The 228,447-nt window shown below is 61.4% G+C and carries 206 protein-coding genes, 4 tRNA genes, 13 pseudogenes and 2 riboswitches (2 of these 225 cut by a window edge); of the genes and pseudogenes, 116 read left to right on the plus strand and 107 right to left on the minus strand.

Annotated features, from left to right (window positions below):
• The 8 genes from F3Y30_RS13825 to F3Y30_RS13860 all read left to right on the plus strand — a co-directional run.
• Positions 1-952 carry the 3' portion of an ABC transporter permease gene (locus tag F3Y30_RS13825; RefSeq protein ID WP_203423259.1) on the plus strand. Its footprint begins 143 nt before the window's first position, so 952 of the gene's 1,095 nt are visible here — the last part of the coding sequence; the start codon falls outside the window, past its left edge; it ends in the stop codon at positions 950-952.
• The gene (locus F3Y30_RS13830) at positions 952-1,872 is read left to right on the plus strand and encodes an ABC transporter permease (RefSeq protein ID WP_203423260.1); all 921 of its coding nucleotides are present in this window, start codon (positions 952-954) and stop codon (positions 1,870-1,872) included. The genes F3Y30_RS13825 and F3Y30_RS13830 overlap by 1 nt, the downstream gene beginning before the upstream one ends.
• A gap of 46 nt (positions 1,873-1,918) precedes the next feature.
• Positions 1,919-2,989: a BMP family ABC transporter substrate-binding protein gene (locus tag F3Y30_RS13835; RefSeq protein WP_203423261.1), complete on the plus strand. Its 1,071-nt coding sequence runs from the start codon at positions 1,919-1,921 to the stop codon at positions 2,987-2,989.
• 180 nt (positions 2,990-3,169) lie between these two features.
• Positions 3,170-4,132 (plus strand): galactofuranose ABC transporter, galactofuranose-binding protein YtfQ, encoded by a 963-nt coding sequence (ytfQ, locus tag F3Y30_RS13840; protein ID WP_203423262.1) that lies wholly within the window; start codon positions 3,170-3,172, stop codon positions 4,130-4,132.
• A 114-nt stretch (positions 4,133-4,246) separates the two neighbouring features.
• Positions 4,247-5,767, plus strand: a complete 1,521-nt coding sequence (gene ytfR / locus F3Y30_RS13845; protein WP_203423263.1) for a galactofuranose ABC transporter, ATP-binding protein YtfR — start codon at positions 4,247-4,249, stop codon at positions 5,765-5,767.
• The gene (locus F3Y30_RS13850) at positions 5,764-6,786 is read left to right on the plus strand and encodes an ABC transporter permease (protein WP_203423264.1); all 1,023 of its coding nucleotides are present in this window, start codon (positions 5,764-5,766) and stop codon (positions 6,784-6,786) included. Before ytfR ends, F3Y30_RS13850 begins: the two co-directional genes overlap by 4 nt.
• Positions 6,783-7,751, plus strand: coding sequence for a galactofuranose ABC transporter, permease protein YjfF (yjfF, locus tag F3Y30_RS13855; protein WP_203423265.1), 969 nt, complete (start codon positions 6,783-6,785; stop codon positions 7,749-7,751). The genes F3Y30_RS13850 and yjfF overlap by 4 nt, the downstream gene beginning before the upstream one ends.
• An 11-nt stretch (positions 7,752-7,762) precedes the next feature.
• On the plus strand, positions 7,763-8,521 hold the full coding sequence (locus tag F3Y30_RS13860; RefSeq protein ID WP_203423266.1) for a FadR/GntR family transcriptional regulator: 759 nt from the start codon (positions 7,763-7,765) through the stop codon (positions 8,519-8,521).
• Between the two features lie 118 nt (positions 8,522-8,639).
• Here the strand turns inward: F3Y30_RS13860 and F3Y30_RS13865 are convergent, their stop codons facing one another.
• The 3 genes and pseudogenes from F3Y30_RS13865 to hisD form a co-directional block, all read right to left on the minus strand.
• Positions 8,640-8,987, minus strand: a complete 348-nt coding sequence (locus tag F3Y30_RS13865; protein WP_203423267.1) for a hypothetical protein — start codon at positions 8,985-8,987, stop codon at positions 8,640-8,642.
• Between the two features lie 59 nt (positions 8,988-9,046).
• Positions 9,047-9,235 carry a DUF3008 family protein gene (locus tag F3Y30_RS13870; RefSeq protein ID WP_203423268.1) on the minus strand — a complete coding sequence of 63 codons (189 nt, stop codon included), beginning with the start codon at positions 9,233-9,235 and terminating at the stop codon, positions 9,047-9,049.
• A 116-nt stretch (positions 9,236-9,351) separates the two neighbouring features.
• Positions 9,352-10,634, minus strand: a pseudogene (hisD, locus tag F3Y30_RS13875) (histidinol dehydrogenase).
• 165 nt (positions 10,635-10,799) lie between these two features.
• Between hisD and F3Y30_RS13880 the strand changes: the two are divergent.
• Both F3Y30_RS13880 and F3Y30_RS13885 read left to right on the plus strand, forming a co-directional pair.
• Complete coding sequence (locus F3Y30_RS13880) at positions 10,800-11,348, plus strand: cupin domain-containing protein (RefSeq protein WP_203423269.1); 549 nt, start codon at positions 10,800-10,802, stop codon at positions 11,346-11,348.
• Positions 11,349-11,548: 200 nt separating this feature from the next.
• A tRNA-Ser gene (locus tag F3Y30_RS13885) sits at positions 11,549-11,638 on the plus strand.
• 86 nt (positions 11,639-11,724) lie between these two features.
• Here the strand turns inward: F3Y30_RS13885 and F3Y30_RS13890 are convergent.
• Positions 11,725-12,657: a LysR substrate-binding domain-containing protein gene (locus F3Y30_RS13890; RefSeq protein ID WP_203423270.1), complete on the minus strand. Its 933-nt coding sequence runs from the start codon at positions 12,655-12,657 to the stop codon at positions 11,725-11,727.
• Positions 12,658-12,772: 115 nt separating this feature from the next.
• On the opposite strand from F3Y30_RS13890, the gene F3Y30_RS13895 reads away from it, so the two are divergent.
• The 11 genes from F3Y30_RS13895 (at position 12,773) to F3Y30_RS13945 (ending at position 24,774) form a co-directional block, all read left to right on the plus strand.
• On the plus strand, positions 12,773-13,570 hold the full coding sequence (locus F3Y30_RS13895; protein ID WP_203423271.1) for a type 1 glutamine amidotransferase domain-containing protein: 798 nt from the start codon (positions 12,773-12,775) through the stop codon (positions 13,568-13,570).
• Positions 13,571-13,645: 75 nt separating this feature from the next.
• Positions 13,646-13,942: a putative quinol monooxygenase gene (locus F3Y30_RS13900; protein WP_246752744.1), complete on the plus strand. Its 297-nt coding sequence runs from the start codon at positions 13,646-13,648 to the stop codon at positions 13,940-13,942.
• A gap of 18 nt (positions 13,943-13,960) precedes the next feature.
• Positions 13,961-14,974 carry an aldo/keto reductase gene (locus F3Y30_RS13905; protein WP_203423273.1) on the plus strand — a complete coding sequence of 338 codons (1,014 nt, stop codon included), beginning with the start codon at positions 13,961-13,963 and terminating at the stop codon, positions 14,972-14,974.
• 299 nt (positions 14,975-15,273) lie between these two features.
• Positions 15,274-16,305: a hypothetical protein gene (locus tag F3Y30_RS13910; protein ID WP_203423274.1), complete on the plus strand. Its 1,032-nt coding sequence runs from the start codon at positions 15,274-15,276 to the stop codon at positions 16,303-16,305.
• 190 nt (positions 16,306-16,495) lie between these two features.
• Complete coding sequence (locus F3Y30_RS13915) at positions 16,496-18,334, plus strand: adenylate/guanylate cyclase domain-containing protein (protein ID WP_203423275.1); 1,839 nt, start codon at positions 16,496-16,498, stop codon at positions 18,332-18,334.
• Between the two features lie 365 nt (positions 18,335-18,699).
• Entirely contained in the window at positions 18,700-19,509 is an 810-nt protein-coding gene (locus F3Y30_RS13920; RefSeq protein ID WP_203423276.1) for a tetratricopeptide repeat protein, read from the plus strand.
• 133 nt (positions 19,510-19,642) lie between these two features.
• Positions 19,643-20,437 carry a tetratricopeptide repeat protein gene (locus F3Y30_RS13925; protein WP_203423277.1) on the plus strand — a complete coding sequence of 265 codons (795 nt, stop codon included), beginning with the start codon at positions 19,643-19,645 and terminating at the stop codon, positions 20,435-20,437.
• 236 nt (positions 20,438-20,673) lie between these two features.
• Positions 20,674-21,684, plus strand: a complete 1,011-nt coding sequence (locus F3Y30_RS13930) for a septal ring lytic transglycosylase RlpA family protein (RefSeq protein ID WP_203423278.1) — start codon at positions 20,674-20,676, stop codon at positions 21,682-21,684.
• Between the two features lie 78 nt (positions 21,685-21,762).
• Positions 21,763-22,950: a D-alanyl-D-alanine carboxypeptidase family protein gene (locus tag F3Y30_RS13935; protein ID WP_203423279.1), complete on the plus strand. Its 1,188-nt coding sequence runs from the start codon at positions 21,763-21,765 to the stop codon at positions 22,948-22,950.
• A 112-nt stretch (positions 22,951-23,062) separates the two neighbouring features.
• The gene (gene tmk, locus F3Y30_RS13940; protein WP_203426619.1) at positions 23,063-23,752 is read left to right on the plus strand and encodes a dTMP kinase; all 690 of its coding nucleotides are present in this window, start codon (positions 23,063-23,065) and stop codon (positions 23,750-23,752) included.
• Entirely contained in the window at positions 23,749-24,774 is a 1,026-nt protein-coding gene (locus tag F3Y30_RS13945; protein ID WP_203423280.1) for a DNA polymerase III subunit delta', read from the plus strand. The genes tmk and F3Y30_RS13945 overlap by 4 nt, the downstream gene beginning before the upstream one ends.
• 50 nt (positions 24,775-24,824) lie before the next feature.
• On the opposite strand, the gene F3Y30_RS13950 is transcribed toward F3Y30_RS13945, so the two are convergent.
• Entirely contained in the window at positions 24,825-25,625 is an 801-nt protein-coding gene (locus F3Y30_RS13950) for a sulfite exporter TauE/SafE family protein (protein WP_203423281.1), read from the minus strand.
• 243 nt (positions 25,626-25,868) lie between these two features.
• Here F3Y30_RS13950 and metG point away from each other — a divergent pair, with 243 nt between their 5' ends.
• Genes metG through F3Y30_RS13965 form a run of 3 tightly spaced genes read left to right on the plus strand, consistent with a single transcriptional unit; the run spans position 25,869 to position 29,044 of the window.
• On the plus strand, positions 25,869-27,419 hold the full coding sequence (metG, locus tag F3Y30_RS13955; protein ID WP_203423282.1) for a methionine--tRNA ligase: 1,551 nt from the start codon (positions 25,869-25,871) through the stop codon (positions 27,417-27,419).
• A gap of 8 nt (positions 27,420-27,427) precedes the next feature.
• On the plus strand, positions 27,428-28,207 hold the full coding sequence (locus F3Y30_RS13960; protein ID WP_203423283.1) for a TatD family hydrolase: 780 nt from the start codon (positions 27,428-27,430) through the stop codon (positions 28,205-28,207).
• Positions 28,208-28,210: 3 nt separating this feature from the next.
• Entirely contained in the window at positions 28,211-29,044 is an 834-nt protein-coding gene (locus tag F3Y30_RS13965; RefSeq protein ID WP_203423284.1) for an MBL fold metallo-hydrolase, read from the plus strand.
• 86 nt (positions 29,045-29,130) lie between these two features.
• Here the strand turns inward: F3Y30_RS13965 and F3Y30_RS13970 are convergent, their stop codons facing one another.
• The gene (locus tag F3Y30_RS13970) at positions 29,131-30,075 is read right to left on the minus strand and encodes a phosphoribosylaminoimidazolesuccinocarboxamide synthase (protein ID WP_203426620.1); all 945 of its coding nucleotides are present in this window, start codon (positions 30,073-30,075) and stop codon (positions 29,131-29,133) included.
• Positions 30,076-30,717: 642 nt separating this feature from the next.
• On the opposite strand from F3Y30_RS13970, the gene F3Y30_RS13975 reads away from it, so the two are divergent.
• Positions 30,718-31,143: a DUF4864 domain-containing protein gene (locus tag F3Y30_RS13975; RefSeq protein WP_203423285.1), complete on the plus strand. Its 426-nt coding sequence runs from the start codon at positions 30,718-30,720 to the stop codon at positions 31,141-31,143.
• Between the two features lie 20 nt (positions 31,144-31,163).
• Here the strand turns inward: F3Y30_RS13975 and tgt are convergent.
• The 5 genes and pseudogenes from tgt to coaD form a co-directional block, all read right to left on the minus strand.
• Positions 31,164-32,293: pseudogene (gene tgt / locus F3Y30_RS13980) on the minus strand (tRNA guanosine(34) transglycosylase Tgt).
• A pseudogene (gene queA, locus F3Y30_RS13985) lies at positions 32,294-33,375 on the minus strand (tRNA preQ1(34) S-adenosylmethionine ribosyltransferase-isomerase QueA).
• Positions 33,376-33,483: 108 nt separating this feature from the next.
• On the minus strand, positions 33,484-33,993 hold the full coding sequence (locus F3Y30_RS13990; RefSeq protein ID WP_203423286.1) for a peptidylprolyl isomerase: 510 nt from the start codon (positions 33,991-33,993) through the stop codon (positions 33,484-33,486).
• A 25-nt stretch (positions 33,994-34,018) separates the two neighbouring features.
• Positions 34,019-34,591, minus strand: a complete 573-nt coding sequence (locus F3Y30_RS13995; RefSeq protein WP_203423287.1) for a peptidylprolyl isomerase — start codon at positions 34,589-34,591, stop codon at positions 34,019-34,021.
• Between the two features lie 31 nt (positions 34,592-34,622).
• Complete coding sequence (gene coaD / locus F3Y30_RS14000) at positions 34,623-35,117, minus strand: pantetheine-phosphate adenylyltransferase (RefSeq protein ID WP_203423288.1); 495 nt, start codon at positions 35,115-35,117, stop codon at positions 34,623-34,625.
• A gap of 242 nt (positions 35,118-35,359) precedes the next feature.
• Here coaD and F3Y30_RS26615 point away from each other — a divergent pair, with 242 nt between their 5' ends.
• Positions 35,360-35,485, plus strand: a complete 126-nt coding sequence (locus F3Y30_RS26615; protein ID WP_281435384.1) for a hypothetical protein — start codon at positions 35,360-35,362, stop codon at positions 35,483-35,485.
• A gap of 19 nt (positions 35,486-35,504) precedes the next feature.
• Positions 35,505-35,645: a hypothetical protein gene (locus F3Y30_RS14005; RefSeq protein WP_203423289.1), complete on the plus strand. Its 141-nt coding sequence runs from the start codon at positions 35,505-35,507 to the stop codon at positions 35,643-35,645.
• A 191-nt stretch (positions 35,646-35,836) separates the two neighbouring features.
• Here F3Y30_RS14005 and gyrA read toward each other — a convergent pair whose 3' ends face one another.
• The gene (gene gyrA, locus F3Y30_RS14010; protein WP_203423290.1) at positions 35,837-38,611 is read right to left on the minus strand and encodes a DNA gyrase subunit A; all 2,775 of its coding nucleotides are present in this window, start codon (positions 38,609-38,611) and stop codon (positions 35,837-35,839) included.
• A 239-nt stretch (positions 38,612-38,850) separates the two neighbouring features.
• On the opposite strand from gyrA, the gene F3Y30_RS14015 reads away from it, so the two are divergent.
• Entirely contained in the window at positions 38,851-39,492 is a 642-nt protein-coding gene (locus F3Y30_RS14015) for a MarC family protein (protein WP_203423291.1), read from the plus strand.
• A gap of 195 nt (positions 39,493-39,687) precedes the next feature.
• Here F3Y30_RS14015 and F3Y30_RS14020 read toward each other — a convergent pair whose 3' ends face one another.
• The gene (locus F3Y30_RS14020; RefSeq protein WP_203423292.1) at positions 39,688-40,194 is read right to left on the minus strand and encodes a single-stranded DNA-binding protein; all 507 of its coding nucleotides are present in this window, start codon (positions 40,192-40,194) and stop codon (positions 39,688-39,690) included.
• Positions 40,195-40,466: 272 nt separating this feature from the next.
• Here F3Y30_RS14020 and uvrA point away from each other — a divergent pair, with 272 nt between their 5' ends.
• On the plus strand, positions 40,467-43,388 hold the full coding sequence (uvrA, locus tag F3Y30_RS14025) for an excinuclease ABC subunit UvrA (protein WP_203423293.1): 2,922 nt from the start codon (positions 40,467-40,469) through the stop codon (positions 43,386-43,388).
• Positions 43,389-43,619: 231 nt separating this feature from the next.
• Positions 43,620-44,423 (plus strand): DUF72 domain-containing protein, encoded by an 804-nt coding sequence (locus F3Y30_RS14030; RefSeq protein ID WP_203423294.1) that lies wholly within the window; start codon positions 43,620-43,622, stop codon positions 44,421-44,423.
• 16 nt (positions 44,424-44,439) lie between these two features.
• Here the strand turns inward: F3Y30_RS14030 and F3Y30_RS14035 are convergent, their stop codons facing one another.
• On the minus strand, positions 44,440-45,927 hold the full coding sequence (locus F3Y30_RS14035; RefSeq protein WP_203423295.1) for an NAD(P)H-hydrate dehydratase: 1,488 nt from the start codon (positions 45,925-45,927) through the stop codon (positions 44,440-44,442).
• 338 nt (positions 45,928-46,265) lie between these two features.
• Between F3Y30_RS14035 and F3Y30_RS14040 the strand changes: the two genes are divergently transcribed.
• From F3Y30_RS14040 to hspQ, 3 genes are all read left to right on the plus strand, one after another.
• Positions 46,266-46,604: a P-II family nitrogen regulator gene (locus F3Y30_RS14040; protein WP_025427016.1), complete on the plus strand. Its 339-nt coding sequence runs from the start codon at positions 46,266-46,268 to the stop codon at positions 46,602-46,604.
• 59 nt (positions 46,605-46,663) lie between these two features.
• A complete protein-coding gene (gene glnA / locus F3Y30_RS14045) occupies positions 46,664-48,073 on the plus strand; it encodes a type I glutamate--ammonia ligase (protein ID WP_203423296.1) in 1,410 nt (469 codons plus the stop codon).
• 205 nt (positions 48,074-48,278) lie between these two features.
• Positions 48,279-48,614: a heat shock protein HspQ gene (gene hspQ / locus F3Y30_RS14050; RefSeq protein ID WP_203423297.1), complete on the plus strand. Its 336-nt coding sequence runs from the start codon at positions 48,279-48,281 to the stop codon at positions 48,612-48,614.
• A gap of 75 nt (positions 48,615-48,689) precedes the next feature.
• On the opposite strand, the gene F3Y30_RS14055 is transcribed toward hspQ, so the two are convergent.
• Entirely contained in the window at positions 48,690-49,316 is a 627-nt protein-coding gene (locus tag F3Y30_RS14055; RefSeq protein ID WP_203423298.1) for an invasion associated locus B family protein, read from the minus strand.
• A 272-nt stretch (positions 49,317-49,588) separates the two neighbouring features.
• On the opposite strand from F3Y30_RS14055, the gene F3Y30_RS14060 reads away from it, so the two are divergent.
• Both F3Y30_RS14060 and F3Y30_RS14065 read left to right on the plus strand, forming a co-directional pair.
• Positions 49,589-51,418 carry an extracellular solute-binding protein gene (locus F3Y30_RS14060; RefSeq protein ID WP_203426621.1) on the plus strand — a complete coding sequence of 610 codons (1,830 nt, stop codon included), beginning with the start codon at positions 49,589-49,591 and terminating at the stop codon, positions 51,416-51,418.
• Positions 51,419-51,508: 90 nt separating this feature from the next.
• The gene (locus tag F3Y30_RS14065) at positions 51,509-52,180 is read left to right on the plus strand and encodes a DsbA family oxidoreductase (RefSeq protein ID WP_203423299.1); all 672 of its coding nucleotides are present in this window, start codon (positions 51,509-51,511) and stop codon (positions 52,178-52,180) included.
• A gap of 59 nt (positions 52,181-52,239) precedes the next feature.
• Here the strand turns inward: F3Y30_RS14065 and mfd are convergent, their stop codons facing one another.
• Together mfd and F3Y30_RS14075 are read right to left on the minus strand one after the other, a co-directional pair.
• The gene (mfd, locus tag F3Y30_RS14070; RefSeq protein WP_203423300.1) at positions 52,240-55,752 is read right to left on the minus strand and encodes a transcription-repair coupling factor; all 3,513 of its coding nucleotides are present in this window, start codon (positions 55,750-55,752) and stop codon (positions 52,240-52,242) included.
• A complete protein-coding gene (locus F3Y30_RS14075; protein WP_203423301.1) occupies positions 55,749-56,066 on the minus strand; it encodes a succinate dehydrogenase assembly factor 2 in 318 nt (105 codons plus the stop codon). Before F3Y30_RS14075 ends, mfd begins: the two co-directional genes overlap by 4 nt.
• A 155-nt stretch (positions 56,067-56,221) precedes the next feature.
• Between F3Y30_RS14075 and recG the strand changes: the two are divergent.
• A pseudogene (gene recG / locus F3Y30_RS14080) lies at positions 56,222-58,326 on the plus strand (ATP-dependent DNA helicase RecG).
• A gap of 22 nt (positions 58,327-58,348) precedes the next feature.
• On the opposite strand, the gene F3Y30_RS14085 reads toward recG, so the two are convergent.
• From F3Y30_RS14085 to F3Y30_RS14105, 5 genes are all read right to left on the minus strand, one after another.
• Positions 58,349-59,044, minus strand: a complete 696-nt coding sequence (locus F3Y30_RS14085) for a DUF502 domain-containing protein (RefSeq protein WP_203423302.1) — start codon at positions 59,042-59,044, stop codon at positions 58,349-58,351.
• Positions 59,045-59,067: 23 nt separating this feature from the next.
• Positions 59,068-59,562: an N-acetyltransferase gene (locus tag F3Y30_RS14090; protein ID WP_203423303.1), complete on the minus strand. Its 495-nt coding sequence runs from the start codon at positions 59,560-59,562 to the stop codon at positions 59,068-59,070.
• Positions 59,559-61,385, minus strand: a complete 1,827-nt coding sequence (gene glmS, locus F3Y30_RS14095) for a glutamine--fructose-6-phosphate transaminase (isomerizing) (RefSeq protein WP_203423304.1) — start codon at positions 61,383-61,385, stop codon at positions 59,559-59,561. The genes F3Y30_RS14090 and glmS overlap by 4 nt, the downstream gene beginning before the upstream one ends.
• Before the next feature lie 118 nt (positions 61,386-61,503).
• Positions 61,504-62,883, minus strand: a complete 1,380-nt coding sequence (gene glmU / locus F3Y30_RS14100; RefSeq protein WP_203423305.1) for a bifunctional UDP-N-acetylglucosamine diphosphorylase/glucosamine-1-phosphate N-acetyltransferase GlmU — start codon at positions 62,881-62,883, stop codon at positions 61,504-61,506.
• Positions 62,884-62,963: 80 nt separating this feature from the next.
• On the minus strand, positions 62,964-64,610 hold the full coding sequence (locus tag F3Y30_RS14105) for a Na/Pi cotransporter family protein (protein ID WP_203423306.1): 1,647 nt from the start codon (positions 64,608-64,610) through the stop codon (positions 62,964-62,966).
• A 388-nt stretch (positions 64,611-64,998) separates the two neighbouring features.
• Between F3Y30_RS14105 and F3Y30_RS14110 the strand changes: the two genes are divergently transcribed.
• The 6 genes and pseudogenes from F3Y30_RS14110 (at position 64,999) to lexA (ending at position 71,327) form a co-directional block, all read left to right on the plus strand.
• A complete protein-coding gene (locus tag F3Y30_RS14110) occupies positions 64,999-66,888 on the plus strand; it encodes a peptidylprolyl isomerase (protein WP_203423307.1) in 1,890 nt (629 codons plus the stop codon).
• Between the two features lie 27 nt (positions 66,889-66,915).
• Positions 66,916-67,931: pseudogene (gene trpD, locus F3Y30_RS14115) on the plus strand (anthranilate phosphoribosyltransferase).
• Positions 67,932-67,946: 15 nt separating this feature from the next.
• Positions 67,947-68,762: an indole-3-glycerol phosphate synthase TrpC gene (gene trpC / locus F3Y30_RS14120; RefSeq protein ID WP_203423308.1), complete on the plus strand. Its 816-nt coding sequence runs from the start codon at positions 67,947-67,949 to the stop codon at positions 68,760-68,762.
• Positions 68,763-68,765: 3 nt separating this feature from the next.
• Positions 68,766-69,257 (plus strand): cyclic pyranopterin monophosphate synthase MoaC, encoded by a 492-nt coding sequence (gene moaC, locus F3Y30_RS14125; protein WP_203423309.1) that lies wholly within the window; start codon positions 68,766-68,768, stop codon positions 69,255-69,257.
• Positions 69,254-70,473 (plus strand): annotated as a pseudogene (glp, locus tag F3Y30_RS14130) (gephyrin-like molybdotransferase Glp). The gene moaC and the pseudogene glp overlap by 4 nt, the downstream one beginning before the upstream one ends.
• Positions 70,474-70,610: 137 nt before the next feature.
• Positions 70,611-71,327, plus strand: coding sequence for a transcriptional repressor LexA (lexA, locus tag F3Y30_RS14135; protein WP_203423310.1), 717 nt, complete (start codon positions 70,611-70,613; stop codon positions 71,325-71,327).
• Positions 71,328-71,347: 20 nt separating this feature from the next.
• On the opposite strand, the gene F3Y30_RS14140 is transcribed toward lexA, so the two are convergent.
• On the minus strand, positions 71,348-73,792 hold the full coding sequence (locus F3Y30_RS14140; protein ID WP_203423311.1) for a ComEC/Rec2 family competence protein: 2,445 nt from the start codon (positions 73,790-73,792) through the stop codon (positions 71,348-71,350).
• A gap of 301 nt (positions 73,793-74,093) precedes the next feature.
• Here F3Y30_RS14140 and gltA point away from each other — a divergent pair, with 301 nt between their 5' ends.
• A complete protein-coding gene (gene gltA / locus F3Y30_RS14145) occupies positions 74,094-75,389 on the plus strand; it encodes a citrate synthase (RefSeq protein ID WP_203423312.1) in 1,296 nt (431 codons plus the stop codon).
• Positions 75,390-75,416: 27 nt separating this feature from the next.
• On the opposite strand, the gene lpxB is transcribed toward gltA, so the two are convergent.
• The 14 genes and pseudogenes from lpxB to F3Y30_RS14215 all read right to left on the minus strand — a co-directional run bounded on the left by lpxB (position 75,417) and on the right by F3Y30_RS14215 (position 89,878).
• Entirely contained in the window at positions 75,417-76,598 is a 1,182-nt protein-coding gene (gene lpxB, locus F3Y30_RS14150) for a lipid-A-disaccharide synthase (protein ID WP_203423313.1), read from the minus strand.
• Entirely contained in the window at positions 76,595-77,473 is an 879-nt protein-coding gene (lpxI, locus tag F3Y30_RS14155) for a UDP-2,3-diacylglucosamine diphosphatase LpxI (protein WP_203423314.1), read from the minus strand. Before lpxI ends, lpxB begins: the two co-directional genes overlap by 4 nt.
• A gap of 5 nt (positions 77,474-77,478) precedes the next feature.
• Positions 77,479-78,297 carry an acyl-ACP--UDP-N-acetylglucosamine O-acyltransferase gene (gene lpxA / locus F3Y30_RS14160; protein ID WP_203426622.1) on the minus strand — a complete coding sequence of 273 codons (819 nt, stop codon included), beginning with the start codon at positions 78,295-78,297 and terminating at the stop codon, positions 77,479-77,481.
• Positions 78,294-78,761, minus strand: a complete 468-nt coding sequence (gene fabZ, locus F3Y30_RS14165; protein WP_203423315.1) for a 3-hydroxyacyl-ACP dehydratase FabZ — start codon at positions 78,759-78,761, stop codon at positions 78,294-78,296. The genes lpxA and fabZ overlap by 4 nt, the downstream gene beginning before the upstream one ends.
• Positions 78,754-79,820 (minus strand): annotated as a pseudogene (lpxD, locus tag F3Y30_RS14170) (UDP-3-O-(3-hydroxymyristoyl)glucosamine N-acyltransferase). The gene fabZ and the pseudogene lpxD overlap by 8 nt, the downstream one beginning before the upstream one ends.
• A 50-nt stretch (positions 79,821-79,870) precedes the next feature.
• Complete coding sequence (bamA, locus tag F3Y30_RS14175; protein ID WP_203423316.1) at positions 79,871-82,198, minus strand: outer membrane protein assembly factor BamA; 2,328 nt, start codon at positions 82,196-82,198, stop codon at positions 79,871-79,873.
• Between the two features lie 244 nt (positions 82,199-82,442).
• Positions 82,443-83,576 (minus strand): RIP metalloprotease RseP, encoded by a 1,134-nt coding sequence (rseP, locus tag F3Y30_RS14180; RefSeq protein ID WP_203423317.1) that lies wholly within the window; start codon positions 83,574-83,576, stop codon positions 82,443-82,445.
• Positions 83,577-83,756: 180 nt separating this feature from the next.
• Entirely contained in the window at positions 83,757-84,590 is an 834-nt protein-coding gene (locus F3Y30_RS14185) for a phosphatidate cytidylyltransferase (protein ID WP_203423318.1), read from the minus strand.
• Positions 84,590-85,333, minus strand: a complete 744-nt coding sequence (locus F3Y30_RS14190; protein ID WP_203423319.1) for an isoprenyl transferase — start codon at positions 85,331-85,333, stop codon at positions 84,590-84,592. Before F3Y30_RS14190 ends, F3Y30_RS14185 begins: the two co-directional genes overlap by 1 nt.
• Before the next feature lie 34 nt (positions 85,334-85,367).
• Complete coding sequence (gene frr / locus F3Y30_RS14195; protein WP_203423320.1) at positions 85,368-85,928, minus strand: ribosome recycling factor; 561 nt, start codon at positions 85,926-85,928, stop codon at positions 85,368-85,370.
• A 58-nt stretch (positions 85,929-85,986) separates the two neighbouring features.
• Positions 85,987-86,708: pseudogene (gene pyrH / locus F3Y30_RS14200) on the minus strand (UMP kinase).
• A gap of 188 nt (positions 86,709-86,896) precedes the next feature.
• The gene (gene tsf, locus F3Y30_RS14205) at positions 86,897-87,820 is read right to left on the minus strand and encodes a translation elongation factor Ts (protein ID WP_203423321.1); all 924 of its coding nucleotides are present in this window, start codon (positions 87,818-87,820) and stop codon (positions 86,897-86,899) included.
• Positions 87,821-88,074: 254 nt separating this feature from the next.
• Entirely contained in the window at positions 88,075-88,851 is a 777-nt protein-coding gene (rpsB, locus tag F3Y30_RS14210) for a 30S ribosomal protein S2 (RefSeq protein WP_203423322.1), read from the minus strand.
• A gap of 199 nt (positions 88,852-89,050) precedes the next feature.
• The gene (locus F3Y30_RS14215; protein WP_203423323.1) at positions 89,051-89,878 is read right to left on the minus strand and encodes a cell envelope integrity EipB family protein; all 828 of its coding nucleotides are present in this window, start codon (positions 89,876-89,878) and stop codon (positions 89,051-89,053) included.
• 214 nt (positions 89,879-90,092) lie between these two features.
• On the opposite strand from F3Y30_RS14215, the gene F3Y30_RS14220 reads away from it, so the two are divergent.
• The 4 genes from F3Y30_RS14220 to F3Y30_RS14235 are packed head-to-tail and all read left to right on the plus strand — an operon-like array spanning position 90,093 to position 92,957.
• A complete protein-coding gene (locus F3Y30_RS14220) occupies positions 90,093-90,560 on the plus strand; it encodes a RidA family protein (protein WP_203423324.1) in 468 nt (155 codons plus the stop codon).
• Positions 90,560-91,285, plus strand: a complete 726-nt coding sequence (locus F3Y30_RS14225; protein WP_203423325.1) for a glycerophosphodiester phosphodiesterase — start codon at positions 90,560-90,562, stop codon at positions 91,283-91,285. The genes F3Y30_RS14220 and F3Y30_RS14225 overlap by 1 nt, the downstream gene beginning before the upstream one ends.
• A gap of 2 nt (positions 91,286-91,287) precedes the next feature.
• A complete protein-coding gene (locus F3Y30_RS14230; protein WP_203423326.1) occupies positions 91,288-92,529 on the plus strand; it encodes a GNAT family N-acetyltransferase in 1,242 nt (413 codons plus the stop codon).
• Positions 92,526-92,957, plus strand: coding sequence for an HIT family protein (locus F3Y30_RS14235; protein ID WP_203423327.1), 432 nt, complete (start codon positions 92,526-92,528; stop codon positions 92,955-92,957). The genes F3Y30_RS14230 and F3Y30_RS14235 overlap by 4 nt, the downstream gene beginning before the upstream one ends.
• A gap of 7 nt (positions 92,958-92,964) precedes the next feature.
• On the opposite strand, the gene F3Y30_RS14240 is transcribed toward F3Y30_RS14235, so the two are convergent.
• The 8 genes from F3Y30_RS14240 to F3Y30_RS14275 all read right to left on the minus strand — a co-directional run bounded on the left by F3Y30_RS14240 (position 92,965) and on the right by F3Y30_RS14275 (position 99,826).
• Positions 92,965-93,306 (minus strand): AzlD domain-containing protein, encoded by a 342-nt coding sequence (locus F3Y30_RS14240; protein WP_203423328.1) that lies wholly within the window; start codon positions 93,304-93,306, stop codon positions 92,965-92,967.
• Complete coding sequence (locus F3Y30_RS14245; protein ID WP_203423329.1) at positions 93,303-94,040, minus strand: AzlC family ABC transporter permease; 738 nt, start codon at positions 94,038-94,040, stop codon at positions 93,303-93,305. The genes F3Y30_RS14240 and F3Y30_RS14245 overlap by 4 nt, the downstream gene beginning before the upstream one ends.
• A gap of 72 nt (positions 94,041-94,112) precedes the next feature.
• Positions 94,113-96,611 carry an ATP-dependent Clp protease ATP-binding subunit ClpA gene (gene clpA / locus F3Y30_RS14250; RefSeq protein ID WP_203423330.1) on the minus strand — a complete coding sequence of 833 codons (2,499 nt, stop codon included), beginning with the start codon at positions 96,609-96,611 and terminating at the stop codon, positions 94,113-94,115.
• Between the two features lie 9 nt (positions 96,612-96,620).
• Positions 96,621-96,971 carry an ATP-dependent Clp protease adapter ClpS gene (clpS, locus tag F3Y30_RS14255; RefSeq protein WP_203423331.1) on the minus strand — a complete coding sequence of 117 codons (351 nt, stop codon included), beginning with the start codon at positions 96,969-96,971 and terminating at the stop codon, positions 96,621-96,623.
• Positions 96,972-97,238: 267 nt separating this feature from the next.
• Positions 97,239-97,592: a phasin family protein gene (locus F3Y30_RS14260; RefSeq protein WP_203423332.1), complete on the minus strand. Its 354-nt coding sequence runs from the start codon at positions 97,590-97,592 to the stop codon at positions 97,239-97,241.
• Between the two features lie 234 nt (positions 97,593-97,826).
• The gene (locus F3Y30_RS14265) at positions 97,827-98,030 is read right to left on the minus strand and encodes a DUF3126 family protein (RefSeq protein ID WP_203423333.1); all 204 of its coding nucleotides are present in this window, start codon (positions 98,028-98,030) and stop codon (positions 97,827-97,829) included.
• Positions 98,031-98,123: 93 nt separating this feature from the next.
• Positions 98,124-98,957 (minus strand): serine O-acetyltransferase, encoded by an 834-nt coding sequence (gene cysE, locus F3Y30_RS14270; RefSeq protein ID WP_203423334.1) that lies wholly within the window; start codon positions 98,955-98,957, stop codon positions 98,124-98,126.
• An 83-nt stretch (positions 98,958-99,040) separates the two neighbouring features.
• Positions 99,041-99,826: an alpha/beta hydrolase gene (locus tag F3Y30_RS14275; protein WP_203423335.1), complete on the minus strand. Its 786-nt coding sequence runs from the start codon at positions 99,824-99,826 to the stop codon at positions 99,041-99,043.
• Between the two features lie 182 nt (positions 99,827-100,008).
• Here F3Y30_RS14275 and F3Y30_RS14280 point away from each other — a divergent pair, with 182 nt between their 5' ends.
• Both F3Y30_RS14280 and F3Y30_RS14285 read left to right on the plus strand, forming a co-directional pair.
• The gene (locus tag F3Y30_RS14280) at positions 100,009-100,254 is read left to right on the plus strand and encodes a zinc-finger domain-containing protein (protein ID WP_203423336.1); all 246 of its coding nucleotides are present in this window, start codon (positions 100,009-100,011) and stop codon (positions 100,252-100,254) included.
• Between the two features lie 26 nt (positions 100,255-100,280).
• Positions 100,281-101,447, plus strand: coding sequence for an FAD-dependent monooxygenase (locus tag F3Y30_RS14285; protein WP_203423337.1), 1,167 nt, complete (start codon positions 100,281-100,283; stop codon positions 101,445-101,447).
• 12 nt (positions 101,448-101,459) lie between these two features.
• Here the strand turns inward: F3Y30_RS14285 and F3Y30_RS14290 are convergent, their stop codons facing one another.
• Complete coding sequence (locus F3Y30_RS14290; RefSeq protein ID WP_203423338.1) at positions 101,460-102,650, minus strand: cystathionine beta-lyase; 1,191 nt, start codon at positions 102,648-102,650, stop codon at positions 101,460-101,462.
• A gap of 364 nt (positions 102,651-103,014) precedes the next feature.
• Here F3Y30_RS14290 and F3Y30_RS14295 point away from each other — a divergent pair, with 364 nt between their 5' ends.
• From F3Y30_RS14295 to F3Y30_RS14310, 4 genes and pseudogenes are all read left to right on the plus strand, one after another.
• Positions 103,015-104,040 carry an amino acid ABC transporter substrate-binding protein gene (locus F3Y30_RS14295; RefSeq protein WP_203423339.1) on the plus strand — a complete coding sequence of 342 codons (1,026 nt, stop codon included), beginning with the start codon at positions 103,015-103,017 and terminating at the stop codon, positions 104,038-104,040.
• A 92-nt stretch (positions 104,041-104,132) separates the two neighbouring features.
• Complete coding sequence (locus tag F3Y30_RS14300) at positions 104,133-105,326, plus strand: amino acid ABC transporter permease (RefSeq protein ID WP_203423340.1); 1,194 nt, start codon at positions 104,133-104,135, stop codon at positions 105,324-105,326.
• Between the two features lie 3 nt (positions 105,327-105,329).
• Positions 105,330-106,489, plus strand: a pseudogene (locus F3Y30_RS14305) (amino acid ABC transporter permease).
• Positions 106,490-106,501: 12 nt separating this feature from the next.
• Positions 106,502-107,278, plus strand: coding sequence for an amino acid ABC transporter ATP-binding protein (locus F3Y30_RS14310; protein ID WP_203423341.1), 777 nt, complete (start codon positions 106,502-106,504; stop codon positions 107,276-107,278).
• A gap of 48 nt (positions 107,279-107,326) precedes the next feature.
• Here the strand turns inward: F3Y30_RS14310 and F3Y30_RS14315 are convergent, their stop codons facing one another.
• Positions 107,327-108,316, minus strand: a complete 990-nt coding sequence (locus tag F3Y30_RS14315; RefSeq protein ID WP_203426623.1) for a GlxA family transcriptional regulator — start codon at positions 108,314-108,316, stop codon at positions 107,327-107,329.
• 264 nt (positions 108,317-108,580) lie between these two features.
• Between F3Y30_RS14315 and F3Y30_RS14320 the strand changes: the two genes are divergently transcribed.
• The 3 genes from F3Y30_RS14320 to F3Y30_RS26390 all read left to right on the plus strand — a co-directional run bounded on the left by F3Y30_RS14320 (position 108,581) and on the right by F3Y30_RS26390 (position 110,447).
• A tRNA-Pro gene (locus F3Y30_RS14320) sits at positions 108,581-108,657 on the plus strand.
• Between the two features lie 450 nt (positions 108,658-109,107).
• Positions 109,108-109,791, plus strand: coding sequence for a hypothetical protein (locus F3Y30_RS26385; RefSeq protein WP_246752745.1), 684 nt, complete (start codon positions 109,108-109,110; stop codon positions 109,789-109,791).
• A 92-nt stretch (positions 109,792-109,883) separates the two neighbouring features.
• Positions 109,884-110,447, plus strand: coding sequence for a calcium-binding protein (locus F3Y30_RS26390; protein ID WP_246752746.1), 564 nt, complete (start codon positions 109,884-109,886; stop codon positions 110,445-110,447).
• Positions 110,448-110,844: 397 nt separating this feature from the next.
• Here F3Y30_RS26390 and F3Y30_RS14330 read toward each other — a convergent pair whose 3' ends face one another.
• Both F3Y30_RS14330 and F3Y30_RS14335 read right to left on the minus strand, forming a co-directional pair.
• Entirely contained in the window at positions 110,845-111,414 is a 570-nt protein-coding gene (locus tag F3Y30_RS14330; protein WP_203423342.1) for an OmpA family protein, read from the minus strand.
• 28 nt (positions 111,415-111,442) lie between these two features.
• A complete protein-coding gene (locus F3Y30_RS14335) occupies positions 111,443-111,868 on the minus strand; it encodes a hypothetical protein (RefSeq protein WP_203423343.1) in 426 nt (141 codons plus the stop codon).
• 699 nt (positions 111,869-112,567) lie between these two features.
• On the opposite strand from F3Y30_RS14335, the gene F3Y30_RS14340 reads away from it, so the two are divergent.
• Both F3Y30_RS14340 and F3Y30_RS14345 read left to right on the plus strand, forming a co-directional pair.
• A complete protein-coding gene (locus tag F3Y30_RS14340) occupies positions 112,568-112,873 on the plus strand; it encodes an ETC complex I subunit (protein ID WP_203423344.1) in 306 nt (101 codons plus the stop codon).
• A gap of 34 nt (positions 112,874-112,907) precedes the next feature.
• Positions 112,908-112,984: transfer RNA gene (locus tag F3Y30_RS14345), tRNA-Arg, on the plus strand.
• 503 nt (positions 112,985-113,487) lie between these two features.
• On the opposite strand, the gene F3Y30_RS14350 is transcribed toward F3Y30_RS14345, so the two are convergent.
• Complete coding sequence (locus F3Y30_RS14350; protein WP_203423345.1) at positions 113,488-113,763, minus strand: hypothetical protein; 276 nt, start codon at positions 113,761-113,763, stop codon at positions 113,488-113,490.
• Between F3Y30_RS14350 and F3Y30_RS14355 the strand changes: the two genes are divergently transcribed.
• Both F3Y30_RS14355 and F3Y30_RS14360 read left to right on the plus strand, forming a co-directional pair.
• Positions 113,753-114,124 carry an STAS/SEC14 domain-containing protein gene (locus F3Y30_RS14355; RefSeq protein WP_203423346.1) on the plus strand — a complete coding sequence of 124 codons (372 nt, stop codon included), beginning with the start codon at positions 113,753-113,755 and terminating at the stop codon, positions 114,122-114,124. The genes F3Y30_RS14350 and F3Y30_RS14355 overlap by 11 nt on opposite strands.
• The gene (locus tag F3Y30_RS14360; RefSeq protein ID WP_203423347.1) at positions 114,121-114,888 is read left to right on the plus strand and encodes a MarC family protein; all 768 of its coding nucleotides are present in this window, start codon (positions 114,121-114,123) and stop codon (positions 114,886-114,888) included. Before F3Y30_RS14355 ends, F3Y30_RS14360 begins: the two co-directional genes overlap by 4 nt.
• Positions 114,889-115,194: 306 nt before the next feature.
• On the opposite strand, the gene F3Y30_RS14365 is transcribed toward F3Y30_RS14360, so the two are convergent.
• The 3 genes and pseudogenes from F3Y30_RS14365 to mgtE all read right to left on the minus strand — a co-directional run bounded on the left by F3Y30_RS14365 (position 115,195) and on the right by mgtE (position 118,206).
• Complete coding sequence (locus tag F3Y30_RS14365) at positions 115,195-115,503, minus strand: hypothetical protein (protein ID WP_203426624.1); 309 nt, start codon at positions 115,501-115,503, stop codon at positions 115,195-115,197.
• Positions 115,504-116,322: 819 nt separating this feature from the next.
• On the minus strand, positions 116,323-116,709 hold the full coding sequence (locus F3Y30_RS14370; RefSeq protein WP_203423348.1) for a MerR family DNA-binding transcriptional regulator: 387 nt from the start codon (positions 116,707-116,709) through the stop codon (positions 116,323-116,325).
• Between the two features lie 67 nt (positions 116,710-116,776).
• Positions 116,777-118,206, minus strand: a pseudogene (gene mgtE / locus F3Y30_RS14375) (magnesium transporter).
• Between the two features lie 359 nt (positions 118,207-118,565).
• On the opposite strand from mgtE, the gene F3Y30_RS14380 reads away from it, so the two are divergent.
• The 7 genes from F3Y30_RS14380 to F3Y30_RS14410 all read left to right on the plus strand — a co-directional run bounded on the left by F3Y30_RS14380 (position 118,566) and on the right by F3Y30_RS14410 (position 125,047).
• On the plus strand, positions 118,566-119,060 hold the full coding sequence (locus tag F3Y30_RS14380; protein WP_203423349.1) for a peptide deformylase: 495 nt from the start codon (positions 118,566-118,568) through the stop codon (positions 119,058-119,060).
• A 212-nt stretch (positions 119,061-119,272) separates the two neighbouring features.
• Positions 119,273-120,178: a transglutaminase family protein gene (locus F3Y30_RS14385; protein WP_203423350.1), complete on the plus strand. Its 906-nt coding sequence runs from the start codon at positions 119,273-119,275 to the stop codon at positions 120,176-120,178.
• Positions 120,179-120,261: 83 nt separating this feature from the next.
• On the plus strand, positions 120,262-121,071 hold the full coding sequence (locus tag F3Y30_RS14390; RefSeq protein WP_203423351.1) for a transglutaminase family protein: 810 nt from the start codon (positions 120,262-120,264) through the stop codon (positions 121,069-121,071).
• 84 nt (positions 121,072-121,155) lie between these two features.
• Complete coding sequence (locus F3Y30_RS14395) at positions 121,156-121,410, plus strand: hypothetical protein (RefSeq protein WP_203423352.1); 255 nt, start codon at positions 121,156-121,158, stop codon at positions 121,408-121,410.
• A gap of 375 nt (positions 121,411-121,785) precedes the next feature.
• Positions 121,786-122,244, plus strand: coding sequence for a (2Fe-2S)-binding protein (locus tag F3Y30_RS14400; protein ID WP_203423353.1), 459 nt, complete (start codon positions 121,786-121,788; stop codon positions 122,242-122,244).
• Between the two features lie 5 nt (positions 122,245-122,249).
• Positions 122,250-124,403 (plus strand): molybdopterin cofactor-binding domain-containing protein, encoded by a 2,154-nt coding sequence (locus tag F3Y30_RS14405; protein WP_203423354.1) that lies wholly within the window; start codon positions 122,250-122,252, stop codon positions 124,401-124,403.
• Positions 124,404-124,405: 2 nt separating this feature from the next.
• Positions 124,406-125,047, plus strand: a complete 642-nt coding sequence (locus tag F3Y30_RS14410) for an Isoquinoline 1-oxidoreductase subunit (protein WP_203423355.1) — start codon at positions 124,406-124,408, stop codon at positions 125,045-125,047.
• A 47-nt stretch (positions 125,048-125,094) separates the two neighbouring features.
• Here the strand turns inward: F3Y30_RS14410 and F3Y30_RS26395 are convergent, their stop codons facing one another.
• From F3Y30_RS26395 to F3Y30_RS14420, 3 genes are all read right to left on the minus strand, one after another.
• Positions 125,095-125,316, minus strand: a complete 222-nt coding sequence (locus F3Y30_RS26395) for a hypothetical protein (protein ID WP_246752983.1) — start codon at positions 125,314-125,316, stop codon at positions 125,095-125,097.
• Positions 125,316-125,987 (minus strand): sensor domain-containing diguanylate cyclase, encoded by a 672-nt coding sequence (locus tag F3Y30_RS14415; RefSeq protein ID WP_246752747.1) that lies wholly within the window; start codon positions 125,985-125,987, stop codon positions 125,316-125,318. Before F3Y30_RS14415 ends, F3Y30_RS26395 begins: the two co-directional genes overlap by 1 nt.
• 281 nt (positions 125,988-126,268) lie before the next feature.
• Complete coding sequence (locus F3Y30_RS14420; RefSeq protein ID WP_203423356.1) at positions 126,269-127,021, minus strand: metallophosphoesterase family protein; 753 nt, start codon at positions 127,019-127,021, stop codon at positions 126,269-126,271.
• Between the two features lie 145 nt (positions 127,022-127,166).
• Here F3Y30_RS14420 and F3Y30_RS14425 point away from each other — a divergent pair, with 145 nt between their 5' ends.
• Together F3Y30_RS14425 and F3Y30_RS14430 are read left to right on the plus strand one after the other, a co-directional pair.
• Positions 127,167-127,880 carry an SOS response-associated peptidase gene (locus F3Y30_RS14425; protein WP_203423357.1) on the plus strand — a complete coding sequence of 238 codons (714 nt, stop codon included), beginning with the start codon at positions 127,167-127,169 and terminating at the stop codon, positions 127,878-127,880.
• 369 nt (positions 127,881-128,249) lie between these two features.
• A complete protein-coding gene (locus F3Y30_RS14430) occupies positions 128,250-128,477 on the plus strand; it encodes a hypothetical protein (protein ID WP_246752748.1) in 228 nt (75 codons plus the stop codon).
• An 873-nt stretch (positions 128,478-129,350) separates the two neighbouring features.
• On the opposite strand, the gene F3Y30_RS14435 is transcribed toward F3Y30_RS14430, so the two are convergent.
• From F3Y30_RS14435 to F3Y30_RS14445, 3 genes are all read right to left on the minus strand, one after another.
• Complete coding sequence (locus tag F3Y30_RS14435; RefSeq protein WP_203423358.1) at positions 129,351-129,566, minus strand: hypothetical protein; 216 nt, start codon at positions 129,564-129,566, stop codon at positions 129,351-129,353.
• A 526-nt stretch (positions 129,567-130,092) separates the two neighbouring features.
• Positions 130,093-130,287 carry a hypothetical protein gene (locus F3Y30_RS14440; protein WP_203423359.1) on the minus strand — a complete coding sequence of 65 codons (195 nt, stop codon included), beginning with the start codon at positions 130,285-130,287 and terminating at the stop codon, positions 130,093-130,095.
• A 544-nt stretch (positions 130,288-130,831) separates the two neighbouring features.
• A tRNA-Leu gene (locus tag F3Y30_RS14445) sits at positions 130,832-130,916 on the minus strand.
• A gap of 193 nt (positions 130,917-131,109) precedes the next feature.
• Between F3Y30_RS14445 and lipB the strand changes: the two genes are divergently transcribed.
• Positions 131,110-131,844 (plus strand): lipoyl(octanoyl) transferase LipB, encoded by a 735-nt coding sequence (gene lipB, locus F3Y30_RS14450; RefSeq protein WP_203423360.1) that lies wholly within the window; start codon positions 131,110-131,112, stop codon positions 131,842-131,844.
• Between the two features lie 31 nt (positions 131,845-131,875).
• On the opposite strand, the gene F3Y30_RS26400 is transcribed toward lipB, so the two are convergent.
• The 3 genes from F3Y30_RS26400 to F3Y30_RS14460 all read right to left on the minus strand — a co-directional run bounded on the left by F3Y30_RS26400 (position 131,876) and on the right by F3Y30_RS14460 (position 134,169).
• Positions 131,876-132,304: a hypothetical protein gene (locus tag F3Y30_RS26400; protein WP_246752749.1), complete on the minus strand. Its 429-nt coding sequence runs from the start codon at positions 132,302-132,304 to the stop codon at positions 131,876-131,878.
• A complete protein-coding gene (locus F3Y30_RS14455; protein WP_246752750.1) occupies positions 132,292-133,128 on the minus strand; it encodes a hypothetical protein in 837 nt (278 codons plus the stop codon). The genes F3Y30_RS26400 and F3Y30_RS14455 overlap by 13 nt, the downstream gene beginning before the upstream one ends.
• Before the next feature lie 93 nt (positions 133,129-133,221).
• Positions 133,222-134,169, minus strand: coding sequence for a DMT family transporter (locus F3Y30_RS14460; RefSeq protein ID WP_203423361.1), 948 nt, complete (start codon positions 134,167-134,169; stop codon positions 133,222-133,224).
• Between the two features lie 303 nt (positions 134,170-134,472).
• On the opposite strand from F3Y30_RS14460, the gene F3Y30_RS14465 reads away from it, so the two are divergent.
• From F3Y30_RS14465 to fghA, 6 genes are all read left to right on the plus strand, one after another.
• Positions 134,473-134,877, plus strand: coding sequence for a helix-turn-helix transcriptional regulator (locus F3Y30_RS14465; protein WP_203423362.1), 405 nt, complete (start codon positions 134,473-134,475; stop codon positions 134,875-134,877).
• 89 nt (positions 134,878-134,966) lie between these two features.
• Positions 134,967-136,094 carry an S-(hydroxymethyl)glutathione dehydrogenase/class III alcohol dehydrogenase gene (locus F3Y30_RS14470; RefSeq protein ID WP_203423363.1) on the plus strand — a complete coding sequence of 376 codons (1,128 nt, stop codon included), beginning with the start codon at positions 134,967-134,969 and terminating at the stop codon, positions 136,092-136,094.
• A gap of 47 nt (positions 136,095-136,141) precedes the next feature.
• Positions 136,142-136,549 (plus strand): hypothetical protein, encoded by a 408-nt coding sequence (locus F3Y30_RS14475; RefSeq protein ID WP_203423364.1) that lies wholly within the window; start codon positions 136,142-136,144, stop codon positions 136,547-136,549.
• 257 nt (positions 136,550-136,806) lie between these two features.
• The gene (locus F3Y30_RS14480) at positions 136,807-137,283 is read left to right on the plus strand and encodes a YaiI/YqxD family protein (protein WP_203423365.1); all 477 of its coding nucleotides are present in this window, start codon (positions 136,807-136,809) and stop codon (positions 137,281-137,283) included.
• 2 nt (positions 137,284-137,285) lie between these two features.
• Positions 137,286-137,948 (plus strand): DUF1345 domain-containing protein, encoded by a 663-nt coding sequence (locus tag F3Y30_RS14485; RefSeq protein WP_203423366.1) that lies wholly within the window; start codon positions 137,286-137,288, stop codon positions 137,946-137,948.
• 25 nt (positions 137,949-137,973) lie between these two features.
• Positions 137,974-138,810, plus strand: coding sequence for an S-formylglutathione hydrolase (gene fghA, locus F3Y30_RS14490; protein ID WP_203423367.1), 837 nt, complete (start codon positions 137,974-137,976; stop codon positions 138,808-138,810).
• A gap of 57 nt (positions 138,811-138,867) precedes the next feature.
• Here the strand turns inward: fghA and F3Y30_RS14495 are convergent, their stop codons facing one another.
• The 6 genes from F3Y30_RS14495 to F3Y30_RS14520 form a co-directional block, all read right to left on the minus strand.
• On the minus strand, positions 138,868-139,260 hold the full coding sequence (locus F3Y30_RS14495; RefSeq protein ID WP_203423368.1) for a DoxX family protein: 393 nt from the start codon (positions 139,258-139,260) through the stop codon (positions 138,868-138,870).
• Positions 139,261-139,313: 53 nt separating this feature from the next.
• Complete coding sequence (locus F3Y30_RS14500) at positions 139,314-139,973, minus strand: hypothetical protein (RefSeq protein WP_203423369.1); 660 nt, start codon at positions 139,971-139,973, stop codon at positions 139,314-139,316.
• 155 nt (positions 139,974-140,128) lie between these two features.
• Positions 140,129-140,914: an ATP12 family chaperone protein gene (locus F3Y30_RS14505; protein ID WP_203423370.1), complete on the minus strand. Its 786-nt coding sequence runs from the start codon at positions 140,912-140,914 to the stop codon at positions 140,129-140,131.
• The gene (locus F3Y30_RS14510) at positions 140,907-141,572 is read right to left on the minus strand and encodes an HAD-IA family hydrolase (RefSeq protein WP_203423371.1); all 666 of its coding nucleotides are present in this window, start codon (positions 141,570-141,572) and stop codon (positions 140,907-140,909) included. The genes F3Y30_RS14505 and F3Y30_RS14510 overlap by 8 nt, the downstream gene beginning before the upstream one ends.
• A complete protein-coding gene (locus tag F3Y30_RS14515; RefSeq protein ID WP_203423372.1) occupies positions 141,572-142,564 on the minus strand; it encodes an RluA family pseudouridine synthase in 993 nt (330 codons plus the stop codon). The genes F3Y30_RS14510 and F3Y30_RS14515 overlap by 1 nt, the downstream gene beginning before the upstream one ends.
• 77 nt (positions 142,565-142,641) lie before the next feature.
• Positions 142,642-142,878: an Lrp/AsnC ligand binding domain-containing protein gene (locus F3Y30_RS14520; RefSeq protein WP_203423373.1), complete on the minus strand. Its 237-nt coding sequence runs from the start codon at positions 142,876-142,878 to the stop codon at positions 142,642-142,644.
• Positions 142,879-143,128: 250 nt separating this feature from the next.
• Here F3Y30_RS14520 and F3Y30_RS14525 point away from each other — a divergent pair, with 250 nt between their 5' ends.
• The 4 genes from F3Y30_RS14525 to gcvP all read left to right on the plus strand — a co-directional run bounded on the left by F3Y30_RS14525 (position 143,129) and on the right by gcvP (position 148,235).
• A complete protein-coding gene (locus F3Y30_RS14525; protein ID WP_203423374.1) occupies positions 143,129-143,458 on the plus strand; it encodes a hypothetical protein in 330 nt (109 codons plus the stop codon).
• A gap of 154 nt (positions 143,459-143,612) precedes the next feature.
• Positions 143,613-143,696: riboswitch (glycine riboswitch) on the plus strand.
• A gap of 3 nt (positions 143,697-143,699) precedes the next feature.
• Positions 143,700-143,776: riboswitch (glycine riboswitch) on the plus strand.
• Positions 143,777-143,847: 71 nt separating this feature from the next.
• Positions 143,848-144,987, plus strand: coding sequence for a glycine cleavage system aminomethyltransferase GcvT (gene gcvT / locus F3Y30_RS14530; protein ID WP_203423375.1), 1,140 nt, complete (start codon positions 143,848-143,850; stop codon positions 144,985-144,987).
• A 15-nt stretch (positions 144,988-145,002) separates the two neighbouring features.
• Positions 145,003-145,365, plus strand: a complete 363-nt coding sequence (gene gcvH / locus F3Y30_RS14535) for a glycine cleavage system protein GcvH (RefSeq protein ID WP_203423376.1) — start codon at positions 145,003-145,005, stop codon at positions 145,363-145,365.
• Entirely contained in the window at positions 145,365-148,235 is a 2,871-nt protein-coding gene (gene gcvP, locus F3Y30_RS14540) for an aminomethyl-transferring glycine dehydrogenase (protein WP_203423377.1), read from the plus strand. The genes gcvH and gcvP overlap by 1 nt, the downstream gene beginning before the upstream one ends.
• Positions 148,236-148,380: 145 nt before the next feature.
• On the opposite strand, the gene F3Y30_RS14545 is transcribed toward gcvP, so the two are convergent.
• The 10 genes from F3Y30_RS14545 to F3Y30_RS14590 all read right to left on the minus strand — a co-directional run bounded on the left by F3Y30_RS14545 (position 148,381) and on the right by F3Y30_RS14590 (position 157,866).
• Entirely contained in the window at positions 148,381-148,803 is a 423-nt protein-coding gene (locus F3Y30_RS14545; protein WP_203423378.1) for a response regulator, read from the minus strand.
• The gene (locus F3Y30_RS14550; RefSeq protein WP_203423379.1) at positions 148,779-150,332 is read right to left on the minus strand and encodes an ATP-binding protein; all 1,554 of its coding nucleotides are present in this window, start codon (positions 150,330-150,332) and stop codon (positions 148,779-148,781) included. The genes F3Y30_RS14545 and F3Y30_RS14550 overlap by 25 nt, the downstream gene beginning before the upstream one ends.
• Positions 150,218-150,685 carry a PAS domain-containing protein gene (locus F3Y30_RS14555; protein WP_203423380.1) on the minus strand — a complete coding sequence of 156 codons (468 nt, stop codon included), beginning with the start codon at positions 150,683-150,685 and terminating at the stop codon, positions 150,218-150,220. Before F3Y30_RS14555 ends, F3Y30_RS14550 begins: the two co-directional genes overlap by 115 nt.
• A gap of 165 nt (positions 150,686-150,850) precedes the next feature.
• Entirely contained in the window at positions 150,851-151,243 is a 393-nt protein-coding gene (sufA, locus tag F3Y30_RS14560; RefSeq protein ID WP_203423381.1) for a Fe-S cluster assembly scaffold SufA, read from the minus strand.
• Positions 151,244-151,320: 77 nt separating this feature from the next.
• Positions 151,321-151,701 (minus strand): SUF system Fe-S cluster assembly protein, encoded by a 381-nt coding sequence (locus tag F3Y30_RS14565; RefSeq protein WP_203423382.1) that lies wholly within the window; start codon positions 151,699-151,701, stop codon positions 151,321-151,323.
• Between the two features lie 11 nt (positions 151,702-151,712).
• Complete coding sequence (locus tag F3Y30_RS14570) at positions 151,713-152,954, minus strand: cysteine desulfurase (protein WP_203426626.1); 1,242 nt, start codon at positions 152,952-152,954, stop codon at positions 151,713-151,715.
• A gap of 1 nt (position 152,955) precedes the next feature.
• Positions 152,956-154,230, minus strand: coding sequence for a Fe-S cluster assembly protein SufD (sufD, locus tag F3Y30_RS14575; protein ID WP_203423383.1), 1,275 nt, complete (start codon positions 154,228-154,230; stop codon positions 152,956-152,958).
• Between the two features lie 23 nt (positions 154,231-154,253).
• Complete coding sequence (sufC, locus tag F3Y30_RS14580) at positions 154,254-155,009, minus strand: Fe-S cluster assembly ATPase SufC (RefSeq protein WP_203423384.1); 756 nt, start codon at positions 155,007-155,009, stop codon at positions 154,254-154,256.
• Positions 155,010-155,086: 77 nt separating this feature from the next.
• Positions 155,087-156,556 (minus strand): Fe-S cluster assembly protein SufB, encoded by a 1,470-nt coding sequence (gene sufB / locus F3Y30_RS14585; RefSeq protein WP_203423385.1) that lies wholly within the window; start codon positions 156,554-156,556, stop codon positions 155,087-155,089.
• Positions 156,557-156,696: 140 nt separating this feature from the next.
• Complete coding sequence (locus tag F3Y30_RS14590) at positions 156,697-157,866, minus strand: cysteine desulfurase family protein (protein WP_203423386.1); 1,170 nt, start codon at positions 157,864-157,866, stop codon at positions 156,697-156,699.
• Between the two features lie 215 nt (positions 157,867-158,081).
• Here F3Y30_RS14590 and F3Y30_RS14595 point away from each other — a divergent pair, with 215 nt between their 5' ends.
• A complete protein-coding gene (locus tag F3Y30_RS14595; RefSeq protein ID WP_203423387.1) occupies positions 158,082-158,759 on the plus strand; it encodes an alpha/beta hydrolase in 678 nt (225 codons plus the stop codon).
• Positions 158,760-158,789: 30 nt separating this feature from the next.
• On the opposite strand, the gene F3Y30_RS14600 is transcribed toward F3Y30_RS14595, so the two are convergent.
• Both F3Y30_RS14600 and F3Y30_RS14605 read right to left on the minus strand, forming a co-directional pair.
• The gene (locus F3Y30_RS14600) at positions 158,790-159,824 is read right to left on the minus strand and encodes a GGDEF domain-containing protein (RefSeq protein ID WP_246752751.1); all 1,035 of its coding nucleotides are present in this window, start codon (positions 159,822-159,824) and stop codon (positions 158,790-158,792) included.
• Positions 159,825-160,188: 364 nt separating this feature from the next.
• Positions 160,189-161,322 carry an anhydro-N-acetylmuramic acid kinase gene (locus F3Y30_RS14605; protein ID WP_203423389.1) on the minus strand — a complete coding sequence of 378 codons (1,134 nt, stop codon included), beginning with the start codon at positions 161,320-161,322 and terminating at the stop codon, positions 160,189-160,191.
• Between the two features lie 101 nt (positions 161,323-161,423).
• Here F3Y30_RS14605 and tyrS point away from each other — a divergent pair, with 101 nt between their 5' ends.
• Positions 161,424-162,677 carry a tyrosine--tRNA ligase gene (gene tyrS, locus F3Y30_RS14610; protein ID WP_203423390.1) on the plus strand — a complete coding sequence of 418 codons (1,254 nt, stop codon included), beginning with the start codon at positions 161,424-161,426 and terminating at the stop codon, positions 162,675-162,677.
• A 76-nt stretch (positions 162,678-162,753) separates the two neighbouring features.
• On the opposite strand, the gene F3Y30_RS14615 is transcribed toward tyrS, so the two are convergent.
• Positions 162,754-166,158: a DUF3971 domain-containing protein gene (locus tag F3Y30_RS14615; RefSeq protein WP_203423391.1), complete on the minus strand. Its 3,405-nt coding sequence runs from the start codon at positions 166,156-166,158 to the stop codon at positions 162,754-162,756.
• 154 nt (positions 166,159-166,312) lie between these two features.
• Here F3Y30_RS14615 and F3Y30_RS14620 point away from each other — a divergent pair, with 154 nt between their 5' ends.
• The 5 genes from F3Y30_RS14620 (at position 166,313) to F3Y30_RS14640 (ending at position 171,183) form a co-directional block, all read left to right on the plus strand.
• Positions 166,313-166,780: a peroxiredoxin gene (locus tag F3Y30_RS14620; RefSeq protein ID WP_203423392.1), complete on the plus strand. Its 468-nt coding sequence runs from the start codon at positions 166,313-166,315 to the stop codon at positions 166,778-166,780.
• 16 nt (positions 166,781-166,796) lie between these two features.
• Positions 166,797-167,633: a ferritin-like domain-containing protein gene (locus tag F3Y30_RS14625; protein WP_203423393.1), complete on the plus strand. Its 837-nt coding sequence runs from the start codon at positions 166,797-166,799 to the stop codon at positions 167,631-167,633.
• Positions 167,634-167,737: 104 nt separating this feature from the next.
• On the plus strand, positions 167,738-169,057 hold the full coding sequence (locus F3Y30_RS14630; protein WP_203423394.1) for a M23 family metallopeptidase: 1,320 nt from the start codon (positions 167,738-167,740) through the stop codon (positions 169,055-169,057).
• Between the two features lie 192 nt (positions 169,058-169,249).
• Complete coding sequence (locus F3Y30_RS14635) at positions 169,250-170,749, plus strand: DEAD/DEAH box helicase (RefSeq protein ID WP_203423395.1); 1,500 nt, start codon at positions 169,250-169,252, stop codon at positions 170,747-170,749.
• Between the two features lie 11 nt (positions 170,750-170,760).
• The gene (locus tag F3Y30_RS14640) at positions 170,761-171,183 is read left to right on the plus strand and encodes an NUDIX domain-containing protein (RefSeq protein ID WP_203423396.1); all 423 of its coding nucleotides are present in this window, start codon (positions 170,761-170,763) and stop codon (positions 171,181-171,183) included.
• A 97-nt stretch (positions 171,184-171,280) separates the two neighbouring features.
• On the opposite strand, the gene F3Y30_RS14645 is transcribed toward F3Y30_RS14640, so the two are convergent.
• The 8 genes from F3Y30_RS14645 to F3Y30_RS14680 form a co-directional block, all read right to left on the minus strand.
• The gene (locus tag F3Y30_RS14645; protein ID WP_203423397.1) at positions 171,281-173,341 is read right to left on the minus strand and encodes a TonB-dependent receptor; all 2,061 of its coding nucleotides are present in this window, start codon (positions 173,339-173,341) and stop codon (positions 171,281-171,283) included.
• A gap of 274 nt (positions 173,342-173,615) precedes the next feature.
• On the minus strand, positions 173,616-173,933 hold the full coding sequence (locus tag F3Y30_RS14650; protein ID WP_203423398.1) for a TfoX/Sxy family protein: 318 nt from the start codon (positions 173,931-173,933) through the stop codon (positions 173,616-173,618).
• A 3-nt stretch (positions 173,934-173,936) separates the two neighbouring features.
• Positions 173,937-175,556, minus strand: a complete 1,620-nt coding sequence (locus F3Y30_RS14655) for a molybdopterin-binding/glycosyltransferase family 2 protein (RefSeq protein WP_203423399.1) — start codon at positions 175,554-175,556, stop codon at positions 173,937-173,939.
• Positions 175,553-176,254 (minus strand): XdhC family protein, encoded by a 702-nt coding sequence (locus tag F3Y30_RS14660; protein WP_203423400.1) that lies wholly within the window; start codon positions 176,252-176,254, stop codon positions 175,553-175,555. The genes F3Y30_RS14655 and F3Y30_RS14660 overlap by 4 nt, the downstream gene beginning before the upstream one ends.
• Positions 176,254-176,586 carry an XdhC family protein gene (locus F3Y30_RS14665; protein ID WP_203423401.1) on the minus strand — a complete coding sequence of 111 codons (333 nt, stop codon included), beginning with the start codon at positions 176,584-176,586 and terminating at the stop codon, positions 176,254-176,256. Before F3Y30_RS14665 ends, F3Y30_RS14660 begins: the two co-directional genes overlap by 1 nt.
• Entirely contained in the window at positions 176,586-177,848 is a 1,263-nt protein-coding gene (locus tag F3Y30_RS14670) for a VWA domain-containing protein (RefSeq protein ID WP_203423402.1), read from the minus strand. Before F3Y30_RS14670 ends, F3Y30_RS14665 begins: the two co-directional genes overlap by 1 nt.
• A gap of 3 nt (positions 177,849-177,851) precedes the next feature.
• Complete coding sequence (locus F3Y30_RS14675) at positions 177,852-178,727, minus strand: MoxR family ATPase (protein WP_203426627.1); 876 nt, start codon at positions 178,725-178,727, stop codon at positions 177,852-177,854.
• Positions 178,728-178,821: 94 nt separating this feature from the next.
• Positions 178,822-179,613: a flavin reductase family protein gene (locus F3Y30_RS14680; protein WP_348649845.1), complete on the minus strand. Its 792-nt coding sequence runs from the start codon at positions 179,611-179,613 to the stop codon at positions 178,822-178,824.
• On the opposite strand from F3Y30_RS14680, the gene F3Y30_RS14685 reads away from it, so the two are divergent.
• From F3Y30_RS14685 to purB, 6 genes are all read left to right on the plus strand, one after another.
• On the plus strand, positions 179,573-180,664 hold the full coding sequence (locus tag F3Y30_RS14685; protein WP_203423403.1) for an ABC transporter substrate-binding protein: 1,092 nt from the start codon (positions 179,573-179,575) through the stop codon (positions 180,662-180,664). The two genes, F3Y30_RS14680 and F3Y30_RS14685, sit on opposite strands and share 41 nt — an antisense overlap.
• A 12-nt stretch (positions 180,665-180,676) precedes the next feature.
• The gene (locus F3Y30_RS14690) at positions 180,677-181,675 is read left to right on the plus strand and encodes a P1 family peptidase (RefSeq protein ID WP_203423404.1); all 999 of its coding nucleotides are present in this window, start codon (positions 180,677-180,679) and stop codon (positions 181,673-181,675) included.
• Between the two features lie 87 nt (positions 181,676-181,762).
• Entirely contained in the window at positions 181,763-182,440 is a 678-nt protein-coding gene (gene rpe, locus F3Y30_RS14695; RefSeq protein WP_203423405.1) for a ribulose-phosphate 3-epimerase, read from the plus strand.
• A 20-nt stretch (positions 182,441-182,460) separates the two neighbouring features.
• Positions 182,461-183,174, plus strand: a complete 714-nt coding sequence (locus F3Y30_RS14700; RefSeq protein WP_203423406.1) for a DUF2259 domain-containing protein — start codon at positions 182,461-182,463, stop codon at positions 183,172-183,174.
• Complete coding sequence (locus tag F3Y30_RS14705) at positions 183,171-183,704, plus strand: hypothetical protein (protein ID WP_246752752.1); 534 nt, start codon at positions 183,171-183,173, stop codon at positions 183,702-183,704. The genes F3Y30_RS14700 and F3Y30_RS14705 overlap by 4 nt, the downstream gene beginning before the upstream one ends.
• 62 nt (positions 183,705-183,766) lie before the next feature.
• Positions 183,767-185,074: an adenylosuccinate lyase gene (gene purB / locus F3Y30_RS14710; RefSeq protein WP_203423407.1), complete on the plus strand. Its 1,308-nt coding sequence runs from the start codon at positions 183,767-183,769 to the stop codon at positions 185,072-185,074.
• Positions 185,075-185,226: 152 nt separating this feature from the next.
• Here purB and F3Y30_RS14715 read toward each other — a convergent pair whose 3' ends face one another.
• Positions 185,227-186,033, minus strand: coding sequence for a DUF2189 domain-containing protein (locus F3Y30_RS14715; protein ID WP_203423408.1), 807 nt, complete (start codon positions 186,031-186,033; stop codon positions 185,227-185,229).
• Positions 186,034-186,199: 166 nt separating this feature from the next.
• Between F3Y30_RS14715 and F3Y30_RS14720 the strand changes: the two genes are divergently transcribed.
• Entirely contained in the window at positions 186,200-186,760 is a 561-nt protein-coding gene (locus F3Y30_RS14720; protein WP_203423409.1) for an alpha/beta hydrolase, read from the plus strand.
• 116 nt (positions 186,761-186,876) lie between these two features.
• Entirely contained in the window at positions 186,877-189,471 is a 2,595-nt protein-coding gene (locus tag F3Y30_RS14725) for an EAL domain-containing protein (RefSeq protein WP_281435385.1), read from the plus strand.
• A 63-nt stretch (positions 189,472-189,534) separates the two neighbouring features.
• Here F3Y30_RS14725 and F3Y30_RS14730 read toward each other — a convergent pair whose 3' ends face one another.
• Positions 189,535-189,849, minus strand: a complete 315-nt coding sequence (locus tag F3Y30_RS14730; RefSeq protein ID WP_203423410.1) for a DUF1476 domain-containing protein — start codon at positions 189,847-189,849, stop codon at positions 189,535-189,537.
• A 230-nt stretch (positions 189,850-190,079) separates the two neighbouring features.
• On the opposite strand from F3Y30_RS14730, the gene purC reads away from it, so the two are divergent.
• The 10 genes from purC to F3Y30_RS14780 all read left to right on the plus strand — a co-directional run bounded on the left by purC (position 190,080) and on the right by F3Y30_RS14780 (position 197,488).
• Positions 190,080-190,844: a phosphoribosylaminoimidazolesuccinocarboxamide synthase gene (gene purC, locus F3Y30_RS14735; RefSeq protein ID WP_203423411.1), complete on the plus strand. Its 765-nt coding sequence runs from the start codon at positions 190,080-190,082 to the stop codon at positions 190,842-190,844.
• 61 nt (positions 190,845-190,905) lie between these two features.
• A complete protein-coding gene (purS, locus tag F3Y30_RS14740; protein ID WP_203423412.1) occupies positions 190,906-191,148 on the plus strand; it encodes a phosphoribosylformylglycinamidine synthase subunit PurS in 243 nt (80 codons plus the stop codon).
• Positions 191,149-191,257: 109 nt separating this feature from the next.
• Positions 191,258-191,929, plus strand: coding sequence for a phosphoribosylformylglycinamidine synthase subunit PurQ (gene purQ, locus F3Y30_RS14745; protein WP_203423413.1), 672 nt, complete (start codon positions 191,258-191,260; stop codon positions 191,927-191,929).
• A 47-nt stretch (positions 191,930-191,976) separates the two neighbouring features.
• On the plus strand, positions 191,977-192,378 hold the full coding sequence (locus F3Y30_RS14750; protein WP_203423414.1) for a hypothetical protein: 402 nt from the start codon (positions 191,977-191,979) through the stop codon (positions 192,376-192,378).
• 25 nt (positions 192,379-192,403) lie between these two features.
• Positions 192,404-192,754, plus strand: coding sequence for an arsenate reductase (glutaredoxin) (gene arsC / locus F3Y30_RS14755; protein ID WP_203423415.1), 351 nt, complete (start codon positions 192,404-192,406; stop codon positions 192,752-192,754).
• Positions 192,755-192,900: 146 nt separating this feature from the next.
• A complete protein-coding gene (purL, locus tag F3Y30_RS14760) occupies positions 192,901-195,138 on the plus strand; it encodes a phosphoribosylformylglycinamidine synthase subunit PurL (RefSeq protein WP_203423416.1) in 2,238 nt (745 codons plus the stop codon).
• An 18-nt stretch (positions 195,139-195,156) separates the two neighbouring features.
• On the plus strand, positions 195,157-195,390 hold the full coding sequence (locus tag F3Y30_RS14765; RefSeq protein WP_203423417.1) for a BolA family transcriptional regulator: 234 nt from the start codon (positions 195,157-195,159) through the stop codon (positions 195,388-195,390).
• A 7-nt stretch (positions 195,391-195,397) separates the two neighbouring features.
• Positions 195,398-195,643, plus strand: a complete 246-nt coding sequence (locus F3Y30_RS14770; protein ID WP_203423418.1) for a hypothetical protein — start codon at positions 195,398-195,400, stop codon at positions 195,641-195,643.
• Between the two features lie 178 nt (positions 195,644-195,821).
• Positions 195,822-196,157, plus strand: a complete 336-nt coding sequence (gene grxD / locus F3Y30_RS14775; protein WP_203423419.1) for a Grx4 family monothiol glutaredoxin — start codon at positions 195,822-195,824, stop codon at positions 196,155-196,157.
• A 125-nt stretch (positions 196,158-196,282) separates the two neighbouring features.
• Entirely contained in the window at positions 196,283-197,488 is a 1,206-nt protein-coding gene (locus F3Y30_RS14780; RefSeq protein ID WP_203426631.1) for a multidrug effflux MFS transporter, read from the plus strand.
• 76 nt (positions 197,489-197,564) lie between these two features.
• Here the strand turns inward: F3Y30_RS14780 and F3Y30_RS14785 are convergent, their stop codons facing one another.
• The 4 genes from F3Y30_RS14785 to rpsD form a co-directional block, all read right to left on the minus strand.
• Positions 197,565-198,389, minus strand: coding sequence for an inositol monophosphatase family protein (locus F3Y30_RS14785; RefSeq protein ID WP_203423420.1), 825 nt, complete (start codon positions 198,387-198,389; stop codon positions 197,565-197,567).
• Positions 198,386-199,237: a tRNA 2-thiocytidine(32) synthetase TtcA gene (ttcA, locus tag F3Y30_RS14790; RefSeq protein ID WP_246752984.1), complete on the minus strand. Its 852-nt coding sequence runs from the start codon at positions 199,235-199,237 to the stop codon at positions 198,386-198,388. The genes F3Y30_RS14785 and ttcA overlap by 4 nt, the downstream gene beginning before the upstream one ends.
• A gap of 161 nt (positions 199,238-199,398) precedes the next feature.
• Positions 199,399-200,328: a glutaminase gene (locus F3Y30_RS14795; RefSeq protein ID WP_203423422.1), complete on the minus strand. Its 930-nt coding sequence runs from the start codon at positions 200,326-200,328 to the stop codon at positions 199,399-199,401.
• Between the two features lie 212 nt (positions 200,329-200,540).
• A complete protein-coding gene (rpsD, locus tag F3Y30_RS14800; protein WP_203423423.1) occupies positions 200,541-201,158 on the minus strand; it encodes a 30S ribosomal protein S4 in 618 nt (205 codons plus the stop codon).
• 335 nt (positions 201,159-201,493) lie between these two features.
• On the opposite strand from rpsD, the gene F3Y30_RS14805 reads away from it, so the two are divergent.
• Positions 201,494-202,486, plus strand: a complete 993-nt coding sequence (locus tag F3Y30_RS14805; protein WP_203423424.1) for a TerC family protein — start codon at positions 201,494-201,496, stop codon at positions 202,484-202,486.
• A 3-nt stretch (positions 202,487-202,489) separates the two neighbouring features.
• Here F3Y30_RS14805 and F3Y30_RS14810 read toward each other — a convergent pair whose 3' ends face one another.
• The 4 genes from F3Y30_RS14810 to F3Y30_RS14825 form a co-directional block, all read right to left on the minus strand.
• The gene (locus F3Y30_RS14810) at positions 202,490-204,001 is read right to left on the minus strand and encodes an ATP-binding protein (protein ID WP_203426632.1); all 1,512 of its coding nucleotides are present in this window, start codon (positions 203,999-204,001) and stop codon (positions 202,490-202,492) included.
• Between the two features lie 151 nt (positions 204,002-204,152).
• Positions 204,153-204,980 (minus strand): glutamate racemase, encoded by an 828-nt coding sequence (murI, locus tag F3Y30_RS14815; protein ID WP_203423425.1) that lies wholly within the window; start codon positions 204,978-204,980, stop codon positions 204,153-204,155.
• Positions 204,967-205,806, minus strand: coding sequence for an RNA methyltransferase (locus tag F3Y30_RS14820; RefSeq protein WP_203423426.1), 840 nt, complete (start codon positions 205,804-205,806; stop codon positions 204,967-204,969). The genes murI and F3Y30_RS14820 overlap by 14 nt, the downstream gene beginning before the upstream one ends.
• 75 nt (positions 205,807-205,881) lie before the next feature.
• Positions 205,882-206,460 carry a hypothetical protein gene (locus tag F3Y30_RS14825; protein WP_203423427.1) on the minus strand — a complete coding sequence of 193 codons (579 nt, stop codon included), beginning with the start codon at positions 206,458-206,460 and terminating at the stop codon, positions 205,882-205,884.
• 215 nt (positions 206,461-206,675) lie between these two features.
• Here F3Y30_RS14825 and F3Y30_RS14830 point away from each other — a divergent pair, with 215 nt between their 5' ends.
• The 3 genes from F3Y30_RS14830 to F3Y30_RS14840 all read left to right on the plus strand — a co-directional run bounded on the left by F3Y30_RS14830 (position 206,676) and on the right by F3Y30_RS14840 (position 210,152).
• Positions 206,676-207,890: an NADP-dependent isocitrate dehydrogenase gene (locus F3Y30_RS14830; protein WP_203423428.1), complete on the plus strand. Its 1,215-nt coding sequence runs from the start codon at positions 206,676-206,678 to the stop codon at positions 207,888-207,890.
• A 170-nt stretch (positions 207,891-208,060) separates the two neighbouring features.
• Positions 208,061-209,398: a glycosyltransferase family 1 protein gene (locus F3Y30_RS14835; protein WP_203423429.1), complete on the plus strand. Its 1,338-nt coding sequence runs from the start codon at positions 208,061-208,063 to the stop codon at positions 209,396-209,398.
• 1 nt (position 209,399) lies between these two features.
• Positions 209,400-210,152 carry an HAD-IIB family hydrolase gene (locus F3Y30_RS14840; protein WP_348649846.1) on the plus strand — a complete coding sequence of 251 codons (753 nt, stop codon included), beginning with the start codon at positions 209,400-209,402 and terminating at the stop codon, positions 210,150-210,152.
• A gap of 55 nt (positions 210,153-210,207) precedes the next feature.
• On the opposite strand, the gene F3Y30_RS14845 is transcribed toward F3Y30_RS14840, so the two are convergent.
• The 3 genes from F3Y30_RS14845 to recA all read right to left on the minus strand — a co-directional run bounded on the left by F3Y30_RS14845 (position 210,208) and on the right by recA (position 215,862).
• Positions 210,208-211,443, minus strand: coding sequence for a GGDEF domain-containing protein (locus tag F3Y30_RS14845; RefSeq protein ID WP_203423430.1), 1,236 nt, complete (start codon positions 211,441-211,443; stop codon positions 210,208-210,210).
• 355 nt (positions 211,444-211,798) lie between these two features.
• A complete protein-coding gene (alaS, locus tag F3Y30_RS14850) occupies positions 211,799-214,462 on the minus strand; it encodes an alanine--tRNA ligase (RefSeq protein ID WP_203423431.1) in 2,664 nt (887 codons plus the stop codon).
• 311 nt (positions 214,463-214,773) lie between these two features.
• Positions 214,774-215,862 (minus strand): recombinase RecA, encoded by a 1,089-nt coding sequence (gene recA, locus F3Y30_RS14855; RefSeq protein ID WP_203423432.1) that lies wholly within the window; start codon positions 215,860-215,862, stop codon positions 214,774-214,776.
• Between the two features lie 223 nt (positions 215,863-216,085).
• Between recA and F3Y30_RS14860 the strand changes: the two are divergent.
• Positions 216,086-217,032: pseudogene (locus tag F3Y30_RS14860) on the plus strand (carbohydrate kinase family protein).
• 52 nt (positions 217,033-217,084) lie between these two features.
• On the plus strand, positions 217,085-218,011 hold the full coding sequence (locus F3Y30_RS14865) for a pseudouridine-5'-phosphate glycosidase (RefSeq protein WP_203423433.1): 927 nt from the start codon (positions 217,085-217,087) through the stop codon (positions 218,009-218,011).
• Between the two features lie 149 nt (positions 218,012-218,160).
• Here the strand turns inward: F3Y30_RS14865 and F3Y30_RS14870 are convergent, their stop codons facing one another.
• Positions 218,161-220,764 carry an ATP-binding protein gene (locus F3Y30_RS14870; RefSeq protein WP_203423434.1) on the minus strand — a complete coding sequence of 868 codons (2,604 nt, stop codon included), beginning with the start codon at positions 220,762-220,764 and terminating at the stop codon, positions 218,161-218,163.
• A gap of 347 nt (positions 220,765-221,111) precedes the next feature.
• Between F3Y30_RS14870 and F3Y30_RS14875 the strand changes: the two genes are divergently transcribed.
• A complete protein-coding gene (locus F3Y30_RS14875; protein ID WP_203423435.1) occupies positions 221,112-222,086 on the plus strand; it encodes a flagellar biosynthetic protein FliO in 975 nt (324 codons plus the stop codon).
• A 327-nt stretch (positions 222,087-222,413) separates the two neighbouring features.
• Here F3Y30_RS14875 and dksA read toward each other — a convergent pair whose 3' ends face one another.
• Positions 222,414-222,833, minus strand: coding sequence for an RNA polymerase-binding protein DksA (dksA, locus tag F3Y30_RS14880; RefSeq protein ID WP_203423436.1), 420 nt, complete (start codon positions 222,831-222,833; stop codon positions 222,414-222,416).
• A gap of 417 nt (positions 222,834-223,250) precedes the next feature.
• Here dksA and F3Y30_RS14885 point away from each other — a divergent pair, with 417 nt between their 5' ends.
• The 4 genes and pseudogenes from F3Y30_RS14885 to F3Y30_RS14900 all read left to right on the plus strand — a co-directional run bounded on the left by F3Y30_RS14885 (position 223,251) and on the right by F3Y30_RS14900 (position 227,129).
• Positions 223,251-223,775: a histidine phosphatase family protein gene (locus F3Y30_RS14885; protein WP_203423437.1), complete on the plus strand. Its 525-nt coding sequence runs from the start codon at positions 223,251-223,253 to the stop codon at positions 223,773-223,775.
• A 110-nt stretch (positions 223,776-223,885) separates the two neighbouring features.
• Positions 223,886-225,363: pseudogene (locus tag F3Y30_RS14890) on the plus strand (YcjX family protein).
• Entirely contained in the window at positions 225,360-226,445 is a 1,086-nt protein-coding gene (locus tag F3Y30_RS14895; protein WP_203423438.1) for a TIGR01620 family protein, read from the plus strand. Before F3Y30_RS14890 ends, F3Y30_RS14895 begins: the two are co-directional and overlap by 4 nt.
• 132 nt (positions 226,446-226,577) lie before the next feature.
• Positions 226,578-227,129, plus strand: coding sequence for a hypothetical protein (locus F3Y30_RS14900; RefSeq protein WP_203423440.1), 552 nt, complete (start codon positions 226,578-226,580; stop codon positions 227,127-227,129).
• A 56-nt stretch (positions 227,130-227,185) separates the two neighbouring features.
• On the opposite strand, the gene folK is transcribed toward F3Y30_RS14900, so the two are convergent.
• The 3 genes and pseudogenes from folK to folP form a co-directional block, all read right to left on the minus strand.
• Positions 227,186-227,719 (minus strand): 2-amino-4-hydroxy-6-hydroxymethyldihydropteridine diphosphokinase, encoded by a 534-nt coding sequence (folK, locus tag F3Y30_RS14905; RefSeq protein WP_203423441.1) that lies wholly within the window; start codon positions 227,717-227,719, stop codon positions 227,186-227,188.
• Positions 227,709-228,074, minus strand: a complete 366-nt coding sequence (folB, locus tag F3Y30_RS14910) for a dihydroneopterin aldolase (protein ID WP_203423442.1) — start codon at positions 228,072-228,074, stop codon at positions 227,709-227,711. Before folB ends, folK begins: the two co-directional genes overlap by 11 nt.
• A 97-nt stretch (positions 228,075-228,171) precedes the next feature.
• A pseudogene (gene folP / locus F3Y30_RS14915) lies at positions 228,172-228,447 on the minus strand (dihydropteroate synthase); it runs 593 nt beyond the window's last position.

Here is a 228,447-nt window from a genome sequence, read left to right on the forward strand (position 1 = left end):
CTTTTTCGTGGAACCATTGCTCGACGTCTGGTCTCTGCACGAGATAGCCATCAAGGCTGCCCCGCTGATCCTGATCGGCGTCGGCCTGTCCGTCTGTTATCGTTCCAACAACTGGAACATCGGGGCGGAGGGACAGTTCATCGCCGGAGCGATCATGGGGTCGATCGTACCGGTCGTCTTCCACGAGTGGCATTCTCCGCTCGTCCTGCCCCTGATGCTGGTGTTCGGAATGATCGGCGGAGCGCTCTACGCCGCGATTCCCGCCTTCCTCAAGGCCCATATGAACACCAACGAGATCCTCACGAGCCTGATGCTGGTCTATATCGCCCAGCTCTTCCTCGACTGGCTGGTGCGCGGACCCTGGCGCAGTCCGGAGGGCTTCAACTTTCCGGTGACCCGAAACTTCGCACCGGAAGCGATACTGCCGGAACTCGTTTCGTCGGGCAGAACCAATCTGGGCTTCGCCTTCGCCATCGTCGCTGCGCTCGCGATCTGGTTCATGATGCGCTACACGCTGAAGGGCTTCGAGATTACCGTGCTCGGCCAGTCCGAGCGGGCAGGGCGCTTCGCGGGATTTTCGGCGCGCAAGATGATCTGGTTCTCGATGCTGCTGTCCGGAGCTTTGGCCGGTCTCGCCGGCGTTTCGGAGGTGAGCGGCGTGATCAACAAGCTGCAGCCAATCATTTCTCCCGGCTACGGGTTCACGGCAATCATCGTCGCATTCCTCGGGCGTCTCAACCCTCTCGGCATCATTGCGGCCGGACTGTTTCTGGCCCTGACATATGTTGGGGGCGAGGCGGTTCAGCTGACCCTCAGCGTGTCTGACAAGGTAACCCGCGTCTTCCAGGGGCTTCTGCTGTTCTTCGTGCTCTCCTGCGATACCCTCATCCAGTATCGCATCCGGCTCCTGTTCTCGGGTCGTGCTGCCACTGCGGAAGGCGGTGCACAGTAATGGGTATCATCGAGGCAATCCTCCTGACCGTCGTGACCGCTGCAACGCCTCTGGTGTTGGCGGCGATAGGCGAGCTGGTGACCGAACGGGCCGGTGTCCTCAACCTCGGCGTTGAAGGCATGATGATCATGGGTGCGGTGCTGGCCTTTGCTGCGACCCAGGCGACCGGTTCTCCCTATGTCGGCATCGTCGCCGGTATCGCCGGCGGAGCGCTTTTCTCTCTCCTGTTCGGTTTCCTGACCCTGACGCTCGTCGCCAACCAGGTCGCGACAGGCCTTGCCTTGACCATTCTGGGGCTCGGCGTATCCGGACAGATCGGGGAATCCTACGTCGGTGTCTCCGGGATCAAGCTGCCGCCCATCTCCATTCCGCTGCTCTCCGAAATCCCCTATCTGGGACCGCTCCTCTTCCGCCAGGATCTCATCTTCTACATGTCGATCGCCCTCGTCATCGGGGTCAACTGGTTCCTGTTCCGCAGCCGGACGGGATTGAAGATCAGGGCCATCGGCGACAGCCACGCCTCCGCGCATGCCCTCGGGATTGGCGTCATCCGCATGCGCTATATTGGAGTCATGTTCGGTGGGGCCTGCGCAGGGCTCGCCGGAGCACAGCTGTCTCTCGTCTATACGCCGCAATGGGTGGAAAACATGTCTGCCGGGCGCGGCTGGATTGCGCTCGCGCTCGTGGTCTTTGCCTCCTGGCGGCCATGGCGGCTGCTTGCCGGCGGCTATCTCTTCGGTGCCGTCTCGATCAGCCAGCTCCATGCCCAGGCCCTGGGGCTCGGGATACCATCGCAATTCCTGTCGGCACTTCCCTATGCCGCCACGATTATCGTACTAGTTCTGATCTCACACAATCGGCGCATGACGTTGATCAACACGCCTGCCTCGCTGGGCAAGCCGTTCGTGCCCGATCGGTGAAGAAGAAAAAACGGGATAACCCATTCTCAAACCTACAGAGGTCGAAATGAAAAAACTGATACTTGCACTTGCAACCTCGGCAGCCGTGCTCGGCTTCGCCGCCGCCGCAAGTGCCCAGGACAAGACGAAGGTCTGCTTTATCTACGTCGGTTCCAAGACCGATGGCGGCTGGACCCAGGCGCACGATCTCGGCCGCCAGGCGCTCGAAAAGGAGCTTGGCGACAAGGTCGAGACTCCGTTCCTCGAAAACGTTCCGGAAGGACCGGATGCCGAGCGCGCGATCGAACGCATGGCCCGTTCGGGCTGCGCCCTGATCTTCACCACGTCGTTCGGCTTCATGGATGCCACCATCAAGGTGGCCGAGAAGTTCCCGGACGTGAAGTTCGAGCATGCGACCGGCTACAAGTCCGCGCCGAACGTCGCGACCTACAACTCGCGCTTCTATGAAGGCCGTTACATCCAGGGTCAGATCGCTGCGAAGATGTCGAAGGCAGGTGTCGCGGGCTACATCGCTTCCTTCCCGATTCCGGAAGTCGTCATGGGTATCAACTCGTTCATCCATGGGGCCCAGTCGGTCAACCCGGACTTCAAGCTGAAGGTGATCTGGGCAAACACCTGGTTCGACCCCGGCAAGGAAGCCGACGCTGCCAAGGCGCTGATCGACCAGGGCGTCGATGTCCTCACCCAGCACACCGATACGACCGCGCCGATGCAGGTCGCGGCCGAGCGTGGCATCAAGGCCTTCGGCCAGGCGTCCGACATGATCAAGGCTGGTCCTGAAACCCAGCTGACCGCGATCGTCGATACCTGGGGTGCCTACTATATCAAGCGCACCAAGGCCCTGCTGGATGGTACCTGGAAGTCCGAGCAGATCTGGGACGGCCTGAAGGACGGCATCCTCACCATGGCGCCCTATACCAACATGCCGGATGACGTGAAGAAAATGGCAGAGGAAACGGAAGCGAAGATACGCTCTGGCGAACTGCATCCGTTCACGGGCCCGATCAACAAGCAGGACGGGACGCCCTGGCTGAAGGAAGGCGAAAAGTCTGACGACGGCACGCTGCTCGGCATGAATTTCTACATTGCAGGCGTCGACGACAAGCTGCCCCAGTAAGGCATTCAGCGTCGGTTTCGAATGAAAAGGGGTGCCCCGGTGGCGCCCCTTTTTTTGTGCGCCGCATCGCAGATTGTGCAACGCGAAATTGCATTTCATGCCAATTTCCGTGTTTACAATAATCATACAATATGATTTTTCTCTTGGTGCTGCACAGCGCAGCTTTCTTGGGAGGAAATCATGAAATTGAAGACCGCACTTGCGAGTGCAACGATTCTTGCTGCCTGCTTTTTCAACTCCGCATCTGCCGCCGATCTGACGGTCGGTTTCTCTCAGATCGGCTCTGAATCCGGCTGGCGCGCGGCAGAGACGACTCTGACGAAGCAGCAGGCCCAGGAACGTGGCATCGATCTGAAGTTTGCGGACGCCCAGCAGAAGCAGGAAAACCAGATCAAGGCGCTGCGTTCCTTCATTGCGCAGGGTGTTGACGCGATCCTGGTCGCACCGGTCGTGGCCACCGGGTGGGACGAAGTCCTGCAGGAAGCCAAGGATGCGGAAATCCCGGTTATTCTGCTCGACCGCACAGTCGATGCGTCTGACGATCTCTACATGACCGCCGTGACGTCCGACCTCGTCCACGAGGGCAATGTTGCCGGCAAATGGCTGGTCGACACCGTCGCCGGAAAGCCGTGCAACGTCGTCGAGTTGCAGGGAACCACGGGTTCTTCTCCGGCCATCGATCGCAAGAAGGGTTTCGAGCAGGCGCTTGCCGGAAACGACAACCTGAAGATCATCCGTAGCCAGACCGGTGACTTCACCCGCACGAAGGGCAAGGAAGTCATGGAAAGCTTCCTGAAGGCCGAAGACGGCGGCAAGAACATCTGCGCGCTCTACGCCCACAATGATGACATGGCTGTTGGCGCCATCCAGGCGATCAAGGAAGCCGGCCTGAAGCCAGGCACCGATATTCTCGTCGTGTCCATCGACGCCGTTCCGGATATCTTCCAGGCGATGGCTGCAGGTGAGGCCAACGCGACCGTCGAACTGACGCCGAACATGGCCGGTCCGGCCTTCGACGCTCTCGCTGCCTATCTGAAGGACGGCACGCAGCCGAAGAAGTGGATCCAGACGGAATCCAAGCTCTATACGCAGGCTGACGATCCGTCGAAGGTCTACGAGGAAAAGAAAGGCCTCGGTTACTGATCTCCCGAGACCCGCATCCGGCATCGATCCGGATGCGGGACCGCAATTGTGGCGCGTGGGGCTGGCCGCCTGTCGGCGGGTTCCACGCACCGGCACGCAATACGGAACGGGAAGATGCACGCAAACGGCGACACCATCCTTTCGGCGATCGGGATAGACAAGATCTTTCCTGGAGCCCGGGCCCTCAACAGGGTCGACTTCACACTGAAGCGTGGCGAGGTCCATGCTCTTCTCGGCGAAAACGGCGCGGGAAAGTCCACTCTGGTCAAATGCATGACCGGTGCTTATCGCCGGGATGGGGGCAAGATTGTCCTCGATGACGTGGAGGTCGATCCGCGCAATACGCTTGAGGCGCAGAATCTCGGAATCGGCACGGTCTACCAGGAGGTCAATCTCCTGCCCAACCTCTCAGTTGCAGAGAACCTCTTCCTCGGGCGCCAGCCAAGGCATTTCGGCTTTGTCCAGACGAGGAAAATGAACCGTTTGGCGCGAGAACTTCTCGCGGAATATGAGCTCGATCTCGATGTGACCGCCGAGCTGTCGCGCTTTTCCGTCGCAATTCAGCAGGTTGTCGCGATCGCGCGCGCGGTCGATCTTTCGGGCAAGGTCCTCATCCTGGACGAGCCGACGGCCAGCCTCGACGCCCATGAGGTGGCGATGCTGTTCCGGATTGTTCGCCGTCTCAAGGCACGCGGACTTGGCATCGTTTTCATCACCCATTTCCTGGAACAGGTTTACGAGATTTCGGACCGCATAACGGTCTTGCGCAATGGCCAGCTTGTTGGCACGCGCGACACGGCTGGCCTCGAGCGCCGCGAAATGATCGCCATGATGCTCGGTCGCGAGCTTCAGGCCGAAGTGCACACCAAGGGCTCGGCGGCATCGTCCGCTGGTGAGGTTCGGTATCGCTTCTCGAACTTCGGGCGCCACGGGCATATCCAGCCCTTCGATCTGGAGGTGCGGGCAGGGGAGGTCGTCGGCGTCGCCGGGCTCCTGGGCTCCGGCAGGACGGAGACAGCCGAAATTCTGTTTGGCGTCGAGCGTGCCGACAGCGGCAGCGCCACAGTTGATGGCAAGGCGATCGAATTGACGTCGCCGCGCGCTGCAATCGCCCATCGCTTCGGGTTTTGCCCGGAGGATCGCAAGACCGATGGGATCATCGGGGATCTCTCTGTCCGGGAAAACATCTCACTTGCGCTGCAGGCCCGCCGCGGATGGGCCCGTCCGATATCGCGAGCGGAGCAGGACAGGCTGGCGGATCACTACATTCGGGCCCTGGATATCCGCACGAGCGATCGCGAGAAGCCGATTCGCCTGCTCTCCGGTGGCAATCAGCAGAAGGCGATCCTCGCGCGCTGGCTCGCGACGAACCCCGAATTCCTGATCCTCGATGAGCCGACACGCGGGATTGATGTCGGCGCCCATGCCGAAATCATCCGACTGATCGAATCCCTCTGCGAGAATGGCATGTCCCTTATCGTAATTTCATCTGAACTCGAGGAGCTGGTCGCCTACAGCTCGCGGGTCATCGTGCTCAAGGATCGGGCCCATATTGCCGAACTCGTCGGTGAGAAGGTCACCACGGACCATATCGTCGAAGCGATCGCGGCGGCCAATGCAAGGGTTGCATCATGAACGGGCTCGTGACTCATGTAAAACGCCTGCTCCCGCAGATCGTCGCCCTTGCCGTCATCGTCTTCCTGATATCGCTCGCCTTTCCCGACTTCTTCAGGATCGAGATCCAGAACGGTAGGCTCTATGGCAGCCTTATCGACATCCTGAACCGCGGCGCGCCGGTGGCGCTCCTTTCCATCGGTATGACCATGGTCATTGCCACGAAGGGGATCGACCTGTCGGTGGGCGCGGTGATTGCGATTTGCGGCGCAGTCGCAGCGGCGGCGATCACGTCCGGTCACTCGCTTGCGGCCACGCTGATAATCGTGCTCTTGGCGGGGCTCGCGTGCGGTCTGTGGAACGGCATTCTGGTCGCCGTTCTCGACATCCAGCCGATCATCGCAACGCTCGTGCTCATGGTGGCGGGACGCGGCATCGCCCAGCTCATCACGGAGGGTGCGATCCTGACCTTCAATGACCCCGGGCTGATCTTCATCGGCAGCGGCTCCTTTGCCGGCCTGCCCATGCCTGTGGTGATCTGGTTGCTGTTCGGCCTGGCAGTGGGCATCGTGGTGCGCAGGACCGCGCTCGGCATGCTGGTCGAGGCCGTCGGGATCAATCGTCGCGCCAGCACGCTATCCGGGGTATCGACCCCTGTTCTGCTCATTGCCGTCTATGCGCTCTCCGGCCTTTGTGCCGCGATCGCCGGCATTATCGCCGCAGCCGATATCAAGGGGGCGGATGCCAACAATGCGGGTCTGTGGCTGGAGCTCGACGCAATCCTCGCGGTCGTCGTTGGCGGCAACTCCCTGCTTGGCGGTCGTTTCAGCATCGCCGGATCACTTCTCGGCGCAATGATCATCCAGGCGATCAACACGGGGATCCTGTTGTCGGGTTTCCCGCCGGAGTTCAACCTCATCATCAAGGCCGCGATCATCGTTTTCATTCTGGTGATCCAGTCGCCTCGCGCGCAGGGCGCTTTCGCCTTCTTCACGCGTGAGCGCGCAGTCGACAATGTTAGGAAGCAGGAAGCGAAATGAATCCGCGCTATCTCCCCCTTGCTGCAACCGTACTGATCTTCATCGTGGCCTATGCGCTCTGCACGCTGCAGTACCCGAACATGCTCTCGACGCGCGTGATAGGCAACCTTCTGACGGACAACGCCTTTCTCGGCATTGCCGCCGTGGGTATGACCTTCGTCATCCTGTCCGGCGGCATCGACCTTTCGATCGGTTCCGTCATTGCCTTTACCGGCGTGTTTCTCGCGGTCGTCCTGGAAAACACAAGCATCCACCCGCTGCTCGCCTTCGTTGCCGTTCTCGCGATCACGACGCTGTTCGGAGCGCTGATGGGCGCGATCATCCATCATCTGGAAATGCCGCCCTTCATCGTCACTCTTGCGGGGATGTTTTTGGCGCGCGGGATGGCCTTCGTCCTGTCGATCGATTCCGTTCCGATCAAGCACCCCTTTTACGCGACGCTGAAGAGCTTCTACTACAAGCTTCCGGGCGGGGGGCGCATTACACTGATCGGCGGCCTTATGCTGCTCGTCTTCGTTGTCGGGATTTTTATCGCCCAGCGCACGCGGTTCGGCACCAATGTCTATGCCCTTGGTGGTGGCGTGCAGACGGCTCGGTTGATGGGTGTGCCAGTCGGTCGCACGACGATCCTGATCTATTCGCTTTCGGGCTTTCTCGCCGGGCTTTCGGGAATCGTATTTTCGCTTTACACGTCGGCAGGATACTCGCTTGCCGCTGTTGGGGTGGAGCTGGATGCGATAGCGGCGGTCGTGATCGGAGGAACACTGCTGACGGGAGGGTCGGGATTCATTGGCGGTACGCTGGTTGGGCTTCTGATCCAGGGTCTGATCCAGACCTACATAACCTTCGACGGGTCACTCTCCAGCTGGTGGACAAAAATACTGATTGGATTCCTGCTCTTTGCGTTCATCCTGTTGCAGAAAGGAATCCTGCACCTGTCAGGAAATACGAGGCGGTACGCCTAGGGGGAGATGAGTTGCGCAAAGGTTTGCTTGAGACCGTCATTACAGGAGCGAATACCCGCACCAGCCATGCGCAGGTGGTGAACGAGCTCGGCAAATCCATTATCGCCGGAGAATTTCCCGTCGGCACGACCCTTCCAGGAGACCAGGAACTTGCCGCCCGCTTCAAAGTCTCGCGCACGGTCTTGCGGGAGGCGATGAAGACGCTGGCCGCCAAGGGGCTCATCGTTCCCCGGGCGCGCATCGGCACGCGCGTCACGCCGAGTTCTCAATGGAACCTCTTCGACAGCGATGTCCTCACCTGGTACTTCACGGTCGGGGTCAGTGAGGAGTTCTTGGTGCATCTCAGCGAGGTGCGGTTGGCGTTCGAACCGCATGCCGCGACCCTGGCGGCCCGCCATGCTTCGGAGGCAGACATCAGCCAGATGATGCGGCTTGCCGTGGCCATGGGGAACCCCGAACATACGCCCGAGACACTGGCCGTGGCCGACCTGAAGTTCCACCTGTCGGTTCTTGAGGCGTCGAGGAACCCGTTCCTGCGCTCGGTCGGAAGCCTGATCGAGGCAGCTCTCGTCGGCGTCTTCAAGCTCACCTCGCCGGCTGCCGACCGCGGCAAGATCGACGATGTGGCGAGCAGTCACATCCGTATCGTTGAGGAAATCCGCCGCCGGGACGAAGAGGGCGCCCGCCGCGCCATGGAGCATGTCATCCGTGTCGGGCGCGAGAGGGTCGTGCAGTCGTTCAAGACACAGGAAAAGACCGAGGTCTCATAGGGTGCGACTGAGGTCGTTGGGACAGCGCAAGGTGACGGCGGCTGTCTGCAGCGGCCCCTGCCGCCGACGACGAACTTCCGGCATCAACGCAGGGTTCACACGTCTGCTGACTTGCCGTTCAGTCGTCGTTGCTGGCGTTCAGCTCTTCCGGACGAAGCCCATCGTCTGTGTGATGCTGCCCGACCTGTGCAGAGCCCATCAGCTGGTAGAGGTTGAAAAGAGCTTCGCTTGCCCGCGATGCCAGTCGAAAGAGCTCCGGATTGGCCACGATCGCCGGATGGAGCAGGAGCTGATCGTCCACGAGCCCGAGGATTATCGAGGTGGTATGCGTGGCTTCATGATAGCCGAGGCTTCCCGGCTGGTAGCTGTCCAGCAGATGCGCCGACGTCGTGTGGCGATCCCGCAGAAGCGCCTCGAGCTGTTTCATCCGCTCGTCTTCGAGTTCCAGATCAGTGCTCTCTATCATGTGGTCATGTTCTCACACGGGTGCCGCGAAGTCGAGGCCTTGCGGGGGAGCGAGGACGGTCAATGGGACGCCTTCCGATTGGGTAATCCCTTGCGCCTGGTGCTGGCGAACTCCTCGAGTTCCTTCTCCGTCATCGACTCGAGCATTTCCTTAGATGCGCCGCGCAGCTTGCTCTTCGGTATCTCGCCACGCTTTGCGGCAAGGGCTGCTCCCGCCGCCTTCTGCTGAGCCTTGGATGTCGCGGGCATGATCGCCTCCTCTGACAATGCCGTCGCAAGGCTTGCGACGGCGGCCGATGGTTCTCGTCCAACGGCCTTCCGGCAGAATAGGTTCCGCGAAATGGATGAGCACCCGCAATCGGGTGTCAGGGGCGCTCCAGCCGATAGGCCGCCGCTCGCCTGTGGCCTTCCATGCCTTCGGTCGCACTCTGGCGGATCGCCGGTGGCGCCACCGCGCCAACCCCACGCTCGTCCAGCCATTGGTGTGTGCAGACCTTGACGTAGGAGCCCACCCACAGGCCGCCGGTGTATCGGCCAGCCGCCATTGTCGGGAGAGTGTGGTTCGTGCCGCAGCACTTGTCGGAATAGACGACGCTCGCCAGCGGTCCGATGAAGAGGGAGCCATAGTTGCGAAGCCGGGCAGCCGTCGCATGCGGATCGCGCGTATGCACCTGCAGATGCTCGGCGGCGATCAGATCGGAATAGGCAATCATGGCCTCTTCGCTGTCGCATACTACGATCTCACCGTAGTCCCGCCATGCCGCGCCCGCGACATCAGCGGTCGGCAAGGTCTCGAGTTGCCGCTCGACCTCAACCATGGTCGCTTCCGCGAGTGCGCGGTCGGTCGTGATCAGGCCGACGCGGGTGCGCACGTCGTGCTCGGCCTGCGCCAGCAGATCCGTCGCTATCATCTCGGGATTACCGGTCTCGTCCGCCACGACGAAGATTTCGCTCGGGCCGGCCAGTTGGTCGATACCGACGCGTCCGAACACCTGCCGCTTGGCCTCGTTGACGAAGGCGTTGCCCGGTCCGACGATCTTGTCGACGGAAGGTATCGACTGGGTTCCGTAGGCCATGGCCGCAATCGCCTGGGCACCTCCGACCCGGAAGATGCGGTCGGCGCCGGAGAGATGGCAACCCGCGATCATCGCCGGATGCGCGTTGGGCGGAAGGCATGCAATCACCTGGTCGCAGCCGGCGACCTTGGCCGGCACGATCGTCATCACCGGGGCGGACAGGATAGGATAGCGGCCGCCCGGCACATAGGCGCCGACGCTTGCAATGGGTATGACGCGGTGGCCGAGATGAAGACCGGGAAGGGCGTCGAATTCGAGCGGGAGGATTGTTCCGAGCTGCGCGCGAGCAAAGGCCGTCACCCGCTCGATGGCAAACTCCGTGTCGGCTCGCGTTTGCGGGGCGAGGGCGGCCACCGCCTCCTGCCGTTCCTCCCATGAGACCTCGAAACTATCGGGGCCGTCCGGTCGTAAGCGAGCGAAAAGTCGCGGACCGCATCGTCGCCCCGGTCCCTGACCCCTGCCAAGATTTCCTTGACCGTCGCCTCAATCGACTCCGTGTCGGAAATCGCATCACGCGTCGGGCTCTTGATTCTGGTGATTGCGTCTTCGGTCAATTGGTAAAGCGTCGACATTCGCCTGCTCGCCGTTCGGTTGATCCTGCGTGGCAACATTCCCGTACTTCAGCGGCCGGCGCAATTGCGGTCGAATGGTGTGTTCATTATACTCACCAACATCAAACTCGAGCGGCTGTATCGGGGCGTCTGGGATCGCGCGCCGCCGGAGCAACAGAGGGCTACATGGCGAACATCGGGGCGAAGCTCAGGGAGTTGAGGCGCCGCCGCGGGCTGGGGGTGCGCCAGCTTGCGGTCCGGTCAGGGATTTCGCATTCGGCCATATCGCTCATCGAGCGGGACAGGATGAGCCCGTCGGTCGACACACTCGGCGCGATCCTCGATGCGCTGGGGACAACGTTGCAGGGCTTCTTCGGCGATCTGCAATCGAATCTTCCGTATTCACCCTTTTATCGGGCCGATGATTTGCTCGAGATCGGCAAGCCCGGGGCAATATCCTACCGCGTGATCGGGTCCGGTCACCCCAACAGACAGATGTTGATGCTCCATGAAACCTATGCCGTGGGGGCCGACACGGGCGAGGGGCTGGCACATGCGGCCCAGGAGGCCGGGATGATCCTGTCAGGCGCCGTCGAGGTGACAGTCGGCGACCAGAAGAGAATCCTCACGGCCGGAGACGGATACTATTTCGACAGTCGCCAGTCGCACCGGTTCCGTAATGTTCACGACAGCGAGAGCAAGATCCTGAGCGCGATCACGCCTCCGACCTATTGAGCGGCATGTTGGTGAGTATTGTTTCCAACGCGACCAGCAGAGCTCACGGCGCGCTCAGGCCGAAGCCGTGGACGTGATATCCGGCGCGGCATCGAAAGTCGTCGCCGGCGCCGGTTGACGCATCGAGCCCAAACACTGTAAAGGCGAGGGGTCAGGTCCGGCGAGGGCGCGCTCAGGCGCATATCCGATGTCGGCTTTGGGGAAGAGTGTCCGAGTGGTTTAAGGAACCGGTCTTGAAAACCGGCGTGCGGGAAACCGTACCGTGGGTTCGAATCCCACCTCTTCCGCCATCCTGGCAAAAACCCGGCGCCCTTCCGCGAGCAGTCGGATTGCCGATCCCAGCAGTTCCATCGATTGGCGTAGGCCCAGATTGGGTTCACAGAAGATTCGCTCTTTGAAGCGAGCGAGAGCTCGATACTTCCTTCACGACCTCACTGATCAGGGACCGCAGCCAGCGGTGTGCCGGATCGTGGCGATAGCGAACGTGCCAGGCCATTTCGACAGGAAAAGTACCGAGATCGACAGGTGCGGGCAGGGTCTTCAGCCGAGGATCGCGTGCAAGCTGGCGGCAGATGAGGCTCGGCAGCGTCGCACAGTAATCCGTGACGGCGATCATTTCCGGAACCGCCAGAAAATGTGTCACCGAGACGGCGACCTCGCGCCTGAGACCTTGCTGCTCCAGGGACTGGAACAGGCCGACCCGCAGCCGGCCGGGAGGGAGCACGTTTACGTGCTTGAGTTCTTCGAATTGCTGTCGGGATATGCCGTCGTGGATCTCCGGATGGTCCGCCCGCACGACGCAGGCGAGGCTTTCATCCATGAGATGCTGCACGACCAGATTTTCCGCCGGATCGACGATGCGCCCGAGCACCAGTGCCGTCGTGCCTGAGATCACGCCCGTGTCGGCGAGATCGCTGCCATAGGGCGTGAGACGAAGTTTGATGCCGGGGGCCACTTCGCCAAGCCTGGCGACTATCGCCGGCACAAGCACGAATTCGACGTAGCCGTTCGGCGCGATCGTGAAGAGACGTTCGGCTCTGGCTGGGTCGAAGTCCTGCTGGCCGAGGACCGCATCATCGACCTTCGCCAGTGCCTCGGCGATAACCGGTGCAAGTTCCAGGGCTATCGGCGTCGGCTGTATGCCGTAGCGCTCGCGGACGAATAGCTGGTCCTGCATGGTTGTCCGAAGGCGCGCCAGCGCGTTCGAAAGTGCGGGCTGCGTGATTCCAAGGCGCTCCGCCGCGCGGGTGACGCTGCGCTCTTCCATGAGGGTGATGAAGATGGGCAGGAGGTTAAGGTCGTATCGCATGAGTTATAATGACATGCGTATATCTAAGATAAAAGAAATAAACTTCCGAAATATGTAAGCCAGGTTCATGTTGGGCGTGTCCAGAAGGACGCAACGAAGTTCAACGGAGGCTGCTATGAGCAAGGGTAAAGTGCTGGTGATCGGGTCCAATGCAACCCGGATCGAAATTCAGGGCGGCGGCTGGGGCGCTACCGGCCAATATCTCAACGAAACGGTTGTACCGGCCCTGGCCGTGATTGACGCCGGTTATGAGGTCGTGCTGGCCACGCCGGACGGAACCAAGCCGCATATCGATGAAGCGTCGGATTCGGCTCAGCATTTCGAGAACGACGAGGCCGCCTACAACCGCGCCAGGGCATTCTACGCCAACGACCCGTCGATGAACGGGGTTCGCACGCTGCGCTCTGTGATCGGGGAAGGGCTGGACAATTATGTGGGCGTCTTCGTTCCAGGTGGTCAGGCGCCGGTCGTCGATCTCATGCAGGACCCCGAACTGGGCGAGATCCTGCGCCACTTCCACGAAAAGTCAAAGCCCACCGCGCTGCTCTGCCATGGCCCGATATCTGTCGTTTCTGCCATGCCGCACGCCCGCGAGTTCCGTTCTGCGCTGATCGGCGGTGATACCGCCAAAGCGATCGAATGGGCCAAGGGCTGGCAGTATGCCGGCTACAAGATGACTGTCTTCTCCAATACCGAGGAGAAGATCGTGGAGGACTACATTCTGCACGCCAAGCTCTACTTCAACATGGTCGATGCTCTGCAGGCCGCAGGCGGCGAGGTCATCACGACCGAGGTCGACTTCGAACCCAACGTGATCGTCGATCGCGAGCTCATCACAGGTCAGAACCCGCGCTCCGATCATCCGATCGCCGCGAAGTTCGTCGAAGCCCTCGATCGGGCGGCTTCAGCCTAAGTCATGCCGGCGGACAGTGGGGTGTGGATTGCCCACACCTCCCCGAGGCTCTACGCTGAAGAAGGAACAGTATCTGTGTCGAATTCCGTCAAGATCATTGCAATCCTCACTGCACGACCGGGTAAGGCCGAGGCCCTGGGGACGCTCCTCGATAGCATGGTGGCGCCCTCTCGGGCGGAACCCGGAAATCTTCGCTGGGACGTCTGGCAGGATCAGAACGATCCCGGCCTCTTCGTTCTCGACGAACTGTATACGGACGGTGAAGCCGTGATCGCTCACCGCGAGACGCCGCATTTCAGGAACTATTTCTCGAAGATCAACGATCTGGCCGAACGGACGGCACTGGTGCTCGGTTCGGTGCATGTCGCCTAGAAGGGAAGGGAAACGACGATGGCATTGAAGGATATTCTGCCCGGCAAGCTTGGCTTCGGCGCGGCACCTCTGGGAAACATGTTTCGCGACATTCCCGAGGCCGAGGCGCTCGCGACCGTGGAAGCCGCCTGGAACGATGGCATTCGCTACTTCGACAATGCGCCGTTCTACGGTGCCGGCCTCGCGGAAATTCGAATGGGCGAGGCACTCGCCGGCAAGCCGCGCGAGAACTACGTCATCAGCACCAAGGTCGGCCGCGTCATCCTCGACGAGATAGAGGACGTGAGCGCCCGTGACCTCGGCGAGAAGGGCGACGTCTTCAAGCATGGTCTGCCCAACAAGATCGTCAACGACTACTCCGAAGATGCCACGCTGCGTTCGATCGAGGACAGCCTGAAACGTCTACGGACCGACCGTATCGACATCGCCTGGGTCCATGACGTGGCGCAGGACTTCTACGGTGACGAATGGCTCTCCGTTTTTGAAAGCGCGCGCCGGGGCGCGTTCAAGGCACTCGATCGCCTGCGCGACGAGGGTGTGATCAAGGCCTGGGGGCTGGGCGTAAACCGGGTGGAGCCGATCGAGTTGCTGCTGGCACTCGACGGGCCGCGCCCCGACGGCTTTCTACTGGCGGGGCGCTACACGCTTCTCGACCATGGTCGCGCGCTCCAGCGGCTGGTGCCGGCAGTGGCCAGGCGCGGCCTCGGCCTCGTGGTCGGCGGGCCTTACAGTTCCGGTGCGCTGGTCGGAGGCCCGAACTTCGAGTACGCGCCGGCCACTCCGGAGATCCTGTCCAGGGTCGCGGCAATCAAGGCGATCGCCGATCGCTACGGAATCAGCATGAAGGCAGCAGGCCTGCAGTTCGCACTCGCCAATCCCGTGGTTGCGGCGGTAATCCCGGGCGCCAGCCAACCAAGCCGGATTTCCGAGGACCGAGCCGCACTGGAAGAGGTCGTTCCGGCCGATTTCTGGCGCGAGCTGCGGGAAGCTCGCCTTGTCGATCCCGCAGCACCGCTTCCTATCGTGGATTAGCAGCCTATCGGAGGCCACGCACTCACGTGCGTCTACTGCGCAGGGACGATTTCCTGAAAGGGCCGGGCACACATCCAGTGCCCGGCCCACGCGCATTTGCATCGGTTTGGCCTTGCGAGAAAGGTGCCGGGCAAGATCGCGTGATCGACCTGGCTATCTTCGGGCGAGGTCATTGCCGTCCCGAAAAGCGGGAGTTAAGCTACTAAACAATCTGAGGGTGGCAATCGCAATTGTGCGACCTCTCGGCCACAGTCGACATGCTCCAAGACCACTTGCGGGAAACAAGGATTCGCCGAGCAATGAGGATTGGCATCACATTCGACCTGCGCGACGACTATGCGAACAAGGGATACGATGAGGAGCAAACGGCCGAGTTCGATAGCGTAGAAGCGATTCTGGCCATTGAATCCGCGTTGCGCTCCCTTGGTCACTCGACGGATCGGATTGGTCATGCGCGCGCACTTGCCGGACGGCTGGTCCAGGGGGACGGCTGGGATCTCGTCTTCAACATAGCCGAGGGCATGCACGGCTTCGGCCGCCAGTCGCTTGCACCCGCACTGCTCGAGACCTATCGCATTCCCTATACCTTTTCGGATCCGCTCGCGCTTGCCGTCACGCTCCACAAGGCAACCGCCAAGCGGATCGTGCGTGATCAAGGGCTCAGAACACCCGATTTCGCGGTCGTCGAGACGCCGGGCGACATAGATGCGATAGCGCTGCCGTTTCCGCTCTTCATCAAGCCTGTCGCCGAAGGAACAAGCAAGGGGATCACGCCCGCTTCGAAGGTTACGAACCGGGCGGAGCTACGACAGGGGTGCGAACATCTCTTGGCGCGTCACCACCAGCCGGTCCTGGTCGAGGTATTCCTGTCCGGCCGCGAATTTACGGTGGGTATCGTCGGCACCGGTCCCGCGGCACGCTCGCTCGGCGCAATGGAGCTGTTCATCCAGACGGGAGCTGAACCCGACATCTATTCCTTCGAGAACAAGAAGTACTCGGGCGAGCGAGTCAACGTCAGCCTGGCGACCGACCCCGTGGGCATCGCCGCGACGCAGCTGGCGCTCGACGCCTGGCGCTATCTCGGGGGACGGGATGCGGGGCGGGTCGATGTGCGTTGTGATGAGGACGGCAATGTGCACTTCCTCGAGGCCAATCCGCTGGCGGGTTTGCATCCGGTGGAATCCGATCTTCCGCTCGTCGGTCGCCTCGCCGGCATGCCCTATCTCGTGCTGATCCAAGAGATCGTCGCTTCGGCGCTGGAACGTGTCGCCGCGTTTCCGGCGGGAGGGGCCGAACAAGCCCCGGGACTCGGGGAGGCCTCGCCCTGCTGATCCCGAAATTCATGTGGAATTCCGTCTACTTCTCGCCGCCCGGCGGCCCTGAACCAGCAATCTGTTCTATCGGACCCTGTGGTGCAACCGCAGGGCGCTCCAAGTGGGCTTGCCAGGTGGAACCTCACGTCACACGCGCTTTCTGCGCGCACTGAATGAAGGTATTATACGCCTTCTGGGGGAACGGTTGATGCAGCGCAGACTTGTAACGATTCTGGCGGCTGATGCTGTTGGCTACAGCCGACTGGTTGGAAAGAATGAAGACGCGGCCCTCGCGCTCTTCAAAGAATGTGCTGCGATTATCGAAGAGCGCATCCGCGTGCACAACGGCCGTGTATTCGGAGGCGCAGGCGACAGTGTCTTCGCCGAATTCCCTAGCCCTGTCGAAGCAATGCGTTGCGCGGTCGAAATCCAGCACCAGCTAGCACAACTGGATGACAAGCTGGACGAGGAGTGGCGGATGCGGTTCCGCGTCGGCCTCAACCTCGGCGACGCAGTGGTCGAGCAGGACAACCTTTTCGGTGAGGCGGTCAATGTCGCATCACGGCTGGAAGGGCTTTCGGAACCGGGCGGGATCTGTGTCTCCGGCAGTCTCTACGAACAGGTGAAGCATCTGCCCAATCTTGCGTTTCAGGATCTCGGCTCGCGCAAGCTGAAAAACATCCCGGTACCGGTGCACGCCTATTCCGTTAAGGGGGTAGGGCACGAGCGACCGCGCCGGCGCTTTGCCTCCTGGACCTTTGCTGCGGCGGCAGCACTTCTTGCCGTCGTCGCCGTGCCGCTCGGCTGGAAGTACATACCCGAACTGGGCAAGAAGCCAGAGACGAGATCTCAGCTCCTGTCGCCCATACAGCCGTCCATCGCCGTCCTGCCGCTCGACAATCTCAGTGGCGACCCGTCGCAAGAGTATTTCAGCGACGGACTGACAAACGACATCACGACGGACTTGTCGAAGTTCTCCGGGCTCTTCGTCACCGCCTACAATTCCGCGGCAACCTACAAGGGCAAGCCGACGAAGATCCAGGACATTGGGTCGGAGCTCGGTGTCCGCTACGTGCTCGAGGGGACTGTGCACAAGACGCCGGAGCGTCTTCGCATCAACGCTCAGCTCATCGACGCAGAAACCGGTTTCCACGTTTGGGCCGAACGCTATGACCGGATGCTCGGCGATACGTTTGCCGTCCAGGAAGACATCACGAAGAAGATCGTGACCGCCTTGGCCGTCAAGATGTCCGCGGCTGAAAACCAACGATCCAGCCGGAAGCTCACCGAGCGGATGGACGCCTATGACTACTATCTGAAGGGCAAGCAGATATGGGCTGATCCGGACAAGGTCACGCCGGAGGGAAACGAAGAGGCCCGCCAACTGTTCGAACGGGCAATTGAACTTGATCCGAAGTATTCTGCTGCCTACGCGGAACTCTCCTACGTCTACGTCCGGGAGTACCAGAACGGGTGGAGCGCCGATGGCGCGGCATCATTGCGCAAGGCCCAGGAGCTCGCCGAAAGGGCCCTCATGCTGAACGACGATTTCAGCAGTCACTGGTACCTCGGGATCGTCGCCTGGAACCAGGGCGACTTCGACAAGGGGCTTCACGAATACGAGGTCGCCCGGCAAATCAATCCCAACGATCCGGATCTTGCCGCGGATATGGCGGAAGCGCTGATCTATGGCGGCGAGCCGGATAGGGCGATCGAGCAAATCAGGGGCGCAATGCTCCGTAATCCCGATTTCCCGTACTGGTACTGGTGGAACCTCGGCCGTGCCTACTACATGGCCGGGCAATACCAGGAAGCAATCAATGCCATCGGCAAGATGACCTCGCCACCCAATGACGTCAGGTTGATCACGGCGGCTAGCGAGGCGCAGCTTGGGAACCTCTCCTCGGCAAAGCTGATCATGGCGGAATTCAGCAAGAACGATCCGGACTGGACGGTGGAAAAATCGGCTGCATACTACTATCGCAAGGACAGCGACCGGCAGCACTGGATCGACGGATTGCGAAAAGCTGGCCTGAGGGAAAAGTAGAATTGCGTTTCTTCGCTCTCAAGACAAACTGTCAATAAGCAACGTTTCCAATCGATACTATTCCGTGGCCGACTGATCACGTTGACTTTCATGGGGAAGCGGGGGAAGCTCGTGGTGCGGCAAGATCAGGATCGGGAATTCCGCGAGAGAGCGCGATTTGACTGCTTGAAGAAACTGCGAAAGCCTGAGCTGCCTCGCATGGACGCCAATCTTGTCGGAGACCACCGGGACAGAGGTGTCCTTGCGGTGGAAAACCTCATCGAAACGATCTGAATTCGGACATCTGGTTTCAACTGAACAGAATGAGGGCGCGCCGCCCGGAAGGCCCGCAGCAGCGGCGATGCCCCGGCCACAAGGGGGATAGCATGACGCAGAGCGCTCGAGAGAACTGCCGGCTGGGCAGGCGGCAGGAGCTGACGCCGGAAGGTCACGAGAAGGCCAAGACATACTTTCAGCAAGCCATTGAGGATGACCCGGATTACCTGCCGGCCTATGCCGAATATTCCTATTGTCTCGTACGGGAGTTCCAGAATGGATGGGGCCGGGATCCTTTGGCCTCCCTCGATGAAGCGCTGACACTGGCCGACAAGGCCGTCGCGCTCGGCGACGCAACCGACAACAAGGTTCCCAACGACTTCCGCTCGCGATGGTACCGGGCGATGGTCCACTGGAACCGTGGGGACTTCGACAAGAGCTTTGTGGATTTCGAGGACGCCCGCAAGTTCATCCTCCCTGAAAGAACGGTCACCGACAATGCAGACCTCGATGCCGATATGGCGGAGGCGCTTGTCTATGCAGGAGAGCCCGAGCGCGCCATCGCCCTGATTGAGGATGCCCGGAGGCGCTATCCCGGACATCCCTACTGGTATTTCTGGAATCTGGGGCGCGCCTATTACGCGACAAGACGCTATCAGGACGCGCTCGACGCCATCGCCGCCATCAAGACGCCGCCCAACGAATTCATCCCGACACCGCCGAACGATGTCCTCCTTGTTGTTGCCGCCAGCAACGCCCAGCTTGGCAAGCTGGACGAGGCGAGGGCGGCCATGGCGGAATTCAGCCAGAACGATCCGGACTGGTCGCTCGAGAAATCGGCCGCCTTCCACTATCGAAACGACAGTGACCGCCAGCACTGGCTGGACGGATTGCGCAAGGCCGGACTGAAGGAACGATAGATCCGGCCTGGTGCCACTTGACCGGACGGGGTAGCCGTGCCCCGCCGGAGGAGAACTGGTAACCGGAGCGACTGACGCTCCAAATGCGGAAGGAACCACAGACGCGGCAATAGATCCGCGAAAGGGGGAGACCATGGCTTTGAGCGCTGAAGAATACTACAATCTCGCACTACAGGAACCGGTTACGCCGGTGGGAAACGAGAAAGCAAAAGCGCAATTGTTGCTTGCGATCAAGGGCAAGCCCGACTACCTGCCAGCCTATGCAGAGCTTTCCTATGTGTATGTCCGCGAGTACCAAAACGGATGGGGAAAGTACCGCGCCGCCTCTCTTGATGAAGCACGAGCATGGGCTGACAAAGCTGTCGTGCTGGGCAACGATCCCAAGAATCCATACCACAACGATTTCAAAGCCCCCTGGTATCGAGCGATCGTCTATTGGAACGATGGAGAATTCGTGAGGAGTTTCCAGGAATTCGAAGTCGCGCGCAATCTCATCCCCGATGCCGACAAGGACAAGAACGAGGCGGACCTCGATGCCGATATGGCGGAAGCCTATGTCTACTTCGGCGAGCCCGATCGGGCCGTCGAACTCATCGAGAATGCCAAGAAAAAGAACCCGGGCTTTGCCTATTGGTACCTGTGGACACTGGGTCGCGCCCACTACATGGCGAAACGATACGATGAGGCAATCCGAGCGATCGACGACATCTACAAGATGGTAGACCCGGTGCCGAATGATGTCAGGCTGATCAAGGCAGCAAGCCAGGCGCAACTCAACCTTGCAGATGCTCCCACGACTATGGCCGAGTTCAGTAATAACGACACTGGATGGTCGATCACGAAGTCGGGCGAGTACCGCTACAACAAGGATGCGGATCGCCAGCACTGGCTCGCCGGCTTGCGGTTGGCGGGTTTGAAGGAAGCGTGATCGGAACACCGGATTTTCGGCAGTATTGGCGTGGGGAACACCCTCTCGATTCCGGTAATTAACCGCTTGTAAACCATAACGGGAAGAATTTTCCCGCACCCTCCAAGTCTATTCGTATTTTCGCCATGTTACTGGCATGATTAACGGACTGTTATGTGGCAACTGCCATGAACGGGGCGATCGCAGGACAGGTGCGATCGTTACCGGATTACCGGGTCAGCAGCGGCGTGGGACATATGAACTTGACTTTTGACGGAGCTCGCATCGGGCGGGGTGTGCGGTTTCTTGCCATACCCTTGGTGTGCGCCAGCCTTGCGGCTTGTGCTACAACGACGGGCCCGAAGAAGAAGGTGCGAAGCAAGGAATATTTCGCCGAGTCGGCCTATGGCGTGAAGGCGAGCCCGCGCGTCGTGGAGGAGGGGCAGCCTGTGCCGAAGGGCGGCGGTCGCTATCAGGTCGGCAAGCCCTATAAGGTCCGCGAGACCTGGTACAAGCCGAAGGAAGACCAGAATTACGACAAGGTCGGGTATGCTTCCTGGTACGGTTCCGCATTTCATGGACGGCGCACGGCGAACGGCGAGGTCTACGACAAGTACCACCTTTCTGCTGCGCATCCGACGTTTCCGTTGCCAAGCTATGCCCGGGTGACCAATCTCGAAAACGGAACCTCCGTGATCGTTCGCGTCAATGATCGTGGCCCCTACGAAAGGGGTCGCCTGATCGACGTCTCCTCCAAGACCGCCGACATGCTCGATCTCAAGCGCCACGGGACCGCGAAGGTCCGGGTGCAATATGTTGGCAAGGCCCGCATGGACGGACTGGACATGCCCTACCTGATGGCATCCTACACGACGAAGGGCTCACGCGTGCCCGCCGTCGATCCAGGCGGCCAGATTGCAAGCGGCGTGATGGTCGCTTCCGCCGAGCCGATGTCCATGGACATGCAGCGCGTTGCGGCCGACGCCTATGCTTCCGGCGCGCGCGAGAGTGGCGCAACCGCCGCCCTTGACCAGGCAGTTCCAGCGGTAACCCCGCTGAGCGGCCCTCAGACTTTTGCTGCACTTCCGGAAATCGGCCCCATGCCGAAGGAACGTCCCTCCTATATCCCCGTGCCCTCGAGTAGCGAGAGCTACGCCTCGGCTTACTCTGATGCACCGGAGCGGAAATCCGCCGAAGCATTCGACGCGATCCTTCACCTCGACGGTTCGCTGACGCCGCTTTCCGCACTCACCGAAAACGCCGGCTAAGAAGGCCGGCAATACCCCGTTTCCGGCTTGCGAACTGCGCGGCGTTGTAGGACTGTGGCGAGACGCTTCGGAGTCGCCATGCATCGCCGTTTCCTCGTCATCCTGTCGGTCCTGTTCGCCTTCGCCTATGTGCCGTCCGTGGCGGCACAATCAAAATCAGCGGGGCCGCAGCAGTTCGAGGTCAAGGCCAAACAGATCTACATGGTGGAGGCGGAGACGGGTACCGTCCTGCTCGCTCGCAACGAGGACGAGGTGGTTCCGGCGGCCTCACTAGCCAAGCTTATGACAATGGCGGTGGTCTTCAAGGCGCTGAAGAGCGGCGACATTTCCATCGATACCCAATATCCCGTTTCAGAACATGCCTGGCGGACCGGCGGAGCACCATCTCGCGCTTCGACCATGTTCGCTGCATTGAAGTCCAATATTCGGGTCCAGGATCTCGTCCGCGGCGTCATAGTCCAGTTGGCGAATGATGCGTGTATCGTGCTGGGCGAGGGGATGTCGGGATCGGAACCGGCGTTTGCCGCGCGCATGACGAAGGAAGCGCGCGAACTCGGCTTGCGCAGTTCCAGCTTCACGAACGCCACCGGCTTGCCGGACCCGTTGATGCCCGGCCCCGTGAGCATGACCTCGATGCGTGATCTGGTTGATCTCGCGCGGCACCTTTACGCCGAGTATCCCGACTTCTACGCATATTACGCCGAGCCTGAGTTCGAGTGGAACAAGATCCGCCAGCGCAACAAGAATCCGTTGCTCCCGCTGAACATTGGCGCTGATGGTTTAGGGACCGGCTTCGCGGAAGGTTACGGCTACGCCATCGTCGCGTCGGTGAACCGTGACGGCAAGCGGATCTTCCTCGCGATGTCGGGAATGGAGTCGGAGAAGATCCGCATCGAGGAGACGAGAAGGGTGATCGAATGGGCGATGAGTTCGTTCGAGCGGCGCACGCTGTTCAAGGCCGACGAGCCCATCGCCGAGGCGAGTGTCTATGGAGGCGACGCCCCCGTGGTGCCGCTCGTTGCGGCCGAGCCCGTGGACGTGTTCCTTCCCGTCGATAATCCGGAGAAACTGGTCGCGCGTGTCGTCTATGTCTGGCCGATCCGGGCGCCGGTCTCGCCGGGTGAGGAGGTCGGCGTCCTGAGAATATGGAACGGTGGCAAGTTGCTGCGGGAAGTTCCGGTCAAGACGGCAGGCACGGTTTCTCTCGGGACGCTCACGACGAGGGCGGTCGATGCGCTCCAGGAACTGCTTTTCTTCTGGCTGTGATGGCGGCATTTAAATCGGCTTCAGAAGGTTTCCCCGGGACAGAAGTTGCGTTACTAGTGGGCCGATCAGCAGGATAGCCGGCCGTGGCCGGGTGCAGGAACGGACGTTGGATTTGGTTGCCGCAACCGGATTGTTCATTACTTTCGAGGGCGGCGAGGGCGCCGGGAAATCGACCCAGATCCGAATGCTGGCCGAGACCCTCAGGCAACGCGGATACAACGTGGTCGTAACGCGCGAGCCCGGCGGCTCGCCGGGTGCTGAGGCGGTTCGCCACGTTCTCCTGTCGGGTGCCGCAGAGCGTTACGGGATACGCATGGAAGCGATCCTGTTTGCCGCCGCCAGAGCGGATCACGTGAGTGAGGTGATCCAGCCGGCGCTGCGCGCCGGAGCCATCGTACTTTGCGACCGATTCATGGATTCTTCCCGGGTCTACCAGGGCGTCACCGGCAATCTCGAGCCGGAATTCATGCGGACTCTCGAACGCGTCGCCGTCAATGGCGCCATTCCCGACTGCACCCTGATCCTTGACCTTCCAGCGGCATCTGGACTGGAACGGGCGAGAAAGCGCAGTGGCGGCGCGTCCGCAGGCGCTCCTGACCGGTTTGAGAAGGAAGAGCTTCAAACGCACGAGAAGCGGCGAGAGGCGTTTCTGGACCTTGCCGAGCAGGAACCGCTTCGATGCCGTGTCGTGGACGCGAGCCAGTCCGTCGACGCCATAGCTTCGCAGGTTCTCGCAATCGTCGAGCCGCTTGTTCCGATTTCTCCGAAAGGCGGGCAGCGCAATCCGGTAAACGTGTCATGAGTGAGCAGGGCGCAGGCGTGCTCGACGGCGCAACGCACCCGGCGGAACAGACGCGCCTATTCGGCCACCGCCAGGCAGAGGCGTTTCTCGCCAACTCCTACCGCTCAGGAAAGGGTCATCACGCCATCCTTATCGAGGGGCCGGAAGGGGTCGGAAAGGCGACGCTCGCCTTCCGCTTCGCAAATCATGTCCTGACCCATCCGGACCCGCAATCGGCACCTCCGGCGATCGCCGATCCTGACCCGTCGTCGGCAACAAGCCGGCAGGTTGCATCGGGCGCCTCCCACAATGTGCTGCATCTGACCCGACCCATCGATGACAAGACGGGACGGATGAAGTCGGCGATCACCGTCGACGAGGTGCGCCGCGCCGGCAAGTTCCTCTCCCAGACATCCGGTACCGGAAACTGGCGGATCGTCATCGTCGATCCGGCGGACGACCTGAACCGTAACGCTGCAAACGCTATCTTGAAGATCCTGGAAGAACCTCCGAAGAGGTCGCTCTTCCTCGTTCTCAGCCATGCCCCGGGAAAGCTCCTTCCGACCATCCGCTCGCGATGCCTGCCGCTCTCCCTCGCGCCGCTCTCCGACGACGACCTTCTTGCCGCGCTTGCGACCCTGGGAACGACTCTGCCTTCGGCGGGCGAACAGGTTCTCGCGGCGGCAAACGGCAGCGTGTCAGAGGCACTCAAGCTCGTGAACTACGGGGGCTTCGAAATCCTAGAGGCGTTCCGTGCGATCGTTTCGGGTGAGGGAACCCTTCGCAAGGACGTGCACAAGCTGGCCGACGTACTTTCGGCGAAGGACAGCGACACTATCTTCGGCTTCTTCTGCGGCCAGGCCAGCGACTATATCACCCGCGCGGCGCGCGATGCTGCCTTCGCGGGTGACCTGCAGAGGGCCGATGCCCTTGCCAGGCTCTCGTCCTCGATCACTGACCGGATAAATGTCAGTCAGGCCTACAATCTTGATCGGAAGCAGACAATCATATCGCTGCTCGACGAGATCAGTGCGTCAATGTGACTTATTAAATTTCACGAATAAATTACTGTTTTATTTGTGTTAATAAACGATCAAGCGGTGATAAGCTTGACGCCGACGAGGGTCAGGGTGATCGCGAGAACAATGCCGACGATCCTGTCCGGCAGGCGAGGGCCGAAATGGCTGCCCACGATGATGCCGGGCACCGATCCGATGAGCAGGCTCGCGAGCATCATCCAGTCGACTTCCCCGATCAGCCAGTAACCGAGACCGCCGGCGAGCGTCAGCGGTACGGCATGGACAATATCGGAGCCAACAATGCTTCTGATGCTCATAGCGGGGTAGAGCGCGAGCAGGACAGTGACACCGATTGCACCAGCGCCCACGGATGTCATCGTCACCAGCGTTCCGAGGATGAGGCCCAGCGCAATCGTCGCAAACGCAAGGTTGCGCGGGTCGACGAGCTTGCGATCCCTCAGCCTGTACCGAGCCCATGCGACGATCTTGCCGCGAAACAGCAGCAACAGCGCGGTAACGATCAGAACATAGCCGAGTGACACGGTAATGGTCTGGACTGCACCAATACTCCGACGGTCGACACCGGAGAGTATCCATAGCGTGATCGCCGTGGCGGGGAGTGATCCGAAAGACAGCAGTCGAACGATCTTCCAGTCGATCGTCTTGTTCTTGCCGTGGACAGCCGTGCCGACCGTTTTGGTGATCGCGGCATAGAGAAGGTCCGTGCCGACGGCCGTGACGGGATGAATCCCGAAAAGCAGGACGAGGAGCGGGGTCATAAGCGAACCGCCTCCGACGCCTGTTACGCCAACGAGCAGTCCAACGAAAAAGCCTGAAACAGAAAAGAGAGGATTGAACGAGCTCCAGAATTCCAAACTGCTTCCTTCCGGTAGCCCAAGAACGAATGCGCTCTTTGATCGGGTCGCAACCAGATACCGAAGAGCGACGGATGGATAGCCATGCTCCCCCGGGGAGTCAAGCAATCGAGGATCACCAGAGGCAGACGGCCCCTTGAGCGATCGATGGTTTGCCGCGTTGCGGCAAAGTTGCTGTTTCCCTCGTGCGCGTCATGGGTTAATAGCTGCCCACAAGACAACGACAGCAAGACCGGCGGTACTATGACCGACACATCCCCTTTCTACATCACCACTGCAATTTCCTATCCGAACGGCAGGCCGCATATCGGCCACGCTTACGAACTGATCGCTACGGATGCCATTGCCCGGTACGAGCGGCTTGACGGCAGGGATGTATTCTTCCTGACCGGCACCGACGAGCACGGCCAGAAGATGCAGCAGACGGCACGCAAGGAAGGTTTGACAGCGCAAGAGCTGGCCGACAAGAATTCTCATGAATTCAAGAACATGGCCGTTCTACTTAACGCGTCGAACGATGATTTCATTCGCACCACCGAACCACGTCACCACGAAGCCGTGAAGGACATCTGGAACCGGATGAATGCGGCAGGAGACCTCTACAAGGATTCCTATTCCGGCTGGTACTCCGTTCGCGACGAAGCCTACTATCAGGAAAGCGAGACGGAGCTTCGGGACGACGGGGTTCGCTACGGTCCGCAGGGCACACCCGTGGAGTGGGTCGAGGAAGAGAGCTTCTTCTTCCGTCTGTCGGCCTATCAGGACAGGTTGCTGAAGCACTACGAGGACAATCCGGACTTCATCGGTCCGTCCGAGCGCCGCAACGAGGTGATTTCCTTCGTTAAGTCGGGCCTGAAGGATCTGTCCATGTCCCGGACCACCTTCGACTGGGGGATTCCCGTTCCCGACGCTCCCGGCCACGTGATGTACGTCTGGGTGGACGCGCTCACCAACTACATAACCGCGACCGGCTACCTGACCAACCCGGAAGGGCCGAGAGCGAAGTACTGGCCGGCCAACATCCACATCATCGGCAAGGACATCATCCGCTTCCATGCCGTCTACTGGCCGGCATTCCTGATGTCGGCGGGGCTGCCGCTTCCCAAGAAGGTCTTTGCGCACGGCTTCCTGCTCAACAAGGGCGAGAAGATGTCGAAGTCCCTTGGCAACGTGGTCGATCCGGTCAACCTTGTCGAACATTTCGGCCTAGACCAGATCCGCTACTTTTTCCTGCGGGAAGTGTCCTTCGGCCAGGACGGAAGCTACAGTGAGGAGGGGATCGCAACGCGCATCAACTCCGATCTCGCAAACGGCATCGGCAACCTTGCCAGCCGCTCCGTTTCAATGATTTTCAAGAACTGCGATGGGCACATACCGACCTGCGGCGAACTCAGCGAGGACGACTTGGCCATGCTGGCGTCGGTCGACGCACTTCATGCGCTGACGCGTGAGGAGATGGGAAAGCTCCAGATTCACCGCGCGCTGGCGGCAATCATCGCGGTCGTTTCCGAGGCGGACCGCTATTTTGCCGGCCAGGAGCCCTGGGCACTGAAGAAGACGGATCCCGCCCGCATGGCAACCGTCCTCTATGTGACCGCTGAGGTCGTCCGACAGATCGCGATCCTCCTGCAGCCGTTCATGCCGGAATCGGCTGCAAAGCTCCTCGACGTCGTGGCGGTGCCGGCGGACAAACGCGATTTCGCGGCACTCGGGCAGGCCGGACGCCTTGTCAGCGGAACGCCCATCGATGCGCCGAAGCCCGTGTTTCCACGCTACGTCGCCCCGGAGGCTTGAAGCGCGCAATGCTGATCGACACGCACTGCCATCTGGACTTCCCGGACTTCGAGGCCGAGCGGGCCGAGATCATCGCCCGCGCGCATGCGGCCGGTGTCCGGCAGATGATCACGATCTCGACGCGCGTGAAACGCTTCCCTGAAATTCTCGCGATCGCGGAGACGTATCCGTCCGTCTTCTGTTCCGTCGGCACGCATCCCCACAATGCCGACGAGGAGTTGGACATCACCGTCGAAGAGCTTGTCCGGCTTTCGGCGAATCCTCGCGTGGTTGCGATAGGTGAGGCCGGGCTCGACTACTTCTACGACAATGCCCCGCGCGACGCGCAGGCCATCGGACTTCGCAATCACATCGCTGCGGCTCGCGAGACGGGCCTGCCGCTCGTCATTCACAGCCGGTCTGCGGACGAGGACATGGCGGCGATCCTCACGGAGGAAACAGGGAAGGGGGCCTTCCCTTTCCTGCTCCATTGCTTCTCATCGGGCCCGGAGCTGGCGCGCATCGGCGTCGAGCTCGGCGGCTATGTCTCCTTCTCGGGCATTCTGACCTTCCCGAAATCGGAGGAACTGCGCGAGATCGCGAGAACGGTTCCGACGGACCGGATGCTCGTCGAAACCGACGCACCCTACCTGGCGCCGAAGCCATTTCGCGGCAAGCGCAACGAACCGGCCTTCGTCGCACATACGGCGGCGGTGCTTGCGGAGACGCTGGGGATCGATCTCGACGAGGTATCCCGCTTCACGACGGAGAACGCCTTCCGCGTCTTCTCCAAGATGCCAAGGGTGTGATCGTTGGCCTATCTGCGGCGATTCAACATTCTGGGCTGCGGGTCTTCACCCGGTGTCCCTAGGATTACGGGCGATTGGGGAGCCTGCGATCCGAAAAACCCGAAGAATCGCCGTACCCGGACCTCGTTGCTGGTCGAGCAGATCGGTCCGGATGGTGGAAAGACTTCGGTCGTCATAGACACCGGGCCGGATTTCCGCGCTCAGATGATTGCGGCAGGCGTCGTCGATATCGACGCCGTCATCTACAGCCATGCCCATGCGGACCATCTGCACGGCATAGACGATATTCGCGGTTTCGTGCTCCAGCACCATCGGCAGGTCCCGATCTGGGCAGACGCGCCGACCATGGATCTCATTCGAAGCCGCTTCGGCTATTGCCTGCAGACACCGCCTGGAAGCATGTATCCGCCGATCATCACGGCGAACCTGATCGAGACGCTCGACAGACCGATCGTGATCGAGGGGGCAGGCGGTCCATTGCCGATAGAACCCCTGCTTCAGGTTCATGGATCCATTCACTCGCTTGGCTTCCGGTTCGGAAACGTTGCCTATTGCAGCGACGTCAGCGATTTTCCGGAAACGACGATCCCGCGCCTGTGCGGTCTCGATCTGCTCATCATCGACGCGGTGCAATACCGGCATCACCCGAGCCATTTTTCACTGCAGCAGGCGCTCGAATGGATCGAGCGGCTTTCGCCCGAAAAGGCGCTCCTGACCCACATGCATGTTCCGCTCGACTACGACACTGTCATGCGGGAAACCCCCGACCATGTGGAACCGGCCTATGACCAGATGGTCATCGAATTCGACGTGACCAGCGAATTCGTCCAGGATTGAAGAGCGGCTTTCTACGAAAGCCGCTACAAATCATTGTTTTATTTGACTTTATACCGATGCGCACTCGCGCCTTCGGGAGATGCGCGCTAGCTGAAATAGGGCTGGAGGTTCTTACGAATACGCTCGAGCACCGTAGCGTCCGAGAGGTCCGGAACAAATGTCTTTCCGGTGATCGCCTCGTAGGCCTGGATGTAGACCCGCGACGTTTCCTCGACGAGTTCGCGCGGGATTTCCGGGACCGGATCCTTGTAGGGATCGCACCGCGCCGTGACCCAGGCCCGCACGAAATCCTTGTCGAAGCTGGCCGGACGCTCGCCGGTTTCGAAGCTCCGTTCGTAGCTTTCAGCCAGCCAGTAGCGACTGCTGTCTGGCGTATGGATCTCGTCGGCCAGGATGATCTTGCCGCTGGCGTCGGTGCCGAATTCGTACTTGGTGTCGACCAGGATGAGCCCGCGCTCGGCCGCACGAGCCTGACCGCGCGAAAACAGCGCCAGCGCATAGTTGGAGACAGTTTCCCATTGTTCCTTCGTCAGGAGGCCCTGGGACAGGATCTCGGCACTGGACAACGGTTCGTCATGTCCGCCGTGAAAGGCCTTGCTCGTCGGCGTGATGATTGCCTCGGGCAGCTTCTCGTTGTCGCGCAGTCCGTCCGGCAGACGGATACCGTACATGTCGCGCTCGCCGTTGCGATACTTGGTCAGAATGGACGTGCTCGTGGTGCCCGCGAGATAGCCGCGCACCACGATCTCGACTGGAAGAATATCGAGCCTGGTCCCGACGACGACGTTTGGATCCGGATAGTCCAGCACGTGGTTCGGGCAGATGTCCGCTGTTTCCTCGAACCAGTAGCGTGCCGTCTGCGTGAGAACCTGGCCCTTGAATGGAATCGAAGTCAGGATGATGTCGAACGCGCTCAGTCGGTCTGTGGCTATGATGATGCGCCGGCCATCCGGCAAGTCATAGTTTTCGCGGACCTTGCCATTGTAGCGGTTCGGGAGCTCGGGGATGAAGGCATCGGAGAGAACGCGCAACTCGCTCATTGGGGCCGGTCTTTCATTGGCGATTGTTCTTCGGCTAGGGCTTAAGCAGCAGGAGTGCCTAGGTCAAGACGTCAATCGGATCAGGTGGCTTTCGCAGCCGCCGGCAAGTCGAGCGGCGCGACGCCTGGAAGGTACATACCACGTGGTTCGTGGCAATGTATTAGTTCCATAATCTATCTTATGCGATCTAAGTATGTAGCGGGGGCGGGTTCAAGGATGAAGTGCGACTTGCGAGGCCCAGGAAACTTCCTTCCCCTGATCGATATGAATGAGCGTCGCGTCAGAGTCCTTGGATCGTGCGTCGCGCAGCTCTTGTTTCCCATCGCAGAGACGATGCCAGTGAAACCGACGCTCCGCCGTCGCGCTCAATGCTCAGGGCAAATTCGACGCAATCGTTATCCTCTGATGACGCGTCTGCTCTGACTCACAGCAGCCTGTCAGAGCGGGCGACCGCCGCGTCTGACATCACGAATAGTTGAAGCCCTCACTTGCATATGAAGATCCTGAAGCAATTACCTGTTTATCCTGCATTTAATTCCTTCAAATGCTCAACGGTCGATACCGTGTGAGGTATGGCACTCTCTTCCAAGATTTTGACCCTGACCTAGAATCTTGATCGAAGGAGTGCGCGCCATGAAGAAGAGCTTCGTCGCATTTGCCCTTTGCCTGCCCCTTGTTGCATTCGCAGTCGACCACACCCGCTCTGAGGAGCCGGTGGACACGGTTCAATCCGTCATCCAGCAACAGATCTCGGCATTTCAGCATGACGATGCAAAGACGGCTTATTCCTTTGCTTCGCCGTCGGTTCAGGACAAGTTCGGTAACGAGGCGACGTTCTTCGACATGGTCAAGCGAAGCTACGGTCCTGTCTATCGGCCCGGAAATTTCGCCTTCGGGCGTAACAAGATCACGAAGGAATCCGTTATTCAGGAAGTGCTCATATCCGGTTCTGATGGAAAGGACTGGACCGCGATCTACCAGCTCGTGAAGCAGCCTGACGGTACCTACAAGATCAATGGCGTGATGATCGTGAAGTCCGCTCCGGGACCGGCCATCTGAGCGAAGGCTGCCCAAGCGTGTCAGGTCATTGCCGCGTCGCCGCGTGCCCAGTTTTCCTGCGTTTCGGCCATGAAGTCCGCGAAGCGGCCCTCCTCTATGGCCTTGCGGATTCCGGCCATCAGATCCTGGTAGTATGCAAGGTTGCTCCACGACAGCAGCATGCCGCCAAGCGACTCGTTGGAACGCACCAGATGGTGCAGATACGCACGGGAATAGTCCCGGGTCGCCGGGCACGACGACTGCGGATCGAGCGGTCGCTTGTCTTCCGCATGCTTGGCGTTGCGGATATTGACCTTGCCGAAACGGGTAAAGGCCAGTCCGTGACGGCCCGACCGCGTGGGCATGACACAGTCGAACATGTCGATGCCGTGCGCCACGGACTTCAGGATATCGTCGGGCGTGCCGACTCCCATCAGATAGCGCGGTTTTTCGAATGGCAGATGCGGGCAGGTCGTGTCGATCATGTCGAGCATGACCTCCTGCGGTTCGCCCACCGCAAGCCCCCCGATCGCGTAGCCCTTTAGATCGAGCGCCGAAAGTGCCTCGGCTGAGCGTACCCGCAGTTCCGGGACGTCACCGCCCTGGACGATAGCGAACATGGCCTTTCCGGGCTGATCGCCAAAGGCCACCTTGCAGCGCTCCGCCCAACGGACGGACATCTCCATCGCGCGCTCGATGTCGCTGCGCTCCGCCGGCAGCGCAACGCATTCGTCGAGCTGCATCTGGATGTCGCTGTCGAGCAGCCCCTGGATCTCTATGGAACGTTCCGGAGACATGTGGTGTAGCGAACCGTCGACATGGCTCTTGAAGGTCACGCCCCGTTCGTCGAGCTTGCGCAAGGCTGACAGCGACATGACCTGGAAGCCGCCCGAGTCCGTCAGGATCGGAAAGGGCCAGCGGATCAGCTCGTGCAACCCCCGAGGCGCGCCACGCGCTCCGGGCCCGGGCGCAGCATGAGGTGGTAGGTGTTGCCGAGGATGATGTCGGCGCCGAGCTCCCTCACCTGGTCCAGATACATCGCCTTGACCGAGCCGACGGTACCGACCGGCATGAAGGCCGGTGTGCGGATGGTTCCGCGCGGCATGGTGATTTCGCCGCGGCGCGCCTTGCCGTCGGTAGCAAGCAGCTTGAATTCGAATTGGTCGCTCATTCAGGTCTTCCGGTGAAGGAGGCTCGTGTCGCCATAGGAATAGAAACGATAACCGGTCGCAATCGCGTGGTCGTAGGCGTCGCGCATGGTCTCGAGGCCCGAAAAGGCAGAGACCAGCATGAACAGTGTCGACTTCGGCAGGTGGAAATTGGTCATCAGCATGTCGGCCGTGCGAAATCGGTAGCCGGGCGTGATGAAGATCCCGGTTGCCCCGGACCATGGCCGGATCGTGCCGCTCTCGTCGGCAGCGCTTTCGAGCAGTCGCAGCGATGTCGTGCCGACCGAGACGATACGCCCTCCCCGGCGCGCACGGCATTGAGGGCGTCGGCCGTCTCGGCGGAGACGTATCCAATCTCCTGGTGCATGACATGGTCGTTCGTGTCGTCGACCTTCACGGGCAGGAACGTCCCCGCGCCAACATGCAGCGTCACGAAATGGCGCTCGATCCCCTTGGCTTCGAGCGAGGCGAAGAGAGCGTCGGTGAAGTGCAATCCGGCCGTCGGTGCGGCAACGGCTCCTTCCTCGCGAGCGTAGATCGTCTGGTAGTCCCGTCGGTCCGCCTCGTCGTCGCCGCGCTTCGAGGCAATATAGGGAGGAAGCGGAATGTGTCCCACCGACGCGATCGCCTCGTCGAGAGCCGGTCCCGAGAAATCGAAGCGGAGGGTGACTTCACCGCCCTCGCCTTTCTCTTCCACGGTCGCATCGAGGGCACCGAGGAAACAGGCATTCGTCTCATGGCCGAAACGGATGCGGTCTCCGGGCTTTATTCGCTTGCCGGGCTTGGCGAAGGCCTTCCAGCTGTCGGGTGCCACGCGCATGTGCAGCGTCACCGAAACCCGCTGGGTGCCCGCTCCGTCCCGATGACGTTCGCCTTCGAGCTGCGCCGGGATAACCCGCGTGTCGTTGAAGACGAGCGCATCGCCTGCCCGAAGCAGATCCGGAAGGTCGCGCACATGACGGTCGGCGAGCAGCGTCGCCTCGTCCGGCGTCACGACGAGCAGACGTGCGGCTTCGCGCGGGTTCGCGGGCCTAAGGGCTATACGGTCTTCCGGAAGGTCGAAATCAAAGAGGTCTACACGCATGCGAGGGTCTGTATCTCAGGTGCTGGGCCTGGGTAAAGTGGCTGCCATCAAACGGCAAAACCCGCCCTGGTGCGTTGGCACCGGGGCGGGCTTTCGAAAACAAACGCCTTAGGCGTCGGCCGCAACCTTCATCGAAACGATGGTATCGGGATCGCGCACGGGCTCGCCGCGCTTGATCTTGTCGATATTGTCCATTCCTTCGATAACCTGTCCCCAGACCGAGTACTGCTTGTTGAGCCAGGGCGCGTCGGTGAAGCAGATGAAGAACTGCGAGTTGGCGGAGTTCGGCATCTGACTGCGCGCCATCGAGCACGTGCCGCGAATATGGCTCATGTTCGAGAATTCGGCCTTGAGGTCAGGCTTCTCGGAGCCGCCCATGCCTGCGCGGGCAGGATTGAAGTCCTTGCCGCCGGTCTTGCCGTACTGCACGTCGCCCGTCTGGGCCATGAAGTCCTCGATCACGCGGTGGAACACCACGCCGTCATAGGCACCCTCGCGGGTCAGTTCCTTGATGCGCGCGACGTGGCCCGGTGCCAGATCCGGCAGAAGCTGGATCACGACCTTGCCCTTCGAGGTCTCCATGATGATGGTGTTTTCCGGATCCTTGATCTCGGCCATTGTCCTTACTCCTTGTGCGTGGACATTACTTTCCGACGGTGACCTTGATCATCCGGTCGGGATCGGTGACGGAGCCGTTGTTGGCTTCGTCGCCGCGCTTGATCTTGTCGACGTTTTCCATGCCTTCGACGACCTGGCCGACAACCGTGTACTGACCGTTCAGGAAGCTGCCGGGCGCGAACATGATGAAGAACTGGGAGTTGGCGGAGTTGGGATCCTGGCTGCGCGCCATCCCCACCGTCCCGCGCTCGAACGGCACTTCCGAGAATTCTGACGGAAGATCGGGTTGGCTGGATCCGCCCGTGCCAGCTGCTCCAGCCTCGTAGCCGTCGTTGAGGTCGCCGTACTTCACGTCGCCGGTCTGGGCCATGAAGCCTTCGATGACGCGGTGGAATGCAACGTTGTCATATTCTCCAGCAGCCGCCAGAGCCTTGATGCGCTCGACATGCTTCGGAGCGACGTCGGGCAGGAGCTGAACGACGACCGGGCCGTCCTTGAGTTGAATGGTGATGAAGTCATCCTTGGACTGCGCGCTGGCGGTGCCGGCGATGGAGGCAAGGAACATTGCCCCTGCAAAGGCGATCTCGACGAACCTCATGATAACTCCCTGGAAGTTGAACGATAGCCGCTCAATGGCCGTGTTTGGCCTTGAGAGCGGAATATACGGGGGCTGGAACGAAAGCCTTCACATCTCCGCCCATTGCGGCGATCTGGCGGACCAATGTGGCGGTAATGGGCCGGGACGCCGTTCCCGCCGGCAAAAACACCGTCTGCACATCCGGTGCCATCTGGCGGTTCATGCCGGCCATCTGCATCTCGTAGTCGAGGTCAGTACCATCGCGGAGCCCCCGGATCAGCAGTGAGGCACCATGGTCGCGCGCTGCGTCGACCACCAGATTTGCGAAAGAGACGACGCTCAGATCATCCCGCCGTCCCGGCATGGCTTCGGCGAGCGACGCTCGGATGAGACCTGCCCTCTCCTCGAACGAGAAAAGCGGTGTCTTCCCCGGATGAATGCCGATCGCCACAATGACCTTCGACGCCACGTTCAACGCCTGCATGAGGACGTCGAGATGGCCGTTTGTCATCGGATCGAAGGATCCAGGATAGAAGGCGATCGTCATGAGCGGTTCCCGTTTGCCGCCTTTTGTCACGGACAGAACGGTTTCGCAAGGTGCGGGACGTAATAGCCGTCGACGTCATCCACCGTTGGTGATGGCGCCGCCGGGATCCATTTGGGGTTGCCAGTGGGCGCGATGCAATCGCAAACGCCGGCGCTGGAACAAAAGTCGGCCAGGCCCGTTCTGGTGCCGAGAGACTTGAGTACAACCGAGCAACACGCACCCACGCTGGAAGGAATGGCAAAATGATACTCGCCTTACTTTGCCTGGCTATGTTCATCGGTCTGACCGCAGCGACCATCCGCTCGGTGCATGAAGAGAACTGCGACGCCGTCAGCAAACTTGCGGCCCGCGGAAAATGGATCCGCTGAAGCGCTCGGGGGCAATGAAATGGTGGCTGCAACCATCGTCTCGATCACGGCAATAACGATCCTGTTCATCGCCGATTTTGCTGGAACCATCCAGGCGACGAAACGTGATCGCGAGGCATTGGCGGTTGCGAAAAGAGAAGTAGGCGGCTTCGGCGTCTAGCGCACCCCGCTCGGGAACGACCTCGTGAGGTCTCGCGCAATCAAACGGGAGGCGCCCCCTCGCCGCCGATCAGCGGGCTGCAATTTGTGTTGCCCGCGCACATGAAAAAACCGGGCGGTTTGACCGCCCGGTTTTAGAGAATTGCCGGTTTTCAAAGATTGGGCGTCGTGGACGCGTATCCGCCTGGAAACCTATTCCTCGACGGTCGGCGCCGGTGCGTCACCTTCGGGAAGGCCTTCAGCGCCCTCCTCTTCCTCGTCGGTTTCCGGTTCGCTGATACGCTCGACCGACACCACCTTCTCGTCCTTGGCAGTAGAGAAGATTGTAACGCCCTTGGTTGCGCGGCTGGCAATGCGGATACCGTCGACCGGCACGCGGATGAGCTGGCCACCATCAGAGACGAGCATGAGCTGGTCCGCTTCGGCGACCGGGAACGCGGCAACCAGATCGCCGATCTCCCCGGTCTTGGAGGTGTCGGTCGCCCGGATGCCCTTCCCGCCTCGGCCAGAGGTGCGGAAATCGTAGGAGGACGAGCGTTTGCCGAAGCCTCTCTCCGATACCGTCAGCACGAACTGTTCGCGGGCCTTGAGCTCTTCGTAGCGATCGTCCGGAAGCTGGCCTTCATCCGTGACTTCCTCGCCGACGAGCGCGATTTCCTCGACGTCGCCGCCTGCCGCACGACGATCGGCTGCCGAGCGCTTGAGGTAGGCTGCGCGTTCCCACGGCTCGGCATCCACATGGCTGACGATCGACATCGAGATGATGCGGTCGCCTTCACCGAGCGATATGCCGCGCACACCGACCGAATTCCGGCCCGCAAAGACGCGCACGTCGTCGACAGGGAACCTGATGCACTGTCCGAGCGCGGTCGTGAGGAGAACATCGTCGCGGTCCGTGCATGTCTCGACGTTGAGGATCTCGTCGCCCTCCTCGTCGAGCTTCATCGCGATCTTGCCGTTGCGGTTGACCTGTACGAAGTCGCTGAGCTTGTTGCGTCGAACGGTTCCACGCGTCGTGGAGAACATGACGTCGAGGTTCTCCCACGTGGTTTCATCCTCGGGCAGCGGCATGATCGTGGTGATGCGTTCGCCGGGTTCGATCGGCAGCATGTTGATCAGGGCCTTGCCGCGTGACTGCGGCGTGCCGATCGGCAGGCGCCAGACCTTTTCCTTGTAGACGATGCCGCGCGAGGAGAAGAACAGGACAGGCGTATGGGTGTTGGCGACGAACAGCCGCGTGACGAAATCCTCGTCGCGCGTTGCCATGCCGGAACGCCCCTTTCCGCCGCGTCGCTGCGCACGATAGGTGGCCAAGGGCACGCGCTTTACGTACCCGAGATGCGAGACCGTCACCACCATGTCTTCCCGGGCGATGAGGTCCTCGTCGTCCATGTCCGGGCCGCCGTCGGCGATCTCGGTGCGACGTGGCGTTCCGAACTCGTCGCGAACCGCCACGAGCTCCTGCTTGACGATGCTCATGATCCGGAGACGGGAGCTCAGGATCTCGAGGAAATCGCGGATTTCCTCGCCGATCTTGTTCAGCTCGTCACCGATTTCGTCACGGCCGAGCGCCGTCAGGCGAGCGAGGCGCAGTTCCAGAATGGCGCGGGCCTGCTCTTCGGAAAGGTTGTAGGTCAGGTCGTCGTTGATGCGGTGGCGCGGGTCGTCGATGAGGCGGATGAGAGCCTCGACGTCCTTTGCCGGCCAACGCCGCTCCATCAATTGTTCGCGCGCGGTCTGCGGATCAGGCGCATTGCGGATCAGCGCGATGATTTCGTCGATGTTGGCGACGGCGATCGCGAGGCCCACCAAGACGTGCGCACGTTCGCGCGCCTTGCGCAGCAGATACTTCGTGCGGCGGCTGACGACTTCCTCGCGGAACGCGACGAAGGCCCGCAGCATGTCGAGAAGTGTCATCTGCTCCGGCTTGCCGCCATTGAGCGCAACCATGTTGCAGCCGAACGATGTCTGGAGCGGCGTATACCGATAGAGCTGGTTGAGGATCACCTCGGCATTGGCGTCGCGCTTCAGCTCGATCACGACGCGGTAGCCCTGGCGATCGGACTCGTCGCGCAGGTCGGAGATGCCCTCGATGCGCTTCTCGCGCACGAGCTCGGCCATCTTCTCGATCATCGTCGCCTTGTTCACCTGATAGGGAACTTCCGTGATGATGATCTGTTCGCGGTCGCCGCGCATGGGCTCGATATGGGCTCGGCCGCGCATGATGACCGATCCGCGGCCCGTCTCGTAGGCCTGACGTATGCCGGCCCGGCCGAGGATCAATGCACCAGTCGGAAAATCCGGTCCGGGGATGATCTGCATGAGATCGATGAGTTCGATTGCCGGATTGTCGATCAGTGCTACGCAGCCGTCGATGACTTCCGAAAGATTGTGCGGCGGGATGTTCGTCGCCATGCCGACGGCAATACCGCCGGCGCCATTGACGAGAAGGTTCGGGAACTTCGCGGGAACGACGACGGGCTCCTGCAGGGTGCCGTCATAGTTGTCGCGGAAATCCACGGTCTCCTTGTCGAGATCGTCGAGAAGCGAGTGTGCGGCCTTTTCCAGCCGGCACTCGGTGTAGCGTTCGGCCGCCGGCGGGTCACCGTCGATCGAGCCGAAATTGCCCTGGCCGTCGATCAACGGCAGGCGAAGCGACCAGTCCTGCGCCATACGGGCGAGTGCGTCATAGATCGCCATGTTGCCGTGGGGATGGTATTTACCCATCACGTCACCGGTGACGCGGGCGCACTTGACGTACTTCTTGTTCCAGTCGATCCCGAGCTCGTTCATCCCGTACAGGATGCGCCGGTGAACGGGCTTGAGGCCATCACGCACATCGGGAAGCGCGCGGCTCACGATCACGCTCATGGCGTAGTCGAGATAGGACCGCTGCATTTCCTCGATAATCGAGATGGGCTCAATGCCGGGAGGGTTCTTGCCGCCGGGGGTCGTTTGTTCGGTCAATTTTGATCACGATCTTTGCTAAGAATCATTCTTGTTTTTATAGCCTACAGCAACTGCCGGCGCCAATTTTGGCGGCAGTTTTGAACAGGCTTTTCCCAGAAAATCCGCCAATTGGCGCGATTTGGTGGCGCAATCGGCGATTGGGGTTCGTGGGCCTTCCCCTCGGTCCCGCCCTCGTCTAACAATTGTCGTACCGGGGCTCGTCCCGGAGCGCAAGGGGTGGCGGGGAGACGCAGCCGATGCTCAACGTGGATCAGCTGGTCAACGCAACCACCACGCTGCTCGTAACCATCGATCCACCCGGACTGGCGCCGCTCTTTCTCGGACTGACCATCGGCATGAACCGCGCCCAGCGAAAGCAGGTAGCGCTTCGCGGCACGATCATCGCTTTCTGCATTCTGACAGCATTCGCCTTGACCGGCGCGAGCCTGCTGGGCCTGCTCGGTATCTCCATCGGCGCCTTCCGCATCGCCGGAGGCTTTCTCCTGTTCTGGATCGCGTTCGAGATGATTTTCGAGCGCCGGCAGGACCGCAAGGAGAAGACCAGCGAGGTGGCGATCACCAAGGACCACATTCACAACATTGCGGTCTTTCCCCTCGCCCTGCCCCTGATCGCGGGTCCGGGCGCGATTTCGGCGACCATCCTGCTTGCGGGATCCTTCCCCACGCCGGTGCAGCGGGCGGGCCTCATTGCGGTTATCGCGATTTGCCTTCTCGTGCTCTTTCTCGCGCTCGTCGTCGCGGAGCGCATCGACCGGTTCCTGGGGGTTACCGGCCGGGCGATCCTTACCCGATTGCTTGGCGTGATCCTCGCCGCCCTTGCGGTGCAATTCGTGATCGACGGGCTGAGAGCTACGTTGTCCGTCTACACCGGCCCCTGATCAGCTCGACGACACGCAACCTCTGCCGCGCGAAAGCTGCCTTTGTCGATACAGCAGCGTTGGCGCTGCAGCGTTCCACATGTCAGGCTCCGTGCTTTGGCTGCGGGGTTGGAGCGCAAACAAACATGCCACCCCTTGCGGTCAGCAGGAGGTGGCATCAATGAGCCGAAAGGCGGGATCGCTATTGCGAAGCGATCAGAACGGGATGTCGTCGTCCATGTCGCGCGAGAATGACGAGGCCGAGCTGCTCGACCGGCTCGAGGACGAGGAGGACGGCTGGGATCCATAGTCGTCGTAGCTCGGCGCACCGCCGAAGTCCGCCCCCCCGCGACGGTCGCCACCGCCCTCGCCGCGACCGTCGAGCATCGTCAGCGTCGAGCCAAAGCCCTGCAGGACGACTTCCGTCGAATAACGGTCGTTGCCGTTCTGATCCTGCCACTTCCGCGTCTGCAGCGCGCCCTCGATGTAGAGCTTGGCGCCCTTCTTCACGTACTGTTCGACGACCTTGCACAGGCCTTCGTTGAAAACCACGACCGTGTGCCATTCCGTCTTTTCCCGGCGTTCGCCGGAATTGCGGTCCCGCCACGTCTCCGACGTCGCGATCCGCAGGTTGGCGATCGGGCGGCCGTCCTGCGTGCGCCGGATTTCCGGGTCCGCCCCGACGTTTCCGATCAAGATAACCTTGTTGACGCTACCAGCCATCGCTTTTGTTCCTGTCACCGCACCAGGCGAGCCCGGTTTCGTTAAAATGCAATCCATCCATCTTATCGATTGCCGACCGCCGGCGCCGCCCCGCGAAGCCAGTAATCCACAGATGAAATTCCACCTGCAATTTGTTCTTTTTTTGTTCTAGAAAATCCCTAGTATCTTGTCAACCGAATCGGAAACAGGCACGGATTTATCCCGAAGCGCATGGACAGGCTGTCGTCAGTCCCTACATAGGATGCGCAAACGAGATCCTCACGCTGGACACCATGAGCGAACTAAAGACCATCTCCATCCGCGGCGCGCGCGAACATAACCTCAAGGGCATCGACCTGGATCTGCCCCGCAACAAGCTGATCGTGATGACCGGACTTTCCGGCTCGGGCAAGTCCTCGCTTGCCTTCGACACGATCTATGCGGAGGGCCAGCGCCGCTACGTCGAGAGCCTGTCGGCATATGCCCGCCAGTTCCTCGAGATGATGCAAAAGCCCGATGTCGACCAGATCGATGGCCTGTCTCCCGCGATCTCCATCGAGCAGAAGACGACTTCGCGCAATCCCCGATCGACGGTAGGGACAGTCACCGAGATCTACGACTACATGCGCCTGCTGTTCGCCCGCGTCGGCGTGCCTTATTCTCCGGCGACCGGACTTCCGATCGAGAGCCAGACCGTCAGCCAGATGGTCGACCGTGTCCTCGACATGGGCGAAGGTACGCGGCTCTATATCCTGGCGCCGGTCGTCAGAGGCCGTAAGGGAGAATACAAGAAGGAACTGGCGGAGCTCATGAAAAAGGGCTTCCAGCGCGTCAAGATCGACGGCCAGTTCTACGAGATCGCAGACGCGCCTGCCCTCGACAAGAAATACAAGCACGACATCGACGTCGTGGTCGATCGGATCGTGGTCCGGCCGGACCTAGCCGCACGCCTGGCCGACAGCATCGAAACATGTCTGACGCTTGCGGACGGTCTCGCGATCGCCGAATTCGCGGACAAGCCCCTGCCACCGGAAGAAACGGCAGCAGGCGGAAGTGCAAACAAGTCGCTCAACGAGACGCATGAACGGGTGCTGTTCTCGGAGAAGTTTGCCTGCCCTGTTTCCGGCTTCACCATTTCCGAGATCGAGCCCCGGCTCTTTTCCTTCAACAATCCCTTCGGCGCATGCTCCACCTGCGACGGTCTGGGAAGCCAGCAGAAGATCGACGAAGACCTCATCGTTCCCGAACCGCAGCGCACCCTGCGGGATGGCGCCATCGCGCCATGGGCGAAGTCGTCCTCGCCCTACTACAATCAGACGCTGGAAGCCCTCGGCGCCGCCTATGGCTTCAAGCTTTCGAACCGCTGGTCGGACCTTTCCGAGGAGGCTCAGGACGCGATCCTGCACGGCACCCGCGAGAAGGTGGAGTTCAATTACCAGGACGGCGCGCGCTCCTACAAGACGACCAAGTCTTTCGAGGGGATCGTGACGAACCTCGAACGACGCTGGAAGGAAACCGATTCTGCATGGGCGCGCGAGGAAATCGAGCGTTACATGTCGGCGGCCCCCTGCCCGGCCTGCAACGGCTACCGCCTGAAACCCGAGGCGCTCGCCGTCAAGATCGACAAGTTGCATATCGGCGAAGTGACCGAGATGTCGATCCGCGTCGCACGCGACTGGTTCGACAAGCTGCCGGACCACATGAACGCCAAGCAGAACGAGATCGCGGTCCGCATCCTCAAGGAAATCCGCGAGAGGCTGCGCTTCCTCAACGATGTCGGGCTGGAATATCTGAGCCTTTCGCGCAATTCCGGAACTTTGTCCGGTGGCGAAAGCCAGCGCATCCGGCTCGCCTCGCAGATAGGTTCCGGCCTCACCGGCGTGCTCTACGTCCTCGACGAGCCGTCGATCGGCCTTCATCAGCGTGACAATGCCCGCCTTCTGGAGACGCTTCGCCATCTTCGTGATATCGGCAATACCGTGATCGTCGTGGAGCATGACGAAGACGCGATCCTGACCGCAGACTATGTCGTCGACATCGGCCCGGCGGCGGGCATCCATGGTGGCGAAGTGATTGCGCAGGGCGCGCCCGCCGACATCATGGCGAACCCGAAATCGCTTACGGGCAAGTACCTTTCGGGCGAACTTTCCGTGGCGGTGCCGGCCGAACGCCGCAAGCCGAAGAAGAAGCGGGAGATCACGGTCGTCGGCGCGCGAGCCAACAACCTAAAGAACGTGACTGCTTCGATCCCGCTTGGTGTCTTTACCGCTGTCACCGGCGTTTCCGGCGGAGGCAAGTCGACCTTCCTCATCGAAACGCTCTACAAGTCGGCGGCGCGCCGCATCATGGGCGCGCGCGAAAACCCTGCCGAGCACGATCGCATCGACGGCTTCGAATTCATCGACAAGGTCATCGATATCGACCAGTCCCCGATCGGCCGGACGCCGCGCTCGAACCCGGCGACATACACCGGGGCCTTCACGCCGATCCGCGACTGGTTCGCCGGATTGCCGGAGGCAAAGGCGCGCGGCTACCAGCCGGGGCGCTTCTCCTTCAACGTGAAGGGCGGGCGCTGCGAAGCCTGCCAGGGCGACGGCGTCATCAAGATCGAGATGCACTTCCTGCCAGACGTCTATGTCACTTGCGACGTCTGCCACGGCAAACGGTACAACCGGGAAACGCTGGACGTGCACTTCAAGGGCAAGTCGATCGCCGATGTGCTCGACATGACCGTGGAGGAAGGCGTCGAGTTCTTCGCGGCCGTGCCTGCCGTGCGCGACAAGCTGGTGACGCTGAACCAGGTGGGCCTCGGCTACATCAAGGTCGGCCAGCAGGCGAATACGCTCTCGGGCGGCGAGGCGCAGCGCGTCAAGCTGGCAAAGGAACTGTCAAAGCGCTCGACTGGTCGCACGCTCTATATCCTGGACGAACCCACAACGGGCCTGCATTTCCACGACGTTGCGAAGCTGCTCGAGGTGCTGCACGAGCTGGTGAACCAGGGCAATTCGGTCGTGGTGATCGAACACAACCTCGAAGTCATCAAGACGGCGGACTGGGTCATCGATTTCGGACCCGAGGGCGGCGATGGCGGCGGCGAGGTCATTGCCGAAGGTACGCCGGAACAGGTGGTGAAGGTGGATCGGTCCTACACCGGAAAGTTTCTCAAGGAATTGCTCGAGCGGCGTCCACAACGAAAGGCCGAAGCCGCGGAGTGAGGGACAGCTCGTGACCGGCGGTCACGGGTTCTTCTGGGGGCGGCGTCGCGAGCAGACTGCATGAAGGGTTCATGGTCGTGCTCCATGATCCTTCCCCTCGAACGGCCGGTCAGATTTGCGTGACTCTGATCCGGAGCTCAGTCACCTTCTGCCGTCACACGCGTTCAGATCTTCTCGAGGCCGGTTCACGTGGGCCGGCCAAGGTTCCAGCTAACTTCGATGGGGAACAGCATGACCAAAACCGGCACGATCCGCACCGGCATAGGCGGGTGGACCTTCGATCCATGGGAAGGAACGTTCTATCCGGAGAAGCTGCCGAAGAAGAAACAGCTCGAATATGCGAGCCGGGAGCTGACGGCGATCGAGGTCAACGGTACCTATTACAGCTCGCAGAAGCCCGAGACATTCGCCAAATGGGCCTCCGAAGTGCCGGAGGGCTTCATTTTCACGCTCAAGGCAAGCCGCTTTGTGACAAACCGCAAGGTTCTGGCGAGTGCGGGCGAGTCGATGGAGCGTTTTCTGACACAGGGACTGACCGAACTCGGGCCGCATCTTGGGCCGATACTCTGGCAGTTCGCGCCGACGAAGAAATTCGAGCCCGAAGATTTCACCGCCTTTCTGGCGTTGCTGCCGGAGAAGCAGGACGGACTGACGCTGCGCCACGCCCTGGAGGTGCGCCATCCCTCCTTCATGGTTCCGGAATTTGCGAAGCTCGCGCGCAAGCACAAAGTCGCCATCGTTTACGCTGAACACGCTGATTATCCCGAGATCGCCGATGTGACGACGGATTTCGTCTACGCCCGGCTGCAGAAGGGAAACGACAATGTGCTCACCTGCTACGAACCCGGAAGGCTGGACCGGTGGGCCGACAGGGTGGCGCGCTGGGCCGAAGGCGGCGAGCCCGGCGATCTACCTCGGATCGATCCCGACCACACGCCCGCGAACAAGCCGCGAGATGTCTTCGCCTTCTTCATTCACGAGGGAAAGGTGAACGCGCCGAACGGTGCGCGCGAACTTAAGAAGAGGACCGGCTGAGCAGGCCGGGAACACCTCAGGAGGCGGCTTGACCGATAGGGCGGATTGACGCCGCAAGATCCTCTGCCGTCATCCCCTCGCCTGCCCGTTCGCCTGCCTCTCCATGACGCCAGACGGCGGCAGCCGCCGCCTCGAAGGCAGGCATGCCCTTGGCGAGGTGGGCGCCAACGATGCCAGCCAAAACGTCGCCGGATCCTGCGGTCGCGAGCCAGGGCGGAGCATTTTCGTTGACGAGGGCGCGCCCGTCCGGCGCGGCGATCACAGTATCCGCTCCCTTCATCACGACGACCGCATGGCTGCGCGCGGCCGCCTTCCTGGCGCGCTCTACCTTGGACAGCTCCGTGTCGGCAGCAAGATCGGGAAACAGTCGCGCGAATTCGCCGTCGTGCGGCGTCAGCACGAGTCGCACCGGTCCCTCTCGGAACGCGGAGAACAGGACATCCGGATCCTCCCGGAATGCCGTTATGCCGTCTGCGTCGAGCACGAGCGGCCGATCCGACAGCGCCAGCACCAGGGCCCGCGCTTTCTTCAGGTCGCCGAAGCCCGGGCCGAGAACGAAAGCCGAGATTCGGGGATCGGCGGCTTTCGCCTGCACATCGGCTACGTCTCCGACCTCCTTGAGCATGATGGCGGTCAGATGCGCGGCATTGGTTGCCAGAGCATCCCGGGGCGCAAAGATGGTCACGAGCCCGGCCCCTGCCCTCAATCCGGCCGTCGCCGAGAGCCGGGCGGCTCCGGTCGTCAAGGCCCCGCCGGAAAACACCACCAGATGACCCCGATTGTATTTATGGGCTTCCGGCTGCGACGACGGCAGCGCCATCCTCCAGACCGTGGGTGAGTTGACCCTCAAATGATGCGACTCGGCAATGACGACGCGAGGTGGGATGCCGATGTCGAAGACTTCAATTGAACCGCACAGCAGCCTGCCGGGCAACAACACATGTCCCGGCTTGCGGCACATGAAGGTGACGGTATGCGTCGCCGTGAATGCCGTTCCGCGGACGGTACCCATTCGGCCGCATAGGCCGGAGGGTAGGTCGACGGCGATGACGGGCAAATCGCGGGCCGTGACGGCCGAGACGACATCACGAACTTCTGCCGGGACATCTCGCGCAAGACCGGCACCGAAGAGCGCATCGATCACGACGTCGCCCGGTCGAGGCACGTAGGTCGCGAGAGGCTTTGTCGGATACGCAAGGTCGGAGAAGGCCCTCGCTGCGTCGCCCGTGAGGGCAGCCGTATCACCGAGCGAATACACATCGACGCTCGCGCCCGCCTCATACAACAGCGCTGCGGCAATGTAGCCGTCGCCACCGTTGTTGCCAGGCCCGCAAAGCACGACGTAGCGCAGCGCCCCAGGGTAGTGGCGAAGGGCCGCGGCGCCCGCGGCGCTGCCCGCTTTCAGCATCAGCCCGTAGCTGTCGATGCCTGACGCGGCGGCGCTGCGATCGATCGCAGCCATTTCGGCGGGTGTAACGACCAGATTTTCGAGCTGATGACGCATCCCCGAACAATGCCTTCAAGCCAGTAGAGCAACAAGAGGAAAATCGAGGCATCCAAAAGATCATAAATTATGCATTTGCATAGTTTTAGTGCTTAAAAATGATGCCGTTGCCGACAAAGCTCTCGACGCGGTCTGCTCCCTCCACAGCACAGTCATTCGCGGGGTATTTTTTAGGCATTTTTCACTGGCTTTCGGTTTGGAAACCGTCATGATGCATGCTACCTCACTGTGTCCACACGTCGAAAGACCCGGACGCGCCAGTTTGGCATGCAAAATGCATCAGTGAGGGCAGCGGGCATAGTCCTGCGTAAACGGGAGAAGCGGAGAGACATTTTCTCATGAAAAAGATCGAAGCGATCATAAAGCCTTTCAAGCTGGACGAAGTGAAGGAAGCTCTTCAGGAAGTCGGCCTGCAGGGTATCACCGTCACGGAAGCAAAAGGCTTCGGACGCCAAAAGGGCCACACGGAACTCTACAGAGGAGCCGAGTATGTGGTCGACTTCCTTCCCAAGGTGAAGGTCGAAGTCGTACTGGCGGACGAGAACGCGGAGGCTGTCATTGAAGCGATCCGCAACGCCGCGCAGACCGGACGTATCGGGGACGGCAAGATCTTCGTTTCCAATATCGAAGAAGTCATCCGTATCCGTACCGGTGAAACGGGCCTCGACGCCATCTAATCCGCCTAGCCGTTCGGCCAAGGTATTTCCATTCGTCATCTCACACAGGGAATGCAAAAATGACGACTGCAAATGATATCCTCAAACAAATCAAGGAAAACGACGTCAAGTTCGTAGACCTGCGCTTTACCGACCCGAAGGGTAAGCTGCAGCACGTGACGATGGATATTTCCTGTGTCGACGAAGACATGTTCGCAGATGGCGTCATGTTCGACGGCTCGTCGATTGCCGGTTGGAAGGCGATCAACGAATCCGACATGGTCCTGATGCCCGATCCGGCAACCGTTCACATGGACCCCTTCTTCGCCCAGTCGACGATGGTCATCTTCTGCGACATTCTCGACCCGATCTCGGGCGAAGCCTACAACCGCGACCCGCGCGGCACCGCAAAGAAGGCCGAGGCATACCTCAAGGCCTCCGGCATCGGTGACACCGTTTTCGTCGGTCCGGAACCGGAATTCTTCGTGTTCGACGACGTCAAGTACAAGGCGGATCCGTACAACACCGGCTTCAAGCTCGACTCCTCCGAGCTGCCGTCGAACGACGACACCGACTATGAAACCGGCAACCTCGGCCACCGCCCGCGCGTCAAGGGCGGTTACTTCCCGGTTCCGCCGGTCGACAGCTGCCAGGACATGCGCTCCGAAATGCTGACGGTTCTCACCGAAATGGGCGTGGTCGTCGAAAAGCAGCACCACGAAGTGGCAGCCGCCCAGCACGAGCTCGGCGTCAAGTTCGACACTCTGGTCCGCAACGCCGACAAGATCCAGATCTACAAGTACGTTGTCCATCAGGTAGCCAACGCCTACGGCAAGACGGCAACCTTCATGCCGAAGCCGATCTTCGGCGACAACGGCTCGGGCATGCACGTGCACCAGTCCATCTGGAAGGACGGTAAGCCGACCTTCGCTGGTGACGAGTATGCCGGCCTGTCCGAGAGCTGCCTCTTCTACATCGGCGGCATCATCAAGCATGCCAAGGCGATCAACGCCTTTACCAACCCGACGACGAACTCCTACAAGCGTCTCGTCCCGGGCTATGAGGCTCCGGTTCTGCTCGCCTACTCGGCCCGCAACCGCTCCGCTTCGTGCCGCATTCCGTTCGGCTCCGGTCCGAAGTCCAAGCGCGTCGAAGTCCGCTTCCCCGACCCGCTGGCGAACCCCTACCTCGGCTTCGCCGCCATGCTGATGGCCGGCCTCGACGGCATCAAGAACAAGATCCATCCCGGCAAGGCGATGGACAAGGACCTCTACGACCTGCCGCCGAAGGAGCTCAAGAAGATCCCGACCGTCTGCGGCAGCTTGCGTGAAGCGCTCGAAAGCCTCGACAAGGATCGCAAGTTCCTGACGGCCGGCGGCGTTTTCGACGACGACCAAATCGATGCCTACATCGAACTGAAGATGGTCGAGGTCATGCGGTTCGAGATGACCCCGCATCCGGTCGAGTTCGACATGTACTACTCCGCCTGACAAGGCCGTCGGCCTTTCGCCCGGGCGGAAGGACCTTCGAAAAAGCGAGAAACCCGGCAGCAATGCCGGGTTTCTTTTGTTCTGGCCATGTCCAGGCACCCATGGGGTGCGAATCGGCGCGGTCGGCACCCTTTCGGCGCGAAGCCTCGAACTATTGATGTTTCGTCGGAGTTACCCACATATGGCTAGAAAGGAAGGCTACACAATGAAGATGCGTACCGCAAAGTTTGCGATCGGCGATGTAGTCCGCCACCGGGTATTTCCCTTCCGTGGCGTGATCTTCGACGTCGATCCGGAATTCGCCAATACAGAGGAATGGTGGAACGCCATTCCCGCGGAAATCCGTCCCTCGAAGGACCAGCCATTCTACCACCTCTTCGCCGAGAATGACGAAATGGAGTACGTGGCCTATGTCTCGGAACAGAACCTCGTGGTCGACGACAGCGACAAACCGCTTCGCCACCATCAGGTCCATGCCCTGATGGACCGCGGCGGCTCCGGTCATTACCACTGGAAACAGCAGGCGGACTTTTTCCATTGAGAAGCAGCTGCAGCTAACTGCAACAAAAAACCCGGCATTTCTGCCGGGTTTCTTTTTTGGTCGAATGGCTGAAGCTTACTGCTGCTTGGCGGCCTTCTGGGCCTCTTCCAGCTTCTTGCGGGCTTCTTCTGCCTTCTTCTGCATTTCTTCCTGCAGCAGGCGCTGGCGCTCCTGCAGCTTCGACTGCTCGATCGGCTCGCCGTCGAATGCGCCGGTGAAGCCTTCAAGCGACATCTTGATCGGGTTCGGCGCGCGCTGGAAGTTGACCGACGTGAAGACGACCTCGCTGCCCTTCTTGAGACTTGCGATCATCTGGTCGCTCAGCGCGACTTCGGCAACGCACTTGTCGGGCATGCAGATCGCGTAGTCGAGCTTCGTGCCCTTGCCGCCATCGATCTGCATCTGGATGCCCGGAGGCAGGAGGCGTGCGCTCGGTACCGAAACCTGCATCACCTTGCGGTTCACCTTGCCCTCGACAACGATGAGGCCAACGGCGGTGATCAGCTGACCACTGTTCGCGGTAATGAGGTTCTGGACGATGCAGACGTCATTGTCTTCCTGTTTGGTGCAGACCTTGAACCAGCCCTGTGGTGCCCTGTTTGCCTGCTGGGCGAACGAAGCCGTAGGCATTGCACCGGCAGCCACGGAAAGGGTGAATGCGGAAAGCATTGCACGCGTGGTAAATTTCGATTTGAAGATCATAACGAGTTCCGTCTCCTGAATTCCGGTGGCGGAGCGATTGCATCGCCCTGGATTGTTTCGGTCTGCCGTGCGCTCTCCTGTCGGCGAATTGAGGCATTTGCATGACCCGTCTTCGGGTACTCCTGTTACAATGGGGCGCGGCGGATATCCAGCCTTTCCTTCATGTTTTCGACCATGACGCGCATTATTGCGGATTGCCGGCATTGGTTTTTCCAATCAGCATAAGGTACCAACGGGAATCATGCGAAGTCTGAGGAGATGATGCCTTGCGGATGATTCTGCCGGCCTGTCTGGCCGCCTTTCTCGTCGTTCCTGCCCTCCCGGCCTGGTCGGCGCCCGTTCACGGCATCGCGATGCATGGCGAGCCCGCGCTTCCCTCGAACTATGCGCACTTTCCCTACGTGAATCCTGACGTGATCAAGGGTGGACGCATCGCCTATGGCGTCGTCGGAACGTTCGACAACCTCAATCCCTTCATTCTGAAAAGCATGCGCACGACCGCGCGCGGCATGTGGGATCCGGAGTTCGGCAACCTCGTCTACGAATCACTCATGCAGCGCTCGCGCGACGAGCCCTTCTCGATGTACGGCCTGCTGGCGGAGACGGTCGAGTGGGACGACGAACGGAGCTTCATCCAGTTCAACCTCAATCCCAAGGCGCGCTGGGCGGACGGCCAGCCTGTGACCGCCGAGGATGTCATTTTTACCTTCGCGCTCCTGCGTGACAAAGGCCGGGCCCCCTTCAGCCGGCGGCTGGAGGTCGTTGAAACGATGGAGAAGGTGGGAGCAAATAGCGTCCGCTTCACGTTCAATGACAAGGCAGACCGGGAGACTCCCCTGCTTCTGGCGCTGTCTCCCGTATTGCCAAAGCATGCGATAGATCCGGAGAAATTCGACCGGACCACGCTTGAACAGCCTGTCGGTTCGGGCCCCTACCGGGTCCAGGAGGTCAAGCCGGGGGAACGGATCGTCTTCCAGCGCAACCCGGATTACTGGGGCAAGGAGCTCCCTTCCAAGATTGGCTTCGACAACTACGACGAGATCTCGGTGGAGTATTTCCTTCAGGAGAGCACGCTCTTCGAGGCCTTCAAGAAGGGCGAAATCGATGTCTACCAGGAGGGCAACCCCACCAAATGGGCGCGCGGCTACAATTTTCCGGCGGTCATGTCCGGCGCCGTGATCAAGGATTCCTTCAAGCCGAAGGTACCATCGGGAATGCTGGGTTTTGTTTTCAATACCCGCCGGGACATGTTCAGGGATCCTCGCGTCCGCAAGGGGCTCACCCTTGCCTTCGATTTCCAGTGGGTGAACAGGAATCTGTTCGAGAACGCCTACAAGCGGACGGAGAGCTATTGGCAGAATTCCGACCTGTCGTCGCTTGGTATCCCTGCGGACGAACGCGAGAAGGCAGTTCTCGGCCCCACCATCTCACGAATCGACGCCCCCTTGTTGGACGGCAGCTATCGTTTTCCGGTCACGGATGGTTCGGGGCGTGATCGCAAGGTTTTGCGCCAATCCGTTGACCTGTTGCGTGAGGCTGGATTCGCCATCAAGGACGGCCGGATGCTCGACCCGTCGGGCAAGCCGCTCGCATTCGAGATCATGACGCAGAATGCGGACCAGGAGAAACTCGCGCTCGCCTACCAGCGTTTCCTGGCAGCGCTCGGGATTCGAGTCTCGGTCCGCACGGTCGATGATTCGCAGTATCAGAGCCGGACGCAGACATTCGACTACGACGTCGTCATCAAGGCGTACCCATCCTCGCTTTCGCCGGGCATAGAACAGGTGAATTTCTGGGGCACGAGCACGCGCGACCGCGAGGGGAGTTCCAACTTTGCCGGCGTTGCGGATCCCGATGTCGACAGGATCGTCAATGCCATCATGGCATCGAGGAGCGTTGAAGATTTCCGGGCTGCGGTCAGGGCGCACGATCGGATGCTGCGGTCCCAGAGCTACGTCGTACCGCTTTACCATCTGGGCGAACAGTGGATTGCCCGGCAGAAGCACATCGGCCGCCCGGACGCCCTTCCGCTCTATGGTTATCAACTGCCCGTCTGGTGGGATGAGCGCGTCCAGGGAGACGGCGCCAACATAAAGCCGTGATGGGCAGGCATCACCTATTGAAGCGGAGCCTTGGCCCCCTTATGTCGCGAGGATAGTCGGCTTTGGCCGGCAACATGGAGGACGGTCGATATGGAAACCCTTACGATCGATGTTGTTTCCGACGTGGTGTGCCCCTGGTGCTACCTCGGAAAGAAGAGGCTGGACAAGGCGCTCGACACGCTCTCCGACGAACTGTCTGTTGCCGTCACATATCGTCCATACCAGCTAGACCCCGATCTGCCGCCGCAGGGAGTCGACCACAAGCGACACCTCGCCGCGAAGCTCGGTGGCCAGACGGCAGTCGACCGGGCGCACGACCACCTGACCGCACTCGGACAGGAAATCGGCATAGACTTTGATTTCGACGCGGTTGCGATCAGTCCCAATACGCTGGATGCGCATCGTCTCATGCGCTGGGCGATGATCGAGGGGCCGGAAGTCCAGAGCAAGGTCTCCTCGGCCCTCTTCAAGGCCTATTTCGAGGAGGGGCGCAACATCGGGGACCGCGCGACGCTCCTCGACATTTCGGAACAGACGGGCATGGACCGCGCCGTCGTATGCGCACTCTTTTCGGCCGGCGCCGATGTCGCTTCGGTGAAGGAGGAAATCAAGCTCGCCCGCGACATGGGCGTTACCGGCGTGCCCTGCTTCATTGTCGATAACAAGTATGCCGTTGTCGGCGCCCAGTCGGTAGACGTTCTGACGGGAGCCCTGCGCGAGATCGCCGCGCTGAAACAGCAGGAAAACTCCGCCGTCGAGTGACAGGCTGCCTGGCCGCCAACTGGCCCCGCAGTCTCCCTTCTCCCCTTAAACTGGCCCTCTCAGCTGGCTTGCTTTGCGAGTGCCGCAAGCTGGGTCATTACCACAGCCGCACCGGAGAGGCGCTTTTCCGGCGTCGGGTAGTCCCGGGCCAGGAATAGGCTCTGGTCTGGCCTGATCTTGGCAAGCGTACCCTGCTTCGCGATGTATCCGACGAGAGCCGCCGGGTTCGGGAACTCCTTGTTGCGAAACTGGACCACGACGCCCTTCGGCCCCGCATCGAGCTTCTCGACGTTGGCAACGCGGCAGAGCGACTTGATGTAGACGATCTTCAGGAGGTGCTGAACTTCGATCGGCAGCGGGCCGAATCGGTCGATCAGCTCGGCGCCGAAGGCATCGATGTCTGAGAGTTCGGTGATTTCGCCAAGCCTGCGGTAGAGACCGAGGCGAAGGTGCAGGTCCGGCACATACTCGTCCGGAATCATCACCGGCGTGCCGACCGCGATCTGCGGTGACCAGCCGCTATCGGCGATTTCCTCGTCGCCCTTGATCTCCGCAACGGCTTCCTCGAGCATCTGCTGGTAGAGCTCGAAACCCACTTCCTTGATATGGCCTGACTGCTCTTCGCCGAGAAGGTTGCCGGCGCCTCGGATATCGAGGTCATGGCTCGCGAGCTGGAAGCCGGCGCCAAGCGTATCGAGCGACTGCAGCACCTTGAGGCGCCGTTCCGCCGTTCCGGTGAGCTTCTTGTTCACAGGCAGGGTGAAGAGCGCGAAGGCCCGGACTTTCGAGCGCCCGACTCGTCCGCGCAGCTGGTAGAGCTGGGCAAGGCCGAACATGTCGGCACGATGGATGATCATCGTATTGGCGGTAGGTACGTCGAGACCGGATTCGACGATGGTGGTCGACAGCAGGACGTCATAGCGGCCTTCGTAGAAGGCATTCATGATGTCCTCGAGTTCCGTTGCCGGCATCTGCCCGTGGGCGACCGCGACCTTCAGCTCCGGTACGTCCTGTCGCAGGAAATCATGAATTTCGGAAAGGTCGCTGAGCCGTGGGCAGACATAGAAACTCTGCCCGCCGCGATAATGTTCGCGCATCAGGGTTTCGCGGATGACAAGCGGATCGAACGGCGAGATGAAGGTCCTCACGGCCATGCGGTCGACAGGAGGCGTCGTGATCAGCGAGAGTTCACGTACGCCCGTCATGGCGAGCTGCAGCGTACGCGGGATGGGCGTCGCCGACAGCGTCAGCACATGCACGTCGCTCTTCAGTTCCTTGAGGCGTTCCTTGTGCTTCACGCCGAAATGCTGCTCCTCGTCGATGATCAATAGGCCGAGATTGGCGAACTTGATCGAACTTCCGAGAAGGGCATGTGTCCCGACCACGATGTCGGTCTTGCCGTCGGACACTTCCTTCTTGGTCAGGGCAAGGTCTTTCGACCCCACCAGGCGGGACGCCTGCTGGATACGGATGGGAAGTCCCCTGAAGCGATCCGAAAAGGTCTTGAAATGCTGGCGGGACAACAAGGTCGTCGGAACGACCACGGCGACCTGTACGCCGTTCATGGCGGCGATGAAGGCGGCACGCAGGGCAACCTCGGTCTTCCCGAAGCCGACGTCACCACAGACGAGACGGTCCATCGGCCTTCCCGCGCCAAGGTCGTCGCGGACCGCGTCGATGGCATTTGACTGGTCCTCGGTCTCGTCATAGGGAAAGCGCGCGGCAAATTCGTCATAGACGCCGTCTGGGGCAGCCAGGACGGGCGCATGCCGCACCAGTCGGGCGGCGGCGATCTGGATGAGACCGTTGGCCATGTCCAGAAGGCGCTTCTTGAGTTTTGCCTTGCGCGCCTGCCAGGCGACGCCGCCGAGCTTGTCGAGGATCGCGTCCGTGCCCTCGGAACCGTACCGGGACAGAAGGTCGATGTTTTCGACCGGCAAGAAGAGCTTCGCATCGTCGGCATAGACGAGCTCTAGGCAGGCGTGCGGTGCTCCCGCGGCTTCGATGGTGCGCAATCCCACGAAACGACCGATACCGTGCTCCGCATGCACGACGATCGACCCTTCATCAAGACCGGCAACCTCGGTGATGAAATCGGCTCCGCGCTTGCGACGTTTCGAACGCCTCACCATGCGGTCGCCGAGAATGTCCTGCTCACCGATGACGACGATGTTGCCGGTCTCGAAGCCGCTCTCGAGACTGAGGACTGTAGAACCCGCCTCACCCGGCTTGAGCTTCAGAAGGTCAGAAAGCTTGGCAACCGGAACGATATTGCCGAGGCCATGTTCCGCGAGCACCTGGAGCAGGCGGTCGAGCGAGCCTTCCGACCATCCGCTGACGAGGACCTTGTCGCCGCGGGCGCGGCGGTCGGCGATATGCTTGACCGCGAGATCGAATACGTTGATGCGATCCTGTCCGCTCTCTGCCTCACCTGCGGAACGCGCCCAGCGAGTGCCCTGGCGGGCCTCGATGGTAACGACCTGTCGCGCCTCTCCCTCATGCTCGTTGAAGGGCGAGAACCGAACCGCCGAGTGCTGCTCGAGCATGGCCGCAAAACGCTCGCCATCGAGGTAGAGTTGCCCGGGCGGGACCGGCTTATAGGGGGCCGCCTGGGCCATCTGACCCTTGGTCGGGTTCATCGCGCTCCGTCGGGCCTCGTAGTAGTCCGAAACCAGCTTGGAACGTTCGGCGGCGGCTTCGCGCGCCGTGTGGTCGGTCACGATCCTGAAGCCCTGCAGATAGTCGAAGGTTGTTTCAAGGTCGTCGTAGAACAGAGGCAGCCAATGCTCCATGCCGGCATAGCGTCGCCCTTCGGAGACAGCCTGATAGAGCGCATCGTCCCGCGTGGCAGCGCCGAAGAGCGCGAGGTAGCGCGTGCGAAACTGGCTGATTGTATCAGGAGTAAGGCTCACCTCGCTCATCGGGTTCAAGTCGAGCGAGCGCGCCTGGCCGGTCGTCCTCTGGCTGGCAGGGTCGAAGTAGCGGATGCTTTCCAGCGTATCGCCGAAAAAGTCGAGACGGACCGGCTCCTGGCCGCCGGGGACGAAGACATCCAGTATTCCGCCGCGCACGGCATATTCACCGACTTCCCGAACAGTCGGAACGCGGTCGAAGCCGTTGCGCTCCAGCCTCGAGGCGATGTCATCCATCCGTATCTGGTTGCCGGGCCTTGCGGAGAAGGCGAGGCTCTCGATGACCGGCCGGGGCGGCAGTTTCTGCAGCATGGCATTGACCGTTACGAGGACGATCGCCGCATGCGGCTTGCGGCTGTGAGCGATCAGCGCCGAAAGTGCTGCAAGGCGCCGAGCGGACGTGTCCGCGCTCGGAGAAACCCGGTCGTATGGCAGGCAGTCCCAACCCGGCAGCGTCAATACCGGGATCTCGGGTGCGGCAAAGCCGAGCATTTGCTCCATGTCCGCAATGCGCTGTCCGTCAGACATGACGTAGGCGACCGGACCCACTTTGCGTGCCAGCTCGGCAAGAAGGAACGGTTCGAGGCCGGAAGGTACTGAGCCGACGGTGAGCGGCCGGTCCGCACCGCCGAGCTTTGCAGGATCGAACCCCGGAATCATGCCAGCCGCTCTTCCCGGTTGAGAATAGTGGGGCCGAAGTCGGGCGTGTATGCCGCTATCCGCGGAAAGAGACCCGTGCGGAACTGTTCGGGGACCGGCTTCTCGCCCGTCACCCATTTGATCAGGTCCGCGTCCTCCTCGCTCATGATCAATTCGAGTTCGTCGAGCTGTGCGTCTGTCAGTGAAGCGATCTCGGCATCGGCAAATGCGCCCAGCACGAGATCCATCTCCCTTATGCCCCTGTGCCAGCAGCGGAAAAGTATCCGCTTGCGGCGCGGATCGATTTCGGCGCTCGAGCGCTTGGAACCTGTCATGGCCTACTACCTTCCCAGCGCCGGTAAATCGGGTTCCCTTTCAAGGCGATAGGGTGGAACGTGGAGCATACGGCGCAAACTGCCGCTTCTATAGACCGATGAACGTCCATTGTCAGCCTTGCCAAAGCACGATTCTCCGGCGCATTTTGCGATCCATGCGTCCCGCCGTTCTCGACCCCCTTTTTGCCTCGCTGTCCGCGCTTCCCGGAATCGGTCCGAAGCTGGGAGAGCTTTTTGCCAAGCTTCTCGGTCAGGAGGATATCGAGGACTGCCGTGTCGTGGACCTTGTTTTCCATCGGCCGCACGGGCTCATCGACCGCCGCCGCCAGCCCGGGATCGCCCATGCACCGCAGGGCATGATCGTCACAATCAAGGGCGCGTCGACCGTCATCAGCCTCCGCCGCGCGGCAAGGCTAGCGTGCCCTACCGGGTGTTCGTCCATGACGAGACCGGAGAACTCGCCCTCACCTTTTTCCGGGCCAAGGGAAACTGGCTGGAAAAGGCCCTCCCGATCGATGCGGAAATTCTCGTGAGCGGCAAGGTCGACTGGTTCAACGGACGTCCCTCGATGGTCCATCCGGATTACATGGTCCGCATGGACGAGGCGGAAAACCTGCCTCTGGTCGAACCGGTGTACGGTTTGACGGCGGGTCTCTCGCCACGGGTGCTGCGAAAGGCGATCGAGGCGGCCGTCGCCCGCATGCCCGAACTTCCCGAGTGGATCGACGCCGCGCTTCTCGACCGACAGGGATTCGAGGCGGTCGCGTCAGCATTCCGCAGGCTCCACGATCCTCGCGACGAGACCGACCTCGACCCGCAGGCGCCCGCGCGCCGCAGGCTCGCCTACGACGAATTCCTGGCGGGGCAGATCTCGCTCGCGCTCGTTCGCCAGCGCCTGCGCAAGGTCGCCGGGCGTCCCGTGCGTGCAACTGGCGAGCTAACGCGACCGGTCATCCGTGCCATGCCTTTCTCCCTGACCAACAGCCAGTCGGTGGCGGTCGACGAAATCCTGAAAGACATGGCGAACGACCAGCGCATGCTGCGTCTGCTCCAGGGGGACGTCGGAGCCGGCAAGACCGCGGTCGCCCTCATGGCGATGCTGGCCGCGGTGGAATCGGGAGGACAGGCCGTCCTCATGGCGCCGACGGAGATACTTGCCCGTCAGCACTTCGCGACACTCTCGAAAATGGCCGCACCCGCCGGGATCACGATCGACGTTCTGACCGGTCGCACGAAGGGTCGGGAGCGGGAAGCGATCCTGGAGCGGATCGCCTCGGGCGAAACGCAGATCGTCATCGGCACTCACGCCCTGTTTCAGGAATCCGTCGCCTACCGGGACCTCGTCCTGGCGGTCGTCGACGAACAGCATCGCTTCGGCGTCCACCAGAGGCTGAGGCTGACAGCAAAGGGAATCTCGCCGCATATGCTGGTCATGACGGCAACCCCTATCCCGCGCACCCTCGTCCTTGCGGCATTCGGGGACATGGACGTGTCGAAGCTCACGGAGAAGCCCGCGGGAAGGAAGCCGATACAAACAATCACGGTGTCTTCGGAGCGCACCGGTGAGATTGTCGACAGGCTGAAGGCCGCGCTTGCAGAAGGGAAGAAGGCCTACTGGATTTGCCCGCTCGTGGAGGAATCGGAAGAAACCGACCTGATGTCCGTGGAGGAACGCCATGCGACACTTCAGGCGGTGTTTGGTCCTGATGTCGGCCTCATCCACGGGCGCATGTCCGGCCCGGACAAGGACGCGGCCATGCTGGCATTCAAGAACGGGGTGACGCGCCTCCTCGTCGCGACCACCGTCGTGGAGGTGGGCGTGGACGTGCCGGACGCTTCGATCATGGTCATCGAACATGCCGAGCGTTTCGGGCTGGCGCAGTTGCACCAGCTTCGCGGGCGGGTCGGACGCGGTGAGGAGAAATCGACCTGCATCCTGCTGTACAAGGGGCCTCTCAGCGAGACGGGCCGCGCGCGGCTGTCGATCCTCCGCGAGACGGAGGATGGATTCAGGATCGCAGAGGAAGACCTGAAGCTTCGAGGAGAAGGAGAGCTGCTCGGAACACGGCAATCGGGTACGCCGGGCTTCCTGATTGCAAGCCTGGAGGCCCATGGCGATTTGCTGGAGATCGCGCGGAAGGACGCGGCCTATGTGGTCGAGCGGGACCCTGAGCTGTCGGGTGAGCGTGGAATGGCGCTGCGAACGCTGCTCTATCTCTACCGGCGCGATGAAGCGATCCGCTTCCTGCGGGCCGGGTGAAGCCGCGGACGTCGCTGCGACGCTACTTCTTCGATTTCTTCTTCTGTTTCTCGACGGTCGACAGCAGTGTCGCCGTTCTCTCCGGCGGTGTCACGAGACCGACGGAAATGATCAGCTTGGCCGCATCTTCCGTGGACATGTCCAGAAACACGATCTTTTCCCGCGGCACGAAGACCAGAAATCCGGCAGTCGGGACCGGTGTCGGCGGCAGGAAGCAGGCGACCATGTCGCGCCCCATCGAATCGAACTTCGAGGCCACCTCACCCTTGGCGTCGGTCGCGATGAAGACGACGGACCAGAGGCCGGCGCTCGGATACTCGATGAGGCCGGCACGATTGAAGGAACTGCTCTTTTCCTTCAATGCGGTTTCGAAGATCTGCTTCAGGCTCTTGTAGATCGTGCGAACCAGCGGCGTGCGGTTGAGGATCGATTCTCCGAAGTTGACGATCGAGCGGCCGATAAGGTTCTTGCCGAGGAAACCGATCATCGTGATGACGACGATCGCGATCAGCAGACCGAAACCGGGTACTGCGAATTTGAGATAGCTTTCCGGGTTGTAGCGGTTCGGAATGTAGGGCTTCACCCAGCTGTCTGCCCAGTGGATGAATGTCCATGTGAGCCAGATGGTAATCGCGATCGGGGCGCAGATCACCAACCCGGTCAGGAAGTTGTTGCGAAGCCGCATCGCAACGGAAAGACGAGGAGTCGTGTCGGTCATGGGGGATCCCGTTGCCGGCGGCGTCAGCCGTCGAAACCCGGATGATAGGAAACCTCGCCCCCCTCGTAAATTGGTGAAAACGCCACACGCATGAAATACTGTGGCGGCACTCCCGGATAGGTGAAGGCAGGGTCATTCGCGAACCCGAAGCGCTCGTAATAGGCGGGATTGCCCGCCAATACACAGCCTTCGGCACCGTCTGCACGCAGTCTCGAAAGCCCTTCTTCGACGAGGGCGCTGCCAATGCCCTGGCGTTGCCGTGCGGGGGCGACCGACAGTGGTCCGAGGCCGTACCACCCGCGATGCTTTCCATCGATCGCGACCGGCGAAAACGCGACATGCCCGACGATTTCGCCGTCGATTTCCGCCACAAGCGAGAGCGTCAGGGCATCGGCCTCGCGAAGGCGATCGATGATGAAAGGCTCGGTGCCGCTGCTGTAGGGATGGCCAGCGAAGGCAGCCGCCGTCAATGCGTGAATCGGGGCAATGTCGGCCGGGCGTTCCGTACGGATGATCATTCGACGGTGACCGACTTTGCGAGATTGCGCGGTTGGTCGACGTCGGTCCCCATGAAAACGGCCGTGTGATAGGCAAGAAGCTGGATGGGCAGCGAGTATATCATCGGGGAGATGATCTCTCCTACGTTCGGCAGAACGATGGTCGCCATCGTCGGAAGCTTGGATGCCCTTGCTCCGTCCTCGTCGGTGATCAGGATGATCCGCCCGCCGCGTGCCGCCACTTCCTGCATGTTCGACACCGTCTTCTCATAGAAGCGGTCGAAAGGCGCAATGACGATCACGGGCATGTTTTCATCGATGAGCGCTATCGGTCCATGCTTGAGCTCGCCGGCCGCATAGCCTTCGGCGTGGATGTAGGAAATTTCCTTGAGCTTGAGCGCCCCTTCCATCGCCAGCGGGTAGCTTGTCCCGCGGCCGAGGTAGAGCACATCGCGGCACTTCGAGAGTTCCCGGGCCAGATGCTCGATTGTCGGCTGGATGCTGTTCAGGACCGAGCTCATGATGCGCGGCATCTCGGCAAGCTGGCGGACAAGCTCCTGCTCTTCTGCCTGGCTGACCGTCCCCCGCGCCCTGCCCGCGGCAATGGCGAGCGCCGCCAGCACGGAGAGCTGGCAGGTAAAGGCCTTGGTGGAGGCAACGCCAATCTCGGGCCCCGCAAGGATGGGGAAGACCGCGTCGGATTCACGGGCGATCGTCGATTCGCGCACGTTTACGACTGCGCCAATCTTCAGGCCGTTCTCGCGGCAGTAGCGCAGCGAGGCGAGCGTATCGGCCGTCTCGCCGGACTGCGAGATGAAGAGCGCAGCAGACGCCGGATTCAACGGAATCTCCCGGTAGCGGAACTCGGAGGCGACATCGATCTCGACCGGCAGGCGGGCGTAGCGCTCGAACCAGTACTTGCCTACGAGGCCAGCAAGGTAGGCCGTGCCGCAGGCCGAAATCGCAAGGCTCGGAACGGTAGCAAAATCGATATCATCTGTTCCAGCCTTCGCGCGGTGCTCGATGAAGTCGACATAGTGGCTGAGCGCGTGCGAGACCACTTCCGGCTGCTCATAGATTTCCTTTTCCATGAAGTGCCGGTGGTTGCCCTTGTCGATCATGTAGGCCGCCGCCTGCGAAACCTGCCGGGGTCGCTCGACGCGATTTCCCTCCAGGTCGAAGACATAAGCCCCGTCCCGGCCGATAACCGCCCAGTCGCCGTCCGTCAGGTAGCTGATCTCGTTGGTGAAGGGTGCAAGAGCGATCGCATCCGAACCGAGGAACATTTCGCCCCGTCCGTAGCCGATCGCAAGCGGCGGTCCGCTGCGGGCGGCCATGATCGTAGAGGGATCATCCTCGAACATAACGGCGAGCGCATAAGCCCCACGGACGCGCCGCAGCATGGTGTGCATCGCCTCGCGTCGGCCAAGACCGTCGCGGCGGAGCTTGGCAAGCAGCTGCGCGACAACCTCGGTATCGGTCTGCGTGTGGAATTCCGCGCCGCCGGCGAGCAGCTCGTCCTTGATCTCCGAAAAATTCTCGATGATGCCATTGTGGACGACGGCTACGCCATCAGTGAAGTGCGGGTGGGCATTTGCTTCCGTCGGCGCGCCATGCGTGGCCCAGCGCGTGTGTGCAATGCCGGTCGTCCCGTCGAGCGGCTGTTCGTCGAGCCTCTTCTCCAGATTGAAGAGTTTGCCTTCCGCACGCCGCCGCTCGAGCTTGCCCGATACGATCGTGGCGACACCGGCCGAATCATAACCGCGGTACTCCAGCCTCCGGAGGGCGTCCACAAGCCTCGGCGCCACCGGCTGATTTCCGACAATACCCACAATTCCGCACATGTCTGCCCCGCTTCCTCAAGCCTCTTTCGGCCTTTGGTAGAGATTTTTGGCCGGAGCGCAATCATCCGGCCCGTCACTTTCGATTTCACGCGTTAACGCGTCAACAAACCGCCCTAACCTATTCGGCGGCTTTCTTTTTGGCGGCCTTGATCGCAAGGCTGCGCTCGCGGATCAGCCTGGCCCGACCCTCCTTGTTCTCCTGCCGGGCACGGCCGAAGGCCACTGCATCATCGGGCACGTTGACCGTGACCACGCTTCCGGAAGCCACATAGGCGCCATTCCCGATCTCGACGGGAGCAACCAGCGCGGAATTCGAGCCGATGAACGCGTCCTCTCCAATCCGTGTTATGTGCTTGTTTATGCCGTCATAGTTGCAGGTGATGGTTCCGGCCCCGATGTTGCTTCTCGCGCCGATGAAGGCATCACCGATATAGGTCAGGTGGTTGACCTTCGCCCCTTCTCCGATGCTCGCCTGCTTCACCTCGCAGAAATTGCCTACCTTCGAGCCGGCGCCGAGATCGGCACCGGGCCGCAGGCGCGCATAAGGCCCGACAGACGCACCGCTGCGCACGATCGCGCCCTCCAGATGAGAGAACGCATGCACGACCGCACCGCTTTCCACGATCACACCCGGTCCGAACACGACGTTCGGCTCGATGGTCACGTCACGGCCGATCTGAGTATCGAATGACAGGAAGACAGTCTCCGGCGCAATCATCGACACGCCGTCCAGCATGAGTTCGAGCCGTTTGCGCTCCTGCCAGAGCCGCTCGATGAAGGCGAGCTCAGCCCGTGTGTTGCAGCCCGTCAGCTCCTCCTCGGGAGCCTCCACGGCGATGGCTTTGCCACCCTCTGACCGGACGATTTCCACGAGGTCCGTCAGGTAGTATTCGCCCTTCACGTTGTCGTTGCCGATCTTGTCGAGCCATTCGAGCGCCCGGCGCCCGTTGATCGCCATCAGACCGCCATTGCAGTAGGCGATGGCGCGCTCCGCTTCGGTGGCATCCTTGTGCTCGCGGATTGCCACCAGCTCGCCGTTCTCCACGATAAGCCGCCCATAGCCGCTCGGATCCTGCGCCATGAAGCCGATGACGACGACATCGTTGCCCGCGCGCAGTTTTTCACGCGCAGCGTTCAGCGGTCCGTCCGTGATGAGCGGTGTATCTCCGAAGATGACCAGCACATCGTCATAGCCGCTGGCGATCGCCTCGCGCGCGGCGAGAGCCGCGTTCGCAGTGCCGAGCCGCTCCTTCTGGATGTAGGTGGAAACATTGATGGACGGGTTCTTGGCTGCGGTGGCCACTTTCTCGGCATCACGTCCGAGAACCAGTGCGACATCGTCGATTCCGGCGGTCGCAAGGGCATCTACGACATGCGCAATCATGGGCTTGTTGCCGATCGGATGCAGGACTTTTGACATCGACGACTTCATCCGCGTGCTTTCACCGGCGGCCAGGATGACCGCCAGGCAACTGCGCTTCGTCTCGGTATTCTGCATTCCATTCCCCTGTCTGCAATCGAAGTGACGCACCAATAGCAGTTCGCACTGCCGGGAGACAAAGGGATTTGTGAAGCACCCTATTCCGTCCGGCGCAGGCGGCTCTCGATAAGCTGCCCGCCTTCGTCGAGGATGGGATGGGCAACGGAGACGAGATGGGCGTTGATACGCTTGAGGTCGCGCAGTATGTCGAGATGAAGAGAGCTCGTCTGCAGGCTGTCGAGCCGCCCGTCCCGCAGCCGCTCCAGATGTCTTTCGGAAGACATCTTCTCCATCCGCCGGACGTCGACCTTCACCTGCATCATCTGCCGCGCGAGCTCGCCGTCGCGGGAAACGAATATGGTCTGGGCAATTCGCAGGTTCTCGATCGTGAGGTTGAAGAGCCCGCTCAGCTCCTGGTAGCCGTCGACGGAGAACATCAGCCCGTTGGTGATCTTCTTGCGCACCTGTTCCTGGAGGCTCTTCTCGATGATATCCCCGGCGTGCTCTAGGTTGATCGCATAGTCGATGATGACGATCGAGCGTGCCGAATTCTCCTCGCTTAGGCCGTGCCTCCCGAGCCGGGAAAGGTAGATCTTCACCTCCTGCTGAAGCTGGTCGACCTGCTTTTCGAGGGAGACCACATCCTTGAGCTCCTTGAGGTCGTTGGACGTGAATGCCTTCATCGTCCGCACTAGCATCGATTCGATGAGATCGCCGACACGGAGCACCTCTCGGGTGGCCCCCGCGAGCGCCACGACTGGATTGGCGAACGCCGTCTCGTCGAGGTAGCGTGGCCCGGTGTCGTTTTTCGTGTCGTTCGGAATGAGGCGTTCCATCAATTTGGACAGGGGCGACGACAGCGGCCAGAAGAGGATGGCGGCGCCAACGTTGAAGGCGAGATGCACGTCGACCGGAAGTTTCGCCTGCGGAATCGGCAAGGCGCCCAGCAGCGCCGCGAATTGATCCGCCAGGGGCAGGACGAGCAGACATCCGATTGCTCTGACGACGAGGTTGCCGATCGTCACGCGGCGCACCGAAGCGGGTGCACGCATCGTCGCGACAACCGGCGGTATGGCGCCGCCGAGATTCGCTCCCAGAACCAGGATCACTGTAAGCGCGGGCGCAAGATTGCCGGTTCCCGAAAGTGAAAGGATCAGGACGACCACGGCAAGGCTTGAAGAGGAGATGAAGGCAAGAACCGTGGAAAAGGCGAGCGCCACGGGCCATGCGTCCGAAAGCAGTCCAAGGAATGCAGCAAGTGCCGGCGATTGCCGCATCGGCTCGGTCGCAAGCGACAGGAGATGCAGGGAGAGCAGCATGAGCCCGATGCCTGTGATGGCCCTGCCCGCTCCGTGCCGTGCGGTCGAAGGTCCGGACTTGTAAATGGCAACACCCAAGAGGATGAACAACGGAGACAACCATTCGATGCCGGTTGCGACGATCCATGCCGTCACGGCCGTGCCGACGTTGGCACCGAGCAGCACAACCTGCGCCATGCGTGGCCTGACGAGGCCCCGCTCCACGAATGACGCCGTCATGAGGGCTGTGGCCGTCGAGCTCTGCAGGGCGAGCGTCGCAGCGAGGCCGGCGATGAACGAGCGCAGGCGTCCCTTGGTGCCGAGAGCGAGGCCCGAACGCAGCCTCGCGCCAAAGGCGTTCGTAACACCGTCTTTCACCTGAGCGAGCCCGAACAGCAGCAATGCGACGGCTCCGAAAAGGTTGATCATGACGATCGTTGAACTCACTGCCGTCCCACCCTGTTGCCGCTCCATCGAGCGCGATACTCTTTAAATCGAAGCCAGTGCCCGCCCTTGGTCAGACGTGCTCCGGTGTTCTTGCGGCATGATACAGGCTGAGTGGCATCGATGCGGCCAGAATCTCTCAATTATTTCAGAAAAAAATTGTTTGCCGACGAAATAATCCGTCAGGCCGTGGCCAGTTTGCGCCAACGTCCAGCGAATCGCATGCGAGGGCTTCGTCATCGGGCGGGAAAAGCAGGCCTCCCGGGCATCGCTAGGGACCCACTCGAACCGGTTGTCTTTGTGCGAACGGCATACTTCAATTCCGATAGACTTTCCGTTAAGAGACGGTTTCCGCCCAGCCGCTGGCTGCTGAACCAAGGAATGCTTGAAGATGCTCGAAACCCTGAGACGCGGCGCCCAGACTTGGGTCGCCAAAGCCCTGATGATCATTCTGGTCGTCTCCTTCGGCATCTGGGGCATATCGAGTTCCCTCGTGACGGCTGTGTCGAACTCCGTCGTGACGGTTGGCGATGTCAGTGTGTCCCCCACGGACTTCCGGCTTGCCTATGAGCGTCAGGTCGCCACGTTGTCGCAGCGTTTCGGGACGCGTCTGACGCGTGAACAGGCTCGCGCATTCGGCGTCGAGAACCAGGTCTTTGCTGAACTCGTTGCAGGGGCGACGCTCGACCAGCTTTCGCAGGACATGAACCTTGGCCTCTCCGAGGGCCGACTGGCACAGCTGATCGCCGACGATCCGGCGTTCCGCGGCGTCAACGGTCAGTTCGACCGCCTCGCCTTCTCGAGCACCCTGCGCAATGCCGGTCTTCGCGAGAACGACTACATCACCAACCGCAGCCAGGTGGCGGTCCGCAGCCAGATCGTCGAGGCGGTATCCGACGGCTACAAGGCGCCGGCAATCCTCACCGACGCGCTTCGCCAATACCGAAACGAAGCCCGCTCCGTCGATTACCTGCTCCTCAGCAACGCCAACATTGACGCGGTCAAGGCGCCGGCTGACGACGTGCTTGCACCCTGGTTCGAAGCCAATAAGGCAAAGTACAGGGCGCCCGAGTTTCGCAAGGTTGTCTACGTCACCCTCGAAGACAAGGACCTCGCCGATCCTTCGGCCATCACCGACGACATGGTGCGTGAGGAGTACGAGAGGACGAAGGACAAGTATCGGACGGCGGAGACCCGCACGATCGAGCAGCTTGCCTTCAAGGATCGCGCAGCTGCGGATGCGGCCGCGACGAAGCTTGCCGCCGGCACGAGTTTCGATGACATCGTCAAGGCCGAGGGCAAGACCTCCTCGGACGTCCTTCTCGGAGACTTCACGAAGGATCGCGTTCCGGATCCGCAGTTTGCCGACCCGGCTTTCGCCGTGGCGGCCGAAGGTGCCACGACACCGGTTGTGGAAGGCGCGTTCGGGCCGGTCATCCTGCGCGTGAGCAACATCCGTCCCGAGACGACGAAGACCCTGGACGAAGTCAAGGGCGATCTTCGCAACGAGCTTGCCCTTTCCGAGGCAAGTGACGGCATCATCTCGGTTCACGACAAGTTCGAGGACGCCCGGGCGACCGGCGCCACGGTCGCAGAGGCTGCCGACCAGTTGAGGCTCAAGGCAGTTACAATCGAAGCCATCGACAGCACGGGTAAGAACCCGGCCGGTGAGGACGTCGCAAGCATCCCCGAGGAGGCTGCACTGCTCGCCGAAGTGTTCAAGACGGACGTCGGCATGGAGGCCTCCACGGTCAATCTCGGTCGCGACGGCTACATCTGGTTCGAGGTTCTGGATGTCCAGCCCGAACGGGATCGTACGCTCGACGAAGTTCGCGATCGCGTCATTGCCGACTGGACGGCGGAACAGCAGCGCACTGCGCTTGCCGCCAAGGCCAAGGAGCTTGTAGAGCGGGTGACCAAGGGCGCGAAGCTCGCCGACATCGCCGGAGAAATGGGCCTCACGGTCGAAACAAAGGCCGGTTTGACCCGCGGCACCCAGGATCCGGTATTGAGCCCGGCCGCCGTCTCTGCCGCCTTCGGTGGTCCCGTCGGGCATGTGGCCGCCGCAGCCGGAGGCGATGGCGAAGGTCAGATCCTCCTTCAGGTGACGGACGTCAACTCCCAGGCCGTGCCTGACGCGCTTTCGAATGCCGAACAGCAGATCGAGGCTGTTGCCCGTGCCAGCGGCGACGACATCCTGGATCAGATAGTCAACGCGCTCCAGGCCTCCTACGGCGTTTCGATCAATCGGACGCTTGCCGAGCAGGTGATCAGCCAGTAGCCAGACAACGAGGAAGCCAAAGCGCACATGTCCGACCTGAAACCCTATATCGCCAAGGTCGCCGGCCGCACGCCGCTCAACCGCGATGAAGCGCGCGAAGCCTTCGAGATCATCATGTCGGGTGCGGCGACCCCATCGCAGATCGGCGGCTTCCTCATGGCGCTGCGTGTGCGCGGCGAGACCGTGGACGAGATCTACGGGGCTGTCGGCTCGATGCGGGCGCGCATGCTGCCCGTCAACGTGCCTTCGGACGCCATCGACATCGTTGGTACGGGGGCGATGGCACCGGCACCTACAATATCTCGACGCTTGCCTCGCTCATCGTCGCCGGCGCCGGGGTACCCGTCGCCAAGCACGGCAACCGGGCTCTCAGTTCCAAGGCCGGCACGGCGGATGCCCTGTCCTGCCTCGGGGTCAAGCTCGATATCGGCCCGGAGCAGATCTCCCGCTGCATTCAGGAGGCTGGTCTCGGCTTCATGTTCGCAAGCCAGCATCATCCCGCCATGAAGCACGTAGGCCCGTCCCGCGTGGAACTCGGCACCCGGACCATATTCAACCTGCTCGGGCCGCTCTCCAACCCCGGTGGGGTCGGCATGCAGCTGCTCGGTGTCTACTCCCCGGAATGGCTGCGGCCACTCGCAGAAGTCCTTCGCGATCTTGGATCCAAGCGCGTTTGGGTCGTGCACGGCTCCGGGCTGGACGAGATCACCACCACGGGCACGACGCAGGTCGTTGCGCTCGAGGATGGTCAGATCAGCAGTTTCGAACTGTCGCCGGCCGACTTCGGACTTGAACAGGTCGAGCTCGAAGCCATCCGCGGGGGCGATGGTGCCCATAATGCCCAGGCGCTGCGTGCGGTGCTCGACGGGGCTGACATGCCCTATCGCGACGTTTCTCTGGCCAATGCGGCCGCCGCGCTTCTGATCGCCGGCAAGGCGGGAAGCCTCGCGGAAGGCATGGAACTTGCGCGCGGCTCGTTGGCAAGCGGCAGTGCGCGGGCAGCACTCGACCGGCTGATTGCCGTTTCCAACGCGGCAGATTGAAGGTAGGCTTTCCCGATGACCGACATCCTGAAGAAGATCGAAATCTACAAGCGTGATGAGATCGCCGCCGCCAAGGCTCGGGTCCCCGTCGCAGAGCTCCGCGCCATGGCAAGGGATAGCGAGGCCCCGCGCGGATTTCACGCCAGCTTGCGGCAGAAGCAGGCCGAGGGCGCGTTCGGCCTGATCGCCGAGATCAAGAAGGCAAGCCCGTCCAAGGGACTGATCCGCCCGGACTTCGACCCGCCGGCGCTCGCCAAGGCATATGAGGAGGGCGGCGCCGCCTGTCTTTCTGTGCTGACGGATGCTCCGAGCTTCCAGGGTGCGCCGGAATTCCTCACGGCAGCCCGCGCGGCCTGTGCGCTGCCGGCCCTGCGCAAGGACTTCATGTTCGACAGCTACCAGGTTCTCGAGGCGCGTGCCTGGGGAGCCGATTGTATCCTCCTCATCATGGCGTCGCTCTCCGACGACGATGCGCGCATGCTCGAGGACGCCGCATTCTCGCTCGGAATGGACGTTCTGGTCGAGGTACACGACGAAGCCGAGATGGAACGCGGATTGCGCCTCCGTTCGAAGCTTATCGGCATCAACAACCGCAACCTGCGCACCTTCGAAGTCGATCTCGCCGTTTCCGAGCGCCTGTCTAAGATGGTGCCCGAGGACAAGCTGCTGGTCGGAGAGAGTGGCATCTTCACCCACGCCGACTGCCAGCGTCTCCGGCTATCGGGGATCTCGACGTTCCTCGTCGGAGAGAGCCTCATGCGCAAGGAGGACGTGGCAGCGGCCACGCGGGAGCTCCTTACAGGTTCTGCTTCCCTGTTGGCGGCGGAGTAACGAATGTCCGGTCTCACTCACATCGATGCCGCCGGGACGGCGAACATGGTCGACGTGGGGGACAAGACCGAGACGGTCAGGGTGGCTGTCGCGGAAGGCTATGTCCGCATGGCGCCGGAGACGCTTTCCCTCATCCGTTCCGGCAATGCCAAAAAAGGCGATGTGATCGGCACGGCACGGCTGGCTGGAATCATGGCCGCCAAGCGCACGTCCGATCTCATTCCGCTCTGCCACCCGCTCATGCTGACGAAGGTTGCCGTCGACATCTCGGAAGACCCTGCCCTCCCCGGGCTCAGGGTTGAGGCCATGGCAAAGTTGAGCGGCCGGACAGGCGTCGAGATGGAAGCGCTCACTGCAGTCAGCGTCGCCTGCCTCACCATCTACGACATGGCCAAGGCCGCGGACCGCGAAATGGAAATCGGCGGCGTCCGGCTCGTCGAGAAATCCGGGGGACGTTCCGGCGACTATCGCCGCGACGAGACAGCACGCACATGAACCTTCTACCCGTCGCCGAGGCCCTGGACCGTTTGCTGGCGGCTGCCGTGCCTTCAGAGCGGACGGAAATCGTGCCCCTCCACGACGGCGCAGGCCGCGTGCTTGCGCAAGACGTTCGAGCCCGCCTGACCCAGCCGCCCTTCGATAATTCAGCAATGGACGGCTATGCGCTTCGCCACTCCGATATCGAGAAGCCCGGATCGGTACTGGCCGTCGTCGGAACGTCCGCTGCAGGGCACGCTTTCGGAGGCACGGTAGAACCCGGTCAGGCGGTACGGATTTTCACCGGCGCACCTCTTCCAGCGGGTGCGGATACCGTCCTTCTGCAGGAGGACGCGGAGAGACTGGACGAGCTTAGGGTGCGAACGACCTTCGTGCCAGCAAAGGGTCGTCACATCCGGCCACGCGGCCAGGACTTTACCGAGGGCGAAGTCGTCCTGCACAGCGGTGACCTCCTCGACGCCGGTCGCCTCACGGTCGCTGCTGCGATGAATTATCCGGAGCTCACGGTCTATGCCCGACCGCGGATCGCCCTCATCGCCACCGGCGACGAACTCGTGGCACCGGGAACACCGCCCGGCCCCAGCCAGATCGTCGCGTCCAACGGTTTCGGCGTCGCGGCTCTTGGACGGGAGGCTGGCGCGGAGATCGTTGATTTCGGCATCGTAAAGGACGATCCCGTCGCACTGCGGGCGGTCATTGAGGCCGCCGCCGCCACAGCCCCGACGTGATCGTGACCCTCGGAGGTGCGTCCGTCGGCGACCATGACCTCGTCCAGGGCGTGATGCGAGAAGCGGGTATGCAGCTCGATTTCTGGCGTATCGCAATGCGCCCGGGAAAACCCTTGATGGTCGGCAAATTGGGTAAGGCACAGGTGTTCGGCCTGCCCGGAAATCCGGTTTCGAGCCTCGTTTGCGGTTTGTTGTTCCTGGAACCCCTCGTGCACCGGCTCGCTCGAACCCCGGCCAGGAATCGTTTGCGCACGCTGGTGACCGCGACCGCTCTAGCCGAGAACGATCGCCGCCAGGACTATTTGCGCGCACGCATCATCCGCTTGCAGGATGGCTCGCTCGCGGCGAGTGCGTTCGGCCAGCAGGACTCCTCCATGATGAAGGTTTTTGCCGGATCGGACTGCCTGATCGTCCGCCCGCCGCATGCCCCGGCACTGGAAGCCGGCGCGCAATGCGATGTCCTCATGCTGCGGGAGCCAGCCTGAGATTCTCGCTGCTTCGTCGAGAATAATCTCGCATTCTGCGCCGTACCTTCACGAAATCTTATCCACTTGCGGAACACATATGGAACATATAGTGTCTGTTCTGGATTTGTTTCACTAATGATTCTGGGGTGCAGGATATGCTGACGCGCAAGCAACAGGAACTTCTCTTGTTCATCCACGAGCGGATGAAGGAGTCGGGAATCCCGCCATCCTTTGATGAAATGAAGGATGCGCTCGACCTGGCATCCAAGTCCGGCATCCACCGGCTCATCACGGCGCTGGAGGAAAGAGGCTTCATCCGCCGCCTCCCGAACAGGGCGCGCGCCCTCGAGGTCATAAAGCTGCCGGACTCCTATTCATCGAGCCTTCAGCCGAAGCGCGGTTTCTCGCCGAGCGTGATCGAGGGAAGCAGAGGCAAGACACAGCCGCCTCCAGCACAGAAAGCGGCGGCAGGCGACGACTTCTCCTCGTCGGTCTCCATCCCCGTCATGGGCCGGATCGCTGCCGGTGTGCCGATTTCCGCTATCCAGAACAACACCCACGACATTACCATTCCGGCCGAAATGATCGGCAGCGGCGAGCACTATGCCCTTGAGGTCAAGGGCGACTCGATGATCGAGGCCGGCATTCTCGATGGTGACACCGTCATTATCCGGAATGCCAGCAACGCCAATCCGGGTGAAATCGTAGTAGCCCTCGTGGACGACGAGGAAGCGACGCTAAAGCGGTTCCGTCGCAAGGGTGCGTCCATCGCTCTCGAGGCGGCAAACCCCGCATACGAAACAAGGATCTTCGGCCCTGACCGCGTGAAGATCCAGGGAAAGCTTGTGGGGCTCATCCGCCGCTATCATTGAGGCACGCGTCCGCCTGACGCCTACTCCGCCTTGAACTGATTGCTGCGCCAATCATATGTACGGTGCATGGCCCATGGCCTGTCCAATGACGTGATCGACGTCTCGATGCGGGCGTTCGCGGGAAATGACCCGTGCCCGCCCAGAGCATAGATTTCGAGCGCTCCTGTCCGCCTCAACGTCTGTGCCGTTACGATGGTGGCACTGCAAGCCGCGGATTTCAGGAATTGCGGCGCGATCACCAGATCTGCCGTTCCGCAGGCCGCTGCAAGGTAGGCCGGATCCTCGATTGCCACGATGCGCCATCCGGAAGGCGACCGTACGGCACACCATTGTTTCGGGCGGCATAGGAACCGCGAGGGTTCGGCTTGCGCGCCAAACGCCTCCTTCATCGCCGCGCGGACGGCTGGGCCGTCCTCCATTTTATGGTCGCGACCGGACAGCGTTTGACGCCGGGTTGCTGTCTCGCCGAATGTACTGGCACGCGCTGCGGCCATGTGGGGGGGGCTGTAGGGACCGAGACGCAGAGCTCGCCGCCACTGATCATAGACGAAGGCTGGCGGTTTCTGCCTGTTGATCGACACGCCTGTTGCAGAGACCACGCCAACGAGTTTTGCATCCTCGGAAACGAGTACCTCCGGCAGCCTCGTTTCCGGGAGGAGTGCCAGGATGCCAGCCGCGATGAGCGGAAGGCCGATAAGCCGCAGTCTCGTATGCAGGATGCAGAGCAAGCCGCCGCCCGCTGCGATCAGGTAGACGCTTTCCTGCGGTAGGCGGCCAGTGACGATTTCCCCTCCCCACCCCGCGACCCAGTGCGACATGTCGATCATCCACCCTATCCCCTTGCCCATCACATAGAGGGCAGGTTGGTCGATCCCGAACGGCATGAGCAGCATTGCGATCATGCCTGCGGGCATGACGACTAGGCTGATGACGGGCATGGCGACGAGATTTCCGGCAAGCCCGAATGCCGGAATGCGATGGAAATGCGCCATGGAGTAGATAAGGGTGGCGAGGCTTCCAACCAGTGACGACAGAACCAGTCCGCTGATGAAGGCCGTGACCGGTCGCAGGATCCGGGTAGTCCTGAGCGAGGCCGTCGCGCGTTTTACCGGGCGATCACGCCAGATAGCATAGGCGGCCACCAGTCCGAGCGTAGCCGCGTAGGACATCTGGAAGCCCGGTCCCGTCACCGCCGACGGCGTGACGGCGAGGATGACCAGCGCCGAAAGGGCGATGTTGCGCAGGCTGATCGCAACACGGTCGAAGAACACGGCTATGAGCATGATCGAGATCATGATCCAGGACCGCACTGCCGAAACGGCGCCGCCGGAGATCAGGATGTAGAGCGTCACCATCCCGAGCGCACCGGCTGCTGCGAACTTTCTGATGGGATAGCGCTCGGCAAGCCCCGGAAAGATCACAAGCACCGACCGGGCGCCGACCAGGAAGGTACCGGCCGCGAGCACCATGTTGAGGCCGGAGATTGCGAGCACATGCGCAAGTCCCGCCTGCCTCAGTGCTTCGACGGTCTCGTCGCTGATCGCGCGCTGTTCGGCGGTGACGAGAGCCGCAGCGATCGCACCGGAATCCCCCGGAATCGCGTCCCGAATTCTATCCGAGATCCCGTTTCTCCATCCCTCCACTTTCTGCCAGAAGGCCTCGCGCAGACCAACCGCTTCGACATCCTCCATGCGCGTCTGAATGAGCTCGGGTTTTCCGTAGAAGAAACCGACGGCACCCGTGCCGGCCATGTAGGCATCGAAGGAAAAGTCATTGAGACCAGGGAGGGCTGGTCCCGAGGGAGGGCTCAGTCTCGCTCGCCCCGTGATGATGTCCCCCAAATCAAAAGGGGCGCTCTTTCCTCGGGAGATAATGTTGATGGTCATCGGAGGACGCCTGAGCGCAGGGTCATGCGTGCTGGTGAGCCTCAGGGTGTATCGGACACGACCGCCCGCGTCCGCCTCCCTCGCCAGAACGCGCCCCTCGACAGTCGTCGTCACCGGGCAGTCCAACAGGATCGTCGACATTCTCTCGCTTTCCCAGGCCGCGAAGAGCATGCCAAGCGGCATCAGGAAAGCGGCGGCGGCGACAGGCATTCTCCAGTCCGGCGCGTATCGCATGCGGAAGGCCGGCCACGCGAATACGGCGCAGGAAAGGGCGACAAAGACGAGTGGCGGATCATGGGGAAGCAAGAACCACAAACCGGACCCCGTCCCCAACAGCACGGGAACAAAGAGGAAGAAATGCCCGTGGTCACCCTCGGTGGCGATTGCCTCGCGCGCCTGTCCGCCTAGACCGTTGGCGCGGTGAATGGCGTTCCTGAGCCTTTGCCCGACGCCGTGGCGGATGTCCGCCCCTTGCCTCGGAAACGATTTCTGCACTTCAACCTTGGGATGCGGCAGCCGAGGAACCTGACCCTCGATGTCAGCCTGCAGCGCATCATGCGTGTCCTCGCTTATCCGCATTCGAAGGCGAACTCCGCAAACCGCGGAGGATCATGCAGTCAATTGCGCGTCATTGCAATCTACGGTCGATAAAACGGCCTGTCAGAGGACAGAAGATATGCCCCCTCCCTAATTTTAGTTTCACGCCCAGAAGTTGCTTGCAACTGCAGCGGAAGAGTAGATATTGCGTTGCCGGGACGCCGTATTGCAACGCACCATTCTCCCTTCGTCATGCTTGGCAGGGGGGCGCAAATGGGATAGCAACACCGCAGTCTACAGGTCTGGCACAAAACTGTGCCACGTGGCAGAAACGGAGGTCGTGATGACAGGAAAAAGCGCGGATGTATCGATAAGTGGCAAGTCCATCGAGTTGCCGGTACGATCCGGGTCGATTGGTCCGGACGTTATCGATATCGGAACGCTCTACAAGCAGACCGGTTCGTTCACTTATGATCCGGGCTTTACGTCCACGGCCTCATGTGAATCCAAGATCACCTACATCGACGGCGACGAAGGTGTCCTGCTTCACCGCGGTTACCCGATCGAGCAGCTCGCCGAGCACGGCGACTTCCTTGAAGTCTGCTACCTGCTTCTCTACGGCGAACTGCCGACCAAGGCACAGAAGGACGACTTCGACTATCGCGTAACGCATCACACGATGGTGCACGAGCAGATGAGCCGCTTCTTCACCGGCTTCCGTCGCGATGCGCATCCGATGGCCGTCATGTGCGGCTGTGTCGGCGCCCTCTCGGCCTTCTATCACGACTCCACGGACATCACGGATCCGCACCAGCGCATGGTCGCGAGCCTGCGCATGATCGCCAAGATGCCGACGCTCGCCGCGATGGCCTACAAGTACCATATCGGCCAGCCCTTCGTTTACCCGAAGAACGACCTCGACTACGCGTCGAACTTCCTGCGCATGTGCTTTGCTGTTCCGTGCGAAGAGTATGTCGTGAACCCGGTTCTGGCACGCGCCATGGACCGCATCTTCATCCTGCATGCCGACCACGAGCAGAACGCATCGACCTCGACTGTCCGCCTCGCCGGCTCCTCGGGCGCCAATCCGTTCGCCTGCATCGCCGCCGGCATCGCCTGCCTGTGGGGTCCGGCCCATGGTGGCGCGAACGAGGCTGCGTTGAACATGCTCGCGGAAATCGGCTCGGTCGACCGTATTCAGGAATTCGTCGCAAGGGCCAAGGACAAGAACGACCCCTTCCGCCTGATGGGCTTCGGACATCGCGTCTACAAGAACTACGACCCGCGCGCCAAGATCATGCAGAAGACCACGCATGAGGTTCTGGCCGAACTCGGTCACAAGGACGATCCGCTTCTCGAAGTGGCGATGGAACTGGAGCGCATCGCGCTGACCGACAGCTACTTCATCGAGAAGAAGCTTTATCCGAACATCGACTTCTACTCCGGCATCACGCTGAAGGCCCTGGGCTTCCCCACGACCATGTTCACCGTGCTCTTCGCTCTTGCGCGCACCGTCGGCTGGATCGCGCAGTGGAACGAGATGATCGAGGATCCGGAACAGCGCATCGGCCGTCCGCGCCAGCTCTATGTTGGTGCACCGAAGCGCGACTACGTACCGGTTTCGAAGCGTCAATCCTGAGGCAGGCCCTCAAAAGACAAAGCCCGGTCAGAAATGACCGGGCTTTTTTTTTGTCAGCAGTTCGAGGACGATCGCCGCGGCGTGTTCTCCAGGCGGCATTTCCGTCTGCATCCGTCGATGGACAAGCGCGTAGCCTTCCATGACCGCGCGACGCTGAAGTGTGTCGCAGGAGAACCTCTCGATCGCACGCGCAAGGGCCGCGGGACGAATTGCCTCGTTCAGATATTCCGGCACGATGACGTAATCAGCAATCAGGTTGGGCAGCGCCGCAGTCCAGGTCTTAATGCGTTTCGCCATCAGCTTGACCAACCAGTCGACCTTGTAACAGGAGATGGCTGGAACACCTGCGAGTGCTAGCTCGAGAATAACCGTTCCCGAGGCGGCGAGCGCGACGTCTGCCTCCGAGAAGGCCTTCCACTTGTCGGCCACTGTCGCCGTGATGACCGGCTTGATCGCCCAATCCGCCGTGAGTTCCCTGACCAACGCTTCCTGTGTCGATACCGTCGGCAGGAGAAATCGCATGCCGGGATTTCGCGTGGCGAGCATCTGGACGGTTTCCGCAAAGAGCGGCATCAACCGGACGATCTCGGTCGATCTTGATCCGGGCAAGAGGAGGCAGGTCGTTTGCGCCGGATCTTGCAGCACTTCCTTGGCAAGCTGCTGCCTCCGGATTGCCTGAACCCTGTCATCTGCAGAAAGCCTGTGCCCTACATAGGTGGTCGGCGGACCGCCCAGCCTCGCCATGACTTCCGGCTCGAACGGCAGCACCGCCAAGACGTGGTCCACATAGGGCACCATCTGGCGCGCGCGTTCTTCCTTCCAGGCCCAGACGCTGGGACACACGTAGTTCACGATCGGAAGATCGGGTAGTTTCCTGCGCACCTTCCGGGCAACGCGGTGCGTGAAATCGGGACTGTCGATGATGATGAGAACGTCCGGTTTTTCCGCGACGATCGCATCGGCTGTCTGTCGAATGCGCCGGACAAGGCTTGGCAGCCGGGCGAGCACTTGCGTAAGTCCCATGATCGACAGTTCGGAATAGTCGAAAAGAGACTGGAGGCCCTGCCTGTGAAGGGACTCGCCGCCGACGCCGACCAGCGACACCCCATTGGGCAATCTCCGCCGGAGCGCTTCGACCAGATCACCGCCCAGAAGATCCCCCGAAACCTCTCCGGCGATGACTGCGATCTTGAGCGGCGTTCCTGTCACGTGGCGGGTGTCCTCTGGCGCGGAAGGATCCCGGTCACGAAGAGCCCCCTCGAATTTGCCTCGTCCGCAAGTCTTTCGCTCTCGAGGACGAGCGAACGCCCGGCTTCGACTGCAATCCCGGCAAGGCCGGCATCGGCAGCGCGGCGCAATGTCTCTATGCCGATTGACGGCAGGTCGGCACGCACATCCTGATTGGGTTTGCAGAGCTTGACCAGGACGCCCTTGCGTCGCGCGGAGATGCGACCCTGCCGCCTAAGCTCGCTGACCCTTTCAAGCATGGCATCGGTGCCTTCGGCACCTTCGAGCGCCACCACCCTGCCCCCGACGGCGACTGCCCCCTGCCCGACATCGAGATCTCCGAGTGCGAGGGCTGCCGCGGAACCGGCAATGATGTCGTGCCGGTCGTCATCGTCGGGCCGGACGCGTCCGATCGGTCCCTCTACGGCGAGCAGGTCGGGCACAATATCCTGTACGCCGACCACTCTTACGCCGTTGGCCTCGATCAGGCGGATGACCATCTTGAGAACTTTGTCGTCGCCGCCCGTGATCAAGGTCCGGACGATGGCCGGCATCTGCATGATTGTCTTGAGAGTTGGGCGGATATCACGCCATTCGGGGCGCCGGCGAACCGCACCCGAGAGAACGGCCCGATCAATGCCTTCCCGGCGAAAGGCTTCGCTCATTCCCGCATAGTCGCCGACGCCGACGGTCTGGTGATCGAAGGAAGACCAGTCCTGGTCGGATTCGTTGCCAAGGGCGAGAATATAGGGGCTTTCTCCCCGAGAGCGCGCCGCTTCCGCCACATAGAGCGGAAGCAATCCTGCGCCGGCGATGATTGCCAGCCGCTTCGAACTGTCGGGCTGGCGTATGCTCATCCGGTTCAGCCCTTGTTTCCTCGATTGGGCGAGGAAAGCGCACGGTCGCTGTCTACCGCAATGAAATCCAGGATCTCCATCACCGGCGCGCAACCCGCATATTCGTCGCGGATCGCGGCGGCATTCGCCCTGATCGAGCCCTCGCCTTCGAAGATCTGCTTGAAGGCACGGCGGACAGTGTGGATCACAGACTTCTCGATACCGGACCGGCTCATGCCGACCACGTTGAGGCCGCCGAGAACGCCCGGGTTTCCATTCAGCATGCCGTACGGGATGACGTCATAGGCAACACCCGAAAGCCCGCCAACGAAGGCATGGCGTCCGATGCGCGCGAATTGGTGAACAGCTGATCCGCCACCAAGGATGGCACGGTCCTCGACCGTCACATGACCGGCAAGCATCACGTTGTTCGACAGGATGATGTCGTTGCCGAGGATGCAATCGTGCGCCACATGCGAATAGGCAAGAAACAGGTTGCGATCGCCGACGACCGTCTTGCCGCCCCCACCTGTCGTTCCGGTGTTCATCGTGACGCCTTCGCGGATGGTATTCATCTCGCCAATTGAAAGCGTCGTCTCCTCGCCGGCGTGATGGATGCTCTGCGGATCGCCGCCGATGACTGCGGATGGGAAGATGCGGGTGCCACGGCCGATTGTGGTGCGTCCCGTGACGACGACATGGGTGAGAAGCTCCACGGCATCGCCCAGCACCACCTTCGGCCCGACATGGCAAAAGGGTCCTACCACGACGTTCTCGCCGATCACCGCACCGTCTTCCACGACGGATAGCGGATGGATCTTCGCACTCGCTGCAATCATTTTCAGGCTTCTTCCTTGTTGACGATCATGGCGCCGATATCAGCTTCGGCGACAAGTTGCCCATCAACTTTTGCATCACAGTGAAACTTCCAGATATTGCCCCGCTGCTTCTGCTTGGACACGTGGAACTCGACGCGATCGCCGGGCACGACCGGCTTGCGAAAACGCGCATTGTCGATGGTCATGAAATAGACCAGGTTCGAGCCGCGACCAGACTTGCGTGCGCAGATCGCACCGGCAGTCTGCGCCATGCCCTCGATCAGAAGCACGCCTGGCATGATCGGCTGATCCGGGAAATGACCGGTGAATTGCGGTTCGTTGACCGTTACGTTCTTGATCCCGATCGCCGAATTGTCTCCGTCGATGTCGATGATCTTGTCCACCAGCAGAAACGGATAGCGATGGGGAAGAAGGGTCAGAATCTCACGCAACTCTGCTACGCCGAGAGTTGCTTTCGGCTCATCACTCATCTTTTGCTCCCTGCTTTTTGTCTCTCTTGCTGGCCCTCAGGGACATCTCGGCGATATCGCGAAGGAAATCGCGCATGGGACGCGCCGGAATCCCGCCGTACCGTTCGCCGGCCGGAATGTCCGCGACGACACCGCTCATCGCGGCGATCTGCACTCCGTCCCCGATCGTGATATGTCCGTTGATTCCCGATGCGCCGCCGATCATCACGCCATCTCCGATGCGCGTGCTGCCCGCGATGCCCACACCACTGACGATACCGCAGTGGCGGCCGATGCGGACGTTATGGCCGACCTGCACCTGATTGTCGATCTTCGTTCCTTCACCGATGACAGTGTCGTCCATCGTGCCTCGGTCGATCGTCGTGTTCGAGCCGATTTCCACGTTGTCCTGGATGATCACGCGGCCAACCTGCACGATCTTGATCATGCCCCCTTGGGGCCTGGTCCGTAGCCGAAGCCATCCTGGCCGATACGCGCACCAGGGTGGAGGATCACTCCATTGCCGACAAGGGCGCATTGCACCGTCACGCCGGCCGCAATCGTGCAGTCTCTTCCGATCTTGACCCCTGCACCGATGATGGTACCTGCGCCGATCCGCGTCCCCTCGCCGATCTCGGCGTCCTTGCCGATGACGGCCATAGGCTCGATCTCGACGTTGGCTTCGATCCGCGCGCTGGCGTCGACATAGGCTGAAGGAGAAATTTCAGCAGGCATCGAGACGGTCGCAGCCGGTCTCATGGCCTGCGGATGAAGAATTTCACCGGCAAGCGCGAATGCGGTGTGCGCGCGGGATGTCACGAGGACAGCAACGTGGGAAGGCACGAGCGGGGCGAGCGCGCGATCGCACAGGATCGCGGACGCTTCGCAGGTGTCGAGCTCACCTTTGCTCTTGCGCGATAACATGTAGCATAGATCCCCGGTCTTGGCCCGATAGACGGGAGAAACCCTGTGGATCAGCTTGTCGGCTGCCGACGCATCAACGAGCTCCGCCCCAAGGCGGGTCGCCAGGTCGCCCAGGCGAACACCGTCGTGGGACGGAAAAAACCAATTATGTTCCATCCGCTATAGCTCCAGAACAGTTCACGTTTCGCAGTTCTGGACTGCCAGGATCAGAACTGCGAAGAGATGCCGAACTTGAAGCGCTGGGTCTCGTCGAAGTCTTCTTTCTTGATCGGGATCGCGTAGTCGAACCGCAGCGGGCCGAACGGAGACGCCCAGATCAAGCTTGCACCGACGGAGGCCCGCAGAGAGGCATCCGTGCCTTCGGCCGTATCGCCACCCAGCTTGACCTTATTGCCGTAGAGCGTACCCGCATCAGCGAATACCGCACCGCGGAAACCGGCGTCACGCGATACGCCCGGAAGCGGGAAGGATGCTTCCGCCGACGCGGTGAAATAGGTCGTACCGCCGAGCGAATCGCCGTTGGTCATGCGCGGGCCGATACCGGCGCTCTCGAAGCCGCGAATATCGCTGGAGCCGAGCGTGAACTGGTCGAAGACCTGAACATTTCCGTTCGTGGGCGTCATGTAACCGGCGCCGAGCGCAAGCGAGCCGATGATGTCGGCGTCGCGCATCAGCGTCTGATAGTAACGGCCCTTACCGTAGATCTTGTAGTAGTCCGAATCGCCGCCGATACCCGCGAATTCGTTGGTCAGGGTAGCATAGATACCCTCCCTCGGAAGAATGCGGTCATCGAGCGAATCATAGGTAATCACGTTCGATACAGACGAACGCACCCACGGACCCTGCGTCACCACTCGACGGTAAGGCACGGACAGATCGTCAAGATCACCCGAGTTGTAGTCGAATTCCGTATAGTTGTAGCGGAACGTCGTCGACAGTTCTTCGGTGATCGGAGCGGTCACGCGAAGGCTGAAGCCCTGCGTGTTGACCGAGTAGTTGTCCTCGGAGTCGTCCTCGTTGCGGAAGAGGTCGAAACCAGCCGCCAGACGGTAGCCGAGGAAGTACGGCTCGGTGAAGGACAGGCTGTAGTCGCGCGAATCGGCGCCTGCACCTGCAGCAACCCGGATGTACTGACCACGGCCGAGGAAGTTCTTTTCTTCGATCGAGGCTTCAACCTTGAAGCCGCCGTCGTTGCCAGTCTCGTAGCCGGCGCCGATGCCGAACGAACCGGTCGACTGATCCTGAACGTCGACGACGAGGACGACACGATCGGGCTGGCTGCCCTGCGTCGTGGAAATGTTGACGGCAGCAAAGAAGCCGAGCGCCTCCAGGCGACGCTTCGCGCGAGTGATCACTTCCTGGTTGAAAGCGTCACCTTCGCTGATGTCGAACTCGCGACGAATGACATAGTCACGGGTACGGGTGTTGCCGCGGATCTCAATGCGCTCGACATAGGCACGCTCGCCCTGGTCGACGAGGTAGTCGACCGCGATGGTGCCGGTGCCGAAGTCACGGTTGCCGCGCGGGGTAACGCGCGCGAACGGATAACCCTTGGCAGCCACGCGCCGGGAGATCTCCGACATGGAGTCCTGAACGTCACGGGCACTGTAGGTGCGGCCGGGCTTCGTCTCAAGCAGACCCCTCAATTCTTCGGGGTCAATGCCTTCGACGGTCGATTCGACATTAACGTCGCCGAACTTGTAGCGCTCGCCCTCTTCAACGGTGAACGTTACCGTGTACTTGTTGGTCGCCTCATCAAGAACAGCTTCCGAAGAGATGACCCGGAAGTCGGCGTAGCCGTTATTGAAGTAGAACTGGCGCAGCGCTTCTTCGTCAGCGCGCAGCTTGTCCTCGTTGTAAACGTCCTTGCGCGACAGGAAGGTCAGGATACCGGATTCCTTGGTATTGATGACCGACTGGAGCCGCGAATTGCTGTAGGCCTGATTGCCGACGAAATTGATCTGGGCGATCTTCGTGCGATCACCTTCGTTGATGACGAAAGCAAGGTTGACGCGCCCTTCACCGACAGGAACGACCTGCGTGGTCACAGTGGCATCGCTACGGCCGATTGCGGCGTAGGCATCGCGAATCGCCTGGATGTCGGACTGGACGGTGGTCTCGCTGTACGGTCCGAGCGATTCGGAGCGAACAACCGTCTTGAGCTTCTCGTCCTTGATCTTCCGGTTGCCGTTGAAGACGACCTGGTTGATCAGCTGATTCTCGGAAACGGTGACGACCAGCGTTCCGCCGGATACGCCCATCTGCACGTCCGAGAAGTAGCCGGTCGCGAAGAGACGTTGGATCGACGCATCGATATCTGTGTTGCTGAAAGTCTTGCCGGGCACGATCGTGATGTTGGCGCGGACCGTCTCAGCGCTTACGCGCGTCGCCCCACGAACCTCGACGCGCTGAATCACGGCAGCTTGTGCAGAAGTAGCGGAAACAAGGGTGACAGCAGTACCCCCGGTGGTCACCAAACTCGCAGACAGCGCAACGGCGGACACAGCGTTCAAAAATCTTGAACCAGCTTTCATCTTCACAACTTACCTTTGTTTCAACGTCACGAAACAGGGGCTTGCGCCCCGACTCCGGTCACGTTTGCCGTTTTAACCGCTTTTGCCATACAAGCAAGGTCGCCCGTTAATTTCTGTTTACTTCGATTCAAACCGTGGCCCATTGGTCACTACGGACTGAAATCAGGGTAAACAGACTCTTATTGCGACCGCCGCATCAGCGGAAAAAACTCCCTCAATTCTTCTCTGCGCGAACCTTTCGGTCTCAGCCCAGAAGTCGCGAAATATCATTCCACGTGGCGAAAACCATAAGCATCAGAACGAGCATCATCCCGATCCTGAAAGCGATTTCCTGCGCACCAGGGCCGACCGGTTTTCCCCGGACAGCCTCAACCGCATAAAACATCAAATGGCCGCCATCAAGTACCGGAACGGGCATTAGGTTCAAAAGTCCAATGGAAACAGACAGAACGGCTGCAAGCTGAAGCACTGCTGCAACACCGAGCGTCGCCATCTGGCCGGACGCCTGGGCGACACGGATCGGACCACCGAGCTGATCGGCCTTCATTCGCCCCACGACGAGGTTCGACAGGTAGTCGAAGGTCCCTGTCACGATATGCCAGGATTGCACCACGCCCTGCCCCACGGCTGCGAGCGGACCATATTCAATGACACGGAAGTTGCCGCTTTCCTGCGTGGTCACAATGCCGATGACGCCAAGTTCCATCTTGTTGCCGAACTGGTCGGTGAGCTCGGTACGCTGGGGGATCATCGGAAGATCGAGAGTGGCGCCATCCCGGCGGATCGTGACGACGACCTGCATCTCCGGTCGCACGCTCACATACCGCCGCACGTCGTCGAACGTGTTTACGGGGGTGCCGTCGAGGGCAACGAGAAGATCTCCCGGCTTCACACCGGCCGCCGCGGCGGCACTGTCGGGCCGGACTTCGGACACGATCGGATCGGCGACCTGACGTCCGTACAGGGAGAACATGACAGCGAAAATCGCGATCGCGAGGATGAAGTTGGCGAACGGCCCGGCCGCTACAGTGACTGCGCGTCTCCAGAGCGAAGCACCGAGAAAAGTCCGTGCCTTTTCCTGCTCCGACAGGGTCGTGAACTTGCCATAGTCGGGCGTGGATGCCGCATCGTCGTCGCCGTTGAACTTGACATAGCCCCCGAGCGGGATGGCGCAGAGCTTCCAACGCGTACCGTGCCGGTCGTTGAAGCCGATCAGTTCCGGACCGAACCCGACCGAGAAGGCCGTGACGCCGATTCCGCACCAGCGCCCGGCAAGGTAATGGCCCATCTCGTGGACGAAGACGATGAGCGTCAGCACGATGAGAAATGGAACAATGTAGCCAGTGAGCAGACTGGCAGCGTTCAAAAGCATATCCATAACCCGATTTCCTACTGCAAAACTCCGAAAACCGGAATCGTTTTCGTGAAATGACTAAGCACGGTTACAAAATGATCCCGCTCATGCGGCAAGCCTTCTTGCGAACGTGACGCTTTGACGCGCCTGCAACCTGACGCCATTCGCCCGCGGACTGTAGCGAACCCTATCGGTTCAGAACAGTCACAGCCCAAGAACGAATGCGGCAATGGAGCTTGCCCCGTTGTCCGTGAGAAGAGCTTGGGCAAGCCCAAGCATGAAAGCTGCAAAGCAGGCGAAAACGAGGCCATCGACCCTGTCCATGACGCCGCCGTGTCCCGGAATGAGACGGCCAGAATCCTTCACGCCGCAGCGGCGCTTCACGAAGGATTCGAACAGATCCCCGATCTGGCTGAACGCGGAGAGGACGACGGCCATGAAGGGCACCCACAGTCCGGTGAGCGGGAAAAACACACTGTAGAGGGCAGTGCCTGCAATCACTGCCGATACCAGGCCGCCAATCGCCCCCGACCAGGTTTTGCCCGGAGAGATGCGTGGGGCGAGCTTGGGACCGCCGACCGCGCGACCGACGAAGTAGGCGAGAATGTCGGTACCCCAGACGACGGCGAAGACAAAGAGCATCGCGATGAGCCCGGTCATGTCGTTGCCGCGTATTTCGGCAAGCGATAGTGCTGTCAGCCCGGCATAGGCAACGCCTCCGGGAAGCCACCCGTCCTTCCCGTTCACGATGGAATAGACCGTGGATGTCGCCACGGAGACCAGCACGATGCCGAGCCCCCACTCGCCAGAATCAAGCAGAACCGACAAACCGGCTGCCGCCACGCTCGCCCACCCGAAGGCGTTTCCGCGAAAATCCGTTTCCGCCAGGCGGGTCATGCTCGACCATTCGTGGTACACGAGCAGCGATATCGCCACGGCAAGCGCCTTGAAGGCTAATCCGCCGAACCATGTTGCGACGAGAACCACGATGGCCAGGACGATCCCTGAGCCGATACGCAGTCGAAGTTCTTTTTGCATCAGGAACCTACGGCGAGGGGCGGTGCGGAAACGCGGCCGAAGCGGCGCTCGCGACCGGCATATGTTTCGAGAGCCGCGAGAAAAGTCTCGCGTTTGAAATCCGGCCAGAAATCCGGAATGAACACGAACTCCGAATAGGCAGCCTGCCACAGAAGGAAGTTTGACAGCCTCTCCTCGCCGCTCGTGCGGATTATGAGGTCGGGGTCGGGTATTCCGGCCGTATCGAGGTAGGATGAGATCCGTTCCGGCGTTATTTCGTCTGGACGAATCCGGCCCGCCATGGCATCGGCCGCCATGGCGCGCGCAGCACGCGCCATCTCGTCCCTGGAGCCGTAGTTGAAGGCAATTACCAGCGTGATGCCGGTATTCTGCTTCGTGGTCTCCTCTGCTTCGATCAGCAGAGGAAGAATGTCGTCCCTGAGGTTGGACCTGTCGCCAATGACCCGGATGCGCACGTGTTCCTTGTGGAGAACCGCAAGGTCGCGGCGGATGAAGATCTTCAGGAGACCCATCAGATCCGACACCTCGCTCTCCGGCCGGCTCCAGTTCTCCGAGGAGAAGGCAAACAGCGTGAGATAGCCTATGCCGACGGAGCCGGCGGTGCGAACGGCTTCTCGCACCGCTTCGACGCCCTTGCGGTGTCCCATGCTGCGCGGAAGACCCCGGCTTTTTGCCCAACGCCCATTTCCGTCCATGATGATGGCGACATGGGTCGGTACATTGCGAGACGCGAGGTTTGTCATCAACGATCCGGGTTAAACACGCGAGGTCTGAACATCAGACGTGCATGATTTCCTTTTCCTTGTCGGCAAGCAAGCGATCAACTTCGGAAATAGTCTCATCGGTCATTTTTTGGACCTTTTCCGACTGGCTGCGGCTCACATCCTGGCCGATCGTTCCGTCTTTCTCTGCCTTCTTCAGGTCATCCATCCCGTCGCGGCGCACGTGGCGAATCGCGACCTTGCTCTTCTCGGCATAGTCGTGGGCGACCTTGACGAGTGAACGACGACGCTCCTCGTTGAGTTCCGGCAGAGGGATACGAAGATTCTGACCATCGACGATCGGGTTCAGGCCAAGGTTCGACTCCCGGATTGCGCGCTCCGCAGCTCCGACCATGGACTTGTCCCAAACCGATACCGACAGCATGCGCGGCTCCGGCACGGAGATGTTGGCGACCTGGTTCAACGGCACCCGCGAGCCATAGGCCTCGACGGTCACCGGATCGAGCACGTTTGCAGATGCACGGCCCGTGCGCAGCGAGGCAATGTCGCTCTTGAACGCGGAAATAGCGCCGTCCATGCGTCGCTTCAGTTCCTTAAGATCAACGCCTTCACTCATTGTTCAAAACTCCTGTTTGCCAATTCCAAGCCGCACCGAACGTGCAGCACCCTCAAACTCAATTGTCGGTTACGATGGTCCCATGTCCGCCGCCGGTCAATATTTCGGCAAACCCGCCCGCTTCGTGGATGGAGAACACGATGATCGGAATCGCATTTTCCCGCGCCAATGCAACGGCTGCAACATCCATCACCATAAGGCCCTTTTCGAGCACTTCGCTGTGCGTAAGGCGGTCGAAGCGCGTAGCATCGGGGAATTTCTTCGGGTCGGCCGAGTAGATGCCGTCGACCTGTGTCCCCTTGAATATCGCCTCGGCCCCATTTCGGCGGCGCGCAGTGCGGCAGCCGAGTCAGTCGTGAAGAACGGATTCCCGGTGCCGCCGGCAAAAATTACCACGCGGCCCTGGGACAGGTGAAAGAGCGTGGCGCGCTGCGAGAAGCTTTCGCAGATCTCCGGCATGGCGATTGCCGACAGGACCACCGTGTCGATATCCAGCTTGCGGAGCGAGGTGGCAAGCGCTAGCGCGTTGATCACCGTCGCGAGCATGCCCATGTGATCACCGGTCACCCGGTCGCCACCCTTCGAGGCGACGGCCACGCCGCGGAAGATGTTGCCTCCGCCGACGACAACACCCACTTCGACGCCAAGCGCCCGCGCCTCTGCGATGTCGCCGGCAATCCGGTCAGCGACGGCCACGTCTATCCCGAACCCCTGTGATCCCATCAAGGCCTCGCCGGAGGCTTTCAGAAGGACACGCTTGTAGAGAGGCTTGGCGGACATTGTTGCTCCTGAACTGTGGACTGTGCGAATGGCGCCGGCCTGGCGTTTCTCGTCAGAGGACCGAACTCTGCCTTGTGACAGAGCCGCCTGAGGATTGGCCGGCAAATGTGATCTGCCTGCCGGATACACGAAGGGCACCGCGTTGTCACGCGATGCCCCGTTGTTTTCCCAATCCGGGTTAAGAAAAATCAGCCCTTGGCGACTGCAGCAACTTCCGCAGCGAAGTCCGATTCTTCCTTTTCGACGCCCTCGCCGAGCAGCAGTCGGGCCATGCCGACAACCTCGATCGGAGCGCCTGCGAGCTTCTCGGCGTCCTTGAGTGCCTGGCCGACAGTCACTTCCGGGTTGATGACGAATGCCTGCGACAGCAGCGCGACTTCTTCGAAGAACTTGCGCATGCGGCCTTCAACCATCTTCTCGATGATGTTGTCCGGCTTGCCGGAAGCGCGCGACTGCTCGATGAAGACGTTGCGCTCGCGTTCTGCGACAGCAGCATCGACCTCTTCGGCGCGGATGGCGAGCGGGTTGGTGGCAGCAATGTGCATCGCGACCTGACGGCCAACCGAGAAGAGCACTTCCTTGTCGCCGATCGACTTCAGTGCGACCAGAACACCGAGCTTACCGATGCCGTCGCCGGCAGCGTTGTGGATATAGGTGGCAACGACGCCGTCTTCGACCTTGAGCAGGGCAGCGCGACGAAGGGTCATGTTTTCGCCGATCGTTGCGACGGCATCCTTGATCGACTCATCGACGGTCTTGCCGGTTGCCGGGTAGATCGCCTTCGAGATGGCTTCGACGCTGCCGTCGGTGCCAAGAGCAACGTTTGCGATGCCGCGAACGAGTTCCTGGAAAGCTTCGTTACGAGCGACGAAGTCGGTCTCGGAGTTGAGTTCGATCGCAACAGCCTTGACGCCGCCGCTGACGATGCCGACGAGGCCTTCTGCAGCCGTGCGGCCGGACTTCTTGTCAGCCTTGGCGATACCCTTGGCGCGCAGCCAGTCGATCGCCGCTTCCATGTCGCCATTGGTTTCGTTGAGCGCCTTTTTGCAATCCATCATGCCTGCGCCGCTCTTTTCGCGCAGTTCCTTCACCATTGCTGCAGTGATTTCCATCGTCTCGCCTCTTCACAGTTCTCGAAGGGGTGCGTGCGCAGACTTTACGCCGCTGCACGGCTCCCGGTTTAGGCAGGGGATGCCCCCTGCTTGTAACAGTTTGATGACTGGCATCGTCCCGAGGGCAGGTCCTGCGCGAGCGCACCAGGTTCGCCCCGGAAAAAATGACAAGGCCGTTCGACCTTTCGGTGAAGAACGGCCTTGTCCCGATTGTCATGCGGACGGAAGCGGATCGCGCTTCGCGTCCCGGCCTATCAGGCTTCGGCTTCTGCTTCTGCTTCTGCCAGAGCCGGCTCGATCGGGGCTTCCGAGGAAGCGCCGATATCACGGCCGGATGCGCCCTGCTGGCGTGCGATGCCGTCGATGGCCGCACGAGCGATCAGGTCGCAGTAAAGTGCGATGGCGCGCGAAGCGTCGTCGTTGCCCGGGATCGGGAAGTCGATCGGATCCGGATCGCAGTTGGAGTCGATGATGGCGACGACCGGGATGCCGAGACGCTTGGCTTCCTGGATCGCGATCGATTCCTTGTTGGTGTCGATGATGAACATCAGGTCCGGCGTGCCGCCCATGTCGCGGATACCGCCGAGAGCCTTCTCGAGCTTCTCGCGTTCGCGCTCAAGGTTCAGGCGCTCCTTCTTGGTGAAGCCCGAAGCTTCCGAAGAGAGGATCTCGTCGAGCTTGCGCAGACGCTGGATCGAGTTGGAGATCGTCTTCCAGTTGGTCATCATGCCGCCGAGCCAGCGAGCATTGACGTAGTACTGGGCCGAACGCTTGGCAGCATCGGCGATGATCTCGGATGCCTGGCGCTTCGTGCCGACGAAGAGAACGCGACCGCCACCAGCTACGGTGTCGCTGACGACCTGCAGCGCACGGTGCAGCATCGGCACGGTCTGTGCGAGGTCGATGATGTGAACGTTGCTGCGATCGCCGAAGATATACGGCTTCATTTTCGGGTTCCAGCGATGAGTCTGGTGACCGAAGTGAACACCAGCTTCCAGAAGCTGGCGCATGCTGAAATCAGGCAATGCCATGCCTTTTTCTCCTTTTCCGGTTGAACCTCCGCAAGGCGAACAGCAGAACCCATACGGCCCTGCCACCGGGCGGAACGATCCGGATTTCTCCCGGAACATCCCATGCCTCACGTGTGGAATGCGGTGCCCTTAGCTTCACCGCGTCGTTAAATCAAGTAAAAAGCGTGCGGCGTCGCCTGGAGTGCGCCTCATATCGAGGCTATTTGCACTCATCCGCCTTGAAGAGTTCAAGTTTCGCAAGCTTTCCGGAAAGCACGAACTCGCCATAGTCCATCGTCAGGTCGCGCGTGATTCCATTCTCATAGAGCTTGAACGACATGCGATAGACCGGCAGCGCATCGCCATCCTTGCTGTCGTTGTAGTAGGCGATCGTGACGGGCCAGAAGGCTTGCTTGGAAAATGTACCGGCCTTGTCGGCGTCGACGTCCCCTGCCCGCGGCATTTCACGCTTTCCGAGAACTGTGGTCGTCATCAGCGTCTTGTCGCCCGAATCCGAGCCGTCGAAAATGCGCGCCTCGAAGAACTTGTCACCTTTTCGCGCCCTGTCGATGACCTCGATCATGTGCTCCGTCGGAAACCGGCTTTCTGCAAGTTCGAAATTCTTGGTGTCCGGCGCCGTCAGAGCGACGCTGACCCCTTTCGAAACGTCGTGTGCGGAACCGCGAACCTCCTTGTCGAGCTTCTGGTCGGTGAAGGAGCGCGTGAGGAAACGGAAGTTGCGGTTCTTCAGGTCTTCGTAGGTCGTGGTCTGCTGGTCGGTGAGCCGTGTATCCTCGCCGGTGTTGACCTGCGTCACGAAACGGAAGCTCACCGTGTAACCCTCGCAAGGACTTCCGTTGAATTCATAGACCATCCGGCCATACATTCCGGCTATGCCCGAGCGCTCGGTGGCATTCTTCAGCTGGAGATCGTAGACCGCGCGATGGGGAGCAAGTCCAATTGCCGGCGCAGCGTAGGCGCTGGTGGCAGACACCCCGGCAAGGAATGCAGCGGCCGTACCTGCCGCGGCAAAGGTTGAACGAAGCATTCGTTTTCTCCTGTTGGACTCGTGCCTCATGTTATATGAAGACATCCGGCAAAAGCGAGGCATATGTCTCGTTCGCCTGTTGAATTCGCGAGGAAATCCCAGGGCCGCGGGAGTGGATGTCGAAGGACGTCCGATACGCTGAGCCGCATGAGGAAAAAGGGACCAAAGCCGCCGGTTTCAACGGTCGGCTGCCGGAAACGCAATGGAGAACGATATGTCAGTCGAAATCGAAAACCGCATCAAGGACCTTGGCTACACGCTCCCGGTAGCTGCCGCTCCCGTCGCCAACTACGTCGCCTATGTCATTAGCGGCAACATCCTGCATATCTCCGGGCAACTGCCCATGGCGGACGGCAAGGTCGCGGTTACCGGCCATCTCGGCAAGGGTGTAGATGTCGCGACGGCGCAGAAGGCCGCGGAACTTTGCGCAATCAACATTCTTGCGCAGGCAAAGGCAGCGCTCGGCGGCGACCTGTCCCGGATCCGCAGGCTCGTGAAAATAAACGGCTACGTTGCGTCCGCCCCCGAATTTGTCGAGCAGCACCTTGTCATCAACGGCGCCTCGAACCTGTTCGTGTCGGCGCTCGGCGAAGTCGCCAAGCATGCCCGCGCCGCGGTCGGTGTCGCAAGCCTTCCCATGAACGCCGCCGTCGAGGTGGATGCGATCATGGAGATTGCCTGATGCCCGCGATCGAATGGCTGACCGCGCAGCCGATCGCCCATCGCGGCTATCACGACCAGAACCGGACCGTGTGGGAAAACACTCTGTCCGCTTTCACCCGGGCGGTTGAAGCTGGTTTTACGATCGAGTGCGATCTGCAGTACGCCGCAGACGGCGTCCCCGTGGTCTTCCATGACGACAAGCTGGATCGCCTCTGCTCTATCCCCGGCGACGTCAGGGCGAAGACGTCGGTCGAGCTCGGCATGCTTTCGGTTGGCGGCACGCAGGACAAGGTGCCGACACTCTCCCAACTCCTCAAGCTCGTCGACGGCCGCGTACCGCTCGTCATCGAACTGAAGGGGCGCAAGGACGACGACGAGGGTTTCGTCGCGAGCGTCCTTGAGATCATCGAGGACTACAAGGGATCGATTGCCCTGATGAGCTTCGATCATTGGTTGCTGAAGGAGGCAAAGGAACTCGGTTCGCCGCGTCCTGTGGGGCTTACCGCAGGCGGGATCGATTCGGAGACCTTCTTTGTCCACGAGGAGGCCATGCATCTCGGGCTCGATTTCATCTCCTACTTCTATGGCGACCTGCCCAATCCCTTCATCTCGAAGGAACGCAAGGCCGGCATTCCGGTCATCACCTGGACGGTCCGCGACGCCCAAGGCGTCGAGAAGACCCGTGCCGAGGCCGATCAGATGACGTTTGAAGGCTTCGACCCACGGGAGGCGCTGATTTCCTGACGATGGCGGATTCCTTGGAGATAAGGATCGAGACGAGTTTCAGCGACATTCCGCGCGATGAATGGAACAGGCTGGCGGGTGCGGCCCGTCGCGAGGGCGACGCCGAGTACAACCCCTTCATAAGCCACGCCTTCCTCTCGTCGCTGGAACAGTCCGGATCGGCTACCGCCCGTACCGGCTGGCTGGGACAGCATCTGCTACTGAAAGACCGGGAGGGGGCGCTTCTGGGCGCCCTGCCCGCCTACCTGAAAAACAACAGCCAGGGCGAGTATGTCTTCGACCACGGCTGGGCGGATGCCTTTGAACGCGCCGGTGGCCGCTACTATCCGAAACTCCAGTCCTCAATTCCGTTCACCCCGGCAACCGGGCCGCGACTTCTGCACAGGATCGGCAGCAACGCCGACGAAGTGCGGCGGGGATTGGCGGAGGGGCTGAAGGAACTGGCGCGGCAACACTCGATCTCATCGGCTCATGTCACCTTCGTGCCCGAAGGCGAGATGCGGGTCTTCGAGGCGGCGGGCTATCTGCACCGAACCGACCAGCAGTTCCATTTTCTGAACGAGGGCTATGCGTCGCACGGCGAATTCTTGGCGACGCTCGCTTCGCGCAAGCGCAAGGCGCTGAAGAAGGAACGCCGTGCCGCACTGGAACACGGCATCACGATCGATTGGCTGACCGGCAAGGACCTGACCGAATCGATCTGGGACCAGTTCTTCGCCTTTTACATGGATACCGGCAGCAGGAAGTGGGGGCGCCCCTATCTCACGCGGCAGTTCTACTCGCTGATCGGCGAACGCATGGCCGAGGATGTCCTCCTCGTCATGGCCAAGCGCAACGGCCGCTACATCGCCGGGGCGATCAACTTCATCGGAAGCGACACCCTCTTTGGCCGGCACTGGGGATGCGTGGAAGACCACCCCTTCCTGCACTTCGAAGTGTGCTACCACCAGGCGATCGACTTCGCGATCGCCAGGGGGTTGAAGCGGGTCGAAGCCGGTGCGCAGGGGGAACACAAGCTTGCGCGCGGTTATCGGCCGATTACCACCCATTCGGCCCATTTCATCCTGCATCCCGGCCTCAGGCGAGCCGTCGCGGACTACCTCGAACGAGAGAGGCTGGACGTGGAGGCAATGGGAGAATATCTCAACGACCACACCCCCTTCCGCAAGGGCGACGACGACCGGATCGACGAGGAGCCGGATCCGAGCGGACTTGGGGAGCACACCACGAGGAGACATCAATGAGCGCTGGCGCCTACGATCCGAACAACATCTTCGCCAAGATCCTGCGCGGCGAAATTCCGTCCCACAGGGTTTACGAGGACGATGACGCAATAGCGTTCATGGATGTGATGCCTCAGGCCAAGGGACATACGCTCATCGTACCCAAAGTCCCTTCGCGCAACCTTCTCGACGCCGATCCGCAGACCCTGTCGCGGTTGATCCCGGTGGTCCAGAAGATTGCCGTGGCTGTCAAGGAAGCCTTCGACGCAGATGGCGTCACGGTTATCCAGTTCAACGAGCCGGCGGCCGGGCAGACGGTATTCCATCTGCATTTCCACGTCATTCCTCGCGTCGATGGCGTTCCCTTGCGCCCGCACTCCGGCACGATGGAAGACCCGGCGGTGCTTGCCGGCAACGCAGAGAAGTTGCGGGCCGCCCTGGCCGGCTGACAGTCCCTCAGGTACCAAGCACCAGCAGTCCCGCCGCCAGCATCCCAATGGCGGCGGCGATCGTCGGGATCTGTCGCTTGCCCGTCGCGAAGAAGACCGCCGCCCCGAACGCGACGGATCCCAGGCGCAACCACAGCGGCGAGTGCTCCAGGACGCCGTTAGGGTAGAGGATAAGTTTGGCGATGACCGCGGCGACGAGCGCCGTCGCGACCGCCCTCACCCAATTCAGCAGTTCCGAGCTTTCATCGATACGGTTGCCGGCAAGAACGCCGATCCAGCGCCAGATGTCCGTCGCGAGCCAACCCGCGACGGCAATGAAAACATAGGGCCAAACGCCTTCGAAACTCATTTCGCGCGCTCCGTGCCCCGCCGAAGTTGACGCTCCCCCGCCCACGCAAGTGTTCCGCCGACGAGGCCTGCAAGGACGATGTCGTACTCCGGGGCAATGGCATGGAAAACCGCACCGAAGACGAGCCCCGTGCCCAGCGCCCAGTAGATCACCCTGTGCCGGGCCGAGATCCAGATGGAAGTCAGGAAGTAGACCGGCGTGAGGAAGAAAAGGCACCCCGAAACGAGCGGCGGGAACTCCGAAACCAGCCCATAAGCGAGCCCGACCAGGAGGATGTTGGCGACTGTCAGCGTGATCGAAAAACCCGCGAAGAAGGTAAGTCGCTGGTCGCGCGGCACCTCCCGCACCCGTTCCATCGCGAAGACCCATGCGGTGATGGCAATGAAGTGTGACAGCAGCAGCAGCAACCAGGTCGGCGTTCGCGGTCCGCGCAGTTCCGGGATGAGCGCCGCCACCATCGGAGCCATGCGGACCGACGAAAGCGTAACGGCGACAAACGCGGTTACGAGATGTGCTCCCGATAGCATGCTTCCGACCAGGATCACCTTCGCTGGCAGCGCCCAGACGATTCCCGTCATGAACATCACCTGCTCGACAGGCACCCCGGATTCGGCCGTAAAGGCCGCGAACCCGACGAAGGAAAGCATGAGGATGATCGCCGGCACGCTGAACATGCCCTGCATGCCCCGCACGAACCAGTAGTGCGACGACATTCGGGTTGCCTCAGAATGCATCGGGACTTTCCAGGAAACGACATGAAATTGCCGGGCAGTTTCCTGCCCGGCGCGATGTTTGGATGATTGGCGCTATTTCTTGCGCGGCACCTTTGGAACCGTGCTGCCCTTGCGGGGAGCCTTTTGTTCCGCCTGCGCTTCGCTCTCCGCCGCCTTGCGTGATCGTGATCGCGGCGAAGCCGAAGCAACGGCAGGTTCCTTCACCTTCTTGGGCTTGGCCTGCTTCTGGGCCGGCGTTGAAATCTCCGCCTTCGGCTTGATCGGAGCGGTCTCGGGAACCGCATCGAGCACGATGCCCTTGGTTCCGTCCTCCTTCGGCCCGACGGAGACGCGAACGACGCCGCCCTTCTTCAGCTTGCCGAAGAGTATTTCATCCGCAAGCTTCTTCTTGATGTTCTCCTGGATTACTCGAGCAAGCGGCCTTGCGCCCATCTTCTCGTCGTAACCCTTCTCGGCCAGCCAGGAGATCGCCTCGGGCTGAAGTTCGAAGGTGACGTTGCGCTCGGACAGCTGGGTCTCCAACTGCATGACGAACTTCTGCACGACCTGGTGGATGACAGGCGTCGGCAGCGACCCGAACGGAATGATCGCGTCGAGACGATTGCGGAACTCCGGCGTGAACAGGCGGTTGATCGCCTCCATGTCGTCGCCCTCGCGCTTGGACGAGCCGAAGCCGATCGCCGCCTTCGCCATGTCGGACGCGCCCGCATTGGTCGTCATGATCAGGATGACATTGCGGAAGTCGATCTTCTTGCCGTTATGGTCCGTCAGCGAGCCATGATCCATGACCTGCAGCAGGATGTTGTAGAGGTCCGGATGCGCCTTCTCGATTTCGTCGAGCAGCAGCACGCAATGCGGATGCTGGTCTACGCCGTCGGTCAGAAGGCCGCCCTGGTCGAAGCCGACATAGCCGGGAGGTGCTCCGAGCAGGCGCGAGACCGTGTGCCTCTCCATATACTCCGACATGTCGAAGCGCAGGAGCTCGACGCCCAGCGATGCCGCAAGCTGCTTGGCGACTTCGGTCTTGCCGACGCCCGTCGGACCAGAGAACAGGTAGCACCCGATCGGCTTGTTCGGTTCCCGAAGGCCCGCACGTGCCAGCTTGATCGCGGAGGCGAGCGCCTCGATCGCGAGATCCTGGCCATAGACCACCGAGCGCAGTTCCTTTTCGAGGTTGGCGAGAACTGTCTCGTCATCCTTGGAAACGGTCTTCGGCGGAATGCGCGCCATCGTGGCGATCGTGGCTTCGATCTCCTTCTCGGTGATCAGCTTGCGACGCTTGCTGACAGGCAGCAGCATCTGCGCCGCACCGGTCTCGTCGATGACGTCGATCGCCTTGTCCGGCAGCTTGCGGTCGTTGATGTAGCGCGCCGAAAGCTCCACGGCCGACTTGATGGCTTCATTGGAGTACTTGAGCTTGTGATACTCCTCGAAATAGGGCTTGAGCCCCCGCATGATCTCGATCGCATCGTCGATCGTCGGCTCATTGACGTCGATCTTCTGGAACCGGCGTACGAGAGCGCGGTCCTTCTCGAAGAACTGGCGATACTCCTTGTAGGTGGTCGAGCCGATGCAGCGGATCGCACCCGAGGACAATGCAGGCTTCAGGAGGTTCGACGCGTCCATGGCACCGCCGGAGGTCGCGCCGGCACCGATGACCGTGTGGATCTCGTCGATGAACAGCACGGCACCCGGATAGTCCTCGAGTTCCTTGACCACCTGCTTCAGGCGTTCCTCGAAATCGCCGCGATAGCGGGTACCCGCAAGCAGCGTTCCCATGTCCAGCGAGAAGATGGTCGCGTCCTGCAGCGCCTCGGGAACCTTGCCCTCGACGATGCGCTTGGCGAGGCCTTCCGCGATGGCGGTCTTGCCGACGCCCGGGTCACCCACGTAGAGCGGATTGTTCTTGGAGCGGCGGCACAACACCTGGATGGTCCGGCTGACTTCCGCATGACGGCCGATCAACGGATCGATCTTGCCGTTCTTGGCTTTCTCATTGAGATTGACGCAATAGGCCGTAAGAGCATCCTGCTGCTTCTTGGCACCGTCTTCCTCGTTGCCGCCGCGGGTCGGCTTCTGCTCGTTCTCCTGGTCTTCCGCTCCGCGGACCGTCCGCGCCTCCGAACTTCCGGGGCGCTTGCCGATCCCGTGCGAAATGAAATTGACGGCATCGTAGCGCGTCATCTCCTGCTCCTGCAGGAAATAGGCGGCATGGCTCTCGCGCTCGGCGAAGATGGCGACGAGAACGTTGGCGCCCGTGACCTCCTCGCGGCCCGAAGACTGCACATGGATCACCGCGCGCTGAATGACGCGCTGGAAGCCCGATGTCGGCTTTGAATCCTCTTCATATCCGGTGACGAGGTTGGCCAGGTCGTTGTCGACATAGTCGGTCACGGTCTTGCGGAGGACATCGAGATTGACGTTGCACGCGCCCATCACGGCTGCCGCATCGGCGTCGTCGATCAGGGCGAGGAGCAGGTGCTCGAGTGTTGCATATTCGTGGTGGCGCTCGTTGGCAAAAGTCAGGGCCTGATGCAGCGCCTTCTCAAGGCTGGTCGAAAATGTTGGCACGTTCGTTCCTCATTTCTTTTCCATGACACATTGCAACGGATGCTGGTGCTGGCGGGAGAAATCCATCACCTGTGTCACTTTCGTTTCGGCAACCTCGTAGGTGAACACACCACACTCGCCTACGCCATGATTGTGCACATGCAACATGATCCTTGTGGCCGCTTCGCGGTCCTTCTGAAAAAAGCGTTCCAGAATATGAATCACGAACTCCATAGGCGTATAGTCGTCATTGAGAAGCAGGACGCGATACAGGCTCGGCTTTTTCGTCTTCGGCTTCGTGCGGGTGATAACGGAAGTACCGCGACTAGGCGTGTCGCCGTTGCCTTCGTTGCCCTGCAATCGGACCGGTCTCACTCTCATTCGTGTTCATTCCCTTGATTGCGACCCTTGTCCGAACATCGGATCGCTGCGGCGATGGCTGCCGTCTTGGACTGCAATTATCTAATCATTCCTTCCATGATTTTAAGCCCCTCGCCTAATGCTGCAATCATAAACGCGTCCCTCGCAAATGAAATAGAGAAATATGCTGTGCACGACGCGTGCTGAGCCCCTCCGGGGCGCCGAAAAAACGACAAAGCCGGCAGCGGTTTCCCGCGGCCGGCTCGAAACGGTAGATCTTCGTTCCGCTTAGGCGGCCACGGCAGCCTTCGCAGCCGCAGTCGCCTTGGCGACGGGGGCCTCGTAAGACTTGTAGGTGTCCTTGGCCAGGTCGGCGTACATTTCGCCGAGCTTGGTCGCTTCTGCCACATAGCTCTCGTAAGAAGACTTCAGGTAAGACGTCTGCAGTTCAAACGCAGCCTCAAGGCTCTTTGCGCCCTGCAGCTTTTCCACATGTGCAAGCCCGGTTTCAAAGGACTTCTTGGAATAGTCTGCTGTCTCTGTCGCGATTGCCTGGATGCCCTTCGCAAAGGACGAGTAGTTCTTCATTACCGTATCCATTGCTTCCTTGCTCTTCTTGCTTGCGTCTTCGAAGTTGAACATCAGATTTCCTTTCACTCCACCCGGAACAGTTCTGGATTATATGCGGCGCACAACAAAAGTCAATTGAATGGTGCGACGCAATATTCTCATGGAAATGCAACAACTTGATGAATAAATGTGATTTTTCGCAAGTTTCTTCTGAAGAAGGGACCGCGATCCCGGTGCCGAAGCAAAGAAAAACCCGAAGCTGCAACGCAGCTCCGGGTTACAATCAGCACAATCTCAGGAAACAGATCAGAGATCGATATCGAGGATCGCCATGGTGAAATTGTAGGAGAGTTCGCCGTCCTCGTCGTCGCGGAAAATCACGCCGAGAAATTCGTCGGCGAGGTAGACCTCCGCGGACTCGTCCTTGCGCGGCCGCGCCTTCACGACCAGATCCTTGTTGAGGTTGCGCTTGAGGTATGCCTCGAGCTTCCTGACTTCTTCCGGTTTCACGATTTCTCTCCGTAGACGGTTCTTTGTCGCGCTTCTCGCACCTGCACCCGCCCGTGTAAACCCTCGCAAGGGGCTGCCCGGCGAGTTTTCCCATCACAGATCGTAGTCGGCCGAGGCGAGCAACTGGTCCATGGCACGCGAAGGTTCCGAGCAACCGGCCTCCCCAACGACCCTGGCGGGAACGCCCGCAACGGTCGAGTTCGGCGGCATGTCCTTGAGGACCACTGAGCCGGCCGCGACGCGCGAACAATGGCCGATGCGGATGTTTCCGAGTATTTTCGCGCCCGCGCCGAGCAGCACCCCGTTGTCGATCTTGGGGTGCCGGTCTCCGCTCTCCTTGCCCGTTCCCCCGAGGGTTACGCCATGAAGGATGGAGACGTTGTCGCCGATGACGGCCGTCTCACCGACGACGAGCCCGGTGGCGTGATCGAGGAAAATGCCCTTTCCGATGCGCGCTGCCGGATTGATGTCCGTCTGGAAGACGCCCGATGAGCGGCTCTGCAGGTAGAACGCAAAATCGCGCCGGCCGCGCCGGTGCAGCCAGTGTGCCAGGCGGTGCGTCTGGATGGCGTGGAACCCCTTGAAATAGAGCACCGGTTCGATGAAGCGCGTGCATGCCGGGTCGCGGTCGTAAACGGCCTGTATGTCGACACGAAGGATGGCGCCCCACTCCGGCCAGTCGTCCAGCATCTCCTCGAACGTCTGCCTGAGAAGGTTCGCTTGCAGGTCCGGATGGTCGAGCCTTCCGCAGATGCGATGGATGACGCTTTCCTCAAGCGAATGATGATTGATCACCGTCGAATAGAGGAAGGCTGCGAGCAAGGGATCCGCTTCGGCCGCATGGCGGGCCTCCTCGCGCAAACTGTCCCAGATCGGGTCCATCACCTTGAGCTTATCGCCTGCCCGGATGTCATTCATGGCGACCATCGCGCTCTCCTTACATGTCTGTTGCGGCCAGTATATAGCGCAAAGAATGGCCACGCAAAATGAAGGCAGGAACCGTTAAAAATTCACTGCCTGTCGATTTCCTCGTAGAAGCCCAGAACCGCCTTCTTGAACACTCTATCGCCAACGGCGAGCATGTGATCGCGGTTCGGAATGTCAAGCGCCCGCGCGTCAGGCATCAGGGCAGCAAGCGCTTGCGGTTCCCCGGCGATGTCGTCCGTCGTGCCGACGGCGATCAGCGCCGGCACGTCGATCCTTCCGAGATCCTCGGGTGCAATCAGATCTCGCGATGTCATGATGCAGGCGGCAAGGGCAATGCGATCCGACTTTGTCTGCTCCGCGAAGGCGCGAAACATGCGACCGCGGGGATCCTCGACACTATCCAGCGAGGGGGCGAGCAGCGCGTCGGCGATCGGATCCCACTCGCCTACCCCGTCGACCATGCCGATACCCAACCCGCCGAAGACGACCGAGCGTACCCTGTGCGGATAACGGATCGCGGTCACGGCAGTGATACGGGCGCCCATGGAATAACCAAATACGTGGGCCTCGGGAATGCCGAGGTGATCCAGCAGCGCCACCGCATCACCTGCCATCAGCGGCACACGGTAGGCCTCCGGGTCATGCGGCTTGCTGCTTTGGCCGTGCCCGCGATTATCGATCGCGATCACCCGGTAGCCCGCGTCGCCCAACGTCTTGAGCCAACCGGGATAGACCCAGTTGACGTTGGCGCTCGACGCAAAACCGTGGATCAGCAGAACCGGTGCACCCGCGGGATCGCCCTCGTCAAAGTACGCGAGTTCCAGACCGTCGTGGGAGAAACGAGAGAAAGCAGGAGCATTGAGATTCATCTGCGACCTTCTGGGGAGCGAAACGTTCTTTCGTGTTGGCGGGGTCTTACCTTGGATCAGCAGGAAGCGGAACGCCGAACCTGCATTTTCTTCCACTTCGGCAGCGGATTTGCGTCTACACATTTGGAACGAAGGACGGTATGGTCCGCCGCAAAATCGAATTGACTGCATCGGAGCATGACATGGCTGGGCACAGCATTCCCCATTTTCAGAACGACGGTGGCCACCCCGTGGTTGAGATCGGCGTCAAGGAGTTCATGTGCGTCGGAGCCTCTGTGCCCTTCGATCATCCTCATGTCTTCCTCGACATGGGTGACGACAACGAGAAGGTGTGCCCCTATTGCTCGACGCTCTATCGCTACAATTCCTCCTTCAAGGCGACGCAGACCAATCCCGTTGGCTGCACGTTTGCCAGCCACGCCGCCTGAGCATGTTTCTCGGAGCATAGACTCGAATGGCAACTCGCTCCGTCGCGATCATCGGGGCGGGTATCGCCGGCTTGACGGCGGCGCTCTGCCTCGCCCGACGCGGCATCCACACCGATATATTTGAGCAGTCAGAACTGCTTCAGGAAGTCGGCGCAGGATTGCAGCTTTCGCCAAACGCCACTTCGATCCTGGACCGCCTGGGAATCCTTCGAACGCTGGAATCCTGCTGGACGGAACCGGAATCGATCATGCTCGCTTCCGGCGCCACGCTGCGGCCGCTCGCGTCGGTCCCCGTGGGAGGCGTCGCCCGCAGTCGCTGGGGTGCGCCCTATGGCGTCCTTCACCGGGCAACGCTCCAGAAAACCCTTCTCGAAGCCGTGGGCAGGCAACCCCTGTGTTCCCTGCATCTTGGCAGCCGGATCGAACCCGAAGCAGCAACCGCATCAGGCTCGTCGCGCGGATCAAAGCCCATGCTCACCGTCGCAGCCGATGGGGTATGGTCGACACATCGCAAGTCCGTTCCCGGCTCAGCCCCCGCGCGCTTCACCGGCAACGTAGCCTGGCGCTTCCTCGTCCCGTTCGACCGCGCTCCTTCCTTCCTTGCACGCCGATCGGTTTCGGCGTTCGTGGGTCCGCGGGCGCACCTGATCGCCTATCCCCTCAACGACGCGAAGGCATTCAACCTGGTGGCCCTTCATCAGGGGAACGCCCTGGAGCAGAGTTGGTCGCGGCCAGTGGGTGCGGGCGGCAATGTCTCTCTTCTTCGTGCCTTCGAAGGCTGGCATGCAGACATTCTCGACGTGCTGGGTGGCGCTTCCTCGCCGATGATCTGGCCACTCTTCGGTTGCGCTGACGGCCGCTGGTACGACGACGACGCACTGTTGCTCATTGGCGATGCCGCTCACGCAACGACCCCGTTTGCCGCGCAAGGGGCCGCAATGGCGATCGAGGATGCCTGGGAGCTCGGCAGCGCCCTCGCCGGCTCAAGCGAGCCGAAGTCCGCATTGAGGCGCTTCGAACAGCATCGTCGGGAAAGGACCGCGCGCGTGCGGCGGCGCGCTGCCTTCAACCGCTTTGTCTATCATGCGCGGGGCCCAATAGCCTTTGGCCGGGACTTTGCCCTCGCCATGCGAAAACCGGCCGCTCTCGCGGCCGATTTCGACTGGCTCTATGGATACCGCAGCCCCGACTAGGGGAGCTACGGATCAGACCTTGCTCGCTGCCTCGAGCCCGCGTTCGACGTCGGCGCGAATGTCGGCCACGTCCTCCAGTCCGATCTGAAGACGCAGCACCGGTCCTTCGGCCGGTGCCTTGCAGATCTTGCGGTCGCCGAGACCCACATGCACGGCAAGGGACTCGAATCCGCCCCAGGAATAGCCAAGACCGAAAATCGCAAGTGCGTCGAGGAAGGCATGGGCCTTGGCCTTGTGCCTTTCCGGCGAACCGCCCTTGAGTACGAAGGAAAAGATACCGCTCGCGCCCGTGAAGTCGCGCTTCCAGAGTTCGTGTCCGGGGAAACTCGGCAGGGCCGGATGCAGGACGCGCGCCACGTCTTCACGCTGCTCAAGCCATTGCGCGATCTTCAGCGCGCTCTCCTGGTGCCGTTCGAGACGCACGCCCATCGTGCGCAGACCTCTCAGGATCTGGTATGCGTCATCAGGAGCACCGCAGATGCCGAGCGTGATATTGGCTTCCTTCAGTTGTTCCCAATGTTGGGCGTTCGCCGAGACCGTGCCCATCAAAATGTCGGAATGACCCGACGGATACTTGGTGGATGCATGGATCGAGATGTCGACACCGTGCGCCAGCGGCTTGAAGTAAACGGGGGTAGCCCAGGTATTGTCCATGGTGACGACTGCGCCATGCCGGTGCGCGACTTCACTGATGGCCCGGATGTCCTGCATCTCGAAGGTATTGGAACCCGGCGCTTCCGTGTGGACGAGCTTCGTGTTCGGCCGGATCAAAGCCTCGATACCGGCTCCGATCATCGGATCGTAATAGTCGACAGAGACGCCCAGGCGCTTCAGCATCGTGTCGCAGAAGTGGCGCGTCGGAAAGTAGACCGAATCGACGATGAGCGCGTGATCTCCCGCGGCCAGAAAGGCGAGGAAGGGAACCGTGACTGCAGCAAGCCCCGAGGGAACGAGAATCGTCCCCGCCGAACCCTCGAGTTCGTCGATCGCGACACAGAGCGCATCGGTGGTCGGCGTCCCGCGCGTGCCGTAAGTGTATTTCTGCGCACGCTTTTCCATCGTTGCCGCGTTGGGAAAGAGGACCGTTGAGGCGTGCACGACCGGAGGATTTACGAAACCGTGGAATTCACGCGGATCGTTGCCTGCATGGGCAAGTCGAGTGTTGATACCGGCATCGGCCGGAAATGGATTCTTGTCGTTCATTCTATACCCAGGAGGAACATGTGGGACCGAAGCGGCGACTTTTCTGCCTCAGTGCCTGAGGGGTCAAGACCAAAACGCACGCCGAGTTGCCTCGATTGTCGCCTCGCCTCGAAAAGTTCAAGGGAAACAGAGCTTTTTTTGAGCGATCCTTCATCGCAACCGCTGTTCAACTGCCCAAAAAACCATCGCCGAAACCGGATTGTTGTTTGATGACTGGAAATTAAGCGCGATCTCTTGACCCTTGATCGATTTAAGCATGTGATAGGTTACTCGCTCCGGGAGTGCAGCGAGCGCCGCCGGGAGCCCGTGCGAGCCGCATGTCACCCGCGGACGAGATAAAAACAACAGAAAAAGGGTTTTCAGTATGGCTAAAACAATCGTGACAGCTCTCGTCACTGCCGCCGTCGTTGGGATTGGCGCACAGGCTGCCAATGCGGATACGCTTTCCGACGTGAAGGCAAAGGGCTTTGTACAGTGCGGCGTCAACAGCGGTCTCGCTGGCTTCGCCTCGCCTGACGCACAGGGCAACTGGTCCGGCTTCGACGTCGATTATTGCAAGGCCATCGCGGCCGCTGTCTTCGGCGACGGTTCCAAGGTGAAGTATACGCCTACCACTGCAAAGGAGCGTTTTCCGGCTCTGCAGTCCGGTGAAGTCGACGTGCTGGCACGCAACACGACCTGGACGATCAACCGCGACACCGCGCTGGGTTTCAACTTTCGTCCGATCAACTATTACGACGGTCAGGGCTTCATGGTTCGCAAGAGCCTGAACGTTAAGTCGGCGCTCGAACTCTCCGGTGCGGCCGTCTGCGTCCAGACCGGCACCACCACCGAACTCAACCTCGCCGACTATTTCAAGGCCAACAACCTCCAGTACAATCCGGTCGTCTTCGAGAAGCTCGAGGAAGTGAACGCTGCGTACGACGCTGGCCGGTGCGACGTCTACACGACCGACCAGTCCGGTCTCTATGCAACCCGCCTGACGCTCTCGGCTCCGGACGATCACATGGTCCTGCCCGAGATCATCTCCAAGGAGCCGCTCGCTCCGGCCGTCCGTCAGGGCGACGACAAGTGGTTCGATATCGTCAGCTGGGTTCACTACGCGCTGGTGACGGCTGAAGAGTTCGGCGTCACGCAGGCCAATGTCGAAGAGATGAAGAACTCGCCCAACCCGGACATCAAGCGCTTCCTCGGCGCCGAGGCCGACAGCACGATCGGCACGGACCTGGGCCTGACCAACGAATGGGCCGTCAACGTCATTAAGGCCGTCGGCAACTATGGCGAGGTCTTCGACCGCAACATCGGCGCATCGAGCCCGCTGAAGATCGAGCGCGGCCTCAACGCGCTCTGGAACAAGGGCGGTCTGCAGTACGCTCCGCCGATCCGCTAGGCGTCTGAAAGGCCCCGGGAAGGCGGGTAAACTCGCCTTCCCCCTCCTCAAAACGAGAATTGTCCAACAAAGGACAATCAGGGGAACAGACCATGGCTCACGCTACACTTCCGGCTACCAAGCTCGACCGGCCGCAAGGATCGTGGTTGAACGATCCTGATGTACGGGGAATGATCTATCAGGTCGTCACCGCGGTCATCTTCGTCGCGCTCATCTTTTTCATCTGGACCAACACGCTCGAAAACCTGCGCCGGGCGAATATCGCTTCCGGTTTCGGCTTTCTAAACGGTCGTGCCGGCTTCGACGTCGGGCAGTCATTGATCGCCTATAGCAGCGATTCCACTTATGCCCGGGCGCTGTATGTCGGCTTTCTCAACACGCTGTTGATCGCCTTTACCGGCATCATCACCGCGACGATCATCGGCTTCCTTGTCGGTATCGGCCGCCTTTCCAAGAATTGGCTGATCGCCAAGCTGTGCACGGTGTACGTCGAGATATTCCGCAATATCCCGCCGCTGCTCGTCATCTTCTTCTGGTACAGCGGCGTGCTCTCGGTTCTGCCGGGTGCACGGGAATCGATCGCCCTTCCGTTCGGCAGCTTCCTCAACAATCGCGGCCTTGCCTTTCCCAAACCGGTCTTCGGCGAAGGCTTCTGGCTCGTTCCGGCAGCGCTTGCGATCGCAATTATTGTATCGCTGGTTCTTCAACGCCAATCCTACCAGAAGCGCATGGCGACCGGACGCGGCTTTCCCGTCCTCTGGCCGTCGGTCGGGTTGATCGTCGGTCTGCCGCTTCTGGCCTTTCTCGTCCGGGGAATGCCGTTGAGCTTTGACTTCCCGGTTGCCGGAAAGTTCAATCTGACCGGCGGATCGGTTATCGGTCCCGAGTTCATCTCCCTCTATCTGGCGTTGTCCTTCTACACGGCGTCCTTCATCGCGGAGATCGTGCGCGGTGGCATCCGGGCCGTTCCCAAGGGACAGACCGAAGCTGCCGAGGCGCTGGGGCTCCGCTCTGGCTACACGACCCGGCTCGTGGTGGTGCCGCAGGCCATGCGGATCATCATTCCGCCGCTCACGAGCCAGTATCTCAACCTGACCAAGAACTCGACGCTGGCCATTGCGATCGGCTATGCCGACCTCGTCTCCGTCGGCGGTACGATCCTCAACCAGAGCGGCCACGCCGTTGAAATCGTGGCGATCTGGATGGCAGTCTACTTGTCGATCAGCCTTGTCACATCGCTGTTCATGAATTGGTTCAACGCGAAAATGGCCCTGGTGGAGCGATAAGACATGGCAAACGTCGATACCGTTTTCGTTCGAACCAAGATGCTGGATCCGGAGGTTCCTCCGGCAAGCGTCGCGGGCCCGATCCATTGGCTCCGCACCAACCTGTTCGCCACGCCGAAGGATGCAGTTCTGACGATCGTGGCAGCCCTGCTGCTCGCCTGGTACGTGCCGCAGATGCTGAACTGGCTGTTCTTCAACGCCCAGTGGCTGGGTGCCGACCGGACCGCATGCGCCACCGTCGTGCAGAGTGGCGGTGCGCAGCCGGAAGGCTGGAGCGGCGCATGCTGGGCCTTCGTCGCTTCACGCTTCGATCAGTTCATTTTCGGGCGCTACCCGATCGCCGAACGCTGGAGACCGATTCTCGTCGGCATCCTCTTCGTCGCACTGCTCGTGCCGCTGCTCATCCCGAAGGTTCCTCATAAGGGCTACAATGCAATTGCGCTCTTCGGGTCCTGCCGGTCGTTTCCTTCTTCCTGCTGCTGGGCGGTGTGTTCGGGCTTCCGCACGTCGAGACGTCCCTCTGGGGCGGCCTCATGGTCACGCTCATCCTGTCTTTCGTCGGCATGGCCGTGTCGCTTCCGTTCGGAATTCTCCTGGCGCTGGGTCGGCGCTCGACGCTTCCGGTGATCAAGACCCTCTGCGTGACGTTCATCGAAGTAATACGTGGGGTTCCGCTCATCACAGTCCTCTTCATGGCGAGCGTCATGTTGCCGCTCTTCATGCCGCAGGGGGTGACCGTCGACAAATTTCTGCGCGCCCTTGTCGGCTTCTCGGTTTTCGCCTCGGCATACATGGCGGAAGTCATCCGCGGTGGCCTCCAGGCCATTCCTAAAGGCCAGTATGAAGGCGCCGATTCGCTCGGCCTCAGCTATTGGCAGAAAATGCGGCTCGTGGTGCTGCCGCAGGCGATCAAGATCGTCGTTCCCGGCATCGTCAACACCTTCATCGGGATGTTCAAGGATACCTCGCTGGTCTCCATCATCGGCATGTTCGACCTGCTCGGCATCATCCGGCAGAACTTTACGGACGCGACATGGGCTTCGCCCGTGACGCCCCTCACCGGCCTCATATTCGCAGGCTTCGTATTCTGGCTGTTCTGCTTCGGCATGTCCCGCTACTCTGCCTTCGTGGAGCGGCAGTTGGACAAGGGCCACAAGAGATAAAGGGAAAGATCAATGGCAAACCAGGCCCATACGCAAGCAATGACCGTTTCCGACACGGACGTGGCGGTCGAGATCATCAACATGAACAAATGGTACGGCGATTTCCACGTGCTGCGCGACGTCAACCTGAAAGTGATGCGCGGCGAACGGATCGTCATCGCCGGTCCCTCGGGATCCGGCAAGTCGACGATGATCCGCTGCATCAACCGGCTCGAGGAACACCAGAAGGGCCAGATCATCGTCGACGGCATCGAGCTCACCAACGATCTGAAAAAGATCGACGAGGTTCGCCGCGAGGTCGGCATGGTGTTTCAGCATTTCAACCTGTTCCCTCATCTGACCATCTTGGAGAACTGCACGCTCGCACCGATCTGGGTGCGCAAGATGCCGAAGAAGGAAGCGGAAGAAGTGGCGATGCACTATCTGAAGCGCGTCAAGATCCCGGAGCAGGCACACAAGTACCCGGGCCAGCTCTCGGGCGGCCAGCAGCAGCGCGTGGCGATTGCCCGCTCGCTTTGCATGAAGCCGAAGATCATGCTCTTCGACGAACCCACCTCGGCGCTCGACCCGGAAATGGTCAAGGAAGTGCTCGACACCATGGTCGGCCTTGCCGAAGAAGGCATGACCATGCTCTGCGTCACCCATGAAATGGGCTTTGCGCGTCAGGTCGCAAACCGCGTCATCTTCATGGACCAGGGGCAGATCGTCGAACAGAACGATCCCGCGAGCTTCTTCGACAATCCGCAGCACGAGCGCACGCGCCTGTTCCTCAGCCAGATCCTTCATTGATCGGTTGCGGGCAATCGAAACTGAAAAGGCGGGGCTTCCCGCCTTTTCTCATGCCGGCCTCCGGCCACCAGTCTCCGATCGAAAGTTGAGCGGGCTTGCCCCAAAGTGGTTGCGAAACGACCGCGAGAAGGCCGAAAGACTGTCGAAACCGCATCTGAGCGCCACCTCGCGCATGCTCAATCGCGTATCGCGTACCATCCGCTGCGCCGCCGACAGCCGAAGCCTCAGGTAATATCGGCCAGGGCTGATCTCGAGGTCGCGGGCAAACAGCATTTCGAGTTTCCGTGTGGACATTCCCAGGCGACGGGAGAGCGCGCCTATCGTCAACGGTCGATCGATCGTGCGCTCCATCAGGCCGATCGCACGGGCAAGTTCGGGGCGTTCCTCTCCCAGGCGTCCGAGCGACACAAGCGGCTGGGCATCGGTCGCCGCGTGGGTGACGTCGTAGACGAAGACGCTTGCGACATCGAGCGCGATCGCCGAACCGAACCGCTCCCGGATCAGGTGCAGCATCATGTCGAATGTCGGCGAAGCCCCGCCCGAGGTCCAGAATCGGCCCGATGTGACGAAGCGATCCGCGCGCACGTCGAGTGTCGGGAATGCGACAGCGAAGTCCTCCAGTTCCTCCCAGTGCGCCGTAGCCGCAGATCCGTCGAGGAGCCCCGAGCGGGCAAGCAGCCAGCAGCCCGATTCGATACCCGCGACCATCGCGAAGTGGCGCGAAACCTTCGTCAGTTTTCCGATGAACGCGCGATCCCCGTAGCGGTCCTGGTTGAAGCCGGCGATGACGAGGAGGACGTCCCCTGAAACCACATCTGCGAAACTTCCGTCCACGGCGATTTCGACACCGCAGGTGAGCGCAACCGGCAGCCCGTCCGGTGAGACGATTTTCCAGCTGAAGATCGGCTCCGGCGCCACACGATTTGCCGCGCGCATTGGATCGAGGGTGGAAGCGAGCGACATGATCGAAGACTCGGGCAGAAGCACGACCGTCACGCTCAAGGGCGTTCGCATTCTGGGTTCGGATACCATGCGCAAAATGTCGAAAATATTGCGCACCGTGTCAATCCGCGAACCGCGATTCCGGCATGATGACGGTCGCAGGAACTCTGTAGTTGCAGCCGGATCGAGGGCGGAATCCTGTACCCCTACGCCCCATCCAAAATTGTCGAAACGGGTTGGCGAGCCGCAAGGTGGACCAACCCGTCTTTTTTTCCCCGGTAGTGGAGACTCACAGGGTTTCGCGCTTTTGCTGTTGCGGGCGCCCGAAGATACGTGTATCTCCCCATTCGCCGAAACGGACGGAGTGTAGCGCAGCCTGGTAGCGCATCTGGTTTGGGACCAGAGGGTCGGGAGTTCGAATCTCTCCACTCCGACCATCGGCAGACAATCCTCTCTAGAGCGCGGGTTCAAATTCAGACTTCTCTGAAGGCGATGCGCGTGTGAGCGCACCGCGGCGGAAGCCGGCTCTCTTGCACAGGCGCCACGCCCAGTGCGAGTTGCACCGTCTGGGTCTGCCCCTCTGGATGGGGACGGCCCGAAGCCCGGTAGTCCATCCCCTCACCGGCCAGTTAGCCCGATCTGTTGCAAAACTGCGTATTGGCGCCCGCGGTCGTACTTGGGTCGCTGCACGTTTCATTCACTCGTCAATAGTGCCGCCCGGCAGGATATGTAGAACGGATGTATTCCTGTTCCGTTCGCGGCATATTCCAGGCTGACGAAAACATCGAATCCAGCGTCCGATCTTGAACAACTCAGGCGCCGAGCTATGTTGCCTACCTGGCTAGGGGTTTCGCTGCCCATTTCCCTTGAAACGGAGGAGAAATACGATGCCTACCTTGAGCAATGGCAGTCAGCTTGACGTCTGGGAAGATGTAGACAACGTAAGCCCCGATGCAATTCTGTTCAGCATCACGGAAACCAACGGAAATGTCCTTGGACCGAATGGTGCTCATACTGATTTCCCGTTCGGCTCGGTCGACCTGGCATCGGTCGATGTCTTCGATGGCTTCTTCACCGTCACCACTTTTACGAACGATGGCAGGACCCAGGTTTTCACGACGGTGGAAACCATGGTGTTCGACAATCAAGGCAACTACATCCGAACCCTTTCGGATCAGGCGGCATATCGTTCGACGCAGATACTCTCCGTGAGCGCCACCAGTCCCGACGACATTACGGTGGCCTGGCAAGGCGCCAACGAGTATTTCGGCGGCCAGAACACCCAGTACGGCAAGCATGAAATCATTCTGCAGAACGGCACGCTGCAACCGGACACCTTCATAAATCACGCCCCGACAGTCACCGACCTCAACCTCACGCTTGCGCCGGGTCAGTCGCTCGACGATATCGCGTTCAGTGCGGTCGATCTCGACTATGACCTGCTGACCTTTGTCGTCGTGGATGGACCGGACCACGGGACGATGGTGCAGGAGACGCGCTACGAAGCCGGTTACTACCCGTTCCCCAAGGCCAGTATGCCGGCAGCCTGCACTATCATCAGGACTACCTGAAAGGTAACCTCTTCGACTATTCGCCCGAGGCTGGCTTCACCGGCACCGACTCCTTCACGGTCTATGCGACCGACGGACAGGGAAACAGCAATTTGGCGACCATCACGATCACTGTGGCGACACCAGCCGAGCACATCACCCTGACCGGCACGAAGGATGTCGTCAGCTACAGGAACTACGACCATGCGGTCGTGGTCGCTGCGATGGCGGGCCATGACCGCATCACAGGCAGCCGGTTCGACGACTCCCTTGATGGAGGCGCGGGCAAGGACCGCCTGCGCGGTGGCGAGGGCGACGACACTCTCAACGGAGGAACCGGCCACGACAAACTGATCGGTGGCGCTGGCAGCGACACCTTCGTGTTCGACACGAAGCCCGGTTGGCGGAACTGGGACAAAATCGTGGACTTCTCCTCCGGCAAGGATGAGTTCCAGCTCGACACTTCCGTATTTTCCGGCGTAGCGGCTGGCGTACTGGATCCCAATGCGTTCGTGAAAGGGATAGTCGCCAGGGATGAAGACGACCGCATCATCTATCACAAATTCTCCGGCCTCCTGTTCTTCGATCCGGACGGCTCGGGCGAGGACAATGCGGTAGCGTTTGCAAGCTTGGGCCGCGGTACGTCGGTTGCCGCGGGCGACTTCATTTTCACCTAGGGGAGAAAAGCAGCTGGCCTGGCGCCGTTGGCCGTCCTGGGCGGCGGGTCTCGTCTCCCGTTGAAGCCTCTGCGAGAGATGGGCCTGCGTTTGCAGCAAACGCTTGGGAGATCTTGGTCGCGAGTTCTCGGTAGGGCGAAGAAGCTATCGGAGCGAAGCTCATCACGAGGGCAAGAGTGATCCAGATGGTTCGAAGGGGCAGTCTGCGAGGGACCCACGCCATGGCTTGATCCCCACCCAACCCCGTGCGAAGTCAGGAGGCGCGGCCTGCCCCATCCGGAGGACCTAGAGCACAATTGGCGAAGGTCTCCGTGAACGCCCAACGATGCTCTTCGAGGTCTCCAGCGAGCTGTGCCGGCCACGCCCACGCTGCCATGAAATCTGGGCAACGAGCCCGCTACTTCAAAAGCCCCAGGTTGATGAGCTGTACCCGCCGATTGACGGCCGACTTCGGATTGGCGGCGTCAATCGGCCACTCCTGTCCCACCCCGATCGAATAGAGGCGGTCCGGTGCAATTGCGAATGTCGTGGAAAGGGCTTGGGTTATCGCGTCCGCACGCTCCTGGCTCAGTTTGAGATTGTGCCCGGCATCTCCGGTGCTGCTGGTATGTCCAACGACGAGAAACTTGTACCGGCTGAGGTTCGGGTGATGCAGGGCATCGGCGATGAGGCCGACGGTGCGGTAGGATTTCGGCTCGATCGCAATGGAATCGTTCTCGAACTCTATATCGACAATCAGCTGCGAAAGGTTCGCGAGCTGCGACCAGTTCGGGAGGCCAGATACGCCTTTGCCCGCACTGTTAGCCGCCTCCTCGACCAGGAGGGCGATATCGATTGCGGGAGCGGCCCGCTCGACCCGTCCAAGCGTTGTTACGAGCTGCTTATCGCTCAGCTCCTGTGCACAGGCCAGGCCGGGAACCAGCAGCAGGCCCAGCACCAAGAACGCGCGTTGTCGAATGTTTGCCATTGTCTGCTCTCCGATTCCAACGAGGCCCTTACCGCCAGCCGGCGTCTGTTATCGCCTGGCCGCACTTGCTGTTCTCGACGCGTCGAGCCTTGAGGAGGCAGGAAAGGATGTTTCCGTCTCCCTTCACGCCGTGGCAGAACTGAGCCATGTCGTGCTCGCAGATGCTCTTGTAGGCCAATTGGGCCGCCTGGCGCTGTTGGATCGAGGCGGTCACATTGGCAAGTGTCGTGGTGCAGGTCGGACTGACCTTTCCCGCATGGTCGTTCAGGCAGCTCTGGATCCGCCCTCCACCGAGGTTAAGCCCCCGGCAGAATTTCCTGATGTCGGCGCCGCACTCCTTGGCAAGCAGCGAAACCGCATCCGCATAGCTGATCGTATCTGCCCGACTGTTGGCGACGAAAGCGAGACAGGCGATGGATAGCGCCCCGGCAAGAACGGCAAATCTCTTCCGCATGGTGGGTCCGATCCTGGAAATGGGTTCAGAGTCAATCATCACGGGCGTCATGGATGATAATGCCCGGCCCCCTGGGTGGCCAGCGCACTCATGCTTCGCGAACGGGGCCGCAAATGAAAGTAGGTTACAGTTACAAACGCCCCGGGCGCGGCGTCTTGGTCGCACCAGACACCTGATGAGAACCCTACCACGCCATGCGTGCGCAAAGGATCGTACGCTACGGATCCTGGTGGTCGGCTATCGCAAGCCCTTTCAAGCCCGGATGAACAGAACTCCCGTTAAGCCAACCACTACGAGGCACTGAAGAATGAACATTGGCAGATCCGATGACATTACCGCTCCTCCCGCTCGATCGAGCCCGGGTCCTGACCCTAAAGTCTTCCTGCCGCCATCGGTTCCACCTGCTGCAGATGTCCCCGCAGATCCATAACGTGCGAGCCTGCCGAAACCACCGATTGATGAGAACTATCTCATAGATGCCGGCATTTCGAAATGCGCAACGTCATTCCTGCCTGACGGTCCGGTGGAATGCGATGAGAGGAAGCACCTCGATGCGTCCGCCCAGACATGCGGCCCGCAAAAACGATTCAATTTCCAACAAGGGTCATTCCGTTTTAATCCAATCTGCGCTATGGCATCCGCAGTGCCTCGAGGCAGAGTGGAGGCACGGACGGAACCAAGGTGGAGCCAGATCGAGACATGTCCGCAAAAATCTATCGTCCCGCAAAGACGGCAATGCAGTCGGGCAAGGCCAAGACCCATCTTTGGGTTCTGGAGTTCGATCAGGAATCGCCGCGCACCATCGACCCCGTCATGGGGTATACGAGCTCGCGCGACACGCGCCAGCAGGTTAAGCTTTTCTTCGAAACGGCGGAACTGGCGGTGGCCTACGCCGAGCGCAACGGAATAGAATACCGTTTGATCGAGCCGAAGGAAGCGACCCGCAAGCGCGTCGCCTATCCGGACAATTTTCGCTTCAATCGCATGCAGCCCTGGACCCACTGAGGGTCTTCAGTCTTCCGGAGAAAAGCCGGACCGGGGCCCCTTAGCTCAGCTGGATAGAGCACCTGCCTTCTAAGCAGGTTGTCGCAGGTTCGAGTCCTGCAGGGGTCGCCACTATCTTCAACCCATTGAAATCACATCATTAACTCAACTACTGGTCTTAACTGATCTGAGGTGGGAACAATCGGCGTTGCCTCGTCGTCCATCGCAACTCCTGGATACCCTAGCCATCGCCCCCGCAACGTCTATCTCGCAGACAGTGTAGCCCTCGGATACCGCAAAGGGAGCCCCACTGTGCGCGGCTGCAGGACGCGTTGAAAGCATGGAGGCGACGGAGTAAAATACTGGCGGATACTTTGATTGGACACAGACCGATTTCTAACTGTCGTCCAGCTGCCCGCCCGAGTTCCGGCAACGACCGGATCGCTGGCCTGCCGATTTTATGGCAGTTTTTAGGTCGAATTTTTCGACACTCGACATGCATCAAGAAGAATGTCGGCGCCTACCCATGAATTATCCTTGCTGGTTTTGTTGTCTGCGTAGCTCGTACCGCGTCTCGCAAATAAAGAAGGTGACGTGCGATGCTATCTGCCTACCTTAACTGCACAGAGTTTTTATCACCAGAAGAGCTCACGCAATTGCAACGGGTCTTCGACGACACGTGCTTGCAACAGCGAGTCGATCACCGATCGGCGCTCGCTGACGAAGTGGCGAAACAACTCATCCGTCTCTATCAGGGCGGTGTTCGCGACTCGGCTGAAATTGCGGCGATCATGGAGCATCGGTTCCACCGGCACTGATTTAACGATGAGGCAGACGCCCATTGAGGGCGAATGCAGGGCAATCGGCAGCCGGCTGGCATCGAGGACAAGGGGGAGGCCCGTGATTGCCATAGAGCCCGTGCGCGACGAAAACATCCTGATCGTTACACCCCAAGGTCCCCTGGAACAGGCCAACTTCGAGACGATCGCGCGTGAGGTTGAGCTCGCCGTACGCTCGCACGGAGAACTCGCCGGCTTAATGCTTGTTATTGAGAACTTCCCCGGATGGAAGAGTTTCGGGGCCGTGGCTGCTCATCTGAAATTTATCTCCAGTCATCATCGACAGATCGAACGGATCGCTGTTCTTACCAGCAGCAAGCTTCTCCGGATCGTTCCCACCCTTGCTCGCTACTTCGTACACCCCAAGATTCGAACTTTCGACTTCCAGCAACGGACAATGGCGCTTTCTTGGTTGGAGACCGGTCAACCATGACATCTCTGCAGGACAAAGTTGCAGAAGCATATTCGTATTTGCGTTGGGCGGGTCAGCGGCAACTGGTTTCCGTTCTGGCTACGATTGGGACCGCATGTTTTCCCTCACAGTGCTATGCGCAATCGCCGCTCGGTGCAGACATGCCCGATGTAGAGTTCGGAGCACGCAAGATATTCCTGATGCTATTCCTGATGCTTGGCCCGATCAAAATACTCGTGCCCTTTAAAGTCATTACGGACGGCTACGGCCCCATCTTGCGGCGACGAATAGCCACCAGGGCGATCCTGTTCTCGGCGGCAGCGCTGGCGATCGCCGGTTTGCTCGGGCGCACTATGCTTGAGAATTTAGACATCTCGTTGCCGGTGCTGGCGATGACCGGGGGGATTATCTTGTTCGTTGTGGCCTTGCGAACCATCCTGCAACCGACTTCGGATTTCCAGGTACGATCAACAGATCGGGGTCAAACGGATCTGGGACTGGCCCTGACACCGCTGGCGTTTCCAACAATCGTGACGCCTTACGGCATTGCCGCTGTGATCGTCTTTGCCACGTTGGCAGGCGGCCGCCAAACGGAAGGGCTAACCGTGGCGGGCATTGTATTGCTGATCCTGACGCTGGACTGGCTGGCAATGATTTTCGCAGAGGGCATTCTGAGATGGATCGGCACTTCACTGCAGGTCTTGGCTGTCGTGCTTGGCGTTACACAAGCTGCCTTGGGCCTGCAGGTCATATTGCATAGTTTCAGCATGATCGCCTGGCGATAACCCGTTCTTCCCGGCACTCGTTACTGCTTGGCCAGAACTGGCATCCACAATGAGATAGCCCTGAAGAGATGAGTACATTTCTTCGCGAAATTTGGTGGAAATTCAGCGAGTTTTCCAGAAACTCTGCGACAAGCACGGTTGGGTGAGAGTGACGGTGCTTGCAACCTCGCTCATGCAATTCTGGTCCACTATAGTCAGGCCGTTCGAGACGCGGACACCATTGAGAGGCTATTTTGCGCGCTTCCCCTGAGCTCAAACCGCCGGGCACCCTGCCCTACGGCTGCCCACGTCGCCCTCTCCGATCTGCTACGGCTTGATGTCGAGCGCTTGACCAGAGGTTCGCAACTCTTGCAGCGTCTTGCCGACACAACTTCCTCCGCCTTCGTCACCAATCGCCTTCGCTTTGCCGTCTAAGGTGATCGTACCAGCGATTCCATCCGACGCTACGTACGTGGCGGTTCCACTATCGGCTACCTTGGATAGATAGAACACAAGATTGGTTTCTTTGTTTTTGCAGGTGATCGCGAACGGAAAGGTTTTAAATGGGTCAACTTGTGCATAAGCCATTGATGCAGCGTCACCTGCCAGCACCAGGGCAACCAGTGCCCCAAGCATGCGTGGCGGCAATGTTGTTTTCTGCAAAACGCAGCCCATTGAAACCTCCTTGTTAGATCGAGTTCGCCTCGCCAAACCTCTCTGGATTTCGAGCACAGCGCGAAGTTGGTTGCTTCATGGACCACTTTGCGCAGCACCGACCCCTTACGCATGGGGTCGGTTGCATTATGTGCTCGTGGTACAAACAGTCAACAATGCCCAAGGTGCCGCAAGCCTACTGCGCAGACAGGGCTTGGATCATCCCCGGGGGCGACGATCACGGTAAGAGCCAGAATAACCTGCCCGTCACGCGGACCGCGTCCACGATTGCCATGCCCGACGGCCAATGTTTCGAACTCTTCTGAGGAGTGGCGGCGCCACTAAGCTGGCTACCTGTGCCGATCATGGGAGGCACCTCTGTTCCGGTGCGCCAGGCTGGTACTGCAGCGCGAGAGTTTGGCAAAATGGGTTTGCCCTATCGTCTCAGGACACAGCCGATATCGGCGCAATTCGATGGATTTCGCCCAGAGCCTACCCGGATACACGAAAGGACATCCTGAATCGGTACGCGTGTTGAAATTGTCGGCGTATTGCGGGCCATGCTAATTTTCAGATGCAACGCCCTCCACTCGGATTGCGCTGCAGCTTGCAGAGAGGCGGACGGGGCGCCGGCAACACTCTCCGTTTTTCTGATCGATGAGGGCCCGGGGACCCCGCAGTCTCCGGGTTCCTTTGTCGCTGGCAATTCGCGAAGCGCACTCGCCCGCCCGCGTCGGCGGTATCATGGTTTCACCGAAGCACGGGAAGATGATCCAAGCGCGCCCGGAAGGCAGGAGCCCGCTAGGTCCCTACCCCGATCTCGGCCAGCCGCGTCAGGCAGGCTTCCTCGACATTGTCGAGTTCTCCAAGGGTTTCGTCGATGTCGCGGCGCTTCTGCCTGAGGTCTTCACGCTTCTCGTTGACCTTCCGCATCAGTAGCTGCAACTGGCCGACCTCGCCGGGCGGGTCCTTGTAGACCTGAATGATCTCTCTGATCTCGGCGATGGTGAAGCCGATGCGCCGGCCTCTCAAAATTTCCTGGATCAGGCGCCGATCGGCTGGGCGGAAAAGCCGTGTACGTCCGCGGCGTTCAGGGTGGATCAGGCCCTCGTCCTCGTAGAACCGCAGGGTTCGCGTCGACACCCCGAATTCCCGGGTCAGTTCCGTAATGCTATAATATTTGTCCACGCCGGATCCCAATCATTCAATTGCGATCAATAATATTTACTTTTACGTCAAAGTCAATTTCGCTGTTTTAGTGGATGGAAAACCACCAGGTCGCAAGACCGAGGAACGCGAAAAAACCGGTTATGTCGGTCACCGCGGTGACGAACACTGCGGACGACACGGCCGGATCCGCCCCCACCCTGTCGAGCAGAAGCGGGATCATGATCCCGGCGATTGCCGCGGCCAGCATGTTGATGATCATGGCCGTCGCGATGATTCCGCCGATATTGGCGTCCTCGAACCAGAAGCCGGCGACACAGCCGATCAGCAATCCGAAGATCATGCCGTTCAACAGCCCGACACCGGCCTCGCGGCGCACGACCCGCCAGGCATTGTGAATATCGAGATTGCGCGTCGCAAGCGCACGCACGGTCACCGTCATGGTCTGCGAACCCGCGTTCCCCCCATGCCAGCGACGATCGGCATGAGGACGGCGAGTGCCACGATCTCCTCGATCGTCGCCTCGAAGAGTGAGATCACCGACGCAGCAAGAAAAGCCGTCAGCAGATTGACCAGAAGCCATGGCACGCGCGAGCGAGACGTTTCGGCAATGGTGTCCGAGAGTTCTTCGTCGCCAACGCCGCCGAGGCGCATGAGGTCTTCTTCGGCTTCCTCCTGGATCACGTCGACCACGTCGTCGATCGTCAGCACCCCGACCAGCCGCCCGTTGTCATCGACGACGGCAGCCGACAGAAGGTCGTACTGTTCGAACAGCTGCGCGGCCTCTTCCTGGTCCATCTCCGCCGGAATCGGATGGTTGGTCTCGCGCATGATCGCCTCGACCTTGGTGCCGCGCTTGGTGCGCAGGATCCGGTCGAGATCGACTATGCCGAGCAGGCGGAACGTCGGGTCGATGACGAAGATCTGGGTGAAGCTGTCCGGTAACTCCTCTTCCTCGCGCATGTAGTCGATCGTCTGGCCCACCGTCCAGAACGGCGGCACGGCGACGAATTCGGTCTGCATGCGGCGGCCCGCCGTGCTTTCCGGATAGTCGAGCGAGCGGCGCAGCCGGATCCGTTCGGTGAACGGCAGCTTGGAGAGAATCTCCTCCTGGTCGGCCTGATCGAGGTCCTCGAGGATGTAGACGGCATCGTCGGAGTCCATCTCGCCGATTGCCGCGGCGATCTGGTCGTTGGGCAGGTGCTCGACGATATCAAGGCGGATCGCCTCGTCGACTTCGGTAAGGGCCGCAAGATCGAACTCGTCGCCGAGCAGCGATACCAGCGCGCGCCGCTGGTCCGGCTGGATCGCCTCGAGAAGGTCGCCCATTTCAGATTCGTGAAGCCGCGCGACATGCTTTTTCAGAAACAGCAGGTCGCGATCGGCGATCGCGGCGCCGACATGCATGAGAAAGTCGGAACGGATGGAGCCATCCTCGGCGTAGATATCCTCGCCTTCGTAGGCTCCCGCGTCCGCCGGTGCGCGCAGGTCGCGATCGTCTTCGCCGGTGTCCGCCATTGGACCGCTCCTCGAAACGCAATTTCCGGCAAGTCGCCGGAGCGCTCGCCCAACATGAGAATGAATTGCTTTGCCGATTCAGAGAAGGCGGCCGCGGCTAGCCGGGATCCGCTCCCTGCCCTCCTGCTAACCGAAAGCGCGGTGGCGGTCTACAGAGGAGCGAAGCGAAATTGGCACGCTTTGCGGAGAATTGCGCAAGCTGTTGCAATTTCTCAAGAATCGAATGCCTTTGGCATCTCGTCGGAAGCGCGGGAGAAAGGCGTCGAAAAGCGATGCCGGTTCCCTTCCCCGCGCATTGGCGCTAGGCATGAAAACACCGTTGACCCAACGGAGCGATGCACTTCAAGCGGACCTCAAGCATGACCATTCGCCCGATCCTCAAATTTCCGGATCCAAAGCTACGCACGCCCTGCTGGCCCGTCGAACAGTTCGATTCCGACCTTGCAGCACTCGTAGCGGACCTTGCCGAAACCATGCGGGCTGCCCCCGGCATCGGCATCACGACGGCTCATATCGGCGAACTCCTGCGCGTGGTGTTCATCGAACTGGAAGGCCCGGGATCGGGCCAGGTCTATGTCAATCCGGTCCTGGTGTGGGTCTCCGCGGACTTGGTGCGGCATGCTGAAGGCAGCGTTTCCATGCCCGGCGTAAGCGAGGACGTGGAGCGGCCGGCCCGGATAAGGGTCACGTATCAGGACATCGAAGGCATGCATCACAGCGCAGAAGCTTCGGGCCTCCTTGCCGTCTGCCTGCAGCATGAAATCGACCAGTTGGACGGCATGTTCTGGATAGAACGCCTGTCGCGGCTGAAGCGCGAACGCGTCATCAAGAAATACCGGAAACTGACGGCGTGACACTGCCACTGCCTTGGTGACTGCCGACCAGCCACAACTTCTTTAGGGAGCGAGGCTGATCCGCGCATGACGAAATGCCCCACCGGGGGAAACCGGGTGGAATGCCCGTGCAAGCCTGAACTCAAATCCAGCACGACAAGATCGCCCCTGTCAGGCAGAATGCCGCAGGTTCGTATCCTGGCGCCAAGCCGGCCGGAAGTGGGGCACCAGCCATGACGATTTTTGCCGTACGGCACATCACCCGTTACAGCTACTGGCGACCGGTCGAGTTCGGCCAGCACCGGATGATGTTCCGCCCCCGCGACAGCTTTGACCAGAGGCTGCTCGATGCCAACCTCATCGTCTCTCCGGGACCAAATGAAATCCGCTGGATTCACGATGTCTTCGGCAATTGCGTCGCCATGATCAACTTCAGCCGCCCATCGAACGAACTCGTCTTCGAATCCCGGATCCGGCTGGATCACACCCCGCAAGTCGCCCTCGATCTTCGAATAGACGACGAAGCCCTGACCTACCCGTTTTCCTATGATTCCGACGAGCTTACGGACCTCGAATGCACGATCGCCCGCCACTATCCGGATACGAGCGACGAGGTAGGACGCTGGGCTCGCCAGTTCATACGCGTCGGGCACGCGACGGAAACCGGGCACCTCCTGATGACGCTCTGTTACGCAATCCACCAGAGCTTTTCCTACGCGCGACGCTCCGAGCATGGAACGCAGCCGCCCCAGCTGACACTGGAGCTTCGCCGGGGAACCTGTCGCGACTTCGCCCTGTTGATGATGGAAGCCGCGCGGGCGCTGGGCCTCGCTGCCCGCTTCGTCACAGGCTACATCTATGTCCCCGATCGCGATGGAACGACTACGCTTGGCGGCGGCTCGACGCACGCCTGGTGCCAGATCTACCTGCCCGGTGCCGGATGGGTGGAGTTCGATCCGACAAACGGCATCGTGGGCAACCGCGACCTTATCCGCGTCGGCGTGGCGCGCGACCCCCGTCAGGCAATCCCGCTGTCGGGAAGCTACGACGGAGAATCTAGCGATTTCAATGATATGTCGGTGCAAGTGAATGTGACGACAGAACCAGTCTCGTCCTCCGGAAGGCAGACGACCGCCTGAACAGTGGAACCGATGGCCGCCGCCCGCGTTCCCTGACACGCCTCCCGACCGGTGAGGTTACGGATCGAACGCGAGGCAAGCAGATGAGGATACATGCCGGTTTCATCCTGGGTTACGAATGCCCCAAGCCTACCCCGATGCTGCTTGCCCTCGACATACATCCCTCCCGCCGGGTCGACCTTCTGACTGATCAGGTCTTGTCCTTCAATCAACCGATCGAGGCGTGGGGCTATGTGGATGCGTTCGGTAACGCGTGCACGCGCATCGTCGCCCCGGCGGGTCTCACGCTTATCTCGACGGATTTCGAAATTTACGACAGCGGCCAGCCGGACGTCGTTCCGTACGACGCCATCCAGCACGAGATCCAGGACCTCCCCGACGAGGTTCTGGTCTTCCTTCTCGGCAGCCGATACTGCGACACCGACCGTCTTGGTGATTTCGCTTGGTCACGATTTGCGACCACCCAATCCGGCTGGCCACGCGTCCAGGCCATAGCCGACTTCGTTCACGGCCACATCCGTTTCGACTATCAGAAGGCCGACGCAACGCGCACGGCCTATGGCGGCTTTACCGAGAGGATGGGCGTATGCCGGGACTTCGCGCATCTCGCGATTACGCTCTGCCGCTGCATGAACATCCCCGCCCGCTACTGTACGGGATACCTCGGGGACATAGGCGTGCCGCCGGACCCCGCACCCATGGATTTCAGCGCCTGGTTCGAGGTGTTTCTCGGTGGCCACTGGCACACCGTGGATGCCCGCCACAATACGCCGCGGATCGGCCGGATCCTTATGGGCACGGGCCGCGACGCAACGGATGTCGCACTCTCCACGAACTTCGGCCCCACGACGCTTGCCCGATTTGAAGTGGTAACGGAAGAGATCAAGGAGTGATCGTCACCCCGTTCGCGAAATCGCGATGGAACAACTGTGGCACGAATACGTTACCCCTCCATGAGAACTAACGGAGGTAACACAATGAAAAAGCTCATTGCTACGTCTGCACTGGGGTTGGCTGTGATGGTCTCCTTCAGCATGCCCGCAATGGCCGAAACGGTAGTGGTCACCAAGAAAAGAGTGGTCGAACATCGGGAAGTACAGCCGGGTCTTGTCATCACCGATCGAGGGATCGCAGTGCGAACATACGACGATAGCCAGCGTTGTGTGACCAAGACGGTCAAGCGGGAAACGGATGACCGCGAAGTGGTGAAGAAGACAACGGTTTGCCGCTAGGCGTACGGACCTCGGACAGGAACGGGGCCCATCGCCCGGCTTCAGATCAAACGAAGAGCGAGATTGCTGGAAACCCGGTCGCATCCGTGCACCGGGTTTCAACGTGTCTGAGAACGGCATCACAAGGTGCCGGCAGGGGCGACGATGTGGTGTCTGGCCGTTGCACCTCGCCAAAGGTCAAGGGGGCCGCCGGGAGCGGCTTCGACGAGCGGAGCGGTCGCCGATTCAGGACGCAATCCAACCGTCAAGATGGGCGATCTGGATTAGCCCGCAGCCTGCCTTCACAAAAAAGTAATTGGCTGGCTCCCCGGCCCTGCTGTTAGCGTAGAGCCGCTGCATGAACGTTCGGGGAACGGCTTTCAGCCGAAAAATCACATGGCTTATGACCTTTTAGTCAATGGCAAGAAGTATGCCATCGATGTGGATGGCGACATTCCTCTCTTGTGGGTACTGCGCGACACCATTGGTCTCACCGGAACGAAATTCGGCTGTGGGATCGCCATGTGCGGCGCCTGCACGGTCCATGTCGATGGGCTGCCCGTGCGATCGTGCGTCATGCCGGTTGCCGATGCGGTGGACAAGCCGGTTACCACGATCGAAGCGATCGGCGAAACCGAGGAAGGCGCTCGGATACAGAAAGCGTGGCTGGACATCGATGTCGTCCAGTGCGGTTACTGTCAGTCAGGACAGATCATGTCCGCCGCAGCCCTCCTCGCCGCCAATTCGTCGCCGACCGACGATGATATCGATGCGGTCATGGCCGGAAATATCTGTCGATGCGGCACGTATCAGCGGATTCGCGCCGCCATCAAGCTGGCTGCGGAGGCGAGGTAAGTGCGATGTCCATCCACGATAGAGCCAATCTCGCTGTTTCCCGCCGACACTTTCTGATCGGCGCAACTCTGACAGGTGCGGGCCTCGTCATAGGCTTGAGGCCTTCGCCCTCGTCCGCTGCCGCTGCAATGCTTGAGCCCAACCCCTTCATTCGCATCCCTGCCGAAGGAAAGATCGTCTTTGTCATGCCGTCCGTGGAGATGGGGCAAGGCATCTATACCGCTGTCGCGATGCTGTTGGCCGAAGAGCTGGAAGTTACCCTCGATCAGGTGGAGCTGGAGCACGCACCGGCAGATCCTTCACGCTACGCGAACCCGTTCCTGGGCGACCAGATCACCGGCGGGTCGCTATCCATCCGCGCCATCTACGAACAGATGCGCAAGGCAGGTGCCACCGCACGCGTCATGTTGATCAATACGGCCGCGCGTGGCTGGAACGTCGCACCGGACACATGCAAGGCCGAGGCCGGAAAAGTCGTCCACGGCGCAAGCGGCCGCAGCGCGGCTTACGGCAGCCTGATCGAGGCTGCGGCCTCGGAAACGGTGCCGGAGGAAGTCCCGCTGAAACCGGCGTCCGATTTCAGGCTGATCGGTCAGTCCGTCCGTCGCCTCGACAGTCCGGAAAAGGTCAACGGAACGGCAAAATTCGGCATCGACGCCCGCCCGGAAGGCGTGTCCTACGCGGCGATCACGATCTGTCCCCACTTCGGCGGAAAACTGCGCTCGGTGGAGGAAGGACCTGCAATGGCGGTCAAGGGCGTCAAGCAGGTCGTCCGGACTGACGATGCCGTCGCTGTCGTGGCCGACAATACCGGCGCTGCCCGGAAGGGCCTCGCAGCGCTCACCGTCGCATGGGATCCTGGCCCGAGCGCCGGTCTTTCGCTGTCAGAACTGGAAAGGCGGGCGGACGAGGCAATCGGTTCCAAAGGTCTGCAAGCCATCAATGAAGGCGACGTCACGAAGGCTGAGGCCGAACACGGGCCTGCTCACGAATTCGTCTACCGGCTTCCGATCCTTACGCACACGGCCATGGAGCCGATGAACTGCACCCTTCACGTCAGAAACGATGGCTGCGAGGTATGGGTGGGCACGCAGGTGATGGGGCGCGCCAGGCAGGCGGTTGCCGAAGTCACGGGCCTGCCGGTGGAAAAGGTCGTTGTGCACAATCACCTGCTCGGCGGCGGATTTGGACGCAGGCTTGATGTCGACGGCGTGATCGTGGCGGCGAAGATCGCAAAACAGGTCGACGGTCCGGTCAAGATCACCTGGAGCCGCGAGGAGGACATCCGGCACGACTGCTACCGCTATCTCAACTACAGCAAGGTAACCGCGACGCTGAATACGGACGGCACGCCCCTCTCCTGGCGGCACCAGGTCATCGGGCCATCGGTGATGGCGCGCTGGATGCCCGCATTCACGCGTGAGGGCATAGATCTCGACATCATGACGGGCGCCGAGTCGCCCTACGCAATCCCCAACAGGCACACGGAATTCGTCCGCCACGAAGCTCCCGACGGCATGCTGACGGGAAACTGGCGCGGCGTCGGCGCCACGCGCAACATCCCGCCGATCGAGGGAGCCATCGATGAACTGGCCCATCTCGCCGGCGCCGATCCGCTCGAGTATCGCAAGCGGCTGCTTGGTCATAAGCCGCGTCTCCTCGGGGTCCTCAACCTTGCGGCGGAAAAGGTCGGCTGGACCACCGCACTTGCAAGCGGCAAGGGTAGAGGAATCGCCATCCTGGAAGACTTCGGGAGCTTTGCTGCAATGATTTCCGAGGTAAGCGTGACGGATGACGGGAGCCTCAGCACGCAGCGCATCGTATGCGCCGTCGACTGCGGCCAGGCGATCAATCCGGACACTGTCGAGGCGCAGATCGAGAGCGGTATCGTCTACGGTCTCAGCGCTGCTCTCTATGGCCGCATCACGGTTGAGAACGGCGCCGTCGTCGAGGGCAACTTCGACGATTCCCCCGTCGTCAGGATGCACGAGATGCCGAAAATCGAGGTGCACATCGTTCCAAGCTCCGAGCCGCCGGGCGGCATCGGCGAGGTAGGCACTCCTGGTGTCGCACCATCGCTTCTCAATGCGATCTTCGCGGCAACCGGCAAGCGATTGCGGTCGCTTCCGATCGACCAGAACGAACTTCGGAGGGTGTGACCGTGACCAGGCGGATTGGCGTTCTGCCGCTCGTTACGGTTCTGGCCGTGAGCGGTACCCTTGCCGGCATTGGGCCTTTGATGGGCCATGCCCAAACATCGGGTGGCGGCCAGCTCAAGGCCGTCTCGGACTTCGATGCAATTTCGAATGCCACCGAGCGCTCGAAGGCCATCTTTGCAGAGGCGAGCCGCGTCATGACGCACCCGCGCTGCATCAACTGCCATCCGGCAACCCGCAGCCCGACGCAGGGCGAAGAAATGCATCCGCATGTGCCCTTGATTATCGCCGAGGAGAGCTCGCTTGGTCCGGCCGGACTTGTCTGCAGCACATGTCACGGGGACGAAAATCGGCCAATCGTCGGCAGTCGCATAAAATCCATCCCGGGCAATGCGCACTGGTCATTGGCGCCGGCGAGCATGGCCTGGCAGGGTCTGACGGTGGGACAGATCTGCGAGCAGGTGAAGGATACGGAGCGGAACGGCAACCGCTCCCATGCCGATCTTATAAAACACATGGGAGAGGATCATCTGGTCGGCTGGGCGTGGCATCCCGGTGAAGGACGCAGTATCCCACCCGGCTCACAGGAAACCTTTGCCGCGCTGATCGCCGCCTGGGTGGCGACGGGTGCCGAATGTCCGAATTGAACGCCTGAACAAATTTAGCGTAACCAGAATATCGCCTGCACGGGCATTTACAGAGCCGACACGCGATTGCGGCCGGCCCGCTTCGACAGATACAGCCCCTCGTCAGCGCGTTTCAGTATGTCGCTGGAAAAGCGATCCGGCGAATCGAATTCGCTCACACCGCCGCTGATCGTCGATTCGTAACGCAAGTTTTCCCTGAGGGCGAGCGGCACGTGCTCGCGCAGTCGCTCCGCGATTTCGAACGCATCGCCACGAGAGGTGCCGGGCATCACAACCACGAACTCGTCCCCCCGAAACGGGCAATCACGTCGCTCTGGCGCAGATGTTGGCGGCACAATTGGGCAATTTCCACGAGGGCCGCGTCGCCCGCATGGTGCCCCATCTCGTCATTCAGCCGCTTGAAATTGTCGAGATCGAAAACGAGCACCGAAGTCTGAGTCCTCTCACGCTCAAACACCGCCAACCGCTGATCCAGGGTCTCAATCAGCTTCCGTCGATTGTATAGCCCCGTCAGGGCGTCCGTTTCGCTCAGTTGGCGCAGTTTGTGCTGCACCTCATTCTTCTCGGTGATGTTGCTGGCCACCCAGACGACGGCAGCCTCGCCCTCCACCAGAAAGCTCAGCGCCTGAACACGCCCTTCAAACCATATGGAATCGGTCGGGCCTTCGCCGGCTCCTTTGACATCGCTACCGCTGAGTTCGTATTCGACGATATGGAGGACACCACTTTCCAGCGCCTTCTCGATTTCGGCAGCGAACCACCGTGCCTTCTCCTCTTTCAAAACTTCAAACATGCTTTTCCCGACGAGACCGCTACCGTCGTGATAGTGCCTGACGTCCTTGCCGCCGAATATGGCGGCATATCGGCCACTGCGGGTGAGGATGAATGCCGGGTCTGGAAGGGAGGAAAGGATTGACGTCAATTGCTGCTGCGTAAACAAGTATTCACTTTCCCACGTTTCCCAGCGACACGGCCCTGCCACAAAACCTACGCGTGTACACTCGCGCACCGCGCGTATTTCATTTGCAAATCAGCCGTATAGTTCTTCCCTAGTTGCCATACCAGCATTTCATTTTTGTAAATGAACAATTCTCGGAAAGTAAAAAGCGGAAGTAATCATCCTCAATCAATTCTCCGCCCATAGCCGGTTACCTTCGACCTCAACTGGCGCTTCTGCTCATCGCAGATTTCGAGCCTTTGTGGCTTGGTCCGCCATCCTCGCTAAATCCCCGCGTGAGGCATGAATCCCGTGCGCAGTGCGTGCGCCCAGTCAGGCCGGTCATTCGTTTCGGCTCGGCATGCGGCGGCTTCGTAGTCATAAGCAAGAGCCACAAACTCTATCGAAGGATCTCCACCGTCGACCGTATCAACGATGGCATAGCGCGCGTGTGGCGTGCCGGACTCGGAAGCATGAGCTTGCCCGGTGGGATCAAAATAAGCAGGACACCCAACGCTCCCGGGGTTCATGACAATTGTTCCGCTAGGAAGCCGGACAAGATCTGGTCGATGACTATGGCCGAGAATAACGAGCTTTTCCGCAATGTCTCCCAAGCGTCTGACGATTTTCCCCATCGGAGCGCGCACCAGGACGCCTGATGCAATCTCGTCCAGAACATATCGGTCATCGTAGGCGGGCGTCGCATGGAAACCGACAATGCCGGGGGCAAACTTGCGACTGAAAGGGAACTGTCCCAGAACTGCGCGCTGAGCCTCGCTGAGCTCCTGGAACGCGAACCGATCGGAAGCATTGGCCTTGGTTGAATCGAACGCAGCAACCTGACGGTCGTGATTGCCTCTCACCGTCGGCGCACCAAGCCGCTCCAGGCGTTCAAATGTCTCGCGCGGCCACAGGGGGCCGGAAACGCAATCACCAAGGTTGACGATCAAATCGACCCCGCGCCGGCCGACGTCATCAAGCACAGCTTCAAGGGCGGATATGTTCCCATGAATATCGGCGAGAACAGCAATTTGCATGGAGCATAACTTACAACCATGACCCCCCGACCGCAAATTGAGGAGATCGAAACGGCAATCGCTTTGGACACTTCAGCCATTGATCACGCCCCACAATTGACACGCCGCGTGTTGACCCGCCAGCATGCCTTTGGGAGGGCCGCACATGTGCAACCTGTACAACATCACGACGAACCAGCTCGCGATCCGCGAGATGACGCGCGCGATGGTCGACAACCTCGGCAACCTCGAACCGTCGATGGACATCTATCCCGACCGCTTCGCACCGATCGTACGCAACACGCCCGTGGGGCGCGAAGCGGCAATGGTGCGCTGGGGCCTACCCTCCTCCCGGCAAGCCCTCTATCAAGCCGCATCGAAGCGCGCCGACAAGCTTCGTGCCAAGGGCAAGGACGTCGACTTCGACGAGTTGCTAAAGATGGAGCCGGACGCTGGCACGACGAACGTTCGCAATACCGCAAGCAAGCACTGGACGCGTTGGCTCGGCCCAGAGAACCGATGCGTGGTGCCGTTCACCCGTTTCGCCGAGCCGGACCCTGCAAGCAAGACCGAGGGAGGCCGCACGCCGAATGCATGGTTCGCGGCCAATCACGATGAACCGCTGATGTTCTTCGCCGGGATCTGGGTGCCGCAATGGGAAAGCGTACGAAAGGTCAAGGACGGGCTGATCAAGGCCGATCTCTTCGGCTTCCTGACGACTGAACCGAACGGCATCGTCGAGCCGATCCACCAGAAGGCAATGCCAGCCATTCTCGCGACGCAAACTGAAATCGAAACATGGCTCACCGCGCCATGGGAGGAAGCCAAGGCGCTTCAACGTTCCTTGCCGGACGACGCCTTGGTCATGCTTGAAACGTGATACCGCAGCACCTGCCCACCTCCAGCAACTGACCGAAGAGTTTCGGTGCGCCGCCGGGCGGAGAGCCGCGCTGGTGGCGTGGCGTGGCGTGGAACCAATGCCTCTCGTACCCGTTTTCCTTCAAAGGAGAATCGCGATGCGTGTGTCAGATTCCAACTCCGACAAAGTGCCCGCCCAGCCGGACGTACGGCCAGATCTCGCGTCGAAACCGACCGACGAACAAAAGAAGAAATCGATAGACCCTGCGCGCTTGCCCGATCCGCCCGGTTTGACGAAGACGAGGGACGTTGTGCACTTCCTGTTTCGGTAGCTTCCGCTGCGAGCGGAACGCGCGATGGTCCTTTCCACTCTCCCCGAAGGAGGCCGACAATGACAAGAATCGCAGACGTTGTGAGAACGATCATGACCAAGACCGCGGGAACCAATGATGCCAACGCGACACCAGAGCAGATGTCGCCACGCGATGTGGATCGGTCACGGCGCACGAACAACAAACCGGATGACCAGTCAAAGGCGCCTCCCGCCGTGCAGCCTGCCGGCGGACGCGACGAAAGTGAACAGCCGACGGTAAACCCTGTTACCGGCGGGGCTCTGTGAACCGTTGATGCTCGTTGTCACGACATAGGAGAGAAACCATGGCCCATCCATTTCCTCGACCTGCGCGTGAAAAGCCCGCGGAGCCCGATACCAAGCCCGATTCGGCAAAGCCTAAAGACGATAGCGACATGGATGAACCCAAACCGCTTGACCCTGCCCTTCTCCCTATCGACGACCCGGCTGGAGCGGCGTGACGGTCGCACAGCATGCTCGCTCGGGCTGAACAGGAGCTCCCGCTCGCAGAAGAAGCGATCTGTCACACCGGTGACCGTTCCTGTGCCGCGCAACTTGAAACACCTTGGCCGCTCAAGGTTCACGGGACCAGTCACCCGACGTTGGCATCGACAGCATTGACGCAAGCAATCAGGGGCCTTGCAGCCTCTTTCAGTTTAGTGGCGTTGTTCAACGCGCCCAAATTGGCGGCGAGAATGATGCATTGAAACGTTTGGCGAAACGCGTCGTTAACTATTCATCAACGACTGAGGTGTTCAGTGTCTGCGGGGGCTGCTGGGTTGGAGAGCAGTCATGGCCTATGATTGGGATGGACGCCGCACGCGCGTAAGATGGTGGCTTCGAGTTGCACTCATGTTGAGTTTGCTGACGGCCGCATTCGCAGGATCGCTCTTGGCGCATTACGTTCAGTGATCGCAGCCACCGAGGCGATTGTGAGCAATGCAATGCGCTTCGGTTCGCAAGACGATTCTGGTTTCTTGAGGCAGCCCGCGAAGCTGTACACACCCGAAATTCGCCCTGTGGCGTCGAATGCGTGAGGCCTATTGGTCGAGAGGCGGCCTCCGATGCCGTCCCAACCGCGGTCAGGCGAGCGATCGTTCTCACCGTCGTCCAGTTGAGTAACTCGAAGCGTTCATAGCCTCAGCGGGAAGGATCGGACGCCTCCTGGCGGAGCCCCGCAGGAACATCGCTCAGAGCAATAACGTCGCTCATAGCAATGGTGCCGGTGATCTTCATCATGCCAGCGATCCACAGGTCGCCGGCCAGAGGCACAATTCCCAGAACATCAGGGCAGGACCACCGGCAATCCGGCTTCGTCCAATGGACGTTGGTCCTCAATGATTTGATCTTGCCCATGCGAATCCTCAGTGCACTACTTGGTGGGTTGTATTGCCGAGTTCGTCTGTGACCACGCCGCTGGCGTAAATGTTGCCAGCGACCTCAAAATGTTCGGTGATCCTTACAATGCCGGTGATCCTCCACTCACCTCGCACCATGGTAGTCGTTCGGTCGGCGAAGTCCATCAAGACTTCCGAGATCGGCGGCCGAATGTTGCGCCAAGAGCGTCGCAGATCGCCGTTGCCCCCGCCCAACAGTCCCGCCGAGCACTTCTCAGGATGTCCGCTGCGCCATGCCGTCAGCCCTTAGATTCCGCTGCCGCGAGACCAAAGAAGCAAGAAAAAAAGAAAAAGAGAGAGGGAGAATGGTGCGCCTTGCCCTGCACCTTCCCATAGGGCACAACAAGACTGCCATGACAAACCCGCCTGAAGGTCTGGCGGGTGTGACTCATGCCCGACTGCCCCGCCCCACGCGACCTTGCACCTGCCGGAGAAAACTGAAGCCCGTCGCCACCAACGGAAATGCCGCCGGGTTGAGAGCCGGGTCAGACCATTCCGAGAACCGGCGCTCCGGAGACCACACGGCTCACACCGTAGTCTGCCTCATGCCGGGCAAAAGTGCGCTCCTTGCGCCTGGGCCTGGCAAGCACGACATCCGGGACATTGGCAATGCCGTCCGCGAACGTGCCGGTATCATCGCTGCGGTTCGTGGTGAATTGGGCAATAAGCAAGTTCAACATCGTACGAGGTCCTTCCTGCCCTTCAAACGGCAAGCGAAATCGTTTCGTTCCGGCCCGGATGCGGGATATTTAAAGTTTTAACTATATTTCTTAACAAAGCCTTGACCATGGCGCTCGACAGCCAGGCTCTGCGAAATGACTTGCGAGATCTTCTCTGCCCCAGCGACCCGCAATGCGCTGGCCTCCTCGCGCAGACGCGCGCCCGCATCCTCGCTCGTCGTTCACAAACGATGTGGAAAGCAACTCAAAAGGTTGAATCACGCAACTGCCCCTGTGGAGCCATGCAGATCGGGAATCGACGAATCGCAACGCATCGCGATCGTCAGCAAATTGCGCCTCTCGACGGCTGCGATTCGCCATTGCGGGTAAAAAGGTTGCCGCCCAATTCGACTGTCGTGAACTCGAGGGTGCGTGGATTTCGCGTGGAGATCGGCACAGTCCGGACAATGCGCGAGCAGCAGGCCATGAAGATCGAAAGCCAAGTCCAGAATCAAAAAATCCCCGCGTATCAAACAGGCGAACCTATTGATAAGCTGGGGATTTTTGGTGCGGTCGAGAAGACTCGAACTTCCACGGGTTGCCCCACAGCGACCTCAACGCTGCGCGTCTACCAATTCCGCCACGACCGCATCGTGGTAGGTGCCGAATTGCTCCGGCGGGGCTGCATGTAGCAAAAGCATCTGGGGTGCACAAGGCCATCACGACAGAAATTTGACGTCGAACGAAACAATTTCAACAGGCTCGTGCGTGACACTGTTTCGCCACTCAAAATCTCTTGCAAAAGGCCCTATATGGGCGACAGCCAAGAAGAACGGATATCCAATGCAACGCGCAGACATACGATCCTCCATGCTGACGGCTCCCGGCTCCCCTCCCGTACGGTGGAGAATCGAGCCCGGCCTCACGCCCTATGATGTGGCCGTGGCAACCATGGAGCGCGAGGCAGCCGCAATCGCCAACGGCGAAGCGGACGAGCTTGTCTGGCTGGTCGAACACCCTCCGCTCTACACCGCCGGAACGAGCGCAAGCGAAACCGATCTCGTGGAGCCTGATCGCTTTCCGGTATTCGCCACCGGACGCGGCGGTGAGTACACCTATCACGGCCCCGGCCAGCGCGTGGTTTACGTCATGCTCGATCTGAAGCGCCGAAAGCAGGACGTACGCGCCTTTGTCGCCGCGCTCGAGGAAGTGATCATCCAGACGCTCGATCGCATGAATATCCGCGGGGAGCGGCGCGAGGACCGCGTGGGCGTATGGGTGCGCCGTCCGGAACGGCCCGCACTGCCGGACGGGTCACCGGCGGAGGACAAGGTCGCGGCGATCGGCATCAGACTTAGACGCTGGGTGAGCTTCCACGGATTTTCTCTCAACGTCGATCCCGACCTCGGCCATTTCGACGGCATCGTCCCCTGCGGAATTCGCGGCTACGGTGTCACGAGCCTCGTAGACCTCGGTCTCCCGGTCATGATGAGTGATGTCGACATGCGCATCCGTTCCGCATTCGAAGAGGTATTCGGGCCTGTGGCCGACGACAACCTCAAAAGGGATGGCGCCTGAGGGCCGAACCGGCCTGCGGAGATTCGTGGGGTCAGCCGAACAGCCGGTCGCAGGCGAAAACGATCGCATAGGCGTGCAGGGACAGCGTGGCCGCAAGTCCCAGCGAAACCGCAAGCCGCTGGCGGCTGGTGATTGGCTCCAATGCGCTGCGCGGCTTGATCGCTCGGCCGCGCGCGAAAAGACTCAGAATCGTGAAGACGGCGAGCCCGGCGATCAACGCCACAGGGGGCAAACCGATTCTCCAGCCGACCCAGAGAATCGCGAGCGTCACCGCAAAGGTCCCGGCTGCGAGCCCGTTCCTGGTTGGAAGGATTTGCCGCAAGACCTGCCCGCCGTCGAATCGGTGCATCGGAAGCAGGTTCAGCAGGTTGAACGCCCCGAGAATCAGCAGGAAGATCAATGCGATGGAACTGACCATGGACGCACCAAACGCATGGGCGCCGATTGTCACGGGAACCATGAATGCGGAGATCCCCGCCCCATCAGGGCGCAACTCGCTACCTCGAACAGGGAATTATAGGGCCTGCCGCCGATCGCGATTCCGCCAAGGAAGGGCACGAAGATCATGCGCACCCGCTGGTGGCCGAAGGCGCGATAGGCTGCCATATGACCAAGCTCGTGCAGCACGATGACAATGGTCAGCATCGTAGACAGCAGCAAACCATGCGTGGTCAGGCCGAAGAACGGCCATAGGAGCAAGGTCGAGAGCGCGGCCAAACCGGTTTGCGTCACAGGGTGCTCGAAGGTCGCGATTCGTTTGCTGGTCCCCGTCTTCAGCCAGCCGTCCAGCGCCTTCAGTTCGCGCGACAATGCGAAATAGCGGTAGAGCAGGAAGGCGAGGCCCCGGTAGCGATCCGTCTGCTCCACTTCGACGATTGCCCCGCCGCTGGTCGCCATGAGCCGGCGCACTTCGCGGAAATGCTGCCAGAAGGACGGATCGAGCGCGCTGTCCTCGATGATGCGCGATCTGTATGTGAAGATCCCCTCGCCCGGCTTCGACGCGTCGGCAACCTCCAGGACCCTGACGATGGGTTCTCCCTTGCGGTCGGGATGGGTGAGGCGCTGGCGCACCAGCCCGCCATCGAGTCGATCGCTGGACAGCACCGCATGGTACCAATTGGAATTTTCACCGCGCGGGTCCAGCGCGGGCCGGATCGAATCGACACCCGCCCGAAATGAGCGCCGGACCGTAAGTGTCCGCTTGCCGACCGGCGCTGCGAGCAGCAGCCAGATGAGGCCCAGATTGATCGTCAGCAGGACGATGACGGATTGCAGTGTCGACAACAGCCTGTTCCGCGGGCCATTGTGGCCCGACGGGGGATGCTAGGGTCAAATTCTTAAGAAAAACAACAACTGAGCAGACAGGACCTCGTCTCCTTATGGAGCAGGTGTGGCCACCTCCTGCATGCCGCTCTTCCTTTCGCGCCAGATGATGAACAGTCCCGATCCGACGATGATCGCGATACCCAGCCACCTGGAAAGAGTCGGGAACTCGCCGAACAGAGCATAGCCCAGGATGGTCGCCGATATGATCTCCAGATACTGGAACGGAGCGAGCACCGAGAGCGGCGCCAGTCGGAATGCCCTGACGACGAGAAGATGCCCGTAACCCGAGAGGGCGCCGAGCACGAGGAGCAGGAAAAGCGTCCAGAGCGACTGCGGCAGCGACATCTCGAAATCGCCGATGCCGCCGGCGGTGCCGGCAAGAAGTGCGCCCCCCATGAACAGCGAGCCGCCTACCCCGGCGATGGTCTGCATGGTCAGCGGTTCATCTGCATCCCCGGCGGCGCGGTTCAGGAAGAGATAGATCGAGAACAGCACCGCGCAACCGAACGGCAGCAGAGACTTGAGACCAAAGAGTGCGAAGCTCGGCTGGATCACGAGCAAGGCGCCGCCGAAGCCGATGGCGATCGCAAGCCAGCGGCGCCATCCCACTCTCTCGCCGAGCAGCACCGCGGACATGGCGGTGAGGATGAAGGGCTCGACGAAGTAGATCGCCAGGACGTCGACCAGCGGCATGTACTTGACGGCAACGAAGAAGAGCAGGCTGGCGGCCCCGTGGATCATTCCTCTGAAGAGGTTCATCCATGGCCGCTTCGCCCGCCAGGTGGCGCCCTTGAGGAAGAACAGCAAGGGAAGCGTACAGACGAGCTGGAAGAAGAAACGATAGAAGGTGACCTGTGCCGGCGACATGTCCTGGATCGTCGCCATGTACTTGGCGATCGCGTCCATGACCGGCAGGATCATCATGGCGGAGGCCATGAGAGCCAGCCCACGGCGGGGGTCTGTTTGGCGATTGAGAGCTTGCTGCGGGATGCTGGCCATCGAAAATTCCGTTCGTAGCCTGTCTTACCGCATCCGGCGCGGGAGGCAACGTGCGAAAACCCAGAAACCGGATTCGCGAGATTTCACGGACGTTTCGAGGGAGCCAAACTAGGGCGGCGGCGCGGATGGAGCTATTTGTGCCGTAGCCGGATAGCCGAGCGCATGCACGGGTCTGTAGTCTTGCCTGTCGAAGCAGCACGTCGGATTTCGTTCTGCCCATCTCTGGGCACGGCGTGCGTAAGACCGACGCGAGGATGCACTTCATGCCTTTTCGCGGCGGCCGGGGCGTTCCAGAGGACCGCGATGACAGATACTGAAGACGACAACACTATTCCCTTTCGCTCCGGCCACATGGATGGCGACACGCTCGGCGGCCGCATCTGGCGGGCGCGCGATGCCCTGAACATGTCGCTGGACGATCTGGCCGCGCGGATGGGCCTTCCGCAGGAGACGGTCTCGGACTGGGAACGGGACCACGCCGAGCCGCGGACGAATGCACTCTATCTCCTCGCCGGTGTGCTGGGCGTTTCCCCATCCTGGCTTATCGCGGGAATTGGCCAGTCTCCCGAGGACGCCAATCACCACAGCGAACTCCATCCGATCATGCGGCAGCTCCATCACATCAGAGCCCTGCACGAACAGACGGGTACGGCGATAGCCGCGCTTGAGGCAGAGATCGCGAAACTGACGTTGCGCGACCGCGATTGACGTTTTTCCCCAGGCGGGGTTGAGGCCACGGTCGCTCTCTGCAATGGTCCGCCCCGAAGACTCACATCAGGCATATGGAGTAAGAGACGATGGACGTACGCGCCGCAGTCGCCGTTCAAGCCGGCAAACCACTCGAAGTCATGACCGTTCAACTCGAGGGACCGCGCGCGGGCGAGGTGCTCGTGGAAATCAAGGCCACGGGCATCTGCCATACCGACGAGTTCACCCTCTCCGGGGCCGATCCGGAAGGCATTTTCCCGGCGATTCTCGGCCATGAAGGCGCCGGTATCGTGGTCGACGTCGGCCCGGGCGTGACCTCGGTCAAGAAGGGCGACCATGTCATCCCGCTCTATACGCCGGAATGCCGCTCCTGCCCCTCCTGCCTCTCGCGCAAGACCAATCTGTGCACCGCCATCCGCGCCACCCAAGGCCAGGGCCTCATGCCGGACGGCACCTCCCGCTTCTCGATCGGCAAGGACAAGATCTTCCACTACATGGGTTGCTCGACCTTCGCCAATTATACGGTTCTGCCGGAAATCGCTGTCGCCAAGGTCAATCCGGACGCCCCGTTCGACAAGATCTGCTACATCGGCTGCGGTGTCACGACGGGCATAGGCGCTGTCATCAACACGGCCAAAGTCGAAATCGGCTCCACGGCAATCGTGTTCGGTCTCGGCGGCATCGGCCTCAACGTGATCCAGGGACTTCGCCTCGCCGGTGCCGACATGATCATCGGCGTAGACCTCAACAACGACAAGAAGGAATGGGGCGAACGCTTTGGAATGACACACTTTGTCAATCCGAAGGAAGTTGATGGCGATATCGTCCCCTACCTCGTCAACCTGACCAAGCGCGGTGCGGACCAGATCGGTGGGGCTGACTATACATTCGACTGCACCGGCAACACCAAAGTGATGCGCCAGGCACTCGAAGCCTCGCACCGCGGCTGGGGCAAGTCGGTCGTGATCGGCGTCGCCGGTGCCGGGCAGGAAATCTCCACCCGTCCGTTCCAGCTCGTGACCGGCCGTTCCTGGATGGGTACGGCTTTTGGCGGCGCCCGCGGCCGGACCGACGTTCCGAAGATCGTCGACTGGTACATGGAGGGCAAGATCCAGATCGATCCGATGATCACGCACACGATGCCGCTCGAAGACATCAACAAGGGCTTTGACCTGATGCACGAAGGCAAATCCATCCGCAGCGTCGTGGTTTATTAAGGCAGAGCCACTAGGGTTCCGGCGAGATTTTTCACCGGAGCCCTTCCATGCCCATTCAACGTGCCGTTCTGGCCGCCGCAATACTCGTTCTTCCGGTGGCCGCCGCCAATTTCGATGCGAACCATGTCAGCCGCTGGAAACCTTCCACCAAGATGACGGCCGGCGTCGGCGTTGCGGCCATCGCGAGTGGAAGCGCGACGATCGGGAGCGGTTCGAACGCGCCCACGGAAGACATGGCGACGGCAGTTGGAGCGTACGGCACTGGGTATGACCAAGGACTGCAGGCCCCTCACCTGGATGGTTTGTTGGCCGGCCGGTCTACGCTTGGCGCCCCGCAATTGCTCACCGGCGAACCGTCGTACCCGAATGTCGTCATGATCGATACGGACGCTGGCAGCGACAATGCGCAGGCATCGGCGGAAAACGCTCTCGGCGTGTCTCCCGACAGGCGGTAACTTGCCGAATGAAGGTGCGGGCGGGTAGTCACGGCGGCGGGTTGCCCGCGTCCCAATCCTCTCCCGCCCGATGACACCCCTCGGTGGCCGGGCGATACGTGAGGTGATAGTGTGCCCACTCATGCGGCAATGCCGAAAACCGCGAGAACACCGAAGCATTGAGAACGATGGACCAAACGATACGCAAGACATTGATCGCACGCGGCGCGCTTGTCACGCACCGGCTCGTTCAGATCATCGACGCGGCCGGCTAGACCATGACTGAGGACACGATCGATATCTTTGTTGATGCGGATGCGTGCCCGGTGAAGGCCGAGGTGCAGAAAGTGGCGGAACGCCACGGGTTCCGCGTCACCTTCGTGGCCAATTCCGGCTTGCGCCCGTCCCGCGACCCGCTGGTGCGCAACATCATCGTCTCCGGCAGCTTCGATGCTGCGGACGACTGGATCGTCGATCACGTTTCACAGGGCGACATCGTAGTTACCGCGGACGTGCCTCTTGCGGGTCGATGCGTCGGGAAGGATGCATTCGTCACCGGCCCCACTGGGCGCGTCTTCGACAAGGCGAACATCGGCATGGCGAGCGCGATGCGCGATCTCGGTGCGCATCTGCGAGAAACCGGAGAAAGCAAGGGTTACAACGCCGCCTTCTCGGCGCGCGACCGTTCCGCCTTCCTTGAAACGCTGGAGCGCCTTTGCCGAAGGGCGAAGTCTGCCCGGGAAGGCAGCCCGTAGCGATGACTGTACGATCGCACAAGGCAATCGCAACCGCCCGCCATCGCCCTTTCTATATCGCCGCTCTCATCTCGCTCGTCATTCTGCCGGTAGCAGTTTACGCGAAGGTGCAGCTGGCCGCGCAACTGACCGGAATTGCCTTCTTCCTCATTTATCTCCTGCTGATCGGCCGGCGCCTGCCCCAACTCAGCGGTAGTTATCTGAAAAACCACGCGACGGACTCCGACGCGCCGGCACCCATCATCCTCATCGTCACCGTCGGCGCATTCGTCCTGTCGCTCGCCTCGCTTTTCATCGTTCTGCAGGAGGGCGAGGATGTCGTGCAGCTCGACCTTGTGCTGTCCTTTGCCTCGGTGATCCTCGGCTGGTTTACCATCCACACCATGGCGGCGGTGCACTATGCGCATGTGTACTGGCGCCCCCATGGCGGCAAGGCGCTGAGCGCCCAGGAGCGCGGGCTCGACTTTCCGCAGACCGCGGCACCCGGCATCTATGATTTCCTCTATTTCGCCTTCGTCGTCGGGATGACGGCGCAGACGTCGGACGTCGCAGTCACCACCACGGAGATGCGGAAGCTTAACCTCCTCCACGCGATCGTCTCCTTCTTCTTCAACACCGTCCTGGTCGCGGCCGCCGTCAATGCGGCGGTGACGCTCGCCTCGTGAACGGCAACTATCCAATGGAGCTAGCATGAAAGTACTGTCCCAGAATCAGGCCTTCGGCGGCATGCAGGGCGTCTTCGCCCACGATTCGCTTGCCTGCAATTGCGAGATGACCTTCGCGGTCTTCGTCCCTCCGAAGGCGATCACGGAACCCTGCCCGGTCCTGTGGTATCTTTCGGGCCTGACGTGCACCCATGCCAATGTCATGGAAAAGGGCGAGTATCGGCGCATGGCCGCCGAGCTGGGTCTGATCATCGTCTGCCCGGACACCAGCCCGCGCGGCAACGACGTGCCGGACGAACTGACCAATTGGCAGATGGGCAAGGGTGCGGGCTTCTACCTCGACGCGACGGAGAAGCCCTGGGCCGAGCACTACCAGATGTACACTTACATCACCGAGGAACTCCCTGCCTTCGTCGGCCAACACTTCCGCATGGACATGACGCGACAGGGCATCTTTGGCCACTCCATGGGTGGGCATGGCGCCATGACGATCGCCCTCAAGAACCCTGATCGCTTCCGGAGCTGCTCGGCCTTTGCGCCGATCGTTCAACCGATGACCGCCGACTGGTCGTCGCAATCCTTCGAGAAGTACCTCGGCGCCGATACCTCGGCATGGCGGGAGTACGATGCCTGTGCACTCGTTGAAGACGGCGCCCGTTTTCCCGAGTTCCTGATCGACCAGGGCAAAGCCGACGGGTTCCTCGACAGCGGACTGCGCCCCTGGCTGTTCGAGGAAGCGGTCAAGGACACCGGTATCGATCTCACGCTGCGCATGCACGAGCGCTATGACCACTCCTACTACTTCATCTCGACCTTCATGGACGAGCATCTGAATTGGCATGCGGAGCGTCTCAATCGATAACGGACGGACATCCGCGCCGTCGGAGGCTCAAGAACCTTCGGCGGCAGCCAGACCTTCTCACGTCCTCCTGTTGTCGAGTGCAAATGCGCCCGGTCCTGCGAAGACCAGATAAAGGAAGATGAAGCAGAAGGAGATCGCGGCGTCGCCACGGTTGTTCACCGGCCAGAAGCTCACCGGGAAGTGTGCCATGAAATAGGCGACCGCCATGAAGCCACAGAGCACGAAGGCGGTAGGCCTCGTGAACAGACCGACGAGGATGAGCAAGCCGCCTACCACCTCGAGAAAGCCCGCGACGCCGAGGATGTTCATCAGGTTGTCGAAGGGCGGATCGGCCGGTGGAAAATTGAAGAACTTCTGCGTTCCGTGTTCGATGAACTGCAGCGCCGTCATGATCCGCAAGGCGGCCAGCGCAAGTGGCTGATACTCTGCGATACGCGATGCCGGGCTCATGACCGGAACTCCACGCTCGAAACGATTGGTTCGAGCTTACCCGAGCCCGGCTCCTACTTGCAATCCTTCTCCGCCGTCACGACGCATGGGCCGGCTGCCTTCTCGACGGGCCGGGCACGGGAACGGACGGTCAGGGCTGCTTCCGTCGGAATGATGATGTCGTCGACCTGGGTGTTCGCCTGGTAGGCCTGCGTCTGCTGGGCGACGTTGGTGCTTCTTGTCTTGCGGACATACTTACCCTTCGTCCCCTTGGATCGCACGGAATTCACGTCCGCTTGCGGCTGCGTCAGCCGGTATGCGAGGGCCACCCGTTGCGCGACTGCCTGCGCCAGGGCGCGATCGGCCGCCTTGGGATCCGGCATGAAACTGTTCACCGTCATTGTCTCGCGCGCCACCGGCCTGCCGCCGAGGTCGATGAGCCGGACCGTCACCTGCGCGGAATTCCGACCACCGCCGCTCCGCCTCATCGATGAAAGCTGGACGTCCATCGCCACTTTTTCCAGCGCAACCGGACGGCGGGTTGAACGAACAGATTGCTTCAATTGCCTTGCGGCCGCCTTCACGACACCCGCCGACACACTCGCGTCCCCGCTCACCTCGACCTTGCGGATGTCTTTGAGGGCACCAGCGGCGTCCTTGCTATGGGCAGGCAGAACGACTGCCGCCAGAAGAGTAATCGCCGTGGCGACGACGCGAAGGAATGCTGTTTTCATGGAAGAGTTTCCGGAGGGTATCTGCTCACGACGACGCACGCGCCGTCCATTCGTTTCAGGTCGGACATAATCCCCGAAATCGCAATCGAATCAAGACTGGCGCCGCAGCTTCCTGTTGATGTCGGCTATGTTTGCCACTTGCAGGGCGCCAGCACTCAGGAATGAAGGGCCGAAAGCACTGTCGCGGCGACCTCCATCTCCCGCCAGCGCAGTTCGCGCCGGTGAGAGGCTTCCTCGTCCGCGCCCCACTGCTCGGTTTGCCAGTCCTCGTCGATATGGGCCAGTCTCCAGACCTCGGCGGGTTCCAGCCGCTTCTCGGCGAGTGCGAGAGCAAGGACTGCCGATCCCGTGAGCGTGGTCACCGTGTGCAGGCAGGCGAGCTCGAGAGGTGTTCCGAACGCCGAGAGCGCGGTTCGGAACGCGTCCATGGCCTGTTGTGGCTGTTCCTGGTGAATGACGCCCTCGATGAGGATGAAGCGGGCGCCATGACGCTCCGCCACCCATTGCAGCACCGGGTCCCAGTTCTGACGCTGGCGCTCCACAAGCCTTTCCGGGTTGCCGGCGCGATAGCACAACTGGTCATTGCCCGCGAAGCGCACGATTTCGTCGAGGACCGCGTCGAAGTTGGAGGCGACGCCGTCAATTGCCGTGTTGACCAGGCGCGTGACTGGCATCAGCGCGGGGTCGATCACCTCGACCTGCGCATCCCATTCCGCTTTCAGCCGGTTCGCCACGATATCGGAAGCGACGGCAAGAAGCTTCTTCTGCGGCGTGCGGACAGGCCGGCCGTCGAGGAAGATCCCAACGCCCTCTTCCGTCACTCCGGTCGTCACCTCCGAATAGAAACGCTTCGGCAAGGGACGCTTCATCTGAATCTGCGCGCGCTTGACGGGATCCGGATCACTCAGTGCATCGAAAAGATCGGAACGGATGTCAGACATCGGAAACCTCCAGCCATGCCAGCAAATCGGCTGGCACATCCAATATATGGTCGGCGCCGGCCGCGACCAGATCGTCAACGCTTGCATAACCCCAGGAAACGCCGATTGCCGTGGCACCGGCTGCCTTAGCCATCTGCATGTCGTAGATGGCATCTCCGACCACAAGAGTGCGATCGGCATCGATGCCGGCCTCCGAGCAGCACTCGGTCACCATCGCTGGGTGCGGTTTCGAGGGACAATCGTCCGCCGTGCGCGAAACGAAGAACGTCTTGTCGAAGCCATGGGTCGTGCGAATGAGATTGAGGCCGCGCCGGGACTTTCCAGTGACTGCGCCGAGGATCAGTCCGTCGTCGCCCTCGAGCCTCCGCATCATCTCGGAAATGCCGCCGAAGAGCGGTTCCTGAAATCCGGTGTCGGCCCGGACGTCGGTATAGATCGACTTGTAGTGGGCTGCCATCGCCTGGGCCTCGGAATCGACATGCGCCTTGCCCTGGAGGCGGGCGATCGCGATATCCAGCGTGAGCCCGATGATGGACTTCGTCCCCTCGTAGGTCGGCAGCGCGTGGCCGAAGGCGGCAAAACTGCGGCTCATGACCTCGTGGATCAGCGCGGCACTGTCCACCAGCGTGCCGTCACAATCGAAAAGTACCAGTCTCATCATTCTTCCTCGTCAGCAGCGTTCTGATCGAAGCCGAAGAGGTTCCATGTCTGGACCATGTGCGGAGGCAAGGGAGCGGTGACCTTGAGGCGTCCGCCCGACGGATGCGGGATGTCGATATGGCGGGCGTGGAGATGCAGCCGGTTCTGCACTCCTCCCGGAAACACCCAGTTCACGTCCGCCTCGAAGTACTTCGGGTCTCCGAGGATCGGATGCCCCATGTGAGCGGCATGAACGCGCAGCTGATGCGTCCGGCCGGTATAGGGTTCCATTTCCAGCCAGGCGAAATTCTGGCCGACCTGCTCCACGATCCGGTAATAGGAGATGGCGTGGTCAGCCCCGTCTTCGCCGTGCTTTGCGATCCGCATCCGGTCGCCGTCGGGTGTCTGCTCCTTGACGAGCCATGTCGAGATACGGTCCTCGCGCTTGCGCGGAACGCCCTTGACCAGCGACCAGTAGGTCTTCTTGGTGTCACGTTCCCGGAAGGCTGCCGTCAGTTTCTGGGCGGCACCACGTGTGCGGGCAACCACCAGCACGCCGGAGGTATCGCGATCCAGCCGGTGCACCAGCCGCGGCTTTTCGCCCTTCTGGCTGGTCCAGGCTTCCAGCATCTTGTCGATGTGCCGCGTCACGCCGGATCCACCCTGAACCGCGATCCCGGCAGGTTTGTTCAGGACGAAGACCTTGTCGTCCTCGTGCAGCAACATGCGCGAAAGCAGTTCGCCGTCCGGGGAATGCCTGAGGTCATGACCGGCGATGGGGCCGCTCTTCTGGTCCTTGGCGTCCACACCCATCGGTGGAACGCGGACCGTCTGGCCCGGCTGCACCCGCATGTCGGTCTTGGCACGGCCGCCATCCACGCGGATCTGCCCGGACCGGAGGAGCTTCTGGAGCTGTCCGAAACCGAGCCCGGGATAGTGGACCTTGAACCAACGGTCGAGCCGCATACCCGCCTCGTCGCTATCCACCTGCCTGTGTTCAATACCTGCCATTGTCGCCTTCTTTCTCTCGGGCGCTCATAGCGCATGTTCCGACCGAGGGGAATATTGCGAACGGCCGATTGTGCGGATCAGAAGGCGCGGAACGTCAGGGTCGTCAACGAACGTACAATTCCCGGAATCACGGCAATGTTGTCATTGATGAACTTGCCGATGTCCTCCTCGCTTTCGACGTAGATCTTGAGCAGGAGATCATAGTCGCCGCTGGTGGAATACAGCTCGGATATGAGTTCGGTCGCATAGAGCGCGTCGGCCACGTCGTAGGTCTTTCCCGGAGCGCATTGCAACTGCACGAAAATCGGTTTCATCGTCCATTCTCCGCCGCCGATGGCGTTCATGTTGTCCGTCGCCCGACGTCGGGCACCTATCCGGCACCTTATGACGGATCATCAGCCCGCGGCGCAAGTGGTGAAGGCTCTGTTTCCTCCCGAGTTCGCACACACGGACGGAGCACCAGTCCTTAAATTTCGATTAAAATACAACCCTGAGAAATAACGGACCGGAAAGTTGCAACTGTTAAAACTTTGCAACGACAAACGATAAGAAACGGCTGATGGAATGACACAGGTCCTCACGGTCTCGGCGACCACTGCGGGGTATGTCGCGCAAGGACACGGAGCGACGGTCCGTGCAAATGGCGGCACGAACTTCGAGAAGAACATCGAGGTGTGGAGCAGCGATGCCAAGCATGGAACGGATTTCCAGCTCCGGGGCTTCCTCACATATGTCCAGCCTCCTGCCCTGGCACTAGCCTTCCTTACGGCCGGCCGCCAACCCGAAGTTTCCGCGACGACTGCCGCCCTCGCCTATGCCGAGAATGGCCCGGCGGATATTGCCGAGGTCTCCGCCGTCAAGGACGAAGAAGGCCGCAACGAAGGCGCCGCCTGATCCCGACGCGGGTCGCCTGAGCGGTAGCCGCCCACCAGCGCACTCCTAATCCGCGGCGTCACCGGTTTTCGGGTGCCCGGCACCACGCGACAAATAATTGTTCAGCAGCGACACTTCGCTCTTGCCAAACTCCGGACAAGGCCGTTATCTGGCATCAACCTCGCTGGGAGAAACCGGTTCGATCCGGTGCCGAAGGAGCAACCGCCCCGGAAACTCTCAGGCAAAAGGACCAGCAAGGTGCCGACAGGACTCTGGAGAGAAGCGTAGTACGCTCGCCGAAGGGATAACAATCTCAGGCAAAGGGACAGAGGGGGCTCAGGAGCGCGGCGCGTCAGCGTGCCGACATTTGTGAGCCGGCGCCGAGGCGCCAACGGACTGGAGGGCGCCTTTTGGACGTATCGTCTGACCTCGAAAAAACCCCACTGCATGAGCTGAACATCTCGCTTGGCGCCCGCATGGTACCCTTCGCCGGCTACGAGATGCCGGTGCAGTTTCCAGCCGGAGTGATGAAGGAGCACCTGCAGACCCGCGTGGCCGCCGGGCTCTTCGACGTGTCCCACATGGGACAGATCATCGTCCGACCGAAATCCGGCATCGGAGCCGATGCGGCGCGTGCGCTGGAAACCGTCGTTCCGGTCGATGTTCTCGGCCTGGCGGAAGGCCGCCAGCGCTATGCCGTCTTCACCAATGACGAAGGCGGCATTCTCGACGATCTCATGATCACCAATCTCGGCGACCACTTCTTCGTGGTCGTCAATGCCGCTTGCAAGAACGCGGATTTCGCACATCTGCAGAAGCACATCGGAGATAGCTGCCATCTGTCGTTGCTCACGGATCGCGCGCTGATCGCATTGCAGGGACCGCGCGCCGAGGCCGTTCTCGCGGAACTATGGGCCGACATTTCCGCCATGCGGTTCATGGATGTGCGCGCCTGCGATCTGCACGATGCGGACTGTATCGTCTCCCGATCCGGATACACAGGCGAAGACGGCTTTGAAATCTCGATACCATCGGAACTGGCCGAAGGCGTTTGCCGTCGGCTTCTCGACCATCCCGATGTCCTTCCAATTGGCCTCGGCGCGCGCGATTCGTTGCGGCTGGAGGCCGGCCTCTGTCTCTACGGTAACGACATAGACATCGGCACGACTCCGGTCGAGGCCGCCCTCGAATGGGCAATCCAGAAGGCGCGGCGTTCGGGTGGAGATCGGGCCGGCGGCTTCCCGGGTGCCGACATCATCCTGTCGCAGCTTGAAAACGGCGCGCACAGACGCCGCGTCGGTCTGAAGCCGATGGGGCGCGCACCGGTGCGCGCAGGTGCGGTCCTTGCATCCGACATTGAAGGCGAGGATGTGGTCGGGACCGTGACTTCGGGCGGCTTCGGCCCCAGTCTCGATGCCCCCGTGGCCATGGGCTACGTGTCGATGTCGGCATCGGCCCCGGGAACGCAGCTCTACGCAGGCGTAAGAGGCAAGTTCCTCCCGGTCACCGTCGCGACCCTCCCCTTCGTACCGAACACCTTCAAACGCTGACCAGAAAGGTTCGTCATGCTCAAATTTACCGAAGAACACGAGTGGCTGAAGATCGAGGACGGCGTCGCCACGGTCGGTATCACCACTCACGCTGCCGAGCAGCTCGGCGATCTCGTGTTCGTGGAACTTCCTGAAGTCGGCGCGACCTTCACCAAGGGCGGCGACGCAGCAACGGTCGAGTCCGTGAAGGCCGCCTCCGACGTGTACAGCCCACTCGATGGCGAGGTGCTCGAAGTAAACCAGTCGATCGTCGATGACCCCTCCCTCGTCAACAGCGACCCCCAGGGCGCCGGCTGGTTCTTCAAGCTGAAGCTCGCCAATCCCGCCGATGCAAACGCCCTTCTGGATGAAACCGCCTACAAGGAGCTTGTCGGCTGATGAGCATGCCAAAGGACTTCACCTTCACCGATTACAAACCCTACGACTTCGCCAACCGCCGCCATATCGGCCCGTCGCCGAAGGAGATGGAGGCGATGCTGAAGGTAATCGGCTACGAAAGCCTGGACGCCCTGATCGATGACACCGTTCCTCCGTCGATCCGCCAAAGCAAGGCCTTGGAATGGGGTGCGCCGATGACCGAGCGCGAGGCCCTCGACAAACTGCGCGAGACGGCGAACCGCAACAAGAAGCTCGTTTCCCTCATCGGCCAGGGCTACTACGGCACGATCACTCCGCCGGTGATCCAGCGCAACATCCTCGAGAACCCTGCGTGGTACACGGCCTATACGCCTTACCAGCCCGAAATCAGCCAGGGCCGACTGGAAGCGCTGCTGAACTATCAGACGATGGTCTGCGACCTGACCGGCCTCGACATCGCCAATTCCTCCCTTCTGGACGAGGCAACCGCCGCCGCCGAAGCGATGGCCATGGCGGAGCGCGTGGCGAAATCCAAGGCGACCGCGTTCTTCGTGGACGAGAACTGCCATCCGCAGACGATCGCGCTCCTGAAGACCCGTGCCGAACCGCTCGGCTGGTCCGTCATCATCGGCGATCCGCTCGCGGACCTCGACCCGTCCGCCGTCTTCGGCGCGATCTTCCAGTATCCCGGAACCTACGGGCATGTTCACGACTTCACGGACGTGATCGCCGCGCTCCATGCGGCGGGTGCGATTGCGGTTATCGCTGCTGACCCGCTGGCACTTGCGCTGTTGAAGTCACCGGGCGACATGGACGCGGATATCGCCATCGGCTCGACCCAGCGCTTCGGCGTTCCCGTCGGCTACGGCGGACCGCACGCGGCTTACATGGCCGTAAAGGATGCGTATAAGCGGTCCATGCCCGGCCGCCTGGTTGGCGTCTCGGTCGACAGTCGCGGCAATCGTGCCTACCGGCTGTCTCTTCAGACCCGCGAACAGCACATCCGGCGCGAAAAGGCGACGTCCAACATCTGCACCGCCCAGGTCCTGCTCGCCGTCATGGCCTCGATGTACGCCGTCTTCCACGGGCCTCAGGGCCTGAAGGCGATTTCACAGAGCGTGCACCAGAAAACGGTCAGGCTCGCGATGGGCCTCGAGAAGCTCGGCTACAAGGTCGAACCGGAGGTCTTCTTCGATACGATTACCGTCGACGTCGGCAAGTTGCAGGGGATCATCCTGAAGACGGCCGTCGCCGAAGAGGTCAATCTGCGCAAGATAGGCGATGACCGCATCGGCATCAGCCTCGACGAACGGTCACGCCCTGTGACGCTCGAAGCCGTCTGGCGGGCCTTCGGGGGTGAGTTTGAGGTGGGCGAGTTCGAGCCAGGCTATCGCTTGCCGGAGAACCTGCTTCGCACCAGTGAGTACCTCACCCATCCGATCTTCCACATGAACCGCGCCGAGAGCGAAATGGTCCGCTACATCCGACGTCTGTCGGACCGCGACCTCGCCCTCGATCGTGCGATGATTCCCTTGGGATCGTGCACGATGAAGCTGAATGCGACCGCGGAAATGCTGCCGATCACATGGCCGGAGTTCTCCGAGATCCATCCGTTCGTTCCTGCCGACCAAGCCGAAGGCTACCGGCACCTCATCCAGGATCTGTCCCAGAAGCTCTGCGACATCACCGGCTACGACGCGGTGTCCATGCAGCCCAACTCCGGAGCACAGGGCGAGTATGCCGGTCTCCTGACGATCCGCGCCTACCATCTGGCCAACGGCCAGTCTCACCGCGATGTCTGCCTTATCCCGACCTCGGCGCACGGTACCAATCCCGCTTCCGCCCAGATGGCCGGGATGAAGGTGGTGGTCGTGAAGGTGAGCGACAACGGCGATATCGACATGGACGACTTCCGTGCCAAGGCGGAACAGTACGCCGACACGCTGTCCTGCTGCATGATCACCTACCCGTCGACCCATGGCGTTTTCGAGGAAAACGTCCGCGAGGTCTGCGCGATCGTCCACGCCAATGGCGGTCAGGTCTACATGGACGGCGCCAACATGAATGCGATGGTCGGGCTTGCCCGTCCCGGCGACATCGGCTCGGACGTCAGCCACCTCAACCTGCACAAGACCTTCTGCATCCCTCACGGCGGCGGCGGTCCGGGCATGGGCCCGATCGGCGTCAAGGCGCATCTTGCTCCCTACCTGCCGAGCCACCCGGAAGTGCCGGGACTTGGCGGAACTGGTGCCGTCTCCGCGGCCCCGTTCGGATCGGCGTCAATCCTGCCGATCTCGTGGAGCTACTGCCTCATGATGGGCGGCGAAGGCCTGACCCAGGCAACAAAGGTGGCGATTCTGAATGCCAACTATATCGCCGCGCGGCTGAGCGGCGCCTATGGGGTGCTCTACAAGTCGCCGAAGGGCCGGGTTGCCCACGAGTGCATCATCGATACGCGCCCTCTAGCCGAGAGCGCCGGGGTCACCGTGGATGACGTCGCCAAGCGGCTGATCGACTGCGGTTTCCATGCGCCGACCATGAGCTGGCCGGTCGCAGGCACGCTGATGATCGAGCCGACGGAGTCGGAAACCAAGGCCGAGCTCGACCGCTTCTGCGAGGCCATGCTGGCAATCCGCGAGGAGGCCCGCGCCATCGAGGACGGGCGGATGGACAAGACCAACAATCCGCTGAAGAATGCTCCCCACACGGTGGAGGACCTCGTTGGAGAATGGGACCGGCCCTATAGCCGTGAGCAGGCCTGCTATCCGCCGGGTGCGTTCCGCGTGGACAAGTACTGGTCCCCGGTCAACCGCGTCGACAACGTGTATGGCGACCGCAACCTCGTGTGCTCCTGCCCGCCACTGGAAGACTACGCCGAAGCGGCGGAATGATCCAACGCCCGCCCCTGGACATGCGCGCCGGGGGCGGTTCCATTCTCTCTCGTCAGGCTACGCTATTCGATTGTTTGCAAGACGATCGGACGAGGCGCCGGCCCGAGGGGCATCAGTCGCCATTTCCGCAAACTGACAGTCTGTCTCAGGCGTTGCGCGGTTCGGGCAGGACCGCAACGTCGATCCAGAACCGTGCAAATCCTTCCGCAAAGCTGCGGTAGCCCTTCAGCGACGACGGCTTGACCGTATAGGCGTTGGCGCCGTTGGCATAGGCGCGGTGCACGTCGGCCATGTTCGAGGACGATGAAAGCATGATCACGGGGATAACAGCGGTGTGCTTGCTCGCCCGGATACGCCGCAGGAGCTCCACGCCGTCGGTCCCGGGCATGTTTATGTCGAGCAGGATGTAGTCGAACTTTTCGGACTTCAGACGGTCGCTGGCGGTCTCGGAATCGGCGACATGGACAATGTCCACCGTGCTGCCCGTTTCATAGAACGCCCTCCGCACGAACCGCGCATCAACCGCATCGTCATCGACAACCATCAGCTTTTTTGGTGAGTCGCCCAAGACTGGTTCCTCGGACTTGCGGGAGATATCGGAAACGTCACAACGAAACGTGCGCCGGGACCATACTCGGTGTCAAGACTGATCGTGCCGCCATGGCTTTCGGCAATGCGTTTGGCCAATGCCAGTCCGATTCCCGTGCCTTTGTACACGCTCTCGTCGGGGTGAAGTCTTTGAAAAACGTCGAAGATCTTGCGTTCGAATTTCGGATCGACGCCGATGCCCTCGTCCTCGATGACGAGGTCGGCTATGTCGCTGGCCTGCCTGCCGTAGATACGGACCTTGGCGGGAGCGCCGGTCTTGCGATACTTGATTGCATTGCCGATCAGGTTCTGGGCAAGGCGCTTCAGGAGCTCCGGATCGCCGACCACCTTGGGCAGCTCACCGATCTCGATCTGAGCGTCCGCATCCCTTATGTGCCCGTCGAGCAACTGCAGAGCCTCGTCTACGACGTTGCGAAGCTCGACGCCCTGCCTGTTGGCAATCTGATAGGCGATCTGCGAGTACTCCAGGAGACTGTCTACCAGGCGCTGCATCCGAAGCGCACTCTTCCGTACATAGTCGGCATGCTGCTGCAGCTCGTCCGTCTCCCCGCTGAGAATGTCCTCGGCAATCATGTCTGAGAACATCGCGATGTGCCGCAACGGTGCCTTGAGGTCATGGGAAACGGTAGCCGTGAACTGGTTGAGAGCCTCGTTCTTGCGCTGCAGTTCGATTGTCTGTTCTTCGACGCGCCTTTGCTGCTTCTTGATATCGGATATATCCCGCCCGACAGAGACGACCTCCGCCACCTTCCGACCGTCGAACACAGCGACCAACGTCCAGTGTATCCAGCATATCGACCCGTCACGCTGCACGTGCGGCGTCTCGTTCGTCCTGATCGGCTCATCCGGCGTCAAGCCTGCGAGATCATCGATTGTCTTCTGGCGGATTTCCTCGGGGACATGATCGAGCACGTCAGCGCCTATGAGTGCATCGGCGGTCGTTCCGAAGAAGCTGGCATATTTGTCATTGACGAACAGTACCGTTCGGTCGGGGCTGAGACGGCAGACCAGGTCCGGCACGTTCTGCAGGAGCGCATGATACTCCCGACGCTGGCGCTCCAGCGCTATGGCCGCCTGCTGCAGTTCAGTCACGTCGACCCGGAGCGACACGATATTCCCGTCGCTTGCCCTGCGATCCTCGGCGCGAATCCAACGGGTCTCTCCATAAGGAAATATCCGGGTATGACTGGCGGGGTTGCGAAAATCGGCAAGTCGTTGCGCCAGCCAGGCTGCTGCCTCCTCGGAGCCTGGAGCGATATCGCGGTATCCGCCTGTCTCGTAGGCCAGCTGGAAGATGTCCTGCGCGGTCATCCCCTTCCTCAGCGTAGCGCCGGCCTTGCCGCTTAGCTCCCGGTACGCTGAATTGAACAGGATCAGTCGCTCCTCCCTGTCGAAGATGGCGAAACCCTCCGAGATCGTCTCCAGCGCGGCATGGAGCATGTCGCGCGCTTCCTGGCGTTCGCGTTCGAGTTCGAGAACGCCCGACATGTCGTTGATGACGCCGATAAAGCCGTCATGCCCTCGCGGGCATCGGTGACGAGCGTCGATCGCATCTGCCCGGTGAAGGTGCTGCCATCCCGGCGCAGGAACCGATAGACGGAATCGACAGAGGCGGCCGTTATGTTCTCACGCGCCCGCTTGGTGATGCAGGACTGATATTCCTCGTCCGTCGCAAACAAGAGCCGTGCAGGCTGGCCGGTCATCTCCTCCGCCGAATGCAGAAACATGCGCGTGGCGGCGGTGTTCGCCCCACGGATCAGCTTGGAAGAGTCAACGAGAAAGACGGCGCCGGGGAAATCCTCGAAAAGCGCCCTGACGAAATGTTCCTGGAGAAACGCCATGCTCCCTCGCCTGCACATGACGTGTTTTCGCATGCGCTTACGACAATAGTCTTACAGGGAAACATGCAATCGTAACAGATATGTTGATAACTCGACCCGCATTGCAGGCGTCGGTCAAGCGAGGGCCGGAAAGTGCTGATGAAGCACGTCTGGAGCGCGGCATTCCTACTCGGCGCGCACCACGGCATCGCCACGAGCGGCAAGCGCGGCGAGATCGGCAGGCTTCAGCTCGACGGATTCGCCGCAACCACAAGCCGACGTCTGGTTCGGGTTCTGGAACGTGAAGCCGGAGCGAAGCGTCGTCACCTCGAAGTCCATCTCAGTCCCGAGCAGGTAGAGGACAGCTTCCGGCGCTACCCAGACCTTGGCACCGTCGCGCTCGATCAGGTCATCCTTGGGGTTCGGTTCGGTTACGAGGTCCACGGAGTATTCCATGCCTGCGCATCCGCCCTTCTTGATTCCGACGCGGATGCCCGCCGCGCCCGGGCCGGCGTTCTCCACGATCGCGTTGACGCGGTCTGCGGCCGCCGCGGTAAGTGACATGACTGCAAAGCCCACTGGGCATTCTCCTTCGCCAGGCGGGTTCAAGGCCCGATGGTTCATGAATCAGAATGTAATAAGGCGACCTTAAGGGATCAATACCACCCGACGGCGACCTGGGCCTCTTCCGACATACGGTCAGGCGTCCACGGCGGATCGAAAACCATCCTGACCTCGACGCCCGAGACACCTTCTACGGCACCGACGGCGTTTTCCACCCAGCCCGGCATCTCGCCCGCAACCGGGCAACCGGGAGCCGTCAGCGTCATGTCGATCTTGACCATGCGATCGTCTTCAATGTCGATCTTGTAGATCAGGCCGAGCTCGAAGATGTCCGCCGGGATTTCCGGATCGTACACCGTCTTCAACGCGCCGATGATGTCGTCGCTGAGACGTGCCAGTTCCTCGGCGGGAATCGCGGAATTGACGATGCCTTCGCGGGCGTCGACCTTCTCTTCCGTGGCTTCGAGTGACATGGGGCTACTCCTCAGGCGAAGAACTTGCGGGCATGGTCGAGTGCGTCGGCCAGGACGTCGATCTCGGCTCGCGTATTGTACATACCGAACGATGCCCGGCATGTGGAGGTGACGCCGAAGCGTTTCAAGAGCGGCTGAGCGCAATGGGTGCCGGCACGCACCGCGACCCCTGCCCGGTCGATCACCATCGAGACGTCGTGGGCGTGAATGCCCTCGAGTTCGAATGCGAAGATCGAGCCCTTGCCCGGCGCAGTACCGAAGATGCGCAGGGAGTTGATCGACGACAGTCGCTCATGGGCATAGGAAGCGAGATCTGCCTCATGCGCAGCGATCGCCGCCCGGCCGACCGACTCCATGTAATCAAGCGCGTAGCCGAGCCCGATCGCCTGGACGATCGGCGGCGTACCCGCCTCGAAGCGGTGCGGGGGATCGTTATACGTGACGATGTCTTCCGTGACCTCGAAGATCATCTCTCCGCCGCCTTGGAAGGGTCGCATCTCCTTGAGCCGATCGCTCTTGCCGTAGAGCACACCGATACCCGAGGGACCATAGAGCTTGTGGCCGGTCATCACATACCAGTCGCAATCGATGTCCTGGACATCGACCGGCATGTGCACGGCGCCCTGCGAACCATCAACCAAGACCGGAATGCCGCGCTCGCGTGCGATCCGGCATATCTCCTTGACGGGAACGATAGTGCCGAGCGCGTTCGACATGTGGGTGATGGCGATCAGCTTGGTCCGATCAGTGAGGCATTTTACGAAGTCTTCGACATGGAAGGCGCCCTGATCGTCAATTGGTGCCCAAACGAGCTTGGCGCCTTGGCGTTCGCGGATGAAATGCCATGGCACGATGTTCGAGTGGTGCTCCATGATTGAGATCACGATCTCGTCGCCTTCGCCGATCTTGGGCATGCCGTACCCGTGGGCGACCGTATTGATCGCCTCGGTGGAGGACTTGGTGAAGACGATGTTGTCGACCGAGGGCGCGTTCAGGAAGCGGCGCACCTTTTCGCGCGCCCCTTCATAGGCCTCGGTCGCGGCATTCGAGAGGAAGTGCAGGCCGCGATGGACGTTCGCGTACTCGTTGGAATAGGCGTTGGAGATCGCGTCGATCACCACTTTCGGCTTCTGCGCCGATGCGCCGTTGTCGAGGTACACAAGCGGTTTGCCGTAGACAGTGCGCGACAGGATTGGAAAATCCCGCCGGATCGCTTCCACGTCATAACCCTTCGCGGCCGGCGTCGTATCCATCTCAGGCATGCCTTTCCAGCCAGGCCGAAATCAGCGCTTCCAGCACTTCGACGAGCGGCTCGTCTTCCAGTTCCTCGACGATTTCCGCAACGAACGCATTGACCAGCATGGCCCTTGCGATGTTTTCCGGAATTCCGCGGGCCTGGAGGTAGAAGAGCTGCGTGTGATCGATATCGATCACCGTGGCACCATGACCGCACTGAACGTCGTCGGCGAAGATTTCCAGTTCCGGCTTGGACGAGAATTCCGCCTCGTCCGACAGAAGCAACGTGTTGCACGACATCTTTGCGTCAGTCTTCTGCGCGTCGGGCGCCACACGGATCTGGCCCTGGAACACGCCCTTGGCACGATCGAAGACCACATTGCGGATGATTTCGGTCGACGTCGTGTGAGGAACGTCGTGGCCCACCGTGAAGGTGACATCCGTATGGGACTCGCCGCCGAGAAGATTGATGCCACGAAGCGTCAGGTCGGACCCTTCGCCCGAGACGACCACATGCGCTTCCTGGCGCACCAGCTTGCCGCCGGCGTTGACGATGAAAAGCCGGAGCTTGGTGTTGGCTCCGAGTTCCACCTTGAACTGGCCAAGATGCGTATCGGCGCTGCTCTGCTGCTGCACGATGATCCACGTGATCTCCGCGCCATCCTCCAGCTTGATGTCGCTGACGGACGTGACCAGCCCTGCCGACTCGCCCGCGGCGAGGTGCCGCTCGATCACCGTCAGCTTGCTGCCCGCGCCGAAGTGGACGGGAAAACGCGTGTGGGTCTGGCCTGAATCCTGCACGGCCTGGATTTCGACCGGCGTGTCACGCTCCGTGCCCGCCGGGAAGACCACCGTATAGCCATCATGCACGAAGGCGCCGTTGATCCGCCCGATCGCGTCGTCAGCACCATGCGCCAGGAGCAACGGAGCCGCAGATCCGTCGCCGAGCGCATCCTTGAAGGGGCGGACGTCAAAGCCCGGATAGGAGACCTTCGGATCGGACGTCCCGTTGACAACCGCAAGAACCGCGGATCCATCGACGAGCGCCGGCATCCGCACGGCACCGGTGGTCGGGTTCGTTTCCGGAACCGTCCGCATAAGCGTTTTCAGATCCGTGTAGTGCCAGGCCTCGTTACGGCGCGTCGGCAACCCGGTGGACTTCAGATCGCTCAGCAGCACGTCCCGCGCGGCAATGACTGCACCGTCGCCGGGAAGGTCGCCGATCTTCTCGTTGTAGGCTTCAACCAGCGCCGCCTCGGCGGCCGTCAGTTTGATCCCTGCTTGCATATTCATGGAGGCGTCTCCTTCTCGATGCCTCAGGCGGCCGCGTCGATGATATCGGCATAGCCGTTGGCTTCGAGGTCATGGGCGAGCGTCTTGTCGCCGGACTTGATGACCTGCCCCTTGTAGAGGACATGAACCGTGTCCGGCACGATGTAGTCGAGCAGCCGCTGGTAGTGTGTGATGACGATGATCGCACGATCCGGCGAACGCAACGCGTTCACTCCGTCGGCAACGATCTTCAGCGCATCGATGTCCAGGCCAGAATCGGTTTCATCGAGAATGCAGAGCTTGGGCTCGAGCAGTGACATCTGCAGGATTTCCGCACGCTTCTTTTCGCCGCCGGAGAAGCCGACGTTGAGCGGGCGGCGCAGCATTTCTGGTTCGATCTTGAGCTCGGCGGCAGCTTCCTTGACGCGGCGCATGAAGTCCGGCGTCGTCAGTTCGTCCTCGCCGCGCGCCTTGCGCTGCTCGTTCATCGCGACCTTGAGAAACTGCATGGTGGCAACGCCCGGGATCTCGACCGGGTACTGGAAGGCAAGGAAGATGCCCTTGGCGGCACGCTCGGACGGGTCGAGCTCGAGAATGCTCTCGCCGTTGTAGAGGATGTCGCCGTCGGTGACTTCGTAGTCCTCGCGTCCGGACAGGATGTAGGAAAGCGTCGACTTGCCGGAGCCGTTCGGGCCCATGATGGCGGCGACCTCGCCTGCCTTCACGGTCAGGTTCAGGCCGCGGATGATTTCGGTGCCGTCTTCGGCGATACGTGCGTGCAGGTTCTTGATTTCAAGCATGATAATTTCATCCTCAACAGGATCGAATGGGACATGGCGCGCGGAACATGGCCGCGCTGCGGTGTTTCAAAACGGGTTCAGCCGACCGAGCCTTCCAGCGAGATGCCGATCAGCTTCTGCGCCTCCACGGCGAATTCCATCGGCAGTTCCTGGATCACTTCCTTGACGAAGCCGTTGACGATCAGCGCGATCGCCGCTTCCTCTGGAATGCCGCGCTGCAGGCAGTAGAACAGCTGGTCTTCCGAAATTTTCGAAGTGGTCGCCTCGTGCTCGAACTGCGCGGTCGCGTTCCTCGCCTCGATGTAAGGCACCGTGTGCGCCCCGCACTTGTCACCGATCAGCAGCGAATCGCACTGGGTGAAGTTGCGTGCATTCTCCGCCCTGCGGTGCGTCGAGACCTGGCCACGGTAGGTATTCTGCGAAAAGCCCGCGGCGATGCCCTTGGAGATGATGCGGCTCGAAGTGTTCTTGCCGAGGTGGATCATCTTCGTGCCGCTGTCGATCTGCTGATGGCCGTTCGAGACGGCGATCGAGTAGAATTCGCCGCGCGAATTGTCACCACGCAGGATGCAGGAGGGATACTTCCAGGTGATGGCCGAGCCCGTCTCGACCTGCGTCCATGAGATCTTCGAGTTCTTGCCGCGGCAATCGCCACGCTTGGTAACGAAGTTGTAGATGCCGCCCTTGCCTTCCTTGTCGCCCGGATACCAGTTCTGGACGGTGGAATACTTGATCTCGGCATCATCGAGGGCCACGAGCTCGACCACGGCAGCGTGAAGCTGATTCTCGTCGCGCTGCGGCGCGGTGCAGCCTTCGAGGTAGGAGACGTAGGCGCCTTCCTCGGCGATGATGAGCGTGCGCTCGAACTGGCCGGTGTTCTTCTCGTTGATGCGGAAATAGGTCGACAGCTCCATCGGGCAGCGAACACCCTTCGGCACGAAGACGAAGGAACCGTCGGTAAAGACCGCGGAGTTGAGCGTCGCATAGAAGTTGTCGGTCGTCGGCACCACGGTGCCGAGATACTTCTTAACGAGATCGGGATATTCGCGGATCGCCTCTGAAATCGACATGAAGATCACGCCGACCTTCTTCAGTTCTTCCTTGAAGGTCGTGACAACCGAGACGCTGTCGAAGACCGCGTCGACAGCGATCTTGGACGTCTGCACGCCCGCAAGGATCTCTTGCTCGCGCAGCGGAATCCCGAGCTTCTCATAGGTACGCAACAGCTCCGGGTCGACCTCGTCGATCGACTTGGGGCCGGTCTGGTTCTTCGGAGCCGCGTAGTAGTAGAGATCGTTGAAGTCGATCTTCGGATACTCCACGCGTGCCCAGGTCGGCTCCTCGAGGGTCAGCCAACGGCGATAGGCTTCCAGACGCCACTCAAGCATCCATTCCGGTTCGTTCTTCTTGGCGGAGATGAAGCGGATGATATCTTCGGAAAGGCCTTTGGGCGCCTTGTCCATCTCGATGGTGGTTTCGAAGCCGTACTTGTACTGGTCCACGTCAATCTGACGGACCTGATCGATCGTTTCCTGCACCGCAGGCATGTCGTTCTCCAATCTCGCCGGATCCAAGGTCCGACAGCTTGTCAACGTAATGGCGGGTTGCTCCGCCGGTTATGTAGGCGCCAAAGGCGCATTTTCACACCTCTTGGCAAGCGAAAACTTGTGTTTCCGCAATTTTCCGATCAGGCCGCCGCGACGCCCTGCCGCCGCCTCGAAACCACGCGTTCGAAGGCAGAGAGGAAATGGTCGATATCCGCTTCAGCGGTGTCCGTGCCAAGCGAAACGCGAAGGCCGCCGAGGCCCGCATCGAACCCCATTGCCGTCAGTACATGGCTTTCGCCGACCTTACCCGAGGAGCAGGCCGATCCCGCGGAGATCGCGACACCTTCCAGATCGAACGCGATCTGCCCGGTCTCGGATTTGAGACCCGGGAGGCTGAAGAAGCAGGTGTTCGCCAGTCGCTCCTGTGCCCGGCCATGGATCGTCATTCCGGGCGCCAGCTCAACCATGCGCTCCTCCATGCGGGCGCGCAACGTCTCCAGGCGCTCGCTTCGCATTTCGATGTCGGCGCAAGCGAATTTTGCCGCCGCTCCGAAACCGGCGATCGCAGGTAGGTTTTCCGTCCCCGAGCGATGGCCTTTCTCTTGGCCGCCACCTCGGATCAGGGGCGCGGGCATCAGCACCTCCCCGCGCGATACCAGGGCACCGGCACCCTTCGGTCCGCCGAGCTTGTGTGCGGACAGGATCAGGAAGTCGGCACCGAGTTCGGCAATCGACAGCTTCATGCGGCCGGCGGCCTGAACGGCGTCGACCAGCAGCAGGCCACCGTGACGGTGAACCAGTTCCGCCACGTCCCGCACGGGCTGCACGATACCGGTTTCGTTGTTCGCCAGCATCACCGCCACCAGCGGCAGTCCGGTTTCCCGGTCGTGGACTTCGAGTGCACGCGAGAGGGCCGCGACGTCAAGCACTCCATCCGATGTGACCGGAATCTCGGAAACATCGCCCTTCGCAAATCGGCCGCCCTCGCGCACAGCCGGATGCTCGATCGCCGACACGTAGAGCAGCGACATCTTCAAAGGCGTCCGGCCCATGCGGAAATCGGGGGTCAGCACCAGGTTCGCCGCCTCGGTCGCGCCACTGGTGAAGACGACGTTCGCCGGCTCCGCCTGGACAAGGGCCGCAACATCCCTGCGCGCGGCCTCGATGATCGTCCGAGCCGCACGGCCTTCGCCGTGAACCGACGACGGGTTTCCGACTAGATCGAGAGCGGCAAGTATGGCTTCGCGCGCCACCGGCAAAATCGGTGCCGTCGCGTTCCAATCCAGGTATGTCCGAGCCTTTCTCGACATGGGATCCATACGTCCGATCATGCTTCCGTCAGGGCGGCGTGCATTTTTCTTGAAATTTCCGCCGGGCTTGCCTTATGACACGAAACTCGCAGCGCAGACAGCGCACATTCAGTTTCGAACGGTTCTAAACTAGGTTCTAAGAAAGCTGACTGGTTTCGTCAAGACATCCAGAGCGAATGAATCGGTTTGCGGCCCGAAAACTTGCCGGAGTAAGAATGCCTGAAGTGATCTTCAACGGACCCGCAGGTCGCCTCGAAGGGCGGTATCAGCCGTCCAAGCAGAAGAATGCCCCCATCGCCATCATCCTGCACCCGCATCCGCAGTTTGGTGGGACGATGAACAATCAGATCGTCTATCAGCTGTTCTACATGTTCCAGAAGCGCGGCTTCACTACGCTTCGCTTCAATTTCCGTGGCATCGGCCGGAGCCAGGGCGAGTTCGACCATGGAGCGGGAGAGCTTTCGGATGCGGCGTCCGCGCTCGACTGGGTCCAGAGCCTTCATCCGGACTCCAAGAGCTGCTGGGTTGCCGGATACTCCTTCGGTGCATGGATCGGCATGCAGCTTCTGATGCGTCGGCCGGAGATCGAAGGTTTCATTTCGGTGGCACCGCAGCCGAACATCTACGACTTCTCGTTCCTCGCGCCCTGCCCTTCGTCCGGCCTGATCATCAACGGCGACGCCGACAAGGTCGCGCCGGAAAAGGATGTCAACGGCCTCGTCGAAAAGCTGAAGGCACAGAAGGGTATCCTGATCACCCACAGGACCGTGCCGGGTGCCAACCACTTCTTCAACGGCCAGGTCGAGACGCTGATCGCCGAGTGCGAGGATTATCTCGATCGCCGGCTTGCCGGGGAACTCACGCCCGAGCCGGCAGCGAAGCGCATCCGCTGAACGCTTCAAGGTTTTTCCGCGCGGCGGCCGTTACCCGGCCGCCGCGCGATTCCAGTCACCTCTGACGACCGTCGGCGCCACATCGGCAATCATGACCTGGTCGCGACCGGCGGCCTTGGCCGCGTAAAGCGCGGTGTCTGCCTCCCTCATGGTGCCTTCAAGCGTGCCGCCACGCTTCGCCACGGCAATCCCGAAACTCGCTGTTATCCGGAATTTCGCGCGACCCGCGCCGAACTCGCGCTCCGCCATCGTTGCGCGGACGCTCATCGCAAACATGCGCGCGCACTCGCAATCGGCAACTGGGAGGTAGACGGCGAATTCCTCGCCTCCTATGCGCGCAACCGACGCCTCGCTCGGCGCATGGGATCGCAATACCTGCGCGAAGGTGTGGATCACCTCGTCCCCGGCATGGTGCCCGAACTTGTCGTTGATGCGCTTGAAATAGTCTATGTCGGCAAGAACGAGAACTCCGGGAAAGGTTCCGGACCGCTGGAGCTGGGGCGCGACGAGCCGGGCGAAACCTCTCCGGTTGAGGAGACCGGACAAGGGATCGATGTCGGAACTCGCCACCGCGTCATCGATCAGTTCGCGAACGAGGACCGCCACGAGACCAAGGCCGACCGAAACGATCAGGACGGCACCGAGCCCCTGGGATACGAGCGCGAACTGACTGAACAGATAGTCCGCCGCTCCTACCCCCGCGCCGACCGCGCCGGCAGCGAACGCCTTGAGGGCATAGTAGCCGACCGTCAACAACAGCAACGTCAACAGGGTGCGGTCGGAAAGCCCGCGCCGGCGGCTCTGGTAGACAATGTTGCAGGCAAGCGCCTGCACGAGCAGGAACGGCAGTTGATAGGGTATCGAATGGCCGGGCGTCCCGCGAGGCAGGTCGAAGATGAGCATATCGGTAACGACGCCCGCGCCGAAAATTCCCGCAAGCAGCCACGGATTGACGCGCGACCGGTAGAACGCACCGACACCAAGCGCGAGCAGGCAAAGTCCACCAAGCATTGCCGCAAAGGCGCCGATGGCGAATAGTCTCTTGAAGTCGCTGACGAGAAGCATCGCTTCTCCGACTGCCGCAAGGGAGGCCACGGCGAACCCTGCCCCGAAGCACAAGGCTGCCCGACGCGACGGGCTCCTCGCCGCCAGCAAGAAGAACAGGCCAGAAAAAATCAGGGCGACACAGAAGTTAACCGCCAGCAGAGAAATCGCTCCGCTCATCGTTACCGTCCAAATCGGCGTTGCCTCCGCCGTGTTTTGCTGAGCACCCTTCCCACGGGATCCGCATATAGACTAGCAAAACCGACCAAACAAAGACTTAACCGCTGGATCCTCCCACGGGGCGCGAAATAGGGATGAGCAGGGCCGGATACGAAGCGGACGACATCGCCTTCGTTCGGTTCTTTGTCTGAGTGGAAAGGTGCTCTTAGTTGCCGGACGGAGGGCGAACAGCGATTCCCCCGCTCACCGGCTCTCGTACGCCGGTGGTGCCCGGATAGGTCAATGGCAGACCGCGCAGGCAGCGCACCGCGAGATAGGCCCAGGCCTCCGCCTCCATGCTGTCGCCGTCAAGACCGGCCACCTCGGCTGTCATGACACTGCTCCCTTCATTGGCAGCGAGTTCCGTGAGGTCCTTCATGATGACGCCGTTGAGCCGCCCGCCCCCGCAGATGACATACATGCTCGGCTTCTGCGGAAGGTGCCCGGCCGATTTCAGGATCGCCGCGGCCGTGAGATGGGCGAGCGTCCGTGCGCCATCCTCGAGCGACGCCTCCGCCCCGGACGGCGGCAGGAAATCGTTGCGGTCAAGGGAGCGGCGGTTCTGCGCATGGAAGAACGGATTGGCGAGGTAGCGCTCGACAAGGCTGGAAACCACCCGCCCCTCGCTGGCGATCATCCCGCCCTGGTCAAATGGTATGCCTGCATGCGTCTCCACCCATTGATCGATCAGCGTGTTCCCCGGCCCGCTATCGAACGCGATGATCTCGCCGCCCGTGCCGATGAAGGTCAGGTTGGAAATCCCGCCGATGTTCACGAGGACAACGGGGAAGACGCTTCTGGTGGAAAGGTTGCGCGCCAGTGCCGCGTGGTAGACGGGGATGAGCGGAGCGCCCTGCCCGCCGTGAACCATGTCGTTGGCGCGCATGTCATAGACCACCTCGATCCCGAGCTCGCGTGCCAGCAACGGTCCATCGCCGAGTTGGACCGTGAGGGCCTGGTCGGGCCGATGCAGGACCGTTTGCCCATGAAAACCGACGACATCAATATCATCAGGCATAATGTTGTTCTTGTTCAGAAATTGTCTGACAGCATCCGCATGACGCAACGTGAGTTCGCGTTCGACGTCCGCAAGATCGCCAGGGCGCTCCTCGCGCCGGATGATCGACTTGGCGGTAACCAGCGCGGATTGAAGCCGGCGCCGGAACGCGTGGTCATAGGCCACCCCAAGGGCAGGACCGCGCTCCACGATGTTCTCTCCATCGGTCCGCAGCAACGCAACGTCGATACCGTCCATGCTGGTACCGCTCATAAGCCCGACTGCGGTTCTTACCTGTCTCATCGCGAAAAATTCCAGAATCACTTTTGAAGTGATTATGCGCAAAAACAGTGATAAACGCCCGGCCACTCGCTCAGAAAACTTGCCCGCAAGAGAAACAGGTCATGTCCGAATTCAAGTCAGATTTTCTTCGCACGCTCAAGGAGCGCGGCTTCATCCACCAGATCTCCGATGAAACCGGCCTCGACGAACTCCTCGCCAAGGAAACCGTGACCGCCTATATCGGCTTCGACCCGACGGCGCCGAGCCTGCACGCAGGCGGCCTGATCCAGATCATGATGCTGCATTGGCTTCAGGCGACCGGCCATCGCGCAATCTCGCTCATGGGTGGCGGCACGGGAATGGTCGGCGACCCATCCTTCAAGGACGAGGCACGCCAGCTCATGACGCCGGAAACGATCGCCTCCAACATCGCCTCCATCAAGAAGGTCTTCTCCAACTACCTGACCTATGGCGAAGGCCCCAAGGATGCGCTGATGATCAACAATGCCGACTGGTTGCTCGGCATCAACTATCTCGAATTCCTGCGGGACGTCGGGCGCCACTTCTCAGTGAACCGCATGCTCTCCTTCGATAGCGTGAAGATGCGCCTCGATCGCGAGCAGTCTTTGTCGTTCCTCGAATTCAACTACATGATCCTGCAGGCCTACGACTTCGTGGAGCTCAACAAGCGCTACGACACCCGCCTGCAGATGGGTGGCTCCGACCAGTGGGGGAACATCATCAACGGTATCGACCTCGGCCACCGCATGGGTACGCCGCAGCTCTACGCGCTGACATCGCCGCTCCTGACCACCGCATCCGGCGCCAAGATGGGCAAGTCGGTCAACGGCGCCGTCTGGCTCAACCCGGAAATGCTCTCGGCCTATGACTTCTGGCAGTACTGGCGCAACACGGAGGATGCCGACGTGTCGCGCTTCCTGAAGCTCTACACGACCTTGCCGCTCGACGAGATCACCCGTCTTTCGGCGCTGGGAGGCTCGGAAATCAACGAGGTGAAGAAAATCCTCGCGACCGAGATCACGGCAATGCTCCATGGACGCAGCGCGGCCGAGCAGGCAGCTGAAACGGCGCGCAAGACCTTCGAGGAGGGCGCCCTCGCCGAAAACCTTCCGACGATCGAAGTGCCGGCTGGCGAGCTTGACTCCGGTATAGGACTGCTGACGCTCATCGTCCGTGCCGGACTTGCCGCCTCGAACGGCGAGGCCCGCCGTCACGTCCAGGGCGGTGCGGTCCGGATCAACGATGCCGCCGTCAATGACGAGCGCAAGTTGATCGGCAGCGGCGAAGTGACCCCGGACGGGGTGATCAAGCTCTCGCTGGGAAAGAAGAAGCACATCCTCGTCCGTCCGCTCTGACGGACTTCTGGCAAACCAGAATACGGGGACGCGCGACCGGCGCGTCCCGCGCCCTCTCTGCAGGGCCGAGCGTTTCTTACTGAAATTCGAAGATGTTCCGGAACACGCCTGGCGCGATGATCGACAGCGGATTTATCGTCAGCTGAGGCTTGTCGAAGTTTCCGCTGAGCTTGAACGTTATGCCGATCAGCCCGCGGTCGCGACCGTTGCCGAGGATGACGCCGATCAGCGGCAGTTCCGCAAACAGGCGGTTCAGCCCATAGGCCGGCATGAACGTACCCGTCATCTCCATGCGTCCGCTGGCGTCGCGCACCATGCCCTGGAACGTCGCCCCGACCATTTCACCGCGCACGACACCATTCTCGACGCTGAGCGCTCCGCCGCCCATTTCGACCCTGGCAAAGCCGCGGTCGAAACGCACGGTGCTGACGTCTATGTCACGGCGCACCGCATCGTTCAGGCTGCGGCCGTTTTCACCCGTCGGGGTGGAGACGATCGATTTCAGCCGGTCCTCGCCGACCAGAGAGAACTTCCGGATATCAACGCTGCCGCGCCAGCTTTCGTTCTTGCCGGCCCGCATGCGCACATTCAGCAACCCGCCCTGCATATGCCGATAGATGTCGGCGAAACGGGCGATCGCACCCGCGTCCCCGCTGGTGAATTCGACGACGTTCGAGCGGTCACCGGCACCAAGTTTGGCAACGACCGGCGAGCCGCCAGCGGTAACGGCCGCCAGGTCCAGCGCCGTAATCTTCTGACCGGAAAACGCATAGGTCAGGCTTACATTCGTCAGCGTCTCCCCGTTGAACCCTCCCATCGAACCGAGCTTGGCGCGGACGGTCGCTCCCTTGTTGCCGCTTGACTCGCCGCCGTCGCCCTGGCCGGAACTCCCGCTCTTGAGTTTTGCCAGAAGCGGCCGGACGTCGGCGAACTCGCCGTCGACATTGATGGCGTAGCTGCCCCCCTTGCGCTCTACCGATATCCGGTAGCGGTCCTGCGGCGACAGGCTGACCCGCGAGAACTTTGCCGATGTAAACGTCGAGTTGTCGAAGGCAAGAGCCCCCTCCACGGCGAAACCCTCGCCGCCAAAGGTAAAATCGCTGACGCTGGTACTGTTGTTCTCCGACCTGACGACGAACTTTGCCGTCGCGCCAATACCGGCGCCCTTCGTCCAGCCGATCCACGGAATCGAGACCGCCGTCCGATCGAGATCGGCAACGACCCGATACCCGCCCTCGTCTGCGGAGGTCACCTCGATGCCGACCGGCCCCTCCAGCAGATCGTCGAAACCGGGAAGGAGCTTGCGGCGGGCCGCATTGTCGAGCGTACCCGTTATCTTGACCTCGCGCTTCGTTCCCGTTGACTTGTCCACCGGCTCCACCAGCACGACCTGCATTGGCACGCCGTCGATATCGGCCTTCGCGTCGAGGTCAGCCCGGCTGGGTGTGACGACGAGCGAACCGGTGAGATCCGAAACGTTGCGGTTGGCGATCGGCTTCTTGACCGTGACGTCCGTGAGCGCCATGTCGGCGGTCCATACGGGCGCCGGCGGATTCTGGTTCTTCACGAGGCCGAAACGCGCCTTCACATTGGCACTCACGGAGCCCGTGAAGTCGTCGACCATGAAACCGGTACGCTGAAGCGCGCCGATCGGCCTGTAGGTCACCAGCTCGGCGATGGCATCGGCGTTTCCTGCAACGTTGATGTCCATGTCCGCCATCAGCGGTTTGGCATAGGTGTCCGGCAGGATGAACGTACCGCCGGTCAGCGTCACCGAACGCCCGGACTGGAAATAGGCGGCGCCGCCGTTGATGGTAATGACCGCGCGCTCGCCGGTGAGTTCGAAACGCCCGGACGTGTCCCGCAAGGGTGGAATGTCTCCCGCCACGTTCATGCGCGCGCCGGCGATGTCGAAGGAGATCTTGAGGTCGTCGCCGCGCAATTCGAGTTTCTTGCCGGGTACAATCTTCCGATCGCCTGAAATGAACGCCTCTATGCGGCCGTTGGTGACAGTTCCGCCGAAAATATTGCCGATGACCCAGCGTCGGGCGTTCTTTGCCATCCAGAAGGGCCAGAACTGCTTTACCGCGGCCGATTCCAGCTGGTTGGCGAGAGCCACGAAGCTGATCTCGGGGGCCGGCTGGCCGAACAGGACCGAAAGCGAGCCGGCCAGCGATCCCCGCTCGCTCGTAATCGCCATTTCCGGGAATGTCAGCTCGCGGCTCGCCGGCAGGAACTGTCCGCGTGCCTTGGCATCGAAGCGTGTCGGCACTTCGCCGGTGTCCGATGGCGCCATCGTGCCGTCCCGGACGAGAAGATCGATCGCGAATCCCTTCTGCGTCTGGTTGGGCAAGCGGTCGAGGTCGATCAGACCGCCCGTGAATGGGAAGGACGATGCCCCGATCCGGATGTTCGAGGGCGAGATTTCAATGGTTCCCTTGTCGAAATTGTAGGAGGCGGCGACATTCGATGCGAGGAGATCGGCCGAGATGCCATCGGCATAGATCTCTCCTTCGCTGGTGGACAATCCGACGGTGAGAACAGGGCTCGCCGTTGTGGTCCCGCGAGTCGCGTCGATACGGAGATCCGCCGCCGCATTGATGCCGGAGTGCGGCAACCCTTCGTTCTTCTTCAAGAGGAACGGGCTCAGCCCCACGCCCTTGAGGGTACCGGCCACGTTCTTGACCACGCCGCCTTCGCCGGTCGCCGTCAGGTCTACGCTGCCTGCGCGATCGTCGATCGCGAAATCACCGCGGATCTGCATCTGGCTCTGCTCGGCACGCACGAATTCGAGCTTCTGGATGGACAGCGCCACCGGCGTGTCTCCGGACCCCTTGAGCGAAACGCCCATGTCGGAGACGCGCACCTTCTCGAGGCCGTTGTTCACGATGAGGCGGCTTATGTCGTCGAGCGCCGTAAAGGCAGTCTCCGCGTAATCAGGGACATCACTGATTCGCAGAGCGCTCGCGTCGAACGCGCCGCCTTGCGGCAGCAGAGACGGATCGAGCATCGCGCCGTCGATATCGAGTTTCGAGACCGAAACGCGTCCCGAAAGCAGCGAGAGCGGATCCATGACGAGCGAGATAGCCTTGGTCGTGACGATCTTCTGCCCGGAACCTGCTTCCGCAAGAGACACATCCTCGGCCTTCAGCGCCAGACCACCCCAGCCGGAAAGACGCAGCACGGTGTGTTCGACATCGGCGCGATAGTCGGGACCGAGCGCCCGGTTGAGTGCGGCGACTGCCTGAGCGTTGAGCGGGCCATCGGCGATGCCGCTTTCGACGGCGGCGGCAATCAGCCCCACGAGAACAACGGCGGATGCCGTCACCCAGGCGATAACCTTGCAGGCAAGGCCGGTTTTGGAGGGACCGCTGGTGGATTTGAGGACCATCGGATCCTCCGCCTGTGCCGACGGCAGTTCGTGAAGGCAGACGATGTCTGTCTTCTTGAAAACCACCTTCTCGCCGCGGATTTCACCCATGTCTCGAGAACCGTTGCCCCTGCCAGCCCGTAAAAGCCCTATCAGCCCGAATAGGACCATGTCGCCCATAAGTCGCTGGACGATACAACTTTCCACTATATATCGGTGAACGCCACCCGATGCCCCAAAATCCCGACCAAAGAAAGGAAATCTCATGGCAGAATTGCTGCCGGGCCAGCATGCGCCCGATTTTACTCTCCCGCGTGACGGCGGCGGTGTGCTTTCACTGTCCTCCGTGCGCGACAGATCCGTGGTTCTCTTCTTCTACCCGAAGGACGACACGCAGGCCTGCACGGCCGAATCGATCGCATTTTCGGCCCTGCTTCCGGAATTCGAGGCGGCGGGATGTGCGGTGGTCGGCATCTCTCCTGATCCGGTGCGCAAGCATGACAGGTTCGTCAAGAAGCACGATTTGACGGTCACCCTCCTCTCGGACGAAACCCATGAGGTCCTGGAACTCTACGGCGTGTGGAAAGAGAAGAAGATGTACGGCCGGGCCTATATGGGCGTGGAACGGACGACCATTCTGCTCGACAGGGAAGGCAAGATCGTGCAGATCTGGGAAAAGGTAAAGGTTGCAGGGCATGCCGAAGCCGTCCTGACAGCGGCAAAATCGCTTTAGCAAAATAGCCCATACCATGGAAATTAAAGAACAAACCATCCAAGTTGATAGCTTGAGGTCAGGAGCCACGCGCGCCATTGCCTCGGCTGATCTCGACATCAAGACCTCCCTTGCCCAGGAAACGGCGCGGCGCTGGTTTAACCGCACGCTTTCGCTCCGCTCGCCGCTCGATCCGCCTATCCCCGACAGACCAGGACGGCCGGCACGGCCCGAGCTCATTCCGCCCAAGCACATGAAGAAGCGCTCTCTCCATACGCCGAAGGGGCGGATCGCCCTGCTCCACGCGCTGGCCCATATCGAACTGAACGCCGTCGATCTTGCGCTTGATATCGTCGCCCGATTCGCGAGCGAGCCGGTTCCGAACTCCTTCTTCGACGGATGGATGCAGGTGGCCTTCGAAGAGGCCAAGCATTTCAAGCTCATAAGGGAGCGCTTGCGCAGCCTCGGTGCCGATTATGGCGATCTCCCTGCCCATGACGGACTGTGGCAGGCCGCGCAGGACACGCGCAACAGCCTCTCGGCGCGCCTCGCCGTGGTGCCACTGATTCTCGAGGCCCGCGGGCTCGACGTCACCCCTGCATTGCAGGCCAAGATGCGGGAAACCGGCGATATCGAAAGCGCGGACATTCTCGACATCATCTACAACGACGAGAAGGGCCATGTTGCGGTCGGTGCCAAATGGTTTCGGTTCCTCTGCGCGCGTGAACGAAAGGATCCGTCGGAGACGTTCAAGGCGCTCGTACGCGCCAATTTCCGGGGTCCCCTCAAGGCGCCGTTCAACGACGTCGCCCGTGCGGAGGCCGGATTGACGCCGTCTTTCTACCGTTCGCTCACCTCCGTGAGCCAGAGCTGACGGGCCTCATCATGCGGCAGGCGGCCGAAATGGTTTATTAACCTTAACATTGTGTAATTCCCAACGAAATCAAATGTGGATTTGCATCCGCTGGGGAGTCGTTGGTGTCCGAACGTCCTGAGAACCGCGTTTTTGGGAAACGCGAAAAGCAGCACATCATCATCCTCGCCAGCGGCGACCGTATCCGCCACATGTCGATCAGGCCGTGGATGGTCGCCGTTACCTTCTGCTTCGCCGCGATGTTCACCGTGGGCTATCTGGCGGCGACCTCCTATCTGGTGCTGAGAGACGACCTGATTGGCGCCACGATGGCGCGCCAGGCCCGCATGCAGCACGACTACGAGGACAGGATTTCGTCGCTCCGGGCACAGGTGGATCGCGTCACCAGCCGTCAGCTCCTGGACCAGCAGGTCGTCGAGGAAAAGGTTGAACGGCTTCTGCAGCAGCAGATCGCGCTTTCGGCCCGGCACGGCAAGCTCGATGACCTCCTGACGAGGGCACAGGACGCCGGGCTGCAGCAGGCACCCATTCCCACCGAGCGCGAGGAACGGCCGGAAGCCAAGCCTCTCGCCTATGAGCGCCGCGCGGACGCTGCGGGCGTCAAGGCTATCGAAGCCCTGATGTCGCCGAGGCAGTCGCTCAATGCCGACCCCGCGGAGACGCTGCGCCAATCCTATGCAACCGGCGAAACGGCGGCTGACCGCGCGGACCGTATGTTCTCGAAGGTGACACTTTCCCTGAAGGACATCGAGCGCAGGCAGCTGGACCGTATCCAGTCCTTGACGGCCGGCGCCTCCCAGACTGCCGAAGCCATCCAGACGATCCTCCGCCGCACGGGCTTCGACACCTCGGACGTTTCGCAGGATACGGCAGAGGCAGGCGGTTCGGACCTTGCGATCGGCGGCCCTTTCGTCGAACCGGAAACCACTGACGCGTTCGAAGGCTCGATGGGCGAACTGGACCTTGCCCTCAATCGCCTGGATGACGCTCGCAAGGCCGCCAAGCAACTTCCATTCGGCAATCCCTCGCCCAGCAGCGACGTCACCAGCCGTTTCGGTAATCGGACGGATCCCTTCCTCGGCCGGCTGGCGCTTCACGCCGGCATCGATTTTCGCGCCCGCGTGGGAACGGAAATCCACGCGACCGGCGCAGGAACGGTCCTGACGGCCGGCGCCACGGGCGGTTACGGCAACATGGTCGAGATTAGCCACGGCAACGGCGTGACGACCCGCTATGCCCACCTCTCCCGTGTCCTTGTAAAGGCCGGGGACAAGGTCGAGGCCGGCGACCCGGTCGGTCTGTCAGGTACGACCGGCCGCTCCACCGGCCCCCATCTTCACTATGAGGTCCGCCGCAACGGCAAGGCGATCGACCCCATGCGCTTCCTGACGGCAGGGTTGAAATTATCGACTTTCATGGACTGACGCAAAGTGAACCATTTTGGAACGGTGATGCAAAACCGCCTCGGATCATATTCGTTTTGCTTGCGAATCGCCGGGAAATTCCGATTTCCTTGACTTTGCGGCACTTTCAGCATATGTGCGCTGCATCCAGCGATGTACGTCCTGCTGAAACCTCATGTGTTCGCGAGAACCGGAACGGAAACTGATTTCCCTTTGACCACTTTTTCTGACCTTGGCCTGAGCCAAAAAGTTCTATCCGCCGTTACGGACGCGGGTTACGTCACTCCCACCCCGATCCAGGCGGGTGCGATACCTCCGGCCCTCCAGCGGCGCGATATTCTTGGGATCGCACAGACGGGCACGGGCAAGACAGCATCCTTCGTGTTGCCGATGCTGACGCTCCTCGAAAAGGGTCGGGCACGGGCGCGCATGCCGCGAACGCTCATCCTGGAGCCGACGCGCGAACTGGCTGCGCAGGTGGCGGAGAACTTCGAGAAGTACGGCAAGAATCACAAGCTCAACATCGCGCTTCTGATCGGCGGGGTTTCATTCGAGGACCAGGACCGCAAGCTCGAGCGCGGGGCAGACGTGCTGATCTGCACCCCTGGCCGCCTGCTCGATCATTTCGAGCGCGGCAAGCTGCTGATGACGGGCGTAGAGGTTTTCGTCATCGACGAAGCGGACCGCATGCTCGACATGGGCTTCATCCCGGACATCGAGCGTATCGCGAAGCTCATCCCCTTCACGCGCCAGACACTGTTTTTCTCGGCCACCATGCCGCCGGAAATCCAGAAGCTCGCCGATCGGTTCCTCCAGAATCCGGAACGCGTAGAGGTCTCCGCCCGGTCGTCCACGGCGACGACCGTTACCCAGCGACTGGTGGCAAGCCATTCCAAGGATTACGAGAAGCGCGCGGTTCTGCGCGATCTCATCCGCTCGCAGGACGAATTGAAGAACGCCATCATCTTCTGCAATCGCAAGAAGGACGTGGCCGATCTCTTCCGTTCCCTCGACCGGCATGGCTTCTCGGTCGGCGCGCTGCATGGTGACATGGACCAGCGTTCGCGCATGACGATGCTTGCGAATTTCAAGGACGGGAACATCAAGCTTCTCGTCGCATCGGACGTGGCCGCCCGTGGCCTCGACATTCCCGATGTCAGCCACGTGTTCAACTTCGATGTCCCCATCCATGCGGAAGACTATGTTCACCGCATCGGCCGTACGGGACGTGCCGGTCGTTCCGGCGCATCGTTCACCCTCGTCACCAAGCGTGACACCAAATTCTCCGACGCAATCGAGAAGCTGATCGACAAGAAGATCGAATGGCACAACGGCGATCTTTCCGCCTTGCCGCCGGCAGCTGAAAGCGATGAGCGCGAGCGCCCACGCAAGGGCGGCCGCGACAAGGACCGTGAGCGCGGCCGTGGCCGTGATCGTCAGGATAGTCATAAGGCCGACACGCGGAAGGCCGATGATCGCAGCGATACGATTGACCAGGAGAAGAGGGTTGAAACTGTGAAAGCTGAACGCAAGAACGAAGGCCGGCCCCAGAACACCGTCCGTAACCAGCGCCAGCCTCACGCGCCCTACCCGGCGAACGATGACAATCGCGATCGTCGCAACCGCTATCGCCGCGACGAGGACGATGGTCCGACGCCGCTCGGCTTCGGCGATGAGATTCCTGCGTTCATGCTGATCGCGGGCAAGGCCTGAAGCCTTTCCAAATGGGTCTGCCTGGCATCGACTTCCCCGGCGTAGGCTGTGGGCTTGCGATTCTTCGTGGCGAAAGCCTCCTTCTCTACAGGAGACTGAAGGCGCCCGAGGCTGGCCACTGGAACATCGTCGGCGGCAAGATTGACCACATGGAAGCCGCCATCGATGCGGCGCGACGCGAGGCCGAGGAAGAAACCGGCCTCTCTTTTGGTGCGCTCGACTACCTGTGTCTCTCAGAACAACGCATCGCGGACGACAGGCAGCACTGGCTGTCGGTCATCTATGCGGTGCGCGAATTTTCCGGAGAGCCTCGGGTGATGGAGCCGGAAAAGCTGCCGGAGTTCGGCTGGTTTCCGCTCGATGCACTGCCTGTACCATTGTCGAAATTCGCGATGGATGCCGTCAAGGCCCTTCGCTCCGGCACGCCGAAATAACACGAACGCCGGGTCGCCAGGCATTGCGGCGTATCTCGCGCGGCTGACGTGTGGAATAACCCGCAAGCCAACGCTCCCCGCCACGCCCCTCTCAGCGTTAGAACCGCGCGGTTGCCCCGAATATGATCGTGCGCCCGCGCCCGTTGTCGATCCCGGAATAGCTGTCCGCAAGGCCGGAATTCGCCTGCATGTAGCTCTTGTTGAAGATGTTCTCGACGTTGACGAAGATCTTGGCGTTCTCGTTGAGCTGCCAGGAGGCGTAGGCGTCGAAGAGCGTGTAGGCGCCGAGGTGAAAAGCGTTCGCCTCGTTGATGTACATCTGCGTGCTCTTGCCGACATAGCGCATGCGGCCGCCCACGACGACCTGCTCGTCGAGGAAGCGCGCCCCGGCATCGATCGTGAAGAAGTCGTCCGGCAGCGTTCCGACATCCGAGCCCACGCCGGCGGCGGCACCGGTCGGCTGATCCGTATCTGCGATTGTCAGCGACAGATTGGCGTAGTAGCGCCCGGCATCGTAGCCGCCCTCGATCTCGACGCCCTGCATGACGGTTGTGCCGTCGAGGTTCACCCATCGCGCGACGCCGTCCGTGTCGATGTCATAGGTGATGTAGTTCTTGATCTTGTTGTGGAAGTAACCGACCTTCAGCCATGCGTTATCTCCGCCCTGGAGGAGATCGCTGCCGGTCAGGTTCACGCCGATGTCCCAGCCCCGGCTCTGCTCCGGCACGAGATTGGGATTGTTGTTGATCGGATCCCCGGTTCCGTCGAAGCTGTGACCGCCCGGATAGAACATTTCCGAGGCCGTCGGGGGCCGCGAGGTGTGGGCGTAGGTCACGTAAGGCTGGAGCCAGTCCAGGGGATGTGCCGAAACCGTCACCCTTGGGTTCCAGTCGCCCCCGGACCGCTCGATCTTGGTTCCGTCGCACAGGCCGCCGGTTGCGGGGCAATCGCCCTCTCCCGGCGCGAGATAGCCGTCCAGCCCATCGAGGGACCAGTAGTCGTAGCGGATGCCGCCCGTGAGATCGAAGATCCCGCGGGACAACGTTGCCTCGTTGAAGACGCCCGCCTTGAGGAGCGTCCCGTCCGGATTCGCGCCCCGCTTCTCGTTGCCCTTGTAGTCGTCGCGGTTGACCGCCGCGCCATAGAAGAGCTTGAGCTCTGTGTCCTCTCCAAGGTCGAAGAGCATGCGGTTGCTGACGTCGAAGCCGGTCGTGGTGTTGCGGCCTTGCCGGCCGTCGAAGGTGCTGACGTTCCCGTTCGTGCCCTTGAAGGCCATGTCAGTGATATTGACATAGGCGTTGGCGCTCACATCGAACAGATTGTCGCCCGGCTGGTAGAGGTACTTGGCGGTATAGGTCTGGTTCTGGATGGACCAGTTGTAGCCGGAACTTCCCGGCAGGAACTCGTTGTCGTACCAGACGCCACCCAGGAGCAGATTATGATCCGGGTTGGGCGACAGCCCAACCTTGAACAGGCCACCCTTCGGATGCTGTGCGCCGCCAAAGGGATACAGGATCCCGTCACCGTTATCGAAGGGGCTCTTCTTGGTATCGCTGATCGCCGCAACGACGCTCGCCTCGCCCTCACCCTCGTAGTTGCCACGCGCACCCGTAGCCACCAGTCTTGAATAGTCGAAACCGTTGGTGCCGGCCCGCACCGTCGTCAGCATGCCGAAGTCCTTGCCGGGCAGCAGGACGTCGTCGATCTCGAGGGTGCGGAAATTCGCGGCGCCGGCAAGCGTGCCCATGCCCTGCGCACCCGAGACGGCGCCCCTGGTCACGTCGACGCCGACAAGCAGGTTCTGCTCGACATACAGCATGTCGTCAAAGGTGCCGCCATGACCGGAAAGATTGCGAAACGTCTGCGGCACGCCGTCGATCATGCTGTTAACCCGCCCCATGCCCTGAAGGCCGCGGATATTGACGTTGATGCCGGCCTGGTCGGCGGGTTCGCGCGTAAAGGTGCCGGGCATCGAACGCAACACCTGGTTGACGTCTCCCGCATAGCGATCCTGGATGACTTCGACACCTTCGGACGAGATGGCTGCCGGAACGTTAGCGATGCCTTCGTCCTCCCCGCGCTCGCCTTCGACCGTGATCTGCTCAAGGTTCGTCGTGCCGCCAGACGCCGTGTTTGTCTCGACCGACTGTGCGTTCACGACATCTCCCGTGAAAACAAACACGGTCGCTGTACTGGCCAACAGGATCGGCAGGCATCGGCTTTTCGTCTTCACGGAAGTCCTCACGGCAAATGCGGGAACGACATCCGTAGACCGACCGGGGATGGCCAGGTCCGAAACCGGACGGCGCCGGCCACTGACTGCGGCCACGCATTCCGTATTGGACAACATGATATTTTAAGTCAAGTTTAATTGCGGCAAAAATTCGTCGACCATGTCCAAAGATTTCATGACTATGGCTGGTTGTCACTCCTCACGCGCGCAACGCCGCCTCATAGGCGAGGCGAACCCACTTGGCCATGATGTCGGGATCGTCATACGCGTCCTCGGGTATCGACCAGTAGGGCATCCGCACGGGCTTGCTGCCCTTTCTGCCCACGTAGGTCCACTGGCGGCCTCCGGCCTCTTCGAAGGCAGGCGCAGTCTCGCCATCGGCCTTCAGAAGGATTTCGTCATCGACTTCCAGCGCCAGGATGCGGCCGTGGTGATAAATTCCCTTGCCGCCGAACATCCGGCGGATGGTCACCGGTCCGAGCCCCTCGAACATCTCCTCGATCGCGTCGTTGTCCATGCCCTATCCCTTCAGCACACCGCCGGCCGCAAGCACCGCTTCGGGCGTGTCGACATCGACCTGGGCGGCTTCGCCGATCTCCACGTCTATCACGTCCACGCCCGAGGCCTCGATGATGTTGCGTGCTCCGACTTCGCCCTCCAGGCGATTGATCGCCGGAAAGGTGGAACGCGGGAGAATGACGGGATTGCCGCGTTTTCCACCGGAGACTGCCCTGACGATCGCGCTGCCTCCCGCCTGCTCGAACGCGTCCATCAACGCGCGCAGATCACTGTCTGTCACATGCGGCATGTCAGCCAGTAGAACAAGGATGCCGTCCGCCGTCCCGCCCGCCAGGCCGAGCCCGCATTGAAGGGACGTCGACATGCCCTGGGCGTAGTCGGGGTTGCGTGCGACCTCGACGGGAAGACCGGCAAGCGCGGCCTCGACATCGGAAGCCCGATGACCGGTCACAATGACGACCCTTGCAGGCCGCGCACGCAGGGCAGCCTCGACCGAGCGGCGCACCAGGGGCTCGCCATCGAACTCCGCGAGCAGCTTGTGCCGCCCGTCGCTGCCCATGCGGCTCGCCTTTCCCGCCGCGAGAACGACGACCGCAACGGAGAGCGGCCTGACGGCCGGCTCGTGCAGATCGCGGGGGCGCGGTCGCGTCTGGATCTCTGCAAGCAGTCCCCCGACGCCGAGCCCGGTGATCTCTTCCCTGCCCGGCCGCTCGCCGGCGAGAATGCGGTTCAATATCCAGTCGAAGCCGTTCTCCTTCGGGCTGCGCGCGCAGCCGGGAGCACCGAGTACCGGCACGCCGCCGATACTGCCAAGGACCAGGAGGTTTCCGGGATCGACCGGCATGCCGACGTGCTCGATGTTGCCGCCTGCAGCACGGATCGCAGCCGGAATGACGTCGTCCTCGTCTGCGACCGCCGAAGCGCCGAACACGACCACCATGCCGTTTGCGCGCGCCAGGGGAGCAAGTGCCTCCGCAAGTGCCGCCGCCTCATGGGGAACGCGGACTTCCGAGACTACGCGACTGCCGGACACCGACAGGCGGTGCTCAAGCAGCCGGCGCGTCTTGTCCATGACTGATGTCTTCAGCGAAGGCAGTTGCGTCGCGATCAACGCGACATCGAGCGGCTTGAACGGCTTGACCAGCAAGGCTTCATCATCTCGCAGGATCGCCGCTGCCTTCTCCGCGAGGCGCCCTGAGACGGCAAGCGGTATGATCTTCACCGTCGCGACCATATCGCCTGACTGCACCGGCACGTGGTCGGGAAGGGTCGCGATCGTGATGGCAGGATCGATCCTGTTGAACCGGTCAACAATGTCGCGCCGGGCGACAAACAGGCCGTCGACCTCGGAATAGATGTTGACCCGACCTGTGGCCGGCACGCTGAACCGCAGATGATCCGGCGCGATTGCATCCGAGATGAGGCGCGCGGCCTCGTTCTCGTCAATGTCTCCCGCTTCCAGCCGTGCTGCAATGACCTTTGCAATACCGGCGGCGGCAAGCGCCCGACAGTCAGCCTCGTCAATCACATGCCCCTTGGAGAGCGACACGCCGTTGGCGCGAACACTATGGGCGAGGATGGCGCCTCTGGCCTCCTCCACCGGCACCTCTCCGAAAATCATGGCCGAAGCTCCGTGCCGAGGTCGCGCCTGCGGAATGACTGTATGATATCGGCAAGCACGGCAACCGCGATCTCGGCGGGGTTGGCGGCGCCGATGTCGAGGCCGATGGGCGCAGATATGCGTGCCATGACGTCCTCTTCGACGCCCTCGGCCTTCAGCCGCTCCACTCTGTTCGCATGCGTCTTGCGGCTTCCGAGAGCGCCGACATAGAAGCAGCCGGACGCGAGCGCCTCCTTCAGCGGAAAGTCGTCGATCTTGGGATCGTGCGTCACTGCGACCAGCGCCGTATAGGCGTCCAGCGGACGCTCGGGCAGGACGTCCTGAGGCCAGTCCGCGATCAGCTCTACGTCCGGGAAACGCTCGGGCGTGGCAAAGGCCGTGCGTGGATCGATGATCGTCAGGTCGAAGCCTGCAACCTTCGCCATGACCGCAAGGGCCTGGCTGATGTGCACGGCGCCGATGACGACGATCCGCGCGGGCGGCAGGTGAACGTTGAGGAAGAAGGTGCGGCCCTCGATCTCGACCATTCCGGACTTGCCCGACCGGAAGGCGGAGGCGATCGCCTCCCCCAATGCGCCGGCGACGGGATCGCTCTCGCGGATCACCCGGTCGCGGCCATCGCCAAGATCGGTGAGGTGAACCACCGCACGCCGGGCGTGCCGTTCCGCATTGAGCTTGCGCAGCAATGAAGGATCCATCAGCCAACACGCTCCACATAGACGCGGATGCGCCCGCCGCAGGAGAGCCCCACCCGCCAGGCCGTCTCGTCAGCGACCCCGAACTCCAGCATGCGCGGCTGGCCGCCGGCTATGACGTCCGCGGCCTCCGCGATCACCGCTCCCTCCACGCATCCTCCGGAAACGGATCCGTGAAAGTTGCCCTCGCCGTCGATCACGAGATGGCTTCCGACCGGACGCGGTGCGGAGCCCCAGGTTTCGACTACGGTCGCCAATGCCACTTCTCGGCCATCGTCCATCCACCGCTCCGCGATAGCCAGCGGATCGAGCGCATCGGCTGCAACCTGTTCCATCAATTCCTCCCAATGGAATGAAGTGCCATGTACCGCCGCGGATCTGCATCCGGCGAGCGGCTACCCGAGAGGGCGGCGACAAGATCGGTCATCGCCTCAAGATTGTGCACCGATCGGAATTCGTCAACATGCGGCAGCATGGCGCGGACGCCGCGGGCGCGAGCCTCGAAACCCTCGAACCGCAGAAGCGGGTTGAGCCATATAAGGCGGCGGCAGGAGCGGTGGAGCCGATCGATCTCCCGCTCCAGCACGTCGATACCTTCACGCTCAAGTCCATCGGTGATCAGGAGCACGACCGCCCCCTGCCCGAGAACCCTGCGCGACCACATCCGGTTGAACTCGCGAAGTGTTTCTCCAATCCGGGTTCCTCCCGACCAGTCCCTTACCGTCTGAACGCACTCGTCCACCGCCTGGTCGGGATCGCGATGCCGCATCTGGCGCGTGACGTTGGTAAGCCGCGTACCGAACAGGAAAGTGTGAACCCGCCGTCGCTGCTCACTCAGCGCATGGAGGAAATGCAGGAAGATCCGCGTGTACTGGCTCATGGAACCGGAAATGTCTGCAAGCACGACCAGCGGCGGATGCACCATCTTCGGCTCGCGGTGGCGAGGCAGGATCAGCGCGCCGCCGGTCTTCATCGCCTGTCGCATGGTCGACCGTGGGTCGATGGCAAGCGCGCGGCTGCTCGGGCGGAACCGCCGCGTCCTTACCTCATCGAGCGGCAGCACGAGGGAAGCGATCGCCCGCTTGGCCTCGGAAAGTTCCCGGCTCGTCATCTGGGCGAAATCGGTACGCCTGAAGATCTCGCTCACGGAACTGGTGAATCGCGCGTCGATCTCGACGTCCGGCTCGTCGCGTTCCCGCACATTGTCCTGCTTGCCGCCGAACAGCGCATCGGAGACGCGCGTCTCTCCGGCCTTCCGTTTCTCCCGCTCCTCATGGCGGGCAACGACAGGCGACATCATCGCGATCATCTTCTTCACAAGGTCGCGGGAACGCCAGAACAGACGGAAAGCCTCGTCGAAGACGGCCTGGTCCTCATGGCGCTTGACGAAGATGCATTGAAGCGCGGTGTAGAACTCCTCGCGCTCGCCAATTCCAATCGCTTCCACGGCCTCGATGGCGTCTGCGACCGCTCCTGGGCCGATCCGCAAGCCTGCCTTGCGCAGGGCGCGCGCGAAGAACAGGATATTGTCCGCGAGCCTTCCGTCACCGCTTGGTGGCGCAGAGACCAACAGACCGTCGGTCGCCGGACCGGACATCGCTCACCCCGCCACTGCCAGGCCGGACTTCACCTCTTCGAGAAGTTTCCGGCCTTCGCCGGAATCGATGCGGGCGATGTCATCCTGGTACTTGAGGAGTGTGCCGAGCGTGTCCGAAAGCGTCTCGGGATCAAGCGCCATCCGATTGAGCTCCGTCAGCGCCGTGGCCCAGTCTATGGTCTCGGCGACACCGGGGTTCTTGAAGAGATCGAGAGTACGCAGCTTCTGCACATAGGCAACGACCTGGCGCGACAGTGTCTCGTTGCAGTTGGGCACCTTCCTGCGGATGATTTCCAGCTCCTGATCCGCCTTCGGATAGTCAACCCAATGATAGAGGCAGCGGCGCTTGAGCGCGTCGTGAACCTCGCGGGTGCGGTTGGTGGTGATGATCACGATCGGCGGCTCTTCGGCGCGTATGGTTCCGAGTTCCGGCACCGTTACCTGGAAATCGGAAAGCACCTCGAGCAGAAAAGCCTCGAAGGCTTCGTCGGTCCTGTCGAGTTCGTCGATGAGGAAGACCGGCGCCCGTCCGTCAGGCGACGAAAGTGCCTGCATCACCGGGCGGCGGATGAGGTAGCGGTCGGAGAAGATGTCGGACTCGATGCGTTCCCTGTCCGTCGTTCCGGCGGCCTCCGCCAGGCGGATCTCCAGCATCTGCGCCGGATAGTTCCATTCATAGACGGCAGACGCGACGTCGAGCCCTTCGTAGCACTGGAGGCGGATGAGCGGACGATTGAGAGCCTTGGCCAGCACCTTGGCGATTTCGGTCTTGCCGACGCCTGCTTCGCCTTCGAGAAACAGCGGCCGTTTCATCCGAAGTGAAAGGAAGAGCACGGTTGCGAGTGAGCGCCCTGCGAGATAGTTCCCGCTCGCAAGCATTTCGAGCGTTTCGTCGATCGACTGCGGCAACGTTCCGCTCTTGTAGGCCAAACTGCTTCCTCCGCCCCGGGGTCAAGGCCCCAGCGTCAGGAACTTATATCGTCCGATATCCCCGGTCCATATAGAGGAGCGGCGGTTTTTGCGTCCCGAAGTTCACGGCGACGACCTCGCCGAAGAGGATCATATGGGTCGCCATGACCTTCACCTCTATCAGGCGGCAGTCGAAAACGGCGAGTGCGTCGGAAAGCGCTGGCGCACCGGTGACAAGCTCGCCCCAGGAAAAACGCGCGAACCGTTCCGCAGGTGTCAGCGGCTCCCGCCCGGAGAAGACATTGGCGACGTCCTCCTGGTCGGCAGAAAGCGTGTTCAGCGCGAAGCTGCCGCTTTTTTCAAAGATCGAATTGCTCGGATTGCGCGCGTTGAGGCAGGCAAGAACGGTTGCCGGATTGTCAGAGACGGAGCAGGCGGCCGTGATGGTGACGCCGCGCCGCTCGCCCTCATGCGCAGCCGTAATGACCTGCACATGACCTGCGTAGCGGCTCATGGCATCGCGATAGAGCGACGGGTCCATCATCAACCTGTCCAACACGTCAGTCTCCTCTCTCCGCACCGAATACATTGAGATAATGAAAAAATCCAAAATACCAAGCATTAAAGCGTGGCGCTGTATCCCTGCCATCGTCTCGCCAATCCCTGACAGTCGTCCGCAGCGACAGCTTTCATCAGGGCCCGGCCCCTTCGGGGCAACTGCCAAATCTCCAACTTTCTCTTTGACGTTGTAAGATCCGCTCGTAAAAGGATCTGGAGCCAAGAGGAAAGCCTTCCGCCATCGAGTGCAGGAAAACATGATGCCACGCAAGCCCATCATCACGCTTCTCTTTGCCATGCTGCTTGCGGCCCCTCCTGCGGCAGCCGAGACGGCGACGATCGCAGTGGTCGCGCCGAAGGACGGACCGCTCTCAATCATCGGCCGCCAGGTCTTCGACGGCGCGCGCTTCGCGGCAATGGCATCGGGCATCGAAGTTGTCGAGATCGGCGAGAGTTGCGAGGAAGACGGAGACGAAGGCATTGCAGCGGCCGTAAAGGAGGCAAACGCCCGCGCGGTGATCGGTTTTCTCTGCACCGAAGGCTTGGAGAAAGCGCTTCCCCAGTTCGCTGAGGCCGGCATTCCCGCGCTGACGCTGTCGGTGCGCTCCGGTATCGTCATGGAAGATGCCCTGAAAAAGAAATGGCCTCTCTTCCGTCTTGCCCCTGGCCCGAATGCGGAAGCTGAGAAGGCTGTCGAGGTCATGACCCGCGACTGGAAGGCCGAGCCCTTCGCCCTCATCGATGACGGGACGATCCGCGCCCGGGAACTCGTTGAAGCGATCCGCGGGAAACTGGAGCTTGTGGGCATGAAGCCCATCTTCGTCGATACCTTCCGTCCGGCCCAGGAACAGCAGATCGCGCTGGTGCGGCGGCTGGCAAAGTCGGGCGCGACCCACGTCTTCGTCGGCGGCGACCGCACCGATACGGCGATCATTGCCCGCGACGCCAAGGCGGAAGAAGTGCCGCTGGCAGTCCTTGGTGGAGAGGCCATGATAGCTGCTGACGAGCCCGTCCCCATGCCTCAGGGCGTCCAGGCGATTGCGATCCCTGACTATGAGACATTGCAGGAAGGTACCGCAGTCGCCGCGCAGATGCGGGAGAACGATATCGTGGCGGAAGGGTATGCCCTGCCCGCCTACGCGGCCGTAACGATCGCCGCCGAGGCGTTGAAGACGGCCGAGAGCGAGAATCGTCCGGTCGCCGAGGCCTTGATCGACCACAGCTTCCAGACCGTGATCGGACCGGTCGGTTTCACCGCCCAGCATGAGTTGCGCGACAATCCTTACCGGCTGCTCGAATGGCGCGAAGGCGGTTTCGTTCCCGTTCCTCCCGCCTCTGCCAACGATTGAGACGCTTGTGACATGGCTGCGGGCCCCAACAATCTCATAACCGACGTCCCCGGCATCCTGGTCGGGAATGCTTCCGATGCTCTCCTGAAATCCGGCGCGACCTGCGTCCTGTGCGAGGAACCGACGATCGCGGCAGTGCAGGTGCTGGGCGGCGCTCCAGGAACCCGCGAGACGGATCTGCTGGAGCCGCACAACACGGTGCAGACCATCGACGCGCTTGTTCTGTCCGGCGGATCCGCCTTCGGGCTCGATGCGGCCGGCGGAGCGCAGGCTGCGCTGAGAGAAATGGGGCGCGGGTTCTCGATCGGGCCGCTCCGGATTCCAATCGTGCCGGCAGCGATCCTGTTCGACCTCCTGAACGGCGGGGACAAGAACTGGGGGCAATATTCCCCCTATCGTGAGCTGGGATACGAGGCCGCGCGGTCTGCCGCACGCCACTTTGCCACCGGCACGGCAGGTGCGGGCACGGGTGCGACGACCGCGACGTTCAAGGGCGGGCTCGGCTCGGCGTCGACCGTGCTCGCGAACGGCATTACCGTCGGCGCCCTCGTTGCCGTCAATGCGCTTGGTTCGGCCACGATCGGCAGGACCCGGCACTTCTGGGCGGCCCCGTTCGAGGAAGGAAGCGAATTTGGTGGGATGGGCATGCCTTCCCCCTTTCCCGGAGATGGTCGCGACGTGCGCACGAAACTCGGCGCGCGTACCAGCACCGAGAACACGACCATCGCCGTCATCGCGACCGACGCAAGGCTCACGAAATCCGAAGCAAAACGGCTTGCGGTCTCCGCACATGACGGCTTCTCGCGTGCGCTCTGGCCATCGCATACGCCGCTGGACGGTGACCTCGTCTTCGCGCTCGCCACGGCGAAGACCGGGGGCCTGCTGGAAACGGAGGATTTCATCGACCTTTGCTCGGCCGCCGCCGCAACCATGGCCCGCGCCGTCGCGCGGGGCATTCACGACGCATCACCGGCGCCGGGGGACCTGCTGCCAAGCTGGAACGCATCCTGATTGGTGCCATCGGGAATCGATCATTGTAGCGCTTCGCCCGCGATGCTATGGGCTGGCCACCTCGTCCCAGCCTTTCGGAGCCCGAACATGACCCGACCGATCCGCATCGCCCCGTCGATCCTCGCCGCCGACTATGCGAAACTTGGCCAGGAAGTCCGCGATGTCGTCGCCGCTGGCGCAGACTGGATCCACCTCGACATCATGGACGGCCATTTCGTCCCGAACATTTCCTTCGGTCCCGATGTCATCAAGGCGCTGCGCCCGCATACCGACGCCTTCTTCGACTGCCATCTGATGATCGCCCCGGCGGATCCCTATCTCGAAGCCTTCGCCAAGGCCGGCTGCGACAGCATAACGGTGCACGCGGAAGCCGGGCCCCATCTCGATCGCTCGATCCAGGCCATCAAGGCGCTTGGAAAGAAGGCCGGCGTATCGATCAATCCGGCGACACCCGAGAGCGTTCTCGACTACCTGCTCGACAAGATCGACCTCGTTCTCGTCATGACGGTCAATCCCGGGTTTGGCGGCCAGAAGTTCATTCCGGCCATGGAGGAGAAGATCCGCCGGGTCAGGGCAATGATCGGCGATCGCCCCATCGAACTGCAGGTCGACGGCGGCATCACGATCGATACGATCGCGCTGCCGGCCAGTGCCGGCGCCAATGTCTTCGTCGCCGGTTCGGCGATCTTCAGCGGCGGCCATGTTGACGCCTACCGCAAAACCATCGACAGTCTTCGCAGTGCTGCGGAACGAGGACGCATGTGACCCATCGCAGGAAAATCGCATTGGCTGCGACCCTTCTGGCACTGCCGCTCGCAGGCCAGGGTCACGCGGGCGACTTCGCCCACTTCCAGCCGATCGGATTTTCCGCCGATGGCAAGGTCTTCGCCTACGAGGAGTTCGGCATAGAAGACGGATCGGGTTCCGCCTACTCGACGGTCTATTTCGTCGACACCGTCAAGGATGCCTATCTGCCGGACACCCCCCTTCGCGTCCGCCTCGAGGAAGGCCATGGCGGATTGGCGCAGGCGCGCTCGAAAACGGCGGAGCAGGCTCGACCGCTCGTGGAAGAATTCGAAATGCGCGATCATCCGGGCCAGGTGGTCGCGCTCAATCCCTATACCGAACTTGGCCCGGCACCCAACAGCATCCGGTACTATGCATTCCCCATGGAGCCGAGAGTCGGCAAGCCGTACACGCTCGCGCTGAGCACCATCACCCTTCCCGCCCCCGAGCGCTGCAAGCCCTTTCTCGACAAGGGTGTCGGTTTCCGCCTGGAGCTGACGGAACGCTCCGGTACTCCGACCTCGGAGGTTGTGCACGAGGATACGCGAGTCCCGGACAGCCGGAGATGCCCGACTGGCTATCGGATGGCGGGCGTCGTGACGGGCAACCATCTCGGCAACCCGGTTCATGTGGCGATGATCATGGTCCTGAGCCTTGGCTTCGAGGGCTCTGACGGCCGATGGATCGCAGTTCCGGTCAGGCCTGGCACATGACGGTGGAGAAGATTGCTTCCGTAAATTCTCGCGATGCGCATGCACAGTCGACCCCTTCCGTTGCCCTGACCTCCCTTCCCTGGCAGTTGGGCTGCAGCATTGCCTGGGGCGCGCTCATGGTTTTCTCGGCGCTGGCCTCGCTCTATCTGCGCAATGGCCTGCAGACGTTCCATCTCGCGGCGCTGATGCTTGTATTCTTCGGCGGCGGTGCGCTTGCCTGGCCCGTCGTCGTACTGCTCGCACGTAAGCTTGTGCGCTACCGGCGCCTCGAAACCCGCTTTGCGGCCTGCTTCGTCCTGCTTTCGATCGGTACGATCGGGATGACGGCGCTGCTTTTCGCCCTGAACTATCGCTATTTCTACGCCCAGTGGCATGAGCCCTTCGGCACGCGGATATGGCTCTATCAGTTCATCGCGACGTCGCTCGGCGCCGCCTATCAGTTTGCCGTCATGGGAATGAGCCTCTATCTTCCTGTCGGCCTCCCCATTCTGGCCGCTGCGAGCCTGTGGCTTGCAAAAGCCATGCGTTGAGCTTCGCGGCCATCTTTGCTACAGGGGCGCCAACACTTTTCCCCAGAGAAAGCAGAAAGCCGATGATCCCCCGCTACTCCCGCCCGGACATGGTCGCCATCTGGTCGCCCGAAACGAAATTCCGCATCTGGTTCGAGATCGAGGCTCACGCCTGCGATGCGCTTGCAGAGCTCGGCGTGATCCCCAAGGAGGCGGCGAAGACGATTTGGGACAAGGGCGGCAAGGCGACGTTCGATGTTGCCCGCATCGACGAGATCGAAGCCGTTACCAAGCACGACGTCATCGCCTTCCTGACGCACCTCGCCGAGATCGTCGGTCCGGACGCACGCTTCGTCCACCAGGGCATGACCTCGTCCGACGTCCTTGACACCTGCTTCAACGTCCAGCTCGTGCGCGCCACGGATATCCTCCTCGCCGATATGGACAAGCTCCTCGAGGCCCTCAAGCGCCGCGCCTTCGAGCACAAGGACACGGTGACGATCGGCCGTTCTCACGGAATTCACGCCGAGCCGACCACGTTCGGGGTCAAGCTCGCCCTCGCCTATGCCGAATTCGAGCGGTGCCGCCAGCGTCTCGTGGCTGCACGCGAGGAAGTCGCGACCTGCGCCATCTCGGGCGCGGTCGGCACCTTCGCCAACATCGACCCGCGTGTCGAGGAACATGTCGCAAAGGCCATGGGCCTTGCCGCCGAGCCGGTCTCGACGCAGGTCATCCCCCGTGACCGGCACGCCATGTACTTCTCGACCCTCGGCGTCATCGCCTCGTCGGTCGAGCGCCTGGCGACGGAAATCCGTCACCTTCAGCGCACGGAGGTCCTGGAAGCGGAGGAGTATTTCTCGCCGGGTCAGAAGGGCTCCTCGGCCATGCCGCACAAGCGCAATCCGGTCCTGACGGAAAACCTGACCGGTCTTGCGCGCATGGTGCGCTCCTACGCGATCCCCGCCATGGAGAACGTGGCGCTCTGGCACGAACGCGATATTTCCCACTCGTCCGTCGAACGGATGATCGGCCCCGACGCCACCATCACGCTCGACTTCGCGCTGGCACGGCTGACCGGCGTAATCGACAAGCTTCTGGTCTACCCGGAGAATATGTTGAAGAATATGAACAAGTTCCGTGGACTTGTTCATTCACAACGTGTGCTTCTCGCCCTCACCCAGGCGGGCGTTTCCCGCGAGGACAGCTATCGCCTCGTGCAGCGCAATGCGATGAAGGTCTGGGAACAGGGCAAGGACTTCCTGGAGGAGCTGCTGGCCGACCCAGAAGTGCGGGCAGCACTTTCCGAGGAAGATATCCGCGAGAAGTTCGACCTCGGCTACCACACCAAGCACGTGGACACGATCTTCGGGCGGGTGTTCGGCAAGGCCTGAGCCGACATGCCGGCACTCGGCCGGCCACGGAAATGTAGATCGTAAAATAGGCGATGGAGCCAACGGCACCATCGCCTTACATTTAACTGACAGTCTGTACGCGGGTATTCATTCGGAGCGCGAATGTTGGTCGCGCGCGGTCGGCGGCCCGTTCAGCGCTTGAGTGGGACGACCACCAGCTTACGATAGAGGTGCCAAGTGGCATGCCCGAGGATCGGCATGATCACGGCGAGCCCGGCAAAGATCGGGATTGTTCCGATAACAAGTCCTGCAGTCACGATCAGGCCCCAGACGGCAATCGGGACCGGGTTTGTAAAGGTCGCGCGCAGGGACGTGTCGAGGGCAGAGACAACGCCGACGTCGCGATCGAGAAGCAACGGGAAGGCCACGACGGTGGTGGCAAGGACCACGACGGCGAAGCAGAATCCGATGGCATTGCCGGCGATCATCATCATCCAGCCTGCTTCCGTGTGCAGAACCTGGTTCAGGAACGTCCCAAGCGACCGCGGAGCTTCCTCACCGAAGAAATGGGTGTAGACCCCCTGGGCGACGAGCAGCCAGGCGATGAACAGCACAACCAGCATGAAGCCGATCGTCAAAATCGCCGGAAGTGCCGGAGAGTGGCGGACCCTCAATGCATGTTGCCATGACGTGTCCATGCCGATCTCGCGCCGGCGGCTGATTTCGTAAAGGCCAAGGGCGAAGAACGGACCGAGCAGCGCAAAGCCGGCCATCAGCGGAAACATGAGCGGAAGCAGGTTCGCGCCGGAACTCCACGTCATCAGGACGACGCCCGAAATCGGATAGATCAGACATAGGAAGACATAGTGCGAGGGCTTCTCGCGGAAGTCGTCGAGACCCTTCGCGAGCGCATCCCACACGTCTGCCACGGAGATCTTGCGCACCACGGGGTGTGCGACCTCGGCGTTTGGACCTGCCATCACATGAAATGCCGTCATGACCATTCCTCCATCCGGGTTGGAACCGTCACGGCGTCATCCGCAGACGACGAGCGCATCGCCGCCACGGATTGACCGTGACTGGCACGCAGAAATTCTAGCATCGCTGCGCGCAATTGTCCTCCCCTCTTGACTTCGGCCGAACGCGAACGCACATGCGCCCATCATGAAAGCATCGGAAGCAGATATTCTCATCGTCCCCGGCTACACGAACTCCGGCCCGGACCACTGGCAGACGCGTTGGCAATCCAAGCTCGCGACAGCACGGCGCGTCGAGCAGAAGGAGTGGTCGAAGCCGGTCCGGGAAGATTGGGTCGAGCGGCTCGTCGAGGAAGTCGAGGCTTGCACCCGCCCTGTCGTGATCGTCGCCCATTCGCTTGGGGTGGCGACCCTCATCCATGCCGTCCCGCGCATAGGTCACAAGGTATCAGGCGCCTTCCTTGTCGCGCCCCCCGATGTGGCCAATCCCGAGATCCGTCCGAAGCACCTGATGACCTTCGGCCCCTATCCGCGCGATCCGCTGCCCTTCCCGTCGCTGATGGTGGCAAGCCGCAACGATCCGTTCGGAAGCTACGAGCATGCCGATGACATTGCCAACGCCTGGGGCTCCTTCCTGGTCGATGCGGGCGAGTCCGGGCACATCAATGCCGAGTCCGGTCACGGTCCGTGGCCCGAGGGCACGATGGTGTTTGCCCAGTTTGTCAGCCGGTTGAAGTCGGGGCAGTAGCAGGCCACGGCAATCCTTGGCGTGGCCCCGGGTGCCCCGCCGGACACGGCGTTAATGGGAACTTCACGAAGATTTTCGACTATCCTGCAGTTCGGCAAACGCAGGCACCCTCGCCCATGGTCAATTCATACGCTACGCACAGCACGCAGCGCACCCGGGCGGGGCAAGCGGCACTCTTCCTCCAATGTTTCGAGCATTCCGCCTTCGGGATGGCAATCATCGATCGCGAAGCCCGTATTCTTGGGGCAAATTGCGAACTGAGACGCCTTTTCGGCCAGGAAGATACAAGCTTTTCCAGGAGCTTGCTGGAGTCTATTGCCACGAAGGATCGGCCCGTCGCGGTCCTTGCCGTCGCAAATGCGCTCGAGACAAGACCCGTCTCAACGCCTTGCGAAATCCGGCTCATCTCCTCGGAGGGGGTCGAACGCTGGGTCCTGCTGTCGTTCACGCGAATGGTATCTCCCGATGGTGACGACGATCTGCTCGTAGCCCAATGCGCCGAGATCGATGCGTACCGACGCCGTGAACTCGAGCTATCCGAGCGCGAGGCGCGTTGGAACGACGCCCTTGAGAGTGCCGGCCAGGGTGTCTGGGATCACGACTTTTCACGCAACAGGCTGTTCTACTCCAGGCAGTGGCGTGCGATGCGGGGCATCGGCCCTGACGAGGAAATCGACGGCTCGCTGGACAATTGGATCAACACTGTTCATCCCGAAGATCGCGAGCGCGTTGTCGCGGAGATCCGTAAGCAGGAACGCGCCGAGACAGCCTTCAACGTCTTCTCCTATCGCGAACGCCACAGGGACGGCCGTTGGATATGGATTGAATGCCGCGGCGCCGTGGTGGAGTATGACGAAAAGGGCGTGCCGTCGCGCATTGCCGGTACTGATACGGACATCACGGAGAGAAAGGAAGCCGAGGAATTCCTTGCCCACGTCTCCCGCCGGCTGGAACTCGCCCTGGAGATATCGCGCATCGGCGTCTTCGAAGCCAACCTCACGACCGGTCTCCTGACCTGGGACGATCGCCTGCTGCAGATGTACGGCAAGCAGGGCGACGTCGCGAGTGCGCTGGATTGGCATCGAAGCCTCCACCCCGCGGACCGCCAGCGTGCGATCGCCGTCGTCGAAGACGCGGTGGCGAAGTGGGAAGCCTACAGCAACGAATTCCGCATCGTCCGCGGCGATGGCGAGGTCCGCTACATTCGCTCGCGCGGCGCGCCCTTTGTTGATCCGAACGGGGTACCGAAGCTGATCGGCGCGAACTGGGACGTGACCGACGACGTGCGTCTGCAGGAAGAGCTGCAGCGCGCGAAGACGCTTGCCGAAGCGCGAAACGAGGAGCTGGAACTCGCACGGGTCCGCATCGAATACACCGCGCTGCACGACCACCTCACAGGGCTTCCGAACCGTCGCTTCCTCGATGCGAGGATCGACGAATGTGCGAAGCGCGCGGCCACGAGTGGCGCGCGCATCGCTATCCTCCACATAGATCTCGATCGCTTCAAGGAGATCAACGATACGCTCGGGCACCAGGCCGGCGATCGCATGCTGATGCACGCCGCCGAGGTCCTGAAGGAGCACGCCGGCCCCGGCGATTTCGTTGCCCGCGTGGGTGGAGACGAATTCATCTTCCTCTCCTCCGATACGGCCGGCCGGAACCTTGCGACACTCGCCGACGGGATCGTCGCCGCCATGCGCCAGCCGGTCATCTTCGACGGGCATGTCTGTCGCTTCGGGGCAAGCATAGGGATTGCCAGCGGCATCGGACCGGCGATCGACGCACGTCAGCTCCTGATCAACGCGGACCTTGCCCTCTACAGGGCGAAGAACAAGGGGCGCAGCCGGCACGAATTCTTCACCGCGGAGATTCAGACCCAGATCATCGTCAACAAGCAGACGGCGGACGAGATCCTCAGCGGAATTGAGCAAAACCGCTTCCTGCCGTTCTACCAGCCGCAGTTCTGCGCAAAAACGCTCGACATCGTCGGTGTCGAGACACTCGCCCGATGGGACCACCCGCTGCGGGGCATTCTCAGCCCGGACAGCTTCCTCAAGATTGCCGAGGACATCAACGTCGTCGCCACCATCGACCGGATCGTTCTGGAAGCTTCCCTCGCAGATTTCTCCCGCTGGTCGCACGCAGGCATCGGCATACCGAGACTGTCGGTGAACGTCTCTTCCCGCCGGCTCCACGATCCGGATCTTGGACTCACGCTTCGGGGGCTGGCGATACAGCCGTCGACCGTATCGTTCGAATTGCTGGAGTCGATCTTCCTCGACGACTGCGACCGTGTGGTGGTCGAGAACCTCGCAGAAATCCGGCGCCAGGGCATCGACATCGAGATCGACGATTTCGGAACCGGCCACGCGTCGATCGTCAGCCTGCTCAAGCTGAAACCCCGGCGCCTGAAGATCGACAGGCAGCTCATACGGCCGATCAGTCGCTCGGCGGAGCAGCGTCGCCTTGTCGCCACCATCATCGAGATCGGGCGTTCGCTTGGTATCGAGGTGATCGGCGAAGGGATCGAAACGACGGCGCACGCGCAAATCCTGCGCGATCTCGGTTGCGATATTCTACAGGGGTACGGTCTGGCGCGCCCCATGCCCGCGAGCGCAGTCGAGCCGTTCGTGGCCGCACAGGAATGGCGGCGGAACATGGCGTCAGCCCACGAGCTGCAGGAAGATCTTCGCCGCTCCATGCGACGTTGATCGCAAGAAAAAGCCCGCTCCAACGAATCGAAGCGGGCCTGATATTCGGTTTTCGCTTGCTGATCAGCTTTGCTGGATCTGGGTGATCGCTACGGCGAGCAGCTCAACCATCTGCAGCCGAATGTCGTCTTCGCTGCGTACGATGCCGGCCGCATCGAAGTCCGCCTTGATCTTGCGCACGACGTCCTCGTGTCCGACTTCCTCGAAATCGGCAGCGACGACTTCCCGGGCGTACGCATCCGGGTCGCTCTTGTTCAGAAGACCGGCAGCCCACAGGCCGACGAGCCTGTTGCGGCGTGCCTCCGCCTTGAACTTCAGTTCCTCGTCGAAGGCGAACTTGGCTTCGAAGGCCTGTTCCCGATCCTTTAGACTAATCATGTGCGAACTCCCATAGATTCATAAGACCGCTTGGCCTTCTTCCCATAAACCAAAAGCCCGGCAAAAGTGCAATGCGAAGTTTGGCCGAAGCATGGCCAACACCTCCGCAGCCTCGTAAAACAGGGGATCGGGCGTCAGCGTGATTGTGAAATGATCGCAATTCGTTTATGCAGCCGGAAAAGTACTCACACCTGCGCTACCCAAGAGCGCCACAAACGAGATAAAATCCAATGAACCGTCGCCGCCGTATTTACGAAGGCAAGGCCAAGATTCTCTATGAGGGTCCCGAGCCAGGCACGCTAATCCAGTTCTTCAAGGATGACGCCACCGCCTTCAACAAGAAGAAGCATGATGTCATTGACGGCAAGGGCGTGTTGAACAACCGGATTTCCGAGTACATCTTCACGCATCTGAACAAGATCGGCATCCCGACCCACTTCATCCGCCGGCTCAACATGCGCGAGCAGCTGATCAAGGAAGTGGAAATCATTCCGCTTGAGGTCGTCGTGCGCAACGTTGCCGCCGGCTCGCTGTCGAAGCGCCTCGGCATCGAGGAAGGCACGGTACTGCCTCGTTCGATCATCGAGTTCTACTTCAAGGCCGACAATCTCGACGACCCGATGGTCTCGGAAGAGCACATCACCGCCTTCGGCTGGGCAAGCCCGCAGGAGCTCGACGACATCATGGCGCTGGCAATCCGCGTCAATGACTTCCTCTCGGGCCTCTTCCTCGGCGTCGGCATCCAGCTGGTCGATTTCAAGATCGAGTGCGGCAGGCTCTACGAAGGCGACATGATGCGCATCATCATCGCCGACGAGATCTCGCCGGACTCCTGCCGTCTGTGGGACATCGCCACCCAGGAAAAGATGGACAAGGACCGTTTCCGCCGCGACCTCGGCGGTCTGGTCGAAGCCTATCAGGAAGTCGCGCGCCGTCTCGGCATCATCAACGAGAACGAACCGCCACGCGGAACCGGCCCGGTTCTCGTGAAGTAGTCTTGAGAGGCGGACAGTCGTATCGACCGCCGCCCGGTTACATGAGTTTGAAGAGGAAGACATGATCAAGGCACGCGTAACGGTAACGCTCAAGAACGGCGTTCTCGACCCTCAGGGCAAGGCCATCGAGGGTGCGCTTGGCGCGCTGGGTTTTGGTGGCATAGGGCAGGTTCGTCAGGGCAAGGTCTTCGACCTTGAAGTTGACACCGCCGACCGCCTCCAGGCCGAAGCTGACATCAAGGCCATGTGCGAGAAGCTGTTGGCGAACACGGTGATCGAGAACTACACTATCGCTCTGGTTTAAGGACCTCGGGAACGACACGGCGGTGGAACGCGGCTCGCCTCGACCGCATAGACGACCGCCCCGAATTCCGCGAAGTGGCAGAAGCACAAACAAGGTTTGAAGCACACCCATGAAATCCGCCGTCGTCCAACTCCCAGGCCTGAACCGTGACCGCGACATGATCGCGGCACTCACCAAGATTTCCGGCAAGGAACCGGTCACCGTCTGGCAGACCGAAACCGAGATCCCGGATGTCGACCTGATCGTCATTCCTGGCGGGTTCTCCTACGGCGACTACCTGCGCTGCGGAGCGATCGCCGCGCGCATGCCGGTCATGCAGGCGATCAAGGCCAAGGCGGAAGCCGGCGTGAAGGTCCTCGGGGTCTGCAACGGCTTCCAGATCCTATTGGAGGCAGGTCTTCTGCCCGGCGCCCTGATGCGCAATGCCTCGCTCAAGTTCGTCTGCCGGGAAGTCAGGCTCGAAGTCGCCAATGCCGACACGGCCTTCACCCGCGCCTACGCAAAGGGCCAGGTCATCCGCTGCCCGGTCGCCCACCACGATGGCAACTACTTCGCCGACACCGAGACGCTGAGGCGCATCGAGGGCAACGGGCAGGTCGTGTTCCGCTATGCGGAAGGTACGAACCCCAACGGATCGCTTCACGATATTGCCGGAGTGATGAACACGAACGGCAACGTGCTCGGCCTGATGCCGCACCCGGAAAACCTCATCGAGGCAGCGCACGGCGGTTCTGACGGCCGCGGGCTTTTCGCTTCAGTACTCGACGTCGTCGCCGCTTAATCCCACCCTGTCATCGCGGCGCATGGCGTCGAAACATGAGGACGGCAATGCGCCCTTTCCCTTCCCTGCGCGCCCTCGCTGCACCTGCCCTTGCAGCAACCGCCCTGCTTGTCGCCGCTTGCCAGTCGGCACCACCGGCGCCGAAGGCGAGCACCGCCGCCCTTCCGACCATGGAGCGTGTCGCGCTCGGCGCGAACGCCTGCTGGTTCAAGTCGGGCGACCCGGCCTTCAAGCCCTATCGTCTCGCACCTGAACTGAACTCTTTCACCGGTCGCCCGCGTATCCTTCTCGTCCATCGTCACTCGCCGGAATCGCGCCCGCTTCTCGTCGTTCAGGCAGAGGGCAATCCCGCCAAGATGGCGGCGTTCGGCCCGCTGATGAACGAACCTCTGGCAACGCGGATCGCGACCGACGTCAAGCGCTGGGTCTCCGGCGCGAGCGGCTGCTGAGCCGGCGCTACGGACGATTTCGGGCATGACCACGATCCAGATCCTGCACAACCCGCGATGCTCGACATCGCGCTCGGTCCTCGCGATGATCCGTGAAGCCGGCCACGAGCCGGATATCATCGAGTATCTGAAGGCGCCGCCGTCCCGTGAGGAGATGGTAGCGCTTCTCGTCGCGCTTGATCTTTCGCCGCGCGATGTGCTGAGACGCAAGGAGCCTCTCGTCAAGGAGCTGGGTCTCGACGATCCGGCACGCACCGATTTCGAACTCCTGACCGCAATGTTGGAGCATCCTGTGCTGATCGAACGCCCGATCGTGCTCACCAAGACCGGCGCCCGCCTGTGCCGTCCCAAGGAAAGGCTTCTTGAAATCCTGTGATCGGATTACCCTGCCGCAAATGCGGACCGCCCGTCCGGCACGCCTGATAGTCCTTCGTCGCTAAGGAACGCTCATTTTCCAGTCGCGCTATCACCGTCGATGCGCTATATCCCCGGCAAAGCGCCTCCCACCAGTTTGTGAGACCGATGACCATTTCCAACACCCGCCCCATCACCCCCGACCTCATCGCATCGCACGGCCTCAAGCCGGACGAATATGAACGGATCCTCTCGCTGATCGGGCGCGAGCCGACCTTTACCGAACTCGGGATCTTTTCGGCCATGTGGAACGAGCACTGCTCGTACAAGTCCTCGAAGAGATGGCTGCGCACGCTGCCCACCAAGGGGCCGCGGGTCATCCAGGGACCGGGTGAAAATGCTGGTGTCGTGGACATCGACGACGGCGACTGCGTGGTCTTCAAGATGGAGAGCCACAACCACCCGTCCTATATCGAGCCCTACCAGGGCGCGGCCACCGGCGTCGGCGGCATTCTTCGTGACGTATTCACCATGGGTGCACGACCGATCGCCGCGATGAACGCGCTTCGCTTCGGCGAGCCGGAACATGCGAAGACCCGTCACCTCGTCTCCGGCGTCGTTGCAGGCGTCGGCGGCTATGGCAATTCCTTCGGCGTACCGACCGTCGGCGGCGAGGTCGAGTTCGATCCCCGCTACAACGGCAACATCCTGGTCAACGCCTTCGCGGCCGGACTGGCGAAATCCGATGCGATCTTCTACTCGAAGGCCGAAGGCGTCGGCCTGCCGGTGGTCTATCTCGGCGCGAAGACGGGCCGTGACGGGGTCGGCGGCGCGACAATGGCTTCAGCCGAATTTGATGAATCGATCGAAGAGAAGCGCCCGACCGTCCAGGTCGGTGACCCCTTCACCGAGAAGTGCCTGCTGGAAGCCTGCCTCGAACTGATGCAGACCGGCGCCGTCATCGCCATCCAGGACATGGGCGCGGCGGGCCTCACCTGCTCGGCCGTGGAAATGGGCGCCAAGGGCGACCTCGGCATCGAGCTCAATCTCGACCTCGTGCCCGTCCGCGAAGAGCGCATGACCGCCTACGAGATGATGCTGTCAGAGAGCCAGGAGCGTATGCTCATGGTGCTGAGGCCAGAGAAGGAAGAAGAAGCCAAGGCCATCTTCGTCAAGTGGGGCCTCGACTTCGCGATCGTCGGCAAGACGACGGACGACCTGCGCTTCCGCATCCTGCACCAGGGCGACGAAGTCGCAAACCTGCCGATCAAGGAACTCGGCGACGAGGCTCCCGAGTACGACCGTCCGTGGCGCGAACCGGCGAAGCTTTCGCCGCTGCCCGCTTCGCTCGTCACGGAGCCGAACGATTACGGCCTCGCGCTTCTAAAGCTTGTCGGTTCGCCGAACCAGTCGAGCCGCCGCTGGGTCTATGAGCAGTATGACACGCTCATCCAGGGCAATTCGCTGCAGGTACCGGGCGGCGACGCAGGCGTCGTGCGCGTCGAGGGTCATCCGACGAAGGCACTCGCCTTCTCCTCGGACGTGACCCCGCGCTATGTCGAGGCGGATCCCTTCGAAGGCGGCAAGCAGGCGGTGGCCGAGTGCTGGCGCAACATCACGGCGACGGGCGCAGAACCGCTCGCGGCAACCGACAACCTCAATTTCGGCAATCCCGAGAAGCCGGAAGTCATGGGCAAGTTCGTCAAGGCCATCGAAGGCATCGGCGAAGCCTGCCGTGCCCTCGATTTCCCGATCGTGTCCGGAAACGTCTCGCTCTACAACGAGACCAATGGCGTAGCCATCCTTCCAACACCGACGATTGCAGGCGTGGGCCTCCTTCCGGATTGGTCGGCCATGGCGAAGATCGGCGGCGCGCAGGAAGGCGATCACCTCATCATGATCGGTACCGACGGCAGCCATCTCGGCAGTTCCGTCTACCTGCGCGACATTCTGGGCATCATCGACGGACCGGCTCCCGAGGTCGACCTCTATGCCGAGCGCCGCAACGGTGAATTTGTTCGCTCGGCGATCCGCAACGGCCAAGTGACCGCCTGCCACGACATCTCGTCTGGAGGTCTGGCCATTACGCTGGCGGAGATGACCATCGCCTCCTCCAAGGGTCTGCACATTGACCTGTCGGAGTGCTCCGGGCCGGCGCATGCGCTGCTTTTCGGCGAAGACCAGGCGCGATACGTCATTGCGGTCCCGGCAGATCTGGCAAACTTCGTCTGTGCCAACGCGGAAGGTGCGGGCGTACCCTTCCGTCGTCTCGGAACCGTGCAGGGCGTCGATCTCGTGATCGACGGTCTCCTCTCCCTCTCGATTGAGCAATTGCGCGACACCCATGAATCGTGGTTCCCTGAATTCATGGATGGCAGCAGCAACGCTGCTGCCGCTGCGGAATAATGTGAGGAGCCAGTATCCATGCCAATGAGTCCAGGCGACATCGAAGACATGATCAAATCCGGCATTCCGGGAGCGCAGGTCACGATTCGCGATCTTGCCGGCGACGGCGATCACTACGCGGCAGAAGTCGTCGCGGAAGCCTTTCGGGGCAAGACGCGCGTGCAGCAGCACCAGATGGTGTACAACGCGTTGAAGGGCAACATGGGCGGCGTGCTTCATGCGCTTGCCCTTCAGACGTCAGCTCCGGATTGAGGTCCGCATGGCGGGACTGCTTGATGAACTCGTCTCCGGCGTGGTCGACAGCGCACTCAAGGAGATCCTGAGGAAGTCCGGCGTCCGCAAGACCCGGACGAACCGCACCCGGCGCAAATCGACCAAGTCGAAGTCCGGAGGCCTTCTGGCCGATATCGTCGAGGCGGCTCTCGTGAAGACGAAGAAGCCGCCACGCAAGCAGGTGAGCCGCCGCAAGTCGGCCGCCTCGCGGAGCAGGCAGCGCACGCGCTAGGCGCGAGCGCCGGCCGTCCGGCCCCCATTTCCGGCTTTCTGCGGTGGAAACACCCTGATCGGTCCCATCATGCATTTTGATGGAACGGATGGGCATTGATGCTGGAAAATCGGCTCTTACATGATATTTAAGGCTGACAGCGATCCGGACCTTTAACCCGGATAGAAAAGGATTGGACATGAGTGGAATTCACGATTTCATCGACAACGAGGTGAAGAGCAACGACGTCGTTCTCTTCATGAAGGGCACGCCGCAGTTCCCGCAGTGTGGGTTCTCCGGACAGGTGGTCCAGATTCTCGATTACGTCGGTGTTGACTACAAGGGCATCAACGTTCTCGCCGATGCCGATCTCCGCCAGGGGATCAAGGACTATTCCAACTGGCCGACGATCCCTCAGCTCTACGTGAAGGGCGAATTCCTCGGCGGTTGCGACATCGTGCGCGAGATGTTCCAATCCGGCGAACTGCAATCCCACCTTCAAAATCAGGGTGTATCGGTCAAGGGCGCCGCATAGGCCTGACAGGTTCCTTCCAGGCCCTGCGAATTCGAGGCGCCGCAGTCATGCGGCGCCTCATTCCTTTTTGATGGATTTTTACAATGTCTGCACTCTCCCCTGAATCAGCCCAACGCCTGAAAGGCATGGGCAAGGTCGAGTTCATTGCGCTCATGGCGTTTCTCATGGCGCTCAATGCTCTTGCCATCGACATCATGCTGCCGGGCTTGCAGCAGATCGGTGCGAGCCTTGGCGTGGAAAACGAGAACCACCGCCAGTATGTCATCTCGGCCTATCTGATCGGCTTTGCCTGCGCCCAGCTTTTCTACGGCCCCGTTTCCGATCGTCTCGGCCGCCGGATTCCGATGTTCGTCGGGATAGGCATCTACATTGTGGCCTCTCTCTCTGCCGTATTGGTTCCGAGCTTCGCCGCGATGCTTGCGCTTCGCTTCGTGCAGGGGATCGGATCCGCGGCGATGCGCGTGATCACGGTCTCCATCGTTCGCGACATCTTCGGCGGGCGCGCCATGGCGGAAGTCATGTCGCTCATCATGATGGTGTTCATGGTCATCCCGGTGATGGCGCCCGGCATAGGTCAGACCGTCATGATCTTCGGCGACTGGCACCTGATCTTCATCTTCATGGGCGTCGTCGCGGCGGCGGTCGGCACCTGGATGTACGTCCGGCTTCCCGAGACGCTTGCCCCTGAAGACGTCAGGCCATTCACGCTGAAATCCGTGCTCGCGGGCTTCAAGATCGTTCTCACCAACCGTGTTGCGCTGTGCTACACGCTCGCGAGCACGTTCGTCTTCGGGGCGCTGTTCGGCTTCATCAACTCAGCCCAGCAGATCTATGTCGGCATCTACGGGCTCGGCGTCTGGTTTCCCGTGGCTTTCGCTGGTGTCGCGACCTTCATGGCGCTGTCGTCCTTCGTCAATGCGCGCCTGGTCGGCCGTTTCGGCATGCGCCCCCTCTCGCACGGGGCCCTGCTCGGCTTCCTGACGGTGAACACGATCTGGCTGGTCCTGACGCTCGCCTGGCCGGGCCACCTGCCCTTCCCGCTGTTCATCACGCTCTTTGCGCTCGCTATGTTCCAGTTCGGCTGGATCGGCTCCAACTTCAACTCGCTGGCGATGGAACCCCTCGGCCACGTCGCAGGCACCGCCTCCTCCGTGCTCGGCTTCATGGGAACGGCAGGCGGGACGATCATCGGCGGGTTCATCGGACAATCGTTCAATGGAACCGCACTGCCGCTGGTCCTCGGTTTCTTCTCGCTTTCGATCATCGGTCTGGCCTTCGTGCTGATCGCGGAACGCGGAAAGCTGTTCCAGCCGCACAACAAGCCGGTCTGAACGTTCTCATACGCCTCAATGCAAACGGCCCGGTCTCATCGACCGGGCCGTTTGATTCTGGGCGCCATTTGGCGGATCAGTCGACGAAGACCTCGCGGCGCATCATCTCCCAGCTTTCCTTGTCCGGCGCGAGCATGAGGCCGCCTTCCACGTGGTGCGGCTTGTATGGAGAACCGTCGAAGCGAGCCGCATAGGCGCCGGCCTCCTGGCTGATCAAGGTGCCGGCGAGGTGATCCCAGGGCATCAGCTTGTTGTACATGAGATAGTGAACGTTGCCCGCCGCAAACGTCCGGTATTCATGCGCTGCGCAGCGGTAGTTTGCGACGAAGGCGACCTTTGCGAGATTGGTCAGAACCCTTGCCCGCCTATCGCGCGCCAGAAACCCGGTCGACGCCATCCCGGTCATCCGTTCGAGCGGCACGCTCTCGGCAACCTTCAGCCGTTTCGCTGGGCTGTGCCCACCCGTCTGCCACGCTCCCGAGCCCTTCTCGGCCATCACGTAGTCGTCGCCCATCGGGTCGTAGATGATGCCTGCGATCGTTTCCCCGCCGGCGACCACCGAAGCCATCACGCCGAAAAGCGGTACGCCGGAGGCGAAATTGAACGTGCCGTCGATCGGATCGATGACGACGGCCAGATCGGCATCGCCGAGTTTGGCAAGGAGTGCAGGATCGGCCGCGACCGTTTCTTCCCCGATGAATACCGCACCCGGCACGATTCCGCCGATCCGCGCCTTGATGAACCGCTCGGCGGCTTCGTCAGCCTCGGTCACGAGATCGGTGGCGTCGGTCTTCGTTCGGATGTCGCCCTGGGCGAGCGAGCGGAAACGCGGCCGGATTTCGGCCTCGGCCGCCTCGCTCAGGAGATAGGCCAGCGCATTGATGTCAAACTGTGTCGTCATTCCTTGGATACCGCTGTGAGGGAGGAGAAATCAAAAAGCTTGGAATCGAGAAGGTGGGAGGGATTCACATGGCCGAGTGCGCGCAGCATCGCGTCCTTTCGGCCCGGCATGCGGCTCTCGATGTCCGCGAGCATGGCCTTCATGGCATTTCGCTGCAGGCCGTCCTGCGAACCACAGAGATCGCAAGGAATGATCGGGAAGCGCATGGCGGCTGCGAATTTCGCAAGATCGTCCTCCGCTGCATAGGCGAGCGGGCGCAGCACCATGAGGTCGCCCTCATCGTTGAGAAGCTTCGCGGGCATTGCCGCTAGTCGTCCGCCATGGAAGAAGTTCATGAAGAACGTCTCAAGGATATCTTCCCGGTGATGGCCAAGCACCAGCGCGTCGCATCCCTCCTCGCGCGCGATTCGGTAGAGGTTTCCGCGCCGGAGCCTCGAGCACAACGAGCAATAGGTGGCGCCTTCCGGAACCTTCTCCTTCACGATCGAATAGGTGTCGCGATACTCGATCCTGTGCGCCACTCCAATCGACTTCAGGTATTCCGGCAGGATGTGCTTGGGAAAGTTCGGCTGCCCCTGGTCGAGATTGCAGGCGATCAGTTCGACGGGGAGCAGGCCGCGCCACTTGAGATCCAGCAGCAGGGCAAGCAGGCCGTAGCTGTCCTTCCCCCCAGAAAGTCCCACAAGCCAGCGTTTCTGTCCGTTGAGCATGCCGAAGTCGTCGATAGCCTGCCTCACCTGGCGAAGCAGTCTCTTGCGCAGCTTGTTGAACGAGACCGACGACGGCATATGGGTGAAGAGCGGATGATCGAAGCCCTCGTCGGCGGGCTCGGCCTCCGAGAATTCCATACTGTCCGGATTGGCTGTCAGAGTCATCGTCCTGTACCGCAATCTCCGCGGGCGCCATCCACGCGGGGTGCTTCATTGGCGTTGTCGCAGCCAATGCCCGCTACAGGCCGCAATATCAAGCGCTTTCTGGTCGCACCCCGCCAAGCGCGGAAAAAACGCGCTCAGTAGCCGAATATCGACCAGCCAGTCCGCTCAGCCAGCATCTCGAGCGCCGTCGAACCGAGCAGCGAATTTCCGTTGTCGTTCAGACCCGGCGACCAGACGGCGATCGAAGCCTTGCCGGGCGCAATCGCGAGTATGCCGCCGCCGACGCCGCTCTTGCCCGGAAGCCCCACCCGGTAGGCGAACTCGCCGGAGCCGTCATAGTGACCGCAGGTCAGCATCAGCGCATTGATCCGCCGTGCCCTCAGGTGGGAAACGACGCGATGTCCCGTCGTCGGATTGCGGCCACCACCTGCCAGATAGAGGCCGGCCTTCGCAAGCTGCCGGCAGCTCATCGAAAGCGCGCACTGGTGGAAGTACACGCCGAGCACATGGTCCACGGGATGATCCAGCTTCCCGAAGGAGCGCATGAAATTGGCAAGCGCGTGATTGCGGAACCCGGTCGCGGCTTCGGATTTCGCCACTTCGTGATCGACGACGATGCCATCCTCGTCTGCAAGATACCTGACGAAACGGACGATCTCGCCGATGGCCTCCTTCGGCGTATGGCCGGCGAGCACGAGGTCCGTTATCGCAATCGCGCCCGCATTGATGAAGGGATTGCGGGGTATGCCGTTTTCACGTTCGAGCTGCACGATGGAATTGAAGGCCGACCCCGAAGGCTCGCGGCCGACGCGCGACCAGATCGATTCGCCGTGCTTGCCGAGCGCGATAGTGAGCGTGAAAACCTTGGAAATGCTCTGGATGGAAAACGGCACCTCCGCGTCTCCACCAAGAAACATGTCGCCATCGACCGTCGTCACCGCAATGCCGAACTGCCGGGGATTCACGCGTGCGAGCTGCGGTATGTAGTCGGCAACCCGTCCCTCGCCGAAGCGGGGCTCCAGTTCGCGCGCGATCTCTTCGACTATGGATTGCAAGTCGGTCATCACTATTCCCTCTGGCCGGCGACTTTCGTCCCGGAAGACCGTATCGGTCGGGCTCACATGGGGTGGATTGGTGCAGCAAGCGATAACGCAAGGCATTGATGAGGGAAAGCACAATGTGTGATTGCCCGTCCGCCGCGTGCACCCTGCCCTGAAAACAAAAAAGCCGCCCTGACGGGGCGGCTTCTTCGAAAGATGATGGGCCGAGGCCTGGATTAACGCGAATAGAATTCGACGACCAGGTTGGGCTCCATGACGACCGGGTACGGCACGTCGGTGAGGCCCGGAACGCGTGCGAAGGTCGCAACCATCTTGTTGTGATCGACTTCGATGTAGTCCGGAACGTCACGCTCGGCGAGACCGATCGATTCTAGAACCGTCACGAGCTGCTTGGACTTTTCGCGAACTTCGATGACGTCGCCAGCCTTGCAGCGGTAGGAACCGATGTTGACGCGAACGCCGTTCACCTTCACGTGGCCGTGGTTGACGAACTGACGGGCAGCAAAAACGGTCGGAACGAACTTGGCGCGGTAGACGATCGCGTCCAGACGCGATTCGAGCAGGCCGATCAGGTTCTCCGAGGTGTCACCCTTGCGGCGGTTGGCTTCGTCGTAGATCGCGCGGAACTGCTTCTCGCGGATGTCGCCGTAGTAGCCCTTGAGCTTCTGCTTGGCGCGCAGCTGCACGCCGAAGTCGGAGAGCTTGGACTTGCGGCGCTGGCCGTGCTGGCCCGGGCCGTATTCGCGGCGGTTGACCGGGGACTTCGGACGGCCCCAGATGTTTTCGCCCATACGGCGATCAATTTTGTACTTCGATGCAGCGCGCTTGCTCATCGCATTTCCTTTCGAACAGTTACACCGGTCCGTTGCCAGACCGGATCAAGGAAACACGCCCTCCTTTGAATGCCGTTTCAGGCCTTCTGACAGGTTTCTCACGATACGCGACCGGAGGAACCACGGGACATGTCAAATGAAACACCGGACATTTCTGCCCGGCGTTGGCGGGGTCTCTAAGGCGTTTTCACAAGAATGTCAACGCACCTTGCGGATCGGCGTTCCTGTACCCACATGCCGCCCCACGCAGCACCGGGCCCCTCTGACGTGTGAAGCCGGATGACCCGTGATGTCGGAGCTGCAAACATCAACGTATCCGGCGTAGGAAACCCTATATGGATTTTCTTATGCACGACTTCCAGGGGACCGCAGTATGGCTGTGGCTCTCCTTCATCGCGATCGTCCTTGCCCTCCTCGCCCTCGACCTCGGCGTTCTTCACAAGGAAAACAAGGAGATCGGCATTCGCGAAAGCCTTCTCCTCTCCGCCTTCTACATAACGCTCGGCCTCGCCTTCGGCGGTTTCGTCTGGCTCCAGGCCGGACAGCAGGCAGGCATCGAGTATCTCACGGGCTTCGTCGTCGAGAAAAGCCTGGCGATGGACAACATCTTCGTCATCGCCATGATCTTCGGCTACTTCGCCATTCCGAGGCACTATCAGCATCGCGTGCTGCTCTACGGTATCCTCGGCGTCATCGTCCTGCGCGGACTCATGATTGGCGCGGGCGCCGCCATCGTCGAGAACTACGACTGGGTCCTCTACCTGTTCGCCGCCTTCCTCGTCTTCACCGGCATCAAGATGCTGTTCTCCGCCGACGAGGAATATGACGTCGCAGGAAATCCGCTGTTGAAGTTCCTGCGCCGCCGCCTGCCCGTCACCGACAGGCTGCATGGCGATCGCTTCCTGGTGCGTGAAAAGGACGAAAAGACCGGCCGCATGCGCACCTTCGTCACGCCGCTGCTGCTGGCGCTGGTGCTGGTCGAGTTCGCGGACCTCGTTTTCGCGGTCGATTCGATACCGGCAATCTTCGCCATCACCACCGATCCCTTTATCGTCTACACCTCCAACATATTCGCGATCCTCGGCCTGCGCGCACTCTACTTCGCGCTTTCCGCACTGATCCATCGCTTCGCCTACCTGAAGTATGCGCTGGCGACGGTTCTGGTCTTCATCGGTTCGAAGATCTTCGTGGCAGACATGCTGGGGCTCGCCAAGATCCCGCCGATGATCTCGCTTGGGGTGACGATCGCGATCCTCGCAGCCGGCATACTCGGCTCGCTCTGGGCGACCCGCAACGACGAGGTCAAGCAGGTGACGGAAGAGGCGTAAGCCTTACTCCGCAGCGTCGCGGGAGTCGGCGCCGGGGTCCGACGCGTTCGGATCGCCCGGCGCCGTTTCGCAGGAAAGATCAGGAAAGGCGACGATGCGGTGACCCGCAAGATCGCTGTGGACGACGACAAGCCCCTGCTCCTCGAAATAGCCGAGCAGCCGGCGCGCACGGCGAGCCGAATGCGTTCCGTAGGCGCGTGCGATCATCGCATCCGATGGGCAGGCAAGCCCGCGCACGGCTGACTGCGCGACCAGCAGGAACACGCCCTGAAGGTCTTCCGTCACCTGACGGGAAAGATCGAGGGCCGTCTGCCAGATCTCGGAGGCCGCCGTTTCGGCATCAACGCCGGAGCGCGCCACCGCCATCTTGCGGCGGAAGGCCGGCAAAGACAGCGGCGCACCGGGTACGCGGCGGATTCGGCAACGCACGAGAAAATCCTGGAACAGTTCGGCATCCGGGCGAAAGGCCGCACCGGGATTGCCGAGGATCTCGGCAAGCACATGATCGAGCAAGGCCTCCCGTTCCGCCTCCGGCATCTCGGGCGCGGCAGCGCGCGGCTCGACGGAGACGGGCTCCGGCCGCGCACGTGAGAGTTCCGCGAGTATGTCCGTGGTCGGCCGCGGCTGGGGCGGAATCCGGCGGACGATCGGGCGGGAGAATTCCTCCGCATCGGGCGTGAAGATCAGGTCTTCGACATCCGCCGGCGCCTCGGGCAGCGGCATCAGCTTCGGGCTCGTGGAGCGTGCGGAAGTCTCCACCGTGCCGATCGTCACCGGCAACGGGCGGCGCGAGAGGGCCGGCCCGAGCGCCACGAACGAACCACGCTTGAGGTCGCGGAACATTTCCGCCTGCCGCCTGTCCATGCCGAGCAGGTCGGCTGCACGGGCCATGTCGATATCAAGGAATGTACGCCCCATCAGGAAGTTGGAGGCTTCCGCCGCAACGTTCTTCGCAAGCTTGGCAAGGCGCTGCGTGGCGATCACGCCCGCCAGACCTCGCTTTCGGCCGCGGCACATCAGATTGGTCATGGCGCCGAGGGAAACCTTGCGCGCCTCTTCGCCCACGTCGCCTGCCACCGAAGGCGCAAACATCTGCGCCTCGTCGACCACCACCAGGACCGGATACCAATAGTCCCGGTCGGCGTCGAACATGGCATTGAGAAAGATGCCTGCCGCGCGCATCTGCTGCTCGACCTCAAGTCCCTCGAGAGACAGGACACAGGAGACGCGATACTGACGGATGCGATTTGCAATGCCGACGAGTTCGGCTTCGGTCCGCTCGCCATCGATCACCACATGGCCGAACTTGTCGGCGAGCGTGACGAAATCCCCCTCCGGATCGATGATGCATTGCTGCACCCACGGCGCGGACTGCTCGAGCAGGCGGCGCAGCAGATGTGATTTCCCGGAACCGGAATTGCCCTGCACCAGAAGGCGCGTTGCCAGCAGTTCCTCGATATCGAGCGTGGCCGGCGCGCCGCCCTGCGCCGTTCCCATGTCGATGCCGACCTTCATTCGTTCCTCGTTCTTCGTCAGGCCTGTTCGTACAGCCGCATCGGCCGTGAACATGGTTTATCTTGTGTTAGGGACCCTGAAAGGCTCTACCACGGTTTTACGGGCAATCGTGGCGTCGATTGCGATAACCCACAGGGAATGCACGTATCGCTTACGACGACGATTTTCCGTCGTCGCCGGTCCGGTTCACCTTCAATCCGAATCCCTGCAGGAGCCGCCGGGTCGAAAAGTCCGGTGCTCCCGAGGTGAAGATGGCAATGTCCTCGCCGTCATCAGGGATGAACTCCGCGATGGCAGGCACAAGACGGCGGGCCTGGCGCGCGATCGCCTCCGCTGGATCCAGCCAGTCGACCGGCCAGGGAGCAAGACGACGGAAAACATTGGCCATGAAGGGATAGTGCGTGCAGGCAAGCACGACGATGTCCGTCTTGCGGCCGTCCTTTTCGATGAAGCACTGATCGATTTCCGCCTTCACCGCTTCGTCGCTGAGCGCCTCGCCGCGAATATAGGCTTCGGCCATCCGCGCAAGGTTTTCCGAACCGACAAGACGCACATGGCACTGGCTGGCGAAGGACTGGATCAGATCGCGCGTATAGGCACGCTTAACAGTGCCAGGGGTCGCCAATACGGACACGAGCCCGGAACGCGTACGTTCTGCCGCGGGCTTGATCGCCGGCACGGTGCCGACAAAGCGCATGTTCGGGAATGCGGCCCGAAGGTCCGCGCCAACGAGCGTGAACGCCGTGTTGCAGGCGATCACGCAGACCTCGGGGTCATGCTCCGTCAGAAGCCTGTCGAACAGCGTGACCACGCGCTCCTTCAGTGCCTCCTCCTGCCACCCGCCATAGGGAAATCCCGCATCGTCGGCGACATAGGTGAAGTGCCGCTCCGGCATCAGGACGCGCGCTTCCCTGAGCACCGTCAATCCGCCGATGCCGCTGTCGAAGACCAGAACGGGCTTTGCCTTACTGTTCGTCACGGGCGACCTTCGGCCGTCGGTTGCGCGTGCGGTTGACGGCAGGTGCGCCGGCGCCGCGAGGGGATTCGCGCGTGAAACGATCAAGACAGGAAATGATGCCGCGCAAGACCTGGATTTCCGAACCGGTGAAGGAGGGGCGGGTAAGTGCGGAGCGAAGGTTTTCGATCAATTTCGGCTTTTTGGCGGCGGGGCGGAAGTAGCCTCGTGAATCGAGCGCCTCCTCCACATGATCGAACAAGCCTTGGAGTTCGTTCTTCTCGGCCGGCCGTTGCGGCAAGGCCTGGAAGGCGGTGGCGTTCGGCGACGTCACGCCCGTCTTCATCCATTCGTAGCTCATGAGCAGAACGGCCTGCGCGAGATTGAGCGAGGCGAAGGCCGGATTCACCGGAAAGGTCACGAGTTCGTCGGCAAGGGCGATTTCCTCGTTGGTAAGACCGGTGCGCTCGCGCCCGAAAAGAATGCCCGTCGTCTCGCCCGCCCGAAAGCGCGTGCGCAGCGTTTCGGCCGCATAGACCGGCGAGCGCACTTCCTTATAGCCGTAGCGGTCGCGCGCGGTCGTTGCATAGACGAAGTTGAGGTCGGCAACCGCCTCCTCCAGGGAGGCGAACACGCGGGCCGCGTTGATGACGTGGTCCGCCTTGCTGGCCGCCGAGATTGCCTTTTCGCTCGGCCAGCCATCGCGGGGATTGACGAGCCTGAGCTCGGCCAGCCCGAAGTTCGCCATGGCGCGCGCCACCATGCCGATGTTTTCCCCGAGTTGCGGATGGACCAGGATGATCGCCGGTCCTTCCGCTATCAGTTCGCGCTCGCTATTCGTTCCTGCCATTCCGGTCCAGCCTTTTCTCTTGCGGGTTTCACTCGCACAAAAGGAATTGAAATGAAAGGACAGGAGGCGCTGGCCTTACTCCGGGTCCTCCTCCTGCGTCGGCGCGACACCGCCCTTGGCTCCGTCGGCCGCGATTTCGTCCATCTCCTTCTTCAGCGAATCGGGCGTGCCGTCGATGACCCGCAGGATATCGTCGATGACGGGTCTTCCGTCTTCCTCGATCACGCTGAAATGGACTTCGGCCGGCTTCCAGTCGGGAGCCCGCTCTCCAAAGCAATGGGTATTGTCGAACGTCGTCTTGACGTCGGTAACTCCGTTGGCGGCGGGCGCGGCTTCGATCTTGAGGTCCTTGATCGGGCAACCGTCCTGCCCCATGGCGATCGTATCGTAGTCGAAGGGCGATTCACCCTCCTCATAGGCCGGATACTTGGCGGCTTCGTGGTACTTCGCCGCGAAATCCTTGCTGTAGAGGCGCTTCAGGAAGTCCTCGCTGTAGTAGTCGACGTAGTTCTGCGGTGCGTCCTCGTCGGATCCGAGTTCCTTCCAGTTCTCGGTCACGGCGTTCATGACCTCGTTCACCGGAGCCGTAGCGTCCTGGGCGAAGGCCAGGCACGGCAGGAGGGTGACGAGTGCAACGAGGCTTGGGCGTTTCATGAGTATTCTCCTGGAGTATTGCGCCCGCATATGGCGACAGGATTGTGGTTGTCGCGTGGCGGCCAACCCGGCCGCGGACCATAAGCAGAGCGGGCGCAAAATAAAGCACCGGGGCGCGCCGTCGGCTTTGCCTTCCGGGCTCACAATGCTATAGCCCCATTCGGTTTCAGTTCACGAACGGGGCTCTCCAGCCCCACAAGGCTACGAGGCAATCCATGAAGAAGATTAAGGTCGCCAACCCTGTCGTCGAACTCGACGGCGACGAGATGACGCGCATCATCTGGCAGTTCATCAAGGACAAGTTGATCCACCCCTATCTCGACATCGACCTCGAATACTACGACCTCGGGATGGAAAACCGCGACGCGACCGACGACCAGGTGACGATCGACGCGGCAAACGCGATCAAGAAGCATGGTGTCGGCGTCAAGTGCGCGACCATCACTCCCGATGAGGCACGCGTCGAGGAATTCAAGCTGAAGAAGATGTGGAAGTCGCCGAACGGCACGATCCGCAACATCCTCGGCGGCGTGATCTTCCGCGAGCCGATCATCTGCAAGAACGTGCCGCGCCTCGTCCCCGGCTGGACCAAGCCGATCATCGTCGGCCGCCACGCTTTCGGTGACCAGTACCGCGCCACCGATTTCAAGTTCCCCGGCAAGGGCAAGCTGACGATGAAGTTCGTCGGCGAGGACGGCAAGGAAATCGAGTACGACGTGTTTGACGCGCCCTCGGCTGGTGTGGCCATGGGAATGTACAACCTCGACGATTCGATCACCGAATTCGCCCGCGCTTCGTTCAACTACGGCCTGCAGCGCAAGGTACCGGTCTATCTCTCGACCAAGAACACCATCCTCAAGGTTTATGACGGCCGCTTCAAAGACATCTTCCAGCAGGTCTTCGACGCCGAATTCGCCGAGAAGTTCAAGGAAGCCAAGATCTGGTACGAGCATCGCCTGATCGACGACATGGTGGCCTCCGCCCTCAAGTGGTCCGGCGGCTATGTCTGGGCCTGCAAGAACTACGACGGCGACGTGCAGTCGGACATCGTCGCGCAGGGCTTCGGCTCGCTCGGCCTGATGACCTCGGTTCTGATGACGCCGGATGGCAAGACAGTCGAAGCCGAAGCCGCTCACGGCACGGTCACCCGTCACTACCGCCAGCACCAGAAGGGCGAGGAAACGTCCACCAACTCGATCGCCTCGATCTTCGCCTGGACCCGCGGCCTCGCGCACCGCGCCAAGCTCGACGGCAACTCCGAACTGGCGAAGTTCGCCGACACCCTCGAAAAGGTCTGCGTCGACACCGTCGAGGCCGGCTTCATGACCAAGGACCTCGCGCTGCTCATCGGTCCGGATCAGCCGTGGCTCTCCACCACCGGCTTCCTCGACAAGATCGACGAGAACCTGCGCAAGGCGATGGCCGCCTAATCAGGCGTTCGCATCCCGCACTCATAGAAAACCCGGCCTCGTGCCGGGTTTTTTCGTTTGGAGTTCGACCGAGGTGCCGAGCCCAGCGTGTCGATTACGCGGATGCGTTGGAACGAATTCGATGAAGTGGGGTTGACCCAAGGTTCCATCGCCCTAGCTTTCGTAACGCCATGACAAATGACAGTGATCACGAAAGATTTCCAAGGATCGCCTTGGTCTCCACCCACGGATATGTTGCAGCTAATCCACCGCTCGGCGCAGCCGATACCGGTGGGCAGGTGGTATATGTCCTTGAACTCGCCAAGAAACTTGCCAAACTCGGCTACAGCGTAGACATATTCACCAGACAATTTGAAAACCAGCCGCCGGAAGATCAGGTCGAGGACCGCGTGCGGGTCGTCCGCATTCCCTGTGGCGGGCGTGATTTCATTCCGAAGGAATACCTTCACCGCTACCTGATGGAATGGTGCGAAACCGCCCTCAGGTTCATCAAGCGCAACGATCTGAACTACATCTTCATCAACAGCCACTACTGGGACGCGGGCGTGGCGGGCCAGCGCCTGTCCGAAGCCCTCGCCGTTCCGCACATCCACACCCCGCACTCCCTCGGCATCTGGAAGAAGCGCCAGATGGAGACCGACTATCCGGACAAGGCCGCAAGCTTCGAGGCCGAGTTCAATTTCTCCGAGCGCATCAAGCACGAACTGATCGTCTACCGAAGCTGCGACACGGTGGTCGCGACCACACCGATCCAGCTCGACGTTCTGACCGGCGACTATGGCCTCAAGCCGGACCGGGTCCACATGATCCCGCCGGGTTACGACGACAACCGCTTCTTCCCGGTCTCGTCCGCTTCGCGCGAGATGGCGCGCCAGCGCTTTGGATTCCACGGAAAGACGGTTCTGGCCCTTGGCCGGCTTGCCACCAACAAGGGATACGACCTGCTGATCGATGCGTTTGCCGTCCTGGCCGAACGCGAACCCGAAGCGGTGCTCCATCTCGCCCTTGGCGGCGAGCAGCTGGACGAGCAGGAGCGCACGCTTCTCACCCAGCTTAAGCAGCGCGTCGCAGAAATCGGGCTCGAGGATCGCGTCCAGTTCGCAGGGTTCGTCGCCGACGAGGATCTCGCCGACTACTACCGCGCCGCCGATCTGTTTGTCCTGTCCAGCCGCTACGAGCCCTTCGGCATGACTGCCATCGAGGCGATGGCGAGCGGTACGCCGACGATCATTACGGTCCATGGTGGCCTTTTCCGCGCCGTCAGCTACGGACGTCACGCGCTCTTCGCCGATCCCTTCGACAAATATGATCTCGGCATCACCATGATGAAGCCCCTGAAGCACGCACGCCTCTATGGCAGGTTGTCGCGCATGGGCGCACACAAGGCACGCAGCCTCTTCACCTGGACCGGCATCGCGCAACAACTGATCGCCCTCATCGAGGGACGGCCGATGCGCCAGGCGCTCGACGCGGATGACTGGGCGGAACCATGGAACGACGGGGATTGAGATGATCCGGCTTCTTTCCTCTGACCTGGACGGCACACTGCTTGGCGACCGCCACGCCACCCAGCGCTTCCGCGCCTTCTGGGAAGCGCTCAACCCGGCCACCCGTCCGATACTCGTCTACAATAGCGGCCGGCTGATCGACGACATAGAGGCGTTGCTCTCGGTTTCCGACCTGCCGGAACCCGACTACACGATCGGCGGCGTCGGCACGATGATCGGCGGCCGGCTGGACGTGACCGGCAGACAGCGTTTCGGCCAGACGCTGGGTCAGCCCTTCGAGCGTGAAGCGCTGATGCGCATCATGCGGCGCATCGACGGTATCAGCCTGCAGGACGAGGCGGTCCAGCATGCCCACAAGTCGAGCTGGCACCTGCACGACGCCGACGAGGAGACGATTACCGAGCTGGAGCGAAGCCTTGCGGATGCGGGACTTCCCGCGCGTCTCGTCTATTCGAGCAGCCGAGATCTCGATGTCCTGCCGCGTTCCGCGAGCAAGGGCGCGGCGCTAACCTGGCTCTGCCGGGAACTGGACGTGGACCTCTCCGATACCGTTGTCGCTGGAGACACGGGAAACGACAGCGACATGTTCCTGCTGGCGGACGTGCGCGGCATTGTCGTCGCCAACGCACTGGAGGAGCTTCGAAGCCTCACGAGCCACGAGGACCGGCACTACATGGCGCAGCGCTCCTGTGCCGACGGCGTGATCGAGGGTCTGCAGCATTTCGGCGTGATGACGCATCACACGCCGGCATAGGGGAAGACCGGGGGAAACATCTGGAACGAGACTTCGAGGCCTTTCGGGCTCCGCGCTATCGAGCTACGGCGGCAAGAGGTTCGGCGATGTCCATTTCACGCATCCGTTCCGCCACCTGCATCAGGCTTTCGGCCGGCCCGGCAATGGAGACGCGGTTGCGGCCTTCCGCCTTGGCCCGGTAGAGCGCGCAATCGGCCGCCGTAATCAGGTCGTCGAGATCCCCTCCGCACAGCAGCACGGACGCCGCCCCGATGCTGACGCTCACCGATATTGGCGTGCCGTAGTGGCTGACCGACAGTGCCTGGGTTTCCCTCCGAAGCCCGTCGGCGAATTCCATGGCCTGATCGAGGTCATGGTCGGGCGCAAACAGCACGAACTCTTCTCCACCGAAGCGGGCAAACACCATTCCTGCCGCCAGCCGCGCAGATATGGCCGCGGCGAAGCCGCGCAGCACCTGGTCGCCCGCCTGGTGGCCGTAAGTGTCATTGATCGCCTTGAAATGATCGAGGTCCAGCAACATGAGCACGCCGGTCTGCAGACGGCGGCGGAGCTGCGATGTCGCCTCTTCCATGAAGGCACTCCGGTTGAGGACCCCGGTCAGGGCGTCGGTGCGCGCGGCATGCCGGTAGACGAACTCACTGCGCTCCTTCAACAGGATCAGGACGGAGACAGCCACGATCAGCGTGTGAAGGAAGATCTCCAGCGCGAAGACCGCGAACCATGGAGAGACGAAAGCTCTGCTGCCGTCGGAAACGGGCGAAAGGATCGCGAAGGGAATACGCAACGCGTAGATCACCGCATGGCTGGCGAGCAGGATTGCGATGACCCGGCGCGACGGCAAAGCCTCGCGCCTGTGCCCGGCCAGGAGTTCGCGGGCCATCGCCAGCGAATAGGCCGTGGTGACCACCGACATGAGAATGATGCGAAGGCTCATGTCCGCAGCGAAAGTATCGGAGAACAGGTAGGCGGCCGTCCATGCCGCCGGCCCCGCCGCGACGGCAATCCGCGAGACAGGCTTGTGGTCGAAGGAGCGGAAGCCCGCCCAGGTGAGGCTGTAGCCGAGGGCAGCCAGCGCATTGCCGACGCCGATCGACAGTTCCGGTGCAATTACGGTACGCAGGCCGAGCAGAACGCTCGCCACCGACCCGACCCACATCGAGACGCACCAGTATACCGCCGCTGCGGTCCTGCGCCCGGAATACAGGTGGAGAAGCAGAAATATCCCGACGACGAGTGTCGACAGGAACGTGCAGACCAACAGGGTCGGCAGACTTATCAGGACTTCAAGCAAGAATCTTACCCCTACGGCAGCCTGAAAGTACCAGCCAAGATTGAAGACTTTGCAAATGAATTCCGGGTGATGCCCGACCAGGGAAAGAAGATGGATAAGGAGGCGACTCCGGATGAAGGCGGGGATCCTACGACGCCTCTCCCCATGGGACGCGCCACACGCATCCGACGCGTCTAATGTCCAATGGAAGCCTGCCGCGTCCCAAGGTTACCAGGCGCCATATACGCAAAACGGCCCCGAAATCTTCGGGGCCGCCAGAACCTGACTGAATAACCAAACCGGCTTCTGCAGGATGAACACCTGGAACCCGCCGAACCGAACTCGGGGATTGCAAGCCACCCGCGGTTGAAGCGCCTTAGCCGGCGATTGCGATCGCGACAGCTTCGACCGCTTCGCCAGCCTTGCCGCCATCAGGGCCGCCGGCCTGGGCCATGTCTGGACGTCCACCGCCACCTTTGCCGCCGAGCGCGGCGGAAGCGACCCGCACCAGGTCAACGGCGCTGACACGATTGGTAAGATCGTCGGTGACTGCAACGACCGCGCTTGCCTTGCCATCAGGAGAGACGCCGACAAAGGCGACCACACCCGAACCGAGGCTCTTCTTGCCTTCGTCGGCGAGCCCCTTGAGGTCCTTGGGTTCGACGCCGGTAACGACCTTGCCGAGGAATTTCAGTCCGGCGACATCGCGTACGGCGTCTGCACCGTCACCTGCCCCGCCACCGCCAAGCGCCAGCTTCTTCTTGGCGTCAGCGAGCTCGCGCTCCAGCTTGCGGCGCTCGTCCATCAGCGCTTCGACGCGTGAGAGGACATCGGCAGGCTGGACCTTGAGGGTCGTGGCGAGCGTCTTCACCCGCTCGTCCTGTTCCGCGAGATAGGCACGGGCCGCCTCGCCGGTAACCGCCTCGAGACGGCGAACGCCGGCGCCTACAGCGCTTTCTCCGAGAATCCGGACCAGACCGATCTCGCCCGTCGCCGATACGTGCGTGCCGCCGCAGAGCTCGACGGAGTAAGGCTTGCCGGCCTTGGCGCCGCGAACTCCCTGCCCCATCGACACGACGCGAACCTCGTCGCCGTACTTCTCGCCGAAGAGCGCCATTGCGCCCTCGGCAATCGCATCATCGACCGTCATCAGCCGCGTGGTGACAGGGGAATTCTGAAGGATGATCTCGTTCGCCATCTCCTCGACCACCTTGAGCTCTTCCGCGGACATCGGCTTCGGATGCGACACGTCGAAGCGAAGGCGTTCGGGTGCCACCAGCGATCCCTTCTGCGCGACGTGGGTCCCAAGCACCTCACGCAGCGCCTCGTGCAGCAGGTGGGTCGCGGAATGGTTCGAGCGGAGCCGGAAACGGCGGCCGTGATCGACCGAAAGGGCAACGGCATCACCCGTCTTGATCGTTCCCTCGTCAACGACGCAATTGTGGACGAAGAGGCCGTCGGCCTTCTTCTGCGTATCGGTGACGGTCAGGCGGGCATGATCGGTGGTGATCGTGCCGGTATCGCCCATCTGGCCACCGGATTCGCCATAGAATGGCGTCTGGTTGATTACCAGCTGGACCTTTTCGCCGGCAGCCGCGCTCTCGACTGCGGAACCGTCGCGCACGATCGCCTGGACCTCGCCTTCCGCACCCTCGGTGTCATAACCCAGGAACTCTGTCGCGCCGGCCTTTTCCTTGAGCTCGAACCAGATCGTCTCTGCCGCCGCATCGCCGGACCCGGCCCAGCTCTTGCGGGCCTCTGCCTTCTGCCTCTCCATCGCGTCTGTGAAGCTCGACAGATCGACGCCAATGCCGCGGCCGCGCAGCGCGTCCTGCGTCAGGTCGAGCGGGAAGCCATAGGTATCGTAGAGCTTGAACGCGGTCTCGCCGTCGAGCGTATCGCCCTTGTCGAGGCCTGCAGTTGCATCCGAAAGCAGCCCAAGTCCGCGTTCGAGCGTCTTGCGGAAGCGGGTTTCCTCGAGCTTCAGCGTCTCCGAAATGAGCGCTTCGGCCCGCTGCAGCTCCGGATAGGCACGGCCCATCTGGCCGACCAGCGCCGGCAGGAGCTTCCACATCAGCGGATCCTTCGCCCCGAGGAGCTGTGCATGGCGCATGGCACGACGCATGATGCGCCTCAGAACATAGCCGCGACCTTCGTTGGAGGGCAGCACGCCGTCGGCGATCAGGAAGGACGCCGAGCGCAGGTGATCGGCGATCACGCGATGGCTTGCCCGGCGGTCACCTTCGGCCGGAACGCCGGTCGCCTCGACGGATGCTGCAATCAGCGCCTGGAACAGGTCGATGTCGTAGTTGTCATGCTTGCCCTGAAGCAACGCCGCGATGCGCTCGAGGCCCATGCCGGTGTCGATCGAGGGACGCGGCAGGTCCACCCGCTCTTCCTTGGTCAGCTGCTCGAACTGCATGAAGACGAGGTTCCAGATCTCGATGAACCGGTCGCCATCCTCCTCCGGCGAGCCCGGAGGGCCGCCCCAGATATGGTCGCCATGATCGTAGAAGATCTCGGAACAGGGGCCGCAGGGCCCGGTGTCACCCATTGCCCAGAAATTGTCGCTGGTCGGGATGCGGATGATGCGGTCGTCGGACAGGCCCGCGATCTTCTTCCAGAGGCCGAAAGCCTCGTCATCCGTATGGTACACGGTCACGAGCAGCCGCTTGGCGTCGATGCCGAATTCCTTGGTAATCAGACCCCAGGCCAGCTCGATCGCGCGCTCCTTGAAATAGTCGCCGAAAGAGAAGTTGCCGAGCATTTCAAAGAACGTGTGGTGGCGCGCGGTGTAGCCGACATTGTCGAGGTCGTTGTGCTTGCCGCCGGCGCGCACGCACTTCTGGGCAGTCGCGGCAGTGGAGTAGGAGCGCTGTTCCAGGCCGGTGAAGACGTTCTTGAACTGAACCATCCCGGCGTTGGTGAACATCAGGGTCGGATCGTTGCGCGGAACCAGCGGGCTCGACGACACGACCTCATGTCCGTTCTTGCGGAAATAGTCGAGAAATGCCGACCGGATCTCATTAACGCCACTCATCTTGCGCCCTTTATCTCTGCATCGCGCAAATGCCGGGCCCGGGAGCCCGTCCGCGCATCAATCCCTCTGTCTGCCGCAGGCGGAGCTTTGCACGGACCGAACCACGTCAATGCGACAGGCATTTTCGCCTTCGCCTATCGGGTCGGCCCCTGCACATACTGGTTCGACCGACCGTCGCCAAAGACTGCCGGTCCCCTCCCGAACTGCAAGAACTGATGGCTTTTATCGCCCACTCCCGTCCCTGTCCAGCCACGAAAAAGCCGGCTCTCCGCGTCGGGAGGCCGGCTCTCGAACCCAAATTCAAATGCCGCTCACATCTCGGCGGCATCATTCCCGTCGTCGGCCTCCGGGCCGCCGTTCTCGAGGAACTTGTCGGCGATCAGTCCGGCGTTCTGCCGCAGGGCCATCTCGATCTCGCGGGCCGTGTCCGGATTGTCGCGCAGGAACACCTTGGCGTTCTCCCTGCCCTGCCCCAGGCGCTGGCTGTTGTAGGAGAACCAGGCGCCGGATTTCTCGACGATCCCCGCCTTGACGCCGAGATCGATCAGCTCGCCCGTCTTCGAAACGCCTTCGCCATACATGATGTCGAATTCGACCTGCTTGAAGGGAGGCGCCATCTTGTTCTTGACGACCTTCACGCGGGTCTGGTTGCCGATCACCTCGTCGCGCTCCTTGACCGAACCGATGCGGCGAATGTCGAGGCGGACGGAGGCATAGAACTTCAGTGCGTTGCCGCCGGTGGTCGTCTCCGGCGAGCCGAACATGACGCCGATCTTCATGCGGATCTGGTTGATGAAGATCACCATGCAGTTCGACTTCGAGATGGAGGCCGTAAGCTTGCGAAGCGCCTGGCTCATCAGGCGGGCCTGAAGGCCCGGCAGGCTGTCGCCCATTTCGCCCTCGATTTCAGCCCTCGGCGTGAGCGCCGCGACCGAGTCGATGACGAGCACGTCGATCGCCCCCGAACGCACCAGCGTATCGGTGATCTCCAGCGCCTGCTCGCCGGTGTCCGGCTGCGAGATCAGAAGGTTTTCAAGATCGACGCCCAGCTTGCGGGCATAGACCGGATCGAGCGCATGTTCCGCGTCGACGAAGCCGCAGATACCGCCCTTCTTCTGGGCTTCCGCGATGGTCTGCAGCGCAAGCGTCGTCTTGCCCGAGCTTTCGGGACCATAGATCTCGATGATGCGTCCCTTCGGCAGTCCGCCGACGCCGAGCGCAATGTCGAGACCGAGTGAGCCGGTCGGGATCGTTTCGATCTCGACCACGCTGTCCTTCGAGCCGAGCTTCATGATAGAGCCCTTGCCGAAAGAGCGCTCGATCTGGGAAAGTGCCGCTTCGAGTGCCTTGCTTTTATCCACCGATTTATCCTCTACGAGCCGCAAAGAGTTTTGTGCCATTGGGTCCACCTTTAGGTTATTGAAGCGACACAGGCAATGAAGCCGTCGATGAAAGCTATGTACACTCTTTGTTCTCATTTCGCAACCACCATTTATCCAACTGATAAAATTGCCCAATCGGGGAGTGTTCTATTTTCGTTTCGGCGTGGATAAACGGCTTCGTGCAAAGGCACTTCGGCCGGCGCCGGCATTCCCGGGAAGACCGAAAGCGTCAAGGAAGACTATGAAAAAGCTACGTATTCTCGCTCTCGGTGGCGCCCATGTTGATCGCCGCGGACGCATCAGCGGCGAGACGGCCCCGGGAGCCTCGAATCCCGGCGAATGGTTCGTCGAGGCCGGCGGCGGCGTCTTCAATGCCGCGCGCAACCTCGCCCGGCTCGGCCATGCGGTCCGGCTGATCTCGCCTCGCGGCGGAGACAGTGACGGCGCACTTGTGGCTGCGGCCGCCGCCGATTCTGGCGTGGAGGACACGCCCTTCACATTTCTCGACCGCGCCACCCCTAGCTACACCGCCATTCTGGAGCGGGACGGCAACCTGGTGATCGCGCTGGCGGACATGGAACTCTACCGGCTGTTCTCGCCGCGCCGGCTGCAGCAGCGGGCCGTGCGGGAGGCAATAGCGGCAAGCGATGGCCTGCTCTGCGACGGAAATCTGCCCGCAGAGACGCTGGAGGCGATCGCCGCGTCGGCCGTGAAAGCTTCAAGACCGCTCGCGGCGATCGCGATTTCTCCGGCCAAGGTCGTGCGCTTTGCCGCATGCCTTGAGGGCCTCGACTATCTGTTCATGAACGAAGCCGAGGCGCGCGCGTTGACCGGTGCCGCGCCCACCGCGCCTGAACACTGGCCCGAGACCCTTCGTGCCGCCGGGCTGAAGGGGGCGCGATCACACGCGGCGGCGCAGCCGCCATCGCCTTCGACCAGAGTGGAGCAGTCCGCGTCAAGCCACCGGCGATCGATAGGGTCGGCGACGTTACCGGTGCCGGCGACGCCCTTGCGGCCGGCTTTCTCTCCGCCCGGGCGAGCGGCCACGACCTTGCCGAATCGCTGCGCCGTGGTGTCGCCGCGGCCGTGATCGCGGTATCCTCGCCGCTCGCCGTCTCGGAAAATATGAGCGAGGCGTCGCTATCGGCGGCGCTTACCCTTGTGCCAGAGGCCGAAATCCTGTCATGAGATCGCTCGCCGTCAACTGCCCGGCCGCAGGGCCGTACGTAAGGATAAACCAATGACCAGAACCGTTTCCCCCTTGCTGCCGATGGAATATTCGCAAGAGGTCGCGGCCGCCAAGGCCCGCAACGCGCCCATCGTTGCGCTCGAATCGACCATCATCACCCACGGCATGCCCTACCCCGGCAATCTGGAAATGGCTCGCAGCGTCGAGGCGATCATACGCGCCGAGGGTGCGATTCCCGCAACGATCGCAGTCGTGAACGGCGTTCTGAAAATCGGCCTGGAGAATGCGGAGCTTGAAGCACTCTCGAAAACCGAGGGGGCGATGAAGCTTTCGCGCGCGGATCTCGCCTTCGCCATTGCCGAGCGGCGCACGGGCGCAACGACGGTGGCCGCGACGATGATCGCTGCCGCCCGCGCAGGAATCAGGGTCTTCGCCACGGGCGGCATCGGCGGCGTGCATCGCAAGGCGGAGGAGAGCTTCGACATCTCCGCCGACCTCGATGAACTGGCGCGCACCAGCGTCATCGTCGTCTGTGCCGGCGCCAAGGCGATCCTCGACATCCCGAAGACACTCGAGGTGCTGGAGACGCGCGGCGTGCCGGTCGTAACCTACGATAGCGCCAAGTTCCCGGCCTTCTGGTCGCGCGATTCTGGCCTGCCAAGCCCGCTCACGCTGAACAGCCCCGCGGCCATCGCGAATTTCCAGCTGGTGCGCGACCAGCTCGGCGTGGACGGCGGCATGCTCATCGCGAACCCCGTGCCGGAGGAAAACGAGATCCCGCGCGAGGAGATGGAAATCTACATCAATCGCGCGCTCGACAATGCGGAACGCGATGAGATCATCGGCAAGGAGGTCACGCCCTACCTGCTCGATACGCTTTTCCGACTGACGGACGGCCGCAGCCTCGCGACCAACATCGCGCTCGTGGAAAACAATGCACGCCTCGCAGCTGAGATCGCCGTCGCGCTCGCCGATTGAGGCATAGCCCAGGTTCTGCCGGACGCGCGCTATCGTGCGTCCGGTTTGCATTCGAGCCCCTGACACGAGGGAAGTGCACCGGCTTTCACTGAAAAAGCCCACCTGCTCGGTGCCGCCCCTCCTCGCTACCGCCAGCGGCGGTGCGAGATTTACGAATCGAGCATGTCCCGCACGGCTTCGGCAAGTTGCTTCAGCGAAAACGGCTTCGGCAGGAAGCCGAATTTCGCATCCGCCGGCAGATTGCGGGCGAAGGCGTCTTCCGCATAGCCGGAAACGAAGATGAACTTGAGATCGGGATAACTCTTGCGCAGTTCGCGCAACAATGACGGCCCGTCCATTTCCGGCATGACCACGTCCGACACCACGATGTCGACCGCACCGTTCAACTCGTCCATAATATCGAGTGCCTCGACGCCCGATCCGGCCTCGTAGACCGTGTAGCCGCGGGTCTCCAGCATCCGCTTTCCGCCACGCCGCACCGCCTCCTCGTCCTCGACGAGAAGCACGACGGCAGAATCGCCCGTGAGGTCCTTGGGCTCCTGGGTCGCTGGCTGCACCGAGGCCGTGGGCGCAACCGCACTGCGGGCGGCCTCCGCCTGCTCGACCAGAGGCACGGCCTCCTCGATGTATCGCGGCATCAGGATCCTGAAGGTCGTCCCCCTGCCCACTTCCGAATCGAGGAAGATGTAGCCACCGGATTGCTTGACGATGCCATAGACCATGGAAAGTCCGAGGCCCGTTCCCTTGCCCACCTCCTTGGTGGTGAAGAAGGGCTCGAAGATCTTGTCGACTATTTCCGGCGGTATGCCCGTTCCCTGGTCTGTAACCTCGATCTGCACATAGTCGCCCTCCGGCAGTTCACGGTGGTTCAGCTGCACCGCCTCCTCCGCCGGCAGATTGCGGGTGCGGAAGGTGATGACCCCTCCGTCGGGCATCGCGTCGCGGGCGTTGACTGCAAGGTTGATCAATACCTGCTCGAACTGGCCGAGATCCGTCTTCACGGGCCAGAGGTCGCGGCCATAGTCCGCCTCGATCCTCACATTGGTCCCGGTCATGCGGTCGACCAGCATGCGCAGGTCGCCGATAACATCGGTCATGTTGAGCACGGTCGGTCGCATCGTCTGCTTGCGCGAGAAGGCGAGCAGCTGGCGCACCAGCACCGCAGCGCGGTTGGCGTTGCGCTTGATCTCCATCAGATCCGCAAAACTCGAATCGGAGGGTCGCGCCGAAAGCAGCAGGTGATCGGACGACAGCAGGATCGCCGTCAGGACGTTGTTGAAGTCGTGCGCGATACCGCCCGCGAGCGTTCCGACCGCATTCATCTTCTGCGTCTGGGCCATCTGCGTCTCGAGCGCCTTCTGCTCGGTGATCTCGACGGCATAGACGATGGCTGCCTCTTCCGGCGCCTGTTCGCTCTGGTCGATCACGGCATTGACGTAGAAGCGGAAGTGCCGCCCGTCGTCGGCGGGGTGCAGCGAATCGATCGGCGGTATGTCGCTCTGGCGATCCTTGGCCGATTCCAGCGCCCCCTGCATGCGCAGCCGGTCCGTCTCGTGCACGATCGCTTCGAGTTTGGCGCCCTTGCCGATGTCGTCGCGCGAAACAACACCCGAAAACAGCTTGAGGAACGGCGCGTTGGTTCGAAGGATGCGTCCGTTTCCGTCAACGGAAGCAATGGCCATCGGGGTGTTGTTGAAGAAGCGCGTGAAGCGCATCGCCGCGATCGAGGCGGACTGATCGCTCTCGTCTGCGTTGTCGCGCGCAAGAACGATCGTCCGGCTTTCCCCGGGCGCACCGTCACGCATCGAGGAAACGCGGTGCACGAGCCGCACGGGCAGGCTCTGCCCGTTGCTCTTGCGCAGGTCGAGGTCGAGAATTTCTGTCTTCTTCGACCCCGGCTCGGCCTGGACCGACTGTACGAGCGCAAGCCCCTCGCCGGCCACGAGATCGGCGATCGTCGTCGTTCCCGAATGGAACTTGGTGAGATCGATGCCGAGCCATTCGGCAAGGGTCGCGTTGATGTAGAAGATCTCGCCCTTGCGACCGGCCGAGAGGAAGCCCACCGGCGCGTGGTCGAGATAGTCGATCGCGTTCTGGAGTTCCTTGAAAAACCGTTCCTGCTCGTCCCGTTCGTGGGTGATATCGGAGATCTGCCAGATGTAGAGTGGCTGGCCGCCATGTTCCCGGTTCGGTAGAACGCGTGCTTTCAGGCGATACCAGTGCGCGCCTACCCCACCGCCGGAAAGCGTGTTCAGCGGCTTCAGCAGCCGGAACTCCTCCGAGCCTTCCTTGCCTTCATGCAGGCCGTTCGTCAGCCGGTAGACAGCCTCGGTCGATTCGCGGTTGCGCGAGAGCAGCGCTTCGAGCGTCTGCACGTCCGCCTCTCCCGATGCGCCCGTGAGCGCCGCATAGGCAGCGTTCGCATAAACGATCCGACCCTTGCGATCCGTGATCAGCGTTCCATCCGGATGCGAATCGATGAAGGTCCGGGACAGTTCGTCGGAACGGTACTCCGGCATGAACTCGATGAATCCGATGATCGCCGAAACCAGGAAGAATATCCCGGTCATCGCGAGCACGCCCAGAACGCCGAGAACGATCTCGTTTTCGAGCTGGTTCTTGAAGAAGATGAAGCCACCGGCCGATAGCGTCAGGACGATGGCCAGCAGGATGATGCGCAGGACCACGCCCGGACGGGTTCCCCGGTCCACGATCGGCGTGTGATACTCGCCCGCCTGCCGTACTTTCGTCATCAACCCCTCGCTTGCCGATCGAGCCGGCGCATCAAATGCCGGCAACGCCTCGGGAATCATGTGTAGCCCCGCGAGAGAAGCGCAAAAAGCCTTGGAATGAAAGCCGCGGAGCCAATTCACAGGGAATATCGCCCCTCCGTGCGCCGCGGCATCGCCGGTGGTCAATGGATCGGCCCGGCTCTCGCCGCTCTCCTCCTCCCCCATATGGCGTAGGATTGCCCGAAAGCCGCCGTCGTCACCGTAGCGCCACCGGCAAGGTTCTGCTGGACAACGGCATGCCAGTCCTTGTAAGCGCCCGAAAAAAGCCGTCAAATGTGCTGAAAGTGCCGAAAAGGAGTGTCCGCATCATGTTCGAAGACATTGTCGCCCAGAACGGCACAAAGCTCCTCATTGCCGGGGCAGCTGTAGCCGTCGGGCTGATCTGCTTTGCCGTCGTTCTCTGGGTCATCAGGAACCGCCGCTCGTCGCCGTTCATCCGGGGTGGGCGCAACCGCCAGCCGCGGCTTGCGGTCATGGATGCGGCAGCGGTGGATACGCGCCGGCGTCTGGTTCTTGTCAGGCGCGATGACGTCGAGCACCTGATCATGATCGGCGGACCGACGGACATCGTGATCGAGAGCCGGATCGTCGGACAGAAGGTGGACGAGGACCAGGCGCAACCTGTGCAGGAAGCAGCAGCAGCGCGGGTGCCCCTCGAAACCCAGGAGATCAGGGTACCTGCTCCCCAGCCGCCCGCCGCGCCCGCTCGGCCGACGCCCGCCGTACAGCCTGCCGCTGTCGCCGGACGCGCCCGTCCGTCGCAGCCAGCGGACGTTTCGAGCATGTCCAAGGTGCTCTACGGCGACGACGAAGTGCCCGCGTCTTCCGTGCGGGTCGCACAGACGCCCGTGCAGGCTGTCGCCGAACAGAAGCCGGTTACGAACCCCACATCCATTCCGGTCGTGGCAACGCCAGTACGTACCACCGAGCGCGCTGCCGAGCAGGCTCTCGACCTCGCACGCCAGCGTGTGCTCGCCACTCCGGGCCAGGCCGCCCAGTTCAATACGCCGGCCGTCGCCGGGACGTCCGAACCGGCGCGCGTCTCGCCTGCGCAGGCCTCGGCCGTTGCGGACAATCCGACCGTCGTCAGTGAGTTCGAACGCATGCTGGAAGCGGAAATGGCCTCTGGCACTCGTACTGGCGCCACACCGCAGCTTCCCGCCGCCGACCGGCCGGAAGCCGTAACCTTCGCAAACCCGCAGGCCGCCCCGAAGAGCCGTGAGGAAACAGAGGCGGAAATGGCGCGGCTTCTCGGTGAAATCTCGGCCAATCGTAAGGCTTGAATCCTTGCGGCGATGACCCGAGCGCCCTTGGGACGAGGCAGTCCCAGGGGAGAAAGCTACCGACAAGGCAGGCTTCGTTCACTCGAACCGATCCGGTGATCGAAACGCACCGAGCGGGGTGCCGCTGGACGCGGCGCGCTGCTTCATGCCGTGTCGCCGGCAAAGAAAAATCCGTCCGGCTTGGCCGAACGGATCAAAGTTTTGACTGATCTGGTTCCTGCTGTTGCGTCTACCGCCTCCTCGGCGACACAACGACTTCCCTCGCCCGGAAACGGGCGGTTCGGCGAACCTGAGTGACGTCAGTGAAAGCCGGAGCTTTCTCAAACGTCACTCGTCGCGGTAAACCTTTTCACGGCGCTCGTGACGCTCCTGCGCCTCGATGGACAGAGTGGCGATCGGACGGGCGTCGAGACGCTTGAGTCCGATAGGTTCACCCGTTTCCTCGCAGTAGCCGTAGGTCCCTTCCTCGAGCCGCTGCAGGGCGGCGTCGATCTTGGAGATCAGCTTGCGCTGACGATCCCGGGCTCTCAGTTCGATGGCACGATCGGTTTCCGAAGATGCCCGATCTGCGAGGTCTGGATGATTTGCGCTTTCTTCTGCCAGATGATCGAGGGTTTCGCGCGCTTCGCGCAGAATGTCATTCTTCCAGGCATTCAGCTTCGCTCGAAAGTAAGCCCGCTGGTTTGCATTCATGAATTCCTCATCCTCGGAGAGGACAAAGGTACTAAGATCGATCTTCTCACTCAACGCGATTCTCCTGAAGAACATCTCAAGGGGCGCTGTATATCCCCATGGTAAGACTGTTTCAAGCCTGCCAAACCTTACCCACGGTTTTTTGCGCCTGCCCAATATTAACTCTAGCCGACTAATATTTCATCAAGATAACAATGAGATGTTCGATCTGCTTCACAGTGTATGGACAAACACGCGCAAGAGGCCCCGATAGGTCGACGACACGCCCCCAATCTGTCTAAAATATAGTCACCACAGTATTCGACAGAAAAGCGAATCACGACAATTGCTCTCCGACAGGAGAACGTTGGCAGCCTACCTTCGTCCTTTCGGAGGACCGGCTGCGAAAAGCGGTTGATCTTTGTCTTGCGGGGAGAGAAGTTCGCGTGACATTGATCGGCACCGCTTCGGTTCGGTTTCAGGAGAGCAGAATTGACCACGCAAGATCCCCCCGCTTTCCGGCTGTACCTATTGCGCCATGCCCGCGCCGCTTGGGCGCTCCCTGGACAGACCGATTTCGACCGGGCCCTCGATGAACAGGGCTACGCCGAAGCCGAGATCATTGCGGAAGAACTTGCCGACCAGGGCTATGCGCCCGAGATCGTCGTTTCCTCCACGGCGGTCCGCTGCAGGGAGACGGCCGAGCCCCTCCGGCGCACGCTCGGCGAGGAACTGGAGATCCAGTACATTGACTCCCTGTATGCGGCGACTGCCGACACCTATGAGGAGATTGCCTTCGCGCCCCGTCCGCAGGCGTCGCTCATGCTTGTCGGCCACAACCCGACCATGGAGGAGTTTTTCCGTCAGCTCGTCGGACAGGCTATCGCCGAAGCCGCAGCCCCTTCGGGCTTTCCGACGGCCGGTCTCGCCGTTCTCGATTTCGACGCCAGGCCCGACGGCAACATACTGAGTGGTGGAAGGCTCGCGGGTTTCCTCGCGCCGCGCCTCAGCGTTTGATCTGGCGCGCGTCTTTTTTCCGCCCGCTCCGGTACCTATATCGCAATCCGCCAGACCGAACGACAACCTGACCGAACGAAATCGCTGCATATCCTGCGGGAAAGAAGTTCTTGCCCCCGACCCTTACCAGTTTCACGGACGACGCCCGCATTGCCCTGGACAATCTCGCCGACCGTGCGTTCGGGCTTGTCGATCCGTCGCTGCGCCTCGGCGTCACCGGATTGTCGCGCGCCGGCAAGACCGTTTTCATCTCCTCCCTGGTGCACAATCTCCTGAACGGCGGCAGGCTGCCACTGTTCGAAGCCGTGCGCTCCGGCCGCGTCTCGAAAATCCGGCTTCAGCCGCAGCCTGACGATGCCGTGCCGCGCTTCCAGTACGAGGACCACATCGCGGCCCTGGTTCGCGAGCGCATATGGCCCGATTCGACGCGCGCAATCTCGCAGCTTCGGATCACCCTGGACTATGAGAGCGCCAGCGGCTGGGGCCGGCTCCTGTCTCCGGGGCGCCTGTCCCTCGATATCGTCGACTATCCGGGAGAATGGCTTCTCGATCTGCCCCTGCTCGCGCAGGACTTCCGTACCTTCAGCGAAAACACCGTTGCGCTGGCAAGGGAGGGCGTGCGTGCACCCCTGTCGGAACGCTGGCTCGCGCTCGCCCGGACAATGGACACGCAGGCGATGGCGGACGAGACCGGCGTGCGCCAGCTTGCGGCGGAGTTCACCGCCTATCTCAGGGCCTGCAAGTCGGACGAGCGTTCGCTCTCCACCCTGCCCCCGGCCGTTTTCTCATGCCGGGTGACCTCGAAGGTTCGCCGGCACTGACCTTCTCCCCCCTTCCCGACCTGCCAGCCGCGGCCAAGCCTCCAAAAGATTCCCTCTGGGCAATGATGGAGCGTCGCTACGAGGCTTACAAATCCCACGTCGTGAAGCCGTTCTTCCGGGAGCACTTCGCCAGGCTCGACCGCCAGATCGTTCTGATCGACGCCCTCCAGGCGATCAATCGCGGGCCTGAGGCCGTTCACGATCTCGAACGGGCCATGGCCGATGTCCTTGCCTGCTTCCGTCCCGGGCGCAACAACTTGATCTCGTCATTCCTGACCCGCCGCATCGACCGCGTGGTGGTTGCCGCCACCAAGGCGGATCATCTCCACCATGAAAGTCATCCTCGCCTGGAGGCGGTGACGCGGCGGCTCGTGGATCGTGCCATCGACCGGATCGGCCTTAGCGGTGCCGGTATCGAAGTCATGGCACTTGCCTCCGTTCGCGCGACCCGGGAAGCCACGGTCCGCCATGACGGCGCCGATCTTCCCGTCATCGTCGGCACGCCCATGGAGGGAGAGACGATCAACGGGGAAAGATTCGACGGCGAGAAGAAAACAGCGATATTCCCCGGTGATTTGCCGGAAAATCCCGAAGCATTGTTTGAGCAGATGCGTTCCGGTAATCCGGATGGATCCGACGTGCACCTGAACTTCGTGCGCTTCCGGCCACCGCACATCGAGGAGACCGGAGGCGGGCTGAAGTTGTCCGTGCCGCACATCCGCCTGGACCGCGCCCTGCAATATCTGATCGGAGACCGCCTGGCATGACCTTGCCGCCCGCCAAACGGCCTCGTCCCCCGGCCGCCTTTTCCCTGGGGGATGACGATCCGAAGCCGGAACGGCGCGAACCCGCCGTACCCCGCACACCGCGGCACTTCGACACCCGGGTCGTCCTCACCCCGGACACCGAGGATCCATTTATCGCCACGACGGCAGACCTGCCCGACCTTGGCGCAACGCCGGAGGCGAAACCCCGCCGGCGGCGCCTGACCTTTGGTCGCCTTGCGATTGGCGCCTTCGGCTTTCTGGCATCCCTCGCAATCGGCCTCTGGCTGGATGACCTGATCAGAGCCCTTTTCACCCGCAACGACTGGCTCGGCTATGCCGCCATGGCCGCAACCGCCATCGCGGTCCTGGCGGTGGTCGCTATCGCTCTTCGTGAGCTTGTCGGCCTGCACCGGCTGAACGCCGTGCAGGATCTGAAGCGCGAGGTTGCGGAGGCCACGGCGGCCGAGCGGCCGACAGATGCCCGCAAGGTCGTCGACCACCTCGTCGACCTGCTCGCGACCCGCCCCCAGACCGCCCGCGGAAGGCGCAGGCTGGGCGAAACCAAGGGAGAGGTGATCGACGCATCGCATCTCGTCGAACTCGCCGAGAGGGAACTCATGGCGCCCCTCGACCGGGAGGCGCGCGCACTCATCCTTTCCGCTGCCAAGCGGGTTTCCATCGTCACCGCCGTCAGCCCGCGTGCGCTCGTCGATATCGGTTACGTCGTCTACGAAAGCAGCCGCCTGATACGCGCGCTCGCGGAGCTCTATGGCGGGCGCCCGGGAAGCCTCGGCCTGCTGAGGCTGATGCGCGATGTCCTGGCGCATCTTGCCGTGACCGGTTCCATCGCCGTCGGAGACAGCCTCGTCCAGCAGGTTCTGGGCCACGGGCTGGCTTCGAAGCTGTCCGCACGTCTTGGCGAAGGTGTGATCAACGGATTGATGACCGCCCGCATCGGCATCGCGGCCATGGATCTCTGCCGTCCGATGCCCTTCCGGGCACTGAAACGCCCCGGCATCGGCGACTTCATCGGCGATCTCGCCCCCTCCGCTCTGTCGGCCGGTCGCGACAAGGACGTGTGAGGCGCAAGGCCCCGATATCCATTGGTTTTGCCCGGAAAACCGCTTCCGCAAATGGCGGATGGAAACCGTCCATTAACCATTTCAGCGCAAATGTGAACCCATATCGAGACCAAGCCTTATCAAGGATCGTTCATGTACTCGCGCACTTCTTTGATTGCCCGTGGGGCAGCAGCAGCGCTTCTCGCCGCCTCCGCGGCCCTCGCCGCCCCTGCTCACGCGGCTCAGCGTGACAAAGCGTTCTTCGAACAGGTCACGGGCGACTGGCAGGGACCAGGCGAGATCGTCGCCGGCAAGTACAAGGGCACGAAATTCAACTGCAATCTGAGTGGCGACACCGGCCCCGCCAAGGGCGCCGGTATCCAGCTCGACGGTCATTGCCGCGTCGGCGTCTTCAAGCAGCCCATGTCTGCCCTCATCACCAAGACCGGGGCGACCTACAAGGGCAAGTTCCTCGACGGCGCGGACGGCAAGGGCCTTGACGTGACGTCCGGAACCGTCTCCGGCAACAAGATTGTCGTCGGCATCAACCGCCAGAAGCTCAACGGTGCCATGGTTGCCCGGCTGCTGGACGACAACACCATGAACATCACGATATCGGTCAAGGTCGGCGAGCAGATGGTGCCCGTCATCGGCATGTCGTTGAACCGCGCTGTCGACAACGTAGCGGTCGGCTCGATCAAGTAGTCAATCCCGGGAAAATCGGGAAATCCGTCGGGCGGGGCTTCTTTCGGGGCTCCGCCCTACTCTTTTCCGGCAAGCGCGTGCCACCAGTTTCCGTCGGCACTGGCAACCTCTATGCCTGCAAGGTCCGCATCCCCAAGCCAGTCGGACACCGCGCGCCCCTCGACGACGAGGGACGGCGCAACGTCCGCCAGCGGCATCAGCACGAAGCCACGCGACGTCATGCGCGGATGGGGTAGCTCCAGCCTGCCGCCTGACTGAACCACGTCCCCGTAGGTCAGGACATCGATATCCAGCGTGCGCGGTCCCCAGCGCTCCACCCGCTCCCGTTTCATGTCCTTCTCGATCGACAGGCACGCATCCAGAAGGTTTTCGGGCGAAAGGCTGCTCGAGATCAGGGCGCAGGCATTGAAGAACCAGTCCTGGTCGGTCTTGCCCCAGGGGGGTGTGCGAAAAAGGCGCGAGACCGAGAGCACGCGGCAGTCCGGTCGCTCCGCGAGGGCGACAAGGGCCCGTGCCATGGACTGCGCGGGATCGCCGACATTGCCGCCGAGACCGAGCGCGGCTTGGTGAAAGACCGGCTCAGACGACATGCTCGACCGTGACTTCGACATAGTCGAGAACGCCGGCGACGGGCGCATTGGGCTTGCGGACGGAGACTTTCGCCTTCTTGATCAGGGGAAAGCGCGAACAGAGCACGACGGCGATCTCTTGGGCAAGCGCCTCTATCAGATAGCGTCGCTTGCCGGTCACGATCTTCTCGATCTCCTTGAAGGCAACTCCGTAATCGACTGTTGATTCGATCGAATCATCCGTCAGCGGTTGCGTCGGCACCACCTCGAGCTCCGCATCCACGAAAAAGCGCTGGCCGAGGAATTCCTCCGCGTCGTGGAGACCATGACGGGCAAAGAAGGCACAGTTCTTGAGTGTGATCGTGTAGGTCGTCATCGTCCGTCCCTTGCCCTAGCCGGCCTGCCCGCAGAACGGCCGATATGAAATCGCGTTGGAGCTACCCGGAAGTGCCCCTCGCGTCCGGTCCGCCGCCTCATGCATCGCGATGCGAAACACGCCGCCGGGCGGCCAGCATAGCATCCGTCATGAGCAGCGCGTCCCGGTTGATTGCGACATCGTGCACGCGAAATACCGCCGCCCCGGCCTCGCGTAGCAGCACGGTCGTGGCCGCCGTGCCCACGTCGCGTTCATCTGCCGTCTCGCGACCGGTAGCCGAGCCGATGAAGCGCTTGCGCGAGGTCCCGGCGAGAATAGGCGCACCAAGTCCGAGCAGTTCCCCGAAACGGGCCATGAGTTCGAGATTTTCCTC

Source organism: Sinorhizobium sp. BG8 (assembly GCF_016864555.1).
Lineage (GTDB): Bacteria > Pseudomonadota > Alphaproteobacteria > Rhizobiales > Rhizobiaceae > BG8.

What these genes read in the sequence shown, in the direction of transcription:
- F3Y30_RS14055 (WP_203423298.1), bottom strand. Translation starts at nt 49,316, where the DNA reads ATGATCTTCAAATCGAAATTTACCACGCGTGCAATGCTTTCCGCATTC.
- F3Y30_RS14335 (WP_203423343.1), bottom strand. Translation starts at nt 111,868, where the DNA reads ATGCGGAAGAGATTTGCCGTTCTTGCCGGGGCGCTATCCATCGCCTGT.
- F3Y30_RS13930 (WP_203423278.1), top strand. Translation starts at nt 20,674, where the DNA reads ATGAACTTGACTTTTGACGGAGCTCGCATCGGGCGGGGTGTGCGGTTT.
- F3Y30_RS14280 (WP_203423336.1), top strand. Translation starts at nt 100,009, where the DNA reads ATGGCTGGGCACAGCATTCCCCATTTTCAGAACGACGGTGGCCACCCC.
- sufB (WP_203423385.1), bottom strand. Translation starts at nt 156,556, where the DNA reads ATGCCTGCGGTGCAGGAAACGATCGATCAGGTCCGTCAGATTGACGTG.
- F3Y30_RS13850 (WP_203423264.1), top strand. Translation starts at nt 5,764, where the DNA reads ATGAACGGGCTCGTGACTCATGTAAAACGCCTGCTCCCGCAGATCGTC.
- ytfQ (WP_203423262.1), top strand. Translation starts at nt 3,170, where the DNA reads ATGAAATTGAAGACCGCACTTGCGAGTGCAACGATTCTTGCTGCCTGC.
- F3Y30_RS14600 (WP_246752751.1), bottom strand. Translation starts at nt 159,824, where the DNA reads ATGCTTCTCGTCAGCGACTTCAAGAGACTATTCGCCATCGGCGCCTTT.
- lpxI (WP_203423314.1), bottom strand. Translation starts at nt 77,473, where the DNA reads ATGAGCATACGCCAGCCCGACAGTTCGAAGCGGCTGGCAATCATCGCC.
- F3Y30_RS14660 (WP_203423400.1), bottom strand. Translation starts at nt 176,254, where the DNA reads ATGGATCCTTCATTGCTGCGCAAGCTCAATGCGGAACGGCACGCCCGG.
- F3Y30_RS14300 (WP_203423340.1), top strand. Translation starts at nt 104,133, where the DNA reads ATGGCTCACGCTACACTTCCGGCTACCAAGCTCGACCGGCCGCAAGGA.
- F3Y30_RS14340 (WP_203423344.1), top strand. Translation starts at nt 112,568, where the DNA reads ATGTCCGCAAAAATCTATCGTCCCGCAAAGACGGCAATGCAGTCGGGC.
- trpC (WP_203423308.1), top strand. Translation starts at nt 67,947, where the DNA reads ATGACCGACATCCTGAAGAAGATCGAAATCTACAAGCGTGATGAGATC.
- F3Y30_RS14365 (WP_203426624.1), bottom strand. Translation starts at nt 115,503, where the DNA reads ATGCTTGGGGCACTGGTTGCCCTGGTGCTGGCAGGTGACGCTGCATCA.
- fghA (WP_203423367.1), top strand. Translation starts at nt 137,974, where the DNA reads ATGAAAGTACTGTCCCAGAATCAGGCCTTCGGCGGCATGCAGGGCGTC.
- F3Y30_RS14810 (WP_203426632.1), bottom strand. Translation starts at nt 204,001, where the DNA reads ATGAAGGTCGGCATCGACATGGGAACGGCGCAGGGCGGCGCGCCGGCC.
- glmS (WP_203423304.1), bottom strand. Translation starts at nt 61,385, where the DNA reads ATGTGCGGAATTGTGGGTATTGTCGGAAATCAGCCGGTGGCGCCGAGG.
- tyrS (WP_203423390.1), top strand. Translation starts at nt 161,424, where the DNA reads ATGTCCGAATTCAAGTCAGATTTTCTTCGCACGCTCAAGGAGCGCGGC.
- F3Y30_RS26615 (WP_281435384.1), top strand. Translation starts at nt 35,360, where the DNA reads ATGATACTCGCCTTACTTTGCCTGGCTATGTTCATCGGTCTGACCGCA.
- arsC (WP_203423415.1), top strand. Translation starts at nt 192,404, where the DNA reads ATGACCACGATCCAGATCCTGCACAACCCGCGATGCTCGACATCGCGC.
- lexA (WP_203423310.1), top strand. Translation starts at nt 70,611, where the DNA reads ATGCTGACGCGCAAGCAACAGGAACTTCTCTTGTTCATCCACGAGCGG.
- F3Y30_RS14550 (WP_203423379.1), bottom strand. Translation starts at nt 150,332, where the DNA reads ATGTCGGGCGTTCTCGAACTCGAACGCGAACGCCAGGAAGCGCGCGAC.
- F3Y30_RS14510 (WP_203423371.1), bottom strand. Translation starts at nt 141,572, where the DNA reads ATGAGACTGGTACTTTTCGATTGTGACGGCACGCTGGTGGACAGTGCC.
- F3Y30_RS14040 (WP_025427016.1), top strand. Translation starts at nt 46,266, where the DNA reads ATGAAAAAGATCGAAGCGATCATAAAGCCTTTCAAGCTGGACGAAGTG.
- F3Y30_RS14675 (WP_203426627.1), bottom strand. Translation starts at nt 178,727, where the DNA reads ATGCTTGCGAGCGGGAACTATCTCGCAGGGCGCTCACTCGCAACCGTG.
- F3Y30_RS14680 (WP_348649845.1), bottom strand. Translation starts at nt 179,613, where the DNA reads ATGGCAAAGAGAAGCGTGATGATGGGCTTGCGTGGCATCATGTTTTCC.
- F3Y30_RS13870 (WP_203423268.1), bottom strand. Translation starts at nt 9,235, where the DNA reads ATGCCCGCGACATCCAAGGCTCAGCAGAAGGCGGCGGGAGCAGCCCTT.
- F3Y30_RS14665 (WP_203423401.1), bottom strand. Translation starts at nt 176,586, where the DNA reads ATGGAACAGGTTGCAGCCGATGCGCTCGATCCGCTGGCTATCGCGGAG.
- F3Y30_RS14825 (WP_203423427.1), bottom strand. Translation starts at nt 206,460, where the DNA reads ATGAAACGCCCAAGCCTCGTTGCACTCGTCACCCTCCTGCCGTGCCTG.
- purS (WP_203423412.1), top strand. Translation starts at nt 190,906, where the DNA reads ATGATCAAGGCACGCGTAACGGTAACGCTCAAGAACGGCGTTCTCGAC.
- F3Y30_RS14500 (WP_203423369.1), bottom strand. Translation starts at nt 139,973, where the DNA reads ATGAAAACAGCATTCCTTCGCGTCGTCGCCACGGCGATTACTCTTCTG.
- fabZ (WP_203423315.1), bottom strand. Translation starts at nt 78,761, where the DNA reads ATGAGTGATGAGCCGAAAGCAACTCTCGGCGTAGCAGAGTTGCGTGAG.
- uvrA (WP_203423293.1), top strand. Translation starts at nt 40,467, where the DNA reads ATGAGCGAACTAAAGACCATCTCCATCCGCGGCGCGCGCGAACATAAC.
- F3Y30_RS13835 (WP_203423261.1), top strand. Translation starts at nt 1,919, where the DNA reads ATGAAAAAACTGATACTTGCACTTGCAACCTCGGCAGCCGTGCTCGGC.
- F3Y30_RS14485 (WP_203423366.1), top strand. Translation starts at nt 137,286, where the DNA reads ATGACTGTACGATCGCACAAGGCAATCGCAACCGCCCGCCATCGCCCT.
- gcvH (WP_203423376.1), top strand. Translation starts at nt 145,003, where the DNA reads ATGCTCAAATTTACCGAAGAACACGAGTGGCTGAAGATCGAGGACGGC.
- ytfR (WP_203423263.1), top strand. Translation starts at nt 4,247, where the DNA reads ATGCACGCAAACGGCGACACCATCCTTTCGGCGATCGGGATAGACAAG.
- gcvP (WP_203423377.1), top strand. Translation starts at nt 145,365, where the DNA reads ATGAGCATGCCAAAGGACTTCACCTTCACCGATTACAAACCCTACGAC.
- folK (WP_203423441.1), bottom strand. Translation starts at nt 227,719, where the DNA reads ATGTCGTCTGAGCCGGTCTTTCACCAAGCCGCGCTCGGTCTCGGCGGC.
- mfd (WP_203423300.1), bottom strand. Translation starts at nt 55,752, where the DNA reads ATGATTCCGGGGTTCGATCCTGCAAAGCTCGGCGGTGCGGACCGGCCG.
- F3Y30_RS14865 (WP_203423433.1), top strand. Translation starts at nt 217,085, where the DNA reads ATGACCAGAACCGTTTCCCCCTTGCTGCCGATGGAATATTCGCAAGAG.
- F3Y30_RS14035 (WP_203423295.1), bottom strand. Translation starts at nt 45,927, where the DNA reads ATGCGTCATCAGCTCGAAAATCTGGTCGTTACACCCGCCGAAATGGCT.
- F3Y30_RS14260 (WP_203423332.1), bottom strand. Translation starts at nt 97,592, where the DNA reads ATGTTCAACTTCGAAGACGCAAGCAAGAAGAGCAAGGAAGCAATGGAT.
- F3Y30_RS14245 (WP_203423329.1), bottom strand. Translation starts at nt 94,040, where the DNA reads ATGCATTCTGAGGCAACCCGAATGTCGTCGCACTACTGGTTCGTGCGG.
- F3Y30_RS13880 (WP_203423269.1), top strand. Translation starts at nt 10,800, where the DNA reads ATGGCGAACATCGGGGCGAAGCTCAGGGAGTTGAGGCGCCGCCGCGGG.
- F3Y30_RS14190 (WP_203423319.1), bottom strand. Translation starts at nt 85,333, where the DNA reads ATGACAAACCTCGCGTCTCGCAATGTACCGACCCATGTCGCCATCATC.
- F3Y30_RS14795 (WP_203423422.1), bottom strand. Translation starts at nt 200,328, where the DNA reads ATGACCGACTTGCAATCCATAGTCGAAGAGATCGCGCGCGAACTGGAG.
- F3Y30_RS14470 (WP_203423363.1), top strand. Translation starts at nt 134,967, where the DNA reads ATGGACGTACGCGCCGCAGTCGCCGTTCAAGCCGGCAAACCACTCGAA.
- F3Y30_RS14400 (WP_203423353.1), top strand. Translation starts at nt 121,786, where the DNA reads ATGGCTTATGACCTTTTAGTCAATGGCAAGAAGTATGCCATCGATGTG.
- metG (WP_203423282.1), top strand. Translation starts at nt 25,869, where the DNA reads ATGACCGACACATCCCCTTTCTACATCACCACTGCAATTTCCTATCCG.
- F3Y30_RS14650 (WP_203423398.1), bottom strand. Translation starts at nt 173,933, where the DNA reads ATGGACAACGACGCGATCGAGGAGATGTTCGAGGGGCTCGGACCGGTG.
- F3Y30_RS14220 (WP_203423324.1), top strand. Translation starts at nt 90,093, where the DNA reads ATGTCAGTCGAAATCGAAAACCGCATCAAGGACCTTGGCTACACGCTC.
- F3Y30_RS14310 (WP_203423341.1), top strand. Translation starts at nt 106,502, where the DNA reads ATGGCAAACCAGGCCCATACGCAAGCAATGACCGTTTCCGACACGGAC.
- F3Y30_RS26385 (WP_246752745.1), top strand. Translation starts at nt 109,108, where the DNA reads ATGCCTACCTTGAGCAATGGCAGTCAGCTTGACGTCTGGGAAGATGTA.
- F3Y30_RS14785 (WP_203423420.1), bottom strand. Translation starts at nt 198,389, where the DNA reads ATGACGACACAGTTTGACATCAATGCGCTGGCCTATCTCCTGAGCGAG.
- F3Y30_RS14730 (WP_203423410.1), bottom strand. Translation starts at nt 189,849, where the DNA reads ATGATTAGTCTAAAGGATCGGGAACAGGCCTTCGAAGCCAAGTTCGCC.
- F3Y30_RS14235 (WP_203423327.1), top strand. Translation starts at nt 92,526, where the DNA reads ATGAGCGCTGGCGCCTACGATCCGAACAACATCTTCGCCAAGATCCTG.
- moaC (WP_203423309.1), top strand. Translation starts at nt 68,766, where the DNA reads ATGTCCGGTCTCACTCACATCGATGCCGCCGGGACGGCGAACATGGTC.
- grxD (WP_203423419.1), top strand. Translation starts at nt 195,822, where the DNA reads ATGAGTGGAATTCACGATTTCATCGACAACGAGGTGAAGAGCAACGAC.
- F3Y30_RS14390 (WP_203423351.1), top strand. Translation starts at nt 120,262, where the DNA reads ATGAGGATACATGCCGGTTTCATCCTGGGTTACGAATGCCCCAAGCCT.
- F3Y30_RS26395 (WP_246752983.1), bottom strand. Translation starts at nt 125,316, where the DNA reads ATGCCCGGCACCTCTCGTGGCGATGCGTTCGAAATCGCGGAGCGACTG.
- F3Y30_RS14515 (WP_203423372.1), bottom strand. Translation starts at nt 142,564, where the DNA reads ATGGCAGGTATTGAACACAGGCAGGTGGATAGCGACGAGGCGGGTATG.
- F3Y30_RS14820 (WP_203423426.1), bottom strand. Translation starts at nt 205,806, where the DNA reads ATGGCAGGAACGAATAGCGAGCGCGAACTGATAGCGGAAGGACCGGCG.
- F3Y30_RS14830 (WP_203423428.1), top strand. Translation starts at nt 206,676, where the DNA reads ATGAAGAAGATTAAGGTCGCCAACCCTGTCGTCGAACTCGACGGCGAC.
- F3Y30_RS14385 (WP_203423350.1), top strand. Translation starts at nt 119,273, where the DNA reads ATGACGATTTTTGCCGTACGGCACATCACCCGTTACAGCTACTGGCGA.
- F3Y30_RS14465 (WP_203423362.1), top strand. Translation starts at nt 134,473, where the DNA reads ATGACAGATACTGAAGACGACAACACTATTCCCTTTCGCTCCGGCCAC.
- F3Y30_RS14670 (WP_203423402.1), bottom strand. Translation starts at nt 177,848, where the DNA reads ATGTCCGGTCCGGCGACCGACGGTCTGTTGGTCTCTGCGCCACCAAGC.
- F3Y30_RS14005 (WP_203423289.1), top strand. Translation starts at nt 35,505, where the DNA reads ATGGTGGCTGCAACCATCGTCTCGATCACGGCAATAACGATCCTGTTC.
- F3Y30_RS14395 (WP_203423352.1), top strand. Translation starts at nt 121,156, where the DNA reads ATGAAAAAGCTCATTGCTACGTCTGCACTGGGGTTGGCTGTGATGGTC.
- F3Y30_RS14290 (WP_203423338.1), bottom strand. Translation starts at nt 102,650, where the DNA reads ATGAACGACAAGAATCCATTTCCGGCCGATGCCGGTATCAACACTCGA.
- F3Y30_RS14285 (WP_203423337.1), top strand. Translation starts at nt 100,281, where the DNA reads ATGGCAACTCGCTCCGTCGCGATCATCGGGGCGGGTATCGCCGGCTTG.
- rpsD (WP_203423423.1), bottom strand. Translation starts at nt 201,158, where the DNA reads ATGAGCAAGCGCGCTGCATCGAAGTACAAAATTGATCGCCGTATGGGC.
- F3Y30_RS14625 (WP_203423393.1), top strand. Translation starts at nt 166,797, where the DNA reads ATGGAAATTAAAGAACAAACCATCCAAGTTGATAGCTTGAGGTCAGGA.
- F3Y30_RS14440 (WP_203423359.1), bottom strand. Translation starts at nt 130,287, where the DNA reads ATGTTGAACTTGCTTATTGCCCAATTCACCACGAACCGCAGCGATGAT.
- F3Y30_RS14705 (WP_246752752.1), top strand. Translation starts at nt 183,171, where the DNA reads ATGACGGTGGAGAAGATTGCTTCCGTAAATTCTCGCGATGCGCATGCA.
- F3Y30_RS14505 (WP_203423370.1), bottom strand. Translation starts at nt 140,914, where the DNA reads ATGTCTGACATCCGTTCCGATCTTTTCGATGCACTGAGTGATCCGGAT.
- F3Y30_RS14295 (WP_203423339.1), top strand. Translation starts at nt 103,015, where the DNA reads ATGGCTAAAACAATCGTGACAGCTCTCGTCACTGCCGCCGTCGTTGGG.
- F3Y30_RS26400 (WP_246752749.1), bottom strand. Translation starts at nt 132,304, where the DNA reads ATGGTTCCCGTGACAATCGGCGCCCATGCGTTTGGTGCGTCCATGGTC.
- F3Y30_RS14240 (WP_203423328.1), bottom strand. Translation starts at nt 93,306, where the DNA reads ATGAGTTTCGAAGGCGTTTGGCCCTATGTTTTCATTGCCGTCGCGGGT.
- F3Y30_RS14380 (WP_203423349.1), top strand. Translation starts at nt 118,566, where the DNA reads ATGACCATTCGCCCGATCCTCAAATTTCCGGATCCAAAGCTACGCACG.
- F3Y30_RS14330 (WP_203423342.1), bottom strand. Translation starts at nt 111,414, where the DNA reads ATGGCAAACATTCGACAACGCGCGTTCTTGGTGCTGGGCCTGCTGCTG.
- purC (WP_203423411.1), top strand. Translation starts at nt 190,080, where the DNA reads ATGAACCGTCGCCGCCGTATTTACGAAGGCAAGGCCAAGATTCTCTAT.
- F3Y30_RS13975 (WP_203423285.1), top strand. Translation starts at nt 30,718, where the DNA reads ATGAAGAAGAGCTTCGTCGCATTTGCCCTTTGCCTGCCCCTTGTTGCA.
- F3Y30_RS14350 (WP_203423345.1), bottom strand. Translation starts at nt 113,763, where the DNA reads ATGGCAATCACGGGCCTCCCCCTTGTCCTCGATGCCAGCCGGCTGCCG.
- F3Y30_RS14725 (WP_281435385.1), top strand. Translation starts at nt 186,877, where the DNA reads ATGGTCAATTCATACGCTACGCACAGCACGCAGCGCACCCGGGCGGGG.
- purB (WP_203423407.1), top strand. Translation starts at nt 183,767, where the DNA reads ATGATCCCCCGCTACTCCCGCCCGGACATGGTCGCCATCTGGTCGCCC.
- rpe (WP_203423405.1), top strand. Translation starts at nt 181,763, where the DNA reads ATGACCCGACCGATCCGCATCGCCCCGTCGATCCTCGCCGCCGACTAT.
- F3Y30_RS14015 (WP_203423291.1), top strand. Translation starts at nt 38,851, where the DNA reads ATGCTCAACGTGGATCAGCTGGTCAACGCAACCACCACGCTGCTCGTA.
- ttcA (WP_246752984.1), bottom strand. Translation starts at nt 199,237, where the DNA reads ATGGAATTCTCGGAGGCCGAGCCCGCCGACGAGGGCTTCGATCATCCG.
- F3Y30_RS13890 (WP_203423270.1), bottom strand. Translation starts at nt 12,657, where the DNA reads ATGCGATACGACCTTAACCTCCTGCCCATCTTCATCACCCTCATGGAA.
- F3Y30_RS14495 (WP_203423368.1), bottom strand. Translation starts at nt 139,260, where the DNA reads ATGAGCCCGGCATCGCGTATCGCAGAGTATCAGCCACTTGCGCTGGCC.
- F3Y30_RS13960 (WP_203423283.1), top strand. Translation starts at nt 27,428, where the DNA reads ATGCTGATCGACACGCACTGCCATCTGGACTTCCCGGACTTCGAGGCC.
- lipB (WP_203423360.1), top strand. Translation starts at nt 131,110, where the DNA reads ATGCAACGCGCAGACATACGATCCTCCATGCTGACGGCTCCCGGCTCC.
- glnA (WP_203423296.1), top strand. Translation starts at nt 46,664, where the DNA reads ATGACGACTGCAAATGATATCCTCAAACAAATCAAGGAAAACGACGTC.
- F3Y30_RS13895 (WP_203423271.1), top strand. Translation starts at nt 12,773, where the DNA reads ATGAGCAAGGGTAAAGTGCTGGTGATCGGGTCCAATGCAACCCGGATC.
- F3Y30_RS14870 (WP_203423434.1), bottom strand. Translation starts at nt 220,764, where the DNA reads ATGACGAAAGTACGGCAGGCGGGCGAGTATCACACGCCGATCGTGGAC.
- F3Y30_RS14595 (WP_203423387.1), top strand. Translation starts at nt 158,082, where the DNA reads ATGCCTGAAGTGATCTTCAACGGACCCGCAGGTCGCCTCGAAGGGCGG.
- glmU (WP_203423305.1), bottom strand. Translation starts at nt 62,883, where the DNA reads ATGCAGAATACCGAGACGAAGCGCAGTTGCCTGGCGGTCATCCTGGCC.
- F3Y30_RS14085 (WP_203423302.1), bottom strand. Translation starts at nt 59,044, where the DNA reads ATGACCGACACGACTCCTCGTCTTTCCGTTGCGATGCGGCTTCGCAAC.
- F3Y30_RS14075 (WP_203423301.1), bottom strand. Translation starts at nt 56,066, where the DNA reads ATGACAGGTTCCAAGCGCTCGAGCGCCGAAATCGATCCGCGCCGCAAG.
- hspQ (WP_203423297.1), top strand. Translation starts at nt 48,279, where the DNA reads ATGAAGATGCGTACCGCAAAGTTTGCGATCGGCGATGTAGTCCGCCAC.
- F3Y30_RS14430 (WP_246752748.1), top strand. Translation starts at nt 128,250, where the DNA reads ATGACAAGAATCGCAGACGTTGTGAGAACGATCATGACCAAGACCGCG.
- F3Y30_RS14360 (WP_203423347.1), top strand. Translation starts at nt 114,121, where the DNA reads ATGACATCTCTGCAGGACAAAGTTGCAGAAGCATATTCGTATTTGCGT.
- alaS (WP_203423431.1), bottom strand. Translation starts at nt 214,462, where the DNA reads ATGAGTGGCGTTAATGAGATCCGGTCGGCATTTCTCGACTATTTCCGC.
- rseP (WP_203423317.1), bottom strand. Translation starts at nt 83,576, where the DNA reads ATGGATATGCTTTTGAACGCTGCCAGTCTGCTCACTGGCTACATTGTT.
- F3Y30_RS14620 (WP_203423392.1), top strand. Translation starts at nt 166,313, where the DNA reads ATGGCAGAATTGCTGCCGGGCCAGCATGCGCCCGATTTTACTCTCCCG.
- F3Y30_RS14555 (WP_203423380.1), bottom strand. Translation starts at nt 150,685, where the DNA reads ATGGCGTTTCTCCAGGAACATTTCGTCAGGGCGCTTTTCGAGGATTTC.
- F3Y30_RS13920 (WP_203423276.1), top strand. Translation starts at nt 18,700, where the DNA reads ATGACGCAGAGCGCTCGAGAGAACTGCCGGCTGGGCAGGCGGCAGGAG.
- F3Y30_RS14525 (WP_203423374.1), top strand. Translation starts at nt 143,129, where the DNA reads ATGACACAGGTCCTCACGGTCTCGGCGACCACTGCGGGGTATGTCGCG.
- gltA (WP_203423312.1), top strand. Translation starts at nt 74,094, where the DNA reads ATGACAGGAAAAAGCGCGGATGTATCGATAAGTGGCAAGTCCATCGAG.
- yjfF (WP_203423265.1), top strand. Translation starts at nt 6,783, where the DNA reads ATGAATCCGCGCTATCTCCCCCTTGCTGCAACCGTACTGATCTTCATC.
- F3Y30_RS13925 (WP_203423277.1), top strand. Translation starts at nt 19,643, where the DNA reads ATGGCTTTGAGCGCTGAAGAATACTACAATCTCGCACTACAGGAACCG.
- F3Y30_RS14900 (WP_203423440.1), top strand. Translation starts at nt 226,578, where the DNA reads ATGTACTCGCGCACTTCTTTGATTGCCCGTGGGGCAGCAGCAGCGCTT.
- F3Y30_RS14780 (WP_203426631.1), top strand. Translation starts at nt 196,283, where the DNA reads ATGGGCAAGGTCGAGTTCATTGCGCTCATGGCGTTTCTCATGGCGCTC.
- F3Y30_RS13995 (WP_203423287.1), bottom strand. Translation starts at nt 34,591, where the DNA reads ATGAGGTTCGTCGAGATCGCCTTTGCAGGGGCAATGTTCCTTGCCTCC.
- F3Y30_RS14435 (WP_203423358.1), bottom strand. Translation starts at nt 129,566, where the DNA reads ATGGGCAAGATCAAATCATTGAGGACCAACGTCCATTGGACGAAGCCG.
- F3Y30_RS14030 (WP_203423294.1), top strand. Translation starts at nt 43,620, where the DNA reads ATGACCAAAACCGGCACGATCCGCACCGGCATAGGCGGGTGGACCTTC.
- F3Y30_RS14225 (WP_203423325.1), top strand. Translation starts at nt 90,560, where the DNA reads ATGCCCGCGATCGAATGGCTGACCGCGCAGCCGATCGCCCATCGCGGC.
- F3Y30_RS14480 (WP_203423365.1), top strand. Translation starts at nt 136,807, where the DNA reads ATGACTGAGGACACGATCGATATCTTTGTTGATGCGGATGCGTGCCCG.
- F3Y30_RS14110 (WP_203423307.1), top strand. Translation starts at nt 64,999, where the DNA reads ATGCTCGAAACCCTGAGACGCGGCGCCCAGACTTGGGTCGCCAAAGCC.
- F3Y30_RS14140 (WP_203423311.1), bottom strand. Translation starts at nt 73,792, where the DNA reads ATGCGGATAAGCGAGGACACGCATGATGCGCTGCAGGCTGACATCGAG.
- F3Y30_RS14835 (WP_203423429.1), top strand. Translation starts at nt 208,061, where the DNA reads ATGACAAATGACAGTGATCACGAAAGATTTCCAAGGATCGCCTTGGTC.
- F3Y30_RS13915 (WP_203423275.1), top strand. Translation starts at nt 16,496, where the DNA reads ATGCAGCGCAGACTTGTAACGATTCTGGCGGCTGATGCTGTTGGCTAC.
- F3Y30_RS14185 (WP_203423318.1), bottom strand. Translation starts at nt 84,590, where the DNA reads ATGCAAAAAGAACTTCGACTGCGTATCGGCTCAGGGATCGTCCTGGCC.
- F3Y30_RS14020 (WP_203423292.1), bottom strand. Translation starts at nt 40,194, where the DNA reads ATGGCTGGTAGCGTCAACAAGGTTATCTTGATCGGAAACGTCGGGGCG.
- F3Y30_RS14060 (WP_203426621.1), top strand. Translation starts at nt 49,589, where the DNA reads ATGATTCTGCCGGCCTGTCTGGCCGCCTTTCTCGTCGTTCCTGCCCTC.
- F3Y30_RS14565 (WP_203423382.1), bottom strand. Translation starts at nt 151,701, where the DNA reads ATGTCACTCGAAGCCACGGAAGAGAAGGTCGACGCCCGCGAAGGCATC.
- F3Y30_RS14805 (WP_203423424.1), top strand. Translation starts at nt 201,494, where the DNA reads ATGGATTTTCTTATGCACGACTTCCAGGGGACCGCAGTATGGCTGTGG.
- F3Y30_RS13935 (WP_203423279.1), top strand. Translation starts at nt 21,763, where the DNA reads ATGCATCGCCGTTTCCTCGTCATCCTGTCGGTCCTGTTCGCCTTCGCC.
- recA (WP_203423432.1), bottom strand. Translation starts at nt 215,862, where the DNA reads ATGGCACAAAACTCTTTGCGGCTCGTAGAGGATAAATCGGTGGATAAA.
- F3Y30_RS14750 (WP_203423414.1), top strand. Translation starts at nt 191,977, where the DNA reads ATGCGCCCTTTCCCTTCCCTGCGCGCCCTCGCTGCACCTGCCCTTGCA.
- F3Y30_RS13905 (WP_203423273.1), top strand. Translation starts at nt 13,961, where the DNA reads ATGGCATTGAAGGATATTCTGCCCGGCAAGCTTGGCTTCGGCGCGGCA.
- F3Y30_RS13945 (WP_203423280.1), top strand. Translation starts at nt 23,749, where the DNA reads ATGAGTGAGCAGGGCGCAGGCGTGCTCGACGGCGCAACGCACCCGGCG.
- F3Y30_RS14895 (WP_203423438.1), top strand. Translation starts at nt 225,360, where the DNA reads ATGACCTTGCCGCCCGCCAAACGGCCTCGTCCCCCGGCCGCCTTTTCC.
- F3Y30_RS14765 (WP_203423417.1), top strand. Translation starts at nt 195,157, where the DNA reads ATGCCAATGAGTCCAGGCGACATCGAAGACATGATCAAATCCGGCATT.
- purL (WP_203423416.1), top strand. Translation starts at nt 192,901, where the DNA reads ATGACCATTTCCAACACCCGCCCCATCACCCCCGACCTCATCGCATCG.
- rpsB (WP_203423322.1), bottom strand. Translation starts at nt 88,851, where the DNA reads ATGGCATTGCCTGATTTCAGCATGCGCCAGCTTCTGGAAGCTGGTGTT.
- F3Y30_RS13990 (WP_203423286.1), bottom strand. Translation starts at nt 33,993, where the DNA reads ATGGCCGAGATCAAGGATCCGGAAAACACCATCATCATGGAGACCTCG.
- F3Y30_RS14405 (WP_203423354.1), top strand. Translation starts at nt 122,250, where the DNA reads ATGTCCATCCACGATAGAGCCAATCTCGCTGTTTCCCGCCGACACTTT.
- F3Y30_RS14090 (WP_203423303.1), bottom strand. Translation starts at nt 59,562, where the DNA reads ATGATCATCCGTACGGAACGCCCGGCCGACATTGCCCCGATTCACGCA.
- F3Y30_RS13830 (WP_203423260.1), top strand. Translation starts at nt 952, where the DNA reads ATGGGTATCATCGAGGCAATCCTCCTGACCGTCGTGACCGCTGCAACG.
- F3Y30_RS14475 (WP_203423364.1), top strand. Translation starts at nt 136,142, where the DNA reads ATGCCCATTCAACGTGCCGTTCTGGCCGCCGCAATACTCGTTCTTCCG.
- F3Y30_RS14605 (WP_203423389.1), bottom strand. Translation starts at nt 161,322, where the DNA reads ATGAGACAGGTAAGAACCGCAGTCGGGCTTATGAGCGGTACCAGCATG.
- folB (WP_203423442.1), bottom strand. Translation starts at nt 228,074, where the DNA reads ATGACGACCTACACGATCACACTCAAGAACTGTGCCTTCTTTGCCCGT.
- tsf (WP_203423321.1), bottom strand. Translation starts at nt 87,820, where the DNA reads ATGGAAATCACTGCAGCAATGGTGAAGGAACTGCGCGAAAAGAGCGGC.
- F3Y30_RS14615 (WP_203423391.1), bottom strand. Translation starts at nt 166,158, where the DNA reads ATGGGTGAAATCCGCGGCGAGAAGGTGGTTTTCAAGAAGACAGACATC.
- F3Y30_RS14875 (WP_203423435.1), top strand. Translation starts at nt 221,112, where the DNA reads ATGTTCGAAGACATTGTCGCCCAGAACGGCACAAAGCTCCTCATTGCC.
- F3Y30_RS14690 (WP_203423404.1), top strand. Translation starts at nt 180,677, where the DNA reads ATGGCTGCGGGCCCCAACAATCTCATAACCGACGTCCCCGGCATCCTG.
- F3Y30_RS14715 (WP_203423408.1), bottom strand. Translation starts at nt 186,033, where the DNA reads ATGACGGCATTTCATGTGATGGCAGGTCCAAACGCCGAGGTCGCACAC.
- F3Y30_RS14425 (WP_203423357.1), top strand. Translation starts at nt 127,167, where the DNA reads ATGTGCAACCTGTACAACATCACGACGAACCAGCTCGCGATCCGCGAG.
- cysE (WP_203423334.1), bottom strand. Translation starts at nt 98,957, where the DNA reads ATGGTCGCCATGAATGACATCCGGGCAGGCGATAAGCTCAAGGTGATG.
- sufC (WP_203423384.1), bottom strand. Translation starts at nt 155,009, where the DNA reads ATGCTTGAAATCAAGAACCTGCACGCACGTATCGCCGAAGACGGCACC.
- F3Y30_RS14840 (WP_348649846.1), top strand. Translation starts at nt 209,400, where the DNA reads ATGATCCGGCTTCTTTCCTCTGACCTGGACGGCACACTGCTTGGCGAC.
- F3Y30_RS14275 (WP_203423335.1), bottom strand. Translation starts at nt 99,826, where the DNA reads ATGAATCTCAATGCTCCTGCTTTCTCTCGTTTCTCCCACGACGGTCTG.
- frr (WP_203423320.1), bottom strand. Translation starts at nt 85,928, where the DNA reads ATGAGTGAAGGCGTTGATCTTAAGGAACTGAAGCGACGCATGGACGGC.
- coaD (WP_203423288.1), bottom strand. Translation starts at nt 35,117, where the DNA reads ATGACGATCGCCTTCTATCCTGGATCCTTCGATCCGATGACAAACGGC.
- F3Y30_RS14065 (WP_203423299.1), top strand. Translation starts at nt 51,509, where the DNA reads ATGGAAACCCTTACGATCGATGTTGTTTCCGACGTGGTGTGCCCCTGG.
- F3Y30_RS14770 (WP_203423418.1), top strand. Translation starts at nt 195,398, where the DNA reads ATGGCGGGACTGCTTGATGAACTCGTCTCCGGCGTGGTCGACAGCGCA.
- F3Y30_RS14570 (WP_203426626.1), bottom strand. Translation starts at nt 152,954, where the DNA reads ATGGATACGACGCCGGCCGCGAAGGGTTATGACGTGGAAGCGATCCGG.
- F3Y30_RS14655 (WP_203423399.1), bottom strand. Translation starts at nt 175,556, where the DNA reads ATGATTTTCGGAGAGGTGCCGGTGGAGGAGGCCAGAGGCGCCATCCTC.
- sufD (WP_203423383.1), bottom strand. Translation starts at nt 154,230, where the DNA reads ATGAATATGCAAGCAGGGATCAAACTGACGGCCGCCGAGGCGGCGCTG.
- F3Y30_RS14590 (WP_203423386.1), bottom strand. Translation starts at nt 157,866, where the DNA reads ATGTCGAGAAAGGCTCGGACATACCTGGATTGGAACGCGACGGCACCG.
- F3Y30_RS13865 (WP_203423267.1), bottom strand. Translation starts at nt 8,987, where the DNA reads ATGATAGAGAGCACTGATCTGGAACTCGAAGACGAGCGGATGAAACAG.
- bamA (WP_203423316.1), bottom strand. Translation starts at nt 82,198, where the DNA reads ATGAAAGCTGGTTCAAGATTTTTGAACGCTGTGTCCGCCGTTGCGCTG.
- F3Y30_RS14460 (WP_203423361.1), bottom strand. Translation starts at nt 134,169, where the DNA reads ATGGCCAGCATCCCGCAGCAAGCTCTCAATCGCCAAACAGACCCCCGC.
- F3Y30_RS14230 (WP_203423326.1), top strand. Translation starts at nt 91,288, where the DNA reads ATGGCGGATTCCTTGGAGATAAGGATCGAGACGAGTTTCAGCGACATT.
- F3Y30_RS13910 (WP_203423274.1), top strand. Translation starts at nt 15,274, where the DNA reads ATGAGGATTGGCATCACATTCGACCTGCGCGACGACTATGCGAACAAG.
- F3Y30_RS14720 (WP_203423409.1), top strand. Translation starts at nt 186,200, where the DNA reads ATGAAAGCATCGGAAGCAGATATTCTCATCGTCCCCGGCTACACGAAC.
- clpS (WP_203423331.1), bottom strand. Translation starts at nt 96,971, where the DNA reads ATGAGAGTGAGACCGGTCCGATTGCAGGGCAACGAAGGCAACGGCGAC.
- F3Y30_RS14520 (WP_203423373.1), bottom strand. Translation starts at nt 142,878, where the DNA reads ATGAAACCGATTTTCGTGCAGTTGCAATGCGCTCCGGGAAAGACCTAC.
- F3Y30_RS14215 (WP_203423323.1), bottom strand. Translation starts at nt 89,878, where the DNA reads ATGCTTCGTTCAACCTTTGCCGCGGCAGGTACGGCCGCTGCATTCCTT.
- F3Y30_RS14685 (WP_203423403.1), top strand. Translation starts at nt 179,573, where the DNA reads ATGATGCCACGCAAGCCCATCATCACGCTTCTCTTTGCCATGCTGCTT.
- purQ (WP_203423413.1), top strand. Translation starts at nt 191,258, where the DNA reads ATGAAATCCGCCGTCGTCCAACTCCCAGGCCTGAACCGTGACCGCGAC.
- F3Y30_RS14640 (WP_203423396.1), top strand. Translation starts at nt 170,761, where the DNA reads ATGGGTCTGCCTGGCATCGACTTCCCCGGCGTAGGCTGTGGGCTTGCG.
- F3Y30_RS14420 (WP_203423356.1), bottom strand. Translation starts at nt 127,021, where the DNA reads ATGCAAATTGCTGTTCTCGCCGATATTCATGGGAACATATCCGCCCTT.